The 230,686-nt window shown below is 30.6% G+C and carries 234 protein-coding genes and 1 tRNA gene (2 of these 235 cut by a window edge); 113 read left to right on the top strand and 122 right to left on the bottom strand.

Annotation, left to right across the window (positions count from 1 at the left end):
• Positions 1-599 carry the beginning of a tetratricopeptide repeat protein gene (locus B4A23_RS03865; protein WP_291117063.1) on the bottom strand. Its footprint begins 1,096 nt before the window's first position, so the window shows 599 of its 1,695 coding nt (coding positions 1-599); it begins with the start codon at positions 597-599; its stop codon lies beyond the left edge, outside the window.
• Positions 600-898: 299 nt separating this feature from the next.
• On the opposite strand from B4A23_RS03865, the gene B4A23_RS03860 reads away from it, so the two are divergent.
• The 4 genes from B4A23_RS03860 (at position 899) to B4A23_RS03845 (ending at position 3,548) form a co-directional block, all read left to right on the top strand.
• Entirely contained in the window at positions 899-2,266 is a 1,368-nt protein-coding gene (locus B4A23_RS03860; RefSeq protein WP_291117060.1) for a hypothetical protein, read from the top strand.
• A 5-nt stretch (positions 2,267-2,271) separates the two neighbouring features.
• A complete protein-coding gene (locus tag B4A23_RS03855) occupies positions 2,272-2,691 on the top strand; it encodes a helix-turn-helix domain-containing protein (protein WP_286512891.1) in 420 nt (139 codons plus the stop codon).
• Positions 2,667-3,002 carry a helix-turn-helix domain-containing protein gene (locus B4A23_RS03850; RefSeq protein ID WP_286512890.1) on the top strand — a complete coding sequence of 112 codons (336 nt, stop codon included), beginning with the start codon at positions 2,667-2,669 and terminating at the stop codon, positions 3,000-3,002. The genes B4A23_RS03855 and B4A23_RS03850 overlap by 25 nt, the downstream gene beginning before the upstream one ends.
• A gap of 90 nt (positions 3,003-3,092) precedes the next feature.
• The gene (locus B4A23_RS03845; RefSeq protein WP_280051248.1) at positions 3,093-3,548 is read left to right on the top strand and encodes a DUF4442 domain-containing protein; all 456 of its coding nucleotides are present in this window, start codon (positions 3,093-3,095) and stop codon (positions 3,546-3,548) included.
• A 17-nt stretch (positions 3,549-3,565) separates the two neighbouring features.
• Here B4A23_RS03845 and B4A23_RS03840 read toward each other — a convergent pair whose 3' ends face one another.
• Positions 3,566-5,047: a PLP-dependent aminotransferase family protein gene (locus tag B4A23_RS03840; RefSeq protein WP_291117051.1), complete on the bottom strand. Its 1,482-nt coding sequence runs from the start codon at positions 5,045-5,047 to the stop codon at positions 3,566-3,568.
• Positions 5,048-5,134: 87 nt separating this feature from the next.
• On the opposite strand from B4A23_RS03840, the gene B4A23_RS03835 reads away from it, so the two are divergent.
• Together B4A23_RS03835 and B4A23_RS03830 are read left to right on the top strand one after the other, a co-directional pair.
• Positions 5,135-6,994, top strand: coding sequence for a TonB-dependent receptor plug domain-containing protein (locus tag B4A23_RS03835; protein ID WP_291117048.1), 1,860 nt, complete (start codon positions 5,135-5,137; stop codon positions 6,992-6,994).
• Positions 6,995-7,120: 126 nt separating this feature from the next.
• On the top strand, positions 7,121-8,107 hold the full coding sequence (locus B4A23_RS03830) for a lipoate--protein ligase (RefSeq protein ID WP_291117045.1): 987 nt from the start codon (positions 7,121-7,123) through the stop codon (positions 8,105-8,107).
• Positions 8,108-8,145: 38 nt separating this feature from the next.
• Here B4A23_RS03830 and B4A23_RS03825 read toward each other — a convergent pair whose 3' ends face one another.
• The 4 genes from B4A23_RS03825 to B4A23_RS03810 all read right to left on the bottom strand — a co-directional run bounded on the left by B4A23_RS03825 (position 8,146) and on the right by B4A23_RS03810 (position 10,056).
• Complete coding sequence (locus B4A23_RS03825; RefSeq protein ID WP_291117042.1) at positions 8,146-9,063, bottom strand: hypothetical protein; 918 nt, start codon at positions 9,061-9,063, stop codon at positions 8,146-8,148.
• 96 nt (positions 9,064-9,159) lie between these two features.
• The gene (locus B4A23_RS03820; protein ID WP_291117039.1) at positions 9,160-9,315 is read right to left on the bottom strand and encodes a hypothetical protein; all 156 of its coding nucleotides are present in this window, start codon (positions 9,313-9,315) and stop codon (positions 9,160-9,162) included.
• A gap of 13 nt (positions 9,316-9,328) precedes the next feature.
• The gene (locus B4A23_RS03815) at positions 9,329-9,556 is read right to left on the bottom strand and encodes a hypothetical protein (RefSeq protein WP_291117036.1); all 228 of its coding nucleotides are present in this window, start codon (positions 9,554-9,556) and stop codon (positions 9,329-9,331) included.
• 221 nt (positions 9,557-9,777) lie between these two features.
• Positions 9,778-10,056, bottom strand: a complete 279-nt coding sequence (locus B4A23_RS03810; protein ID WP_291117033.1) for a hypothetical protein — start codon at positions 10,054-10,056, stop codon at positions 9,778-9,780.
• Positions 10,057-10,301: 245 nt separating this feature from the next.
• On the opposite strand from B4A23_RS03810, the gene B4A23_RS03805 reads away from it, so the two are divergent.
• Positions 10,302-11,333 carry a pirin family protein gene (locus tag B4A23_RS03805; RefSeq protein WP_291117030.1) on the top strand — a complete coding sequence of 344 codons (1,032 nt, stop codon included), beginning with the start codon at positions 10,302-10,304 and terminating at the stop codon, positions 11,331-11,333.
• A 119-nt stretch (positions 11,334-11,452) separates the two neighbouring features.
• On the top strand, positions 11,453-11,980 hold the full coding sequence (locus B4A23_RS03800) for an SRPBCC family protein (RefSeq protein WP_291117027.1): 528 nt from the start codon (positions 11,453-11,455) through the stop codon (positions 11,978-11,980).
• A 45-nt stretch (positions 11,981-12,025) separates the two neighbouring features.
• Here B4A23_RS03800 and B4A23_RS03795 read toward each other — a convergent pair whose 3' ends face one another.
• The 7 genes from B4A23_RS03795 to B4A23_RS03765 form a co-directional block, all read right to left on the bottom strand.
• A complete protein-coding gene (locus B4A23_RS03795) occupies positions 12,026-12,628 on the bottom strand; it encodes a DUF417 family protein (protein WP_291117024.1) in 603 nt (200 codons plus the stop codon).
• A 64-nt stretch (positions 12,629-12,692) separates the two neighbouring features.
• Entirely contained in the window at positions 12,693-13,517 is an 825-nt protein-coding gene (locus B4A23_RS03790; protein WP_291117021.1) for an AraC family transcriptional regulator, read from the bottom strand.
• A 427-nt stretch (positions 13,518-13,944) separates the two neighbouring features.
• On the bottom strand, positions 13,945-14,493 hold the full coding sequence (locus B4A23_RS03785) for a hypothetical protein (protein WP_291117018.1): 549 nt from the start codon (positions 14,491-14,493) through the stop codon (positions 13,945-13,947).
• A 10-nt stretch (positions 14,494-14,503) separates the two neighbouring features.
• Positions 14,504-15,046 carry a hypothetical protein gene (locus tag B4A23_RS03780; RefSeq protein ID WP_291117015.1) on the bottom strand — a complete coding sequence of 181 codons (543 nt, stop codon included), beginning with the start codon at positions 15,044-15,046 and terminating at the stop codon, positions 14,504-14,506.
• A gap of 302 nt (positions 15,047-15,348) precedes the next feature.
• On the bottom strand, positions 15,349-15,981 hold the full coding sequence (locus B4A23_RS03775) for a response regulator transcription factor (RefSeq protein WP_286485119.1): 633 nt from the start codon (positions 15,979-15,981) through the stop codon (positions 15,349-15,351).
• Positions 15,982-15,984: 3 nt separating this feature from the next.
• Positions 15,985-18,255 (bottom strand): sensor histidine kinase, encoded by a 2,271-nt coding sequence (locus B4A23_RS03770; RefSeq protein ID WP_291117009.1) that lies wholly within the window; start codon positions 18,253-18,255, stop codon positions 15,985-15,987.
• A gap of 122 nt (positions 18,256-18,377) precedes the next feature.
• Positions 18,378-18,971: a hypothetical protein gene (locus B4A23_RS03765; protein WP_291117006.1), complete on the bottom strand. Its 594-nt coding sequence runs from the start codon at positions 18,969-18,971 to the stop codon at positions 18,378-18,380.
• Between the two features lie 287 nt (positions 18,972-19,258).
• Between B4A23_RS03765 and B4A23_RS03760 the strand changes: the two genes are divergently transcribed.
• Genes B4A23_RS03760 through B4A23_RS03750 form a run of 3 tightly spaced genes read left to right on the top strand, consistent with a single transcriptional unit; the run spans position 19,259 to position 22,534 of the window.
• Entirely contained in the window at positions 19,259-20,296 is a 1,038-nt protein-coding gene (locus B4A23_RS03760; RefSeq protein ID WP_291117003.1) for a UDP-glucose--hexose-1-phosphate uridylyltransferase, read from the top strand.
• Positions 20,297-20,299: 3 nt separating this feature from the next.
• Complete coding sequence (locus B4A23_RS03755; protein WP_291117000.1) at positions 20,300-21,457, top strand: galactokinase; 1,158 nt, start codon at positions 20,300-20,302, stop codon at positions 21,455-21,457.
• A gap of 12 nt (positions 21,458-21,469) precedes the next feature.
• The gene (locus tag B4A23_RS03750) at positions 21,470-22,534 is read left to right on the top strand and encodes an aldose epimerase family protein (protein ID WP_291116997.1); all 1,065 of its coding nucleotides are present in this window, start codon (positions 21,470-21,472) and stop codon (positions 22,532-22,534) included.
• A 35-nt stretch (positions 22,535-22,569) separates the two neighbouring features.
• On the opposite strand, the gene B4A23_RS03745 is transcribed toward B4A23_RS03750, so the two are convergent.
• The 5 genes from B4A23_RS03745 to B4A23_RS03725 are packed head-to-tail and all read right to left on the bottom strand — an operon-like array spanning position 22,570 to position 26,287.
• The gene (locus B4A23_RS03745) at positions 22,570-22,752 is read right to left on the bottom strand and encodes a YqaE/Pmp3 family membrane protein (RefSeq protein ID WP_171622766.1); all 183 of its coding nucleotides are present in this window, start codon (positions 22,750-22,752) and stop codon (positions 22,570-22,572) included.
• Positions 22,749-23,420, bottom strand: a complete 672-nt coding sequence (locus B4A23_RS03740) for an NAD-dependent epimerase/dehydratase family protein (protein ID WP_291116994.1) — start codon at positions 23,418-23,420, stop codon at positions 22,749-22,751. The genes B4A23_RS03745 and B4A23_RS03740 overlap by 4 nt, the downstream gene beginning before the upstream one ends.
• Positions 23,421-23,423: 3 nt before the next feature.
• On the bottom strand, positions 23,424-24,302 hold the full coding sequence (locus B4A23_RS03735) for a flavin reductase family protein (protein WP_291116991.1): 879 nt from the start codon (positions 24,300-24,302) through the stop codon (positions 23,424-23,426).
• Between the two features lie 9 nt (positions 24,303-24,311).
• Complete coding sequence (locus tag B4A23_RS03730; RefSeq protein WP_291116988.1) at positions 24,312-25,280, bottom strand: fumarylacetoacetate hydrolase family protein; 969 nt, start codon at positions 25,278-25,280, stop codon at positions 24,312-24,314.
• Complete coding sequence (locus tag B4A23_RS03725) at positions 25,280-26,287, bottom strand: hypothetical protein (protein WP_291116985.1); 1,008 nt, start codon at positions 26,285-26,287, stop codon at positions 25,280-25,282. Before B4A23_RS03725 ends, B4A23_RS03730 begins: the two co-directional genes overlap by 1 nt.
• Before the next feature lie 129 nt (positions 26,288-26,416).
• Here B4A23_RS03725 and pepE point away from each other — a divergent pair, with 129 nt between their 5' ends.
• The 3 genes from pepE (at position 26,417) to lpdA (ending at position 29,672) form a co-directional block, all read left to right on the top strand.
• On the top strand, positions 26,417-27,139 hold the full coding sequence (gene pepE / locus B4A23_RS03720; protein ID WP_291116982.1) for a dipeptidase PepE: 723 nt from the start codon (positions 26,417-26,419) through the stop codon (positions 27,137-27,139).
• Positions 27,140-27,182: 43 nt separating this feature from the next.
• Positions 27,183-28,154: a S41 family peptidase gene (locus B4A23_RS03715; protein WP_291116979.1), complete on the top strand. Its 972-nt coding sequence runs from the start codon at positions 27,183-27,185 to the stop codon at positions 28,152-28,154.
• 117 nt (positions 28,155-28,271) lie between these two features.
• A complete protein-coding gene (lpdA, locus tag B4A23_RS03710) occupies positions 28,272-29,672 on the top strand; it encodes a dihydrolipoyl dehydrogenase (protein WP_038331480.1) in 1,401 nt (466 codons plus the stop codon).
• A 193-nt stretch (positions 29,673-29,865) separates the two neighbouring features.
• Here the strand turns inward: lpdA and B4A23_RS03705 are convergent, their stop codons facing one another.
• The gene (locus tag B4A23_RS03705; RefSeq protein ID WP_291116976.1) at positions 29,866-30,609 is read right to left on the bottom strand and encodes an epimerase; all 744 of its coding nucleotides are present in this window, start codon (positions 30,607-30,609) and stop codon (positions 29,866-29,868) included.
• 71 nt (positions 30,610-30,680) lie between these two features.
• Between B4A23_RS03705 and B4A23_RS03700 the strand changes: the two genes are divergently transcribed.
• Together B4A23_RS03700 and B4A23_RS03695 are read left to right on the top strand one after the other, a co-directional pair.
• A complete protein-coding gene (locus B4A23_RS03700; protein WP_291116973.1) occupies positions 30,681-31,379 on the top strand; it encodes a pseudouridine synthase in 699 nt (232 codons plus the stop codon).
• Positions 31,380-31,493: 114 nt separating this feature from the next.
• Positions 31,494-32,087, top strand: coding sequence for a hypothetical protein (locus B4A23_RS03695; protein ID WP_291116970.1), 594 nt, complete (start codon positions 31,494-31,496; stop codon positions 32,085-32,087).
• A gap of 44 nt (positions 32,088-32,131) precedes the next feature.
• Here the strand turns inward: B4A23_RS03695 and B4A23_RS03690 are convergent, their stop codons facing one another.
• From B4A23_RS03690 to B4A23_RS03670, 5 genes are all read right to left on the bottom strand, one after another.
• Positions 32,132-32,839 (bottom strand): ZIP family metal transporter, encoded by a 708-nt coding sequence (locus tag B4A23_RS03690; protein ID WP_286485102.1) that lies wholly within the window; start codon positions 32,837-32,839, stop codon positions 32,132-32,134.
• Positions 32,836-33,564 (bottom strand): class I SAM-dependent methyltransferase, encoded by a 729-nt coding sequence (locus B4A23_RS03685; RefSeq protein WP_291116967.1) that lies wholly within the window; start codon positions 33,562-33,564, stop codon positions 32,836-32,838. Before B4A23_RS03685 ends, B4A23_RS03690 begins: the two co-directional genes overlap by 4 nt.
• Before the next feature lie 5 nt (positions 33,565-33,569).
• Positions 33,570-33,950: a Fur family transcriptional regulator gene (locus tag B4A23_RS03680; protein ID WP_291116964.1), complete on the bottom strand. Its 381-nt coding sequence runs from the start codon at positions 33,948-33,950 to the stop codon at positions 33,570-33,572.
• A gap of 168 nt (positions 33,951-34,118) precedes the next feature.
• Positions 34,119-35,900, bottom strand: a complete 1,782-nt coding sequence (locus B4A23_RS03675; RefSeq protein WP_291116961.1) for an aminopeptidase P family protein — start codon at positions 35,898-35,900, stop codon at positions 34,119-34,121.
• Positions 35,901-35,998: 98 nt separating this feature from the next.
• Entirely contained in the window at positions 35,999-36,472 is a 474-nt protein-coding gene (locus B4A23_RS03670) for a DUF4265 domain-containing protein (protein WP_286485098.1), read from the bottom strand.
• A 98-nt stretch (positions 36,473-36,570) separates the two neighbouring features.
• On the opposite strand from B4A23_RS03670, the gene B4A23_RS03665 reads away from it, so the two are divergent.
• From B4A23_RS03665 to rimO, 4 genes are all read left to right on the top strand, one after another.
• The gene (locus B4A23_RS03665; RefSeq protein WP_291117473.1) at positions 36,571-37,728 is read left to right on the top strand and encodes a THUMP domain-containing class I SAM-dependent RNA methyltransferase; all 1,158 of its coding nucleotides are present in this window, start codon (positions 36,571-36,573) and stop codon (positions 37,726-37,728) included.
• Positions 37,729-37,733: 5 nt separating this feature from the next.
• Positions 37,734-38,168, top strand: a complete 435-nt coding sequence (locus tag B4A23_RS03660; protein WP_291116958.1) for a DUF2750 domain-containing protein — start codon at positions 37,734-37,736, stop codon at positions 38,166-38,168.
• Between the two features lie 6 nt (positions 38,169-38,174).
• Entirely contained in the window at positions 38,175-39,212 is a 1,038-nt protein-coding gene (locus B4A23_RS03655) for a glycosyltransferase (protein WP_291116955.1), read from the top strand.
• Between the two features lie 357 nt (positions 39,213-39,569).
• Complete coding sequence (gene rimO, locus B4A23_RS03650; protein WP_280037970.1) at positions 39,570-40,874, top strand: 30S ribosomal protein S12 methylthiotransferase RimO; 1,305 nt, start codon at positions 39,570-39,572, stop codon at positions 40,872-40,874.
• A gap of 63 nt (positions 40,875-40,937) precedes the next feature.
• On the opposite strand, the gene B4A23_RS03645 is transcribed toward rimO, so the two are convergent.
• From B4A23_RS03645 to B4A23_RS03625, 5 genes are all read right to left on the bottom strand, one after another.
• Positions 40,938-41,288 carry a hypothetical protein gene (locus B4A23_RS03645; RefSeq protein ID WP_286485093.1) on the bottom strand — a complete coding sequence of 117 codons (351 nt, stop codon included), beginning with the start codon at positions 41,286-41,288 and terminating at the stop codon, positions 40,938-40,940.
• Positions 41,289-41,309: 21 nt separating this feature from the next.
• The gene (locus B4A23_RS03640) at positions 41,310-42,992 is read right to left on the bottom strand and encodes an RluA family pseudouridine synthase (RefSeq protein ID WP_291116951.1); all 1,683 of its coding nucleotides are present in this window, start codon (positions 42,990-42,992) and stop codon (positions 41,310-41,312) included.
• A 124-nt stretch (positions 42,993-43,116) separates the two neighbouring features.
• On the bottom strand, positions 43,117-43,872 hold the full coding sequence (locus B4A23_RS03635) for a DUF4241 domain-containing protein (RefSeq protein WP_291116948.1): 756 nt from the start codon (positions 43,870-43,872) through the stop codon (positions 43,117-43,119).
• Positions 43,873-43,952: 80 nt separating this feature from the next.
• Positions 43,953-44,552 carry a hypothetical protein gene (locus B4A23_RS03630; RefSeq protein WP_286512845.1) on the bottom strand — a complete coding sequence of 200 codons (600 nt, stop codon included), beginning with the start codon at positions 44,550-44,552 and terminating at the stop codon, positions 43,953-43,955.
• Positions 44,545-45,120 (bottom strand): Crp/Fnr family transcriptional regulator, encoded by a 576-nt coding sequence (locus tag B4A23_RS03625; protein WP_038335750.1) that lies wholly within the window; start codon positions 45,118-45,120, stop codon positions 44,545-44,547. The genes B4A23_RS03630 and B4A23_RS03625 overlap by 8 nt, the downstream gene beginning before the upstream one ends.
• 108 nt (positions 45,121-45,228) lie before the next feature.
• Between B4A23_RS03625 and B4A23_RS03620 the strand changes: the two genes are divergently transcribed.
• The 3 genes from B4A23_RS03620 to B4A23_RS03610 all read left to right on the top strand — a co-directional run bounded on the left by B4A23_RS03620 (position 45,229) and on the right by B4A23_RS03610 (position 46,872).
• Positions 45,229-45,636 (top strand): RrF2 family transcriptional regulator, encoded by a 408-nt coding sequence (locus B4A23_RS03620; protein ID WP_291116945.1) that lies wholly within the window; start codon positions 45,229-45,231, stop codon positions 45,634-45,636.
• 53 nt (positions 45,637-45,689) lie between these two features.
• Positions 45,690-46,346: an NAD(P)-dependent oxidoreductase gene (locus B4A23_RS03615; protein WP_286485086.1), complete on the top strand. Its 657-nt coding sequence runs from the start codon at positions 45,690-45,692 to the stop codon at positions 46,344-46,346.
• Between the two features lie 94 nt (positions 46,347-46,440).
• On the top strand, positions 46,441-46,872 hold the full coding sequence (locus tag B4A23_RS03610; RefSeq protein ID WP_291116940.1) for a hypothetical protein: 432 nt from the start codon (positions 46,441-46,443) through the stop codon (positions 46,870-46,872).
• A gap of 53 nt (positions 46,873-46,925) precedes the next feature.
• Here B4A23_RS03610 and B4A23_RS03605 read toward each other — a convergent pair whose 3' ends face one another.
• Both B4A23_RS03605 and B4A23_RS03600 read right to left on the bottom strand, forming a co-directional pair.
• On the bottom strand, positions 46,926-47,321 hold the full coding sequence (locus tag B4A23_RS03605) for a hypothetical protein (protein WP_291116937.1): 396 nt from the start codon (positions 47,319-47,321) through the stop codon (positions 46,926-46,928).
• A 110-nt stretch (positions 47,322-47,431) separates the two neighbouring features.
• Complete coding sequence (locus B4A23_RS03600; protein ID WP_019973715.1) at positions 47,432-47,797, bottom strand: methylglyoxal synthase; 366 nt, start codon at positions 47,795-47,797, stop codon at positions 47,432-47,434.
• Between the two features lie 99 nt (positions 47,798-47,896).
• Here B4A23_RS03600 and B4A23_RS03595 point away from each other — a divergent pair, with 99 nt between their 5' ends.
• Positions 47,897-48,946: a 2Fe-2S iron-sulfur cluster-binding protein gene (locus B4A23_RS03595; RefSeq protein WP_280037963.1), complete on the top strand. Its 1,050-nt coding sequence runs from the start codon at positions 47,897-47,899 to the stop codon at positions 48,944-48,946.
• A 67-nt stretch (positions 48,947-49,013) separates the two neighbouring features.
• Here the strand turns inward: B4A23_RS03595 and B4A23_RS03590 are convergent, their stop codons facing one another.
• On the bottom strand, positions 49,014-50,336 hold the full coding sequence (locus tag B4A23_RS03590) for a solute carrier family 23 protein (RefSeq protein ID WP_291116934.1): 1,323 nt from the start codon (positions 50,334-50,336) through the stop codon (positions 49,014-49,016).
• Between the two features lie 148 nt (positions 50,337-50,484).
• Here B4A23_RS03590 and B4A23_RS03585 point away from each other — a divergent pair, with 148 nt between their 5' ends.
• Positions 50,485-50,706, top strand: a complete 222-nt coding sequence (locus B4A23_RS03585) for a heavy-metal-associated domain-containing protein (protein WP_038335762.1) — start codon at positions 50,485-50,487, stop codon at positions 50,704-50,706.
• Between the two features lie 60 nt (positions 50,707-50,766).
• On the opposite strand, the gene B4A23_RS03580 is transcribed toward B4A23_RS03585, so the two are convergent.
• Entirely contained in the window at positions 50,767-51,111 is a 345-nt protein-coding gene (locus B4A23_RS03580) for a hypothetical protein (protein ID WP_286473614.1), read from the bottom strand.
• A 3-nt stretch (positions 51,112-51,114) separates the two neighbouring features.
• Positions 51,115-51,666, bottom strand: a complete 552-nt coding sequence (locus B4A23_RS03575) for a YfiT family bacillithiol transferase (RefSeq protein ID WP_180906753.1) — start codon at positions 51,664-51,666, stop codon at positions 51,115-51,117.
• Positions 51,667-51,841: 175 nt separating this feature from the next.
• On the opposite strand from B4A23_RS03575, the gene B4A23_RS03570 reads away from it, so the two are divergent.
• A complete protein-coding gene (locus B4A23_RS03570) occupies positions 51,842-52,324 on the top strand; it encodes a hypothetical protein (RefSeq protein WP_052217819.1) in 483 nt (160 codons plus the stop codon).
• Positions 52,325-52,347: 23 nt separating this feature from the next.
• Positions 52,348-52,794: a hypothetical protein gene (locus B4A23_RS03565; protein ID WP_180906754.1), complete on the top strand. Its 447-nt coding sequence runs from the start codon at positions 52,348-52,350 to the stop codon at positions 52,792-52,794.
• Here the strand turns inward: B4A23_RS03565 and B4A23_RS03560 are convergent.
• Positions 52,791-53,240 (bottom strand): hypothetical protein, encoded by a 450-nt coding sequence (locus B4A23_RS03560; RefSeq protein WP_180906755.1) that lies wholly within the window; start codon positions 53,238-53,240, stop codon positions 52,791-52,793. The two genes, B4A23_RS03565 and B4A23_RS03560, sit on opposite strands and share 4 nt — an antisense overlap.
• A gap of 192 nt (positions 53,241-53,432) precedes the next feature.
• Here B4A23_RS03560 and B4A23_RS03555 point away from each other — a divergent pair, with 192 nt between their 5' ends.
• The 3 genes from B4A23_RS03555 (at position 53,433) to B4A23_RS03545 (ending at position 55,681) form a co-directional block, all read left to right on the top strand.
• Positions 53,433-54,182 carry a GLPGLI family protein gene (locus tag B4A23_RS03555; RefSeq protein ID WP_180906756.1) on the top strand — a complete coding sequence of 250 codons (750 nt, stop codon included), beginning with the start codon at positions 53,433-53,435 and terminating at the stop codon, positions 54,180-54,182.
• A 128-nt stretch (positions 54,183-54,310) separates the two neighbouring features.
• Positions 54,311-54,610, top strand: a complete 300-nt coding sequence (locus B4A23_RS03550) for a DUF3861 domain-containing protein (protein ID WP_180906757.1) — start codon at positions 54,311-54,313, stop codon at positions 54,608-54,610.
• Positions 54,611-54,616: 6 nt separating this feature from the next.
• A complete protein-coding gene (locus tag B4A23_RS03545) occupies positions 54,617-55,681 on the top strand; it encodes an NAD(P)H-dependent flavin oxidoreductase (RefSeq protein WP_291116927.1) in 1,065 nt (354 codons plus the stop codon).
• Here the strand turns inward: B4A23_RS03545 and B4A23_RS03540 are convergent, their stop codons facing one another.
• Complete coding sequence (locus B4A23_RS03540; RefSeq protein WP_180906759.1) at positions 55,682-56,254, bottom strand: TMEM175 family protein; 573 nt, start codon at positions 56,252-56,254, stop codon at positions 55,682-55,684.
• Positions 56,255-56,392: 138 nt separating this feature from the next.
• Between B4A23_RS03540 and B4A23_RS03535 the strand changes: the two genes are divergently transcribed.
• Positions 56,393-56,944, top strand: coding sequence for a DUF1697 domain-containing protein (locus B4A23_RS03535; RefSeq protein ID WP_291116924.1), 552 nt, complete (start codon positions 56,393-56,395; stop codon positions 56,942-56,944).
• A 76-nt stretch (positions 56,945-57,020) separates the two neighbouring features.
• Here the strand turns inward: B4A23_RS03535 and B4A23_RS03530 are convergent, their stop codons facing one another.
• Together B4A23_RS03530 and B4A23_RS03525 are read right to left on the bottom strand one after the other, a co-directional pair.
• On the bottom strand, positions 57,021-57,581 hold the full coding sequence (locus B4A23_RS03530) for a TlpA family protein disulfide reductase (protein ID WP_115000255.1): 561 nt from the start codon (positions 57,579-57,581) through the stop codon (positions 57,021-57,023).
• A 69-nt stretch (positions 57,582-57,650) separates the two neighbouring features.
• On the bottom strand, positions 57,651-58,244 hold the full coding sequence (locus B4A23_RS03525; RefSeq protein ID WP_291116921.1) for a thioredoxin family protein: 594 nt from the start codon (positions 58,242-58,244) through the stop codon (positions 57,651-57,653).
• A 111-nt stretch (positions 58,245-58,355) separates the two neighbouring features.
• Between B4A23_RS03525 and recG the strand changes: the two genes are divergently transcribed.
• From recG to B4A23_RS03505, 4 genes are all read left to right on the top strand, one after another.
• Positions 58,356-60,461, top strand: coding sequence for an ATP-dependent DNA helicase RecG (recG, locus tag B4A23_RS03520; protein ID WP_291116918.1), 2,106 nt, complete (start codon positions 58,356-58,358; stop codon positions 60,459-60,461).
• A 179-nt stretch (positions 60,462-60,640) separates the two neighbouring features.
• Positions 60,641-60,805: a hypothetical protein gene (locus tag B4A23_RS03515; RefSeq protein WP_181816300.1), complete on the top strand. Its 165-nt coding sequence runs from the start codon at positions 60,641-60,643 to the stop codon at positions 60,803-60,805.
• Positions 60,806-61,044: 239 nt separating this feature from the next.
• Positions 61,045-62,568 (top strand): catalase, encoded by a 1,524-nt coding sequence (locus B4A23_RS03510; RefSeq protein ID WP_291116916.1) that lies wholly within the window; start codon positions 61,045-61,047, stop codon positions 62,566-62,568.
• A 61-nt stretch (positions 62,569-62,629) separates the two neighbouring features.
• Positions 62,630-63,148 carry an ankyrin repeat domain-containing protein gene (locus tag B4A23_RS03505; protein WP_286512832.1) on the top strand — a complete coding sequence of 173 codons (519 nt, stop codon included), beginning with the start codon at positions 62,630-62,632 and terminating at the stop codon, positions 63,146-63,148.
• Between the two features lie 58 nt (positions 63,149-63,206).
• Here B4A23_RS03505 and B4A23_RS03500 read toward each other — a convergent pair whose 3' ends face one another.
• Together B4A23_RS03500 and B4A23_RS03495 are read right to left on the bottom strand one after the other, a co-directional pair.
• Positions 63,207-65,078, bottom strand: coding sequence for an Nramp family divalent metal transporter (locus B4A23_RS03500; RefSeq protein WP_291116911.1), 1,872 nt, complete (start codon positions 65,076-65,078; stop codon positions 63,207-63,209).
• 95 nt (positions 65,079-65,173) lie between these two features.
• The gene (locus tag B4A23_RS03495) at positions 65,174-67,081 is read right to left on the bottom strand and encodes an AMP-binding protein (RefSeq protein WP_291116908.1); all 1,908 of its coding nucleotides are present in this window, start codon (positions 67,079-67,081) and stop codon (positions 65,174-65,176) included.
• A gap of 361 nt (positions 67,082-67,442) precedes the next feature.
• On the opposite strand from B4A23_RS03495, the gene B4A23_RS03490 reads away from it, so the two are divergent.
• The 6 genes from B4A23_RS03490 to ctlX all read left to right on the top strand — a co-directional run bounded on the left by B4A23_RS03490 (position 67,443) and on the right by ctlX (position 73,368).
• Positions 67,443-69,677 carry a RelA/SpoT family protein gene (locus tag B4A23_RS03490; RefSeq protein ID WP_115000244.1) on the top strand — a complete coding sequence of 745 codons (2,235 nt, stop codon included), beginning with the start codon at positions 67,443-67,445 and terminating at the stop codon, positions 69,675-69,677.
• A 43-nt stretch (positions 69,678-69,720) separates the two neighbouring features.
• Positions 69,721-69,990 carry a hypothetical protein gene (locus B4A23_RS03485; protein ID WP_291116904.1) on the top strand — a complete coding sequence of 90 codons (270 nt, stop codon included), beginning with the start codon at positions 69,721-69,723 and terminating at the stop codon, positions 69,988-69,990.
• A 39-nt stretch (positions 69,991-70,029) separates the two neighbouring features.
• On the top strand, positions 70,030-70,461 hold the full coding sequence (locus B4A23_RS03480; protein ID WP_291116901.1) for a hypothetical protein: 432 nt from the start codon (positions 70,030-70,032) through the stop codon (positions 70,459-70,461).
• Positions 70,458-71,435, top strand: coding sequence for an amidohydrolase family protein (locus tag B4A23_RS03475; RefSeq protein ID WP_180904365.1), 978 nt, complete (start codon positions 70,458-70,460; stop codon positions 71,433-71,435). Before B4A23_RS03480 ends, B4A23_RS03475 begins: the two co-directional genes overlap by 4 nt.
• 78 nt (positions 71,436-71,513) lie before the next feature.
• Positions 71,514-72,428 carry a dimethylarginine dimethylaminohydrolase family protein gene (locus tag B4A23_RS03470; RefSeq protein ID WP_291116897.1) on the top strand — a complete coding sequence of 305 codons (915 nt, stop codon included), beginning with the start codon at positions 71,514-71,516 and terminating at the stop codon, positions 72,426-72,428.
• 1 nt (position 72,429) lies between these two features.
• Complete coding sequence (ctlX, locus tag B4A23_RS03465; protein ID WP_291116894.1) at positions 72,430-73,368, top strand: citrulline utilization hydrolase CtlX; 939 nt, start codon at positions 72,430-72,432, stop codon at positions 73,366-73,368.
• A 36-nt stretch (positions 73,369-73,404) separates the two neighbouring features.
• On the opposite strand, the gene B4A23_RS03460 is transcribed toward ctlX, so the two are convergent.
• The 4 genes from B4A23_RS03460 to B4A23_RS03445 all read right to left on the bottom strand — a co-directional run bounded on the left by B4A23_RS03460 (position 73,405) and on the right by B4A23_RS03445 (position 76,844).
• Positions 73,405-74,166, bottom strand: coding sequence for a TIGR03915 family putative DNA repair protein (locus tag B4A23_RS03460; RefSeq protein ID WP_291116891.1), 762 nt, complete (start codon positions 74,164-74,166; stop codon positions 73,405-73,407).
• Positions 74,166-75,431: a putative DNA modification/repair radical SAM protein gene (locus B4A23_RS03455; protein ID WP_286514034.1), complete on the bottom strand. Its 1,266-nt coding sequence runs from the start codon at positions 75,429-75,431 to the stop codon at positions 74,166-74,168. Before B4A23_RS03455 ends, B4A23_RS03460 begins: the two co-directional genes overlap by 1 nt.
• A 73-nt stretch (positions 75,432-75,504) precedes the next feature.
• Entirely contained in the window at positions 75,505-75,933 is a 429-nt protein-coding gene (locus B4A23_RS03450; RefSeq protein WP_219034605.1) for a hypothetical protein, read from the bottom strand.
• Between the two features lie 95 nt (positions 75,934-76,028).
• Positions 76,029-76,844: a hypothetical protein gene (locus B4A23_RS03445; RefSeq protein WP_291116887.1), complete on the bottom strand. Its 816-nt coding sequence runs from the start codon at positions 76,842-76,844 to the stop codon at positions 76,029-76,031.
• A gap of 124 nt (positions 76,845-76,968) precedes the next feature.
• Here B4A23_RS03445 and B4A23_RS03440 point away from each other — a divergent pair, with 124 nt between their 5' ends.
• The 3 genes from B4A23_RS03440 to B4A23_RS03430 all read left to right on the top strand — a co-directional run bounded on the left by B4A23_RS03440 (position 76,969) and on the right by B4A23_RS03430 (position 78,941).
• Positions 76,969-77,382 carry a DoxX family protein gene (locus B4A23_RS03440; RefSeq protein WP_221854462.1) on the top strand — a complete coding sequence of 138 codons (414 nt, stop codon included), beginning with the start codon at positions 76,969-76,971 and terminating at the stop codon, positions 77,380-77,382.
• On the top strand, positions 77,379-78,080 hold the full coding sequence (gene def / locus B4A23_RS03435; RefSeq protein ID WP_291116883.1) for a peptide deformylase: 702 nt from the start codon (positions 77,379-77,381) through the stop codon (positions 78,078-78,080). Before B4A23_RS03440 ends, def begins: the two co-directional genes overlap by 4 nt.
• A gap of 75 nt (positions 78,081-78,155) precedes the next feature.
• Positions 78,156-78,941, top strand: a complete 786-nt coding sequence (locus B4A23_RS03430; RefSeq protein ID WP_125349375.1) for an alpha/beta fold hydrolase — start codon at positions 78,156-78,158, stop codon at positions 78,939-78,941.
• Between the two features lie 36 nt (positions 78,942-78,977).
• On the opposite strand, the gene B4A23_RS03425 is transcribed toward B4A23_RS03430, so the two are convergent.
• The 3 genes from B4A23_RS03425 to B4A23_RS03415 all read right to left on the bottom strand — a co-directional run bounded on the left by B4A23_RS03425 (position 78,978) and on the right by B4A23_RS03415 (position 81,349).
• The gene (locus B4A23_RS03425; RefSeq protein WP_291116880.1) at positions 78,978-80,087 is read right to left on the bottom strand and encodes a DUF6438 domain-containing protein; all 1,110 of its coding nucleotides are present in this window, start codon (positions 80,085-80,087) and stop codon (positions 78,978-78,980) included.
• A 73-nt stretch (positions 80,088-80,160) separates the two neighbouring features.
• Positions 80,161-80,847: a tRNA (guanosine(37)-N1)-methyltransferase TrmD gene (trmD, locus tag B4A23_RS03420; protein WP_291116877.1), complete on the bottom strand. Its 687-nt coding sequence runs from the start codon at positions 80,845-80,847 to the stop codon at positions 80,161-80,163.
• Positions 80,848-80,890: 43 nt separating this feature from the next.
• Positions 80,891-81,349, bottom strand: a complete 459-nt coding sequence (locus B4A23_RS03415; protein ID WP_291116874.1) for a hypothetical protein — start codon at positions 81,347-81,349, stop codon at positions 80,891-80,893.
• 196 nt (positions 81,350-81,545) lie between these two features.
• Between B4A23_RS03415 and hemB the strand changes: the two genes are divergently transcribed.
• Complete coding sequence (hemB, locus tag B4A23_RS03410) at positions 81,546-82,541, top strand: porphobilinogen synthase (protein WP_038334133.1); 996 nt, start codon at positions 81,546-81,548, stop codon at positions 82,539-82,541.
• Between the two features lie 53 nt (positions 82,542-82,594).
• On the opposite strand, the gene B4A23_RS03405 is transcribed toward hemB, so the two are convergent.
• Positions 82,595-82,957, bottom strand: coding sequence for a hypothetical protein (locus B4A23_RS03405; protein WP_291116870.1), 363 nt, complete (start codon positions 82,955-82,957; stop codon positions 82,595-82,597).
• Between the two features lie 116 nt (positions 82,958-83,073).
• On the opposite strand from B4A23_RS03405, the gene ffh reads away from it, so the two are divergent.
• Positions 83,074-84,435, top strand: a complete 1,362-nt coding sequence (ffh, locus tag B4A23_RS03400; RefSeq protein ID WP_038334138.1) for a signal recognition particle protein — start codon at positions 83,074-83,076, stop codon at positions 84,433-84,435.
• Between the two features lie 386 nt (positions 84,436-84,821).
• Here ffh and B4A23_RS16535 read toward each other — a convergent pair whose 3' ends face one another.
• A complete protein-coding gene (locus tag B4A23_RS16535; RefSeq protein WP_414647056.1) occupies positions 84,822-84,998 on the bottom strand; it encodes an NUDIX domain-containing protein in 177 nt (58 codons plus the stop codon).
• A 214-nt stretch (positions 84,999-85,212) separates the two neighbouring features.
• On the opposite strand from B4A23_RS16535, the gene B4A23_RS03395 reads away from it, so the two are divergent.
• Genes B4A23_RS03395 through B4A23_RS03380 form a run of 4 tightly spaced genes read left to right on the top strand, consistent with a single transcriptional unit; the run spans position 85,213 to position 92,035 of the window.
• Positions 85,213-87,912 (top strand): TonB-dependent receptor, encoded by a 2,700-nt coding sequence (locus B4A23_RS03395; protein ID WP_291116866.1) that lies wholly within the window; start codon positions 85,213-85,215, stop codon positions 87,910-87,912.
• A gap of 27 nt (positions 87,913-87,939) precedes the next feature.
• Positions 87,940-89,268, top strand: a complete 1,329-nt coding sequence (locus B4A23_RS03390; protein WP_291116863.1) for a DUF4876 domain-containing protein — start codon at positions 87,940-87,942, stop codon at positions 89,266-89,268.
• Positions 89,269-89,280: 12 nt separating this feature from the next.
• The gene (locus tag B4A23_RS03385; RefSeq protein ID WP_291116860.1) at positions 89,281-90,879 is read left to right on the top strand and encodes a DUF6850 family outer membrane beta-barrel protein; all 1,599 of its coding nucleotides are present in this window, start codon (positions 89,281-89,283) and stop codon (positions 90,877-90,879) included.
• A gap of 7 nt (positions 90,880-90,886) precedes the next feature.
• The gene (locus tag B4A23_RS03380; RefSeq protein ID WP_291117470.1) at positions 90,887-92,035 is read left to right on the top strand and encodes a cytochrome-c peroxidase; all 1,149 of its coding nucleotides are present in this window, start codon (positions 90,887-90,889) and stop codon (positions 92,033-92,035) included.
• A gap of 59 nt (positions 92,036-92,094) precedes the next feature.
• Here the strand turns inward: B4A23_RS03380 and B4A23_RS03375 are convergent, their stop codons facing one another.
• From B4A23_RS03375 to B4A23_RS03350, 6 genes are read right to left on the bottom strand one after another with little or no spacing between them, the layout of a single operon-like run.
• Entirely contained in the window at positions 92,095-93,384 is a 1,290-nt protein-coding gene (locus B4A23_RS03375) for a TolC family protein (protein WP_291116857.1), read from the bottom strand.
• An 11-nt stretch (positions 93,385-93,395) separates the two neighbouring features.
• Positions 93,396-95,795 carry an ABC transporter permease gene (locus B4A23_RS03370; RefSeq protein WP_291116854.1) on the bottom strand — a complete coding sequence of 800 codons (2,400 nt, stop codon included), beginning with the start codon at positions 95,793-95,795 and terminating at the stop codon, positions 93,396-93,398.
• A 2-nt stretch (positions 95,796-95,797) separates the two neighbouring features.
• A complete protein-coding gene (locus B4A23_RS03365) occupies positions 95,798-98,218 on the bottom strand; it encodes an ABC transporter permease (protein WP_291116851.1) in 2,421 nt (806 codons plus the stop codon).
• Between the two features lie 22 nt (positions 98,219-98,240).
• Positions 98,241-99,059 carry a GIN domain-containing protein gene (locus B4A23_RS03360; RefSeq protein WP_291116848.1) on the bottom strand — a complete coding sequence of 273 codons (819 nt, stop codon included), beginning with the start codon at positions 99,057-99,059 and terminating at the stop codon, positions 98,241-98,243.
• 11 nt (positions 99,060-99,070) lie between these two features.
• Positions 99,071-99,781: an ABC transporter ATP-binding protein gene (locus B4A23_RS03355; protein WP_291116845.1), complete on the bottom strand. Its 711-nt coding sequence runs from the start codon at positions 99,779-99,781 to the stop codon at positions 99,071-99,073.
• A 4-nt stretch (positions 99,782-99,785) separates the two neighbouring features.
• Positions 99,786-101,027, bottom strand: a complete 1,242-nt coding sequence (locus B4A23_RS03350; protein ID WP_291116842.1) for an efflux RND transporter periplasmic adaptor subunit — start codon at positions 101,025-101,027, stop codon at positions 99,786-99,788.
• A 191-nt stretch (positions 101,028-101,218) separates the two neighbouring features.
• Here B4A23_RS03350 and B4A23_RS03345 point away from each other — a divergent pair, with 191 nt between their 5' ends.
• From B4A23_RS03345 to B4A23_RS03335, 3 genes are all read left to right on the top strand, one after another.
• Positions 101,219-102,565 carry a sigma-54-dependent transcriptional regulator gene (locus tag B4A23_RS03345; RefSeq protein ID WP_180906826.1) on the top strand — a complete coding sequence of 449 codons (1,347 nt, stop codon included), beginning with the start codon at positions 101,219-101,221 and terminating at the stop codon, positions 102,563-102,565.
• Positions 102,565-103,887: a sensor histidine kinase gene (locus B4A23_RS03340; protein WP_291116839.1), complete on the top strand. Its 1,323-nt coding sequence runs from the start codon at positions 102,565-102,567 to the stop codon at positions 103,885-103,887. The genes B4A23_RS03345 and B4A23_RS03340 overlap by 1 nt, the downstream gene beginning before the upstream one ends.
• Before the next feature lie 102 nt (positions 103,888-103,989).
• Positions 103,990-106,392, top strand: coding sequence for a heavy metal translocating P-type ATPase (locus B4A23_RS03335; RefSeq protein WP_291116836.1), 2,403 nt, complete (start codon positions 103,990-103,992; stop codon positions 106,390-106,392).
• A 56-nt stretch (positions 106,393-106,448) separates the two neighbouring features.
• Here the strand turns inward: B4A23_RS03335 and B4A23_RS03330 are convergent, their stop codons facing one another.
• The 3 genes from B4A23_RS03330 to fumC all read right to left on the bottom strand — a co-directional run bounded on the left by B4A23_RS03330 (position 106,449) and on the right by fumC (position 108,865).
• Positions 106,449-106,901, bottom strand: coding sequence for an RES family NAD+ phosphorylase (locus tag B4A23_RS03330; protein ID WP_291116833.1), 453 nt, complete (start codon positions 106,899-106,901; stop codon positions 106,449-106,451).
• A gap of 2 nt (positions 106,902-106,903) precedes the next feature.
• On the bottom strand, positions 106,904-107,338 hold the full coding sequence (locus B4A23_RS03325; protein ID WP_038334185.1) for an antitoxin Xre/MbcA/ParS toxin-binding domain-containing protein: 435 nt from the start codon (positions 107,336-107,338) through the stop codon (positions 106,904-106,906).
• A 129-nt stretch (positions 107,339-107,467) separates the two neighbouring features.
• Entirely contained in the window at positions 107,468-108,865 is a 1,398-nt protein-coding gene (fumC, locus tag B4A23_RS03320) for a class II fumarate hydratase (protein ID WP_291116830.1), read from the bottom strand.
• 136 nt (positions 108,866-109,001) lie between these two features.
• Between fumC and B4A23_RS03315 the strand changes: the two genes are divergently transcribed.
• The gene (locus tag B4A23_RS03315; RefSeq protein WP_038334195.1) at positions 109,002-109,208 is read left to right on the top strand and encodes a hypothetical protein; all 207 of its coding nucleotides are present in this window, start codon (positions 109,002-109,004) and stop codon (positions 109,206-109,208) included.
• Between the two features lie 49 nt (positions 109,209-109,257).
• On the opposite strand, the gene B4A23_RS03310 is transcribed toward B4A23_RS03315, so the two are convergent.
• Positions 109,258-109,710: an SRPBCC family protein gene (locus B4A23_RS03310; protein WP_280045602.1), complete on the bottom strand. Its 453-nt coding sequence runs from the start codon at positions 109,708-109,710 to the stop codon at positions 109,258-109,260.
• A 103-nt stretch (positions 109,711-109,813) separates the two neighbouring features.
• On the opposite strand from B4A23_RS03310, the gene pafA reads away from it, so the two are divergent.
• The 7 genes from pafA to B4A23_RS03275 all read left to right on the top strand — a co-directional run bounded on the left by pafA (position 109,814) and on the right by B4A23_RS03275 (position 116,725).
• A complete protein-coding gene (gene pafA, locus B4A23_RS03305) occupies positions 109,814-111,460 on the top strand; it encodes an alkaline phosphatase PafA (RefSeq protein WP_291116827.1) in 1,647 nt (548 codons plus the stop codon).
• 266 nt (positions 111,461-111,726) lie between these two features.
• Positions 111,727-112,149, top strand: coding sequence for a transposase (locus B4A23_RS03300; protein ID WP_286500482.1), 423 nt, complete (start codon positions 111,727-111,729; stop codon positions 112,147-112,149).
• A gap of 83 nt (positions 112,150-112,232) precedes the next feature.
• A complete protein-coding gene (locus B4A23_RS03295) occupies positions 112,233-113,294 on the top strand; it encodes a linear amide C-N hydrolase (RefSeq protein WP_286500481.1) in 1,062 nt (353 codons plus the stop codon).
• Between the two features lie 54 nt (positions 113,295-113,348).
• Positions 113,349-114,518 carry a porin gene (locus B4A23_RS03290; RefSeq protein ID WP_291116821.1) on the top strand — a complete coding sequence of 390 codons (1,170 nt, stop codon included), beginning with the start codon at positions 113,349-113,351 and terminating at the stop codon, positions 114,516-114,518.
• 69 nt (positions 114,519-114,587) lie between these two features.
• A complete protein-coding gene (locus tag B4A23_RS03285) occupies positions 114,588-115,364 on the top strand; it encodes a hypothetical protein (protein ID WP_291116818.1) in 777 nt (258 codons plus the stop codon).
• 21 nt (positions 115,365-115,385) lie between these two features.
• On the top strand, positions 115,386-115,823 hold the full coding sequence (locus B4A23_RS03280; RefSeq protein WP_291116815.1) for a copper resistance protein NlpE: 438 nt from the start codon (positions 115,386-115,388) through the stop codon (positions 115,821-115,823).
• A gap of 68 nt (positions 115,824-115,891) precedes the next feature.
• The gene (locus B4A23_RS03275; protein WP_291116812.1) at positions 115,892-116,725 is read left to right on the top strand and encodes a sulfurtransferase; all 834 of its coding nucleotides are present in this window, start codon (positions 115,892-115,894) and stop codon (positions 116,723-116,725) included.
• On the opposite strand, the gene B4A23_RS03270 is transcribed toward B4A23_RS03275, so the two are convergent.
• Positions 116,668-118,428, bottom strand: a complete 1,761-nt coding sequence (locus B4A23_RS03270) for a VanW family protein (RefSeq protein WP_291116809.1) — start codon at positions 118,426-118,428, stop codon at positions 116,668-116,670. The genes B4A23_RS03275 and B4A23_RS03270 overlap by 58 nt on opposite strands.
• A gap of 70 nt (positions 118,429-118,498) precedes the next feature.
• The gene (locus tag B4A23_RS03265; RefSeq protein ID WP_291116806.1) at positions 118,499-119,599 is read right to left on the bottom strand and encodes a PorV/PorQ family protein; all 1,101 of its coding nucleotides are present in this window, start codon (positions 119,597-119,599) and stop codon (positions 118,499-118,501) included.
• Between the two features lie 105 nt (positions 119,600-119,704).
• On the opposite strand from B4A23_RS03265, the gene B4A23_RS03260 reads away from it, so the two are divergent.
• The 5 genes from B4A23_RS03260 (at position 119,705) to B4A23_RS03240 (ending at position 124,115) form a co-directional block, all read left to right on the top strand.
• Positions 119,705-120,445: a CDP-alcohol phosphatidyltransferase family protein gene (locus tag B4A23_RS03260; RefSeq protein ID WP_291116803.1), complete on the top strand. Its 741-nt coding sequence runs from the start codon at positions 119,705-119,707 to the stop codon at positions 120,443-120,445.
• Positions 120,442-121,200: a 3'-5' exonuclease gene (locus tag B4A23_RS03255; RefSeq protein ID WP_291116801.1), complete on the top strand. Its 759-nt coding sequence runs from the start codon at positions 120,442-120,444 to the stop codon at positions 121,198-121,200. Before B4A23_RS03260 ends, B4A23_RS03255 begins: the two co-directional genes overlap by 4 nt.
• Before the next feature lie 3 nt (positions 121,201-121,203).
• On the top strand, positions 121,204-121,812 hold the full coding sequence (locus B4A23_RS03250) for a fumarylacetoacetate hydrolase family protein (RefSeq protein ID WP_291116798.1): 609 nt from the start codon (positions 121,204-121,206) through the stop codon (positions 121,810-121,812).
• 107 nt (positions 121,813-121,919) lie between these two features.
• Positions 121,920-122,279 (top strand): hypothetical protein, encoded by a 360-nt coding sequence (locus B4A23_RS03245; RefSeq protein WP_286514113.1) that lies wholly within the window; start codon positions 121,920-121,922, stop codon positions 122,277-122,279.
• 66 nt (positions 122,280-122,345) lie between these two features.
• Positions 122,346-124,115: a MutS-related protein gene (locus B4A23_RS03240; protein WP_291116794.1), complete on the top strand. Its 1,770-nt coding sequence runs from the start codon at positions 122,346-122,348 to the stop codon at positions 124,113-124,115.
• Between the two features lie 10 nt (positions 124,116-124,125).
• Here the strand turns inward: B4A23_RS03240 and B4A23_RS03235 are convergent, their stop codons facing one another.
• On the bottom strand, positions 124,126-124,782 hold the full coding sequence (locus tag B4A23_RS03235; RefSeq protein WP_291116791.1) for an HAD family hydrolase: 657 nt from the start codon (positions 124,780-124,782) through the stop codon (positions 124,126-124,128).
• A 219-nt stretch (positions 124,783-125,001) separates the two neighbouring features.
• Here B4A23_RS03235 and B4A23_RS03230 point away from each other — a divergent pair, with 219 nt between their 5' ends.
• From B4A23_RS03230 to recN, 8 genes are all read left to right on the top strand, one after another.
• Positions 125,002-125,469, top strand: coding sequence for a hypothetical protein (locus B4A23_RS03230; RefSeq protein WP_291116788.1), 468 nt, complete (start codon positions 125,002-125,004; stop codon positions 125,467-125,469).
• Positions 125,470-125,694: 225 nt separating this feature from the next.
• Complete coding sequence (gene dapA, locus B4A23_RS03225; protein ID WP_291116785.1) at positions 125,695-126,573, top strand: 4-hydroxy-tetrahydrodipicolinate synthase; 879 nt, start codon at positions 125,695-125,697, stop codon at positions 126,571-126,573.
• 12 nt (positions 126,574-126,585) lie between these two features.
• Entirely contained in the window at positions 126,586-127,092 is a 507-nt protein-coding gene (locus B4A23_RS03220; RefSeq protein WP_280050906.1) for a ferritin, read from the top strand.
• An 81-nt stretch (positions 127,093-127,173) separates the two neighbouring features.
• Positions 127,174-128,055, top strand: coding sequence for an outer membrane protein assembly factor BamD (locus tag B4A23_RS03215; protein ID WP_038334250.1), 882 nt, complete (start codon positions 127,174-127,176; stop codon positions 128,053-128,055).
• Positions 128,056-128,082: 27 nt separating this feature from the next.
• Positions 128,083-128,406, top strand: coding sequence for a DNA-directed RNA polymerase subunit omega (locus B4A23_RS03210; protein ID WP_019973784.1), 324 nt, complete (start codon positions 128,083-128,085; stop codon positions 128,404-128,406).
• Positions 128,406-129,605: a bifunctional phosphopantothenoylcysteine decarboxylase/phosphopantothenate--cysteine ligase CoaBC gene (coaBC, locus tag B4A23_RS03205; protein ID WP_291116782.1), complete on the top strand. Its 1,200-nt coding sequence runs from the start codon at positions 128,406-128,408 to the stop codon at positions 129,603-129,605. Before B4A23_RS03210 ends, coaBC begins: the two co-directional genes overlap by 1 nt.
• Positions 129,606-129,613: 8 nt before the next feature.
• Entirely contained in the window at positions 129,614-130,522 is a 909-nt protein-coding gene (locus B4A23_RS03200; RefSeq protein WP_286485926.1) for a DUF4835 family protein, read from the top strand.
• Complete coding sequence (gene recN / locus B4A23_RS03195) at positions 130,523-132,181, top strand: DNA repair protein RecN (RefSeq protein WP_291116777.1); 1,659 nt, start codon at positions 130,523-130,525, stop codon at positions 132,179-132,181. It abuts the gene before it with no gap.
• Between the two features lie 71 nt (positions 132,182-132,252).
• On the opposite strand, the gene B4A23_RS03190 is transcribed toward recN, so the two are convergent.
• The 3 genes from B4A23_RS03190 to B4A23_RS03180 all read right to left on the bottom strand — a co-directional run bounded on the left by B4A23_RS03190 (position 132,253) and on the right by B4A23_RS03180 (position 134,282).
• A complete protein-coding gene (locus tag B4A23_RS03190) occupies positions 132,253-133,125 on the bottom strand; it encodes a nucleoside phosphorylase (protein WP_291116774.1) in 873 nt (290 codons plus the stop codon).
• 65 nt (positions 133,126-133,190) lie between these two features.
• Entirely contained in the window at positions 133,191-133,520 is a 330-nt protein-coding gene (locus B4A23_RS03185; RefSeq protein WP_038334267.1) for a translation initiation factor, read from the bottom strand.
• Between the two features lie 60 nt (positions 133,521-133,580).
• Complete coding sequence (locus B4A23_RS03180) at positions 133,581-134,282, bottom strand: DUF1826 domain-containing protein (RefSeq protein ID WP_291116772.1); 702 nt, start codon at positions 134,280-134,282, stop codon at positions 133,581-133,583.
• 111 nt (positions 134,283-134,393) lie between these two features.
• Between B4A23_RS03180 and B4A23_RS03175 the strand changes: the two genes are divergently transcribed.
• The 6 genes from B4A23_RS03175 to B4A23_RS03150 all read left to right on the top strand — a co-directional run bounded on the left by B4A23_RS03175 (position 134,394) and on the right by B4A23_RS03150 (position 137,899).
• Positions 134,394-134,609, top strand: coding sequence for a hypothetical protein (locus B4A23_RS03175; protein WP_291116770.1), 216 nt, complete (start codon positions 134,394-134,396; stop codon positions 134,607-134,609).
• Between the two features lie 60 nt (positions 134,610-134,669).
• On the top strand, positions 134,670-135,314 hold the full coding sequence (locus B4A23_RS03170; RefSeq protein ID WP_291116768.1) for a peptidylprolyl isomerase: 645 nt from the start codon (positions 134,670-134,672) through the stop codon (positions 135,312-135,314).
• Between the two features lie 101 nt (positions 135,315-135,415).
• Positions 135,416-135,769, top strand: coding sequence for a YkvA family protein (locus B4A23_RS03165; RefSeq protein ID WP_291116766.1), 354 nt, complete (start codon positions 135,416-135,418; stop codon positions 135,767-135,769).
• Positions 135,770-135,932: 163 nt separating this feature from the next.
• Positions 135,933-136,394, top strand: coding sequence for a MaoC family dehydratase (locus B4A23_RS03160; RefSeq protein WP_280035653.1), 462 nt, complete (start codon positions 135,933-135,935; stop codon positions 136,392-136,394).
• Between the two features lie 95 nt (positions 136,395-136,489).
• A complete protein-coding gene (miaA, locus tag B4A23_RS03155) occupies positions 136,490-137,404 on the top strand; it encodes a tRNA (adenosine(37)-N6)-dimethylallyltransferase MiaA (RefSeq protein WP_291116763.1) in 915 nt (304 codons plus the stop codon).
• Positions 137,405-137,407: 3 nt separating this feature from the next.
• On the top strand, positions 137,408-137,899 hold the full coding sequence (locus B4A23_RS03150; RefSeq protein WP_291116761.1) for a 3'-5' exonuclease: 492 nt from the start codon (positions 137,408-137,410) through the stop codon (positions 137,897-137,899).
• A gap of 494 nt (positions 137,900-138,393) precedes the next feature.
• Here the strand turns inward: B4A23_RS03150 and B4A23_RS03145 are convergent, their stop codons facing one another.
• The 7 genes from B4A23_RS03145 to B4A23_RS03115 all read right to left on the bottom strand — a co-directional run bounded on the left by B4A23_RS03145 (position 138,394) and on the right by B4A23_RS03115 (position 142,136).
• Positions 138,394-138,720, bottom strand: a complete 327-nt coding sequence (locus B4A23_RS03145) for a DUF493 family protein (RefSeq protein WP_286485911.1) — start codon at positions 138,718-138,720, stop codon at positions 138,394-138,396.
• Positions 138,721-138,815: 95 nt separating this feature from the next.
• Positions 138,816-139,337, bottom strand: coding sequence for a GNAT family N-acetyltransferase (locus tag B4A23_RS03140; protein WP_291116758.1), 522 nt, complete (start codon positions 139,335-139,337; stop codon positions 138,816-138,818).
• A complete protein-coding gene (locus B4A23_RS03135; protein ID WP_280061418.1) occupies positions 139,337-139,663 on the bottom strand; it encodes a DMT family transporter in 327 nt (108 codons plus the stop codon). The genes B4A23_RS03140 and B4A23_RS03135 overlap by 1 nt, the downstream gene beginning before the upstream one ends.
• 74 nt (positions 139,664-139,737) lie before the next feature.
• Complete coding sequence (locus B4A23_RS03130; protein ID WP_125349393.1) at positions 139,738-140,298, bottom strand: Crp/Fnr family transcriptional regulator; 561 nt, start codon at positions 140,296-140,298, stop codon at positions 139,738-139,740.
• Positions 140,299-140,381: 83 nt separating this feature from the next.
• Complete coding sequence (locus B4A23_RS03125) at positions 140,382-141,086, bottom strand: phosphoadenylyl-sulfate reductase (RefSeq protein ID WP_291116756.1); 705 nt, start codon at positions 141,084-141,086, stop codon at positions 140,382-140,384.
• Positions 141,087-141,457: 371 nt separating this feature from the next.
• On the bottom strand, positions 141,458-141,904 hold the full coding sequence (locus tag B4A23_RS03120; RefSeq protein WP_291116753.1) for a hypothetical protein: 447 nt from the start codon (positions 141,902-141,904) through the stop codon (positions 141,458-141,460).
• Positions 141,882-142,136, bottom strand: coding sequence for a hypothetical protein (locus B4A23_RS03115; RefSeq protein ID WP_286476998.1), 255 nt, complete (start codon positions 142,134-142,136; stop codon positions 141,882-141,884). The genes B4A23_RS03120 and B4A23_RS03115 overlap by 23 nt, the downstream gene beginning before the upstream one ends.
• Positions 142,137-142,255: 119 nt before the next feature.
• Here B4A23_RS03115 and ligA point away from each other — a divergent pair, with 119 nt between their 5' ends.
• Positions 142,256-144,250, top strand: coding sequence for an NAD-dependent DNA ligase LigA (gene ligA / locus B4A23_RS03110; RefSeq protein ID WP_291116751.1), 1,995 nt, complete (start codon positions 142,256-142,258; stop codon positions 144,248-144,250).
• Positions 144,250-144,807 (top strand): hypothetical protein, encoded by a 558-nt coding sequence (locus B4A23_RS03105; RefSeq protein WP_291116749.1) that lies wholly within the window; start codon positions 144,250-144,252, stop codon positions 144,805-144,807. Before ligA ends, B4A23_RS03105 begins: the two co-directional genes overlap by 1 nt.
• Before the next feature lie 59 nt (positions 144,808-144,866).
• On the opposite strand, the gene B4A23_RS03100 is transcribed toward B4A23_RS03105, so the two are convergent.
• The gene (locus tag B4A23_RS03100) at positions 144,867-145,370 is read right to left on the bottom strand and encodes a hypothetical protein (protein ID WP_291116747.1); all 504 of its coding nucleotides are present in this window, start codon (positions 145,368-145,370) and stop codon (positions 144,867-144,869) included.
• A gap of 327 nt (positions 145,371-145,697) precedes the next feature.
• Between B4A23_RS03100 and B4A23_RS03095 the strand changes: the two genes are divergently transcribed.
• The 4 genes from B4A23_RS03095 to hemL all read left to right on the top strand — a co-directional run bounded on the left by B4A23_RS03095 (position 145,698) and on the right by hemL (position 151,736).
• Entirely contained in the window at positions 145,698-146,075 is a 378-nt protein-coding gene (locus B4A23_RS03095; protein ID WP_291116745.1) for a VOC family protein, read from the top strand.
• Between the two features lie 25 nt (positions 146,076-146,100).
• On the top strand, positions 146,101-146,892 hold the full coding sequence (locus B4A23_RS03090; RefSeq protein WP_291116743.1) for a DUF4846 domain-containing protein: 792 nt from the start codon (positions 146,101-146,103) through the stop codon (positions 146,890-146,892).
• A gap of 51 nt (positions 146,893-146,943) precedes the next feature.
• Positions 146,944-150,390 carry an ATP-dependent helicase gene (locus tag B4A23_RS03085; protein WP_291116741.1) on the top strand — a complete coding sequence of 1,149 codons (3,447 nt, stop codon included), beginning with the start codon at positions 146,944-146,946 and terminating at the stop codon, positions 150,388-150,390.
• A 62-nt stretch (positions 150,391-150,452) separates the two neighbouring features.
• Entirely contained in the window at positions 150,453-151,736 is a 1,284-nt protein-coding gene (hemL, locus tag B4A23_RS03080; protein ID WP_291116738.1) for a glutamate-1-semialdehyde 2,1-aminomutase, read from the top strand.
• Positions 151,737-151,791: 55 nt separating this feature from the next.
• On the opposite strand, the gene B4A23_RS03075 is transcribed toward hemL, so the two are convergent.
• Positions 151,792-153,285 (bottom strand): alpha-L-fucosidase, encoded by a 1,494-nt coding sequence (locus B4A23_RS03075; protein WP_291116735.1) that lies wholly within the window; start codon positions 153,283-153,285, stop codon positions 151,792-151,794.
• A gap of 138 nt (positions 153,286-153,423) precedes the next feature.
• On the opposite strand from B4A23_RS03075, the gene B4A23_RS03070 reads away from it, so the two are divergent.
• Positions 153,424-153,981: a hypothetical protein gene (locus tag B4A23_RS03070; RefSeq protein WP_291116732.1), complete on the top strand. Its 558-nt coding sequence runs from the start codon at positions 153,424-153,426 to the stop codon at positions 153,979-153,981.
• Positions 153,982-154,019: 38 nt separating this feature from the next.
• Here B4A23_RS03070 and B4A23_RS03065 read toward each other — a convergent pair whose 3' ends face one another.
• Complete coding sequence (locus B4A23_RS03065) at positions 154,020-154,334, bottom strand: DUF4286 family protein (protein WP_180904424.1); 315 nt, start codon at positions 154,332-154,334, stop codon at positions 154,020-154,022.
• A gap of 111 nt (positions 154,335-154,445) precedes the next feature.
• Between B4A23_RS03065 and B4A23_RS03060 the strand changes: the two genes are divergently transcribed.
• Both B4A23_RS03060 and B4A23_RS03055 read left to right on the top strand, forming a co-directional pair.
• A complete protein-coding gene (locus tag B4A23_RS03060) occupies positions 154,446-155,828 on the top strand; it encodes a dipeptidase (protein WP_291116730.1) in 1,383 nt (460 codons plus the stop codon).
• Between the two features lie 96 nt (positions 155,829-155,924).
• The gene (locus tag B4A23_RS03055) at positions 155,925-157,076 is read left to right on the top strand and encodes an FAD-dependent monooxygenase (protein ID WP_291116727.1); all 1,152 of its coding nucleotides are present in this window, start codon (positions 155,925-155,927) and stop codon (positions 157,074-157,076) included.
• Between the two features lie 2 nt (positions 157,077-157,078).
• Here the strand turns inward: B4A23_RS03055 and B4A23_RS03050 are convergent, their stop codons facing one another.
• From B4A23_RS03050 to B4A23_RS03035, 4 genes are all read right to left on the bottom strand, one after another.
• Complete coding sequence (locus B4A23_RS03050; protein ID WP_291116724.1) at positions 157,079-158,731, bottom strand: alpha/beta hydrolase-fold protein; 1,653 nt, start codon at positions 158,729-158,731, stop codon at positions 157,079-157,081.
• 62 nt (positions 158,732-158,793) lie between these two features.
• Positions 158,794-159,597 (bottom strand): helix-turn-helix domain-containing protein, encoded by an 804-nt coding sequence (locus B4A23_RS03045; RefSeq protein WP_291116721.1) that lies wholly within the window; start codon positions 159,595-159,597, stop codon positions 158,794-158,796.
• Between the two features lie 24 nt (positions 159,598-159,621).
• Entirely contained in the window at positions 159,622-160,104 is a 483-nt protein-coding gene (locus B4A23_RS03040) for a hypothetical protein (RefSeq protein ID WP_291116719.1), read from the bottom strand.
• A 5-nt stretch (positions 160,105-160,109) separates the two neighbouring features.
• Positions 160,110-160,412 (bottom strand): hypothetical protein, encoded by a 303-nt coding sequence (locus B4A23_RS03035; protein ID WP_038334436.1) that lies wholly within the window; start codon positions 160,410-160,412, stop codon positions 160,110-160,112.
• 169 nt (positions 160,413-160,581) lie between these two features.
• On the opposite strand from B4A23_RS03035, the gene B4A23_RS03030 reads away from it, so the two are divergent.
• From B4A23_RS03030 to B4A23_RS03020, 3 genes are all read left to right on the top strand, one after another.
• Positions 160,582-161,421, top strand: coding sequence for an aldo/keto reductase (locus B4A23_RS03030; RefSeq protein WP_291116717.1), 840 nt, complete (start codon positions 160,582-160,584; stop codon positions 161,419-161,421).
• Positions 161,422-161,544: 123 nt separating this feature from the next.
• Positions 161,545-162,639 carry a hypothetical protein gene (locus B4A23_RS03025; protein WP_291116714.1) on the top strand — a complete coding sequence of 365 codons (1,095 nt, stop codon included), beginning with the start codon at positions 161,545-161,547 and terminating at the stop codon, positions 162,637-162,639.
• Complete coding sequence (locus B4A23_RS03020; RefSeq protein ID WP_180904431.1) at positions 162,627-162,890, top strand: hypothetical protein; 264 nt, start codon at positions 162,627-162,629, stop codon at positions 162,888-162,890. Before B4A23_RS03025 ends, B4A23_RS03020 begins: the two co-directional genes overlap by 13 nt.
• 121 nt (positions 162,891-163,011) lie before the next feature.
• Here B4A23_RS03020 and B4A23_RS03015 read toward each other — a convergent pair whose 3' ends face one another.
• The 7 genes from B4A23_RS03015 to B4A23_RS02985 all read right to left on the bottom strand — a co-directional run bounded on the left by B4A23_RS03015 (position 163,012) and on the right by B4A23_RS02985 (position 173,876).
• Positions 163,012-163,773, bottom strand: a complete 762-nt coding sequence (locus B4A23_RS03015) for a LytR/AlgR family response regulator transcription factor (protein WP_291116711.1) — start codon at positions 163,771-163,773, stop codon at positions 163,012-163,014.
• Between the two features lie 56 nt (positions 163,774-163,829).
• On the bottom strand, positions 163,830-165,149 hold the full coding sequence (locus B4A23_RS03010) for a RagB/SusD family nutrient uptake outer membrane protein (protein WP_291116709.1): 1,320 nt from the start codon (positions 165,147-165,149) through the stop codon (positions 163,830-163,832).
• 12 nt (positions 165,150-165,161) lie between these two features.
• Positions 165,162-168,503 carry a SusC/RagA family TonB-linked outer membrane protein gene (locus B4A23_RS03005; protein ID WP_291116706.1) on the bottom strand — a complete coding sequence of 1,114 codons (3,342 nt, stop codon included), beginning with the start codon at positions 168,501-168,503 and terminating at the stop codon, positions 165,162-165,164.
• Between the two features lie 9 nt (positions 168,504-168,512).
• Positions 168,513-171,035 carry a zinc-dependent metalloprotease gene (locus tag B4A23_RS03000; protein ID WP_291117467.1) on the bottom strand — a complete coding sequence of 841 codons (2,523 nt, stop codon included), beginning with the start codon at positions 171,033-171,035 and terminating at the stop codon, positions 168,513-168,515.
• A 136-nt stretch (positions 171,036-171,171) separates the two neighbouring features.
• Complete coding sequence (locus B4A23_RS02995) at positions 171,172-172,641, bottom strand: histidine kinase (RefSeq protein ID WP_291116703.1); 1,470 nt, start codon at positions 172,639-172,641, stop codon at positions 171,172-171,174.
• A 304-nt stretch (positions 172,642-172,945) separates the two neighbouring features.
• Entirely contained in the window at positions 172,946-173,437 is a 492-nt protein-coding gene (locus B4A23_RS02990) for a nuclear transport factor 2 family protein (RefSeq protein WP_291116700.1), read from the bottom strand.
• 46 nt (positions 173,438-173,483) lie between these two features.
• The gene (locus B4A23_RS02985) at positions 173,484-173,876 is read right to left on the bottom strand and encodes a hypothetical protein (protein ID WP_286485880.1); all 393 of its coding nucleotides are present in this window, start codon (positions 173,874-173,876) and stop codon (positions 173,484-173,486) included.
• Positions 173,877-173,965: 89 nt separating this feature from the next.
• Here B4A23_RS02985 and B4A23_RS02980 point away from each other — a divergent pair, with 89 nt between their 5' ends.
• The 4 genes from B4A23_RS02980 (at position 173,966) to B4A23_RS02965 (ending at position 177,051) form a co-directional block, all read left to right on the top strand.
• Entirely contained in the window at positions 173,966-174,499 is a 534-nt protein-coding gene (locus B4A23_RS02980; RefSeq protein ID WP_286485879.1) for a methyltransferase, read from the top strand.
• Entirely contained in the window at positions 174,459-175,346 is an 888-nt protein-coding gene (locus B4A23_RS02975; RefSeq protein ID WP_291116694.1) for a glycosyltransferase family 2 protein, read from the top strand. Before B4A23_RS02980 ends, B4A23_RS02975 begins: the two co-directional genes overlap by 41 nt.
• Positions 175,347-175,353: 7 nt before the next feature.
• Positions 175,354-176,118, top strand: coding sequence for a hypothetical protein (locus tag B4A23_RS02970; protein ID WP_147279985.1), 765 nt, complete (start codon positions 175,354-175,356; stop codon positions 176,116-176,118).
• A 138-nt stretch (positions 176,119-176,256) separates the two neighbouring features.
• Complete coding sequence (locus tag B4A23_RS02965) at positions 176,257-177,051, top strand: hypothetical protein (RefSeq protein WP_291116692.1); 795 nt, start codon at positions 176,257-176,259, stop codon at positions 177,049-177,051.
• Between the two features lie 53 nt (positions 177,052-177,104).
• Here B4A23_RS02965 and B4A23_RS02960 read toward each other — a convergent pair whose 3' ends face one another.
• The 3 genes from B4A23_RS02960 to B4A23_RS02950 are packed head-to-tail and all read right to left on the bottom strand — an operon-like array spanning position 177,105 to position 179,760.
• Positions 177,105-178,424, bottom strand: a complete 1,320-nt coding sequence (locus tag B4A23_RS02960) for an ABC transporter permease (protein WP_291116690.1) — start codon at positions 178,422-178,424, stop codon at positions 177,105-177,107.
• Between the two features lie 12 nt (positions 178,425-178,436).
• Positions 178,437-179,369, bottom strand: coding sequence for an ABC transporter ATP-binding protein (locus tag B4A23_RS02955; protein ID WP_038330560.1), 933 nt, complete (start codon positions 179,367-179,369; stop codon positions 178,437-178,439).
• Between the two features lie 58 nt (positions 179,370-179,427).
• On the bottom strand, positions 179,428-179,760 hold the full coding sequence (locus tag B4A23_RS02950; RefSeq protein WP_115000393.1) for an MGMT family protein: 333 nt from the start codon (positions 179,758-179,760) through the stop codon (positions 179,428-179,430).
• Positions 179,761-179,801: 41 nt separating this feature from the next.
• On the opposite strand from B4A23_RS02950, the gene B4A23_RS02945 reads away from it, so the two are divergent.
• Positions 179,802-180,347 (top strand): hypothetical protein, encoded by a 546-nt coding sequence (locus tag B4A23_RS02945; RefSeq protein WP_291116687.1) that lies wholly within the window; start codon positions 179,802-179,804, stop codon positions 180,345-180,347.
• Between the two features lie 54 nt (positions 180,348-180,401).
• Here B4A23_RS02945 and B4A23_RS02940 read toward each other — a convergent pair whose 3' ends face one another.
• Entirely contained in the window at positions 180,402-180,593 is a 192-nt protein-coding gene (locus tag B4A23_RS02940) for a cold-shock protein (protein ID WP_038330556.1), read from the bottom strand.
• A gap of 127 nt (positions 180,594-180,720) precedes the next feature.
• Between B4A23_RS02940 and hemW the strand changes: the two genes are divergently transcribed.
• The 4 genes from hemW to B4A23_RS02920 all read left to right on the top strand — a co-directional run bounded on the left by hemW (position 180,721) and on the right by B4A23_RS02920 (position 186,112).
• Entirely contained in the window at positions 180,721-181,848 is a 1,128-nt protein-coding gene (gene hemW, locus B4A23_RS02935; protein ID WP_291116684.1) for a radical SAM family heme chaperone HemW, read from the top strand.
• Positions 181,849-181,865: 17 nt separating this feature from the next.
• Positions 181,866-182,675 carry a glutamate racemase gene (murI, locus tag B4A23_RS02930; RefSeq protein ID WP_291116681.1) on the top strand — a complete coding sequence of 270 codons (810 nt, stop codon included), beginning with the start codon at positions 181,866-181,868 and terminating at the stop codon, positions 182,673-182,675.
• 63 nt (positions 182,676-182,738) lie between these two features.
• Positions 182,739-183,971, top strand: a complete 1,233-nt coding sequence (gene rocD, locus B4A23_RS02925) for an ornithine--oxo-acid transaminase (RefSeq protein ID WP_291116678.1) — start codon at positions 182,739-182,741, stop codon at positions 183,969-183,971.
• A 77-nt stretch (positions 183,972-184,048) separates the two neighbouring features.
• On the top strand, positions 184,049-186,112 hold the full coding sequence (locus B4A23_RS02920) for a M48 family metalloprotease (RefSeq protein ID WP_291116675.1): 2,064 nt from the start codon (positions 184,049-184,051) through the stop codon (positions 186,110-186,112).
• 22 nt (positions 186,113-186,134) lie between these two features.
• On the opposite strand, the gene pdxH is transcribed toward B4A23_RS02920, so the two are convergent.
• Positions 186,135-186,782, bottom strand: coding sequence for a pyridoxamine 5'-phosphate oxidase (gene pdxH / locus B4A23_RS02915; protein ID WP_286511850.1), 648 nt, complete (start codon positions 186,780-186,782; stop codon positions 186,135-186,137).
• A gap of 75 nt (positions 186,783-186,857) precedes the next feature.
• Between pdxH and B4A23_RS02910 the strand changes: the two genes are divergently transcribed.
• A complete protein-coding gene (locus B4A23_RS02910) occupies positions 186,858-187,409 on the top strand; it encodes a YqgE/AlgH family protein (RefSeq protein WP_291116672.1) in 552 nt (183 codons plus the stop codon).
• A 4-nt stretch (positions 187,410-187,413) separates the two neighbouring features.
• Here the strand turns inward: B4A23_RS02910 and B4A23_RS02905 are convergent, their stop codons facing one another.
• Positions 187,414-188,223, bottom strand: a complete 810-nt coding sequence (locus B4A23_RS02905; protein WP_291116669.1) for an aminotransferase class IV — start codon at positions 188,221-188,223, stop codon at positions 187,414-187,416.
• An 11-nt stretch (positions 188,224-188,234) separates the two neighbouring features.
• Positions 188,235-188,618, bottom strand: a complete 384-nt coding sequence (locus B4A23_RS02900; RefSeq protein WP_038330532.1) for an START-like domain-containing protein — start codon at positions 188,616-188,618, stop codon at positions 188,235-188,237.
• A gap of 115 nt (positions 188,619-188,733) precedes the next feature.
• Here B4A23_RS02900 and B4A23_RS02895 point away from each other — a divergent pair.
• A tRNA-Met gene (locus B4A23_RS02895) sits at positions 188,734-188,807 on the top strand.
• Positions 188,808-188,867: 60 nt separating this feature from the next.
• On the opposite strand, the gene B4A23_RS02890 is transcribed toward B4A23_RS02895, so the two are convergent.
• Positions 188,868-189,737 (bottom strand): DUF6515 family protein, encoded by an 870-nt coding sequence (locus B4A23_RS02890; RefSeq protein ID WP_291116667.1) that lies wholly within the window; start codon positions 189,735-189,737, stop codon positions 188,868-188,870.
• 231 nt (positions 189,738-189,968) lie between these two features.
• Here B4A23_RS02890 and B4A23_RS02885 point away from each other — a divergent pair, with 231 nt between their 5' ends.
• Positions 189,969-191,018, top strand: coding sequence for a nucleoid-associated protein (locus B4A23_RS02885; protein WP_280045571.1), 1,050 nt, complete (start codon positions 189,969-189,971; stop codon positions 191,016-191,018).
• 42 nt (positions 191,019-191,060) lie between these two features.
• Here B4A23_RS02885 and B4A23_RS02880 read toward each other — a convergent pair whose 3' ends face one another.
• Positions 191,061-191,756 carry a LytR/AlgR family response regulator transcription factor gene (locus tag B4A23_RS02880; RefSeq protein WP_291116664.1) on the bottom strand — a complete coding sequence of 232 codons (696 nt, stop codon included), beginning with the start codon at positions 191,754-191,756 and terminating at the stop codon, positions 191,061-191,063.
• Positions 191,753-192,805, bottom strand: a complete 1,053-nt coding sequence (locus B4A23_RS02875) for a sensor histidine kinase (protein WP_291116661.1) — start codon at positions 192,803-192,805, stop codon at positions 191,753-191,755. The genes B4A23_RS02880 and B4A23_RS02875 overlap by 4 nt, the downstream gene beginning before the upstream one ends.
• Positions 192,806-192,937: 132 nt before the next feature.
• Between B4A23_RS02875 and B4A23_RS02870 the strand changes: the two genes are divergently transcribed.
• The gene (locus B4A23_RS02870; RefSeq protein WP_286511859.1) at positions 192,938-193,393 is read left to right on the top strand and encodes a DUF420 domain-containing protein; all 456 of its coding nucleotides are present in this window, start codon (positions 192,938-192,940) and stop codon (positions 193,391-193,393) included.
• On the opposite strand, the gene B4A23_RS02865 is transcribed toward B4A23_RS02870, so the two are convergent.
• The 5 genes from B4A23_RS02865 to B4A23_RS02845 all read right to left on the bottom strand — a co-directional run bounded on the left by B4A23_RS02865 (position 193,394) and on the right by B4A23_RS02845 (position 197,764).
• Positions 193,394-193,852, bottom strand: coding sequence for a GNAT family N-acetyltransferase (locus B4A23_RS02865; protein ID WP_291116656.1), 459 nt, complete (start codon positions 193,850-193,852; stop codon positions 193,394-193,396).
• Positions 193,853-193,902: 50 nt separating this feature from the next.
• A complete protein-coding gene (locus B4A23_RS02860) occupies positions 193,903-194,421 on the bottom strand; it encodes a hypothetical protein (protein ID WP_038330521.1) in 519 nt (172 codons plus the stop codon).
• The gene (locus B4A23_RS02855) at positions 194,418-194,846 is read right to left on the bottom strand and encodes a hypothetical protein (protein ID WP_180904481.1); all 429 of its coding nucleotides are present in this window, start codon (positions 194,844-194,846) and stop codon (positions 194,418-194,420) included. Before B4A23_RS02855 ends, B4A23_RS02860 begins: the two co-directional genes overlap by 4 nt.
• A 10-nt stretch (positions 194,847-194,856) precedes the next feature.
• On the bottom strand, positions 194,857-196,026 hold the full coding sequence (locus B4A23_RS02850; protein ID WP_291116653.1) for a sigma-54-dependent transcriptional regulator: 1,170 nt from the start codon (positions 196,024-196,026) through the stop codon (positions 194,857-194,859).
• Between the two features lie 97 nt (positions 196,027-196,123).
• Positions 196,124-197,764, bottom strand: coding sequence for an AMP-binding protein (locus B4A23_RS02845; protein ID WP_291116650.1), 1,641 nt, complete (start codon positions 197,762-197,764; stop codon positions 196,124-196,126).
• Between the two features lie 218 nt (positions 197,765-197,982).
• Between B4A23_RS02845 and B4A23_RS02840 the strand changes: the two genes are divergently transcribed.
• Entirely contained in the window at positions 197,983-198,474 is a 492-nt protein-coding gene (locus tag B4A23_RS02840) for a DinB family protein (protein ID WP_291101198.1), read from the top strand.
• Between the two features lie 27 nt (positions 198,475-198,501).
• Here B4A23_RS02840 and B4A23_RS02835 read toward each other — a convergent pair whose 3' ends face one another.
• Together B4A23_RS02835 and B4A23_RS02830 are read right to left on the bottom strand one after the other, a co-directional pair.
• Positions 198,502-199,194: a DUF4328 domain-containing protein gene (locus B4A23_RS02835; protein WP_286485859.1), complete on the bottom strand. Its 693-nt coding sequence runs from the start codon at positions 199,192-199,194 to the stop codon at positions 198,502-198,504.
• A 12-nt stretch (positions 199,195-199,206) separates the two neighbouring features.
• Positions 199,207-200,736, bottom strand: coding sequence for a SulP family inorganic anion transporter (locus B4A23_RS02830; protein ID WP_291116644.1), 1,530 nt, complete (start codon positions 200,734-200,736; stop codon positions 199,207-199,209).
• A gap of 217 nt (positions 200,737-200,953) precedes the next feature.
• Here B4A23_RS02830 and B4A23_RS02825 point away from each other — a divergent pair, with 217 nt between their 5' ends.
• Entirely contained in the window at positions 200,954-203,752 is a 2,799-nt protein-coding gene (locus tag B4A23_RS02825) for a TonB-dependent receptor (RefSeq protein ID WP_291116641.1), read from the top strand.
• A 6-nt stretch (positions 203,753-203,758) separates the two neighbouring features.
• Positions 203,759-204,808: a phytase gene (locus B4A23_RS02820; protein ID WP_291116638.1), complete on the top strand. Its 1,050-nt coding sequence runs from the start codon at positions 203,759-203,761 to the stop codon at positions 204,806-204,808.
• 86 nt (positions 204,809-204,894) lie between these two features.
• On the opposite strand, the gene B4A23_RS02815 is transcribed toward B4A23_RS02820, so the two are convergent.
• From B4A23_RS02815 to B4A23_RS02795, 5 genes are all read right to left on the bottom strand, one after another.
• Entirely contained in the window at positions 204,895-205,521 is a 627-nt protein-coding gene (locus B4A23_RS02815; protein WP_291116635.1) for a Type 1 glutamine amidotransferase-like domain-containing protein, read from the bottom strand.
• Between the two features lie 312 nt (positions 205,522-205,833).
• Entirely contained in the window at positions 205,834-206,694 is an 861-nt protein-coding gene (locus B4A23_RS02810) for a glycerophosphodiester phosphodiesterase family protein (protein ID WP_291116632.1), read from the bottom strand.
• 11 nt (positions 206,695-206,705) lie between these two features.
• Complete coding sequence (locus B4A23_RS02805; RefSeq protein ID WP_291116629.1) at positions 206,706-209,798, bottom strand: TonB-dependent receptor; 3,093 nt, start codon at positions 209,796-209,798, stop codon at positions 206,706-206,708.
• Between the two features lie 276 nt (positions 209,799-210,074).
• On the bottom strand, positions 210,075-211,289 hold the full coding sequence (locus tag B4A23_RS02800; RefSeq protein ID WP_291116626.1) for an MFS transporter: 1,215 nt from the start codon (positions 211,287-211,289) through the stop codon (positions 210,075-210,077).
• An 87-nt stretch (positions 211,290-211,376) separates the two neighbouring features.
• Positions 211,377-212,291, bottom strand: coding sequence for a helix-turn-helix domain-containing protein (locus tag B4A23_RS02795; RefSeq protein ID WP_291116623.1), 915 nt, complete (start codon positions 212,289-212,291; stop codon positions 211,377-211,379).
• 119 nt (positions 212,292-212,410) lie between these two features.
• Here B4A23_RS02795 and B4A23_RS02790 point away from each other — a divergent pair, with 119 nt between their 5' ends.
• Complete coding sequence (locus B4A23_RS02790) at positions 212,411-213,178, top strand: methyltransferase domain-containing protein (RefSeq protein ID WP_291116620.1); 768 nt, start codon at positions 212,411-212,413, stop codon at positions 213,176-213,178.
• A gap of 46 nt (positions 213,179-213,224) precedes the next feature.
• Here B4A23_RS02790 and B4A23_RS02785 read toward each other — a convergent pair whose 3' ends face one another.
• The 3 genes from B4A23_RS02785 to B4A23_RS02775 are packed head-to-tail and all read right to left on the bottom strand — an operon-like array spanning position 213,225 to position 216,684.
• Positions 213,225-214,412, bottom strand: coding sequence for an aspartate aminotransferase family protein (locus tag B4A23_RS02785; protein WP_291116617.1), 1,188 nt, complete (start codon positions 214,410-214,412; stop codon positions 213,225-213,227).
• A 1-nt stretch (position 214,413) separates the two neighbouring features.
• Entirely contained in the window at positions 214,414-214,971 is a 558-nt protein-coding gene (locus tag B4A23_RS02780; protein WP_115000645.1) for a hypothetical protein, read from the bottom strand.
• 39 nt (positions 214,972-215,010) lie between these two features.
• Positions 215,011-216,684, bottom strand: a complete 1,674-nt coding sequence (locus B4A23_RS02775) for an OstA-like protein (RefSeq protein WP_291116613.1) — start codon at positions 216,682-216,684, stop codon at positions 215,011-215,013.
• A 245-nt stretch (positions 216,685-216,929) separates the two neighbouring features.
• Here B4A23_RS02775 and B4A23_RS02770 point away from each other — a divergent pair, with 245 nt between their 5' ends.
• Positions 216,930-217,850 carry a Dyp-type peroxidase gene (locus tag B4A23_RS02770; protein WP_291116610.1) on the top strand — a complete coding sequence of 307 codons (921 nt, stop codon included), beginning with the start codon at positions 216,930-216,932 and terminating at the stop codon, positions 217,848-217,850.
• Between the two features lie 61 nt (positions 217,851-217,911).
• On the opposite strand, the gene B4A23_RS02765 is transcribed toward B4A23_RS02770, so the two are convergent.
• The gene (locus tag B4A23_RS02765; RefSeq protein ID WP_038331681.1) at positions 217,912-218,364 is read right to left on the bottom strand and encodes a Fur family transcriptional regulator; all 453 of its coding nucleotides are present in this window, start codon (positions 218,362-218,364) and stop codon (positions 217,912-217,914) included.
• A 195-nt stretch (positions 218,365-218,559) separates the two neighbouring features.
• Between B4A23_RS02765 and B4A23_RS02760 the strand changes: the two genes are divergently transcribed.
• Both B4A23_RS02760 and B4A23_RS02755 read left to right on the top strand, forming a co-directional pair.
• Complete coding sequence (locus B4A23_RS02760; RefSeq protein WP_291116607.1) at positions 218,560-220,902, top strand: ATP-dependent helicase; 2,343 nt, start codon at positions 218,560-218,562, stop codon at positions 220,900-220,902.
• 232 nt (positions 220,903-221,134) lie between these two features.
• The gene (locus B4A23_RS02755; RefSeq protein WP_291116603.1) at positions 221,135-222,598 is read left to right on the top strand and encodes an alanine/glycine:cation symporter family protein; all 1,464 of its coding nucleotides are present in this window, start codon (positions 221,135-221,137) and stop codon (positions 222,596-222,598) included.
• 52 nt (positions 222,599-222,650) lie between these two features.
• On the opposite strand, the gene B4A23_RS02750 is transcribed toward B4A23_RS02755, so the two are convergent.
• The 9 genes from B4A23_RS02750 to B4A23_RS02710 form a co-directional block, all read right to left on the bottom strand.
• On the bottom strand, positions 222,651-223,169 hold the full coding sequence (locus tag B4A23_RS02750; RefSeq protein WP_291116600.1) for a YceI family protein: 519 nt from the start codon (positions 223,167-223,169) through the stop codon (positions 222,651-222,653).
• A 37-nt stretch (positions 223,170-223,206) separates the two neighbouring features.
• On the bottom strand, positions 223,207-224,025 hold the full coding sequence (ygiD, locus tag B4A23_RS02745; RefSeq protein WP_291116597.1) for a 4,5-DOPA dioxygenase extradiol: 819 nt from the start codon (positions 224,023-224,025) through the stop codon (positions 223,207-223,209).
• A gap of 27 nt (positions 224,026-224,052) precedes the next feature.
• A complete protein-coding gene (locus tag B4A23_RS02740) occupies positions 224,053-224,625 on the bottom strand; it encodes a YceI family protein (protein WP_291116594.1) in 573 nt (190 codons plus the stop codon).
• Positions 224,626-224,837: 212 nt separating this feature from the next.
• Positions 224,838-225,137, bottom strand: a complete 300-nt coding sequence (locus B4A23_RS02735) for a hypothetical protein (protein ID WP_038331664.1) — start codon at positions 225,135-225,137, stop codon at positions 224,838-224,840.
• A 6-nt stretch (positions 225,138-225,143) separates the two neighbouring features.
• On the bottom strand, positions 225,144-225,905 hold the full coding sequence (gene map, locus B4A23_RS02730) for a type I methionyl aminopeptidase (RefSeq protein ID WP_291116591.1): 762 nt from the start codon (positions 225,903-225,905) through the stop codon (positions 225,144-225,146).
• A gap of 180 nt (positions 225,906-226,085) precedes the next feature.
• Positions 226,086-226,382 (bottom strand): Dabb family protein, encoded by a 297-nt coding sequence (locus B4A23_RS02725; RefSeq protein ID WP_291116588.1) that lies wholly within the window; start codon positions 226,380-226,382, stop codon positions 226,086-226,088.
• A gap of 13 nt (positions 226,383-226,395) precedes the next feature.
• Positions 226,396-227,703 carry a DEAD/DEAH box helicase gene (locus B4A23_RS02720; protein WP_291116586.1) on the bottom strand — a complete coding sequence of 436 codons (1,308 nt, stop codon included), beginning with the start codon at positions 227,701-227,703 and terminating at the stop codon, positions 226,396-226,398.
• A gap of 27 nt (positions 227,704-227,730) precedes the next feature.
• Entirely contained in the window at positions 227,731-228,264 is a 534-nt protein-coding gene (locus B4A23_RS02715; RefSeq protein WP_291116582.1) for an STM3941 family protein, read from the bottom strand.
• An 86-nt stretch (positions 228,265-228,350) separates the two neighbouring features.
• Entirely contained in the window at positions 228,351-230,114 is a 1,764-nt protein-coding gene (locus B4A23_RS02710) for an AMP-dependent synthetase/ligase (protein ID WP_291116579.1), read from the bottom strand.
• Between the two features lie 121 nt (positions 230,115-230,235).
• Between B4A23_RS02710 and B4A23_RS02705 the strand changes: the two genes are divergently transcribed.
• Positions 230,236-230,622, top strand: coding sequence for a hypothetical protein (locus tag B4A23_RS02705; RefSeq protein WP_291116576.1), 387 nt, complete (start codon positions 230,236-230,238; stop codon positions 230,620-230,622).
• 36 nt (positions 230,623-230,658) lie between these two features.
• On the opposite strand, the gene B4A23_RS02700 is transcribed toward B4A23_RS02705, so the two are convergent.
• Positions 230,659-230,686: the final stretch of an AMP-dependent synthetase/ligase gene (locus B4A23_RS02700; protein ID WP_291116573.1), read on the bottom strand. 1,748 nt of this gene lie beyond the right edge of the window; only the last 28 of its 1,776 coding nucleotides appear in the window; its start codon lies off the right edge, out of view; it ends in the stop codon at positions 230,659-230,661.

Raw genomic sequence — 230,686 nt, 5'->3', positions numbered from 1 at the left:
ATACTGTTTTTCTTAATGTTATAAAAATTTCCTATATCATTGTAAATAGAACTAATAGATATTATATCTTTTGATTTTTTTGCATAATTAAGTGCAATTGTATAATCATCAATTTTTGCTTTTTCTAAAGGGTTTTGTTCTAAAGATTTATATTTTGAAACATATAGTTTGCTAAGTATAAAATTCTCATCAGGATATTTTTTAAAAGAATTAATACTCTTCCATAAATATTTTACATAATAATTCCATCTGTTCATCGATTTGTAATACATCGTGTATCCAAAATCAACATAAGCTTTGTCTAATTCATTGTTTGTTTGTTCAGCAATTTTTTTTGCTTTTTCTAATGTTTCTAAATGCTTTTTGTTGCTATTCGTTTCTGTATATTCATAGTATTGAGCTAAGTAAATATAACCTATAACTTGTCTGGACTTGTCATTAGATTTTAAAAAATTATTTTCAATATAATTCTTCGCTTCTTTTAATTGATTTCCATAAAAAAGAGTACATACTTCATGTAGTTGTTTGTCTCGATCACTCTGACCAAATAAGAATATTGATTGTATTAAAACAAAAATAGATAATAGGTATTTATGCATGTTGATTGGTTTTAACAGGTAGGTATTAGTACTAGAGTATTACAAATATAGTAATAAGTAAAAACTTCATTCATTTTATTTCTTTTTAAAAATATTATACAAATAATTGGTATATAATTAAATACAATTATTTGTATAGATAATTTATAGGTGGTTTTTTGCATTGTATAGGTTTTATAGTTGTAAAAATGCAGTGCGAAATTTTTTGAAACTTGAATTTTGTCAAAAGAAAATGATCAACCAAAAATCAATCTATTCTACTCCTTTAGAAATTTCAAAAACAATCAAAATTAAAACCTATGATTAAAAAATTATTTACAATTTCATTAGTACTTATTTTTATTTCGTCTTATTCACAAGTAGGAATTAATACATCAAATCCTCAAGGATTATTGAATGTTGATGGTAAATCATCAGCCGCAACTACAAATCCTTTGACAGGAACTCCGACTCCTAAACAAATGGAAGATGATTTTGTTGTGACACAATCAGGCGCAACAGGCATAGGAACTACACCTAATCCATATGCGATGCTTGATATTTCATCTAAAGATAAAGGAATGCTGGTTCCAAGAGTTGATTTAACTTCAAATACAATGGATCTTAATTCGGATGGAGATAATGATATTTCTAATCAACCTCAAGGATTATTTATTTATAATACAGGAACGACTATTCCGAAAGGTTATTACTTTTGGAATGGGAATGAATGGAGAAGCATTGAAGATAATACTTCTGTAAAAGGATCTGCAACAGTAAATTGTGTTGCTTCTACAATTGATCCTTCTCAATCTATTGATGGAAATACTCCAAAGCCCATTATTTCAGGAAGTATAATTAAAGTGCCTTATTCTGGAGGTTCTGGAGGTAAGTTTGTAGGGGCTTCATTTACTTCGGTTGGTAATCCAAGCATTACTGCAACTATAGCTGATAGTAAATTGGAACATGGTTCTGGGTATCTTGTTTTTGCCATTCAAGGGATGCCCAATGCATCACAATCTTCACCAATTGGAATTTCATTTGATTTAACTCCGTTTTTTGCAGCTAATACAGATATAAAAGGTTGTAAAGATGTAACTGTTGGTACACAAGTAAATGCAGATTACAAAATTGTAGCTGTGATGGATTATATGAAGTTTGTAACAGATCCAGATACTGGCACTAAAGGATTTACTGTGGATGCGACTACTCCAGATGGACTTTATACAATAAAAGTCTTTATGAGACACTCACTTCAGACTGCAGCTGCAACATCCACTAATAATACAACTTCTACTGCTAGTGGTGTTGAGAATAATGTCTTATTAAGAAACAACAGTAATGAAGGTAAAGTACTTATGTGGAATTATTCAACTTTTTATGGAGGGCAAATAACTGATGCAGGAGGTAATTTAAAAGTTCCGTCTAAAACTCCAGGAGGAGGGACAGGAAATACATGGAGAACCTTGACACCTACAGGTTCTACAGGAGCATGGGGAGACCAAGGAATCTACAATGCTAATAGTGGAGGTCCAGAATATAGATATTATTCGTGGATAGACACATCTTCTACAACAAAGGTTGCATACATTGTAACTGTTATGGCGGGTATGGATCCTACAGCTAACATTACTGATGTAACAAAACAAAAAGTTTTTATTCGTATAGAACAAATTACAGGACAATAATAAAAATGAACTACAAAGACTTTCATATAGGAAATCTAATTGAACTTTTGGTTGCAGAGCGAGGTATTGACTTACCTCGTATCTGTAACTTTCTAAAATGTAAAGAAACTGAAGTTTTGGAAATGTATCAATCAAAAAGTATCAACACAGATAATTTATTAAGATGGAGTAAACTCTTACAATATGATTTCTTTAGGCTTTATACTCAACATCTTATTTTATTTTCTCCAAAAAATTATGATTCAACGAAATCTGATGAATTATCAACAGTACCTCAATTCCGAAAAAATATTTATACAAAAGAGATCATAGATTTTATTTTAGAACGAATAGAAAAAGGTAAAATGACAAAAACTCAAGTTATCGAAGAATACAAAATACCCAAAACTACCTTATACAAATGGATCAACAAATACCAAAAATAACACCTAACTACAAACAAATATACTTTGATCTAGTGGTGGAGAAGTTTCCAACTAAATTAAAATTTGTGAAAAAATTTTTAGAAAAAGAAAGTTTTTCATCACTAGATATTATACGTGTAAACAAGATTATTTTTGATACTTCGTACAATATTGATCATGAAAATCAAAAACATAGAGCCTATGAAAAATCAGATATTATATATATGTTGAATTATCAAAAAGAGCATAAGTTATCCAATTCAACTGTTGCCAAACATTTTAAAGTAAGTAGAAATTCAATTAGTAAATGGAAAAAGATGTTGAATTTATAGGAATACTTAAAATCTGTTTTAATTATAGTTCTCTATTTCAAGATTTATTTTTATATTGGATTTTCAATAAAATCACAAGTATCTATAAATATGAACAAAGAACTTTTTAAAAATATATTGACAACTCAAATTCCGATTGCATGGATTGCGGGTGTTCGTTTGGAATCGTGGGAAGAAAATAAAGTTTCGACACGAGTAAAATATGGATTCCTTAATCAAAATCCATTCAAAAGTATGTTTTGGGCAGTGCAAGGAATGGCAGCAGAATTTTCTTCTGGTTTGATGGCAAATGCTAAGATTTCGAAATCAGGAGAAGATATTTCGATGTTGGTTTTGGGAATGCAATCGAAGTATTTGAAAAAAGCTATTGGTAAAATTGTGTTTACTTGCGAAGATGGAGAAAAAATAGATGCGGCTATAAAAGAAGCGATTGAAACCAAGAAAGGTGTATCACTAAATGTGACAAGTAGAGGCGTAGATGAAGAAGGAGATGTTGTTTCAGAATTTCAATTTACGTGGACATTCAAGTTGAGAGATAAAAAATAAAATATAAAAGCTGAAGTTTATTCAGCTTTTTTTATGATTTCTTGTTTCAAAATTGAAATTACTTCATCTATTTCTTCAAAATTTAGATGTGCAAATCCAAGACGAATTCCAGTTTGATGTTGGGTTTGATATAAAATTGTTTGCGGAATAAACAATTCATTTTTTGCACAATTTCGTTTTAATTCCATTAAATTTATAGGTTGATTAAAATTAATCCAAACCGCTAAACCTCCATTTGGACTCGTAAAACTGATTAGATCGTTTAATTCCGTTTTCAATTTCTGACAAAAATAATCGCGGCGTTCTCGATAAGTTTTACGATGTTTTTTTAGAATTCGATTAATTTCACCTTCGCTAATCATTTCACCTAAAACTTGCTCGATAAATGGATCAACTTGTTGATCAAGAATGGACAAATGTTTCTTCGCTTCAAGAATTAGATTTTTTGGCGCTACAATAAATCCAATTCGGTAACCTGGTGCAAGATAGTGACCAAATTTTCCCGTGTAAACAACCATTCCATTTTGATCCGAACTTGCCAAAGGTAAAATAGGATGATTGCTGTAATGGAAATCAAAATCGTAATCATCTTCTACAATTGCAAACCCAAATTCCTGCGAAAGTTGCAGTAATTCAACTCTTCTTTGCGAACTTAGCGTAACCGTTGTCGGATAATGATGATGTGGCGTAACGTACACAATTCGTATCAGGAATTGCTCGCACAATCTTCTTAAATCTTCGGTATCAATTCCAAATTCATCCGTTTTTATTTGTTTGATTTTAGCAAACTGTGTCTGAAAAATCATGTTACTTTTATAATAACTTAAATTTGCGACAGCAACAACATCATTTTGTTTGAGTAGAATTTCAGCAATCAGAAAAAGTGAAATTTCTGAACTTCTCGTTACCAAAATATTCTCTTTCGAAATATGTAAACCTCGTGTCAAATTGAGATAATTTGCTAAATTCTTTAAAAAGTACTCATTTTTGGACTGATTTACCTTCGAAATTGACGTTTTTCGTTTTAAAATAGCTGAATATAATTTAGCAGGAAGTTTTAACTCTGCTAACCGATGATCAATTGTTCCATCCGTTAAATACAAACGTTGATTAAAACTTTCGTAAGGATTATCCAAAAGTATCGATTGTTCAAATTGAAAACCTGTTTTATCAGGATACAAATTGATTGAAAATTGTTTTGGAACAATGGTTTTCTGAAACTTTTGAGAAGTTTGACTTAACACATAACTTCCTTTATTTGGAACGATTTCTATCCAACCTTGAGCTTCAAGTTCCTGAAAACTATTGACAATTGTATTGCGATGAAGCGTTAAAATCTCACTTAATTGCCTCGTTCCAAGTAATTTTGTTCCACTTGGAATATAACCTAATTGTATTGCTTTAGCCAGCTGATTAGCTAATTGAAGATAAATCGGTGTATCCGAATTGCGTTCGATTTCTATAAAACTTTTGTATGGTATTTCAGCCGGACTATTCATTATCTGTAAACTGGTATATTCTGATAGGTCGGAAAGGTACTACTTTCGCATCAGATTTAACTCAATTAAATAAATAATTAGTCAAAAATGAAGAAGATTACTATGGTATTGTGTTTAGCTGCACAAAGTATTTTTGCACAAAATGCGAATGATACCATTGCAATAGGTGAAGTTTCTATATTAGATAACCGTCTGAATACGCCACTTTCTAAAGAAAATAGAAACATTTATGTGTTAAGTAAATCAGAAATAAACAAATTACCTGCACGTTCTTTACAGGATGTGTTGCAGTATGCATCTGGAATAGACTTGCGTCAACGAGGACCGTTTGGAACGCAAGCTGATATTTCGATGGATGGCGGAAGTTTTGAGCAAACATTGATTTTGTTGAATGGAGTAAAAATTATGGATCATCAAACGGCTCATAATGCGTTAAATCTTCCCATTCCTCTAGAAGCGATTGACAGAATTGAAGTGGTACGTGGTCCGGCTGCTCGTGTTTACGGAAATAATAGTTTGACAGGTGTTATTAATATTGTCACGCGTCAACCAAAGAAAACGGGCGTTTATGCGAATACCTATTTTGGAACAAATTTTAAGAAAGATACCGAAGATACAGGTGACACCTACACAAGTAGAGGTGTGCAACTTGGTGCGAATTTGGCAAAAGAAACGCATCAACATCAGTTGTATGTGAGCCATGATTGGGGAAATGGATACCGATACAATACGGCTTACGAGAACAATAAATTGTATTATCAAGGGAATTTTCAGTTTGATGATGCCAATAGTTTAGTTGCTTCGTATGGTTATGTGAAAAATGGATTTGGAGCAAATGGTTTTTATGCTTCACCGGGTGATAAAAATTCGAAAGAATTGGTTGAAACAACATTAGTTAACATTCAATCAAAACATAAATTATCGGATCGAATTACCTTAGCGCCACGAGTGAGTTATCGATACAATTTTGATGATTATCGTTATTATAAAAATGATTTGAACAAAGCGCGTTCTCTGCATTATTCAAATTCTATTTCGGGAGAAGTGAATTCTACGTATCAATTGAATAAAGGGCAAATTGGAGTAGGAGTTGAATACCGAAATGAGCAAATTTCATCCACAAGTATCAAAAATCATACACGCGATAATGTTGGATTTTATGCGGAATATAAAACGGATATTACACCAAAATTGAATGTAAATGTCGGAACATATGTTAACTATAATTCGCAATATGGTTGGCAAGCATTTCCGGGAATTGATGCGAGTTATGCGGTAAATTCGAACTTGAAATTGATGGTAAATGCAGGGACAAGTCAGCGAATTCCTTCGTTTACAGATTTATATTTGGATCAACGACCAGGAAATATTGGGAATGCAAATGTAGAATCTGAGAAGGCTTTTCAAACTGAAATTGGACTTAAATACAATAAGAGAAATTGGACGTTTAATGCTTATTATTTTTATCGTTCGATCACAGATTTTATCGATTGGGTACGTTTAACGGCTAATGAACCATGGCAAGCACAAAATTTTGGAGATTTGAGAACGAATGGATTTAATACGAAGGTTTCGTACTTAGCAAATCTTTCTGCGAACCAAAGTTTGAAGTTTTCTTTGAGCTATTCTTATCTTGATCCTGAGTTTAAAAATGTAGATAATCAATACAATTCTAAGTACAAAATTGAAAGTTTAAAACATCAGTTAATCAATACAATAGATTATACAGTCGGAAGAACTACTTTAAGTATTGCAAATCGTTACAATACACGTCAATCGTATAAATCTTATTGGATTACCGATGCAAGAATTAATCATTCATTCAAAAATAATTTGAGTATTTATTTTGATGCACAAAACATTTTTAACACAACATATAACGAAGCTGGAGCAATTCAGTTGCCAACAACTTGGATGAGTTTAGGAGTCAAATTTACAGGGATTTAGATGATGACAAACATTTAACATTCTCTTTAATAGTTTATATTATAAATGCGGCGAGACAACTTTCTTAGGAAAGTTGTCTCTTTTTGATTCCATAAATTTCTTCCTAACTTTACAAAAATAATTTATATGATTATCATCGATTCGCCATCTCATGATGCGTATTTCAATATAGCTTTAGAAGAATATTTATTGTACCATTATCCAACGGAAGATATTTTTTTGTTGTACATCAATGCGCCGTCAATAATTGTTGGGAAATTTCAGAATACATTGGCCGAAATTAATTTAGATTATGTAACCGAAAATAACATCAAAGTTGTTCGTCGTATGTCGGGTGGTGGAGCTGTTTATCATGATTTAGGGAACCTAAATTTTTCTTTCCATACCTTATTGGGACAGAATGATTTTATGGATTTTTCGACTTTTACAGAACCTGTTATCAAATTATTAAACGGTTTGAATGTTCCTGCAAAATTGGAAGGAAGAAACGATTTGTTGGTTGATGGTAAAAAGTTTAGTGGAAATGCGAAACTGGCTCGTAATGGGAAAATGATTCAGCACGGAACGATCCTTTTTAATTCGGATATGTCTGTTTTAGGTGATGCGTTAAAAATTAATCCCTTAAAATATGTGGATAAAGCCATAAAATCTAATCGCGCGCGTGTGATTAATTTGATTGAATATTTTCCAAATGAAATGACGACGGATGAATTGAAAGCTTTGTTGATTAATGAAATGTTAGCAACAAATGAGGGAGCAAAAATTTATCATTTAACAACCGAAGATTTGAATGGTGTTGCGAAATTGATTGAAGAAAAATACCAAACATGGGATTGGAATTTTGGTTTTTCTCCGAAATATAATTTTAAAAATGCGAAGAAAATTCCTGCAGGTTTTATTGAAGTTCACTTGGATGTAGAGCGAGGTGGAACAATTGAAAAAGCTAAAATATTTGGTGATTTCTTTGCGTCAGAACCGATAGAAGCATTAGAAAATAAACTAATTGGTATAAAACACAATGAAGAAGAAATTACAAAAGTTCTGAATTCCGTTGATGTAACAGACTATTTTGGAAAGGTTACGGTAGAAGAAATTTTAGAATTATTTCGATAAAATAATAAGCCAAATTTCTAAGGAAGTTTGGCTTATTTTTATAAAACTTCTATCAATAATCGAGTTCTGTCGTATGAGGATTCCCAAAATCTTTTAATTTTCGTTTCTAGATTATTTTTCTTTGTTAAAGCTTCATCAAAAGTGTCTTCTGTAAAGAAATTCACATCTTCAGATTGAATAGAAATGGAGAAATTTTCAATTTGTTGCTCAAAATAACCTTCATTTTTCAAGTCTTTTAGAATATCTAAAAGGAGTAAATCCATAGCTTTGGAAGGAGTTTGATTCAAATCAATTAGTTGTTGATATTTAGCTGAATTAATGCTCCATAAATGATCGTAATCGATGTTTTCGGCATCAATAATGTTTTTGAAATCGTTAAAACTTCCACCAAAAACCAAATAATTACCATTTGGAACAGCTGAAATTATAATCGAAAATAAGCTATCGTCATTTTGTTCAGCTTCATTAATTAGTGTATTCAAACTATCTATTAATGCAGTTGTAATTTCAGTTTTACGTTCTAACAAGACTTTAAATACAGACTCAGTGTTTTGTAGCGTATCAAAATCTGGTAAATCAAACGTTGAAATGGCTTCATGTAACATCTGTTCAAAAGTGGTTTTAAGATCAATCAAAAGGTCATCTTCTAACAAATAAAGTTGTTGCGTTCCGGTATGTGCAACAATTAAATTCTCGGCATATTCATCACCAATCACAATGAAATCAGTATGTCCAAGTTCTTGAATGAGTTCATTTTGCTCTACAAAATCATCTTCTTCATTAAAAATGGTCCAAAATGCATTTTCATTAAATCCAAAGTATTTAAGATATTCTTTGAAAAAATCGGGAATTTTAGAATTCAATTGATCTTCTAATTCATTGATTTTGGATTTTTCGAGTCCTAAATCATCTTCAAAATAGCCTTGTTTTTTTAATTTTTTGATTAATTCTTTCATCGTTTATAGTGTTTATTTAGTTATATTAGAGATCGTAGAAGAAAGTGAAATTTGTCTTGAGAGTTACTCAACCAAACATCTTCATAACCCTTGCGATCAATGATAATCATCTATTGTTACACTCAAATAATCAAAATCATTGAATATTTCGATGTTTCGTGTTCCGTTTTTATCTGTAAATGTTCCTTGACAAATTGGCATTTTATGTAATAGTATTGCTATTTTTTTTGAAATAGAGATGATTTTCTTCATTCGATTTAATATTTTAAGGACTTTTAGATAATGTTATTGTTACCAAATAATATGGAACTTCATCACGATTTACATGAAATGTAATATTCCCTGTTTTAGAATTATAGACTTGTTTCATTTCTCCGAACATCGAAACTTGAAGATCTAGTAATTCTCCATTTTTATCTTTAAAACTTTTTATAAATCCTAATTTATTCATTTCAATTTCATAGGCCCACTTAAATTGAACTAATTTTCCCATTTTAAATCTTTTACGTAGATATTTTTCAACTTTTGTATTGTTTTTTGTGTTTACAATATAATACGCTTCGACTATTTTCTGCTCATTTTGATAATACTCACAATTTTTAAATTTTAGATTAGGAATAGAAATATTGAAAGCTATATTTAAATCACATGGATATTTTTGTTGAGCAAAGCAAACAAGTGAGTAGAGAAATAGGAGTAAGAAAAATATAGTTTTCATGATTGATTCAATTCTTTTGCTTCATCCCAACAAGTGGCACAAACTAATTTATGATCACAATCTATAAACCACTGCTCACGATCATCATCTGTTTTTGTTAAATCCCAACGTCCTTCACAAGCATCACACCAAGCATCAGGTCTGCCAGAATCTCCAGAGTCATATTCATGAAAACCAATTTTTTCTCGATGTTTCAAACTAAGGGCAAGATGGATGCATAATAATCCAAAATCTTGAATACCATGTACAGCACAATTTATTTTATCCGTTTTCATTTATCGTTTTTAATTGAAAATTGATTGAATAAATATCCGAAATAATCCAATAATATTTATCCCTGATAATAGCGAATTTTTAGATGTATGAAATAATTATTAATGCCAAATTGACATCTTATTACATTGATTTGTAGAGGATTTGTCTTTAACTTGTTTTATTTTGTAAGAACTGTCATATCAATAGGTTAATAGGTGATTTGGTTCGTGTTTTGAATATGTATTTGTACATTAAATCAATACATATGAAAGTTAAAAATATAAATAAAGTTGTAGGGCCAATGCCAATTCGTGATCCATTTATTTTAGGTGCTTATCATTACGATTTATATCCAAAAGGAAATGGAAAAATGGGGGTTGATGCCGAATTATTAAAAGGTAAAAACATTGGTCAAGATTTTGACAGAAATGCAGATTGGCGAATGTATCATGGCGAAACAATTCCAGGTTTTCCACATCATCCACATAGAGGTTTTGAAATTGCAACGATTGTAGAAGAAGGTTTTGCTGATCATTTTGATTCGAAAGGTTCAAAAGGTCGTTATGGAAATGGCGATGTGCAATTGATGAGTGCTGGTTCTGGCGTTTTGCATGGTGAAATGTTTCCGTTGTTGAATGATGAAACTGAAAATCCATTCCGATTATTTCAGATTTGGTTGAATATGCATTCGTCAAATAAATTAACAGAACCAACGTATAAAATGCTTTGGAGTGAAACGATTCCACAAAAAGATGTGAAAGACGAGGAGGGAAGAAACGTGAATGTTCGAGTGGTTTTGGGTGAATATGCAGGTGTAAAATCGCAAGATCCTTTAGCGCATTCGTGGGCGAGAAATCCAAAACATCATGTCGGAATTGCTTTATTGAATATGGATCCTAATGCTTCGTTTAAGTTGCCAGCAGTTTCTGAAACGATGAACAGATTTGTGTTTTTTTATGATGGAGTAGATGTAATTTCGATTGATAATTACAAAATTCAGCAAAGACATTTAGCAGACTTGAATGGAAATGAGGAAATTATCATTCAAAATGGAAATTCGCAAGCTAAAGTTTTGATTTTAGAAGGTGAACCAATCAATGAGCCTGTAGCGGCTTATGGACCTTTTGTAATGAATACGGAGCAAGAAATTCGTGATGCTTTTGCAGAATATCAAAAAACACAATTTGGAGGTTGGCCTTGGGGTGACAAAGAAACCGATATCGTAAATCCGAAAGAAGTGGGACGTTTTGCAAGTTATAATTTTGGAAAAGAGTTGGATGAACCAGCTTTGAAATAAGTTTTAAAAAAAATGATGAGGTCAGAAGAAATTCTGGCCTTTTTTATTGATTAGTATAAAGAATTTTATAGTTTCTAATCAAAATAAAATATAAATTAGTAGTAAATAAATTACACTTTATGAAAATACTAAAACGACTACTTTGGATTGTTGCAGGACTATTTGTTGTATTAACTATTACGATGTTTGCGATTGGGAAAAAATATCATTTTGAAACATCAAGAGTATTGAATGTGCCTATCGAAAAGGTGTATGAACAAGCTAGTTCTTCAAAGAAATTTAACGAATGGAATCCTTGGATGGATTTAGACCCTAATTTGAAATTAACTTATTCTGGTACGCAAGGACAGCCTGGAGATGAGTATTGCTGGGAAGGAAATGACGATGTTGGACAAGGTTGTCATGTGATTACGGCTTTGGTTCCGAATCAAAAAATTGCAACCAAAATGATGTTCAAAAAACCTTTTGAAAGCAATGCTACTTCTGATATCGTGTTAACAAAAGAAGGAAACGGAACGAAAATTACGTGGAGTATGGATTGTGAATTGGATTACCCAATGAATTTGATGAAACTGATGATGGATTCGCAAATGGAAAAATCTTATGGAAAAGGTCTTGATAAATTAAAAACTTTAGTAGAAAAATAATCAACAAAAATGGGAAAGCAATTAATCTTTCCCATTTTTTATAGACTATCTTTTTAAGATTCTTTTTGCAGCTTCGGAAGTACAAATTAGTCCACCTGCCATCATGATAATATCTTTTATTACTAATCTTCCAGCACCTGATAAATAAGGAAATCCGAATTGTGGAGTAGGAAAGTCGCCTCCCAAATTAGGTACGTATACTTCCGGAGTCGTAATTAAAAATGAAAGCGTAACAATGGACATTCCGAAGGTTAATAATCCTCCCCATAAACCTATTTTCGGAAACCATATTCCCAATAGAACTAATATTCCGATTCCTACAATCACAGCTCCTAAACCATAGGAAAAAACATAAGTTCCGTTTTTTGTATGCCAATCAATATTTTTTTGAACTGTTTTTCCTTCTGGATTTTTATATAAAGTATAAGCAGCAACCGTTTTTCCATTTTCATCTACCGAAGTTTCGTGAACATTTTGATAAAAGAAACTCATAAACGGACTGTTGATTACGAACGGAACAATGCCATCGGCTTCGTATTGAAAAGCTTTCAAGCCACCAATCCAAATCATTACAATAGCGATTGCAATTCGAAGAAAATGAATAAATTTTTGAGAAGAATTCGCGAAAAATAAAAGAAAGTGATTCATAATATTATATATTTAAATCACAAATTTACAGCCAATTAATATTCAAATGAATGGACAAAAAAGGTTATTCAATGGATTTTTTAGCTACAATTGATACTCCAACTTGTTCTCGAAAAGTTTTTGGTGAAACACCTACTTCTTTTTTAAAATAACGGCTAAAATAAAATTCATCTTCAAAACCTAAATCACGAGCAATTTCTTTGATGCTCTTATAGGTGAGATGAATTTCTTTTTTTGCTTCTAAAATCAATCTTTCTTGAATTAATTTTGAAGGAGTTTTTCCATAATTTTTCTTGATTTTTTTACTAAATGCATCTACAGATAAATGATAATAATCGGCATAGTACGAAACAGATTTTTCGTTAATAAAACTATTTTCTAGAAGATTATAAAAGTTTAACGAATCGGTTATCTTGGTAGAATTTGTTTCGTTCTGAATTTGTTTTTCTCGACTACTCAAAGCCAAAATCAGTTGCAAATAGGTTTTAGAAACTGCGAGATTGTATGAAAGTTCGAGGTTTTGTAAAGATTTAAACTTATCAATAATCCATTGAATTTCTTCATAGATAGGATCAGAAACCCTAACAAAAGGTGTTTCGTAAATAGAATTGAACAAAATTCCATTACAAGCAACTTCCTTTTTGTGGTATTCGATGCAATAAAAATCCCCATGAAATTTAAGAATTTTTACATCCGTAAAAGCTATTTTTTTCCATTGTAACAATTGGTATGGCGAAAGAAAAATCAAGGTTTTTCCTGTAGTAGAATATTCATTAAAATCAATTGAAAAATTAGCCATTCCATCCATGATCACAATAAAATAATAAGGAGAAGAAATATCTTTTTTGTTAAAATTTTCTGGATCAAACAATTGCAAATCGATATTCAAAATAGAGTTTTTTACGTTTTGATCAAATTTAGTAAGTTTAAAATTAAATCTTCTATAAATAGATTCTTCAAATCAAATCAATTTTTGATTATCGTTTATTTATAATCTGTTAAATAATTGAAGGTAATGTGTTTAATAGTGATTTTGTTATGTCGTTAACGAAATAAATACTAATATAATTAATTCTTGTTAATAATCTGCACTTGTCCAGACAATTATTAAAATCACTGCACTAACAAATAGTCCAATAATTCCACTTATTAGAAACGTAACAAAATAATAAGTAACTTTTTTCGGTTTATTTTGTATAGTATTGACAATAAGTGCAAGGATGGTATATAAGATTCCTGATCCAAAAAATAGCATTAATACGAGAGAGATTAAAGCGCCTTCTATATTTAAGTTTGCAGATGATAGCATATTGTTGTTAGTTTGGATTTGTGATATTCTTCTTAGTAGACAAATCAAATGATTTTTCAGCTACAAGTTTCAATTTCGGAAGTTTTGAACCTGTGCGTTGTGTGATGCGATCTTCATACAATTCAATTTTAATCACTTTCGCATTTTTCGGAATTGTATGTGATTGCATTTTTGAATAATTATATCCTTGTACCGTTGCACCTTCTTTTCCAGCAATATTGACAATCTCTAAAAAATATTTCAATGTGATGGAATCTCCAATTGGTTCAGCTTTTTCGAAACGTATTTTTTTTACTTTATTAATAGAAAGTCCACCAGAACTAATATTTCCTTGTAATTGAAAAATTAGTTTATTATCCGATTGATTTTGCATCAAAATAGCATGTTCCAAACGAGCTGTTTGGGTTACGTATCTTGACTGTGAATAGATTATGCCCGTTTCAGTATTTTGCGCAGTTACTCTGGCAGGAGCCGCTAATATGGTTTCTATTTTCAGTTTATTTTGTGCTGAACAGCTCAAAAAAGGGAATAACATCAATATATATAATAATTTCATTTTTGATAAATTATTTATGGTAAACTTTTAAAGCTTTGATTTCATACGTTTCTTTATCAAGTGTATTAACTTTTAGAGAAACGTATTTTTGATTGAACTTACCTAAGTAACTATTAGTGTTTTTGTCATATTTGAATGCTTTATTTAATTCAGATTTTGAGATTATACGTGAAAAATCATTTTGAAAATTGACTTGATCTAGTTTTGAAACTTCATATTTTTTAAATGAAGTTGAATCATAAAAATTATTCTTTTCGAAATATAAATCCAATCCTAATGATTTGTTAGAGAATTTGTAGGTAATAGTATATAGATTGTAATCGTTTCCGCAATATTCTAAAGTATCATTTGTTTGATAATTGTTTTGAATCGAATCTTTCTCGAATGTGATATGTTTTGTTTTACTAAAATTTTCAAAATCTTTTATTGTTGATTGATTTAATTTTAACCCTTCTATTTCCCAGTTTTTATCAATTGAAATTTTATCCGATTCTGTTTGTAGTTTATTACATGATATAATAACTAAAGAAAAAAACAATAGTACTATTTTCATAATTTAAATAATTAGGAGAATCACTTACTAGCTTAGTTAATAATGATTTATTTTTAATAACTATTTATCAAAATTGCAAAAAATAAATCAGGAAGAGCTCACTACTTTTAGCTAATTTGTAATATAAAAAAATCGCTTAAGTAGAGAACTAAGCGATTTTTCAATAGAATGTAGTTAAGGTAATAAGAATTGGTTAGTAATCTTATTTTGGGTTGTTTAGTTGGTTGAAATATAGGTTGTTATTTCTTTTTCAAAATTGATAAAAATTTTAGAATTAAAATATCCCTATTTATAGGTATTTTTTAAGGTTTTGAAATCAATCCATATTCTATGGCTGACGTGATTGCCGAACTTAAATTTGATGTTTTAAATTTTTCGATCAAATTCTTACGATGGCTGTCAACTGTATGTGTACTGATAAATAATTTATCTGCAATTTGTTGTGTTGTTAATCCTTGCGCAGCTTCAATTAAAACCTCTTTTTCGCGACGTGTCAATTTCGGAATCGTATTCAAACCATCTTTTTCTTTTTTATTCATCACATTTTTGGTTTGCGAACAAAGAAATTTCTTTCCATCAAAAATGGAATTAATTCCTTCCAGAATTTCATCAACAGAAGCATTTTTCTGAATATAGCCAGAAGCACCTTCTTCCAAACAACTATTAATCACAGCGTATTCATTGTGCACGCTCAACATAATAATGTGCATTTCAGGATATTTTTTCTTGAAAGGTTTAATCAATTCAATACTATTGGTGTCCGATAAATTGATATCTAATAAAAGAATATCAATTTCTGTGGTTTTTAAGGCTTCTTGTAATTGTTGAGCCGAAGCATAACAATCGACCACCTGTAAGTTTGATTGATTACTCAAAATATTTCGCAAACCTTCTAATAATAATGGATGGTCGTCTGTGATTGCTATTTTTATCATAAGTTATATTTTAGGAAATTGGAACTCTATACTTGTTCCTAAATCGATTTCTGAATGTATATTTAATTGTCCTTTCAAAAATTGGACACGCGATTGAATATTATGTAAACCTGCTGATTGCGTTAGTTTTGTATTATTCATATCAAAACCTTTCCCGTCATCTTCTACAGTGACAGAATAATTGTTTTCATCTTCAACAAATTGAATGATAATTTGTGTCGAATGTGCATGTTTAATGGCATTATTTACTAATTCTTGAATGATACGATAGACCAATAATTGATGCTCTTTGTCAAGTGAATTCGTATAGCTCAAAAATTGAACATCAATATCCAATTGTTCATTCGACATTCGGATTGCATATTCTTTTAAGGCTTCTTCCAAACCATATTTCAACAACAAATCTGGCATTAAATTATGAGCTACACGACGTAATTCATCAACAGCTCCATCTAATTGTTGAATAGATTTTGCCATGTCCTTTTTAGAATGATCGTCAATTTTATCGTTTAAATGAGTGAGCTGAATTTTTGTTCCAGAAAGTAAACCGCCCAAACCATCGTGTAAATCACGTGCAAGACGAGCACGTTCTTGTTCTTCACCATTAAGAAGAGCCGTTAAAGTGGATATTTTAGAGTTTTGACGTTCTTGTTCGATTTCCAACTTATATAATTCTTCGCGTTGCTTTAGATGTTTGTTACGTTGTTTTAAAGCGTAAAGCAATAATCCAAGTAAAGCAATAAAGAAGATGATAGAGAAAATGTAATATTTGTTTAATTTATTCTTGAAATTAAGTTCGGTGATATAATTAACCAATTCATCTTTTCTATTTTTATTTTCGAGTTTAGAAAGCCTTAAATTTTGTTCAGAAATCGTTAATTCTTGAGAACGTTTGTCAGATTCTAATCTGGTTAATTTTAGTTGTTTACGTTGAAATTCTTCACTTAATCTAGAATTTTCTAATTCTTGTTCTTGTTGAATTCCTAATGAATGCATCAGTTGAATTTGTTGTTCTTTTTTCTCGGCTTCTAATTGCAAACGAATCATTTGTTGTTGTTGACGTTCTTTATCAAACTGAGCTTCCAAACGTTTACTGATTTGCGCTTGCTCGTTATCATAAATTTCTTTGTAAGTGGAAGTGTACAATTTATAATAACGCAAGGCTTCCTTGTAATTTCCTTCACGATCTTCAATATCAGATAAACTCAAATACAGCGAAAGTAGAATATTCTTGTCTGGAATTGTATTTTCATGAACTTTTATAAGCGAATTAAGTAAATAGTTTTTTGCAGTAGAAACTTCATTATTTTGTAAAGATAATTCTGCTAAAATACCATTGGCGGCGGCAACGTGATCGGATTGATTATTTTGTTCTCCAATCTCTTTTGCCAAATAAGCATATTTGATAACTTTTCCTTGATAGTTTTTGGGATAAAATTGAAGATATAAATTGGCTAGATTAATAGCTACAAACGACAAGTCTGTTGCGGTAGCCATTTCATTTTTATTTTTATAATACGTATTTATGGCGTTAGTATAATATTTTTCGGCTAAATCTCGTACAAAAATATTTTTCTCGTTTTGCATAAATTTTTGCTCATACATGTATCCAATCGACATATAAGAAGCAAAAATTAAATTAGGATTATTTTGTTTAAGTGCTACTTCTAGAGCAAGTTTGCTGTACTTTTCTTGTAATTCGTAATCATCCCATCTCGAATAAATTCCAGTCAATTCGTTATAAATAGAACTCATTCGTGTAAGAACAGTTGGAGTAACAGTAGCTTTATCTAGAAATTTAAGACCATCAATAAAGTTTTTTACAGCCTTAGAGTCTTCATTGTTTCTTAAATTCAACCATCCTTCGCAATATTTGACATATCCTTTTGTTGAATAATCAGTTGTGCGTCCGCTGTAATAAATTGCTTTTTGCAAATTATAGTTTGTTGCATTCAAATTATCATCAATACGATTATTCATTGCAGAAACAGCATGTAAATATGCAGCATATTTTCCGTCACTCAGTTTTTCGGCGCTAGAAATATTTTGTTTCAAAACAGCGAAAGCTTTTTCTTTTTGATTATTAAACAATAAAGCTTGCGCATATTTTCCTGTTATTTCGTATCGTTCAATAGAATTAGGAGCTGTTTTATTATATTGATTCTCAAAATTAATCAGTACTTCTTGTGCATTAGCAATTCCACTAATAGCGCATAAAATGATGACTATAAGTTGAAAAAAAAGGATTTTTAAAGCACTGTTACTTTTTAACATATTGTGATGTTGAGTTTATTTGAGCTAATATAATGTCTTTTGTAGAATCAAAGAAACTAAAACAATCCGCAGACTGTTTTAGTTTACACATAAGTTGAGGTAGGTTGAGGTATAGGTTATTGTTATTTCTTAAAATTAATATGAATGTTAAAGAATTCACCCTTTTGAAGAATTCCGTCTAAATTTCGATCAATAATTAAAGCTATATGTACTTGATCGTTGTCGTAAATATTCCAATCCATTTCAGCGTCGTATTGATAGACACCTTTTAATGTCCATTTGTAGATATCCCAATTTCCTGATGTTCCAATTTTATCCACACGTTTTTCATTATTTGAAACATAATATAAATATTGATGCCCATCATATGATAAAAAAGGATAATATATGACTTGGTTTTTCTCTGCAGCAAAACCACTACCAGGTTCAAAATATGGTATGCTTTCTATTTTTATTTCTTCTTGAAAATTAAGATCAGCCGAACTATCAGTTACTAATGCTTGTGCAGCATAAAACAGATTTTTCTTCTCTTGATAAGGTTTATTTAGATATTCAATACTAAATTCTTCAGGACGAAGCGTAATTGTTTGATCAGCTTCATTAATATTAAATGTTTTATTTCCTTGTTTTATAATAAGATTGTTAGTTGTATATTCTTGTGCATTTCCAAAAGAAGCCAAAAGACTACAAACCATTAGAACCATTATTTTTTTCATCTACTTTTCTATTTTGATAGTGCTAAATTATCTCGAAAATTCTTCAAAAAACTCACTATAATTATTGAATTTATGATCTTCTCAGAAAAATATATAAAAAGTTAATTCTAAAAATTCCAATAATAATAGAAACGATATCCTATTATTGATTTATAAGTAAAATTTTATTTCAATATTCTTTCTAACAACCATTTTCACTATATGTATTTAGAATAAGAACTCTTGTTTTACTTTATATTTTTAATTTAAATTGATAACTTTCAGTTTTATTAAAAGTAATTCTTCATATGCTAAATTTTGAGCAACCACATTTAAGAACAAACATCCTTACAGGAGAAAAAATATTAGTTTCTCCTCATCGAAGCAAAAGACCTTGGCAAGGTCAGGTAGAAGATATTCAGGAAGAACAAAGACAAGAATATGATGAAACATGTTATTTGTGTCCTGGAAATAAACGTGCCGAAGGACAAATAAATCCTAATTATTCGGATAGTTTTGTTTTCACGAATGATTTTTCGGCCTTATTAGATTCTACTGAAGAAGAAACTTACAATGAAAAGAATCTCTTAAAAGCAGAAACTGAGAAAGGGATTTGTAAGGTAATTGCGTTTTCACCTCGTCATGATTTAACGCTTCCTGAATTGGGAGTTGATGAAATCAAAAAAGTTGTTGATGTATGGCAAAATGAATTTTCAGAATTAGCCAAAAATGAATGGATAAAATATATTCAGATTTTCGAAAATAAAGGTGCTATTATGGGATGTAGTAATCCGCATCCGCATGGTCAAATTTGGTCGCAACAATCATTGCCTTCTGAAATCGTAAAAGAAACAAAACAACAAAAAGAGTATTTCGAAACTAATGGAAAATCCCTGTTAACAGCTTATTGGGAACAAGAAGAAAAGGAAGAAATACGTGTTGTTATTAATAATGAACATTTTATAGTTGTAGTTCCATTTTGGGCAGCTTGGCCGTACGAAACGCTTGTGATTAGTAAAAGACATATGCAAGATATTTCTCAATTTACAGAAGAAGAAAAAATTGATTTAGCCAAAACGTTGAAAGAATTGACAACTCGTTACGATAATATTTTCAAAATATCTTTCCCATATTCTGCAGGAATGCATCAAGCGCCTGTGAATAGTGATGAGGTCGATTATTGGCATTGGCATATGCATTTTTATCCACCTTTATTGCGTTCTGCAACTGTCAAAAAATTTATGGTTGGATATGAAATGTTAGGAAATCCTCAACGCGATATTACACCAGAATTTGCAGCAGAAGTTATTAGAAATCAATCTACAAAACATTATAAAACCATTTAAAAAATGATTGCAAAAGAAACTATTATTGAAGCTTTTAAAGAACAATTTAACCAACAACCAACTATTGTTGTGAAATCTCCAGGTCGTATTAATATTATTGGAGAACATACCGATTATAACCAAGGTTTTGTGATGCCTGCCGCGATTGATCAATATATTTATGTGGCAGTTAGTGCACGAAATGATAATGAATTGCATTTATATTCGGCTGATTATAAAGAAAACTATCAAACCGCTTTAAATCAAGATTTGAGTAATGCGCCAGATTGGTCAAAATATATTATTGGTGTAAGTGAAATTATTCAAGCTAAAACATCTAAAATAAATGGTTTTAATGCTTATGTAGTTGGTGATGTTCCTTTGGGAGCTGGACTTTCTTCGTCTGCCGCTTTTTCTAGTGCAATTGGTTTTGCTTTGAACGAATTATTTCAAATTGGGCTCTCTCGAGTTGATTTAGCAAAAATTGGTCAACAAACAGAACATGATTATGTTGGTGTAAAATGTGGAATTATGGATCAATTTGCATCAATTATGGGTAAAGATAATCATGCCATTCAGTTGGATTGTCGCGATTTATCATTTGATTATGTTCCATTGGATTGGGAAAATTATGAAATTCTTTTGCTTAATACAAATGTCAAGCATAATCTTGCATCTTCTGCATATAACGATAGGAGAGCGTCTTGTGAGCAGGCTGTAAATTGGATTAAAGAACAATATTCTTCTGTTGAATCTTTGCGAGATGTTACAGTTGAGCAGTTAGAAGAATTTGTTTTGCCAAAATCTGAAGATGTGTATACGAAATCTCGTTTTGTTGTTGAGGAAAATGATCGTGTAACAAAATCGAATATTGCGCTTAAAAATCACGAATTTGATGCATTAGGAAAATTGCTTTTCGAGACACATTGGGCGTTGAGTAAACAATATGAAGTAAGTTGTGATGAATTAGATTTTTTAATTGAAAATGTTCAAGAAATTCCAGAAGTTATTGGTGCACGTATGATGGGCGGCGGTTTTGGTGGTTGTACAATTAATATTATCAAGAAAGGAAATCGCGATCAAGTGATTGAAAAAATTACACATTTATACAAAGCTAAATTTGGTTTTGAGCCAACTGCTCTGAAAGTTAGTATAGGAAATGGAACTTCTTTTGTTGATTAAATTTGAAATTTTATGACAAATTCACAAACAAACTTAGTGGACGCTGAAGCGTTTCGTTTTACACACGAAAATCAATCTATCGAGCTTTATACGATAAGTAATTCGAATGGAATGACTGCTCAATTCACTAATTTAGGTGCACGTATTGTTAGTTTGATTGTTCCTGATTCTAAAAATAATCCAATTGATGTGGTAGTCGGAATGAAAACTGCGGAAGAATATTTTTCGAAAGATGAACCTTATTACGGAACTATTATTGGACCTTTTACGGGAAGAATTTCAAATGCACAGTTTAAGATTAATGATAAAACCTATCAATTAGACAAAAATAATGGAGAAAATACATTGCATGGAGGTCATAAAGGACTTCATTTTGCTATTTGGTCAACTTTTTTAGAAGAAAATAAAATCATTTTTCATTATCAATATCCTCATCTGGAAGAAGGTTTTCCTGGCGCGATTCATTTTGAAGTTCATTATACCTTAACAGAAAATAATGAATTAATTCTTGAGTATTTTGGGAATTCAGAGAATGATACCATTATCAATTTGACAAATCATTCATATTTCAATCTAAATGGAGCAGGGAATGGAACTATTTTAGAACATGATTTACAGATTAATTCGAGTCAAATTACAACGCTTAATGCTGATTATTTGCCAAGTGGAAATTTCTTAGCAGTTGAAAATTCACCTTTTGATTTTAGAAGTTCTAAAAAGGTTGGAGAATCTATAAATGATAATCATGAACAATTGATTTTTGGAAATGGTTATGATCATTTTTATGTTTTAAAGCAAACATTTGATGAAACGTTGAATCATGTAACAACTTTAAAGGGAAATCTTTCTGGAATTAAGTTAAATGTTTATACAACTGCGCAAGGAGTTTTGTTATATACAGGAAATTTTATGTCTGATAAAATTACGCTGAAAAATGGAATTGCTGATGGTTTTAGAACTGCTTTGTGTTTAGAAACGCAAAATTTTTCTGATTCAATAAATCAACCTAATTTTCCTCAAAAGCTTTACAATTCAGAAGAAAAATATTATTCAAAAACTGTTTTTGAATTTCGATAAAAAATAATAGCCAACTTTTGTTAGTTGGCTATTATTTATCTATTCAATTCTTTTATTCTTGCTTTGTTTCTTCCGTCCAAAAGTGACGCAACAGCCCAAATTGCTGCGGGCAACCATCCAATTAAGGTGATTTGTAAGATTAAGCAAATAACGCCTTGTATTATTTTTCCTCTTAAAATGAATGATAACCAAGGTAAGAGTACGGCTAATATGATCATTGTGTTGTATTTATCGAATTAATTATTTCGTTGTAATGTAAAATTGAAACTTTATTTGATGTTGAATGCAAATCATTTTCAATAAGTGATTGAGCAACTTTTTCAGCTTCAATTGATTTATATTTAGATATGTTTCCTCGTAAAAATATATTAATCAAAGGAAAAACTTTTGCACTGATATTCTCAGCTAAACGATATTCCGCTCGATTGCCAATTAACAAAGACGGACGATACAAGAACAATTGTTTGATAGTATTCTTTTGCAAAGTTTCTTCGGCTTCGCCTTTCATTTTTAAATAAAAATTAGACGAGTTCGCATTTGCACCAACTGCCGAAATATAATGAAACCTAGTTAGTCCTTTTTGATTCCCAAGCTTTGCAAATTGATTCGGAATATCGACTTCAATTTTATGATAAGCATCTAAATCAGGCGTCTTTTTTCGAGTTGTTCCCAAGCACGAAAAAATAGAATCAATCTGCTGGATTTCTTCTAAATTAATCTCTAAATTAAAATCAGTTACGATTTCAATTAACTTTGGATGATTGATTTCTTGAGGTTTTCGAACAATTGTGACAATAGTAGAATAATCAGGATGATTGAATAACTTTTCTAAGAGAAGAGAACCAATTAAACCTGAGCTTCCTAAAACCAATGCAGTTTTACTCATTGTCTAAATTTTTATTAACAACCAATACCACGCACCATTTACATCACCTTGTTCCAAAAGTTTTGCTGCAACTTGATGACGTACTTCTGCAGATTTAAATTTCTGAATATCTAATCGTTCTGTCAATTGCTCTTTGAAATTACGAATCATTTCATTAGTTGGTAATTTTTCTACATTTCCTAATTGACCTAAATTATTTCCAGTTAAATAATTAGAATGCTTTACTTCATCTGGAAGTTGATCTATTCCCAAACCAATTGTACGCGTAGGTTTTTCGACTTCGAAGATAGATTCTGGAATAACTCGGCAATAATAATCGCCTCCCATGCGAGCAACTAAATCCAAATCATAAGGCGAAACTTTATCATTTTCATCCAATAAATCCTCTTGCACATGCATGCGCACAATTTCAGCAATCACCAAATTAGCTGCACCTGGTTGATCTGTAACAGAAATTACTTCACGCACTTTACATTCAAACTGAATCGGAGATTCTGCTACACGAGGCGGTTTTACCAACTCTGAAGGTAATTCTGTAAAGCCAGCTTTTACAAATTCATTTACACCTTTTGGATATTCCACACTTGCTAACGATTGTTGCTGAACCATGTTATAATTGACAATATTAATCACACATTCTGGGTGTTCCCAAATGTTTTCTAATGTATGTTTTGTCGATCCATCTCTCATTTTTCGAAGTGGTGAAAACACGCAAATAGGTGGATTTTGTCCCATCATATTGAAGAATGAAAATGGACTCAAATTCACATTCCCATCTTTATCTACCGTACTTGCAAAGCAAATAGGGCGTGGAGAAATGGCGTGTTTGAAAATGTCATCAAATTGACTTGTATTTGGCTCAAAAGATTTTGTATGTTGCATAAGTTGAGTTTATTGGGTATAAAGATGAACAGAATTTACTAATTTTCCTAATCCTGTAACAGACATTTCGATGGTATCATTTGGTTGTAACCATTGTTCTTGATAAGCTGGATTCTGACGTTTCCCAGTGCCATTCAATTCAAGAAAACAACCTGTACCAACAGTTCCAGATCCTATAATATCGCCAGGATAAAGTTTTACACCGTACGAAATACGTTCAATAATTTCCGCGAAAGTCCAATGCATATCTTTGAAATTTCCACGAGAAACTTCGATATTATTAACAGAACAAGACATTTCTAAATCATAGCAATTTCCGATATGTCCTTCTTTAGGCTCAACTTTATATTTTTCGATTTCGGTTGGAGTGACTAGATATGGACCAAACATAGAAGCAAAGTCTTTTCCTTTTGCTGGACCAAGATTCAGTTTCATTTCTTCCATTTGTAATGCACGTGCACTCAAATCATTTAAAACCATAAAACCACCAATATATTCGTCCGCATTTTCTGCTTTGATATTGATGCCTTCTTTTTTGATGACAATAGCCACCTCAAGTTCAAAATCCATTCGATCGAAATGTTTTTCCATTGCATAAACTTTTCCTAGACCTTGAATAGCTTGATGATTAGAAAAATAAAATACAGGAAATTGATCAAATTCGGGAATCATATCCAAACCTCTGTTTAAGCGAGAAGTTTCTACATGTTGGCGAAATGCATACGCATCTCTAAAACTTGCTGGATGGGGTATTGGCGCCAAAATTTGTGGTTCTTTTACCACCGCATTTTTATACTCACCACGTGAAATTTCGTGTGTAATCTGTTGACAGATTAATAGTGAAAACTCGTCATCTGCTAAGATTTCGATTAGAGTAGAAGGTAAGTTGTGATTAATTTTTGTCAAATCATAGATAGCATCTTGCCAAACAAGACCTACTTTTTCTTGCTGATTTTCTAAGAAAGTAACGAATTTCATTATTTGTTGTTTGAGAGGTGAAGATACGAAGATGATTTTAATGTTGAAATAAGCGAAGGAAAAAAGCGAAAATTTATAGCAACTATTTTATTCATAATAGAATCCACCTTAAAGGTTAACTTATCTGCACCTTTTGCATTTAAATGATCTGAATTTTTGAAATCTTTTTTACTGAAATTTTCATTATTAATAAAATAATCGATGAAAATGACATTATTATATTTCGATAAGCGATTAATATTATTTTTTAAGTTGAAATACTGAGGTGTTTTTATGACATAATTTTTATACAAATTAGTTGTAGGAGTAGCTAATAGAACAACTTTTATATCATTTGATTTTGCTTGATTTATAATTTGTTCTAAATCATGATAATGTGTTTCTATAATATGTTGTACTTGAGTTGAATTCAAATTTGCACGATGTCTTTCAAACGTTTTTTTAGCATAAATACTATCATTCCAACTTGGTTCGTATCGCTTATTTATATATCCATTAATATCTATTGTTAAATTATTTTTATCCTCAATCCAATAATCTTTTATTCGATTATAATTAACTTCAATTGGCTCTGAAAAAATTTCGTAATTAAGATTTAAGTCATTATTATTTATATTAACATTCCAATAAATTGAATAATATTTTAACTTTTTTTGATTAAAATCATTCAATTGTTTTGTAAATGAAAAGTACGAAATGGGAATAATAATGGTTTTTAAATTGGGTAAATATTTTCGATTTTGTTCAAAAATTTTATAATCTAAATCCAATGATTGGGCAGAATGCGCAGCATTAAAAGTTTTATGTTTAAATAATTTTGGATTCAATCCCGTAAAAGTATGAGAACTCCCAAGAATCAAAGTTTCTATTTGTTTTCCATTTTCTTTTAAATAATCTGCTTTGTATTTGTAATCATTTGGAATTTTGCGAAGTGTTTGTTCTATTCCAATTATTAGCATAATAACAACTATGAATAAAGGTATAATGAAGCGTACTATTTTTTTCATGAAGATTTAAAAATCGTGAAATTCCAATTTTTAGAATTGTACAAAAGTAAAGTAATTCGGTATAATTTTTTGTCAATTTATCACCTACTTTCTTATTTTAAACTTACTTTTGAGTTAAAATTCGATAACATGATAAATCCAAATGATAGACTATTAGTGATAAGTACGAGTACTATTCACGGTTTTAGTTTTTTAGAATATATAAAAGATGAAATCAAAGAATTTATTCAATCTGATGAAATCATTTTTGTTCCCTATGCGCGTCCTTCGGGAATTTCGTACGATGATTATACGCAAAATGTAAAAGATGCTTTGCAAACGGTTGGAATTTCTGTAAAAGGTTTGCATACTTTCGAGAATAAAAAAGAAGCAATTTTACAAGCTAAAGCGATTTTTATTGGAGGAGGAAATACATTTTTATTGCTAAAAACGTTATATGAACTTGGTTTGGTAGAAGAGTTGAGAAGTGCTGTACATAACGGAACGCCATATATTGGAACTAGCGCAGGAAGTAATTTGACAGGTTTTACAATTGGAACAACAAACGATATGCCGATCGTTTATCCACCAAGTTTTGATGCATTGCAATTTCTACCTTTTAATATTAATCCGCATTATTTGGATCCTGATCCAAATTCTACACACAAAGGAGAAACAAGAGAAACGCGTATTAATGAATTTCACAAGTTTAATCATCAAGTTGTCGTTGGATTGAGAGAAGGAAGTTGGCTTCGTGTAGAAAATGGAGTGGTGGAATTGAAAGGAAAATTATCTGCCCGAATTTTTAGACAGAACGAACAACCAATTGAATTTGAGTCTGGTATTTTAGAGGAAAAAGTTTATAATATTTAAAAATCATTTATCTTTAAATTTCACAATATGAATTTAGAGAACAATGAGAATAAATAGATTTTCTTTTATTTTTTTAATCCTTTTTACATTTGGTTGTAAAGAAAAGGTCGTTAATGAATCATCAGTTTCAGAAATTACATCTGATTATGAAGAATTATTTTCTGTCATGAAAAAAGGTTTTATCGATAGAGATAAAGTTGATTGGGAGAATTTGGAGAAAAAAGTAATCGAGAAATCTAAAATATCGAAAGATTCGGCGATTGTAGAGGCAATTACTTTATTAGGAAATAATCATACACATTATCTTACGAAAGATAATGTGTTATTAAGAGGTCGTTTTCCGAAAGCAAAAGTTGATAGTGCTTGTTTGTTAAAGGTAGACGATAATAGTAAGCTGATTAAAATTCCTAACGTAGCGTATATTAGGATTAAGCGTCATGGTTTTGATAAAACGATAAGTGATAAAGACTATATTTTCAATAACCTGAAAATTATTTCTGAACAAGCAAATTCTAACTATTGGATTATTGATTTGCGTGATAATTTAGGTGGTTCTAATTGGGCGATGATAACATCTTTATTACCATTTTATGAAGATAATATATTAGGATATTCTAAAATCAATAATGATGATATTACATGGTCAAAAAAAGATGGATATTTTTTTAATGGAGTTAATAATTTATCAAAAGGATATCTTAATACTCCAATAGTAAATACAATTCATCCAAAGAAAATTTATGTTTTGATTAATCAAAAAACATCTAGCGCCGGAGAAGCAACGTTAATTTCATTAAAATCACTTTCAAATGTCAAAGTTTTAGGTAATAAAACAATGGGAGCAGCAACAATAAATGCTGAAACTAAATTGTTTAATGGAGATATGTTAGTTTTAACAGCTGGTTATATGATGGATGCTAAAAAGAATATTTATCCAAAAGGAATTTCTCCTGATTATGAATTGTGTACTGAAGACGATATTTTGAATTTTATCAAATCAGATATTAAAAAATAGCTTAGTTTCCCAATTTCCTAACAAAATTCATTACAATTTTATAACGAAAATCTATTCGATATTGGTTATATTTGTAGAGTTTAAATTAATTATAATAATAAATCAAAATAAAACTATATGAGTTCTTATGATGTAGCCGTAATTGGTGCTGGACCTGGAGGATATGTTGCAGCTATTCGCGCAGCGCAATTAGGATTTAAAACAGCAATTATCGAGAAAGAAAGTTTAGGTGGTACATGTCTTAATGTAGGATGTATTCCGTCAAAAGCTTTATTAGATTCTTCTCACCACTATTACGATGCTGTAAATCACTTTAAAGAGCACGGAATCGAAATCGATGCTCCAAAAGTAAACTTCACTCAAATGATTGCTCGCAAGGTAGGTGTTGTAGATACTAACGTAGCTGGTATCAAATACTTGATGAGTAAAAATAATATTGATGTTTTAGAAGGAACAGGTGCTTTTAAAGACGCAACTCATATTGTTGTAACTGCTAAAGACGGTTCTACTCAAGAAATTGAAGCTAAAAATACAATTATCGCAACTGGATCAGTTTCATCTGAATTACCATTTGCACCAACAGATAAAACTCGTATCATCACTTCTACAGAAGCATTAGCTTTAACAGAAGTTCCAAAACACTTAATCGTTATCGGTGGTGGTGTTATCGGATTAGAGTTAGGATCAGTTTACTTACGTTTAGGTTCTCAAGTAACAGTTGTAGAATATGCAGACCGTGTTATTCCAGGAATGGACGGTGCTTTGTCTAAAGAATTGACAAAAGTATTGAAAAAACAAGGAATGAAATTCCACACTTCTACAGGTGTAACTTCTGTTGTAAATAACGGAAACGATGTTACTTTAAAAGCGACTTCTAAAAAAGGAGAAGAAATTGAAATTAACGGAGATTACGCTTTAGTAGCAGTTGGTCGTCGTGCTTTCACAGGATCTTTAGGTTTAGAAAACGTAGGAGTAGAGGTTGACGAAAGAGGTCGTATCAAAACAAACGATCACTTACAAACTAATGTTTCTAACATTTATGCTATCGGTGACGTTGTTGCTGGTGCAATGTTAGCACACAAAGCAGAAGAAGAAGGTGTTTTAGTTGCTGAGCAATTAGCAGGTCAAAAACCTCATATCAACTATAACTTAATTCCTGGTGTTGTGTATACTTGGCCAGAAGTTGCAGGAGTTGGTAAAACAGAAGAGCAATTAAAAGAAGAAGGAGTAGAATACAAAGTTGGTTCTTTCCCATTCAAAGCTTTAGGACGTGCTCGTGCATCTATGGATACAGATGGTTTTGCTAAAATTTTAGCTGATAAAAACACAGACGAAATCTTAGGAATGCATATTATTGGTGCTCGTGCTGCAGATTTAATTGCAGAAGGAGTTGTAGCAATGGAATTCCGTGCATCTGCAGAGGATTTGACAAGAATGTCTCATGCTCACCCAACATTCTCAGAGGCGATTAAAGAAGCTGCTTTAGCTGCTACAGACAATCGTCCAATTCACGCTTAATCAATAGTTTAAGATAAATTCTAAAAAGCTGTTCGTAAGAGCAGCTTTTTTTATAATTTTAAACTATATAAACATCAAAAATGGAAAATATCACGACTCTATTCAAAGAACATTGGGACACAATATTAATTACTGTCATATCAGTAGTAACATTTTATTTTGTGTTTAAATCGAAAGAAAAGAAGAATAAATACTAATCTTCTTTAAAGTAAACTGGATTTGGATAAATGAATTCATAATTAAATTCATATTGTATTTTTTGACTTGAAATTATTTTTCCTTCTCGATTTGTAGAGGAAATAATTTTCTTGTTTAACTGATATTCTAACACTTCTTCTTTGGTAGGATATTTTGGTGCAACGACATTATAAGTTGATGAATTTTTATTTGTATTAATCATTTTTTCGATCACTTGACAAACATCTTGATAATGTATATGATTCACCATTTGAGATAGATTTTGATTATTTAAATCTGTATATTTAGAAAGGAATCTATCGTCTCCCATTAATCCGCCTAAGCGTAAAATAATCAATTGACTGAACTTTTCTTTTAATTGATTTTCAATTGAATAATAAGGGTTATTTAAATAAATAGTTTCAATTGAATTTTCAGAAATAATTTCATTATTTTCAGGATAAATAGCTGTTGAACTAAGTAAAATAAGTTGATTGTTATAATCTCCTAAAAAGTCAATCAAGTGTTGAAATCGTTGTTGTAAATTTTCTAAATTATTTCTTCTTCCAAATGGAATTGTCACAACAACAAAGTCATAATCCGTTGAGATTTTCTCAGATTTATAATTATCAAAATCGATTGAAAAACAATTTTGTGCATCCGAAATACGTTTCGTAGTTTCGATCAAAAATTGCTTTTCTAAATACTTTTCTAATCTTGATCCCAACCAACCTTTTCCAATAATCAATCCTTTTTTCATTCAATTTTATTAAACAATAAATATAAGACTGTTCTATTTTCTAACCGAAAATAACTTTCTATTTTTGTCAAATGTTAGAAATTCTTTATCAAGACGAATATATTATTGCCATTAACAAACCGAGCGGATTGTTGGTTCACAAATCTTTTTATGCGCGTGATGCGTCTGTTTTTGCAGTTCAGGAATTACGCAATCAAATCGGTGGGCAACATGTTTATCCTATTCATCGTTTGGATCGTAAAACGTCAGGAGTTTTGCTCTTTGCTTTAGATAAAGAAAGTTTAAAAATTATGAATGATCGTTTTGCAACACGCGAAGTTGAGAAAAAATACTTGGCTATTTTGCGTGGTTGGGCTCCCGAAGAAATGACGATAGATTATGATTTGACGAATGACGCTGGTGTAAAGCAAAATGCAATTACCTATTTTCATCGTTTGCAAACTGCCGAAATTGATTTAGAGTATAACAATCATCTGACTTCGCGTTATTGTTTGGTAGAAGCAATTCCCGAAACTGGTCGTATGCATCAGTTACGCAAGCATTTTCGTCATATTTTTCATCCAATTTTGGGAAGTCGTCCGCACGGTTGTAATAAGCAAAATAAATTGTGGTTGGAGAATTTTGGATTGAAAGGAATGATGCTTCACGCTCATCAATTGGTATTTAATCATCCAATAACTAATGAACAACTCATTTTGAATGCTAAGGTAAATGAAGAATTTTCTAAAGTTGGAGATATTCTTGGTTTAGATTTAGAAAAATATAAATAATCTTAATTAATATTTCTCAATTTCTCATTTATATTAAATTTATAATTCAGAACGTTAAATAATTGAAATTGAGAATAATGTTTCATAAATTAGTAAAACCAAATATCCTTGCTTATGAAACATTATTTTTACTCATTTTTTACATTATTTCTTTTATTAAATTGTTCAGAAAATAAATCTGAAATTAAAAAGCTTACTCAACAAGAATTAACAGAAACAACAGAATTTAAAGAAGCTTCACCCGAAAAAAAACAATTATTTTCTGAACTTAAAGCTTTTCAGAAAGATTTACAAAGTAAACAAGTGCAAAAAATTCCAGATTATTTGGATTGTCCAAAACGTATCGAAGAATTAGATTTGAATACCAAAAATACTGCGATTAGGACAGATGTTGAAGCAAATTCGTTTCGATTATCGACAAATTTAGTCACAGATAATTTTGATTTGATTTATAATGAATTAGATTTGAATATTATAAATGAAGCAATAAAATCTATTCCAGAAACGGATTTATTGGCAAATGATAATGTTTCAACCAATGTAAAAATTGGTGAATGCGATTATCATACTTCAATTTTGATGAAAACCAAAGAAGTTGAATTTGATATTAAATCAGCAACACCAAATTCTGAATGCAAGAAAGATCAAAAATGGAAATTTGTTTCGAATGGAGAAATTTTAGTTTTAGATCATCGAAAAATGTTATAATAAACAAAAAAGAAGTTCAAAATTGAACTTCTTTTTTGTTATTTTTAATGTGAATGCACATGCATAGAAACCGTTAGATAAGCGAGAACAAATCCGACTAAAATAGAACCGAATTTTTTCAAATTAAATTTGTGTCCTTCATTACTTTCGAATAAAATTACGGTTGAAATATGTAAAAATATTCCCGAAACAATTGCGCTCATTTCCAAAGAATAATTAGAAATAATCGTATGTTTTCCTAAGAAATATCCCATTGGAGCAGCTAGAGCAAACAAAGTCATAAACAGAAAACGTTTTGCATTAGATTCTGTATGTTGACACAATGCGCTAAACAAAATCATCGAAACTGGAATATTATGTACAAAAATTGCCCACATAAAATTGTGAGATTCTGCATTTGCAACAGGAATTCCTTCGATAATCGAATGCAAAAATAATCCGCCAAAAATTCCGAAAGGAAATTGCTCTTTTTTGTGCAAATGAATATGTCCGTGCTCAACGCCTTTACTGATCGTTTCTAAAATATATTGCACAACAACACCTAATAAAACAAACAATCCGATTGAATGATGATTATGATTTTCAGATGGATGTCCATAAACTTGAGGCAAAATTTCTAAAACGGTCATCGCCAAGAAATACGCACCACTAAAGGTAAGTAGCAGTTTTGAGTTGTGTTTATTTTTGAGTAATATTCGAGAAAATAAAACTCCAATTAACACACTTGAAATTAAGATTAGACTTTCTTTCATTTGTTTAAAACTAAAATTAATCGGTCAGAAGTTTGTTCATCAAAAGCTTCAAGATTATAATTTCCAAATACTTTATCTAAAATAAAACCTTCTGTTTCGTATATTTTTTTGAAATCGTTGAAATAAATTAAACGAACAAACTCTTCAAAATGAAATGTTTCACCTTTATCTGTGAAATCAATTTCTTTTTTGATAAAACCATTTTCGACAGATTTTGTGATTTTGAATAAAATTCCATCTATCAGTTTTTCTTCATAAGGAATCATTGTCGAAACTACTTTTTCTGCATTCAAATAATCTAAAACAAAGATTCCATGCGATTTGATTTGTTGTTTTACAGCTTCAAAAACTTTAAAATTATCATCATAATTCTCAAAATAACCAAAACTTGTAAAAAGATTGAAAACTGCATCAAATTCGTTTGGATGATAGACTTCGCGCATATCATGTTTTTCAAATTTTAAATATTCATTTTCAAATTGTTTGGCGTATTTGATACTTTCTTCAGATAAATCGATTCCTAAAACATCAAAACCTAATTTATTTAATGTAATAGCGTGTCGTCCCTTTCCACAAGCCAAGTCTAACACTTTTGCGTGCTGCAGAAGTTGTAAATAATTCGTGATTTTTTGAATAAAATCTTCCGCTTCTGTAAGACTTCTGTTCTTGTATAAAATATGATAATATGGCGAGTTAAACCATTTTACAAACCATTGTAAATCCATTGTTGTTATTTTTGGCAATTTGGACAAGTTCCTGTAATGACGCAATTGCAATCTTGCATCGAAAACCCTTCGGGTAAATTAATTTTTATTTCTTCTTTCAAGCAAATAAGTTGATTGCAAGTCGTGCAACGAAAATGAAAATGATCGTGGTGATGCTGTGTATACTCACAACACGTCTTGCACATCGCAAAATAATTTACGCCATCATCTCCCACAACTTTATGCATCATTCCGTCTTCGCAAAAATTATTCAGAATACGATAAATCGTTGCTCTGTCCATTTTTCCTTGCAATTGCGTTTCAATTTGTTCCTGATTTAATGCAGTCGTACACGAATTGAACAAATCAATAACCGCTTGCTTGGTTGGTGTATTTCGTCTTTTCATTTCTTAATGCAAATATGTTGCAATAATACAAATTTTATGGGAAATAAAAAATCCTATTCGAAAGTGAATAGGATTTTTTTTGTAAGCAGAATTTATTTCAGCTTCTTATATTTTTATGTCTAATTCTGAAACAAGTTCAGAATGAATTTTTGTTGAAATTAAATTGATTTATTTAGAAATAGCCTCACATTTTTCTTTCAACCAAGTTGTTTCTTTTTCATCTAAGAATGGAGAAATTTTCTCGAAAACAAATTGATGATAATTATTCAACCACGTAATTTCTTCGTTTGTCATTAAATTAACATCAATCAAATTCTTCTCAATTGGGAAAACTGTAATAATCTCAAATTTCAAGAAATCACCAAATTGAGTAGACATAGCTGGTTGAACAATCATTAGATTCTCGATTCTGATTCCGTATTCACCATCGCGATACAAACCAGGTTCGTTAGAAAGCACCATTCCAGCTTTTAGTGGAGTTAAATTCTCTTCTAAACGAATACTTTGTGGCCCTTCGTGTACACATAAGAAATGACCAACTCCGTGTCCAGTTCCGTGCCCATAATTGAAACCGTTTTCCCAAAGCGTTTTACGCGACAAAACATCTAACAAAGAACCACGAGAATTAACAGGAAAAATAGCTTCCGATAAACCAATATTTCCTTTAAGAACTAAGGTATAATCTGTTTTTTGTTGCGCCGTTGGTTCTCCTAACATCAATGTGCGCGTAATATCTGTTGTTCCTTCCAAAAACTGAGCTCCAGAATCGATTAACAACATTTCTTTACGTCCTAATGTATAAGCAGATTCAGGCGAAGCAGAGTAGTGGTTCATTGCGCCGTGATCTGCGTATCCACAAATAGTCCCGAAACTTGCACCTTTACAATTTTCCTGTTGAGAACGGAAAAATTTCAATTGCTCATCAACTGTAACTTCATTAATATTATTGTCAATATTTTCTTCTAACCACATAAAAAATTTCGTCAAAGCAACGCCATCTTTTACCATTGCATTTCTGAAACCTTCTTGCTCGATTTCATTTTTAACAGATTTTAGATTTGTAACAGGAGAAGAAACTAAATTAATTGTTGAAGAAGTAGAAATTGCTTCGTATAACGATTGATTAATTCGATTTCCATCTATCAAAACATGCGATTTTTCGTTCTGATTTTTTAAATAATCATAAATCGCTAAATAAGGTTGAATTGTAATTCCTTCATTTGCTAAAGCAGTTTTTGTTTCTGGAGTTACTTTTGCTTCATCTATAAATAAATACGCATTTTCTGTATCTACAGCAGCATACGAAATGGTCAATGGATTATAGTTAACATCATTTCCACGAATGTTAAACAACCACGCGATTTCATCCAACGAATTCATAATGTAGACATTCGTATTCGCTTTTTTCATTTCATTACGTACTTCCGAAATTTTTTCTGAAGCAGATTTTCCAGCAAATTTTACATCATAAATATAGAATGGATTCTCTGGTAAAGCAGGACGATCTTGCCAAGCTAAATCAATTAAATCAATATTTTTAACTGAAAGTTGATTGAATGAAAACTCATTTAAATTTTCTGCAAAAGCATTGTGCGCAAACATCTGGGGATTAAGTCCTACAACTTCTCCTTCTTTTAATTGAGAAATAATCCATTCGTTGATAGAAGGTGTTTCTGGCATTCTCATTTTCATCAACTCAAAAGTCGTGTCTTTTAATTGATCTTCTGCCTGAATAAAATATCTCGAATCCGTCCAAACAGCCGCTTTTTCTAATGTAACAACTGCAGTTCCAGCCGAACCATTAAAACCAGAAATCCAAGTACGCTCTTTCCAACGATTTGGTAAATATTCGCTTCCATGAGGATCTGTTCCAGGAATAATTGTTGCGCTAACTCCATTTTGTTTCATGACCTCTCTCAAAGTTGAAAGGCGATCTGTGATTTTTTCCATTTTATATCGAATTCTAAAAAATTAAACTTTAATAGCCGAAAGGTACGAAGAATGTAGATGAAGGAAAATATAGAAATTAAAAAATATTATTAAGATTATTATCTGGTTTCATCACGGTGTTTTTCTGATAAAACAGGTTCTGCAAAAGCAATAAATTCATTTTCTTGTAATTCGGTTAATTTATCAAAAACAGATTTATAATCTATTTTTAAAGGAATTTCTAGAACAAAATATTTTTCATTTAGCGCTTCACTTTCGCAACCAAAATTTCTAAAAATATTTCTGATATTATCTCTATTAATTTCATCATTCATTATTATAACTTGAACTGTCGAATTTCCAGAAAATTCAATTACTTTTCTAAAGGTTAAACATTCTTCATCGTTATCATATTCAGCAAATACTATATCGTCACTTGAAAAACATGGACCATAGAACGGAATATTTTCAATTTTATATAATCCTTTTTCTTTGTCTATGGTTTCTGTCCAAAGTGTTTCAACTATTTCTTCTTCTAAAACCTTACTATAATATCGAACCAATATTTTTTCATATTTAGTTTCTTGATCCATGAAATATTTTTTGTTAAGATATAAATTAGTTTAGAATATCGAAAAACAATTATTCCTTTCTCAATTTCCTTTATTTCCCGTACTTTTGTAAAAATTTTATTTCCTTGGAAAATTTCAGAATGATTGCGAAAACCTTTTTTGGTTTCGAAGAAATATTAGCGCAAGAATTAAAAGCGTTGGGTGCGGCAGATGTTAAAATTCAAAACCGAATGGTTGAATTTAATGGTGATTTAGGTTTTATGTACAAAGCAAATTATAGCTTGCGTACGGCACTTCGTATACAGAAGCCAATTCTTTCGTTTTCTGCGAAAAATGATCATCAATTGTACGAGAAATTTAAGAAATTCCATTGGGAAAATTATCTGAATGTCGATCAAACTTTTATGATTGATCCAACTGTTCATTCAGATTATTTTACGCATTCACATTACGCAGCGCTTAAAGTGAAAGATGCTATTGTAGATCGATTCAAAGAAAAAAATGGTCGTCGTCCAAGCATTGATAAAGATTTTCCAGATGTACGTTTCAATTTACATATTTCGCACGATAAAATTACGTTATCGTTAGATTCTTCTGGAGAATCTTTACACAAACGTGGTTATCGTGAAGAAACTGGTCCAGCTCCAATTAACGAGGTTTTAGCAGCAGGTTTGTTGTTGCAAGCAGGTTATGATGGAAAAGGAAATTACCTTGATCCGATGTGTGGTTCGGGAACAATGTTGATTGAAGCAGCGATGATTGCGAATAATATTCCGCCGCAAATTCATCGTAAGCATTTTGCTTTTCAGAATTGGCCAGATTATGACGAAACATTGTTCACACAAATTCGTAATACGCGTCTAAATCGAATCAAAGAATCTGAATATAAAATTGTTGGATACGAAATTTCTCCAATGATGGTAAAAATTGCGCAGATGAATATAAAATCTGCTGATTTAGAAGATTTCATCGAAATTCGTCACCAAGATTTCTTTACATCTAAAAAGGAATTATTCCCAGTTTTATTGGTGTTCAATCCTCCTTATGATGAGCGTATTGAAAACAATAACCAAGAATTTTATAAACAAATTGGAGACACGTTAAAATCGAGTTATCCAAATACATTGGCGTGGTTTATCACATCAGATTTACAAGCCAAAAAATATGTCGGTTTACGTCCTTCGAAAAAGATAAAAGTGTTTAACGGTAAGTTAGAATGCGACTTTTTACAATACGAAATGTACGAAGGAAGTAAAAAAACTAAAAATCAAAATTAAGAGAAGTGAGTCAATTTATAAAAGAAATTTGTCAAGATCAAAAAGTATATCTTTTAACTTCTGAAGAAGGTTTTGCTATTTCGTATTCGGAAGAGTTTGAGTACGAAGATGGCTCTAATTTAGAAGTAATTTGCTTTTGGTCGAATACAGATTTAGCTGAAAAAGCGAAACAAAATCAATGGGCAAATCATAAAATTGATTCGATTGATTTGAATACTTTTTTAGAAGAATGGTTGTTCGGAATGATTGAAGAAGTTTCTTTGGTCGGAATTAATTTTGACGAAACTTCGAAAGGAGAGGAGCAAAGTCCATTGGATACTATTTTGGCAATTGTTCACGAATTGAAACAATCAAAATCAACTTTCAAATTGAATCATTTTAAGAATTTAGATGAAATTCAGAAAGTGACATTAGAGTTGAAAGAATCATTCAATCAATAATATATTTTGGGAAAAGAAGATTTGCAACTTTCGATAATTATTGCCGTTTACGAACGTCAAGATGAATTGACAGAATTATTGTCAAGTTTAGTGAAACAAACGGATAAGTTATTCGAAATTATTATTGTAGACGATGGTTCTCAAAATAAATTGGATACAGTTTGTGCTAAATTTGAAACTCAATTAGATCTTCATTATTATTACAAAACAAATTCAGGTCCAGGAAAATCGAGAAATTTTGGAATGGAAAAAGCAAGTGGGAATTATTTCATTTTCTTAGATTCTGATACGATTATTCCTTCGACTTATATTAAATCGGTTAAAAAAGAATTAACAACCAATTTTGTTGATGCCTTTGGTGGTCCAGATGATGCAGATGATTCGTTTACAGATTTGCAAAAAGCAATTACTTTTTCGATGACTTCATTTTTGACAACAGGAGGAATCAGAGGAGGAAAAAAGCAAATTGGTAAATTTCAGCCGCGAAGTTTTAATATGGGAATTTCTCGAAAAGCCTACGAAAAAACAGGTGGTTTTGCAGATTTACGCGTTGGAGAAGATCCAGATTTATCAATGCGTTTGTGGGAAAATGGTTTTGAAACGAGATTATTTCAAGATTCGAAAGTGATTCATAAACGTAGAACTTCGTTAAAGAAATTTGCGAAACAAGTCTATCAATTTGGAGTTGCGCGCCCAATTCTTAATCAACGTCATCCAAATTATATCAAACCAACTTTTTGGTTTCCGAGTTTATTTTTTGTCGGAACTTTAGTTGCATTTTTATTTTTATTGTTGAGTTTTATTCTTCCGAAACATCAATTTATCCTACAAATTCCATTTGTTTTGTGGTTAATTTATATGTTTTTGATTTTTATTTTCTCGACTATTCGTTTCAAATCTGCGGTTGTAGGTTTATTATCAATTCAAACAACTTTAATTCAATTTTTCAATTATGGTTATGGATTTTTAGAAAGTCAATTCAGGTTGAATATTCTCAAACAAAATCCTAAAAAGGCTTTTCCGAGTCATTATCATATCGATTAAATATAAAAAATAAAGGTCAAGATTTCTCTTGACCTTCTTAATTTCAAAGCATTGCTTTGACATCTAACTTAAAATACTAATAAACTCAAATTTAATATTATTTATCAAATTCTAAGGTGTTTTAATTACTTATATTTTGTAAATCAATTCGTTAAAATAGATTTATTGAACGAATTTTCAGTAGAACATCGTAAGAATTGATTAATTTTCTAAAATAGTTAGTTGTATAGAAATCTATTCTATTTAAGATTATTTAGGTTTAAAAATTTTTATTTTAGCTATTTATACTTGTTCCATTCAATCTTTTCGGTTAGTTCTCTCAAATATTTTGTAATTTTGCAAACTTAAATTAGAGTAATGCGTACAAAATCGACTGGAAAAAAGAAAATTAATGTAATTACGTTAGGATGTTCTAAAAATGTATACGATTCTGAGGTGTTAATGGGACAGCTGAAAGCCAATGGGAAAGAGGTTGTACATGAGCAATCTGGGGAAATTGTGGTGATTAATACTTGTGGTTTCATTGATAATGCAAAGGAAGAAAGTGTTGATACAATTTTAGATTACGTTCAACGTAAGGAAGATGGTTTGGTGGAAAAAGTTTTCGTGACAGGATGTTTGTCAGAGCGATACAAACCAGATTTAATTGAGCAAATTCCAAATGTTGACCAATATTTTGGTACGCGTGAGTTACCATTATTGTTAAAAGCTTTAGGAGCAGATTACAAGCATGAATTAGTTGGAGAACGTTTAACAACAACCCCTCGTCATTATGCTTATCTTAAAATTGCAGAAGGTTGTGATCGTCCTTGTTCTTTTTGTGCAATTCCTTTGATGCGTGGAGGAAATGTTTCTCGTCCAATCGAAGATCTAGTTACAGAAGCTACTAAATTAGCAAAAAATGGAACGAAAGAATTGATTTTGATTGCGCAAGATTTAACGTATTATGGATTAGATATTTATAAAAAACGTGAATTAGCGACTTTATTAAAAGAATTAGTTAAAATTGAAGGAATCGAATGGATTCGTTTGCATTACGCATTTCCGGCTGGTTTCCCAGAAGATGTTTTGGATGTAATTCGTGAAGAACCAAAAGTTTGTAATTATATCGATATTCCGTTACAACATATTTCGACGAAATTATTAAAATCTATGCGTCGTGGAACAACACACGAAAAAACGAATGCTTTGTTAGATGCAATGCGTACAAAAGTTCCTGATATGGCGATTCGTACAACGTTGATTTGCGGTTATCCTGGTGAAACGGAAGAAGATTTTCAAGAAATGAAAGCGTGGGTACAAGAGCAAAAATTTGATCGTTTGGGATGTTTTACTTATTCTCATGAAGAAAATACGCATGCCTATAATTTGGAAGATGATGTTCCTGAAGAAGTAAAACAACAACGTGTTGAAGAAATTATGGAAATTCAGTCTCAGATTTCGTACGATTTGAATCAAGAAAAAATTGGAAAACAATTTAGAGTAATGATTGATCGCAAAGAAGGTGAGAATTTTATTGGACGTACAGAATATGATTCGCCAGACGTTGATAACGAAGTTTTGATTTCAGCAATTGATACCTATTTACCAGTTGGTGATTTTGTAAATGTGGAGATTATTGAAGCTTACGAATTCGATTTAATTGGAAAAGTAATTGATTAATCAATTTTAGATAAATAAAAAACCACTTCTAATGAAGTGGTTTTTTTATGATTAATTTTTTCTCTAATTTTTCAATATTTCATCAAAAAAATCTTTCGAATCGTTATCAAACGTAGGTTTTTGTAACAATAATTGAGAAATCTTTACAATTTTATCAAAATCTTGTTGAGTAAAATATTCACCAAAATGCTCGTTGCAAAAATCACCTAAATTTCCTAAAACGATATTCACTTCCTCTTCGCTCAACTCACCTTTTTGTTTCCAACGTTCACGGAACAAACTTGCTGCTAAATAAGAAGAAATATCGATCAAATCATCAATCGAAATGTTAGATCCGTTTTTCAATTTTGCCATAATTAACGTATCCATATCGCGATAAATCACTTCTCGTATTGTCAAATCTTTATTTTCCATTCTTTGTATTCTTTCGCAAAATTAGAGATTAAAATTTGGTTCTACCTGAAATTTCATCAATTCTTTCGTTTTTGGATGTGTAAATTCTAAAGATTCTGCATGTAAATGTAAACGATTTGCTTTTTTTCCATATAAATCATCGCCAATAATCGGTGCATTTAGTCCCAAACGATGCGAAGCATGCATGCGCAATTGATGTGTACGACCAGTAATTGGGTAAAAATGGACAAGCGTTTTATTGTCTTTTCTTGTAATGACTTCATATTTTGTTTGCGCCGTTTTTCCATGTTCATAACAAACCATTTGTCGTGGTCTGTCGTCCAAATCGACACGCAAAGGCAAATCTATAAAACCGTTATCATGTTCGATATTTCCTTCTAAAAGGGCAATATAACGTTTATGAACTTTACGTTTAATGAATTGTTGTTGAAGAATTTTATGACTCTCTTTATTTAAAGCTAAAACAAGAATTCCAGAAGTTGACATATCCAAACGATGAACAATAATCGGACCTGTAGCCAAAGGAAATTGATGTTTAATTCTAAGGTAAACCGAATCTTTAATCTCAATTCCAGGAACCGAAAGAAACTCTTCTGGTTTATTGATAACAACCAAATCTTCATCTTGATATAAAATTTCTAACTCTTCAACGGTAGAATTTTGCTTCAATAATAAGTTTTCATTCAGTACAATTCCTTGCAACATATGTCCTAAAATAGGCTCACATTTTCCTGTACAAGCTGGATAAAATTGTCTATGTTTTCTAACTTCAGACTTAGGCGAATCTCCCCACCAAAACTCAGCCATACAAATTGGTTCTAAATCATTTTGAAACGCATATTGCAATAATTTGGGTGCAGCACATTCTCCTGCAGCAGCTGGAGGTTGTTGAAAAACAGTGTTCGAAAAAATCTCTAATAATCCTTTTTCTTGCTTAAACTTATTTAAGAATTGATATTGATTAAATAATTGATTTTGAAGTGAATTAGATTTTGTTTTTCGTTCTTCTTTTAAAGAATTGATTTTATTCTCAAAAACATTTATTTCGTTTAATAAAAGCTGTTTTTCAGCATCAAGTTTTTCACTCAAAACTCTGAATTCATATTTATCGCGTAAGCTTTGTTTTACTAAATCTTCTTCAAAAAATTTAATTTCTCCTTCAGATAAAGTTGATAAAATTGTTTCGCGTTGAGCTTTTCGATCTTTTTTATTTGATTTTAAAAGTTGTTTTCCTTCTTCAATTTTTAATTTAGAATTGATTTCAAATTGAATAAAACCTTCTTTAAGTTGTAGATAGTTTTGATTATTCTCTAATGATTCTAAAATACGATTGATTTCATTTAAACGTTCTTCTTGTTCTAAGAAAAAACCATTTTTATTCAACATATCAAAAACAGGTGGAACAAAAAGTTTGTGCTGATTAGTATTAGCCAATTTCCCCGAAACAGCTGCTAAATAACCAATTTTGTTCTCCTGATTTCGAACAACTAAAACTCCAAACATTTTACCAATTGGAGTAGAAAATACGTCATTTTCTAAACCAAAATTATGTTCAAAATCGATTTGATTTTCCAAGTATTCTTGTACCTCTTTACATGCTTGTTTTGCAATTTCAGTTGGTTCATAATAAAATGGATAATCAAACTTTTCGGGAAGTTCGTATGTTGTAATTGGTTTTTTAAAATATTGAAAATAACTGGACATTTGTTTCTTTAAAATCGATGCAAAGATACAGTTTAAGGTATAATTTTAGAAATTATAAAAATAGAAACAAAAAAAATCCCTCAATTTCTTGAAGGATCTAAATATTATTTGATCGAAAAATTAATTACAACCATTCGTCATCATCTTCTGAATCTTCTAATTCAGCATCGATGAATTGAATATAAAATGCAACAATTTCTCCTTTTTCATTATAACCAAAGTAAGCAGGGTAGATTCCTTCTCCAAAACCAGCTTGAAAAATTGGCGATTTGAATTCTGTATTTGGAATTGTCCAATTGATCCAATCTCCTTCTTCTGACTGATATTTTGGGTTATTTTTAGCGTTTTCTACGAATAATGCATTGAAATAATCATCGTATAAATTTACATCACCTTTGCTTTCGAATTCATCAATGAATTTTACAAAAGAATCTTTTGCTTCTGCATCAACAATTGTTGCTAAACCACTTTCGATAGAAAAACCAAAATATTCTCCTTCTTGTAATTCGTCAATCAACTCAATTCCTTTCATTGCTTCTTCATAACGAACAGGTTTTTCGTTTGTAAAAGCAACTTTGATACAACCAATCAAATTCTCAACGTCACCATCGTCTTCAAATTTTACGATGCTTGCAGTTACAGGAAAATTACCTTTTGGCGTTTCAAGGAAATAAGGATCTTTATCCATTGATAAATACTCTCCCAAAGGATCATTTACAAATATTTTACCTGATGGTAAAGAAACTTCTCCCATTTCGATTTGGTCGATTTCTACACCTCCAATTTCTTTATCTTTAAAATATTTTTCTAAATCATTAGGAGCTAAAGTGAATTCTCTTTTAGATTCCCAAGTTTTTAACCATTCTGCTGTTGGTTGCATAAATTATTGTTTTTAAGTGGTACAAAATTACATTAAATAATGAGAGTAACTCAACTTTTATATGTTAGTGAAAAATTAAATTATCTTAATTTTTTTCTCAATTCGTTCTTATCAATATCATATTCTAAATGCATGATCGAAATTAAATCATCTTCAGAAAGTAAATTGTTTTTGTAATATTGAATTAAAAATGATTCGATTTTAGAAAATTCATTTAACGATTTTTGTAAAAAATAAGCCTCAATAAATTGATTGTCTTTTGTTTTTAATGTAATCAAATTACTAATTCCGTGCGAACCTTCTGGATTTTCGAATTCTCCAAATTCCTTTACAGCTTTTCCTTTGTAATCTTCATTATCAATGACAATAGAAAACAAATCGTTGATTGAAAAAGTTTGATCCTTTACAGAAATTGTATCTTTTGTAAATGTCAATTTTCCATCAAAATTACCTTTCAATTCTGCCGAAGGTCGCTTAAAATAACCATTCCAATAAGCAACAGCTGTTGCTAAAAGCCCAATAAAAATGTAATAATAAGTTTGATTTTTGAACACTTTCAGTTCCAAAAACACAAAACTAATTACAGTAACCGCTAGAAATGATAAGATTACTTTTGCAATCTGTTTATTATTTTTTTTAGGTTTTTCTGGTACAAAAATTTCAAAACTATAACTATCCATGTGCTATTTCTTTACGAACTCTACTTAAACTTTCGGGTGTGATGCCTAAATATGAGGCAATCATCCATTGTGGTATGCGAGAGAGTTGGTTGGGATAAAGACGCATAAATTCTAAATAACGAGTCTTTGCAGATGCACCAAGTAACAAATTAATACGATCTTGTAAACTACGTACATGATTTTGAATTAATTTATTTTGAGCAGCTAAATAATTTGGATTTAATCGAGTGATTAAATCGTTCAATTTTTCATTCAATAAAATAACGGTAGAATCTTCTATTGCTTGAATATAAAATTTTGATTGTTGCTTACAAAAAGCACTATTTCTATCGCTTACAATCCAATTTTCTGTACCAAATTGTAAAACATGTTCTTTTCCGTTTTCATCTATTGTATAAGAACGAATAACGCCAGATTCTACAAAAAAATAATCTTCAGAATATTCGCCAGGTTCTAAAATAAATTCATTCTTTTTGATGTGTTTTACCACCAAAAATTTTTCAATTTCTGCCCATTGTTCTTCTGTGAGATCAATAATATTTGATAAATGTTTTTTATAATTTTCCATATGTATAGGAGTATGCAACAAATTTAAGAGAAATTAATTAATAAAATTGTATCAATATTTGTTACAATTAAAAATTTTGTACTAAATTTGTCTCATCGATTTAAAGAAATGAATAATTTAAGATTTGCAACGGCGATTCATATTTTAGTTTTGACTGAAAAATTTAAAGGACAATTAATTACTTCTGATTTTATTGCTGGAAGTATTAATGTTAATCCTGTTGTGGTTCGTCGTGAGATTAAATTCTTGAAAGAAGCAGGTTTCATCGATTCGAAAAAAGGTAAAGAAGGAGGAATTTATTTAGTTAAAGATTCTACTGATATTTTGTTAGGCGATGTCTATAAAATTGTCAATCAAGAAAATGTTTTTGGACGAATGAATCATACCAATCCTGAATGTCCAGTTGGTAAACAAATGAATGATAATCTTGAAAAATTATTTGATCATGCTGAATCAGAGTTGATTAAATCGTTAAATCATAAAACTTTAAAACAATTTTCTGATGAATTTCAGTAAATTTTTTTATCTTTAAATGTAACAAAATTAATTACAATATAAAATTAAATAAAATGAGAGTAGCAGTAATTGGAGCAACAGGTTTTGTAGGCTCACATATCGTAGAAGAATTGGTAAATAGAAATCAATCTATCAAAGCATTTGCTAGAAATACAGACAAGGTTTTAGATAGTAAAAATGTAGCAAAAGTGGCGTTAGATGTAAACGATGTGCAAGCTTTGGCGACAGATTTGAAAGGTGCTGATGTGGTTGTAAGTGCTTTTAATGCTGGTTGGACGAATCCAAATATTTATGAAGATTATTTGAAAGGCGCAAAAGCTATTGAAGAAGCAACTAAATTAGCAGGCGTAAAACGTTTGATTGTTATTGGTGGAGCGGGAAGTTTGTATGTGAATGATCAAAAAGAATTACAAATTGTAGACGCGCCAGATTTTCCTGAACAAATAAAGCAAGGCGCTTTGGCAGCGAGAGATTATTATAATATCTTGAAACAAGATAATGAGTTGGATTGGACAATGTTTTCTCCAGCGCCAGAAATGCATCAAGGAACTTCTGGAGAGCGAAAAGGAACATATCGTTTAGGAAATGATGTACCAGTTTTCAATGCAGAAGGACGTAGTATTTTGTCTGTGGAAGATGTTGCAGTGGTGATTGCAGATGAAATAGAAAATGCAAATCATATAAAAAGCAGATTTACAGCAGCTTATTAAGATGTTTGAATAAATTTATAATAAAATTATTTTTATAGGACAATTTTTTGTTTTTGGTACGGTTTGTGAAAAACAGATAGCAAATACAAGAATAATGAAATTGTCAATCGCAATAGGATGTTTAATCCTAAGTTTAGGATTTGTTCTAATATGCTCTTTTCTAAATCTTGGTGTATTTTTTAATCAACTGCTTGGAGTAGTTTTTCTGTTCTGTAGTTTGTTTACGGGATATTTAGGTTTTGTAAATTTATTTGATTACCTAAATCATTCAAGATTATTAAATAAAGGAGTAAAAGTAAAAGCACATATTATTGAAATAAAAAGAGGTTTATTAGGAGAAAATCATTTGCCAGACTATATAGTTGAAGTTTTTTATAAACATCCAAATACTGAAAAAATTTATTATACAGAATTTGAATATTTTGGAGATGTTAACGCAAATGAGATTTTAAAAAAAGGAAAAGATGTAGACATCTTAATCGATCCTCAAAATCCAGAAAATATTTATTATAAAAATGTAATTTAAAAAGGCTGTCCTAACAAATAAGACAGCCTTTATTATTTTTATTAGGATAAAAACTATTGTTTGATATACGTTTTATTTCCGTTGTCGTTGATATAGTATTTTCCACCTTTTGGCCCTACAAAAACTTTGTGTCCATTGTAAGTCCCCGCAGTTGTTGTTTTAGCTACAGTTGTTTTTGTTTCTTTTTTTGGAGTAGTCGTTTTCTCCACTTTTTTCTCTGAAGCTACTTTTTTGTCTGTTGAACCTTTAGGGGTAACTTCAGTTTTCTTAGTTGTAGTCGCTTTTACATCCTTTTTTGCTTCTGTTGTTTTTTTATCAGTTGTAGCCTTTGTTTTTGCTGTTTCTGTTTTATCAGTTTTAGCTGGAGTTTTAGTTTGAGCAAATGCTACAGTAGATCCAGTAAATGCAAATAAGCTAAGCGCGATAGCTGTTTTTTTAATTAAATTCATAGTGATTTTGTTTTGAATTGTTATTTATATTCAGTTAAAATTTCTATTCAATATTAAACAAATTATCATCCAAAACAATCAGAATAAACTTAAGATTAGCTTAAGAAAAATTATTTCAAATGATCTAATAACATTTCTGCTGTAGCTGGGTTTGTAGCTAATGGAATATTGTGTACATCGCACAGTCTCAATAACATATTCACATCTGGTTCGTGCGGATGTTTTCCCATCGGATCTCTAAAAAAGAAAACCATATCTGTTTTTCCTTCTACAACTCGAGCGGCAATTTGCGCGTCACCACCAAGAGGACCAGATAGATAGCGCGTGACTTTTAGTCCAGTTTGCTCCGCATACTTTCCTGTCGTTCCTGTAGCGATAAATGTGATATTATTTTTATTTAAAGCTTCTTTATGTTTCATTAAAAAATTGACCATTTCAGCTTTTTTCCCATCATGAGCAATCAATGCTATTTCCATATATTTTTTCTATTTAATCTAAAATCTTACTTTTGTACAAAGTTAGCAGAACAATCTTAAATAACGAGTTGTTTTAAGAATTATAAATAGTATACGACTATGAAATTTAATTTATTAACAGTAAAAGAAATTGTAAAATTAACGGCTGATGCTGTTCAAATTTCGTTTGATGTTCCTGAGGAATTACACGAAGAATACAATTTTTTACCTGGACAATATATCACTCTTAATATTAATGGAGAACGAAGAGATTACTCTTTGTGTGAATCTCCTAATGATAAAAAATGGAGCATTGGTGTTAAATCTCAACCAAATGGAAAGATTTCTTCTTATTTAGCAAATGAGTTAAAAGTTGGTGATCAATTGGAAGTTTCTACGCCAAGTGGACGTTTTACAATTCCAACAAAACCAAATGAAAAACGTACATTATTAGCTTTTACAGCTGGTAGTGGAATTACTCCAATTATGAGTATGTTAGAGTTTACGTTGCAAACAGAGGAGTGGGTAAACTTTCATATTTTTTATGTGAATAGAGATGAAAACTCAATCATGTTCAAAGAGCGTTTGACAGAATTAAAACAAAAATATCCAAACAATGTTTTTATTCATCATTTTTATACGCGTCAAGATCAGGAGAATTTCATTTACAATGGACGAATTGATGAGAAGAAATTTGATTTAATCTTGAATCAAATTATTGATATCAACGAAGTCGATGAAGCAATGGTTTGTGGACCAGAACAAATGATTTTGACTTTAGCTAAGAAAATCAACGAAGCTGGAATTATCGAGAAACATATTCATTTCGAAATGTTTAATCCTTCAGTGAAAACAGAAGATATTTTTACAAAACATGATGAAGGGCCTCAAACGGTTCAAGTTACTGTAACGCTTGATGGAGAAACTTCTGAAGTGACGTGGGATAGAGGAAAAAATTTGATTGATACGATGTTAGATGCTGGTATTGACGCACCATATTCATGCAAAGGAGGTGTTTGTTCGTCTTGTATGTGTAAGATAACGGAAGGTGAAGTGCATATTGGAGACAACTATGTCTTAACGGATTCTGATTACGAAGAAGGAATGACCTTAGCGTGTATTTCTCGCCCAAAAACAGCTACTTTAGCAATTGATTTTGACGAAGTTTAAGAACAAAAAATATTTAATAAAAAAGACGGAAATTATAAGTTTCCGTCTTTTTTATTTTTATGATAATCTAATTTTCTTCATCAAACATTTCCTTAAACGAGACAAATTCTCTTCCCGGAAGAATTAAATTTAGAGCAACTCCAATTATAGAAGCCAAAGCCATTCCTTCTAAAGAAAATAAATCTCCAATGTGAATTGCAGCACCACCAATTCCTATAATTAGGATAACAGATGAAATGATTAGGTTTCGTTTTATCTTAAAATCAACTTTATTTTCGATTAGCATTCTCAAACCGCTCGAAGCAATAATTCCAAATAATAAAATTGAAACGCCACCCATAACTGGTGTTGGAATTGTACTTAATAAAGCTGAAACTTTACCACAAAATCCAAATAAAATAGCAAAACATGCTGCTCCAATAAATACATAAATACTAAAAGCTCTTGTAATAGCTAAAACACCAATATTCTCGCCATACGTTGTGTTTGGAGGCCCACCTAAACAAGCTGCAATCATTGTTGCAATTCCATCTCCTAACATAGATCGGTCTAAACCTGGATCTTCAATTAAATCTTTGTTCACGACTTTACTCAAAACTAATTGATGTCCGATATGTTCAGCGATTGGCACAATTGCAACTGGAATCATTAAGAAAATAACATACCAAGATAATGTAGGCGTATAATCTACAAAAGGAACCGTAAAATCTGGAATCATCAACCATTTTGCTTCTATAACAGGATTTAAATCAACAACACCCATTGTAATTGCAAAAATATATCCTCCAATAATTCCGACTAAAACTGGAATTACACTCAAAAAACCTTTACTGAAAATCGCTGTAATTATCGTGATAATTAAGGTAAAAAAACCAATTGTAACATAGGTTAAATCATATTCGCCTGAAGGATTATTTGTCACCATTTTGATTGCTGTAGAAGCTAATCCCAGACCAATTACCATAATTACTGGACCAACAACAATAGGAGGTAAAAGTTTCATTAACCATTTTGTTCCTGCTGTTGCGATAAATAGTGCGACCAATGAATAGGTAACACCTACCAAAAAACTACCTACCAAGAAACTTCCTGTCGCAATTCCACTTTCTGGGTTTGCTTCTAAAGCTTTCATTGCGATAATTGGATTGATAAAAGCAAATGAAGAACCAAGGTAAGAAGGGACTTTTCCTCGCGTAATTAAGATGAAAACTAAAGTTCCGATTCCGCTCGAAATTAATGCAATTGCTGGTGACATTCCTGTCAAAGCAGGAACTAAAACTGTTGCGCCAAACATCGCAAAAAGATGTTGTATACTTAATAATATACCTTGTCCTAACTTCGGTTTTTCGTCGATAGCTAAGACAATATTTTGGTCATTTTGTTGACTCATTTGTAAAGAAATTGAAATTGTTTTGTTTGAATGCAAAAGTAGCTCAAAACGATTAATAAGTACAGAAATCATATAACTATTTAGCGAAATTTTGTAAACGATTTTGTGCCAATTCTAGCGAAATTTGTAAAACAAAAAACAATGAATTATGGAAACAAAAGAATTAAAATTCAAAACAAATATAAATTGTAGTGGTTGCGTGAGCAAAGTGAAGCCTTTTTTGGATAAGTTAGATGGTTTAGAAGCTTGGGAAGTTGATACTGATAATCCTGATAAAGTTTTGTCTGTAAAAATTAATCAAGCAACAGACGAAGAAATTATTGATACAATTGAGGAAGTTGGTTTTTCAGCTGAATTAATTGAAGAATAGATATTTTTTTAGGTAGAATGACTTATTTTTTGTGATAATTTAAGTCAATATAATCTCAAGTTAATCTTGAATTGACTTGAGATTTTTTATTTTATTTTTTCGAAATTGTAGAAAGAAAAGCACGCCCATAACAAGTTGAAGAATAAATAATAAAATAATCCACGTATTCATTTTTGCTGCAAAATCTGATAATTGGTTGTACATTATATCATATTTATCTATTGAAGTTTCTGCTATATTTTTCACAAACTGTATATCATTCGATTTTTCAATCAGCATAATTTGTTCACCTTTATAACCTTCATTTTTATTCGGAACAAGTTCAATTTGATTAGCGCTTACAAAAAACAGAAAAACACTAATGATTGTAGATAAAAATAATAGAAAATAATTGATGTATTTCATGGGTTATAAAATATTTTGTAAAGATACATTAACTTTTTTAGCTTGCTGTATGTGCGCCAAATGATGATTGCAATGCCAAGCATAAATCGCAAGATTTGTTTTTAAATCAATCAATTGATTTGTTTCTGGATGACGAAATTTTTTCTCCCAATCGCTTTCAACAAACGAATTTAACAAAACAACCCAACGTTGATGCAGCGCAAATAGCAAATTGACTGAAATGTTGACGTCAAGATTTTTAGAATCTTCTAATTCAGCCCAAATATTTTCCTCGTAAGGTTTTATTGTCGGAACATCTTCGGTTAAAGCCAGTTTAAAACGAATAAAACTATTCATATGGCTATCTGCACAATGATGCACAACTTGTCTAATTGTCCAGCCTTCTGGACGATATTGTTGTTCTAATTCAGCTTCTGAAAGAGAGGTAATTTCATTCTGAATTTTTTGTGGAAATTCACGAATTGTTGAAATCCATTGTTCAATAGATTCTTTATTAAATGATGCTGGAATTTCAAATTTACCGATCGGATATTTTAAATTTTCTAGTGTTTTCATATTGTTCTTAAATTTAATAAATTTTACAACTTTACTGATAAAAATTATTCTATTTTGTTAGAACGAGTCACTAACTTTGCAACTTCAAAAAATAATTGTGCAAACCAAACGCATCATAAAATTTGTAACCATACTGATTATTTTTGTAATTCAGTTTTTGTTTCTATTTGCGATAATGAACGAGCGAATAGAACATTATGTTGTGCCATATATTATTGTTGCGATTTGTGCTTTATTGCTAATTGTTTACCGCAAATTTCCGTTACATCATCACGAATATTCATTTGATCGAAAAACATTAGTTTTATGGATTCCTATAGCGGCAATTATAACGTATTTAATCAATAATCAACTTGGTTTAGGAGGCGTTTTTTCTGCTGGAATTATCGGAACTTTAGGTTCATTTTTAACGAAGTTTAATCCTCGTTCAGAATATCTAAAACAAATTGCAGGACCTATATATTGTGGTGCTTTCATTGGAATGACTTCGCTTGATTTTCAGTATGTTTATTGGATGATTATTACGGCTGGAGTTTTTACAGCCTTGTTATTTTTTGCTACAAAATCTTTATTTGTTGGTGTAGGAGGAAAGCTGGGAACGTTAGCATTTATCGGAGTTTTATTGAGTATGTTGTTGTTTAAATTAATTATTGGCTAATGATTACTGAATTTTTAATATTAATGATGTGTTCAATAATAGCTTCATTAACAACGTACGAATTAAATATTCGTTTCAAACAAGGTCCAGTTCGTGCTTCTGCAATGATTGCGATGATTGTTGGCGGATTTTTTTATTTCTTTCCGACAATTTTACCTGAGTTTTATACCAAAAATATTCCGTTGTATGTAATCGGTGGAACTTTCATTGGAATGGTATCATCAACCATAAGTATCAGTTATTTTTCGTTGGTTTTTTCTCCAATTTTATTTGCAGTTTTATTGCATTATACAAGCAAAGTTTTCAATGGTTATGGAGGTGCGTTAGGTACAACTGCTTGCATCTCATTGATGTGTACAATGGCATTCCCAATTATTACAAAAAATAAAAAGGTGACCTATGGTTATCGTCTAATTCGAATTATTTTCAAGAAAAGAAAACGTAATAGAATTATTAAACGTAAAGTTTAATCAAAGCAATTGAAAACTATCTCTCCCAATGTTTTACTTTTCCAATAATTAATTTGTTTTATTTCTGATTCTCCTAATAATTCTAAATCAGAAACTTCTACTTTTTTGTTTAATTCTTTTGGATTTAGAAGGATCAAACTTGAATTTACTTCGGCTTTTAATTGTGAAATTAATTCAACAGGAAAGTCAATAAATTTCAAATCGAAACATCTATTTTTTTCAACACAAGCAAAAATTAAATAAGTAGAATTTACAATCAAATAAAAATCTTGTTTTGTCTTTTGATAATTAATTTTAATTTGATAAAAGTTAGATGAATCATTCACTTTCAGAACAACTTCTGTCTTGGTAAATGGATATTTGATTCCTTTCAGAATTTTCTCTAAATCTTCTATTGTGTAATTAGGAGTGGTGTCAAAACCTGTAATTCCTTTTTGTAATTTCATAAATTTTGGTCGTCAATATATTTTAAATGTAATATTTATTCCTTCAATTTATATAATTCTCAACTTTAGGAAATTGTTAAATTTTCTAATTATATTTTATGAATATGATATGATTTATTGTGTCATATTTAACAAATTCATCTCATTTGATTCTTTACTTTTGAAACTAACAAAACCATAAATTATTATAACATGAAAAAACTTATATTTTCGGTATGTTTTACTACTATTTCTTGTATTGCTTCGTTTGCACAAGCTAAAAAGGAGAACATAAAAGTGATCTATAACACAGATTTTATTTTAGATTTCGATAAAGTCAAAAGTAGTATTCCTGCTGCGTATCATGCGAGTTTCAAAAGTGAAATAGATCGCGGAATTTCGGTGAAATTTGTATTGGAAAGTAATGGAAAAATGTCTTCTTTCAAACCTGAAATTAAAATTGATAACAATCAATCCAATGATAATTCTATTGCGCAGATGATTATTGCTGCAGAAGCAAATCCACAATATAAAGATTATGAAAAAAATGAATTTTATAATGTGAAAGATTTTGGTGTGAAAACCTTTTTGATTAAGGATAAAATCTTTGATTATCAATGGAAAATAACAAAAGAAAAAACAGAAATAGCAGGTTATAATGCAACAAAAGCAATTGGAATAGACGAGGATGGAAAAGAGGTGATTGCATGGTATACAACGAGTTTGCCTTATAGAGATGGTCCTTATCGTTATGCTAATTTACCAGGTTTGATTGTGAAAGCAGAAATGTCAACAGATGAATTCAAGGCTGTTTTTACGATGAAAGAAATCGAAATTTTAGATAAAGATGTTGTGATTACTTTGCCAACAAAGGGAAAAGTTGTGACAGACAAAGAATTTATGGCGGAAATGAAAGCAATGAATGAACGTCATAAGCAAGTAAATCAAGGAGTTGATAAATAACAATAGAAGAGTTGCAGAAATGTGGCTCTTTTTTTGAATAAATATTATTGATTTAATCAATCAATTAAACGAATAATCATTTTAATTTTTGATAATTCTAATCTGTTACTTTTGGAAAAATTAGATTTATGACGAAGAAAGGAAATCACTACAAATTAACATTAGAACAGACCGAATTATTAGACAAAGATGCGCCATTACAAGCTCCAATTGTTTTAGATTTTATGAATCATGATGAGATTTTTAAGATTATTGAAATGATAAAATCTAAAAATCCGTTCGAAAATGAAAATCAATCAGTGGAATTTGCAATAGGTTTGAAGTTATTTTTGGAAGTGGTAATGAAGAATAAAAACAATCCAATTTTTGAGGATTTAATTCCTGCGATTAAAGCTTTTATGCCTAAATTGAAAGAAAATTTAAAGTAAAAAAAGATGATTTGGCGAAATGAACTAACAGCATTATTTGACGTAAAATATCCGATTATTCAAGCACCAATGTTTGGAGTAACGACATCAGAAATGGTTGCTGCAGCAAGTAATTGTAACTGTTTAGGTTCTTTGCCAATTGCCGATTTGGATGTAGAAAATTCGTTGAAGCGAATCTATCAAACCAAAAAATTAACGAATAAACCTTTTGCTGTTAATATTTTTGCAAACGATATTCCTGAAATCACACCAGAATTAAAGCAAAGGTATAACGCAATAAAAAATAAGTTAATTGAGCTTTCGCATCAACAAAACTTTGAAGTTGTTTTTCCTGAAATTGAAGCTGTAAAACCAAATGGTTATAAGGAGCAAATAGACGTAATTTTACAAGAAAAATGTAAAATTTTGAGCTTTACTTTTGGTAATTTGGATGATGATTCTATTAATCGTCTTAAAGAACATAACGTAACATTAATAGGGACTTGTACAACGCTGGATGAAGCGATACAATTGGAAAAATCAAATATTGATGTGATTTGTGTACAAGGAATTGAAGCTGGTGGACATCGTGGAACTTTCAATCCAGATATTTTGTCTCAAATTGGTGGCTTTTCATTGTTTTCGCAAGTAAAAGATGTTGTGAAAAAGCCGTTGATTTTTGCTGGTGGAATTTATGATGCGAAAACACTTTTGGCGGCTAAACAGCTGGGTGCATACGCTTTTCAGATTGGTAGTTTGTTTTTGTGTTCCAATGAAAGTGCTTTAAAATCGTTCGAAAAAGAGCGATTAAAAAATGTGAAAGAAAATGAAATTATCTTGACAAAAAGTTTTTCTGGAAGATATGCACGAGGAATTGAGAATGAATTTATTCGTTTGTTTGAAAATTCTGAGTTTGTTTTACCTTATCCTTATCAAAATAAATTAACAAATGCGTTGAGAAACGCTTCTAAATCAAAAAAAAATACAGCGTTTACAAATTTATGGTTAGGACAATCTTTTAAAAATTTTGAAGAAGATTCTACATCAAATCTTCTTCAAAAATTAATTGATTCTGTAGAGGATTATCAATAATTATCGCATCGATTTTTCAATTCTTCTATCTGGAATCAGCCATAATAAAGCGATTAAAGCATAAATAATAATACCAATTTCGGGTTTTATAAATGAAATTCCGATTCCAACTAAATAACCAATACTAGAGGTCTTTTCTTTTAAACTTCTACTCAGAGATTTTCCAATAACAGATTCCTTTCCTTCTTGTTTTATAGCAATTTTTTCAATAATCATAAATGCTACACTACTCATAAATAGGACAAATCCATAAAAAGCAACAGGAAAAGTTGAGTCGTAATTTTCGCCCATCCAACCAGTCGAAACAGGTAGCAAAGACAACCAAAAAAGTAGATGTAAATTACTCCATAAAATTCCGCCGTTTACTTTTTCAATTGCCTGAAAAAGATGATGATGATTGTTCCAATAAATTCCAACATAAATAAAACTGAACAAATAATTCAGAAATTTTGGGATATAAGGTTTCAAACTCATGATATCATCTCCAAGCGGAACTTTCAAATCCAAAACCATAATGGTAATAATAATAGCAAGAACGCCGTCGCTAAAAGCTTCTAATCTGTTTGTAGTCATAGGTTTTATTAGTTTTTATTATTCAGAATGATGCTAATTTATCAAAATTATTGTAACAATTAGGGATTTGTTTTAAAATTTCTATTATATTTATTTTCATAATTTTAAACAAAGTTTCTCGTAAATAGAGATAGTTTTATGAATACTTTTATTGCAATCCTGAGAGGTATAAATGTAAGTGGTAAAAAAATCATTAAAATGGATGTTTTGACCAAACTTTTAGAGGAACTTAGACTGGAAAATGTGACGACTTACGTGCAAAGTGGAAATGCTGTTTTTTCGACAAATTTGACTGATATCAAAGAAATTGGTGATTTAATTCACGATAAAATTGTAGAAAGTCTATCTTTTGAAGTTCCAGTTTTGATTCTTACCATCGAAAAATTAAAAAATATCATCGAAAATAATCCTTTCTTAAAAGATTTGAGCATTGATAAAGAGTTTTTACATTATACGTTTTTGGCAAATAAACTAGAGGAAATAAATACTGAAAAAGTTGAAAGTTCGAAAACTGAAGATGAACAATATTTTATTGCTGATGATGTCGTTTATTTATATTGTCCTTCTGGTTATGGAAAAACAAAATTGACCAACAATTTTTTCGAAAAATTATTAAATGTAAGTGCTACAACCCGTAATCAAAATACAACAACTGCTTTATTGCAATTGGCTTTGATGAGAGAAAATTAGAAAGAGAGTTAAATACAGACATAAAAAAACCGTTATTAAATGACTAATAACGGCTTTTTTATGTTTTTGAATGAAATTATTCAGCGATTAATTTATCTAATAAATCATTAATTTCTTTATCGTTCCAATCTCTTGTTTTTGTTTCTTTCAATACAACTTCACCTTTCTTATTTAAAATGTATGTTGTTGGAAAAACCTTTGGCAACATATTATTAGAAATTGGACTATTTGGCTCATAAACAGGCATTGTATAATTATTTTTTTGCAAAAATGGATTGAAAACTGTTGGTTTATCCTGAATTGCAATCAATACAAATTTTACTTTTTGTCCTTTTGCTTCATACAATTTCTGAATTGTTGGCATTTCTGCTACACAAGGAGGACACCAGCTTCCCCAAAAATTTAGAAAAACAACTTCACCACTTTTCTTGAAATCAATCAAGTTTGTATTCGCAGCGCCGTTATGACCGATTAAATCAATATCATAATCACTTTCTGTTAATTCTATATCAGAACCAGCAACGTGGCTATTATCTTCCATTTTACTTTTAAAAAATGTACCGATTGGTGTAAACATAATAGCGACTAAAGCGACAACTACAACGATGGCAAAAATAATTTGCTTATTTCCTTTCATTTTCTTTTTCAATAAAATCTTACACAAAGATGCGAACAAATAACAAGTTGAACAAATTGAAAAAAATGATTAATTACCGATGTTTTCGTCAATCAAATCTAAAATTTCATTTACAATATCTTCACCTTTATTATTGTTGTAATATTTTTGTAAATCTTCGTGAAAATCATCTGCCGAATACGTATCAGGATTACTTTTGAAACGCGCCAACATTTCCATTCCAGCCTGTGGACGAGGACCAAAACGGAAAGCTTCTTCATTTTCTTCATTCACTCCAATAATAATTGGAATAGAAGCTGCACCATTTGTTTTGTATTTTTCCATCAACTCCATGTTTTCATCACGTAAAACATAATGCGTCGAAATTTGAAGTGCATTTGCTAATTTCTCCACAACAGGTAAAATTTGAGATGCATCTCCACACCAACCTTCTGTAATTATTAATAATTTTAAATTATTTGAAGTTGATTTAACGCGTGTTTCTTGCGCAGGATTTAATTTGAATGTCTTAAAAATTCTGTTCATGCGTTGCAATCCCAAAGCATAATATTGTACATATTCTTTCGGATCATCGTTTTCGATTTCGTTTTCCAAATCATCTTCAACTCGTGTGATGTAATCTTCGTATGATAAACCTTTGTTGATGTATTCTGTTAAATTCATTTGATTCTAATTTGTTACAAATATAAAGCAATTCTACGAGCTTATTTTGTAACAATGATGACATTGTTTGTCGTTAAAATTTGGTAAATTGCGACTTTCGAAAGTAGAAAAATGTATCTAAATCCATTAAAAAAAACAATAGAATATTTAAAAGGTGCTGGGCCTGAGCGTGCTAAAACACTGCAAAGTGAATTCAGAATTTTTAGATATGAAGATTTGATACAACATTTTCCTTTTCGTTATGTTGATAAATCGAAATTCTATAAAATTTCTGAAATTTCTTCAACGGCTGCCGAAATTCAATTGAAAGGTAAAATTGTTAGTTTAGAAGAAATTAACCAAGGAAAAGTAAAACGTTTGGTTGGGAAATTTCAAGATGGAACTGGAACTTTAGAATTGGTTTGGTTCAAAGTTTCTTCTTGGCAAAAGGAGAAATTGAGAAATGACCTTTTCAAAGAAGTTGTTATTTACGGAAAGCCGAATGTATTCAATAATAATTTCAGTATCACACATCCTGAAATTGAATTAATTGAAGATGCGAAAAATATTCCGCTTGGATTATTTCCCGTTTATCCGAGTACCGAAAAGTTGACAAAAAAAGGAATTACAAATCGTGTTCTTCAAAAAATGATGATGAATCTTTTTGCTGAAAATATCGATATTCCTGAGAATTTACCATTAAATGTTCTTGATCATTATAAATTAGTTGGAAGAAATGAAGCGTTGAAAGCAATTCATTTTCCAAAAGATGTAACAGAATTAAATGCAGCAATTCGTCGTCTAAAATTTGAAGAGTTTTTCTTCCTAAATCTTGCTAATCTCTCTCAAAAAGCAGTCAATAAACAAAAGAATAGAAGTAATCCTTTTCCAGAAATTGGTCATTATTTCAATACATTTTATAATGAATATTTACCTTTTGAATTGACAAATGCACAAAAAAGAGTGATAAAAGAAATTCGTTTTGATCTTCGTCAACCTGCACAAATGAATCGTTTGTTGCAAGGTGATGTTGGTTCTGGAAAAACGATGGTTGCGTTGTTAACGATGTTGATTGGAGTCGACAATGGTTTTCAGGCGGCTTTAATTGCGCCAACCGAAATTCTTGCGCAACAACATTACGAAAGCATTACAGAATTGCTGAATGGTTTGGATGTTTCAGTTGAATTATTAACTGGTTCCGTGACAAAGAAAAAACGTCAACCTATTTTAGAAAACCTTGAAAATGGGAACCTTAAAATCATTATCGGGACGCATGCATTGTTAGAAGATAATGTGATTTTTCAGAATTTGGGATTAGCTATTATTGATGAACAACATCGCTTTGGAGTCGCTCAACGTGCTAAATTTTGGAGAAAAGCTAAACTTCCGCCACATATTTTAGTGATGACAGCCACACCAATTCCACGTACACTTTCGATGACAATGTATGGCGATTTGGATGTTTCGGTGATCGATGAATTGCCAAAAGGACGAAAACCAATTAAAACGCTTCATAAAACGGATGCACATCGTTTGAGTGTTTTCAAATTTATGAAAGATGAAATTGCGAAAGGTCGTCAAATTTATGTGGTTTATCCATTAATTGAAGAATCAGCAAAGTTAGAATTGAAAGATTTGATGGATGGTTACGAAAGTATTTCTCGTGCTTTTCCGTTGCCAGAATATGGAATAAGTATTGTGCATGGTCGTCAAAAACCTGCGGATAAAGAATTTGAAATGAATCGTTTTAAAAATAATGAAACGCAAATTTTGGTGGCAACAACTGTGATAGAAGTTGGTGTAAATGTGCCAAATGCTTCTGTTATGATTATTGAAAATTCTGAACGTTTTGGACTTTCTCAATTGCATCAACTTCGTGGTCGTGTAGGTCGTGGTGCGGAACAATCGTATTGTATTTTGATGACAGGTGGAAAATTGAACGAAGTTTCGAAACGTCGTATACAAACGATGTGTCAAACAAATGATGGTTTTCAGGTAGCTGAAGTTGATTTAGAATTGCGTGGTCCTGGAGATATGATGGGAACGCAACAAAGTGGTGTTTTAAATCTTAAGATTGCTGATTTAGCGAAAGACAAAGAGGTTTTGTATGCAGCAAGAAAATGTGTTGAAGCTATTCTTTCACAAGATCCGACACTTTCTTCTCCGATTTATGAGCCAACAAAAAAATATTTTATTGAAAATCATAAAGATAAAGTTGGTTGGAGTCAAATTTCTTAAAATTTAACATTAAGGAAACGATTTGTATAATTTTTTGGTATAATTTATGTTTGTTTAAAAACAAATACAAAACACTGAATTTTATTAGAAACTTTTAATTTTATCAGTTGTGTTAAATAAAATTAATATTAAAAATTATTTTTAACACAACATTAGCGTCAACCAAAAAATTATAGATTATGATGTACACAAATTTAGAACTTATCAGAACTCCACAAGGAGTAGAGGTTGAAGGAAATTCACTATGGATGTTCAATCAGCATTTGAATTTAATGGTATTAATCGCTAATGAATCGATAAAAATTAAACCTTCTATGTCTTTTCAACGATTTAGAAAAAATTAAATAATATCTCTCAAAACCGCTTGTTTAGCGGTTTTTTTATTTCTAAACTTCTTCATCATTTTTATTTATTCATTTATTGCGAAATAATATATCGTCTTATTCTTCCTTGTAAATAATTGAATTGTAATTATTATAAAAATTAATTATATCTAATAGATTTTATAGATTTGATTTATAGTTGTATCCGATTTAGTTTTGCTCTGTCTTAAAATGATAAATAAAAGAATAAAACTATAATTATGATCAAAAGAAGTTTAGTATTAAGTTTAGCATTTCTTTCTACGATTGGATTTGCGCAACAATTAACAACAAACACAGGTGCTCCAGTTGGAGATAATCAAAATTCTAAAACAATCGGAAGCAATGGACAAGTTTTGTTGGAAGACATTCATTTAATTGAAAAATTAGCAGCGTTTGATCGCGAACGTATTCCAGAACGTGTTGTTCATGCGCGTGGAGCTGGAGCTTTCGGAGAATTTGTAGCTGATAAAGATTTTTCTGATGTAACGATGGCTGATTTCTTGTCAACAGCTGGTAAAAAAACACCATTATTTGTGCGTTTCTCTACTGTAACACATCAACAAGGTTCGCCAGAAACTTATCGTGATCCACGTGGATTTGCAGTGAAATTTTACACAGAACAAGGAAATTACGATTTAGTTGGAAACAATTTGCCTGTTTTCTTTATTCGCGATGCGATCAAATTTCCTGATATGGTGCATGCTTTTAAGCCATCTCCTGTAACAAATGGCGCATCTGATCCAAATCGTGTATTTGATTTCTTCTCTAATTTGCCAGAATCTACGCATATGTTAACGTGGTTGTTTTCAGATTACGGAATTCCAGCAAATTTTCGTCAAATGGAAGGAAATGGCGTACATGCTTACAAATGGGTTAATGCAAAAGGTGAAGTAACTTATGTGAAATACAAATGGGTTCCTCAACAAGAAACGAAAAACTTAACGCAAGAAGAAGCAGATAAAATTCAATCGACTGCAATAGAACATGCAACATTAGATTTACGTAATGAAATTGAGAAAGGAAATTTTCCGAAATGGGATTTATATGTTCAATTATTGAAACGAGAAGATTTTGATAAATTAGATTTCAATCCTGTTGATGTAACGAAAATTTGGCCAGAATCTGTTGCAAAATTAGTTAAAGTTGGAACAATGACATTGAATGAGAATCCAACGAATTATTTTCAACAAGTTGAGCAAGCAGCATTCGCTCCAGCTACTTTGGTTTCAGGAATTGAAGCTTCTGAAGATAAATTGTTACAAGGTCGTTTGTTCTCTTATTTTGATACACAGCGTCACCGTTTAACGGGTAATTTTCAACAAATTCCTGTAAATGCTCCAAAAAACAATGTAAAAACATACAATCAAGATGGTTATATGTCGATCCGAGAGCAAAAAGGTGATGTAAATTATCAACCTTCAACTAATCTTCCTGAGGTTGTAGATAATGCAAAATTCAAGTATTCAAAATCTGTTTTTCCTGCGGGAGCAACAACAACTCAGCACGTCGTTGATAAAGAAAATAACTTTGTGCAAGCTGGAGATTTGTACAAATCATTCTCTAAAAAAGATCAAGATAATTTAATCAAAAATTTATCCGGAGCTTTGAATGCGGTTAAAAATAAAGTAATTGTTCATAAAATGATTGCACATTTTTACCAAGCAAATACAGAATACGGAACACGTTTGATGAAGGCTACAAATACTTCTATGAACGATGTAAAGCAATATTTACCAAAATAATTTCTATTGGATTGGAGTCGATTGAGTTCGACTCCATGACTTTCATAAAATCAATATTATCATGAAAAAGTATATATTTTTAGCCTTATTTCTATTCAGTTTTTCTTCAATTTATGCACAAGATTTGTTTAGTGCGGCGAGAGAAAATAATGTGAAGCAAATAGAAGAATTAATTTCGAATGGGAAGCATGTAGATGAAGCAAATCAACGCGGATTCACACCTTTAATTTTAGCGATTTATAACAATAGTTCAGACGTTGCGAAAGTATTATTATCAAAAGGGGCAAATCCTAATGCGCAAGATTTATCTGGAAATAATGCGTTGATGGGCGCAGCTTTTAGAGGATTTCTTGAAATGGCAAATTTACTAATTGCGAATAAAGCTGATGTCAATCAAGTGAATTTCAATGGAGCTTCTGCTTTGATTTTTGCAGTAACATTTGGTCAAAATGAAATTGCTAAGAAATTAATTGAAGCTGGTGCAGATTTAAACATTAAAGATAATAATGGTAAAACTGCTTTAGATCATGCTATTTTACAAGAAAATAAAGAAATGATCGAGTTATTATTGATCAAATAATTTTTATATTTTTAATCTAATCAAAAAGCCATTCAGAATTTTTCTGAATGGCTTTTTATTATTTCGCAATAAACACCGGAATATTAACGCGATGTCTTAATTTATTAATCGTTTCTCCAAAAATAAAATCCATAAAACCTCGGTGTCCGTGCGAACCAACAATCAACAAATCTGCTTGATTTCGTTTACAAATTTCAGCAATCGAATTGATTCGATTATTGTAACCTAGTTCGATTTTAGTTTCATTAAAGAGAGGACGAATGATTTCTGCATATTGTTCCAAACGTTTCAAATCTAATAAAGATTCTTCATCATTCGTACGCTCTCCCGTATATTTCGCAGAAGCACTTTCAACAATATGAACCAAAATAATGGCAGATTCAGCAGTAGCTAATTGCGTCGCATAATTGATAACTTTTCGATCCGTTTTCGAAAAATCTAACGCAACCACAATCTTTTTGAAATGTTGATTCGAGATTTCTTCCAATGTAAACTTCTCAAACGGTTCGTGAATTTCTTTTTGATTTTCTTCATTTTTCTTCAACATAATTGGAATAAAAAATGTCAGCAACAATAATACTAAAAGTCCGATTTCTAATGCTACAAGAAAAATGTTTAAAGTATAAGATTCACTATTTGCCATCCATTTATTCACCTCTTCATACACTAATTGCGCATTCAGAAATGAAATAATAAAAGCGATTGTCCATGCAAAAAATTTGGTTGTTGTATTGATTGCAAAATTCCCCATTTTCGCTTTATCACTCACAAAATGAATCAATGGAATTACTGCAAAAGCCAATTGCATACTTAGAATAACTTGACTGAAAATCAATAAAGATCCAACTTCTTTTTCGCCAAAAATAAGAATAACCACAACAGCTGGAACAACGGCTAATAATCGAGTTAAAATTCTTCTCAAAACAGGATTAATACGCAAATGTAAATATCCTTCCATCACAATTTGTCCTGCTAAAGTTCCTGTAACTGTTGAACTTTGTCCAGCTAAAATTAGAGCAACTGCAAATAATTTTGGAGCCAAATCTGTTCCTAAAGTTGTACCTAATAATCTATAAGCATCACTCAGTTCAGCAACATCGTGATAGCCGTTTTTATGGAATACGGATGAAGCTAAAATTAAGATTGCAGCATTGACAAAAAAGGCTAAATTTAGAGCAATTGCACTATCCCAAAAGTTATATTTGAGTGCTTTTTTGATTGAAAAATCATCGCGTTTTATTTGCCGCGTTTGGACGAGCGCAGAATGTAAATAAAGATTATGAGGCATTACAGTTGCACCGATAATCCCAATACTAATGTACAATGCAGCGCTATTTGGAATAGATGGAATAAATCCTTTTGCAACTTCTCCAAAATCTGGTTTTGCTAAAAACATTTCCGTCAAAAAACATAAACCAATCATCGTGATTAAGCCAACAATGAAAAGTTCCATTTTGCGCATACCTAATTTTTGAAGATAAAGTAGAAGGAAAGTGTCTAAGAAACTGATTAAAATACCATAAATTAAATCAATTCCAAAAAGTAAATTTAGACCAATTGCCATACCTAAAATCTCTGCTAAATCACAGGCTGCAATGGCTATTTCGGCTAAAATATACAGAACAAGATTCATTCCTTTCGGATAAGTTTCTCGGTTACATTGCGCCAAATCTTTTCGTCGAACAATTCCTAAACGTGTACACAAACTTTGTAATAACAAAGCCATAATGTTACTCATCAACAAAACCCAAATCAAAGTATAACCAAATTGACTACCGCCAGCTAAATCGGTTGCCCAGTTCCCCGGATCCATGTAACCAACGCTTATTAAGTAGGCTGGTCCAAAAAAACTTAGGATTTTTCTAAACTTTCCTTTTTTGATTTGAACACTTTCGTGCACATCTTCTAATGATTTTGATTGATTTGGCATTGAATGATATTTCTAATTCAAATTTATGTAAAAATGAACAAAAAAAGCAGTAATCCGAAGAATACTGCTTTTGAAATAATGAATGAATAAATGGATTATATTGACGAAACTGTAAAGGCTACGCCAACATTTCTTCTTGAAAATTCGTGAATTAATTCATCTAAAACTGTAGGATCATCGATTGTAGATGGAATTGTGAATGGTGTTCCGTCTGCAATTTGAGATAAAGTTTTTCGTAATATTTTTCCGCTTCGCGTTTTTGGTAATCGGCTAACTATTATAGATGTTTTGAAACAAGCAATTCCGCCAATTTCTTTGCGTAATAAAGCAATCAAATCTTTTTCGATTTCTTCTTCCGATTTCGATGCGTTTTCTTTTGTAACAATCAATCCGATTGGAATTTGGCCTTTCAATTCATCTTTAATTCCCACAACCGCACATTCAGTAATATCAGGATGAGAAGAAACTAATTCTTCCATTGTTGCAGTACTTAATCGATGACCAGCAACATTAATAATATCATCCGTTCGACCTGTAATAAATACAAAACCATTTTCGTCTTTAAAACCTCCATCACCAGTCAAATAATGATTTGGAAATTGTTGAAAATAACCTTTTATAAATCGGTGTTCATTTCGCCATAAACTTGTCATACAACCTGGAGGAAGTGGAAGTTGAATAACAATAGAACCTTCTTCTCGCGTATCATTTTCTTGACCTTCGTCGTCAACAATTTTAATATTATAGCCAAAAACAGGCAATCCAGCTGCACCAGGTTCAGGCATTATATTTTCGACTCCAGCACAAATTCCTAACATTGGCCAACCGCTTTCTGTTTGCCACCAATGATCGATAACTGGTAATTTTGAAATTTCTTTTAACCAATAATAAGTAGATGTATCACAACGTTCTCCTGCTAAGAATAAACGTTTCAGACTTGATGTATCATATTTTTGGAATAATTTTCCTTCTGGATCTTCTTTTCGAATTGCTCTAATTGCTGTTGGAGCTGTAAAAATATTTTTGATTTTATGTTCTTCAACCATTCTCCAAAAAGCGCCTGCATCAGGAGTTTTGATTGGTTTTCCTTCGTAAATAACTGTTGTAACACCATAAATTAACGGCGCATAAACGATATAAGAATGCCCAACAACCCAACCAATATCACTTGCTGTAAGAATTGTATCACCTGGTTCTAAATCGTAAAAATATTTCATCGTCGAATTTAGAGCAGTTGCATAGCCTCCCGTATCGCGTACGACACCTTTTGGCGTAGAAGTTGTTCCAGAAGTATACAAAATATATAATGGATGCGGACTCGGAACTTCAATAGGTTCTACAGGTTGATGTTGATACATTTCATCATAGGTATGAACGATATCTGCTGATAAATCATCGGTGTGATTTGGTCGCTCAAAAATGATAATGTTTTTTGGCTTGTAAAGTGTTAATTCAATTGCTTCATCAATCAATGGTTTATAATTAATTTGACGATTAATTTCTACACCATAAGATGCAGAAATAATTACATCAGGTTGAGCATCATCAATACGAATAGCTAATTCTGGAGCAGCAAAACCTCCAAAAACAACAGAATGTATTACACCAATTCTCGCACAAGCAAGCATAGCAACAATTGCTTCTGGAATCATTGGCATATAAATAATCGCTGTATCACCTTTTGATAATCCTAATGATGCAAGACCTCCAGCAAAACGACTCACTTTTTCTAAAAGCTGATTGTATGTAATTTTTTGAACAACTTGTGTAACAGGAGAATCGTAAATTAAAGCAAATTGTTCTCCACGTCCAGCTTTTATATTTTCCTCCAAAGCCAAACGACTCATGTTTATTTTTCCGTCAACAAACCACGAATAATATCCGTTTTCATTTTGTTTTAAGATTTGTTCAGGGTAAGTTGACCATGCTAATTTCTGCGCTTCTTCTTTCCAAAAAAGTTCAGGTTCTTCAATACTTTTTGAGTATAAAGTTTTGTAATCCATTTATGTGTGTGTTGTGTTTTATTTGTTTTGTTAAGTTAGAAAAATGTTTAGAATTAATAATAAAGTTTAAAATATTTGTTTTAGGACAGTTAATTATTTATGAACTATACAATAAAAAGCAGTATTTAATTGTAAATTGACAAAATCAGATTGTATTAATCAATTTTTATTGTTAAATTAATAGTGTAAAAAGTACGTTACAAATTAGATTGATTAAAAATAAAGACTTAAAATACGCGATAAAATCAGTTGAATATTATAGTCTATAAAAAATAAAATATTGTATATTTAATCCTTCGAAGAAAGCAGGTAAATAAAGGGAATTAAAGCTTTTTTCTAAATCAACAAAAACATAAGAAAGATGGATACGCCTCATGTTATTACAGACGAACAATTAGAGAGAGAGAACATTGAGATAACGAGACGTTATAAAGAGATGCTTCAAAATACATATGTCACTTTATCAGATGAAGATAAAAAGCTGATTCGTAAAGCTTTTGATTTGGCTGTTGATGCGCACAAAGATCAGCGCAGAAAAACAGGTGAACCATATATTTATCATCCGATTGCTGTTGCCAAAATTGTTGCTGACGAAATTGGGCTTGGCGCTACATCAATTTCTGCGGCTTTAATGCATGATGTAGTAGAAGATACAGAATATACGTTAGAAGATATTGAGAAACTTTTTGGAAAAAAGATTGCAAAAATTATAGATGGATTAACAAAAATTGCTGTCTTAAATAAACAAGATGTTTCGATACAATCAGAAAATTATAAAAAATTATTGCTGACTTTATCTGAAGATGTTCGTGTGATTTTGATCAAAATTGCCGATCGTTTACACAATATGCGTACGCTAGAAAGTATGCGCGAGGATAAACAGTTGAAAATAGCATCCGAAACCATTTTTATTTATGCGCCTTTGGCTCACAGAATGGGATTATATAACATCAAATCAGAATTGGAAGATTTGAGTTTGAAATACACTAAACCAGATGCATATTTTAATATTGAACATAAATTAACAGAAACAGAAGCCGAAAGAAAAAAATACATTGATGATTTCTGTAAGACTATTTCAGAAAAACTTGAAGCCGAAGGTTTAGAATTTGAGATAAAAGGTCGTTCAAAATCAATCAATTCAATTTATCGAAAAACGGTTAATCAAGGAATTCCTTTCGAGGAAGTTTTTGATTTGTTTGCGATTCGTGTAATTTATCGTTCGGATAAAAAGAATGAAAAATTCTTAGCTTGGAAAATTTATTCGTTGGTAACGGATTTATTTATTCCAAATCCAAAACGTATGCGCGACTGGATTTCTCAACCCAAAACAACGGGTTATGAATCGCTTCACGTAACGGTTATGGGACCACAAGCACGTTGGGTAGAAGTACAAATTCGTTCTGAAAGAATGGACGAAGTTGCCGAAATGGGTATCGCAGCACACTATAAATACAAAGAAAATGTATCGGACGACGAAACAAAAGTTGATGAATGGATTCATCAAGTTCGTGAAATGTTGGAGCAAGAAGATACTAAGGATGCGATTGAATTTATGGATAATTTCAAATTCAATTTGTATTCCAAAGAGATTTATGTTTTTACACCAAAAGGAGACTTGCATTCGTTGCCAAAAGGAGCGAGTTCGTTGGATTTTGCTTACTCTATTCATACCAATGTTGGTGACCATTGTTTGGGTGCAAAAGTGAACGGAAAATTATATCCGTTGTCGCACCAATTACAAAGTGGAGATCAAGTAGAAATCATTACATCAACACAGCAAAAACCAAAATTAGAGTGGTTAGAATATGTTGTAACGAGTAAAGCAAGAAGTAAAATTAAAGCATCCTTAAACTCAGATAAACGTAAAGTTGCAGAAGATGGAAAAGAAATTATTCAACGTAAATTAAGACATTTAAAGGTTGATTTTAGTGAAAATACGATTAATCAGTTACAGCAATACTTTAAGTTAAGTTCGAGCCAAGATGTATTTTATAATGTTGCAATGGGAATTATTGACAACAATGATTTACGCAAATTTGCAGAACGAAATACAGGCTTTACTGGATTAATTAATCGTTTCAGAAAATCAACATTCAATACAACTAAAAAAGATGATATTCCTGTCGACAAAACGAAATTAGATAGTCTTGTTTTTGGGAATGATGAAGAGCGTTTAGATTACGAATTAGCGAGTTGTTGTAATCCTATTCCGGGTGACAAAGTATATGGTTTTATCACAGTTTCAAAAGGAATAAAAGTACATAAAGTAGATTGTCCAAATTCAGTTTCTTTGCAAGCAAATTATGCTTACAGAATTATAAAAGCAAAATGGATTGATTCTTCTCAACAAGAGTTCAAAGCGTTGATTGAGTTACAAGGATTGGATCGCGCTGGAATGGTAAGTGATATTACCTTAGTTATTTCAAAAAATAACTCGTTGAACATGCATAGTATTAATTTATCTGAGGATGCTGGTATTTTTGATGGAAAGATTACGGTTTCTGTTAAAAATAAAGCCGAATTAGAAAAAATCATGATGGAATTGAAGAATATTGAAGGAATTCAATCTGTAAAACGAACATATAAAAATTAGTTTTTATAAAATATTTGTTTAACTTTATATAAATTAACTATTTATGAAAAAAATATTATTAGCTTTTGTATTTCTTCCAATGTTGAGTTTTGCACAAGATGTAAATGAATCTCCACGTAAAGGAATTTTTGATAGTTCGGTTATTAAAGAATCAAATGATCCCGCAGTTTTTCTAGATGGAGAAAGAGTAGATAAAAGTATTTTTACTAAAATGAATTCAGATGATATTAAATATATTACTGTTATCAAAACAGACAAAAAATATCCAAACGGGAAAATTGATATTGTTTCCAAAAAAGAGAAAGAATCATAACATAAAAGTTTGAGAAATCATGGAACAAATATTAATAATATGAAAAAATTACTATTAGCTTTTGTATTTCTCCCATTGTTGAGTTTTGCACAATCTAAAACTTTGAATGACACAATTCCTGGAATTAAAAATTCTAAATTAATCATTTGTAAACCAAAACAAGATTTAAAAATAGGTTATTCAATTGACGGAAAAGATGTTGATTATGCAAGTTTTATTGCAGTAAATATGGATTTAGTAGATCATGTAAAATTTACAAAGCCTAATTCAAAATATCCAGATGGTAAAATAGAACTTTTTCTTAAAAAAAATAAACAAACAAAAAAGTCCAACATTTTAGTTGGACTTTTTTATTCGCTGAAGTTACTAACAAAGGCACAAAGTTACAGAAATCTTTTTGATAATATCGCTTCATTTCTCTTGAATAATCTTGTTAATTTTACATCCCGAAAACAAACAAACTCACGATGAACAAACAAAACTATAATCCAATTGAAGAAGTACTTGAAAAAATCAACGAAAAAGGAGGTTGGGTTAATACGCATTCACACTTAGACAGAGCTTATTCATTGACTTCGGACACTTTCGCATTATCTAATTCTTACCTAAAAGAAAAATGGCATTTAGTTGATGATATGAAACGCAATTCATCTGTTGATGATATTTATTTCCGAATGGAAAAAGCAATTAATTTCATGTTAGAGCAAGGTTGTCAAGCAATTGGTTCTTTTATTGATGCAGACGAAGTAATTGAAGATCGTAGTATACAAGCGGCTCAACGCTTAAAAGATAATTACGGAAAAGACATCGAAATGCGTTTTGCAAACCAAGTGTTGAAAGGAGTTATTGATCCAAAAGCGCGCGAATGGTTTGATATGTCTTCTGACTTTGTGGATATTATCGGAGGTTTACCTGCAAAAGATTTCGGTAGAGAAGATGAGCATTTAGATATTTTATTATCAACTGCAAAATCAAAAAATAAATTGGTTCACGTTCATGTTGATCAATTTAATACAGACGAAGAAAAAGAAACCGAGCAATTAGCGTTGAAAACGATCGAACACGGAATGCAAGGGAAAGTTTCTGCGGTTCACTCAATTTCTGTAGCGGCTCATCCAAGAAAATACCGTTACGAATTATATGATTTAATCAAAAAAGCAGATATGCACATTGTTTCTTGTCCAACTGCATGGATTGATCATAATCGTACAGAGCGTTTGGCGCCTTCGCACAATTCAGTAACGCCAGTAGATGAAATGATTCCAAGAGGAATTAATGTTGCCTTCGGAACAGATAATATTAATGATATTTACAAACCTTTTTCTGATGGTCATTTATTAACAGAACTGCGAGTAATGCTGGAGTCTTGTCACTTTTATGATGTGGAACAACTTTCAAATATTGCAACAGTAAATGGCTTGAAAGCTTTAGGAATTCAAAAATAAAATGTATATTTATACAAAATTAAATCTCGCAATTGCGGGATTTTTTTTGGAACACAAAATTAAAAACCACAATAAATTATGCGATTAAATGTACAGAATGAAACGGCTCAACTGCAAACTGTAGTCTTGGGTCGAGCAGAATCTAACGGAGCTAATCCTACACTTGATCAGACGTTCGATGCCAAATCTTATGAAACCGTAAAGAATAACGATTATCCAAAAGAAGAAGATTTGATTGCGGAAATGTCAGAATTTGAACAAGTTTTGAAGAAATATAATGTTGAAGTTTTACGTCCAACATTGATCGAAGATTGTAATCAAGTTTTTTCTCGTGATGTCGGTTTTGTAATTGATGATGAATTCTTTATCTCTAATATTATTCCAGATCGTTTAGAAGAATTACAAGCCTATCGCGAAATAAAACGTCAATTCAAAGGAAATAAAATCAATGCGTTACCAGAAGAAGTTTATGTAGAAGGTGGCGATGTAATTTTGTATAACGATTATATTTTTGTTGGAACGTATAAACAAGCTGATTTCAAAAATTATAAAACAGGACGTACAAATGTTGAATTTGTAGAGTATATCAAAGCTAAATTTCCTAATAAAAAAGTCTTGGATTTTGAATTAAAAAAGAATGATGAAGATCCTTACGAAGGGATTTTACATTTAGATTGTACGTTTAATCCTGTTGGGAAAGACAAAGCGATTATTTATAAAGACGGCTTTTTATTTGAGCATGAATATCAGCAAATTATCGATATTTTTGGGAAAGAAAATTTATTCGAAGTGACAAAAGAAGAAATGTATTGGATGAATCCTAATGTGTTTTCAATTTCTCCTGAAGTTGTTGTTTCTGAGAAAAATTTTACACGTTTAAATGATCATTTAGAAAATGTATGGAACATAAAAGTGGAACGAATTAATTACCGCGAAGTCTCTAAAATGGGTGGTTTATTGAGATGTTCTACAATGCCTTTAATCAGAAAATAACATGAAACAAAAACAATATACTTCAACTATTTTAATGGTTGAGCCAATAGCTTTTTATTACAATCCAGAAACGGCTGTTAACAATTATTTCCAAACAGAAACAACAGATTCACAAGAGAATATTCAGAAAGAAGCGTTAGAAGAATTTCAAGGAATGGTTTCTGCTTTGCGTTCAAAAGGTGTAAATGTTATCACGATCAAAGATACTGCTTCGCCACATACGCCAGATTCAATCTTCCCAAACAATTGGATTTCTTTTCACGATAACGGAAATGTAGTATTGTATCCGATGTTTGCAAAAAACAGGAGAGAAGAGCGTCGTGAGGAAGATGTATTGAGTTTGTTGGAAGAAAAAGGTTTTCATATTGATGACGTGATTGATTTTACATCGGCAGAAGAAGACGAAATTTTCTTGGAAGGAACAGGAAGTATTATTCTTGATCGTGAACACGAATTGGCTTATGCATGTATTTCTCAACGAACTGACGAAGATTTATTGATTGAATTTTGTGAGGAATTAGAATATACACCAGTTATTTTTCATGCGAATCAAACTGTAAATGGAGAACGCAAACCTATTTATCATACCAATGTAATGATGTGTATTGCAGATAAATATGCAATTATTTGTTTGGATTCTATAGATGATAAAAAAGAAAAGAAAGCGGTTTGTGAGTATTTGTTAGAAGCTGGAAAAGAAATTATTGCAATTACAGAAGTGCAAATGCATCAATTTGCTGGGAATATGTTGCAAGTTGGAGGTTTAGGACAATCATATTTGGTAATGTCGCAAACGGCTTATAATTCACTTAATCAAGAACAAATTTCTAAAATTGAGGCTTATAATCCAATCTTACCTGTTAAGATAGATTTGATTGAAAAATTAGGAGGAGGAAGTGCTCGTTGTATGATGGCGGAAGTTTTCTTACCAAAAAAGTAAAAAATACACAAAAGGCTACGAATTTCGTAGCCTTTTTTAGTTATATTCTGTTAAGTGTTTCCAAAAACGTTTGGGCATCATTTGGATTTGTAACTTCGAATTTTTTCTTGCTTCGATTGTTGTCGAATTAAAATAAGATTTCCATAATTCTTGGTACAAATTCTCATTTACATCAATGTATTCAGTTGGAGTAGTTGAAGATTTTGGTGTAAAATTTAATTGTATTTGTTGAACATTTCCAGAAGATTTTTCATAATAAATTCCATATTTTCGAATCTTTTCGTAAATAATCCAATTCTGGTCAGCATATCTTTTTCTGAAATGATTAATAATTAAAGGTAAAACATTATATTTTGGATCAGTTTTCGCAAAAAATAAATCTTGATTAATCTTTTCAAAACGGATAAATGCTTCATGATGATGCTTTTCTCTATGAACTGATCGATACATTTTCATAACATAAAAAACATAATCATTTCCATAATTTAATTGAACTGCAGCTGTTTCATTTATAATTAAACAACAATAATAAAACAGCTTTTCGTAGGCCTCAGCTTCTTCTGACAAGAAAACAGCTTGTACAGCTTTGTAACTGGTTTTATTTAGTTTGTCTTTTAGTTTTTTATGTACTCTTTTTGCTTTTGTTTTATCTGTAATCACAGTATAAACTTCATCAAACATCGACGGCAAAAAATCTCTTTCAGAAACTACTTTTATTTGCTTCGGTTTTCTAACATAATAATCAAAAATCAGCGTTAAAAAACCTTCAAAACTATTATCAAAAACATAAATTTCCATTAGTCAAAAAGATTTAATTGATTTGGCTGATTTTTAAGATATTTACTTTTACTAAAACTCAAAATTCGGTTTTTAATTTGAGAATCAAGCAAATCTTTTTGTTGAAATTGATCATCTGCACACGTCATGAAAAATTTTGCTCTATTGTAAGCAATTCCAAGACGTTTTAATTGATAAGAATAGATTTTTCCAAATTTTCGAGCGGTAACAATTTTCTTCGCAGATTGAACACCAATTCCCGGAATTCTTAGAATTAAATGATAATCGGCTGTATTAATATCAATCGGATAAAGATGTAAATTTCGTAAAGCATAGCTCAATTTTGGATCGATATCAGTATCCAAATGAGGATTTTGTTGATTAAGAATCTCCGTTACATCAAATTGATAAAAACGCATTAACCAATCTGTTTGATACAGTCTATTCTCTCGTAACAAAGGCGGTTGAGTTCCGATAGACGGCAACATATTATCATTGTGATTGATTGGAATAAAACCTGAATAATATACACGTTTCAACTGGAAATCATTGTAATATTGATTTGCTGTATACATAATTTGCATATCATTTTCGGGCGTTGCACCAATCACCATTTGTGTAGATTGCCCAGCAGGAACAAAGGTTGGAGTAGATTTGATTAATTTCCGTTCAGCATTAAACTCAACTCGTTGTTGATGAATAAATCCTAAAGGTTTTTTTACATCTTCGTGTGATTTTTCTGGTGCAACTAATTTAAGTCCTTCTTCTGTTGGCATTTCGAGATTTATGGACATTCTATCAGCATATAAACCAGCTTCTTTCAATAATTCATCACTCGCTCCAGGAATTGTTTTGAGATGAATATATCCATTAAAATTCTCTTCAAGACGTAATTTTTTCGCAATCAAAAGCAAGCGTTCCATTGTAAAATCAGCGTTTTTGAAAATTCCAGAACTCAAGAATAAACCTTCAATATAATTTCGACGATAAAAATTAATAGTTAAATCAACTACTTCTTGCACTGTAAAAGCAGCACGTTTTACATCATTACTTTTTCGAGAAACGCAAAAAGCACAATCATAAATACAATGATTCGTTAATAGAATTTTGAGTAAAGAAACGCATCGACCATCTTCTGTAAACGAATGGCAAATCCCCGACATAGATGCATTTCCTAAGCCTTTGTTTTGGTTTTGTCTTTTACTTCCGCTCGATGAACACGAAACATCATACTTCGCTGCATCTGCTAAGATGCTCAACTTTTCATTAATTCGATCAAAATTCATTCTACTTTGCTTTATACAAAATGAATTCTTTTAAAAGTCAAACAATGTCGCTGAAAAAAGTTTAACAAAAAAATTAATCATATTCTAAATTGATTAAAAGTTCAGTCTTTAATCGGCTGATAAAATTACAATCTAATTCAGCAAGAAGAATATCAATTAGTTGTGATAAGAAATCGCGATGAATATAATTAAATACAAAGGTTTTTTCATTGGTCATAAAATAAAAATCAAAATGACTAAAATAACCTGAAATTGATTTAATCTCTAATGCTGGAAGTTCTTCGGGTTGAAAAAAATCGCTTAATTTTGCACGATAATCATGAATTTTTTTGATAGAATTTGAAGTAATATCAACATATTCTAAGTTTAAATCTTCAATCTCATCTGAATAAAATTGAAATAAAAATTCGTTTTTAGGATAATCATTTATGTACAAATTGAAACGATTATCTTTTTGGTATAACTGAAAAAGTCGATTAAATTCTTGCACATTATTGATCATAATAGATGAAGTTAAATAATTGGTTTAAATAAATTTAAAAACATTTAGTTAAATAATCAAATAAAAAAGAGCCAAATTAGCTTGGCTCTTGTATTTTAGTAACGTATTGTTCTTGTTGTATTTGAAATTGGTTGATCGATATCTTTAACAAATTGTGTTCGTTTGATCCAATTTTTGTGATTATCGTATTGATATTTAATCGTTGATATATTTTTTACTTTTCCTGTTTCATCAATCACCGTTTCTTCGATAATATTATTGTTTTCATCAAATTTTCGCACATATTTATTGACTTGTTTATTGTTTTTGTCCATATAAGTTTCTTCTATTGGATTGCCTTTCGCGTCATTTTTATAATTCAACGTATAAGTTCCTTGGTTATATTTTACCAACGTTTTGACTAAAAATCCATTTTGATATTGAAACGTTTTTTCTATATAAACATCCGAATCTTCCAATAAATTAGTTTCTCTTTCGTAAGTTACATTCTGATTTTGATCTAATTTATATTCCGTTTTAGAAACATTAACATTATTTTCGCTTTTTGTGACAATGTAACCGTCTGTTGTATATTCGTAATCAAAATTGAAAACTAAACTTTCGTCATTGTTTTTCATTTCTCTCGAAATCAATTTATTCGATTCATTGTAATTAAATGTTTCAGCAAAAGTTTTATTTCCAGCTTCATCAAAATAATCACGTTTTGTTGGATTTCCATCTTTATTATACGTTGATTTTGTGTAATATTCGGTTTCATAACCTTCTATAAACTTCATGCGAATACGTGCTTTTTGCATCGATTCTTCAATAAAAGTTGGATTTCCTAAAACATCATTTTGCTGTAATTCAGATTTTTGAGCAAATGCAAAACCTGAAAATAATATCGTAATTAAAGCAATGTTTTTTAACATATGTTGTATTTTTTTATTCTTGAATAGAAAGATTAACCAAAATTAATCCAAAAATGTAGATTTCTTGATCTATTTAAAGGTGAACGTAAAAACTAGAACTTATATTTGAAAAAAAATAAAAAAAATGAGCACAAAATTTAAACTTTTAGGAAATCAGCCTGCATTTATCGATTTATCATTGTTATTAGTACGTTTAGCTGCTGGTGGATTTATGTTTACACACGGATTCGGAAAATTACAAAAATTAGTCAATGGTAATTTTGAATTTGGTGATCCAATTGGACTTGGACCAGAAGTATCTTTGGGTTTAACGGTTTTTGCAGAAATTCTTTGTGCTTCTTTAGTTTTAGTTGGATTATTTACTCGTTTGGCAGTGATTCCACTAATCATTACGATGTTAGTTGCTGTATTTATCGTGCATGCAGATCATGATTTTGGTAAAAAAGAATTGGGATTATTCTACTTAATCAATTATTTAGTTATATTTTTATCAGGCGCAGGAAAATATTCTTTAGACAAATTGATTCTTAAAAAATGATAAAAACATTAACCTATAGCTTATTGATTTGTACTTCTGCATTATTTGCTCAATCAAAAAATATGAAAAACATTGTTTATACGCCATTAACAAAGGCAGAAACGACATTAATAAAAGAAAAGAAATTCTATGATCCTTTTCGTGTTTTATTAACGACTTCGGATGCAGATACAAAAACCTTAAAATCAAGTTCTATTGATATTGATCCAAAAGATCCGTTAATCAAATTATTGGCTGATCGTATGTATGCGACTGTACAAGATGAGGCGAGTAAAGGTGTTGGAATTGCTGCTCCGCAGATTGGGATTAATCGCAACGCGGTTTGGGTGCAACGTTTTGATAAAGAAAACGAACCTTTTGAGTTTATTATCAATCCAAAAATTACTTGGTATTCGGACATTGTTCGTCACGGTCGTGAAGGTTGTTTGTCTATTCCTGATATTTTCGGAAAAGTGTATAGAAGCTTGGTTCTTCGATTAGAATATTATGATTTGGATGGGAATTTTCATGATGAAACAGTAGAAGGTTTTACAGCGGTTATTTTTCAACACGAATACGATCATTTAACAGGAACGTTATTTACAGATCGTATGAAAGAACAAGAAAAACTAAATTATGTGAAAGCAGAAGTAATGAACGATGTTTTTTACTTGAAAAAGACTAGTTCTTTTACAGACGACGACGATGATGATGATTAAAAATTTCTTAAAACGTAGAAATTATTATGCTTGGCATAGTTTTTAGTTTAATTTTGCAAAAACTTATTTAGAAAATTGTTAGCATACACTACATATAATCATCCAACGAGCACAGAATGGGTGACTTTTGTTCATGGAGCAGGAGGAAGTTCTACGATTTGGTTCAAGCAATTGCGTGAATTTCGCAAACATTTTAATGTTTTACTAATGGATTTGAGAGGACACGGACGTTCTAAGAAAAACTTGAAAGCGCTTTTCGAAAAACGTTATACTTTCAAATCAGTTTCAAAAGATGTTATTGATGTTTTAGATCATTTAAATATTGATAAAACACATTTTGTTGGGATGTCTTTGGGAACGATTGTGATTCGACAATTGGCAGAAGATTATTCGGAGCGATTTAAATCAATGGTGATGGGAGGTGCAATTATGAAAATTAATTTCCAATGTCAATTTTTGATTAATGTTGGAAATACATTCAAACATATGTTGCCTTATTTGATCTTGTATCGAATTTTTGCTTTCGCTATCATGCCAAAAAATACGCACAAAGAATCAAGGTTATTATTTATCAATGAAGCGAAAAAATTGTATCAAAAAGAATTTTTGAAATGGTTCAAACTTACTGCGGATGTCAATCCGTTACTAAAATGGTTTCGAAAAGTTGAATTGAATATTCCGACTTTATATGTGATGGGAGCAGAAGATCATATGTTTTTGCCTTCAATTCAGGAATTAACAAAAGCACACACCAAACATTCAGAATTAATTGTTATCGAAGATTGTGGACATGTCGTGAATGTCGATCAACCACAAATTTTTAACGATAAAGTAATTGAATATATTCATCGAATTAAATAAAAAATATTAAAAAAGCTTCCAATTAGGAAGCTTTTTTTAGTCTATATATCGTTGTATAAAATTATATCCTAAATCGTAATAATGTTTTTGATTATTTTCAAAAGTTAATTCAAATTGTTGACCATTTCCTTTTATACTAAGTAATTTACAAGGATTAATTTCTCCTAATTCTCCACCAAAATAATAGTAATAAAATTCTGTTTTATAGGTTTGTTGATTTTTTATTGATATTTTATTTGAAGGATGTTTCATTAATTCTGTCCAAAATAAGAAAGTTTGTGCTTTGCTTAATTGTTTTCCATTAACATTGATTAAACTGAGTAGTGGGAAGTATTCAGATTCGTGGTATTTCTTTTTATTATTCATTAAAGAACCTGAATAAGTAAGAGCTAATTCTAAACTCGAATAAGAAAGATTCATTGGATAAGCATAAACACGTATCGATTTTATAATTTTATCCTTCTTTATGACAAGTAACAAATCTTCTGATTGATCTGTAATTTGTTCTTCATAATTATCTTTTAATGAAAGTAATTCTGCGTCATTAATTTTCTGCTCTAAAAATTGATGAAATTTTTCATCTAATTTACCTTCAAAAACACCCTTTTTTCCATTAAAAGCTTCATTAGCGCTAATAATAGTTCCATTTTTTTGAATAGCGATATTTATTATACTACAACTTCCATAACAACCACTTGTCGTATAGATAATTTGATCATAATCTAATGGAGTTTTGGTATTATTATCTCTTCTTCCAAGTGTATCAAGACTCGAATCATTATTATATTTGATAACCATTTCTTCTTTATTTATTGATAAAATTTTAAAAAATGGTTTTGGTTTATTAATAGAATCAAAATAATGAACTGTTGAATCTCTTACATAGAATTTGATTGAATTACCTAAAAATTTAGTAGGTATAAATTTTTTATGCTCTCGAATTCCATAAGTTTCATAGATACCATCATAATATCCTTTATTATTATATATTGAATCCTGATCGAATTTATAAATAACTGGATCTAAAACTGCCATTCTAGTTGACCAGACACCTTGTATTTGTTCTAATAATTTATTGTCAGCTTCGGAATTATTTTTACAAGAAATAAAAGATAATATAAGTATAAAAAAATAGATGTATTTCATAAATAATATATTGAATTAAGATACAATAAATTATTTATGAAAAAAAGCTTCCTAATTGGAAGCTTTTTTGCGTTTATTTTGATCTTTTTTCTAACAAATCTGGGCGACGTTCTTTTGTACGTTCAATTGCTTTTTCATGCAACCATTCCTCTATTTTAGGAAAGTTACCCGAAAGTAAAACATCCGGAACTTTAAGACCCTTATATTCGGCTGGACGAGTATAAATTGGTGGCGCTAACAAATCATCTTGAAACGAATCTGAAAGGGCAGAAGTCTCATCACCAATTACGCCAGGTAACAATCGAATAATAGAATCAGCCAAAATAATTGCGCCAAATTCTCCTCCCGAAAGCACATAATCGCCAATCGAAATTTCTCTTGTAACATACATATCTCGAATACGTTGATCAATACCTTTGTAATGTCCACAAATCATCATAAGATTTCCTTTCAACGACAAATCATTCGCAATTGTTTGATTCAACGTTTCTCCATCTGGCGTCAAATAAATAATTTCATCATAAGTGCGTTCATCTTTCAATTTCGAAATCATTTTGTCCAAAGGCTCGCACATAATCACCATTCCAGAAGTTCCTCCGTACGGATAATCATCTACATGACGATAACGTCCTTTTCCAAAATCTCTCAAATCGTGAACATGAATTTCAGCTAAACCTTTGTCTTGTGCACGTTTCATAATCGAGGCAGAAAATGGACTAACTAATAATTCGGGTAAAACAGTGATAATATCTATTCGCATGCTGCAAAGATATTTGTTTAGCTACGTTTGCGCAAGTTTAAATCTATTTTTTGAATTTGATTGTTTTAACAGAATTTATAAATTCTTCTTGTGATTTTTCATCTAAATTGTAACCAATAAAATTAAATTTTGAAGTTGAGTTTTTAATAGTATCCATATAAACTGCGATTAATTTATGATGATTTGACTGTATAAGTTTTGCTTTTTGATGATCAATAACAATATAAGAAATCTGATATTCTGATTGTACGATAGAATCAATATTAGTTTTGTGAAGTTTATTGATATACAACTCAGAGATTTTCTTCAATTCTAAATCAGGATTATTATTTAAAATAGTTGTAAAAATACTATCTGCAATTTTAGCATTAATATCAAAATCTCCGCCTGCAAGTCTGCCATAATCATAATCTAAGGTATCATTATTTGATGTAATGATTCCTCCAACTTCAGTATCAATTCCGCCTAATTTCACTTTTTTCCAATCTTTCGGAATTTCCATAGAAAAACTTCTAAATTGAATCGTTTTATAATTGCTTTTATTACAAGATATTAATCCAAATAATATAATGAATGATAAATATTTTAATTGATTATTCAAATGATTGATTTTCTTTTAAAATTAATAAATATAATTGATATTATTCATTAGCCTTATTCAAATGAAATCGAGTAAATTTGTCTAAAATTTTAATCAAATGTTTTTATATAACAGACATAGACGACTACGCAAAAATGAATCAATTCGTAGTATGATTCGCGAAAATCATTTGTCACCAAACGATTTTATTTTACCAATTTTTATGGCTGAAGGAGAAGGTGTGAAAGAAGAAATTGCTGCAATGCCAGGTATTTACCGCCAATCTCTTGACAATACTGTAAAAGAAGTAAAAGAAATTTGGGATTTAGGTATAAAATCAGTTAACATATATTGTAAAGTTAGTGATAACTTAAAAGATAACACAGGTAAAGAGGCTTGGAATCCAAACGGATTAATGCAAAATACAATCAAAGCAATTAAAGATGCTGTTCCAGAAATGATTGTAATGCCTGATGTTGCCTTAGATCCATATTCAATTTATGGTCACGACGGAATCATCAAAAATGGAGAAGTTATTAATGACGAAACTGTTGATGCTTTAGTAAAAATGACGTTGTCTCATGCAGAAGCTGGTGCCGATTTTGTTGCGCCTTCTGATATGATGGATGGTCGAATAGGAGCGATGCGAGCTGCTTTAGAGGAAAACGGTTTTCATAATGTAGGAATTATGACATATGCTGCGAAATATGCATCATCTTTTTATGGACCTTTCCGTACTGCTTTAGATTCTGCACCAGTTGATTCTCAAGAAATTCCGAAAGACAAAAAAACCTATCAAATGGATTACCATAATTCGCAAGAAGCGTTGCGCGAAGCAATTGCAGATGTAGAAGAAGGTGCAGATATTTTGATGGTAAAACCAGGAATGGCTTATTTAGATATTGTGAAACTAGTGAAAGATAATTTACAAGTTCCAGTTTCTGTTTATCAGGTTTCAGGTGAATATGCGATGATAAAAGCTGCTGTAGAAAAAGGTTGGTTAGATAATGATAAAGTTATTTTAGAGTCTTTAACTTGTTTCAAAAGAGCTGGAGCAGACCTGATTTCAACTTACTTTGCAAAAGAAGCTGCGCGATTATTAAATGATCAATAAATTAGTTCAAAATAGAAATAAAAAACCACTTCAAATGAAGTGGTTTTTGTGTTTTAAAGCGAATAATTAATCATTTTCGCTGTAAATTGTTGTTTTTCTAATGTAGATAGAAAATATTTTTGTTCAGCTTCAGCTTGTTCTTTTTTCTGATAATTCTTTTCGTAACCCGTTTGAATTTCTTTTAAAGAATTAATCATTCCATTTTTTAATAAATAATTTTGAAACTTTGTATATCTATCTGCCAGTTTGCCATAGATATCTTTGTTATCGATGCTTGCTTCATAAACATCTGTTACATAAACTTCATTATCTTGTCCATAAGCGATGGAAAAAAAATAATAAGTTTGGTTATTCTTTGTTTGACTGAAAACCACCCCAGTAACAAAGAATAAAAATAGTACTAAACCTTTTTTCATTCAACCAAAATTTGAGTCGGCAATTTAAACATTATTAATCAATTAAAACCCTTGTTGTGTGATTTTATATTATTCGGTATAATTTTTTTATATTTGTGTCCTAAAATTGACTCAAAATGTTTCAAAATCTTCAGGATAAATTAGATAAAGCATTACATACCTTAAAAGGAAAAGGACAAATTACAGAAATTAACGTTGCAGAAACCGTAAAAGAAGTGCGTAGAGCCCTTGTTGATGCCGATGTTAGTTATAAAGTTGCAAAAGATTTTACAAATACAGTAAAAGAAAAAGCTTTAGGTGAAAACGTAATTACATCGCTTAATCCTGGACAATTAATGGTAAAAATTGTTCATGATGAATTAGCAAAATTAATGGGAGGTGAGGTTACTGAACTGAAAGTAGATGATAATCCTACAATTATTTTAATTGCTGGTTTACAAGGTTCTGGTAAAACAACTTTTTCTGGTAAATTAGCTAATTTCCTTAAAACTAAGAAAAACAAAAAAGTATTATTAGTTGCTGGTGATGTTTATCGTCCGGCTGCCATCAATCAATTGCAAGTTTTAGGAGAGCAAATTGGTGTGGATGTTTATGCTGATTTAGAAAACAAGAATCCTGTAGAAATTGCTCAATCAGCGATTGCACAAGCAAAACAAAACGGAAATAATGTAATTATCGTCGATACAGCTGGTCGTTTAGCGATTGACGAACAAATGATGGATGAAATTCGTCGCGTTCACCAAACAGTTAATCCTACCGAAACTTTATTTGTTGTAGATTCTATGACAGGGCAAGATGCGGTGAATACAGCAAAAGCCTTCAATGAAGTATTGAATTATAATGGAGTTGTTTTAACAAAATTAGACGGTGATACACGTGGTGGAGCTGCTTTAACGATTAGAACTGTTGTTGACAAGCCAATCAAATTTATTTCTACTGGAGAGAAAATGGAAGCTTTAGATGTTTTCTATCCAGAACGTATGGCAGATCGTATTTTGGGAATGGGTGACGTTGTTTCGTTAGTAGAGCGTGCTCAAGAACAATTTGACGAAGAAGAAGCAAAACGTTTACAAAAGAAAATTGCAAAAAATAGCTTCGATTTTGATGATTTCTTAAAACAAATTCAACAAATCAAACGTATGGGTAATATGAAAGATTTGGTTGGAATGATTCCTGGTGCAGGAAAAGCGTTGAAAGATGTAGATATTGACGACAATGCTTTTAAAGGTGTTGAAGCGATTATTCACTCAATGACAAAAAAAGAGCGTCAAAATCCAAATATTATCGATAATTCTCGTAAGAAAAGAATTGCAGCTGGTTCAGGAACATCTTTACAAGAAGTGAATCAATTATTGAAACAATTCTCTGAAATGGGAAAAATGATGAAATTTATGAATTCTGCAAATGGTAAAAAGATGATGGAAACAATGTCTAAAAATATGCCAGCAGGTGGATTCCCAGGAATGCCAAAAATGTAATAACAATTATATATAACTAAAAACCTCCAATAATTTGGAGGTTTTTTTATTTCAAACTAAATATAGATTCAATATAATATGAAACAATATATGATAAGCTAGATTATTATTCTTTTTTAATGTTTGCAAATTATAAAAACCAGTTTCACCAAAAGCTTATTGATTATCATAAATAGGTAGATTTTATCATTCAATTTAACATAATATATATTATAACAATATTATTTCTTTGAAATAATATTGTTAATAATCTTTATTATGTTAAGTAAGTATTTAAACAATCTCCTATACAGATATTTTTATAGAATTTAGATATCCTTTCGGAATATCCATATGTTCTAATTCTTCTAGATTAAATAATCCAAAATATGAATGTTCTTTACTTATTATAATTTCATTATACTGAATATTATTTGCATCTTTGAAACTTTAGACTTTATATTTAATTCTTCATAAATTTCACGTTCAAGAGTTTCTTCTGTCAATTCATTTGGTTCTAATCTTCCTCCAGGTAATTCCCATTCATTTCGATTATTCTTAACCAATAAATATTTACCATTTATTCTAATTATTCCTTATATGGAAATTGGAATTAAATATTCTTGATACACTTCTTTTCATCTTTGTATAAATTTAATCATTTTCTATTTAACATAATCTTTGACGTAATAATATTACTTCTTTTGATTAATATTTAATGTTTTATTAAAATATGATTTTTATTCTATTGCTATTTAGATTAATTTAAAATAAATTTGCACCACAATTTTCTTATTGATGAAAAAAGGTTTATTAGCGCTCTCACTATTGGGTACATTTGGTTTTGTAAATGCACAACGAATTATTACCGGAACTGTAACCGACGAAAATGGTAAAAAATTATCTAACGTACAGGTTCAAGATCCACAAAGTAAAAGATGGACACAAACTAATTCTGACGGAATTTTTACAATCGAATTAACGAACGAGAATACTAATTTGTCTTTTTCTCAAAAAGGAAAAGAAACACAAGAAATTGTTGTAGATTCTTCAGAGAATAACGTTTCGATTATTCTTTATAATCAAACTTTACGATTAGAACAGGTTAATATTTTCCCGAAAAAGAAAAAAGAATATTCAGAAATTACGCTTGGTAAAGAAGCGATAGAAAATGTGCAAGCGTTTTCGTTAAACGAAGTTTTGCAACAATTACCAGGACAAGTTACAATGGATTTTAACAACAACGAATTCAAAAATGTTGTTTTTAGAACTGCGATTTCTTCAAATAATTTGGGATTATCAGGAAGTTTGTCGAGTAATACAAATAATGATCGTAAAGATTATTTTCAGAATAAAGCATTTGGGACGTCGATTGTAGTCAATGATATTCCAATTTCGAACAACGAAAATATGCAAGCGTTTACCTCTTTAACTGGTGGTGGTTTCAATGATTTTAACAACCCGAGTTATGGTGTAGATTTGCGTCAAATTACAACGGCTAATATCGATGAAGTCAAGATTATTCAAGGAATTGCTCCTGCAAAATATGGAGATTTAACTTCAGGATTAATCATCATCAATTCTAAAGTTGGTGCAACTCCCCTACGCGCTTCTATTTCGATGTTAGATGCGACGACAGAATATAATATATCAAAAGGTTTCAAGCTTAATGATAGAAATTTCTTGAGTTTGTCGGGTAATTATTTGGCATCTAATGAAGATGTTCGTGATAATTTGAAATCTTATAATCGTATTACGACAAATGCAGCGTGGAAATCATCGAACAAAATCAATACGTTGGTTAATACTTTAGAAGGAAGTTTTGCAATCAATAATGATAAAATAAAATATGATCCAGATGATATTTCGGATCCTAAAATAAAGAATGATAAGTTCTCAATTCGATTATCTAATAATCTGAAATGGAACTTGAAAAAAGATTGGATTGACGCTTTAAATGTTGATGCAAACATAAGTTATGAAAAGCAAAATTCGAAAGAAGAACGTTGGAATAATGTAGCAACTGCTGCAGTTACAACTTCTACGGAAAATGGAATTTCTGATGCGATATTTTTACCAAATCAATATAGGTTTGTCAAAAATGTAGAAGGAATTCCCATGTCTACTTTCTTGAATATAGAAGGTGTAAAAAATTACGAATCTAAAAACAATTGGAACCATACCTTTTCTGTTGGTTTATCTTCTCGATCAAGTTCTAATAAAGGTCGTGGAACATATACAGACGAAAATACAACGCCTAACTATTATACATTAAGCGGTGCAAAAGGAGGTTTGGGTTATCGTGATTATAATTTCAAAAACACCAAAACGCAATGGCAATTGTCTGTTTATGCAGAAGATAGAATTGTGAAGTTTGGCGAAAATGATAATGTTTTCAAATTAGATTTAGGTTTTAGATTTGATAATCAATATGGAAATAACACATTTCAACCGCGTATAAATACCTCTTACGCGTTCAATAAAGTGTTTAGAATTCGTGGTGGATACGGAATTGCTTCTAAAGCACCTTCGTTAAATCAGTTATTTACAGGTGATCGAATTTATGATCGTTTGTTGGGAGACGGAATTTATTATGTCAATAATAAACAATATGGCTGGATTGAAACGTTTCTTTTGGAAGGAAATAATTTAAATTTGAAACCAAGTAGATCTTACAATTCAGAAATAGGTTTTGATGTTAATTTACCTTTCGGATCATTAAATATAACAGGATATTATAATCAATTGAAAGATGGTATTTCAAAAGTTGATCATATTTCAACTTTAGAAGGGTCTAAAATTAGTGTGGACACGTCTACTTCTACTCCAACCTATTCTGTAATTGGAAAAGAAGCTTATCAAGTTAAATATTCAACATTAGAAAATAACTTAGAATCGAAGGATAAAGGTATTGAAATGTTTATGAATTTTAACCAAATCAAATCTCTAAATTTAGATATTTCGGTGAATGGTTCGTACACAAAAACAACAAATAATAAGCCTGTTTATGAATATGAAGCTTCTACAAATGTTTTAGCAAAAGAGAAATATGCTGTCTATTATAATCCAAAATCGAATGATGAAGCTTTAATGTTTGGAACAAATTTTAATTATCATCTAAAAAAAGTTGGATTGATTTTATCTCTTCGTACAGAACATATTTTTATTCAAAATCACGATAAATACAACAATAGAAATCCAATCGGATATTTAGATGAAAATTCTGTTTATCATGCAATTCCTGTTGAAGATCAAGGAAATACAGATTTGTACGGACATTTGATTAAAGCGCCGCAAAAAACATTAGCAGAATTACAAAATTCATTGCATAATTTTCATTTACGTATTTCCAAAGATTTCTTAAATGGATTCAAAGTATCTGTTTATACAACAAATGTTTTAGGCTTAAAACCTACTTATATCAACGATTCTGGAGAAAGAAGAGTCTCTAATATCGCAAAATTTTCATTGGGAGGTAAAATTGAATACACTTTCTAATTCTAAACAATTTCAAAAAAGATTATTATGTTAAAAAAGTATATACTTCTCACTCCTATTTTAGCAAGTTTATTATTTAATTCTTGTTCTGATGATGATTTTGGAAATTCTGCGGTTCAACCTGTTACATTTACTACAAAAGTTACTTTTGATAGCGATTTTGATGCTTCAAAATTACCTGTAAATGCGAAAACAATTCTTAAAAATACGCAAACAGGAATGATATATGAAGCTGTTACTAACAGTAATGGTGAAGCGGTTTTTCCTCAATTAATTCCAGGAACATATTCAGCGAATGTTAGTTTTTCATTGACTCCAGCAGAGTTTGAAACTTTATTTGGATATGATGCAGGAACGGAAGATAATATTGAGTTTAATGGATCTGCGCAAAATGTGAGTGTAAATTCTTCAAATATTTCAATTGCTATCGAGCTAAATTCGGCTAAAATAATTGGTGGTTTAATCTTGAAACAAATCTATTACGGAGGTTCTGATATCAAAGAAGGCGCTTTGTTTAGAGATCAATTTATTGAGATTTATAACAATTCGAATGAAGTAATTTATGCAGATGGTTTAATTTTTGGGCAATTATTTGGTGCTAATACAGTCGAATCTCAATCATATTCTCAAGCAAATGGACAATTAGATTGGTCCAAAGGTGAAGGAAATACAAAAGGTGCTGAAGCGAATACGGGTTATGTTTATGTTTCGAATGCGGTTCGTATTCCAGGAAATGGAACAACTTATCCCGTTCAACCAGGGCAAAGTATTACAATTGCACAAACGGCGATAAATCATAAAGGAAATTATACCGATGCAAATGGTAAAGTGATCGAAATTTTGAAACCAGAGTTGACAGTCGACTTATCAAATGCAGACTTTGAGGTAAATATGACGAGTTATTTAGGTTCTCAATATTCGTATGATATTCAAAATCCTGCTGTTCCCGATTTAGATATTGTGTGGTGGGCAAATGGAAATAAAGATTTATTGTTAGACAATTTAGGTCGTCAAGCTTATATTCTTTTTAGAGCTGATGAAAATGATATAAATGGTTTTGGTAAGGTGAAAAATCCGTCAAATAAAACAACGTATCAATATTTACAATTACCAAATGATTTTATTTTAGATGCTGTAGAAACAACACAAGATATGGGAAGTAAGTTGGTTCCGAAAAAATTACAGAACAAACAAGATGCTGGATATGCTTATTTAACAGGAGGTTCTTATACATCAACATCTATTATTCGTAAAACACAGAAAACCGTAAATGGTCGTATTATTTTGAAGGATACAAATAATTCGATAAACGATTTTGTAAACATCAAAGCTGAACCAAAGATTTTTGCGCAATAGAAATTAAAAAACATGAAATCAATTGATTTAACAACATACGATAACAAATTATTGAAAATTGTTTCTTTTACGTGTTTACTTTTCGGAAGTACATCATTTGCACAAGAAAATGATTCGATAAAAGTAACTTCTAACGAAGCTGAACAAGTTATAAAAGATTTGAATTGGCAATTACCTGTTGCGACACATTCTTTACCGATTAAAGATTATACACATACAGGGATTTATTTCAGTCATAAAAACAATCAATTTGCGCGTAAACAAACAGCAGAAGAAACAAATCGTTATGGTTTTTTGAGCGAAGGTTTGTACACAACTGAAAATGGTTTTAGAATTTTCGGAATGATTGACTTGCAGAAATTCAATGAAAAAAATCTTTCATGGAACCTTTCTGACGAGCGTACAGATGAGCAACAAGTGCTTTCTCCTCAATATTTCTACGTTCCGCGTGCAGCAGATTGGGATAATCAGCAATATTTGATTCGTGGTGGAGTTTCGAAAAATTTTGGCAATTTAACTTTGGCTGCAAAAGCTGAATTGAATGTCAACAAAATGGCGCGTAAATTAGATCCTCGTCCAGAGATTAAAAACAATCAATTAGTTGGAGAAATTCAAGTTGGTTATCAAATTTTTGATGGACATCAGATTTTTGTGTTAGGTTCATATGGTCGAAAAGATAAAGATTATAGTCTAAAGTATAAAGGTAGAAATCAAGATGTAGAAGAAAATTCGAATACCTATTTGCGTTACATGGCTGGTTATGGTCGCGAAATTAATAATCCATTGAGAAATAAAATAGATAACGAAAAAACAATTTATGAATATTTTACACGAAATATCATTTCAAAAATCGGTGGTGGATATCAATTTAGTTCAGACAATACAAGGTTGATTTTAGGTTACAATTACCAAGAAAATCAACAACGAATGTATGATAGCAAAACCAAAGAAGATAAGTTCTTTATCTATGTTTGGGATATCAACGAGCATTTTGCTTATGCGAATTTCATGACAAAATTTGATAACAATACAATCAATGCTCGTTTAGATTTTTCAAGAAAAGATGGCGAAAATTACGATGTTTCTATTGGCGGAATGAATTATCAAAATCGTTTACAAAATCTAAATTTTGATGTTAATTTAGCTAATCGTGAAGCTTCGAAAATGAATTATTTTCTTGGATTCAAAACAAGCTATAATCAGAACAAATATTACGATGCTTTAGCGATTTATGACATGAAAATTAAATCGTTTGATGTTGGTATTTATGGAAATAAAGATTTGATGTTGAAGAATAATTCAAAATTAAATGTTGGTTTAGCTTTTAATTATTATGCATTGTTGGATTCTTATTTTGATTATACAAAAATGACTGGAATCAACGAAGACACTTTCTACAATAATGTTGCAGCTTATGATTATGCGTATAATACAACCAACCATTTTGATGCTTCAACTTCTATTCGTTATATTTTACCGGTAAAAAACAATAAAACAATCGAACTATATACGCAGTTAAAAGGTATATTTGCAACAAATAAGAGCAATTTTACCGAAATCAATACAGATAACACGTATTTAATGAATTTCGGAATTCAATTAAATTATTAGAATGAAGATGAAAAAAATGCTTCCAATCGTTGCATTTGGTGCGACTACTCTATTTTATGCGTTTAATAGTAACAAAATAATCGATCAAGGTTATACAGTTACCGAATTACGTGCATTGTATAGTAGCGGAGATCAGTCAAAATGGCCTAAACCAACTGTGGACGAAAGTGTTTTGAAAGATGGTTTTGAAGATATTGGTACATTAGGCGAAGTTCCTTTTCCTAAAGATAATCCGTATTCTAAAGAGAAAGCTGAGTTAGGAAAATCCTTATTTTTTGATCCTCGTTTATCAAATTCGAATCAAATTTCTTGTGCAAATTGCCACGATCCTGAGTTGAATTGGGGCGATGGTCGTCGTGTGCCTTATGGTGAAGATCGTCAATTGGGAGCGCGTAATTCGCCGAGTTTGATGAATGTTGCTTACTCAAAAGTAATGTTTTGGGATGGTCGTGCAAAAACATTGGAAGAACAAGCTGAATTTCCGATACGTGATAAAAAAGAAATGAATCATCACATTGATTTTGCAACAAAAAGAATTGCTGAAATTAATGGTTACAAAGAATTATTTAAAGCCGCTTTTGGTGACGAAAAAGTAACAAATAATCGTATTACAAAAGCGATTGCAACCTTTGAACGTACAATTTTATCACCAAAAAATAGATTTGATAAATTTATTGCAGGAAAATCGGATGAATTAACTGATCAAGAAATTGAAGGTTTACATCTTTTCCGCACAAAAGCGCGTTGCATCAATTGTCACAATACAGCGTATTTTTCGGATAATAAATTTCATAATATTGGTTTGACATATTATGGTCGAGAATACGAAGATTTAGGTTTATACAATACAACTAAATTGGCTAAAAATGTTGGTGAATTCAAAACACCTTCATTGCGAGAAGTTCCTCAAAATGAACCTTATATGCACAACGGACTTTTTCCTACAATTCGTGGCGTAATCAATATGTACAATGCCGGAATGTTTCATTTTCAACCAAATGAGATACAGAAAAATGATTCTTTATTTCCAAAAACAACAGAGTTAGTACAGAAATTGAATTTAACTGCTTCGGAAATGGATGCGTTAGAAGCTTTTTTGATGAGTTTGAAACAGAATCAATACAAAATGCGTCCACCGCAATTACCAAATAAATAACAAATTATAAATAGAAAAACGACTCAATAAATTGAGTCGTTTTTTTTGTTTTTGGGTGATTAATTAGCTACTAAAATTTTCAATTGATTTTGAATAAATACTTGACTCAAATTATTATTGAGTTCATTGTATTTTGATTGCAATACTTGATTTTTAGACGATTTGTAAACCGAAGCATCAACTTTATCAAACTTATATTTTGTTTCTGTAGTTTCAAAAGATTGTTCAGAAGCTTTTACAATTTCAATTAAAGAATTCGTCAAATCTTCCAATAAATTCATTTTTTTTAATTCAAGATTGACCAAATCATTTAATCGTTTTTCTTCTTTATTTTTTTGCGCTTCATTCAATTGCAATTCAATTTTTTTCAATTCACGTTGTTGCGCTGTATTTCCTCTCGAATAAATTGGAATAGAAAGATTCAATCCAATATATTGGCTTTTGTTGTCTTTTAATTGATTTCCAAATTGAAAATTTGTATCTGCTAAACTCTTAATTTTTTGCGCATAAAAAGTTCCGTATGAATAATTTAAAAATAAACTTGGTACATATTTCCCAAATAACTGCTTATATTCTTCATTGATTTTCTTCGTGTTCAACTCATATTTTTCAATAGATGGATAAGTTGAAAAATTGAATTCATTCTGATTTATTTCATCTAATAAAGGATGTTGTAACTCCATATTTTCTGGTGAAACACTAGTAGTATTCAATAATTGAATCAATTCAGTTTTACTTATAATTTCATCATGTTTAGATTTTTCTAAATCATTTTGTTCTTGAAGAACGATAACTTGAATATCATAAAAGTCACTTTTTGGGCGCTTCCCTTCCTCTACTTCTTTTGAAATTCGAACAAATTGTATCTGAGCATTTTCCATTTGAGATTTCAAAACATTTTGCCATTCTTGCAAAGCCAAAGCCGCCATATATTTTTCTAAAACCAATAAATCATATTGATTTTGAATTGTTTTTAATTCAAGTTTTTCTAATTCGATATCATAGTTTTGAATTGTTGTTTGATTTAATTTAGAAAAATCAAACAAATTAATTTGAGCATTAATTGATAAATTATCTGACTGAATATTAGAAGGTTCTCTTGTATTAGTTGAAGGATCAATTGACGAACCAAAATTATATGCATGCGAAACGGAAGCATCAATAGTTGGTAAAAATTGCGAAGCAAAAGAACGTTTAGTTTCCACTTTCTGATCAATTTTTATCGACTGAATTTTAAAATCAGGTTGATTTTCTCTCCCTAAATTCAAACAATCTTCTAACGTTAGGTTTTGCGCTTTTCCCAAAAATGAGAAAAGCACGACCATTAATAAAAAATATTTAGCATTCATAAAACAGAGAATTATTCGTATTTCAAGTAATTTAAACTATTGATTCGAGTAGCAGAATAAGCTTTTATTAAAACAACAATTAAGGTTAAACTCAATAATAAAATGAATGCAAATACATAAATCCAGATTGAGATATCAATGCGATAAGCAAAGTTTTCTAACCATTTTTGCATCAAAAAATAACTTGGTAAAATTGCAAGTGCAAAACCTATAAATGCGAAATAGATATATTGTTTTGATAAAATTCGTAGTAAAGAAGACGTTTCTGCGCCTAAAACTTTTCGAATGGCGATTTCTTTGTATTTACGTTCGATTGTGTATGAAGAAAGCGCAAACAATCCAAATAATGCGATTGTTATCACAATAACATTCAATATCTTGAACATTTTTTCTTGTTTTGTGTAATTTTCATACGAACGCGCAAACTGTTTGTCAATAAATTCATATTCAAATGGATAATCTTGATCAACTTTAGCTTTCCAAAACTTCTCGATTGCAGCAATTGTTTCAGTTACGTTTTCAGCATTAACTTTAATATAAATTTCACTAAGATTATTTTGCAACCAATCGACTGTATTTACGTTGATAAGCATCATCGGAGAAATTTTATTTTCTGGATTTTCTATATTAAAATCCTTTACAACTCCAATAATATTAAACTTATATTCTTTCCAATCAACTTGATCTCCAATTGATAAATTTCCTAATTCATTCATCGCTGTTTCGTTCAAAATGATGTTATTAACCGTATCTGAAGTAATTTTTGAATCGAAATCTCTTCCATTCTTCAATTTTATTTTCATCATTGATAAGAAATTGTAATCAACTGGAACATTTTGAATTTGAATTCTTTTATCCTGAAATTTCATTGGGGAAGAATTCATTGCATTATTTCCAAACTTAAATGCTGTAGCATTTACATCTTTCACTCCTTTTATCTTCAATAAATCTTGTTTAATTGCTTTATAAAAATCTAAACGTTTTTCACCTAAATCATATCTTCTCAATGTAAGATTTATAATTTGATCACCAGAAAAACCAAGATCTTTTTTACTCATATAATTTACTTGTTCTGTCACTAAACTTCCAGCAACAATAAAAAAAGTAGCAATTGTAAACTGAATAATTAACATCAAATTTCTAATCCAAATTCCATTTTTACTTCTTGAAAAATTCCCTTTCAAAACATTCAATTCTTTAAAATTTGAAACATAAATCGCAGGAAAAATACCAGAAAAAAGAATAACGATTAAAAAAATTAAAACTAGATAAGGAACAAATTCAATGAGATTAATTGATAAGCTTTTATTAATCAATATATTATAACTTGATAATCCTATTTCTACCAATGTAAGTGCTAAAAGAACAGAAAAAAAAGTTGTAATCGCAGTTTCGAACAAAAATTGCCAAATGATATTTTGCTTTGAAGCTCCTAAAACTTTTCGGATTCCAACCTCTTTCGCGCGACGAATAGTTTGTGCTGTCGAAAGATTGATGTAATTGATAATTGAAAGCAATAAAATTAGAATTGACAAACCTAGATTAATTTTCAGGAAATTAAGATTTCCTTTGTCTTCTGGAAATCCTGTAACTTCTGCTTTCAAACGACTATCTGTTATTGGTTGTAAATATCCTTTCGTTAACCCCGATGTTTTAATGTATTCATCGACAGAAATTCCTCTTAATTTAGCATATCTCTGTACAATATTTTCATAATAAATCTTATTAATAGATTTTTCTACAACTTCTTTATCATTAGGATTTTTTAACTTAATCAATAAAGCATAGGTAAAGTTATTCCAATCATCAATATTGAGATTTGGTGAAGAAATTACATATTTAGGTAAAAACCCTGAATTATTTTTCAATTGATAAACACCATAAATAGTTAAAATTTCTCCATTAAGATTTTTGATTTGTTTATTGATAGGATTTTCATTTCCAAAAATTCGTTTTGCTTCTTGCTCTTCAATCGCAACTGCATTTCTATTATTCTTGAATTGTTCTTTATTTCCTTGCACAAAATCAAAAGGAAAAAAATCGAAGAAATTATTCCCTGTGATTGCAATTTTATTTAATAATTCTTTCTTTTGATTAATGATATAAAGTTCTGACAAATAACCAGATTGATAGAACAAAGTTTCTTCAATTTTATCTGATTTTTCTTTTACCAACTCCGCCATTGGACCAGTAGTAGAAGCTATTTGTAAATCAGGTTTTAAAAATGTGATTAATTCAAAAATTCTATCTTTATTAGGATTCCATTGATCATAACTCGTTTCATCTTTCCAATACAAAGTCGAAAAAATAACACCAGCAATTCCAATTGCCAAGCCAAGAATCGTAAGAAATGTAAATCCTTTGTTCTTGATTGTATTTCTAAAATATATTTTAAACCAATTATTAAGCATAATTATTCGTATTTCAAGTAATTTAAACTATTGATTCGAGTAGCAGAATAAGCTTTTATTAAAACAACAATTAAGGTTAAACTCAACAATAAAATAAAAGCAAATACATAAATCCAGATTGAAATATCAATGCGATAAGCAAAGTTTTCTAACCATTTTTGCATCAGAAAATAACTTGGTAAAATTGCAAGTGCAAAACCTATGAATGCGAAATAGATATATTGTTTGGATAAAATTCGTAGTAAAGAAGACGTTTCTGCACCTAAAACTTTTCGAATGGCTATTTCTTTATATTTACGTTCAATTGTGTATGACGAAAGCGCAAACAATCCAAATAATGCGATTGTTATCACAATAACATTCAAGATCTTGAACATCTTTTCTTGTTTTGTGTAATTTTCATACGAACGCGCAAACTGTTTGTCTACAAATTCATATTCGAAAGGATAATCTTGATCAACTTTAGCTTTCCAAAACTTCTCGATATTATCTATGGTCTGTTTTGTATTATCAGTATCTACCTTAACCAAAACATCTTGTAAATTGTACGATAACCAATCAACAACTTTGAAATGGAAAAACATCATTGGTCGTATTTTATTTTGTGGTTCTCCTAGATTGAAATCTTTTGTTACACCAATAAGCTTAAATTTTTGTCCATTCCATTCAAATTCATCATTCAGTTTCAACGTTTCTCCAAAATATTTTTTCGCGGTTTCATTTATTAATACATTCGAAATTGTATCGGACGAAATCATTGGATTCAAATCTCTTCCTTCTTTCAATTGAATTTTCATCATATCCAAAAAACCAAAATCAATTCCCATATTATCTGTCACCAATTGTTTTTCTTTTACTCGAAAACTTGTATTAGACATAGCTCCAAGAGAACCAAACTTGAATGCAGTAGCATTTACAGCTTGTACACCTTTTATTTTTAGTAAATCTTGTTTGAAACTGTTATAAAAATCAAACTTTTTATCAGCTAAATCTTGTCTTTTAAATGGAATACTAATTACTTGATTACCTGAGAAACCTAAATCTTTTTTTGAAATGTAATTCATTTGTTGAATAACAAGAGTTCCAGCTACAATAAAGAATGTAGCAATTGAAAATTGTAAAATCAACATTCCATTTCGTAACCAAATTCCATTTTTACTTCTTGAAAAATTACCTTTTAAAACGTTCAGTTCTTTAAAATTTGAAACATAAATAGCAGGGAAAATTCCAGCAATAACAACTACGATTACAAAAATTACAATCAAATATGGAATAAACGAAGTAATATACAATTCTAAATTTTTGTCAATTAATTGATTATATGTAGGCAAAAAAACTTCAACAAAAGCTAATGCAACAATAAATGACAAAACTGTAGTTATTGTAGTTTCTGTGATAAATTGTAAAACAATATTTCTTTTTGTTGCACCTACAACTTTTCTTATTCCTACTTCTTTCGCTCTTCTAATTGCTTGTGCAGTAGAAAGATTTATATAATTGATAATCGATAAGATCAAGATTAAATAAGATAACCCTAAATTGATTTGTAAGAATAGTTTGTTCCCCATTCCTTCTGGTAATCGAGAAAATTTTGCATTTAATCTTGAGTCGTTTAATGATTGGAACTTTACAGTTACTGGTTCATAAATCTTTACAAATTCTTTTACAGGTATTCCTTCGTTTTTTGCATTTTTTAAAGTATTATTTTCATAAAAAAGTTGTGTTCCTAATTTTTCAACTTCTTCTTTATCAGCAGTATTTTTTAATTTGATAAATAATCCCGAACCATAATTTCCCCATTGATCTTTTGTGTCTTCTAAACGTTTATAGATATTTGAAATAACCATTTTAGGTTGAAAACTAGTATACTTGTTTGTTTTAAAAACTCCATAAATAGGCATTTTTCTACCATCAAAAGTTGTCAAAGTCTTTCCAACAGGATTTTCAGTACCAAAAATTTTAGCTGCTTCTTTTTCTTCTAATGCAACACCATATCTATTTTTTCGAAAATCATCTACACTTCCTTTTACAAACTTGAATGGAATAAAATCAAAAAAATTCTGATCTGTACTAGTAATTCCAGTAACATAAACTTTTTTATTATCTACGTAAAAAGTTTCTTGTCCATACCAACCTTCAAACCAACAATAACTTTCTATCTTATCTGATTTTTCTTTTAAGTAACGAGGCAAAGGTTCAACACTTGTAGGCCAAGTTTCTCCACCTTTTTGAAATACAGTTAATGTTTCAAATACGCGATCAATATTTGGATTCCATTTATCGTAACTCGTTTCATCTTTCCAATATAAAGTCGAAAAAATAACACCAGCAATTCCGATAGCTAAACCAAGAATTGTAAGAAATGTAAACCCTTTGTTCTTGATCGTATTTCTTAAATATATTTTAAACCAATTTTTTAGCATCGATTATATTATTTTTTTCGAATTAATAAGAATCACCATTTTCATTCAAAACTTTAGAAAGCTTATCACGCTGAATTGTTATATCAGTTGGTAAACCTTTTATCGTAATCTTACTAGCCGTATTTGCATCTACTAAAAGTTTTTGTGAAACCCAACTTGTAATTGAAGAAGCATTATTTGCTATCAAATTTGCTCTTGCTGCATTCAGTTTTTTCAAGTCTGAAATGGATCCACTTGTCGCCTTTATATCTAATTGTTTAGTTTCTCCTTTCAAAGAAACTATTGCTCCATTTGAAATATTAATCGTTGTATTTTCTGAATTGATTTTTGATTCCCAAATAGATCCAGAACTCATTTTAGAAGTTATAGTTTTAGAGGTGATATTTCCATTCAATTGAGCACCAGACGACAAATCAATCTCTAAATAATCGGTTTTTAGAGATTTAAAAACGATTTGTGCTCCAGAAGTTTCTTTAATTCTCAACACATTTGATTTAAAATTATCTTCAAACGAAATTTTTGAGCCAGAAGTCATCGAAATCTTTTCTAAAGCTATACCATAAACACTTATATCAATCTTTGAAATTGTAACATTTGGTTGGTTTTTAGTATCTACATAAACTTCTAAAACATTATTTTTTGTACTTGTAATAATGTAATTTAAATTTTCTTTTTTATCTGTCTCGACAATTACTTTTGGAGAATCTGAGTTATAATAATTGATATTTACGCCTGATTTACCTATAATTTCGTTAAAATTTTCAATGTTCCTTGATTCTGTAACTTGAGCATTCAATAAGATTGTTGTCAAATTGAACAATAGAAGAATATAATTTTTCATGGTTTATCAATTTAAATTTTAGTTTTCTCAAAAACATTTACATTTTTCTGATTCATTTTTTCAGAAAGAATTTCACCATCTTTCATGATAATAATTTTATCAGAATAAGCCGCGTCATGAGCTGAATGCGTTACCATCAAAATTGTAGAACCTTGCGCATGTAAATCGGTCAAAAGCTCCATCACTTCATTTCCATTGATACTATCCAAATTTCCTGTTGGTTCATCAGCCAAAATTATTTTAGGATTAATCACCAAGGCTCTTGCAACTGCAACACGTTGTTGTTGACCACCAGAAAGTTGCTGTGGATAATGTTGTAAACGATGAACAATATTTAATTTTTCTGCAATTTCTTGTACTCGTTTTTTTCGTTCTGAGCTCGAAACTTTAGAATAAATCAAAGGCAATTCGATGTTATCATAAACTGATAATTCATCAATTAAGTTGAAATTTTGGAAAATAAATCCTATATTTTCTTTTCTAACTTGAGAACGTTTCGATTCGTTTGCATTAGACATTTCAAGATTATTCAACGCATAACTTCCTCCATTGAAAGAATCCAATAATCCAATAATATTCAATAATGTAGATTTTCCACAACCCGAAGGTCCCATGATGGAAATAAATTCTCCAGAATTGATTGTTAAATTAATCCCATTCAAAGCTTTTGTTTGAACATCTTCTGTAATAAATATTTTTGATAAGTTTTCTATTTTAATCATGATGTTATTTTTTTATTGTTAATTCTTGTACTTCTTTATAATCTTCGTAATTCGAAATAATTACTTTTTCATTTGTTTTTAATCCTGAAATCACTTCGTAAACACTCGGATTTTCACTACCTAATTCAATTTTTCTACGTATTGCTTTATCGTTATTGATAACAAAAATCCACTTCCCTTGTGTCGTTGTATAAAAGGATCCTTTCGGAATAACTAATTTCTTTTCTTTTTCGGATAAAATCAACTTTACTCCTACGGATAAACCTTCTTGTAAATTTTCAGGAATTTTATCAATAAATTCTAATTCTGTTTTAAATTTTCCACTTTTTATTTCTGGAGAAATCTTAGTCACTTTTACTTTTATGATTTTTCCTTTAATTTCGATTTGTCCATATTGATTTTCCTGTATTCGATCCAAATAATATTCATCTACCATTGCAACTAATTTATATCCGCTTAGAATATCCACTTTTCCAATACTTTTTCCTGCTTCTATTGATTGTCCTAATGTCGCTTCAAAAGAGCTTAAACGACCAGTTTCAGGCGCTAGAACCAAAAAATTTTGTTTGTTTTTTCGAAGTGTTACCAAACTTTTTTGCATGATAGATAAAGCTTCATTAATTTGTTTTAATTGAATCGAATTTGATTCACGTTCCTTAACCAAACTTTTCTGAATAATTGCTTTTCGTTCTTGCTGGTAGCGCATTTTTTCCTTTGTATTTTCCCATTCATTTTTCGCTAACACTTCCCTATCATACAGTTTTTGGTTCAATTCATAATCTAATTTTGATTGATTAAAATCGTGTTCAATTCCTACAAAATCCTTTGATAGATCCAATTCTTGATTCCGAATAGATAATTTTGCAACATTTAATTGATTCATTTGCTCGATAATTGCCGTTTCTTGTGTCAAAAAATTAAGTTCCGTATTCGGATTGTATAATCGTGCAATTGGCAAACCTTTTGTGACCATTTCTCCATTTTCTACAAATATTTCTTGAACAGAACCACCTTCTATCACATTGATAAAGATTGAATTAATTGGTTCTATTTGTGCCTGAAAAACAACAAAATCTTCAAAATAATCTTCAGAAACGTCTTTTATCATCAATTCATTTGCACTTACAGTTAAAGTTCGCGGTGGATTCATCAAATAAAAACTCGAACCACCTAAAATAATGGTCGTTGTAGCAATTATTCCGAGGCGTTTATATTTTTTATTTTTTTGATTGATTTTCGTATCCATTATTTATTAAATTTACCAAACAGCCGTTTATTTATGGTTATTTTACTAATTATCAATACGTAATAAATGTGCCTAAAATTTATAATTTCTTAAAGCGTTGAAATCAATTCTTTTAAAAAATTATATAAAAAATAGACTGTCCGAAAGCGAACACTTATTTGTTCAGAAACGGACACATGACAAAACTGAATATGAAGAAAACTTTAGCCACTATACTGATTTTAGACGATCAAGAAGAAATATTAATTGCAAGTCGTCTACTTTTGAAACGTCAATTCGAAACTATTATCACTTGTTCTGATCCTAAAAAGATTCCACAAATCTTGGTAGAAAATGAAATTGATGTTGTTTTAATGGACATGAATTTTAGAACAGGTTATGAAGATGGAAAAGAAGGAATTTTTTGGCTGAAAGAGATTCAACATGCGCAACCAAAAACGAAAGTAATTTTGATGACTTCCTATGGAAGTGTAGAAACTGCAGTTGAAGGTTTAAAATTGGGTGCGATTGATTATATTTTAAAACCTTGGGATAATGATAAGTTGGTTGATCTTATAAAAGAAGAGATAAAACAGCGTAGAAAATCGAAGCAAATAAAAGAATCGAAAGAAAATAAGTTTTTTTATGGAAATTCTCCGAGTATCGAAAAAGTGTATAAAATCACCAATAAAATTGCAAAAACTGATGCAACAATCTTAATTTTAGGTGAAAATGGAACAGGTAAATCAATTTTGGCAAAATCAATTCACGAAAATTCTACTCGAAATAATGAAAAATTTATTCATGTTGATTTAGGTTCTTTGAATGAGAATTTATTTGAAAGTGAGTTGTTTGGATATAAAAAAGGTGCGTTTACCGATGCGAAAGAAGATACAATTGGTCGATTTGAAGCTGCAAATAATGGAACGATTTTTTTAGATGAAATTGGAAATTTACCAAATCATTTGCAAGCAAAACTTTTGCAAGTCATTCAGAATAAAGAAATTATTCGTTTGGGAGAAAGTTCACCAAGAAAAGTTGATGTTCGTATAATTGTTGCTACGAATGTGAATCTTGAAAATTCAGTAAAAGAAGGTCATTTTAGAGAAGATTTATATTATCGAATCAATACAATTTCGGTTACAATGCCGAATCTTAGTGAACGAAAAGAAGATATTAAACCTTTGATTGATTATTTTTTAGAACTTTATGCTGATAAATATGAGGTCGAAAAACCAGTTATTAATGAACAAATTTTGTATCAATTAGAAAACTACGATTGGAACGGAAACATTCGAGAATTGCAAAATAGAATTGAACGTGCGGTTATTTTGGCTGAAGAAAATGAAATTACGATTGAAAATTTAGGTTTCACAACATTTATTCCTCAAAAAATTACAGATAATTCAAATAATTTGAACGAAATAGAGCGAAATAAAATTGTAGAACGTTTACATTTTTTTGAAGGAAATATTAGTAAAACAGCCGAAAATTTAGGTGTTTCTCGTGCTGCTTTATATCGAAAATTAGAAAAATATAACATTACGAATTATAAATAATGAAACGCAATTCTCTTATTTTTCAGTTAGTATTCAGAATACTTTTTTTAGCATTTGTTTTGTTTATGTTGGCTTTTATTGGAATCAAAAATTATTGGTTTTCATTTACATTTGTATGTATTATTACAATTGTTTCGATTACGGAAATAATTCATTTTTCTAAAAATTATCTTTCTAAAAATCAGAAAATTATAGATGCTTTATTGTACAATGACTTTAGCTTAAATATTAATCAAAATCAATATAAAAAAGACAATTCTGCATTAAAATTATATCATAAAATTAAAGAAGAACACGTTTTAAATTCGTCTAAAGAAATCATTTATCATCAATTATTGAATGCCGTTCCGTTTGGTTTTTTGATTCTTAAAAAAGAAGAAAATGATCGAAAAATTATATTTATCAATCATCATTTTCAACTAATATTTAGCGTTCCAAAATCAAGTTCGTGGAATTATCTAAAAAAATTGATTCCACAGTTTTGTGAAACTTTAGAAAATAAAGAATTTGATGATTTTAAAAGTACAATTGACATACAAATTAATGATGAAGAGCGACAAACTTATCTGATTCAGAACACAAAAACGTTGATTGCGCATGATGAATATGCGATTATTTTTATCGATTCGATTCAACGTGTGATTGATTCCACTGAAAAAGAGGCTTGGATGAATATTATGAAAGTCATTGCGCATGAAATTATCAATTCTTTGACGCCGATTTATTCATTAGCAAATACCACAAAAACTTATTTTGAAACTGACAATTTAGATAAGAATGATTATGATGATATTCGTTTGAGTTTAGACACAATTATGAATAGAAGTCAGCATTTACAGACGTTTGTAGAGCAATATCGTCAATTAACTATGTTACCAAATCCTGTTAAATCGATACAAAATTTATATGAAATTGTCCAAGGAATTGAACAATCTTTTTCGGCTGAATTTCATCAAAAAAATATTGTTTTTCAGAATTTAATTCCACAAAATATTGAAGTTGAAATTGATCGTATCTTATTTGAACAAGTTTTGATTAACTTAATCAAAAATGCGATTTATTCATTAGAAAATGTAGAAACTAAATCTATTGAAATTTCATCGAAACAAACTGATAATCGATTGCAAATTATTATTCAAGATTCTGGACAATTGATTGATGAAGAAATCATTTCCAAAATATTTTTACCTTTTTATACAACTCGAAAAGATGGTGCAGGAATTGGCTTAACACTTTCCAAAAACATTATAGAAGCGCACAAAGGTTATTTGTATTATCAACAAAATGATGGTGTAAAACGTTTTAATATAATTTTAAAGTAACTGAAGAAGCTGAACAATTGGTAAAAAGTGTAACTTTAACTTCTAATTATATAATACTTTCTCGCCATAATCTTTGGAAATTTGTCCTAGAAAATTACTGTTATGAATGCACAAACACTTACTATACCGATTATCAATTTGAATTCAGAAAAAGATGTTGAACTCATCAATAAATTACTTTCTGAAATAGAAAATCTTGATGAATATACTGTGAATTTAGATGCTAAAACGATTAACGTTTCGGCAAAAAAATTATGGAAAGTTTCCCCTAAAATCTATGAAACTTTAAAGCAAAATAACTTCAAAATAGATTCTGTCGAAAAATCTTATCCCGTTCTCAATATGACGTGTGCTTCGTGTGCGAGTAGTTCTCAAGCGAATCTTAATCGTCAGTTGGGTGTCGTAAATGCAGAAGTGAATTATGGAAATGGAATGGGAAAAATCGAGTATATTCCTACTCTTGTTTCTCCAGAAAATTTGAAAAATGCTTTAGTAGAAGTTGGATATGATTTGGTGATTGATGAGTCTAAAAATCAAGATGAAGAAATAGAACAACTTCACGAAGAAAAATACAAAACGCTGAAAAATAGAGTAATTTGGGCTTTAATTTTTGGAGTTCCTTTATTTATTGTTGGAATGTTTTTTATGGATATGCCTTACGGAAATTACATTATGTGGGCATTTTCTACGCCAATTCTTTTCATTTTTGGACAACAATTTTTCGTAGGTGCTTGGAAACAATTGAAAAATAAATCGGCTAATATGGACACTTTAGTCGCGCTAAGCACTAGTGTTGCTTATATTTTTAGTGTTTTCAATACATTGTTTCCAGAGTATTGGCACAGCAAAGGTTTGCATGCGCATCCTTATTTTGAAGCTGCTGGTTTAATCATCGTTTTTATCTTGATTGGTAAATTGATGGAAGAACGTGCTAAAGGAAATACTTCCGAAGCGATCAAGAAATTAATCGGTTTACAACCTAATACTGTGTTGGTTGTGAAAGATGGAAATCAAGTTGAAGTAAAAATTGAAGATGTACAAATTGGCGATTTGATTGTTGCAAAACCTGGAGATAAAATTGCAGTTGATGGAATTATTGTTTCGGGAGAATCTTTTATCGATGAAAGTTCGTTGACAGGAGAACCAATTCCAGTTGAAAAAGGAATTGATGCGAATGTTTTTTCAGGAACTTTAAACCAAAACTCTCCTATTCAATATAAAGCCTTGAAAGTAGGGAATGATACACTTTTGGCTCAAATTATTCAATCGGTTAAAAATGCACAAGGAAGTAAAGCGCCAGTTCAACAATTAGTAGACAAAATTGCAGGTGTTTTTGTTCCGATTGTAATTATTATTGCAATTCTAACGTTTATTACTTGGTTAGTTTTAGGTCAAGAAAATGCTTTTACAATGGCACTTTTATCAATGATTACTGTGCTTGTTATTGCTTGTCCGTGTGCGCTTGGATTGGCAACTCCTACTGCGATTATGGTTGGAATGGGAAAAGGTGCTGAGCAAGGAATTTTGATCAAAAATGCCGAAAGTTTAGAATTAGCGAAGAAAATTGATACAATTATTTTAGATAAAACAGGAACAATTACAGAAGGAAAACCGAAAGTACAAGAATTGATTTGGTTTGATGATTATGCTAAGAATGTGCTTTATACAATCGAAAATAATTCGCAACATCCTTTGGCAAAAGCGATTACAGAACATATTGGAAAACAAGATATTTTACCTGAACTAAAAATTGAAGATATATCTGGAAAAGGATTGAAAGCTAATATTTTAAATGACACTTATTATGTTGGAAAAACAAGTTGGATTACTGAATTAAATATTCAAATTGATGAAAATGTAAAACAAGCTATTCAAGATTTTGCGACTAAAAATTATACAACTTCTTTCTTTGGAAATGATGAAAAAGTTTTGGGATTAATTGGAATTTCTGATGAAATAAAAACAACATCTGTTGAAGCTATTAAAGCTTTTCATGAAAAAGGAATTGAAGTTTGGATGGTAACTGGTGACAACGAATTCTCGGCAAATGCGATTGCTAAACAAGTCGGAATTGATCAAGTTGTAGCAAATGCTTTACCAAATGATAAAATGAATATTATCAAAGATTTGCAACAAAAAGGAAAAGTTGTCGCAATGGTTGGTGATGGAATTAATGATAGTGCAGCGTTGGCTCAGGCAGATGTTTCGATTGCAATGGGTAATGGTTCTGATATTGCGATTGATGTGGCAGAAGTTACGTTGATTGGAGGAGATTTGACAAAAATCGATCATGCGATCAATCTTTCAACGCAGACTGTCAAAACAATTCATCAAAATTTATTTTGGGCATTTATTTACAATGTAATCGGAATTCCAATTGCTGCTGGAGTCCTTTATCCAATTAATGGATTTTTGTTAGATCCTATGATTGCTGGTGCTGCAATGGCTTTGAGTAGTGTAAGTGTTGTAACAAATAGTTTATTGTTAAAGTATAAAAAGATTTAATAATCTCTAAAATATTCATAAAAAAATCGACTAAATATTTAGTCGATTTTTTTGTTTTATAATAAACGATCATCCCAATTATAATCTTCTAATTCTTTGATTTTAACCTTCGAAGTAAAATCAGGATGTTTTGTATTTATTAAATAATTATACTCTTTTGGAATAATTGACGATGGAACTTTCATGACCAAATATTTAAAATCTTGATACCAAGCAGAACCAATTTCTTGTAACTCGGGATAAGCCTCTACAGATTGCCAATTTTTAGGTAATTTAGGCTTCTTAATTTCATAAATCTCATCTTCTTCGCAGTCAATTTCTATCACTAATAATTTGTACGAATTATCAATGCTAATAGAACTTCGATGCACCACCAATTCTAAGGTTGAGAGCGCACGAGAACTTCCTGTGTAAATAACAAATTCATCATTTTTATTCCATCTGTTGGCAACTCCAGAAGCTTGTAATGATTTTGAATATCTCGCTTTACGAATATTGAAAACTAACATTATTACACGTTTTCTCCGTACTCTATCGCAGTTAAACGATTATCGATAAATTTGAGACCTGAAACTGTATCAAGAAAATCTGCTGGCGATTTTTTATCTAACAAAACATTAGGCGTTGTTAACCATTTCTCGAAATCATCTTTTGTATTGAAAACCTCCAAACCGTGCTTGTATAAAGAAATCAATAAAACAATATGCTCTTTTGTATTGTCTTTTAAAGAAACATCTTTCGTTTTGTAATTTCTGTATGTACGCGTTGTGATATTTAACCAACTTGAGATTATTTCGTCTTTTAATGTTGATAATTCATCAAGATATTGAATGTATTTTTGATCAATATTATAACGATTTACATAAAAATAAACACTCGTAAAATCTCTTACTTCAGGGATTTCATTTATGATTTGTTCGTATTTTTTTAGTTTAACAGTTGCCATAATTTTAAACTTTTACTAAAGTTACAATTTTTCCTCTTAAGAAAGGAACTTTTTCTCAAATTTAAATAAATTTAACAAAAAAAGAGGTTACCTAAGCAACCTCTCTGTGATATAATGATTTAAAATTTCTTATTTCAAAGAACCAACCATATCTTCAGGTTTTACCCATTCGTCAAATTGTTCGGCAGTTACATATCCTAATGCGATTGCAGTTTCTTTTAACGTAGAGTTATTTTTATGAGCTGTTTGAGCAATTTCAGCAGCTTTGTAGTAACCAATTTTTGTATTAAGCGCTGTAACTAACATTAATGAATTATCAACTAATTCTTTGATACGAGCGTAATTTGGTTCAATTCCTTGTGCACAATGCTCATCAAAAGACACACAAGCATCTCCTAATAAACGTGCAGATTGCAAGAAGTTTGCAGCCATAACTGGTTTGAAAACATTCAATTCGTAATGACCTTGAGTTCCTCCAATTGTAATCGCAACATCGTTACCCATAACTTGAGCAGCAACCATTGTTAACGCCTCACATTGAGTAGGATTTACTTTACCTGGCATGATAGAAGATCCTGGTTCGTTTTCTGGAATGATAATTTCTCCAATACCAGAACGAGGCCCAGAAGCTAACATACGAACGTCATTCGCAATTTTGTTTAAAGAAACAGCTAATTGTTTCAAAGCTCCGTGAGTTTCTACGATTGCATCGTGAGCAGCTAATGCTTCGAATTTATTTTCTGCTGTTACAAATGGATGTCCTGTAAATTCAGCAATGTATTTAGCAACTAAAACATCGTATCCTTCAGGCGTGTTAAGACCTGTACCTACAGCAGTTCCTCCTAAAGCAACTTCAGATAAATGCTCTAATGTATTTCTTAAAGCTTTTAAACCGTGGTTTAATTGAGCTACGTATCCAGAAATTTCTTGACCTAATGTTAATGGCGTTGCATCCATTAAGTGTGTACGACCAATTTTTACAACAGATTTAAATTCTTCTGCTTTTTTAGCTAACGTATCACGTAATTGTTCAACACCTGGAATTGTTACTTCAACAACAGCTTTGTAAGCAGCAATGTGCATACCTGTTGGGAAAGTATCATTAGAAGATTGAGATTTGTTAACGTCGTCATTCGCTTTAAGAACTGGTTCACCTTCTCCAATTTTGAATCCAGCTAAAACTTGTGCACGATTAGCAACAACTTCATTAACATTCATATTAGATTGAGTTCCTGAACCTGTTTGCCAGATTACTAAAGGAAATTGATCATCTAATTTTCCTGCTAAGATTTCGTCACATACAGCAGCAATAGCATCACGTTTTTCAACTGGTAAAACACCTAATTCAGCATTTGCATAAGCAGCAGCTTTCTTAAGATAAGCGAAACCTTCTACAATTTCGTGAGGCATAGAAGCCGCAGGACCAATTTTAAAGTTGTTACGAGAACGTTCTGTTTGAGCACCCCAATATTTATCTGCAGGAACTTTTACTTCCCCCATGGTGTCTTTCTCAATTCTGTATTCCATTTTGGTATTTTTTATTATTTATATATTGTTTACTTATCTCACAAATTTAAGAAATCGTTTGATGAAAGAAAAGTGATTAATGTTAGTATTTCTATAAATTTTATTTACTAAGTTTGTATCACATAAAAATAAAATCATGATTCAATTTTTAGGTTTCTTATTATTCTTAACAATCGCTTTATGCGGATTCTGGGGTATCATCTTTTTTGCAACGATGGCTATTTCTTGGATTCCATTTTGGGTTGCGAATTTAAGAAAAGAAAAAGCAGGAATAGTAACAGCAGAAGATCCTCGTCCGATTTTACCAAATCAAGAAGGAATCACAGTATTATTCAAAAAATAATAAGCTGTAAAAAAAATTAAAAGGAACTTGACGAAGTTCCTTTTTTTATTTATTCTACTTTCGAATCTTCTTCATAATTTCCTTCCAAATAATTTTTCAAACTAATTCGGATAATTTCTGTCCAACCAGCTTCAAAACTTTCGCGCGAAAAATTCTTATCATCAGGCGGAAAAGTTTCAATTCCTTCATGAATCAGCGTTAATTTTGTTTGCGGAACAATTTCATCTGTTAATTCATCCAAAATAAATGTAACAATAGAATTTCCTTCGTAAACAGGATATTTCCATGTATAAGCTAATAATTTAGTTGGCTCTACTTCTACTATTTTACAATGATGTAAATACGATCCACCATAAAATTCAAACTCAAATCCAACTTCTGGAACAAACTTCTCAATATCAAAATACCATTTATCAAAAGCAGCTTTTGTTGTTAAGGCATTCCACACTTTGTCAATTGAAACATCAAAAATTTCTACTATTTCTACAGGCTTTGCACTCATACTCTATTTTTTTATGATTTTGTTTAATTTACTAATTTTTTAATTATTATTTAAATTTAGCCCAAAATTTAATTGTTACATTTGCTATTGTAAAATTTTTAAAATGAAATTTAATAAGACTTTTTTAAGTGTTTTAGGATTATTTGCCGGTCTTTCGCTATATGCGCAACAAGAGGTTAGCCGTCCAAAACTAGTAGTTGGTATCGTTGTCGATCAAATGCGATGGGATTATTTATATCGTTACCAAGATAGATATTCTACAGGAGGTTTCAATCGTATGTTAAACGAAGGTTTTAGCAACGAAAATACCTATATCCCTTATATACCTACTTATACAGCTATCGGTCATAGTACTATTTATACGGGTTCTGTACCTGCTATTCATGGAATTGCGGGGAACGATTTTATCATTCAAGCAACAGGACAAGAAATGTATTGTACGCAAGATGACGCTGTAAATGGTGTTGGAACTTCTTCAAAAGCTGGAAAAATGTCTCCAAAAAACTTGTTGACATCTACAGTTACTGATCAATTAAAATTAGCAACAAATTTTCGTTCAAAAGTATATGGAGTTTCGTTAAAAGATCGTGGAGGAATATTACCTGCAGGTCATTTTGCTGATGCTGCTTTTTGGTTTGAGGGGGAATCAGGAAATTGGGTTTCGAGTACATTTTATATGAATGAGTTGCCAAAATGGTTACAAAAATTCAATGATAAAAAAGTTGCTGAAAAATATTTAGACAAATGGAATACACTTTATCCAATTGACACGTATGTACAAAGTGAAAAAGATGGAAATCCATACCGCGAAAATTATAAAGGATTGGATAAAATGAAATTTCCTTATGATTTGAAAGCGTTGAAAAAAGACAATGGTTTAGGTTTGATTCGTTCTACTCCTTTCGGAAATTCGTTGACAAAAGATATCGCAATCGAAATTATTGATAACGAAAAATTGGGTCAAAACGAGAAAGGAATTACAGATTTCTTAGCGGTTAGTTTCTCTTCTACTGATTATGTTGGACATCAATTTTCTCCAAATACAATCGAAGCTGAGGATACTTATTTACGTTTAGATAAAGATTTGGAACAATTATTTAATCATTTAGATCAAAAAGTTGGAAAAGGACAATATTTAGTTTTCCTAACTGCTGATCATGGTGGAGCTCATAATCCAAAGTATTTCCAAGATAAAAAAGGTAATGCAGGATACTTTCCAACAGGAGAAGTAAAAAAAGCATTGAACGCTAAATTACAAGAGAAATTCAAATCTACTGATATTGTACGCTCATTGACAAATTATCAAGTTCATTTGAATTATCAAACAATCGAACAAAATAAATTAGACGAAGAAGATATCAAAGAAGAAATCGTAAAATTTATGCAAAAAGTTGATGGCGTTTCTTTCGTAGCTGATATGGATAAAATTGGAGAAGCTTCTATTCCTGCAATTATCAAAGAACGAATGGTTAATGGTTTCAATCGTAAACGTAGCGGTGCTATTACTTATATTTTAGAACCACAATGGTATGGCGGAAAACAAAATGCTGGAGGGACAACGCACGGAACTTGGGGTTCTTACGATGCTCACATTCCATTTGTTTTGATGGGTTGGGGAATAAAACACGGTAAAAATAATAACCGTGTTTATATGACAGACATCGCTCCTACAGTTGCAGCTTTGCTACATATAGAAGAGCCAAACGGAAATATTGGCGAGCCAGTTTCTGAAGTAACAAATCCAAAATAATCTTACAAAAGATAATTCTAAAAACGCAACTTAATTAGTTGCGTTTTTTTTGTTACTATAATTATTATTTATTCTATTTCAATTATTTACTTTTTAGAATTAAAGAAATTAACGATTAATATCTATTACGTAATATTAGTAAATCAGGAATTTATATCATTGATAATGAAAAAAATATAAATAAGAGGGATTAATGAGGGATTTGTTTTAGAGGATAAATCAACATTTTTCGTTGATTTGTAATAGAACGTAATTATTACAAGATCATGAAAAATTTTAGAGAAATACATATTGGTAGTTTTATTAAGAATGTTGTTCAAGTAAAAGAAATAGATACTGGAAGAATCTTAAATTTCTTTAAATGTCAAGAAAATCAAATTGAGGAAATGTATAACAAATCAAGTTTAGATTCCGATTTAATTCTTCGATGGTCGAAGTTATTAGAATATGATTTGTTTAGATTATATTCTCAACATCTCATGTTGTATAGTCCTGTTATAACGAATAAAACCAATAAAAAAACAAATGATAATTCGTTGCCAAAATTCAGAAAGAATATTTACACCAAAGAGGTTATTGATTTTATTTTAGATCAGATTAAAAATGAAAAAATGAGTAAGAGAGAAATTATAGAACGTTATAATATTCCAAAAACAACATTATATAAATGGATAATTAAATACAATTAATTCTAATATTCTGCACAATATTAGTAAAAGAGTATAATTTTCTCCAATTAAATTAATAATTTTAACAATCTAAATACATCATAATGAAAAAGACTTTTTTAAGTAAATTAACTTTGACATTATTCTCTACCAACCTATTTTTTTTATTATCTCCACAAGTAGATGCATGCACAAGAGTTGTCTATAAAGGTCCAGAAAATACTGTAATCACAGCTCGTTCTATGGATTGGAAAGATGAAATTGATGCAAATATTTGGGTTTTTCCTAGAGGTCTAGATCGATCTGGTAATGTCGGAAATGCTTCGGAAAAATGGACTTCAAAATACGGAAGTGTAATTGCAAGTGCTTGGGATATTGCGACAACAGATGGCATGAACGAAAAAGGACTTGTTGCAAATGTTTTGTGGTTAGTAGAAAGTCAGTATCCGCAATTTAATCCAAAAGGAACAAAACCAGGTGTTACAATTGCAGCTTGGGCTCAATATGTTTTAGATAATTATGCTACAGTAAAAGAAGCTGTGGATGATTTGAGAAAAGAAAAATTTGTAATTGTTTCTGATTACATTCCAGGTACTCAAAAATTTACAACTTTACATCTTTCAATTTCTGATGCAAATGGAGACAATGCAATTTTCGAATATGTAAATGGTAAATTGAAAATACACCACGATCCATCTTATACAGTAATGACAAATTCTCCAGTTTTTGATGAGCAATTAGCAATTAATCAATATTGGAAAGGAATTCCAGGAACAATCATGTTACCAGGAACTAACAGAGCTGCTGACCGTTACGTAAGAGCATCATATTACATAAATGCGATTCCACAAACCGCTGATACTCGTACTTCTATTGCAAGTGTTTTTAGTGTTATTAGAAATGTATCGGTTCCGTTAGGAATTTCTTCAGAAGCAGAACCTAACATATCATCTACAAGATGGAGATCAGTTTCTGATCATAAAAATCTTGTTTATTACTTTGAAACTACAAAAACTCCAAATACATTTTGGGTTGATTTAAAGAAAATTGATTTTAGTAAAAGTGCAAAAACAAAACGATTAAGCGTTAGCAAAAATGAAACATATGCTGGCGAAACTTCACAACTTTTTAGTGATGCAAAACCATTTACATTTGTTGGAATTTAGATCTAAAAATTAATCAATATTTTTTTGCCAAATTATTCTAAATCAACATTCAATATGATTGCCAATAACAAACATTTTATACCTGCCTTTCTATTATTTGGATTTTTTGTTAATGCTCAACAATCGAATGATACAATTGATATTTCGATAAGACCTTACACTAGTTTGAGAGGTCATCTTGCCGTGCATGATAAAGTAATGGAGCTACAAGAGAATGCCTCTCGTGCTGGAATTGAAATTAATCTAAAAAAAGGAAATATTGCATTTGTAGCTGGTGTTGAATTACAAATAAATATGTTCAAAGGAAACTCGTCATTTAATGTTGATGGAAATCTAGATAGTGATCTTTTGACAATTGTTTCAGAACAAAAACAACAAGTTTTTGGTAATCGCTTAGGTTACTTAGGAATTGATTTGTCTAAATATGGTAAAATAACATTTGGTAAACAATGGAGTGTTTACCGAGATGTTACAGCTTATACAGATCGTTTTAATGTATTTGGAGGACGTGCTTCTGCAACTTTTACAGGTGGAACAGATGGAGGTTTGCTAGGAACAGGACGAGCAGATCAATCAATAATTTACAGAAATAAAATTAAAGCTTTTCAATTTGGTGCTCAAATCCAAACAAAAGGTGGAAATGATGATAAAATTATTGATGGTTTTGGTTTTTCTGCTCAATTAGAATTAAATCAAAATATTAGTATTGGAGCTGCATTTAACCGTGCTTTTATAGCTCAAAACTTAATTGATGATAATCATATTTTAGGTTTATCTGGGCATCCAACTTTTTATTCAATTGGTTCAAAATATATGAGTAAACAATTTGATGTTAGTCTACTTGGAATCCTACAACAAAATGGAGATTTTACACCTATTTCATATCAATCTGAAAATACAATTAATCCTTCTTATGTTTTTGATGCAAAAGGTTTTGAAACTGCTATGAAATATAAACTAAATAAATTTTCAATTTTAGGAGGTTATAATTTATATGTTCCTGAAACAAAGAAATGTGTAGAAAATGTTAGTATTGATAAAAAATTCAGACGAAGTGATTTGATTACCGGATTAGAATATTATCCGATCAAATATGTACAATTGTATACAGAACAGCGCATCTCTTTTGGTAAAAATTATGCTGGTAAAAAAGAACAAAGTGTTTTTACATTGGGAATGAAACTAGATTTATCTAGACAATTTAACAAGAAACTTAACCTATAATAAACCATAACTAACTTAACTTTTCTCTCTATTATTTGAAATAATTAATAAAACGAAACTTAAAAAATTATGTTTAACTTTTTTCAAAAAAGCACATTTTTAATTCTTTTAGCATCAAGTATGCAAACTTTTGCTCAAGACTCAATTCAACCAGATAATTCTTGGCATTTCAAAGTAGAGCCAAATATGATGTTGCCACATATGAAAGGAAAAGCGAGTGTTTCTCGACTCCCGAATGTACATGTAAGTCAATCTCCGTCAGACTTTTTTGAGCATTTTAAATTTGCTGGAATGTTAACTTTTGAAGCTGAAAACAAAGATTGGGTAATTACATCCGATATTATTTATGCTTCTTTAGCTGCAAATGTTAAAAAAGATCCTTTAGTTTTGGATGGTAAATTAACAGCAAAACAATTCTCTTTTGAAGCTGGTTTATTAAGAAAAATAACTCCTTGGTTAGAAGCTGGAATTAGTATGAACCTTGTAAATATTAAATCTGGATTTGATGTAAATATGATCAATCCTAAAACAGGTCAAACAATGCATCTAGATCGCAGTATTTCTAAAACGTGGGTAGATCCTATGTTGGTTGCAAGAACAAGAAATTTACCAAACAAAAAGTTTTTGTATAATGTTTCTGGAGAAATTGGAGGATTTGGAATTGGATCAAAATTAGCTTGGCAATTAGAAGGATTGGCTGGGTATCAATTCTCTAATTTATTTTACGCAATGGCGGGCTATCAAATCATAAGTATAGACTACGAAAAAGGAAGTAATAATTCCAATTTTGTTTATGATATGGATATGTTTGGACCAATGATAAAAGTTGGCTTTAACTTAAAATAATAACCTTAAAATAAATATATTATGAAAAAATTATTTGTATTATGTGCTTTTACTGGCATATTATTCACAGCTTGCGAAAAAAAGACTGAAAGTACTCCTGCTACTGAAAATAAGTCATCACAAAAAATCGATGATTCAACTTCTCAATCTGCTTTAGATTGGGACGGAACTTATGAAGGCGTGATTCCTTGTGCTGATTGTGAAGGTATTAAAACAGAATTAACCTTAAATCAAGATAATACATATACCTTAAAAGAAGAATATATCGATAAAAATCTGAAGGTTGAGAATCAAGGTAACATTACTTGGACTGATGATGGTAATTCAATTTCTTTAAAAACGAAAGACGATGAATATAAACGTTATAAAGTTGGAGAGAATATTTTATTCCAATTAGATTTAGAAGGAAATGAAATTACTGGAGCTTTAGCACAAAATTATCAGTTAAAGAAAAAATAAGTAAGATAAATAAGAAAACGTAGCCAAATATGGTTGCGTTTTTTTACTTTTATAAAAATAAATTAGAAATGACTTTCAAATCACCAATCATATCAGCACCAGAATTACATAATAATTTGCATCTTAATAATTTAATTATTTTAGATTGTACGATTGATAAAGTTGGAAAATCGATTAAAGATCAAGAATTAAAATTAATTCCGAATTCTCTTTTCTTTGATTTGGAAGGAAAATTTTCTGATCATTCTTCGCAATTTCCTCATACACTTGTTGATGAAGAAACTTTCACAAAAGAAGCTCAAAATTTAGGTATTAATCAAGATTCTATCATTGTTTGTTATGATCGTTGGGGCGTTTATTCGAGTCCGAGAGTTTGGTGGATGTTTAAATCAATGGGACACAAAGAAGTATATGTTTTAGATGGCGGATTACCTCTTTGGCAAGAAAATAATTTTGATACAATTTCTACTTATTTTCAACCTACTGTAAAAGGTAACTTTATTGCTGATTTTCAATCGAATTGGTTTGCTGATACACAAGTTATGTTAAATGCAATAAATGATGATTCAAAAACGATTATAGATGCACGATCAGCAGGGCGTTTCAAGGGTACTTCTCCGGAGCCAAGACAAGGTTTACGAAGCGGTCATATTCCAACTTCTAAGAATTTATTTTTTGAAAATGTTTTGACTGACACAACATATAAATCAAAAGAAGAACTGAAAGCAATTTTCGAAAAATTTACAGATTCATCTAAAGAAAATATTTTTTCATGCGGTTCTGGAATCACAGCTTCTATCCTAGCCTTAGCTTCGACAATTGCAGGTTTTGATGAGGTAAAAGTTTATGATGGTTCTTGGTCTGAATGGGGCGCTGACGAAAATTTACCGATTGAAAGATAATTTTCGACTTCTTTTTTCAACGAAATATAATCATTTAATTTTACAACTTTTACATTTTCACTATCTTGTAAACCACAAGCGGTTGTTGTAATAATTGGAATTCCATAAGAAACAGCTTTTATAGGTTGACGTGGTTGATTTTCGATAATTGTTGGATAAATGATTAAGCCAATTTCATCATAATTTTCATTAAACTTTTCAACTTCTATATGATCCCAAAAATTCTCCATTTCGAGATTTCGTCCAAGAATTACAAGTTGTAGATTGAGTTCTTTCGCTAATTTTCGCATTTCATATGCTCCTTTTCTACCAACTGCAGAAGCAGGAAAAAGAATTTTATTCCCAGTTTTTTGATTCAAATTTTGTTCAATATTCCAATCAAGTTTCACAATTTTATGTTGAAACATTTTCTGAATATCAGTATGTGGACTTATAATTCTTTGCGCTTTATTTAATACATTATTTTCTAAATCAATTAAATTTTTATTTGCTCTAAAATCTTTCAAAGTCTTACTTTCTGGATAAATGAAATGTGAATAATCCAATCTTTCATGCAAAGTTTCAATAGGTAATCTTGTCATCAAAACATCAAAAGTTCTTCCTCCTAACATTCCTTTTTTATAAATAAATGGCAATAGATTTTGACTAATAACTAAATGAGTACTTTCGATTGGAATTAATTTTGAAGCAGAATTTGCTATTTTTTCATCTAATTGTAATGATAACTCGAATGGATTTTTGTTTTTAGAAAATCGTAATTTCAAAGCTCTATAAATTCCAGAAAATAAAGTCTTCTTGCTATCTTTATGAGATGAAAAACTCCAATTATAGCGATTCGTTTTGACGAAAAAATTCTTTTTCATCGAAAATATAAAACGATCATTCTCATTTATATTTTTCGAAATATATTTATCATATTCTGGCCATTTTTCATCCAAAATATAAGTCGTCGTTTTGATTTGCTGATTTTTATGTGTTTGATCTTCATGTTGATGACAACTATCGTTTCCACACGAATAACAATCATTTAAAAAACTGAAAGCCAATTTACTATCAATATTTTCTGATAATTTTAAATCTTTATTTTGACTTTTATAACGAACAATTAAATGAGTAGAAGTTAATTCAGTTTCGATTCTAAAATCATAAGCCGAACGAAAACGTAAATCAATATAATTCCATTTTACAGTCGCATCGCGATCTTTTTCCGCCAACGAACCTTGTATGATTTTGGTATGTTTATGACGTTCAATAATTTCGAAATTTGCGTTCAAAGCTGCATCATACAACGCATTAGATAATTGGCACAAACCTCCAGCAATCGTAGGGACAATACAACCTTCTTTTATTTCTCTGCCCACCACATAACCTTGTCCATAATTTGGATTACCAATATGTTTCCAGAAACTAAATGTTTCGTTTGCTTTAATTTCTAAACCATTAATTTTTTGAGAAGCAATTCGTAGATTCTGAATTTTACCAGCCGTTAATATCCAATTATCTTTTGTATCATTTGGGTTCCAAAGTTCACTTTCAGAAAATGCAATAATTGGTTGATCAATTAATTTTGAATCAAATTGAAATTTTGTAGTATTATCTTGAATATTTTTCAGCCAACGAAGACCAATTAAAACAGAAGATTTTAATTTAAAAATAAGACTTTTTGTAAAACTATGTTGTTCTATAAGTTCTGGTTGACTCAAAATAGTAGATTTAGGTTATGCATTAAAAATAATAAAAAATATCCAAATCTATTTCACTAATTTTAGTGAATTATCTCCATTTATCCATCTCGAAACGAACAGAAAAAATGTTAGAATATAATCCCAAGCCACTGTCCCCAAAGTTTGTCAAAGCATAATCAATCGAGATTCCTTTGTATTTGAAACCTACCCCAACATTTGGCTGAATTTGAGTTTTATCTTTCCCATCAAATTGCGAAATTTTCTGTAAATTATTCAATCCTCCACGTACAAAAACCATGTCATCATAACCTAATTCAAGACCAACTTGTGGCGAAATCGAAAATCCTTTTCCAGAAATTGCGGCATTAGTTTGTTGAAATTCGATATTCATATCAACTTCTCCCAACAACGAAACTCGTTCATTAAAATCGAAACGTTTTCCAACTCCAAATTGCAATTTAGGCATTGTTAATTCGATATTTTCTCCAGGCAAATCATTTAAAATTGTTGGCTCACCTTCACTATTTGGGTCATCAACTGTAATTTCTTTTACCTTTTCTTTGTTGATACTCCACGCATTGAAAGTTGTCGTAATATCGCGCGCCATCAAACCAAAATACATTTTATTATCGGTACGATATTGCAAACCAAGATCAATCCCGAAACCAAATCCTTGCGCAAATTTCCCTATATGACGATAAACAATTTTCGCGTTTGCACCAAACTGAATATCTTTATTATTAAATACATTTCCTGCATAAGACATCGTCAAAGCGTAATCTGCTGTAGAAAATTTTGAGATTTTATCGTAATTAATATTTCCTTGATTATCAATTAATTCTGTCGTATTTAGAATATCATCAACACCAAAACGCGTAAACGAAAATGCAATCGTAGAATTACTTTCTCTCAACGGAATTGCAACCGCTGCATAATCAAATTTCGCAATTGACTGAAAATATTCAGCATGCATCGCCGCAGCTTCCCAATCATAGGTAATTTCCGTTAATCCAGCAGGATTCCAATAAGCCGCATTTGCATTTCCAATATTCGCCACAACCGCATTACCCATTGCAAACGAGCGCGCATCAGCACCAATATTCAAAAACTCGTTCGAATATTTGCGTGTGGTTTGAGAAAAAGCAAATTGACTTGCAAAAACAGATAATATAAGGAATGTCTTTTTCAAAATTGATGAATTACGAATATAAAAACTCAAAAATAGTGGTTTTATTGTGTTTAAAAAGGATTCAGATTAATTTTTGTTTGTACTTTTGTGATGAAAAATTCATTTATGAAATTATTTACAATTCCAAATTTTCTAACACTACTTAATCTTTCGTGTGGTGTATTATCAGCCATTTTCATGATTTCGAGCAATGCACAAATCACAACTACCACAGTTACAATTGTGATGGTTTTGATGTTGATTTCGTTGGTTGCCGATTTTTTGGACGGAATGGTTGCGCGATTAATGAATATTGGTAGCCCAATTGGAAAAGAATTGGATTCTTTGGCAGATTGTATTTCGTTTGGTGTTGTACCAGGATTGATGTTATTTTCGATGTTTAATCATTTTTCAACTGATTTTATTTATGAAAATGAGAATTTAAAAATTGCCGCAATTTCATTATTTGCCTTTTTAGTTCCGGCTTTTTCTGCGTTACGTTTGGCAAAATTTAATTTAGATGAAGATCAAACAACGTATTTCAAAGGTTTGGCAACGCCGTCGAATACCTTATTTATTTTCTCATTATTTTCTATCTATTACAATAATGGACAAATTATAAATCCTTCTGTTGATCCGTATTTATTAATTGCCGTTTCTATTGTATTTAGTATTTTATTAATTGTCGATTTACCATTATTTGCCTTAAAATTTAAAGGATTGAGTTGGGCAGAAAATTATTATAAATACATTTTCTTAATCATTACATTAGGTTTAGTAGCTTGGTTACAAGTCGCTGCAATTCCGCTAATCATCTTATTGTACATCATCATCTCAATCATTTTCAGAAAAGAAATTACAAAATGAAATTAACTAAAAATATCTGTTTCTTTGATTTAGAAACAACAGGAACTAATGTTTCAAAAGACCGTATTGTCGAAATCTCTATCGTGAAAGCTTTGACAGATGGTTCAAAAGAAGTAAAAACTTGGAAAGTTAATCCTGGAATTCCAATTCCACCAGAAACAACTTTAATTCACGGAATTTCTGACGAAGATGTTGCCGATGCGCCTTCTTTCAAAGAGCTTGCCCCTTCAATTATGGAAATGATTAAAGATTCTGATTTGGCTGGATACAATTCAAATCGCTTTGATATTCCGCTTCTAGCAGAAGAATTATTGCGTAACGGTTTTGATTTTGATTTATCGAAACATCGTCCAATTGATGTGCAAGTGATTTATCATAAAATGGAACCTCGCAATTTAAGCGCTGCTTATAAGTATTATTGTGATAAAGATTTGATTGATGCGCATTCTGCAGAAGCTGATACGTTAGCAACTTACGAAGTTTTGATGGCACAAATCGAGAAATATGACGAGCTTGAAAATGACAATAAATTTTTGAGCGAATTTTCATCTCAACGCAAAACGGCTGATTTAGCAGGATTTATTCAGTACAATGATAAAGACCAAGAAATCATTTCTTTTGGTAAATATAAAGGACAAGTTGTGACGGATATTTTCGCGAAAGATCCAGGTTATTATGCATGGATTCAGAATGCTGATTTTCCTTTATATACAAAGAAAGTTTTTACTCGAATCAAATTACAAAACGGTTTTTAAGCGATGAAAATTATTTGTGTCGGACGAAATTACGTCGAACATGCAAAAGAATTAAATAATCCAATTCCAGAATCTCCAATGTTTTTCATGAAACCAGATTCTGCAATTTTGCGAAAAGGTTTTCCTTTTGTTATTCCAAGTTTTACAAAAGAAGTTCATTTTGAAACGGAGATTGTGATTAAAATTGATCGAGTTGGAAAAATGATTCAGCCTCAGTTTGCAGATCGTTATTTCTCTGAAATCGGTTTAGGAATTGATTTTACAGCGCGAGATGTACAGCAAGAATTAAAAGATAAACGTTTTCCTTGGGAAATTGCGAAAGCTTTTGATGGTTCTGCATTTGCTTCGGATTTCTATCCAAAAGAAAATTTTGATTTAGAGAATTTAGCGTTCAAATTAGATCGAAATGGAGAAAACGTACAAATAGGAAATTCAAAAGATATGATTTTTCACATCAATACGTTGATTGCGGAATGTTCCAAATATTTTACCTTGAAAAAAGGCGATTTAATTTTTACAGGAACGCCAGCAGGAGTTTCTAAAATCAATTCAAAAGACACCTTAGAAGGTTATTTGAATGATGAAAAAGTATTCGAAATAAAAGTGTTATAATCATTAAAATGAAAAATATATTTTCATTTATTATTATATTTTTATTGTTTTCTTGTAAAAAAGAAAACAATATTGTTGCACCTGTAATTCATGAGAATGTAATAACAATGAATTCAATTTCTGACAATTACGATTCGATTACTACAAAAGTGAAGAAACTTGGTGATGAAGATGCTTATTCTGAATTATTTTATCATTTAAAAGATTCAAATTTTGAAGGTAGAACAGATTCTTTAATGATTTATTCAAAAATAATGGCAGAAAAATATCACTTTGAAAAAGCTTATATAGATTATTTGGATGCAGTAACTGAAAAACATGGAATTGAAAATAATATTGGAAATTATTCAACAATTAACCTTTCACAATTAAAATCTAAAGAAAAGCAGGAAATTATTGATTGGCTTTCTAAAATGGTTGAAAAAGGAATAATTACAGAAAAACAATTTCAAGAAGTTAAAAAATAATAAAAGAGCGAAATTTCGCTCTTTTATTATTTATACCACTACCTTTAATCAGAAATAAAATTAAAAATGGAAGACTATCTAAAAATTGAAGAAAAACTACAAAATGATTTTGATTTATTGAAATCTAAAAAGAATAAAATCAGCAATATCAGGCTTATTGCATTTATTATTTCAATTGTATTTTTCTTGCTTTATGTTACGTCGAGCAACAATTTATATTTGATTATTTCTTCTATTTTATTTATTGTTTTCATCGTTTTAGTGGTTAAAACTTCTAAAATTTCTTCGCAACTCAATTATTCAATTCAAGCATTAGAAATTATTAATCAAATAAAATCTGATAATTCTATCGATCAATTTGTTGAGGATAATTATCAGTTCAATAATGTTTACAACAAAGATTTAGATATTCTAGAAGGAAATTCAATCTTCAATCGAATCAATAAAACGCAAACTCGAATTGGAAATTTACAGTTAAAACATTTTTTATCGAATTTGATTTTAGACAAATCAGAAATTATTGATAGACAAAATGCTTTTACAGAATTGGCTGAAAAAAGAAATTGGATTGTGACATTTTTGACGTTTACTAAGCGATTAAACATGAATCAATCTTCCATTTTTGTGTTCGAAAATCGTGTATTCAATATAGATTCAATAAAATTACTTCCAATCATTATTTCTGTTCTGAATATTTTGTGCTTTATCGCTTTAGCAATTATTGGTTTTCCGAAAGAAATTGTTTTTTATTGGATTTTGTGTGCAGTTATTATTTCGAATGCAATTTCCATGTTTTATAAACAACAACTTCGACGAATAGCAGCTTACACAACGATGAAAGCAGATGAATTGGATAATTTATATGAAGTCTTTAGACATATTGAAAATGAAAATTTTGAATCAAAACTAAACGCTGAAATTAAAAATATGTTTGTAAATCCTTTCAAATCATCGGATTTAATCAAAACAATTTCTTCCACAAAAGAAACCTTAGACGCTGCTAACTTCCCTATTGTCGGATTCGTTTTAAATACGTTTTTCTTATGGCGATTACATTATTCGATAAAATTTGAAAATGAAGTTCAAAAAACGGTTCATCAAATCAAACCTTGGTTAGATGAATTGGCGAAATTAGAGGCTTTTGTATCGTTTGCTTTGTTTAATGATAAATACAAATCATTTACTTTTCCAGAAATTGTAGATGAACCTTATGCGTTAAAAATAACAAATGGTTTTCATCCTTTATTAGATGAAAAAACGGTTGTGAAAAATGATTTTGAAACCAATCGACCAAACAATATTGCGATTATTACAGGCGCAAATATGGCCGGAAAAAGTACTTTTTTGAGAACAGTTGGAACTAATTTGGTTTTGGCAATGAATGGTGCAAAAGTAAGTGCGGAAAAAATGTCTTTTTACCCAATGGATTTATTTACAAGTATCAGGACAGTCGATAATCTGTCTTCTGGTGATTCTTATTTCAAAAATGAGATTAACAAATTGAAAATATTAATTGAACGTTTAGAAAATAATCAACCACAAATCATCATTTTAGATGAAATCTTAAAAGGAACAAACTCTGAAGATAAACTGATCGGTTCGCAGAAATTTTTAGAAAAATTGATCAAATCTCCTACAAAATTGATTGGTTTTATCGCAACACACGATTTGGAATTAACGAAAATGGAAAGTGAAAATCCAGCTCATATTATTAATTATTGTTTCGAATTAAAAAACGTGGACAACAATTATTATTCGGATTATAAATTAAGAAAAGGCACGACCAAAATGATGAATGCCATTTTCTTAATGAAACAATTTAGGATTATTGATTAATCTTAAATTGTTATTTCAATTCTCTAATAAAATTTGCATCAATCGTATTAAAATCATCTACAATGCAATTAGCTTTTGAAATATCTTGTTGTTTCGAATTTACACTTTTGTAACCCAAACAATACAAACTTGCTCGTAAAGCCGCTTCTACTCCATTTTTACTATCTTCGATAACAATACATTCGCTATGTTCGGACTTTGCTAAATCAGCGGCGTGTAGAAAAATTGCTGGATCTGGCTTTGATTGTGGAAAGTTTTCGCCAGAAACTTTATGCGTAAAATATTGATTTAGCTCAAAACGATTAAAAACACGGTCAATTGTAGATTTCGAAGCCGAAGAAGCTAAAATCAACTCGATTCCATTATTGTATAAATCTTTAATCAACTTCTCTACGCCATCAATCAAATACAAATCTGGTTTTGTATCGAAAGCTTCATTAAAAATCGTACGTTTTCTCAAAACCAAATCGTCTACTTCTTCTTTCAAATCGAATTTATCTTTTAAGATTTGATAAACATTTTTTGTCGATTGTCCTGTAAATGTGGTAAATAATTCTTCCGTAACTGGAATATTCAGTTCTTTATAATGTTCGAAATAAGCATATTTATGTACTGGTTCTGTATCGACAATTACGCCGTCCATATCGAAAATCGCAGTTTTAATCATTATTATTTTATTTCTACAAAATTAACTTTTTTAAGAGAATGATGTAAAAGTTTGAAATTTAGAATGATTTTAAATTAATCGATTATATTACTGATATAAAGGGTTATATCCGAAACTAAACAACAATACTTATGTTAAAACTTAACATTAAGATAACATTTGCACGCTTTTTGTAAAATTCTTGGCATAACAAAGTTAAAAACTGAAAATTTAATAAAAATGAAAAAAGTATTATTAGTAGCTGTAATGGCATTAGGAATTTCTCAAGTAAATGCTCAAAACTATAAAAATGCTTTAGGTGTTGTTGTAGATTTAGGAGACGGTGAAACATTAGTAGGTCCACAATTCAAACACTCTTTTGATGGAAAAAATGCGGGTAACATACAAGTTATGTTTGGAGATAATATTACTGTTTTAGGTGCAGATTATACGTATAATCAACCGTTTTCTGGTGCAAATGGATTAGGATGGTATGTAGGTGTAGGACCTCAATTATCTTTTGTAGATGGAGGTAAATTTGAAGACAAAACTTATTTTGCAATTCGTCCGCAAGCTGGTTTAGAATACAAAATCCCTTCTGCTCCTTTGGCTTTACATTTTGATTGGAAACCTTGGTGGAATTTAACAAACGATTCTAACTTCGAAGCTGGGCGTTTTTCTTTAGGATTTAAATACACATTTAACTAATCAAACGTTAAAAATATAGCAAGCCACTCACTTGAGTGGCTTTTTTTATAAGTAAAATCATATAATCTATACACAAATTAATTTTATTCCTCTGAATTAATCGTTATTTTTGAATAATTTTGGATTTTATCTAAGACCAATCATAGATTAACACTATTATTTGATTATTCAAGATATAATTCCGAATTTTAACTTTAGTATTAGATTTAATAACATTTATAGAAGATGAAACAATTAATTGGGACAGGAGTTGCTTTGGTTACGCCTTTTCAACAAGATGGTACCTTAGATTATGCTGCATTAGAAAATTTAGTAAATTATAGTATCGATGGCGGTGTTGAATATTTAGTTATTTTAGGAACTACTGCAGAAGCAGCAACACTTACAAAGGATGAAAAGAAACAGGTAATCGAAACAATAAAGAAAGCGAATGCTAATCGTGTTCCGATGGTTTTGGGTATTGGAGGTAACAATACGGCAGAAGTTATTAATGAATATCAAGAAACAGATTTAAGTGATTATATCGCAGTTCTTACGGTTTCTCCTTATTATAATAAACCAAATCAAGAAGGGATTTACCAACATTATAAAGCGATTGCGGAAAGTACAGATGCCAACATTATTTTGTATAATGTTCCTGGTAGAACGGGTTCTAATATCTCAGCAGATACAACAATTCGTTTAGCAAATGAATTCAAAAATATTGTTGCGATTAAAGAAGCTTCACCAGATTTCTTACAATCAACAGATATTATTCGTAAAAATACACGCGAAGATTTCAATATTATTTCTGGTGATGATGAATTCGCTGTTCCAATGACTTTAGCTGGAGGTTCTGGCGTTATTTCTGTTATTGGACAAGGTGTTCCAACTGTTTTTACAGATATGATTCGCAAAGCAATCAACAAAGAAGTTGTTGCTGCTTACGAAGGTCATTACAAAGTTGTAGAAATTACACGTGCTATTTTTGAGGAAGGAAATCCTTGCGGAATAAAAGCTGTTTTAGATAACAAAGGCGTTTGTAAACCATTTACAAGATTACCTTTAGTTCCAGCATCAGCTAACTTGACAACAAAAATTAACCAATTATTATCAAACATCTAAAAAAATAAAGCTATGATAAAAGATACAATATTAGACGCTTTAAACAAACAAATCAAATTAGAAGGAGATTCTTCTCAATTATATTTAGCCATGGCTTCTTGGGCAGAAGTGAAAGGTTTGGAAGGAACTGCAAATTTCTTGTACTCGCATGCAGACGAAGAACGTATGCATATGTTAAAATTAATTAAATTTATTAACGAAAGAGGCGGAAAAGCGTTTGTTCCACAAATTGAAGAACCAAAACAAGATTTCACAACATTGAAAGAAGTTTTTACTGCAATTTTAAACCACGAATGCTTTGTTTCTGAATCAATTAACGATATTGTAGGCTTAACATTGGAAGAAAGAGATTATTCAACTCACAATTTCTTACAATGGTATGTTTCTGAGCAAATTGAGGAAGAAAAATTAGCAAGAAATATCTTAGATAAGTTAGAAATGATCGGATCTGACAAGGGAGGTTTGTATCTATTTGATCGTGACGTAGTTACATTAAGCGCAGACACAACAGCGGAATAAATCAAAACTTTGAGATTTTATTAAGAGGATAAGAAAAAAATATTTTATACTTTAGTCCTCAAATTTTATTAAATTTGCAGAATGTTTAAAAAACTAAGCTTAGTAGTTTTAATTGGCGCTTCTTTAGTGTCTTGTAACAAGACCTATAACAAAGCGATGAAAAGTACGGATAAAGACGAAATCTTTACATTGGCTACACAATTGTATCAAGATGGTAAATATGATTTGGCAAACGAATTGTATGAAAAAATTTCTACATCATTTGTAGGAACAGAAAAATCTGCGGACATTGCCTATAATATGGCACAAGGTAACTTTAACGAAAAAAGTTTCCGTTTAGCAGGACATCAATTCAAAAGCTTTGCAGGAGCTTATCCTATGGATAGCCGTGCAGAAGAAGCTTTGTTCAAATCGGCATTTTCTTATTACAAAGATTCGCCAAAATATGACTTGGATCAAACAAGTACATATACAGCAATCAGTGAGTTACAAGGGTTTATCAATTCGTATCCAGAATCAGCACACGTTGCAGAAGCAAATAATTATATTACAGAACTTAGACAAAAATTAGAATTAAAGTCTTTCGAAATTTCTAAAGTTTATTACAAAACAATGAAATACAAGGCTGCTGGAGTTTCTTTTGACAATATGGTTGATGAATATCCAGATTCTAAATTTCGTGAAGAAGCAATGATGTATTCATTACGTTCTAAAACAGAATTGGCGTTAAATTTCTCTCGTATCGAGAACAAAGATTTACGTTTACAAGATGCTAGAACACAATATTTATTGTTAACAAGATATTATCCTCAAACAAAATTTAAAGCTGAAGCTGATAAATTGATGGAGAAAATCGACAAAGATATGGTGGAGACTAAAAAACAATTAGCTGATATAGAAGTAGCTAAAAAGAAATTTGAAGCTGATCAAGCAGAATTAAGCAAAGAGCAAAATAATAAATAATAGTAAAATATATAAAATTCTTTCATTATGAATTTCAAGGATATCGGTGCAGCACCAACAACACAAACTTATGATCGTAATAAAATCGATGAGAAAACAGGAAACTTATACGAATCGATTGTAATTATGGGTAAAAGAGCAGAACAAATCAACCAAGAAATGAAAACTGAATTAATTCAGAAATTGGATGAGTTTGCTGCACATACAGATTCTTTAGAAGAAGTTTTTGAAAACAGAGAGCAAATCGAAGTTTCAAAATTCTACGAAAGATTACCAAAACCGACTTCTATTGCGGTTAAGGAATGGTTAGACAATGACGTATATTACAGAAATCCAAATGAGGATAAATAATGTCTGTTTTACATAGTAAAAAAATTCTTTTGGCAGTTTCTGCCGGAATAGCGGCCTACAAAGCCGCTTTTCTTGTTAGAGGGCTTATCAAAAAAGGAGCTGATGTCAAAGTTATTATGACGCCGGAAGCTCAAAACTTCGTTACTCCACTTACACTTTCCACGCTTTCCAAACATCCAGTCGAATGGGAATTTTTCGGTGATAAAGGTGATTGGAATAATCATGTAGAATATGCACTTTGGGCAGATTATATGATTATTGCGCCTTGCACAGCAAATACGTTGTCACATATGGCAGATGGAACGTGTGATAATTTGGTTTTAGCAACTTATCTTTCGGCTAAATGTCCTGTATATTTTGCTCCTGCAATGGACTTGGATATGTACAAACATCCATCAACTTTAGAAAATATTGCTAAATTAGAATCTTTCGGAAATATTTGTATTCCTGCCGAAGCTGGTGAATTAGCAAGTGGATTGGTTGGAGAAGGCAGAATGGCTGAACCTGAAAACATTATTGCGTTTTTAGAAAGTACAATCGAAGCTACTCTCCCACTTCACGGAAAAAAAGTAGTGGTTTCTGCTGGTCCTACATACGAAAACTTAGATCCTGTTCGTTTTATAGGTAATTATTCTTCGGGAAAAATGGGATTCGAGATTGCGAAAGCTGCTACCAATTTAGGTGCAAAAGTTACCTTGGTCAGTGGTCCAAGCCACGAATCTGTTACCGGTTTTCCTATCGATCGAATAAATGTTGTTTCTGCTCGTGATATGTACGAAGCGATGCACGCTAATTTTGCTGATGCTGATGTTGTTGTAATGTCGGCGGCTGTTGCAGATTATCGTCCAAAAGAAATGGCTAAGCAAAAAATTAAGAAAGAAAACGATGATAATTTAATTATCGAATTGGTGAAAAATCCTGATATTCTAAAATCATTAGGCGAAATCAAAACACATCAATTATTGGTTGGTTTTGCGTTAGAAACGAATAATGAAGAAGAATATGCAAAGAAAAAATTAGCCAAAAAGAATCTTGATTTTATAGTTCTTAATTCGATGCAAGATAAAGAAGCTGGTTTTCAGAAGAATACAAACAAAATTACAATTATTGACAAAGATTTATCGATGCAACAATTTGATGCTAAATCAAAAACAGATGTTGCAAAAGATATTTTGAATGTCATTTTAAATAAGTTATAAAATTTACTATGAAGAAATTAGCCTCAATTTTCTTTTCGTCGTGTTTAACTATTTCGGCTTTCTCACAAAATATTATTGCAGATGTAAAAGTTGATTATTCTCAAGTTCAAGGATCTAATACACAGGTTTATCAAACTTTAGAAAGATCATTAAAAACGTTTATTAATTCAACAAAATGGACAAATGATCGTTTAAAAACATACGAAAGAATTGAAGCTAGTTTCGTCATTAATATAATTGAACGTGAAGGAAACAGAATGAAAGGTACGATTTTAGTACAATCTCGTCGTCCTGTTTTCAACTCAACCTACTACACGCCTGTTCTTAATTTATCTGACGATAATTTTACGTTTCAATACCAAGAATCTGAAGAATTAATTTTCAATGATCGCAAATTCAGTGGAAAAAATTTGACAGATGTATTAACGTATTATATTTATTTAGTTTTGGGATATGATGCAGATACGTTTGCGAAAGAAGGTGGAACTGAGTATTTCAAAATGGCGAAGAAAATTGCAGATTTTGGTCAAGCGAATAATAATTTCTCTGGTTGGAGCGAATTAGATGGAATAAAATCGCGCACAGCTTTAATTAACAATATTCTAAAATCGGATAATTCAACACTTCGAAATATCATCTATCAATATCATAGAAACGGCTTAGACATTATGTCTGAGAACGAAGTTCGTGGTAAAAATGCGATTGGAAATACGTTATTGCAATTAGAATTTTACCAAAGAGGAAATTATTCTCAATTTTATCCTTTAGAACTTTTCTTAACAGCAAAAAATAGCGAAATTAGTCAAGTATTTTCAGGCGGACAGGTTTCTACGGTGAATATCGAGAAACTGAAAGGAATTTTAAATTCAATCGCGCCAAAATACAACGACAATTATTGGAATAAATTGAAAAAGTAAATGTTAAAAACTCTTCGCGTTAATAATTTTGCCATTATCGATCAATTGGAGATTGATTTTCATCAAGGTATGACCACAATTACCGGTGAAACGGGTGCTGGAAAATCGATTTTGTTAGGTGCTTTAAAATTAGTTTTAGGCGAACGTGCCGATTTAAAAGCCTTGAAAAATATTGATGAAAAATGTATTATCGAAGCTGTTTTTGAGATTAAAAATCTTGAATTAAATGATTTTTTCGAAGAAAATGATTTGGATTACGAAGACGAATCTATTTTGAGAAGAGAGTTATTACCTTCTGGAAAATCGCGTGCTTTTATCAATGATACACCTGTTAAAGTCTCTATTTTACAGGAATTATCAGAGTTATTGATTGATATTCATTCTCAATTTAATACCCCTAAAATCTTTGAAGCTGATTTTCAACTTTCGATGTTGGATATTTACGGAGAAAACAAAGACTTATTAAAAGAATATAAGAAAGATTTTAACCACTATATTTCAACAAAGAAAAAGATAAAAGATGCTCAAAATTCTTTAGAAAATCAATCGCAAGATTTAGAATATAAATTGCATTTGTGGGAAGAATTGAACAATGCTTCGCTAAAAAATGAGGAATTAGAACAATTGGAAATCGAAATAAAATCTTTATCAAATGTAGAAGAAATTATTTCGACTTTGAATGAAACTTACCAATTTTTGGAACATCCAGAAATGGGAATCATTTCTCAATTGAATGAAGCAAGCAATAAATTGAATAAAATTTCGGATTATAATTCACAATACAATTCGATTTATGAGCGATTGATTTCATCAAAAATAGAATTGCAAGATATTTCTGGTGAAATGAGTAATTTGATAGATTCGACTGAAATTAATCCTGAAAGATTACAAGAAATTACTGATCGTTACGATTTGATTCATAAATTATTACGAAAACATAATGAGACTTCTGTTGAAGAATTAATTGCAAAACGTGATGAATTAGAAAGTCAAACATCTGGTTTTGATAATTTGAGTGATTTAATTATTCACTTAAATAAAGAATTGAATTCCATTTCAGAAAAACTTGAAAAACAATCAATTAAAATTAGAAAAAATAGATTTTCTTCTATCGAAATTATCCGAAAAAATATCTTGAATACTTTGTCACAATTGGGAATGGAAAATTCTCAATTAACGATTCAATTAAACGAAACAGCAGATTTTACAGCAATTGGAAAAGATGAAGTTTTGTTTTTATTCTCAGCAAATAAAGGAATGGAACCTCGTATTTTTGAAAAATCTGTTTCTGGAGGAGAGCGTTCTCGATTGATGTTGGCAATTAAAAAATTATTGGCAACACATCAACATTTACCAACGTTAATTTTAGATGAAATTGATACAGGAATTTCCGGAAAAGTTGCGAATGAAACAGGAAAAGTAATGCAAAAAATGGCAGAAAATATGCAACTTTTAGTAATTACGCATTTGCCGCAAGTTGCTTCAAAAGGAAATTATCAGCTAAAAGTTTACAAAGAAGTTGTAGACGAAACAACGCAAACAAATGTGATTGAATTATCTCAACAACAACGTTTAGAAGAAATTGCTCAAATGATTTCTGGTTCAGAATTAACAGACGCAGCAATCAATCAAGCAAAAGAATTAATGAATTTGAATTAAAATTTCAAAACCATATAATATCAAAAAAGCTCGAGAATTTTCTCGAGCTTTTGTTTTATGTAAATCTGAAATTATTTCGTTAATTTTTCCAACGAATATTCAATCATTGCATCAACTGCTTTGTAAGAATCCGCACTAAATTCACCTAAAATTCTATTCGCAACAATTGCATTAATCGATAATGCTTCGTGTCCCATCATTGCTGATAATCCATAAATTGCAGAAGTTTCCATCTCGAAATTAGAGATTCTTAAACCTTCGTAATTAAAAGTTGTTAAACGCTCATTAATATCAGCTGGATTTGGTTGCAATCTCAAATAACGACCTTGAGGTCCGTAAAAACCACAAGCTGTAGCCGTTACTCCTTGAATTGTTTTTTCAGAAGCCAATTTATCTAACAGCAAATCAGATCCTTTTACTAAATATGGACGAGCTTTATTCGACGACCAATCTACATGTTTGATAAAAGCATCTTCTGCTTCTTTATTCATTACTGCTTCGCTCCCAACATAATAGTGTAAAAGCCCATCTAAACCTAAACCGTGAGAACCAATAACGAAACTATCAACAGGAATATCTGCCTGCAAAGCTCCAGAAGTTCCCATACGAACAAATGACAATTTTCTGAAATCTTTTTTGATCTCTCCAGTTTCTAAATCGATGTTAGCCAAAGCGTCTAATTCTGATAAAACGATATCAATATTATCCGTACCCATACCAGTCGAAATAACTGTTAAACGTTTACCATTCAACGTTCCTGTATGCGTTACAATTTCTCTTTTGCTTGCTGTGTGCTCGATTGTATCAAAATGTCTTGAAACTTTTTCGACACGATTCGGATCACCAACAGTTATAATAGTATCTGCTAAATGCTCTGGTCTTATATTACAATGGTAAACACTTCCGTCTGCATTTAAAACTAATTCTGATGCTGCTTTACTCATGATTTTATAATTAAAAATAAGAGAACAATATACAATTTTTATTAGTAATAATTGTAAAGAAATTATTAACCACCTACTCTTTTCACTTTAAATCCTTTATCTTTCAGGAAAGCCATAATCTTGTCGCGATAATCTCCTTGAATGATGATTTGTTCGTCTTTAAAACTACCTCCAACACCCAAAAATTGCTTAATTTCTTTTGCTAAAAGTTTGAAATCTTCTGTTTCTCCTTCGTAACCTTCTATAATTGTATTTACTTTCCCTTTTCGTTTCTCAAACTTACAAATTAAGGGTTCTTTCTGAATCCATAACTCATGTTGTTCTTCATTTGATACTTCTTCTGGCTCAGGTATATGATCGGGAAAAAGATTTTTTAATTGATCTTGTAAATCCATTTTTTAACTTCATTTATTACATTTCAAAATTACAAAATATTAGTTAAATCAATTCAAACACTAACAGATTAACAATAATCGATATTCATCTTTATTTTCTTTCGGTGCGCGATGTACGCAAGGCAAAACTTTTTGTTCTGGATGATCAACTGCCAATCGCCAAAGATTTCCTAATCCTAAATTAATTGGTTCTACATCTGGACGAATTTGATAATGCAAATCAAAGAAATATTCTTTCAGAAAATCTTCAAATCCATCAATATGTCCATCATATAATTTGAATAAATTTTCTCTAATTTCAGGAATCAAAATTTTTTGTTCCACATCTTCATTCACAACAATATCACTGGAAGCGCCATAGTAAGTACACAAAAAAGTATTCGTAGGAATTGGCGAACGATCAACGTGAAATGAATAAACATCTGTTGAAATAAAATCAAATTCAGTATCACGTTCGTAGCATTTTAGTAAATTTAAAGTTGGTGAAGCTCCAAAATCAGTTAATTGTTGTAAATCATTGATCAAAATATTTCTCGCTTTAATTCCTTCTTTAGATAAATTCAAACTATTCAAATCATCAATAGAAATAACAGTAATATCATCTTTTAATATCAATTGATTCACAATTTCCTCAAAATCACCTTCTAAATTTCGTTGCCAATTTATCGCATTATTTTTCCCAGAAAAAGCTGTATGTACAAGTTCATCAAACGAAGAAACGACAAGAACTTGTTGTTGATTAGAATTATTTTGAGCAATCATATAACCGCAAAATTACTATTTATAGAAAAATAATTCAGCCTAAAAATTAAATTATTCCGAATGTAAATTCTCCTTTACAAAAGTTGTATTTTTACCAAAGATTAAAAGACAATGGAAAAAGAAATTATCACCAAAACATTTACATACAAAGGCCACACCAAAACTTTTAGCGCAGAAGTGCAACCTTTATCGCCTTTCAATCCAGAAACGATGGATCGTGTGAAGTATGAGGAAACCAAAGAAGCGCATTATATGCTTGCCGAAGCGGAAGTTTACAATCAGAAAACAGAATGGTTTTTTAAAATTGAACAAGAATTGCAAAAATAATGAAACGACACTTACGCTAAGTGTCGTTTTTTGTTTAAGTTTAATCCACAAAATTAAAACATGAAACAAATTACTCTAGCATTATTTACACTTATTACGCTTTCGGCTTGTACTTCTAGCAAGACGGTTTTTCATAAAAAATGGACAACGAAACAAGCACCAGAAAATTTTGTTGCTCGATTTGAAACAACAAAAGGAAATATTGATATCGAAGTTGAAAGAAAATTATCTCCAAAAGCAGTAGATCGTTTTTATCAATTGGTTAAGTACAATTTTTTCGAAGATGGTACTTTTTATCGCGTTGTTCCGAATTTTGTTGCACAATTTGGAAATACAGACACAATTGTTTCTAATCAATGGAAAAAATTTATTGTAGAAGATGAACCTGTTATTGCTGGAAATAGTAAAGGAGCTTTGAGTTTTGCGCGCGCTGGAAAAAACACAAGAGATTTGGATTTGTTTATTAATCTGAAAGATAATCATCGTTTGGATACAATCAATTCGAATGAAGTAGTAGGTTTTCCAAGTTTTGGAAAAGTAGTGAACGGAATGAATGTTGTAGAAAGTTTGTATGATGGTTACGCTGGACAAACAATGGAAGACGAAGAAATTTTTAACAGCACAAAATTAATGCGCGAAAGATATCCAAAGCTTGACAGAATATTGAATGCAAAAATCATTAAATTGAAGAAGAAAAATAAGTAAAACAATGTGAAATAAAGTTTTAACATGACACAAAAATCAATTTAAATGTTTTGGCATGTACTTTGTAATACATAATACGTTTTTAAAACATATTTTGTGAAATGAAAAAATCAAAATTCTTTAAAGTCGCTGGAGCAGCAGCAATGGCAGCTCAAAAAGACAAATCTTTTTTTGAAAAAGTAAAGGCTTTTTTCAATATGTTAGGTGATTACAAAAAAGGAAGTTATAAACCTGACAACATGAATTTATTTCTTGGATTTGTAGCAACTTTATACATTATTTCTCCTATTGATATTATTCCAGAAGCGCTATTTGGACCTTTTGGTTTGATAGATGATTTTGGGATTTTACTTTTTGGAATGAAATATTTCAACAAAGAAGTTATAAAATATCTTGCATGGAGAGATACGCAAAGAGCGTACGCAAATGTTGAAGATGCAAAAATTATTGATTAACAATAAATTAAATAGCTATAAAAAATCCGATTGAATTTTCAGTTGGATTTTTTTATTTCAGATTATTCAAAAAGTGCTCTCTTTCTCATAAATAAAATTTATTATCTGCCGATTATTCATTAGATTTGAGCAATACAATACTAAAAACTAAAACACCTGAATAATGGTTATTATTAATAATTTCGATGAATACAAAGCTTTCGAAGGTAAAGAAATAGGTAAATCTGACTGGCATATTATAAATCAAGAACAAATCAATCGCTTTGCTGATGCGACTTTAGATCATCAATGGATTCACACAGATCCAGAAAAAGCGGCTAACGAAGGTCCTTTCAAAAAAACGATTGCACATGGTTATTTAACGCTTTCTTTAATTCCTCATTTGTGGGATCAAATTGCGGAAGTTCGTAATATCAAAATGTTAATCAATTACGGAATCGAAAGTTTGAGATTTGGACAAGCTGTTTTGGTTGATAGTGAAGTAAGATTAACTGCCAAATTGAAATCTATTACAAATTTGAGAGGAATTGCAAAAGTTGTCATCGAAGCAAATTTAGAAATTAAAGATAATCCGAAACCTGCTTATACAGCGGATGTGGTTTTCCTTTACCACTTTAATGATTAATCATCAATCAATATAATTTACAAAGCTTCTATTTTTTATAGAAGCTTTTTCTTTTCATAAAATATCGAAGTATCTTGCGCACGATTTTATATAACATGCAAAAAATTCAAAATAATAAAACCTTAATTTCTATTGTTGGACCGACTGCAATTGGAAAAACAAATTTGGCAATAGAAGTTGCAAAACATTTTCAATCCGAAATTATTTCATGTGATAGTCGTCAATTTTTCAAAGAAATGAAAATAGGAACTGCTGTTCCTTCTGAGGAAGAATTGATTGAAGTGAAGCATCATTTTATTCAAAATATTTCTATTCACGAAAAATATTCGGTTGGTGATTTTGAGCGTGATGGTTTAGCTTTTTTGGATAATTATTTCGAAACAAATGACATTTGCGTTATGGTTGGCGGTTCTGGTTTATATGAAAAAGCAATCACAGTTGGCTTTGACGAATTTCCCGATGTTGATCCTAAAATTAGAGAAGATTTAAATAATGAGCTTGCTGAATTTGGAATTGAAAAATTACAAAAAGAATTGCAAGAAGTCGATCCAAAGTATTTTGAAGAAGTTGATATTTTCAATAAACAACGTGTAACACGTGCTTTAGAGATTTTTAGAGCTTCGAGTTTACCTTTCTCTCACTTCAGAAATCAAGATTTGGACAAACGTTCATTTAACATAATTAAGATTGGTTTAGAACTTCCGCGTGAAGAAATGTACGATCGAATCAATCGTCGAGTTGATATGATGATGAACGAAGGTTTATTAAATGAAGCTAAAAATTTATTTCCATTAAAAGATTTAAATGCTTTACAAACTGTTGGTTATCGAGAATTGTTTGATTTTTTTGAAGAGAAAATTACATTAGATTTTGCGATTGAAGAAATCAAAAAGAATACAAGACGTTTTGCAAAACGTCAAATGACGTGGTTCAAAAAAGATGAAACTGTCAATTGGTTTTCTCCTTTCGAACAAGAAAATATCATTAATTTTATATCGAACAAAATCTAAATTATGGAAAATTTTGTTGCTATCGATTTCGAAACTGCAAACAATTATCGCAATTCTGCTTGCGCGGTTGGGATTGTAACTGTGACGGATAATGTGATTACAGACGAATATTACACGTTAATTCAACCGCCACAAAATCAATATAATTATCATAATATTTTGGTTCACGGAATTCGTCCCGAAGATACAATTGATGCACCAAGTTTTGAAGACGTTTATTTTGAAATCAAACATCGTTTACAAAATCAACTTATTGTTGCACATAACGAATCGTTCGATCGTTCTGTTTTGAAGAATACAATGGAGTTTTATAGTCTTAATTATTCTCAACTTAACCTTGCCGAAAAGTGGGAATGTACATACAGAATTTTCAAACAAAAAGGAATTGTTCCTACAAAATTATCTGATTGCGCACGTCGATTCAATCTTCAACTTAACCATCACGAAGCTTTATCTGATGCAAAAGTTTGTGCTCAATTATACTTATTAAAATAGTTTTTACTAAAAATTTATCCGATTAAACGTTTAAAAATAATTTCACACAAATTATAATTAATTTAAATTCAATAAAATATCCGTTTACAAATATTTGTAAATATTTACAAGTATTTAAAATTAATTAATCACACTTTACTGTTCAGTTTTTCTAAGAAAAATTTAATGAAGTAAAGATTCAATTCTTAATATGGATATTTTGATTTTGTGAAATGAATTGAGAATGTAAAAATTTGAAAATTTTCTTTCAGAATTTTTATAAGATGAAGTATAAACTAAAATTTAGTTCTAAGAATTTCTTTCGAAATTGGATAATTTTAAGAAGTTGAAAAATTGATTTCAATTAGGATTTAATCGAAGAAGAAAAATAATGACGTTATGTATTTAACATAATTAAGAAGATCATTTTGGGAAGATTTATTTTAAAATCAAAGATTGATTCCTCCCCTACTCTTTTTAAAAACACAAAAAAAGGTTGCAATTGCAACCTTTTCTTATAACATTATAACGCCTTCTATTTTCGAAACTTCTTTGTAATAATTGATTACTGTATCCGCATCAATCACATAAAGTTTTATCGAAATAGATGTATATTTTCTATTTTTTGAAGCTTTATATTCAAATTCTGCATTTGTTCCTGCAAAAATATCTTTGATTTTTTTCATCGTTTCTTCACTTGAAGGATAAATGAATTTGAACAAATAATCTGCTGGAAATTTTTGTACATCATCTAATCTCTCTCTGAATTTAGCATAAAAATCTTGCTCGTTGTGAGAGCTATCTGGTATTTCTTCGAATGTATAATCTCTATTTGTGTCCATATCTATTATTTTGTAGTTACAATGTCAAAAACAATACCACTTCACATTATTGATAAAATATAGAATTAATAAGACATTTTGGCATATTTTAAATCTTACAATTTCAATCTCATCATATAATCTATTTGTTCATCGTCACCAAGTCTGAAAATATGTTGATCAAATTTTTCGAAACCATTTTTTAAATAGAAACTAATTGCAGAAACATTCTTTTCCCAAACTCCCAGCCAAATTGTATGTAAGTTGAGATTCTTCGTTATTTCTACAGCTTTATTAAAAAGAATTTGTCCAATTTTCTTTCCTTGAAACGATTCTAACACATAAATTCTTTCAATTTCTAAAGAATTCATATCATAAATTTCTGTTTGAGCATCACCAATATTCAATTTCAGATAACCGACAATTTCTTGATTAATCATTGCAAAAAAGAACAACGAATTTTGATTCTTTAATTCTTTTAATAATTGATCTTCTGAAAAACTTTCAGTCAAATATTTTTGCATATCCTCTTCCGAATTAGAAGATGAAAATGTATCTGCAAATGTCTTTTTAGAAATTTCTTGAAGTTTTGAAATATCTTTTTCTTCTACTCTTTTTATTGTAATTTCTTCCTTCATTAATGCGAAACAAATTTTAATCCTACAATTGAACTAATTAATGTAAAAATAAAGAATATTCTCCAAAAATTAGCTGGTTCTTTGAATACAAAAATTCCGATTAAAACTGTTCCAACAGCGCCAATTCCAGTCCAAACAGCATAAGCAGTTCCCAAAGGTAAAGTTTGTGTTGCTTTGATTAACAATGCCATACTTGCGACCAAACACACTGCGAAAGCACCGTACCACATGTACATTTCTGAGCCTGTTGTTTCTTTGGCTTTTCCTAAAGATGATGTAAATCCAATCTCGAATAATCCTCCTAAAATCAATAAAATCCAATTCATTTTGTTAATATTTTGCTGCAAAGATGAATTAGAAAAAAATAGTATTTTTTTACAAATGTTAAAAAATTATTCGCTTAAATTTCGGCGCGAATCCTACTTAATGTCACTTGAGAGATACCTAAATAAGACGCGATATAACCTAATTGTACACGATTAATCAAACTTGGATTTTCTTCTAACAATTTTTTATAACGATCAATCGCCGTACCTAGTTGCCTAGAAATAAAACGCTCTTCAGTTTTTATCAATTCAATTTCAGCAAGTTTTCTTCCCCAATTTGCAATCTCTAAATTAGTTGCGTAAAATAACTGTAAATCTGAAGATTTAATTTCATATAACTCACAATCTTCCATTAATTCAATTGTTTCGTAGCCAATTTTATTTTCGACATAACTTCGCATCGATAAAATCAAATCGCCTTCTTTCCCAAACCAAAACGTAATTTCTTTTCCATCGTCTATCGTATAGGCTCGAACAATTCCTTTTTTGATGAAATATAACTTTTTCTCAACTTTATCGGCATCAATAAGCGTCGTGTTTTTTGATAATCGAATTAGTTGAATTTTATCAGCAATTAATTGAATAGATTGCGAGGAAAGTGGTGAAATTTGATCTAAGATTTGTTCTATTTCCATTATTGAAACTTGTCTAGTAAAATTAAACAAAAAACTCAACCTAAAATAGGCTGAGTCATTCAAATTAAATTAACACCTGAAGTCTACTTTGCATGTAGACCGCATTCTTTTTTGCTATTATCTTCCCACCACCATCTACCAGCACGAAAATCATCGCCTTCGTTTATAGCACGTGTGCAAGGAGCACAACCAATACTTATAAAGCCCTTATCGTGTAGTGGGTTGTAAGGAACTCTATTTTCTTTCAAATACTCAAAACAATCCTCTGTTGTAAAATCAATCAATGGATTGAATTTGAATAATTGTTTTTCTTCATCAAAGTCTATTTCGTGCATATCATATCGATTATTCGATTGCTCTGCGCGCAAACCTGTAATCCAAACTGATGCTTCTTTTAATGCACGATTCAGAGGAATTACTTTTCTGATATAACAACATTGTTTTCTCAAATCAACCGAATCATAAAAAGGATTAATTCCATTTTCTTCAACAAACTTTTCTAACTCCTCTGTTGGGGGATAAAATGGTTTAATCTTCGCTTGATATTTCAATTCCGTTTTGTTCCACGTATTGTACGTTTCCTGAAAAACACGTCCTGTATCTAAAGTGAAAATCTCAATATTATCTAATTTTTGACTCAAAATAGCATGAGAAATAACTTGATCTTCGAAACCAAAACTTGTCGAAAAAACTATCTTTTCTTTAACGTTATTATTCAAAAACAATAATTTTTCTTCTAAACTTGACTGTGTTATTACTTCCTCTAATATTTCTTTTAGTTGATTCATTTTGCATATATAATCTCTATAGTTTTTATAGAGTAATTATTTTTAACAAATGTATCAATTCCAACTTTCTAAACAAAACTAATCTCGATTAATTTTATAGATATAATTCAATATAGAATCAATAAATTATATAAGCAAATTTTATTTATACTTAAATCATTTTCGAGAGTGAATTATCATATTCGTAAAAAAGAAGAAAATCAGTCTAAATTGGCATTAAATAGAGGTTTTTGAAGAGTTCAAATTATTAATTATCTCAAAAATCAATATAATTATTAAGATAAAAATATTTAAAATATCATAAAAATAAATTCTATCTAATAATCTTCGAGAACAAATTATGAATATCATAAAATGAAAAAAGTCAAACTTTACAAAGTTTGACTTTTTTGTTTATATTTTTTGTAATGATAAATTAGAACAAAAATGGATGAAAATAACCAAATCCAATAACCAAAAAGTGGTAAATCATATTCATGTATTTGTAAAATATCTAATCTTGACAAATGATTAATTCCGTATAATGACATTTGAATAACAGCGATAATACTTAATATTAATCCTATTTTTTTCTTATAAAAAATCCAAGAAAATAATAATGTAAAGTTCCCTAACCAACATATAAAATCTATTGGCAACTCTGATATCGTTATATATCCTAATATTAGATATGCAATTCCTAAATATTCTGTTCTAGAATCTCCAGAATAATATTCAATAAAATCAATACTTAATAAGTGAACAGGCAAAATTAAACTTACCAAATAAGTTAAAATACTTACATATAAAAACAGATTATTTTTCCAATTTAGCTTCAAACTCTTCTATTTGTTTTTCCAATTTTTTATTCACTTTTTTCAATTTGTTTTGAGGACTAAACATAGCGTAAACCAGCAAACCTACTCCTACTCCAACAACAGCTCCAATTTTTTCGTTCTTATTAATCGCTTTCGAAATTGCAATTCCAGCTGCTGCTCCAGTTGTTACGATAGAAACTGTATTTTCAAAACCTTTTGATTTTGTGTCCAAAACTTCTAATAAATTATTCATAGTTGATTATTTTTTATAATTGTTGCAATAAATATTCCTAAATATAAATCATTCCAAATTATTTTAAAAATTGTTCGTATTAATTCAAGTGTTTATCTTTGTTCAGTAACATTTTTAAAATGGAAATACAAGACAAAATTTTAGCGCTTCGAGAAGAGCTTACTCAGCATAATTATAATTATTACGTTTTAGATAATCCGACAATTTCTGATTTCGAATTTGATTTGAAACTGAAAGAATTGAAACGATTAGAAGACGAAAATCCTATCTTTTTTGATGTCAATTCCCCTACACAACGCGTTGGTGGAATGGTTACAAAAAATTTCCCGACGATTACACATGAATTCAGAATGTATTCGTTAGACAATTCATATTCAGTTGAAGATTTGCAAGATTGGGAAAAACGAATTGAGAAAACGTTAGGTGAAGAAGTAGAATTTGTTTGTGAATTGAAATATGATGGCGCTTCGATTTCTATTTTGTACGAAAACGGCGAATTGACGCAGGCTGTAACGCGTGGAGATGGAACACAAGGTGACGAAATCACGAATAATATTCGTACAATACAATCTGTACCATTAAAATTAAAAGGAAATTATCCTGAACGATTTTATATGCGTGGCGAAATTACAATTCCGCTCAATAAATTTGCTTCAATTAATGAAGAACGCGCTAATAATGGTTTAGAATTGTATGCAAATCCTCGAAATACCGCTTCTGGATCATTAAAATTACAAGATAATACAGAAGTTGCGAAACGCGGTTTACAATGTTTCCCATATTATTTTATCGGAAATAATTTACCTTATTCTACACAATGGGAAATGCTACAAGCCGCTGATGAATTAGGATTTAAGATTCCGCATACATCAAAATTATGTACTTCTTTGGAAGAAGTTTTAGCTTTTGTAGATCATTGGGATATCGAACGCAAAAATTTACCTTACGAAACAGACGGAATTGTGATCAAAGTGAATTCTTTTTCGCAACAAGACGAATTAGGTTATACTGCAAAATCTCCTCGTTGGGCAATGGCCTATAAATTCAAAGCTGAAGCTGCCGAAACCGAATTATTGAGCATCGATTATCAAGTTGGTAGAACTGGAGCGATTACGCCTGTTGCGAATCTTTCGCCTGTTTCTTTGGCTGGAACAATCGTAAAACGTGCTTCTGTCCACAACGAAGATATTATCAAAAAGTTGGATATCCGCATTGGTGATATGGTTTATGTGGAAAAAGGCGGCGAAATTATTCCGAAAATTGTTGGTGTCAACACGGATGTTCGTCAACCTGGAACGGAAGAAATCGAATTCATTAAAAAATGTCCTTCTTGCGGAACAGAATTAATTCGAAACGAAGGCGAAGCACAGCATTATTGTCCAAATGAGAATGGTTGTGAACCGCAAATTATTGGAAAATTAGAGCATTTTGTTTCTCGAAAAGCAATGGATATTGAGAGTATTGGTGGTGAAACAGCGGTTTTGTTACACAAAGCAAATTTGCTAAATAACATTGCTGATTTTTATACTTTACAAAAAGAAGATATTTTGCCTTTGGAAAGAATGGCTGAAAAATCTGCCCAAAATATTATTAATTCTGTCGAAAAATCTAAAGAGCAACCTTTCGAAAAGGTGTTGTATGCGATTGGAATTCGTCATGTTGGTGAAACGGTTGCAAAAAAATTAGTTAAACATTTTCAAAACATTGATCGTTTGATGAATGCAACAATGGAAGAATTGGTTTCTGTAACAGATGTTGGAGAAAAAATTGCAATTTCGATTAAGGAATATTTTAAAGAAGAACAGCATCAAATTTTGATTCAACGTTTACGCGATTATGGATTGAATTTCGAGATTGGTGAAGAAGCAAAACCTTTGTCAGATTCTTTGGAAGGCAAAACGTTTTTGTTTACAGGAACTTTGACAAAATTCAATCGTACTGATGCGCAAAAAATGGTGGAAGATCATGGCGGGAAAAATATTTCTGCAGTTTCTAAAAACTTAAATTTCTTGGTTGCTGGCGATAAAGCTGGAAGTAAATTGAAAAAAGCAGAAGAAATTGGAACAGTTGTCGTGTTGACGGAAGACGAATTTTTAAATATGATTAACGGCTAATGGAATCAGGATTAATTGCTGTCATTATATTCGGAATTGTATTATTGATTTTGACTCCATTTATTTATTACGGATTACGAATGGCAGGCTACAACAAAGCTGCCATGATTATTTCACTTGCAATATTTTTTATTGTGATAATTCCAATGGTAAAATATAGTTACAGAAGTCAAATGTATTCTAATGATGATTTGAAAACAGATTTACATCAAGCAGGAATTGGGTTTAAAGGAAATTTAAAAATTGTTTCGACAGATATTTCTGGAATTAAAAATTTGAAACAAGAAACAGTTTTGATAATGGATTCTGCCGATGTCAATACAATTATTAATCGAATAGAAACTGATCCTCGATTCAAAATTTCTCCAGCAATGTTGAGTTTAAAAGAAGAATTAGGTTCGAATGCAAAACATAAAACCAATAGAAATTATCGTTTCAAAGATAATTTTATATTAGAAACTTACGGAATGTCTGATGATTACACGATTCGATATTCGGAACTGAAATTTAGAAAAGGAAATGACACGGTTTTCTTCAAAAAAGAAGAAGTGTATTAAAAAGATAAAATCCGTCAATTGACGGATTTTATCTTTTTGAGATTACAATTAAAATACATTTAATTCATTTTTTTTATCTTAATTAATTCATCAAATTCAACTAAAGTATTTTCACTTTCAGTCTTATAATTTTCAGATTTTCCTATAAAAAGAATCAATTTTCTATCTTCAAAATAATAACGAAATTCTTCAATTTTCGATTTTTTATCATTAAATTCTTTCCAATACAAAGGAAAATTATAAGTTGTATCTTGTTCAAAAACGAAAGACAATTTATTATTCAACAAATAATACTCAGCCAAATATTGACCAGATTCTCCAAATTTTCGTACCACAATTTTTTTTAATTTATCGTTCAAAAAATAATAATTAATAAAACCACCTTCGGTAGAATCATCAGTTTCAACTTCTTTTATTTTTGTCCATTTTTTAATTGAATTAATTCGACTAAAATTTGCTTTGATCGTTTTAATTTCTTCACTTTTAACTTTGTCATTTTTCTGAGCAAAAGAAGTCATCACAGAGAATGTTACGAGAACGAAAAAGAATACTATTTTTTTCATCTAAATCAATATATTATATAAACTATATGAGTAAAATTAAAGTATTTATTTTCGATATATTTTTACAAATCCTTTTACTAAGCTAAACACACCGATTATAAATCCTATGATGATAAAAAGAAATCCAACAAGTAAAAAATATACACCATAATCGTTTTTGTTATAATCCAAATTATAGCTATATCCAGTCGAGAATATTCCTATAATAAAAATACAGAGCGAACAGATAAAAAGCTTTGTATATCGATTTTGTTTGAACATCATTAAATATTTCTATAAAATTCAATAAAATATACTAATTTTCAATCAATAATAATAGTGAATTTTATGCAATTTAGAGTCGCTCGACATACCAATCAAATCAAAGAAATAAAGGATTTTTATATTAAAGTTTTGAATTTTGAAATCCTTGGAGAATTTCAAAATCACAATGGATATGATGGTATTTTTATTGGAAAACCAGATTTAAACTGGCATTTAGAATTTACAACAACTCACGAAAATGTCGATCATCATTTTGATGAAGACGATTGTTTCGTATTTTATCCAACAACGCAACAAGAATATGACGAAATCATTGAGCATTTAGAACTTCATCATATCAAACCAATAAAATCTAGAAATCCATATTGGAATGATAACGGAATTTCATTCTTAGATCCTGATGGATTTGTTGTCATTGTTTCACCTTTGAGAATTAAATAATTTGAAAAAATATATCTGCTTCATATTGTCATTTTTCATTTTCAGTTGTAAAGATGTAAATTCTACGAACTCCAAAAATCATCAAGATTCGATTCCAACAATTGTCGAGAAAGAAGATTTTATCAACGAAAAAGAAAATAAAATAATTGATCGATATTCGGTTCCAAAAGGTTTTCAAAGAGAAAATTATAGTCAAAATAAATTCGGATATTTTCTACAACATCTACAATTGAAAGACTTTGGAACACTTGTTAAATATTATAATGGAAAACAAAAACCTGTAAATAATGTGTACAATGCCGTAATTGATTTACCGATTGGAAACAAAGATTTACATCAATGTGCAGATGCTACAATGCGTTTGAGAGCCGATTATCTCTACCAACAGAAACGTTATTATGAAATCTCTTACAACTTTTTATCGGACGGAAAACCACGCAAGTTTACTGATTTTGCAAATGGAGACTATTCACTAGAAAATTATTGGAAGTATTTGGAATATGTTTTCAGTTATGCGAATACAGCTTCTCTAAAAAATCAATTGAAATCGGTAAATTTTGAACAAGTAAAAATTGGAGATATTCTTTTGCAACAAGGAAATCCTTATGGACACGCCGTTATGGTAGTCGATTTAGCAAAGAATAAACAAGGCGAAAAAATTGTTTTACTTGCTCAAAGTTATATGCCTGCACAAGAAATTCAGATTCTTAATAATCCGATGGATAAAAAATTAAATCCTTGGTATAAAGTGCAACAAGGTAAAATTAAAACTCCAGAATGGTTGTTTACAAGTGATGATTGGAAAACGTGGGATTAAACCTCTTTTTAATACAATATTTAGTCTTAATTTTACACCAAATTAATCGCCGTGAATCGAGAAGAAATAGGAAACAAACTATTAAATGAAGTTTTAAACATTCAACTAGCCAATAAACTAATCAATTCTAAATATTTAGATTTAAAACGTTTGGTTGAAAATATTGCATTTGACTTGACAAAAAACGAAGCTTTACAGTTTTCTAACTTTTTCTCGAAACTATCTTTTATCTGTAATCAATATCAAGTTTCAACTAAAATTCATTCGTTTCGTAAAACGGCTCAACGAATTCTGAGCGAAAAATACGAACCGACAGAACACGAATATTTTACACATTATAAATATGTTGCGGATTTTATTTCTTCGATATATGAAGTAATGATTCCAGCAGAAATTATCTATTATTTTCCTGAAAAAGAATTTTATACCAACAAAATTCTTACTCGAAATCGGGTAAAAAAATTGCGTGTTCAAGTGATTGAAATCAAGCGAGATTGTTTGATTTGCGATCATGAAGATAATGAAACAGATGAAAATATTACAGTTCAAATTGATGAGGATGGCGTAAATGAAAATTTTACTTCTGTTGAGGATTTTTGGGTTGGTGCGCAATTAAATTTAGTCAATTCAACAATTGATGAAGAAGGAATTTACCATCCGCGTTTTATCATTCTTGAACCAGATTATTTGGTTGATATTTCGGCAATTGCTGAGTGTTTTCAAGATTATGGAACTTCTGAATTGCATTATATTCAGAAAAAATTTGAAGAAGCTCCAAACAGCAAACACATTCGATTAGGAAATTTTGCCAATTCAGTTGTCGATCATTTTTCAACGGAAAATATTGAAAAAACGGATTTTAATGAGATTTTCAAGAATGATTTCAAAAATTATCCATTAGAATATACGGCTTGCAACGATTTGACGAATCCACAAGATTTGAAAGATTATTATTTGGAAGCAAAAGGTCATTTTGATCGTATTCAAAAAGTGCTGACGGAGGATTTTCTGCAATATGATATTTCGTTGGATCGTGCGTTAATAGAGCCTTCTTTTTTATGTGAACAATACGGAATTCAAGGTCGTTTGGATTTATTGGACATTCATCCCGAAGGAAAAAATAAAATTATCGAACTAAAATCTGGTGGTGCACCTTTTCCTGATGATGGAAAAAATGTCAAACCAAATCATGCGACGCAGCTCTTTTTGTATTACCAAATTATTGGTGTTTTGTATGATTTAGAATTTAAAGATGTCACAAAAAACACCGAAGGTTATATTTTCTATTCGAAAGTATATCAAGGAAATTTACGTTTTGATGTACCAACTTTAGCGCGAGTTCAACGTATTTTTGATTTACGAAATCGAATAATTATCAATGAAAATCGTTTAGCAAATCATACATTAACCGATATTGAATCAACTATTTATTCGATTAAACCTGCGAATTTTATTAAACGAAAAATTAATCCTCGTTTCAAAGAAATTCTAGAAGAACAATTGGATAAATTTATCTATCCAATTAAAAATAGTACGCAATTAGAAAAAGCATATTTTTATTCGTTTACCAATTTCATTGCGAAAGAGCAATATATGGCGAAACTTGGTCTGGGACAATCGACTTCCAACAATGGTTTGGCGAGTTTGTGGCTGAATACTTTCGAAGAAAAAAACAATAATTTCGAGATTATTTATGATTTAGAAATTGTAGAAAATCATATTTCTGATCCAAAACGTGAAATCAAGCTAAAAAGAACCAATCCTACGAATGATTTTATTTCGATTCGCGAAGGTGATATTTGTATTCTTTATCCAAGAAATGAAACAAAAGATTCTGTTTTAACGAATCAGGTTTTTAAATGTACGATCAAAAGTATTTCGAGAGAATTTATTGTGCTACGTTTTCGTTATCAGCAACCCAATACACACTTTTTTGATTCATTTGATTCATCAGGAAAATGGGCGTTAGAACGGGATTTCATGGATTCTTCCTTTGTTTCGATGTACCGAAATTTGTATGGATTAATTCATTCTTCTAAAGCGAAAAAAGACTTGATTTTAACGCAATCTGTTCCAAGAAGTCAAATGGATTATGATTATTTTAATTCTAATCTTTCGGATGAACAAAATCGAATTATAAAAAAAGCACTTTCTGCAAAAGATTATTTCTTGTTGAACGGACCTCCAGGAACAGGAAAAACATCAATCATCATCAAAGAATTGGTGAAAGAAATCTATGAAAAACAGGATTGTAATATTTTACTTTTAGCTTATACAAATCGTGCGGTAGATGAATTATGTGAATCAATCAATTCGGCTATTTCTGATCAAATTGAACAAAAATTCATCAGAATTGGGAATGAATTATCAACTTCTCCCGAATTTCATCAAAATTTATTGAATAAAATTATTGAGCAAAAAGATGCTGATTTAGAACAAAAAGGAGAAAAATTTTCGAGAAAAACGATTCAAGATATTATTCGTAAACAATGCATTTTTGTTTCGACTGTAGCTTCGATTTCGAGTAAAAATGATATTCTAAAATTAAAGAAATTTGATACAATTATTATCGATGAAGCTTCTCAAATTTTAGAGCCACAAATTGTTGGAATTTTACCAAAAGCAGAACGTTTTATCATGATTGGTGACCACAAACAGTTGCCTGCAATCGTTTTACAAAATCCTGAATTGGCAAAAACAAATAACGAATTATTAGAAAATATTGGACTTTATAATCGTAAAAATTCCATTTTTGAGCGTTTATATGAATTTTGTGAACGAAATAATCACGAAAATGCATTTGATCAATTGACGTACCAAGGAAGAATGCACGCCGAAATTGCCGATTTTCCGAATAATTATTTTTATGATGGAAAACTAAATGTGGCTTTTGATATTCCAAATTTGAACGATGAAATAAAACAAAGTTTGAATCGTCAACGTGCAGATTTACATTTTGATAATCACGATCAATCAAATGATTTACAAAATTTTATCACAAATCATCGTTTTGCGTTTATCAATGTGGACGAAAATCCTTATTTGCCTTCAACGAATGTGCAAGAAGCCGATTTGATTGTGAAGTTTGTACAAGAAATTATTCATTTATACGAAATCAATCAAAAATCATTTGATCCAAAGAAAACAATTGGAATTATTGCGCCTTTCAGAAATCAAATTGCGTTGATTAAACAAAAATTAGAATTAGCAAATATTCCAAATCACGACCAAATTACAGTGGATACAGTGGAGCGTTATCAAGGAAGTCAGCGCGATATTATTCTGTATAGTTTTGCTGTGACCTATAATTCGCAATTGAATGCCTTGGTGAATATGAACGATCAAGGAAATGTAGATAGAAAGCTGAATGTTGCCTTAACGCGCGCAAAAGAACAATTATTTTTAATTGGAAATCAAGCCATTTTGAAAGAAAATCAATTAATTAAAACCTTAATTGATTATTTAGAAAATAAATCTGCTCATAAACTGACAATCTAATTAAAATCACTTCTTAATTCGTTTAAGATTCAGTAAATTTGTGCAACTATTTGTAGAAAATTATGTTGTATCAAAGAAGTAGCGCATTATTCAAAGACGCGCAAGAATATATTCCGGGAGGTGTAAACTCTCCTGTTCGTGCATTCAAATCTGTTGGAGGAACGCCGATTTTTATCAAAAAAGCCGAAGGTGCTTATATTTATGATGAAGATGGACGTGCTTATGTGGATTACATCAATTCTTGGGGACCAATGATTATTGGACATACAGATCCGCGAGTTTTGAATGCGACTGTTGAACAAATGAAAAATGGTTTTTCTTTTGGTACACCAACTGAATTGGAAACTGAAATTGCGAAATTAATCACGTCTGTCGTTCCAAATATCGACATGGTTCGTATGGTTAACTCTGGTACAGAAGCGTGTATGTCTGCAATTCGTTTGGCAAGAGGTTATACAAATCGTGATAAAATTGTAAAATTTGAAGGTTGTTACCACGGACATTCAGATTCATTTTTGATTAAAGCTGGTTCTGGTGCTGCAACTTTCGGAAATCCAAATTCTCCAGGTGTAACGCAAGGAACAGCGAAAGATACGTTGTTGGCAGAATACAATAATTTGGAAGATGTAAAAGCTTTATTCGAACAAAATAAAGACGAAATTGCAGCTATTATTGTTGAACCAATCGCAGGAAACATGGGATGTATTGTTCCAGAAAAAGGTTTCTTAGAAGGATTAAGACAAATTTGTGATGCGAACGGCGCTTTATTAATTTTTGATGAGGTAATGACAGGTTTCCGTCAAACGATGGGAGGTTCGCAAGAACGTTTAAATATCAATGCGGATATTGTAACATTTGGTAAAGTAATTGGTGGAGGTTTCCCTGTTGGAGCTTTTGCTGCTCGTCGCGAAATCATGAATCACCTTGCTCCTCTTGGTCCTGTTTATCAAGCTGGAACTTTATCTGGGAATCCAATTGCGATGCGTGCGGGTATCACAACTTTGAATATTATTAATAATGATAGAGAATTATTTAATCGTATTGATAACGCTACAGAAACTTTGGATAATGAAATTTCTAAAATTTTTACAGAAAAAGGAATTCCAAATCATATCAATCGTTTAGGATCGATGATGTCTGTGTTCTTTACTGAACAAACAGAAATCAAAAACTTTACAGATGTAACGAAATGTAACCACGAAAGATTCAATAAATTTTTCCATCATTTGTTAACAAACGAAGTTTACATCGCTCCTTCTGGATACGAAACTTGGTTTATTTCTGATGCGATCAAAGATTCAGAAATCAATAAAACATTAGACGCTGTAAGAAGCTTCGAAGGTTAATCATAAACAAAAAGTGCAGTAGTTTTCTACTGCATTTTTTTATTCAATTCTGGAATTACATTTTTGCGTCCATCAATTTTTCTGTTTTATCAACAGATTTACCCATTTTCATTTTAATGACAAAAGCTTTGTTCGAATTATAATCTTTCGGAAGTAAAATATCATAATACGTATTTTTATCTAAATCGAAACCCATATCAGAATGTTTAACTTCTAATACTTTTTGATGTCCAATAATCGAAGCTGAAACTGGAATTTCAGTCGCCTTTTTATCAATCGCAATTCGAATAATATTATTTACAGGACGATTAAAAACGGTTAAATATAAATTATCCTCTTTTTGCGTAAAATAACCATATTTTGATTCGTCTAAATTTGCATGACGAACGCCATAAACCGCTTCTGAATTTATCTTCATCCACTCACCTATTTCTTTCGCAATTTTATCTTCTCCTGGATGCATTTTTCCTAAACCATCTGGACCAAAATTCAATACAAAATTACCATTCATCGAAACAGATTTCATCAATAATTCAATCAAATCATCACTTGTTTTGGTATAAATTCCGCTCCAATCCTTCATATACCCCCAACCATTTGGTGGAATTGTCATTACAGCGTCCCAATCATTTCCATCAAGCCATTCATACTTTGCAGGTAATTTTCTTTCCCAACCTTGCTCATAATCACCTAACAAATCTCCGTTCGAATCAAAATGTCTTGAACCAAATTCATCATTTCTAAAACGGGAACCAATGACTAAACCAGGATGTTTGTCTCTTAATTCTTTCTCAAGATTATAGGTGAAATCATATGATTGTATCCACGCTTGATCCCAAGTTCCATCAAACCATAAACCCTTTATTTGTGGATAATTATCTAATAATTCTAACAATTGATTTCGAGTATATTGCAAAAATCTATTGTATTTTTTCTTCTCTTCTTCAGTTTGCGGAGCTTTGTACATATAATCTGGATTATTCCATTCTAACACAGAGAAATACAAATAGACATCAATCCCCGCTTCAGTATAAGCATCAACTACTTCTTTAATAATATCCTTTTTATATGGCGTCTTCGTAATATTGTAATCCGAATATTTTGTTGGCCAAAGCGCAAAACCATCGTGATGCTTGGTTGTAAAAATCATATATTTCGCACCCATATCTTTAGCCTGTTTTGCCCAAGCATTCGCATTAAAAGATTTTGGATCAAATTGTTTGTACAAATTATCATAAATCTTCGTCCAATCTTTAGGAACTGTTTTACCACTCCAAGATCTAATCCATTCCGATGCAGCAGCTCCACCTTTTGCACTAACGCCATTCCATTCATTTCCTGGAATCGCATAAACTCCCCAATGAATGAATTGCCCTAAACCATAATTTCGAAAAGCTTCCATCGAAGCATCAGTTCGATGTTTAGGCGTTATAGATCCATATTTGATTTCTTTCGTTTCGGTAGGTTTCTTTTTAGGACCATTCCATTGTGCATTTGCCGGAATTATACTTAGTCCAAAAATTGTGGAAAGTAAGATTTTGTTTAACATATTTTTGCGAGAATTAACTATAAACTTAAAAACTATTTGTGAAATAATTCTACTAAAAATCAAAAAAAACTCATAAATATGAAACTGAAAACTATATAAATCAATGAAATTATTATATTTACTAAAATTGATAATAAGATGATTATAAATTACTTTAAACTACTATTTGCATCTAGTATAATTCTTATTAGTTTTGGATGTAAAGATGATGATGGTTTTTCAGAAGAACATGTAGTTGATACTTATAATATTGTATCCTATAAAGCTAATATCCCAGTTGATTTAAACAATGATAAAAAAACATCAACTAATCTGATTGATGAAATTGACATTCTTGATAAACAAGAGAGTTTTTTAGAAGTTAGACCGAAAGTAAATAATATATACTTCAATTTTCCGCTAACTATAATAAATCAAGATTATCCAAGTGCATCTGAAGGTTATGCGAATTTTGTAAAGTATGGTTTTGCTACATCCACAACATTATCGGATAAAGTAATCGTTATAAAAGATAATAGTTATACAGAAAACAACTATACTGGTAATAAGGAAAATAAAAAAAATGTTTCTATTGAAAATTTAAAAATTTTAGATAACAACCGTCTTTCTACAAATATTACAAAGTCTTATTATGATTTTAGCACCAAACAATGGATTGAATTGAATATTGAAGTTATTTTTCAAAAAAAAATATAATTAAATGAAAAGCTCGAGAAAATTCTCGAGCTTTTCATTTAATTATAATCTCCAATATGTTCCATTTCACTTTCGAAACTTAGCACTTTAGTCGCATATTTTTGCAAACTTTTTTGCTTGATTTCTGATAAAAAATTATTCTTGAATTTATCTAAAGTCAATTCATCATTCACAAATAATTGTAAAGAATAAGAAACCGCTCCTGGTTCTACATGAGAAGTTATTTTTCCTAAACGAGCACCAATAAAACAATTTGATTTCAAATAATCATTAATATGCTCTTTCTGAATCCACTCAAACCAATCGTCATGCACCTCTTGTTCAACAATAAAAGTTGTATTATATAATATCATTATCTAATTTTTTGCAAAGATACAAAGGTTTTCGCATTATATTTTTCTTGAAAAAGAAAGTCTAATCAAGATTTTATTTTTAAATTTACCTATTATTCATAACAAACAAAGATGAACAATACGCAACAATTTATACAAGAAAATAAACAACGTTTTCTTGATGAATTAATCGAATTACTTAAAATTCCTTCAGTTAGTGCTGATCCAGCCTACACACAAGACGTAAATGATGCTGCCGAAATGGTTGCAAAATATTTAAAAGAAGCAGGTGCTGATAATGTTGAAGTATGCGAAACAGAAGGTTTTCCTGTTGTTTACGGAGAAAAAATAGTTGACGCTTCAAAACCAACTGTTTTAGTTTACGGACACTACGATGTACAACCAGCTGATCCTTTAGAATTATGGGAATCTGGACCATACGAGCCAGTAATCAAAAAGACAGAAATTCATCCTGACGGAGCTATTTTTGCTCGTGGTTCTGCTGATGATAAAGGTCAAATGTTTATGCACGTTAAAGCTTTTGAGGCTTTAAACAAATCAAACGAATTACCTTGTAACGTTAAATTTATGATCGAAGGTGAAGAAGAAGTTGGTTCTCCTTCATTAGTAAATTTCGTTAAAAACAATAAAGAGAAATTAAAAAATGATGTGATTTTGATTTCTGATACTTCTATGATTTCAAACGAACAACCTTCTATTTCAGTAGGTTTACGTGGTTTATCTTATGTAGAAGTTGAGGTAAAAGGAGCTAATCGCGATATGCACTCTGGTGTTTATGGTGGAGCTGTTCCAAATCCGATTAATGTTTTAGCAACAATGATTGGAAAATTAATCAATGAAAAAGGTCATATTACAATTCCAGGTTTTTACGAGCCAATTCTTGAATTAACAGAAGATGAAAGAGCTGATTTAGCTAAAATTCCATTTGATGTTGAAGAATACAAAAAATCTATCGGTATTGCTGATATTCAAGGAGAAGAAGGTTTTTCTACAATTGAGAGAGCGTCTATTCGTCCTACTTTAGATGTAAACGGAATTTGGGGAGGATACATTGGCGAAGGTGCTAAAACAGTTATTCCTTCTCATGCGTATGCTAAAATTTCAATGCGTTTAGTTCCAGGACAAGATCCAGAAGTTGTAACAAAACAATTTGCAGATTATTTCCCAACATTAGCGCCATCTTCAGTAGAAGTTAAAGTAAAACCACATCACGGAGGTAAACCTTATATTTTACCAACAAATCATCCAGGTTTTGTTGCAGCGAAAAAAGCGTTAGCAGAAACTTTTGAAAAAGAAGCGTTAGCTGAAAGAGCAGGTGGATCTATTCCAATTGTTGCTTTATTCGAAGAAGAATTAGGAACAAAATCTGTTTTAATGGGATTCGGGTTAAACTCTGACGTTATCCACTCTCCTAACGAACATTATGGTTTATTCAATTTCTACAAAGGAATTGAAACTATTCCATATTTCTACAAATATTTTAACGAACAATAATTTTCGACAAAATAACTTCTGAAAAGCGAATCAATTTGATTCGCTTTTCTTTTTGGTTTATAGTAGAATGATTAATTTTGAACTTTATTTTTATCAATGAGTAAAAAATTCTTAATCGCTGGTGCAGGAATTGCAGGTTTAACTTTAGCAAAAGCTTTGCAAGATTTAAATTATGACTACGAAATTTTCGAGGCTTCGTCAGAAGTTCGTGGAATTGGCGCTGGTTTTGGTTTGGCTTCTAATGCAATGAAAGCGTTTGAAATTCTTGGTTTAGCAGAAGAAGTTGCGCCTTTGGGACATATGTTAAAAGATTTTGAAATTCAAGATTGGAAAGAAAAAACAATTCTGAAAGCGGATACAGAACGATTAAGAAAAAACTACAACAACGAAAATTTTGCTATTCATCGCGCAGATTTACATCATTATTTAGTTTCAAAAATTGATTCGAATAAAATTAAAACTTCAAAAAAAATAAAATTCTTTGAGCAAAGTTTTGAAAAAGTTGTCCTTCATTTTGAAGATGGAACTTCTACCGAAGGCGATTATTTGATTGGTGCTGATGGAATAAATTCTACAATTCGTCAACAATTGTTAAAACAGTCGACGCCTCGTTATGCGGGTTATATTTGTTGGCGTGCCATTGTAGAAGATAAATCTTACAATTCAAAAAAGAGCATCGAAACATGGGGACCAAATGGTCGTTTTGGTTTGACTCCTCTTATCAATCATCAAATTTATTGGTATGCTTGTGTCAATACAAAACTAAATTCTGAAGTCTACAACTATACGTTGAGTGATATTAAAAATCAGTTCAAAGATTATTCGGGACAAATCAGAAATACTTTACAAAAAACGAATCCGGAAAGTATCATAGCTACGCCAATTATGGATATAAAACCGATTAATAATTATGCATTTAATCGTGTATTGTTAATTGGAGATGCAGCACATGCAACCACACCAAACATGGGACAAGGCGCATGCATGGCGGTGGAAGATGTTTGTGTTTTGTATGATGAATTAATCAAAAAAGATACTGATGTTTTGTTAGCTTTTGAACATTATAATTTACGTCGTTTGAAACGAACACATTATATTATTGACACTTCTCGTCTGGCTGGGAAAGTTGCTCAAGTTGACAATAAATTCTTAATGAATATCCGAAATTTTGCTTTCCGAAATTTACCACAATCTTTGATGCAAAGCCCTTTAGAAGACTTGTTGGAAGAAGATTTTATGAAGGTTTAGCGTTATAATTCAAAATCAATGTAATTAATCCAAAGTTGTAGTTTGTCCATATTTTTATTGAAATTATCTTGCATAAAAGATGGATTGTAATCTATTTTTTGATTGTAAATCAATTCATTATTGGCATAGACTTTTAATTTTTTGTTCAGATTAATCATTTCAGGAGAAATATATAATCGAAATGATTTTACAGAAGATGTTTCAATATCGAATCTATTTTTTGAATAATTTGCTTTGATTTGACCTGATTTACGAGGAAAATTAAAAGCCATTTTGTCCACATCTTTTACTTGCAAACTGTCATTATCATCATATTCTAACCATTTTGTTATTTTGAAATTATAGTTTTTTTGCCACTCTTTTATAGGTGAAATAGTATCTAATTTTGTGATTTCTATCCAATCAACTTTTCCGTATTTTACATCATCAGTTTCCCAAATTAATTTATTCGGAAATGGATTTCTTTTTCTATTTAATAAATCATCAAACAAAATTTTATGCGCAGGTTCTGAACCATTAAACTCTGGAAACCAATGCGGATAACCATTGTATCGAAAATCTTTATAATCAATATGTAACGATTGCATCAATGCAGTTAACTCATCATTAGCTTGTGGTGGAAAATAATAATCTAAATCGGTAGAGAAATTTATATACGAACGATTCAATGCATTTTGAATAAATGTGCCTCCTGTTCGTACAATTGGCTGCGTATTAAAGCCATAAAAGCCTGCAAAATAAGTTGGTTGTTTTATTAAATAATTAAACGAACCGGTTGCTCCATTAGAATGTCCCGTCAAAAAGACTTTATTATCATCGACATTAATCGTAGATTTTATTTGACGAACAATTTCTGGAACCATATAAAATCCTTTTTCTGTCATCCAATTATAACGTTTATCAGCTTGAGGAAAAACTAAAATAACATCGTGCTGATCCGCATATTTAGTATAAAATCTATTCCAACCTTTCAAATTTTCATCAGTAGAAAACTTTTCAAGTTCACTAAAAAATACAGCTCCATGAAGAAAAATAAGCATAGGATATTTTTTCTCAGGATTATAATTTTTAGGTAAATGAACAAAATAAGATGACTTTAAAGTATCATTAATTGAAAAGAAAATAGAATAATTTTGTTCTTTTTTCGGTAAATATGATGAAGAATTTCTCAAACTTTTATAAAGTTCTTTCTTATCTTTAATCTCTAAATTTGTTGATTTCTTAGTTCTAAAAAATTCATCATTTGTCAATTGAATACTGTCATAAAATCTTTTAGATATTTTATTTGAAGTTGCTTCTAAATTCTGCCAACGTTTATCGCTTAATAGATTTTTGAATTTAACTTTCGAATCTTTATCCAAAATAAAATACCAACCTGGATATAGTTTTGGATTTCTTTGAATTAACTTTTCTAAAAAATAAAATGATTGATTTGCTTGACCAATTTTGTTAGAAAGTTCAGCCGCATCATATAAATCAAAATTAGTGATACTGTCTTTATGTAGATTGAATGCTTTTGTGTAATTATCTAAAGCTAATTCCTTTTTGTCTTCTTTAACTAGCTTTTCAGCTTTTGAAATTAAACTAGAATATGTTTCTTGACTAAAAACTTGTGTGGATAATAATGCGATAAGTATAAAGATACAATTTTTCATGGGTTGAATTTTGTATAAAAATACCATCAACAACCCTAATAAACTTGTAAAATTGGGACATTTTAATCTTTATAAAATCTCCAAAAAGTATCTTCCTCTCCTATTAATTCACCATTTTTATAAAATTGATTCGGCGATTCAGAAACAAATTTTTTATACAACCGATTAAAATGAGATTGATCCGTAAAATTTAATTTATGCGCAATCGACGTAAATGTTTCATCAGGATTATGTAATAATTTCTCTTCAACTGTTTTTCTAAATAAAACGATTTCATGAAAGTTTTTAATAGAAACTCCAATATTTTCTTTGAAAACCCTATTGATATGTTTTCGACTAAAACCTAAATAGTCAGCAAGTTGATTAACTGTAAAATCATCATAATGTTTGAAAATATAATCTATTGAATTTTCTATAATTACATTTTCAATTCTATTCATTTTGTTCAATAAAATAGACTCAATTATCGAAACAAATTCCTCAGATTTTATATGATTAAACAAATGATTACACTCTTCTTCATCAAAAAAGTTTAAATCATCTATAATACTTGAAAAATCTATACTAGTCAGAAATTGATTAATTCCAAAAGGTTTAAAAACAATTACAAAACGTTCAACAGAACCAATTTGTTGAATCTGTAAAACATCTGATCTTAATGGAGTAAAAATTTGAAGAGGAATTCCATTTTGTTTGTAAACAGAATTCCCCTTTATATATTGATGCGATTTATAAACTGAAATCGTATTGTTATAATGAGGAAAGCAATCGTATATAGTTAATGTATTATCATGTTTAATATCAACATAATAATAATCAATATACTTTTTTAAAACTTCTTTAGTAGGTTTAAATGTTGTGAACATTAAAAATTTTTAATCTAGATACTATCAGTAATGTAAAACGAATTTTACATTACTTCTTAACGTATATTTTTTATTAAGATAAGAAGTTAACAAATCTCCAAAACTCATATCAAGAGTTTCTCTTTGATTAATTGAAAATAATTTCACAATCTTAATCAAATATTTATTTAAGTTAATCAAATCAAAAGTAAATTCTTTGACCAACCAAAACAGAAAATATAACGGAAGTAAAACCATATTGAATAGAACTTGGAATCCATTCGCTGATTCTCCTTCTGACAAAAAATGTTCTGAAAAATTAAATTTAGAAAAATCCAAATTATATTTCTCAACAAACTCTTCAATTAAAAAATAAGTGTCATCACCACAAAACCCTAAATCTTGTTCAATTAGGATATTAGAATTATCAACCTTTTCATAAGATGCTTTTTCTAGAAATTTTTTGACTTCTATATACGATTGTCTCAAAGTCGCGAAATCCATATATAAAATCTGTTTTTCTTCCATAACATCTACTTCAACAGCACATTATCTTCTAATTCTTGCTTCGAAATTTGAAAATGTTTATCAAATTCTTGTTCAAAAGATTCTAAATCCATTGTAATTTCCCAATCACCAAATTCATTTTCGAACAAATCTGTTAGATATTCTTTTAAATCATCTAATTTTTGTTGAATAAATTCATTTTGCTGAATTTCTTTCTCTTCTTTTTTATCTAATACAACTTGTTGATTGATTTTTTTCAGAATCAAAGCATTGATAAATTCTTCATGCGTATTCATAAAATCCTCAATCGTACCTGTAAATTGTGTCATTTTTTTATATTTTTTCCATTCACATTTCGAGAATAAATATAGAACTATTTTATTAACAAACAATTAAATTTAAGATTTCTATAAATGAGTTTTAACATAAGAATTAACGTCTACTAATTATTGAAATTGGTTGTTTTAAGATAAATTTGAATACATAAATATTGAAAAAATGGAAAACTTTAAACTATCAAACGGAATCGAAATTCCTGCAATCGGATTTGGAACATGGTTATTAGAAGGTGAAAAAGTTACAGAACCTCTAAAAATAGCGCTAGCAAAAGGATATACACATATTGACACGGCAGCAATCTACAAAAATGAAAAAGAAATTGGTGCAGTTCTGAAAGCTGAAAATGTAGATCGTAGCAAATTATTCATAACATCTAAATGTTGGAATTCTGAACGTGGTTACGAAAAAGCAATGGCTGCATTTGAGCAAACTTTAGCTGATTTGCAGACAGATTATTTGGATTTATATTTGATTCATTGGCCTGCAAATGAAACGCAATTTCCTGATACTTGGGCAGAATTGAATGCTGGAACTTGGCGAGCATTCGAGGAAATTTACAAATCTGGAAAAGCAAAGTCAATTGGTGTAAGTAATTTCAATATCAATCATTTGGAAGCTTTATTTGAAACAGCTGAAATCAAACCAATGGTTAATCAAATTGAGATTCATCCAGGGCATTCACAACCAGAATTGGTCGATTTTTGTAAACAACACGATTTGTTGGTTGAAGCTTGGAGTCCACTTGGTTCTGGAAGAATTTTGGAGAACGAATTAATTGTTTCTCTGGCTCATAAATACAATGTTTCAGTTGGTCAAATTTGTATAAATTATTGTTTGGCGAAAGAAATTTTACCACTTCCTCGCTCCTCTTCAGAAAAAAATATTGAAGCGAATTTGACTTCAAATAATTTCAAATTGAGCACAGAAGATGTAAAATCGATTGATGAAATGCCTGCTGATGGTTTTTCTGGATTGAATCCTTCAATGGTTGAATTTTAACAAGTTAAACGAATTCACTAAAATAAATTTCAAAAACCTCTGTTTTACAGAGGTTTTTTCGTTTTAAATCTTCAAAAAATCAATACTTTTACTTTTTTAAATGATAAAATAAAATTATTCGATATGAGCCAAAATCCTGAAAATCCATTCAAAACTTATTTTGATCAAACCCTTGAAAGATGTGGTTTTGATGAAGATTTGAAAGCTGGTATTTTATTTTTTTTAGGTGAAAGTATTATTGCTGCGAACACCAATCAATTGATGAATATGTTTGCGGAAGAAGAAAAAATTCAGCAAGAATTTCGTCGTTTGTTTACATTGTATGCTACGCCAAATGCTGACATCAATCCTTTTGAAGCTCTAGACACAACACCAATCAAGCAAATGATTTATACATACAACGAAATTTATGTTAATGTAATTAGAAAGAAATCATTTGATTTTGATAAAGTTATCAATGATAATTTAAAGTCTGAGTTTAAGTTAGATTTTATTAAAGAATTTGAAAATAAACAATATAAATTAATTACAAATCATAACTTAAATACCTCTTTTTTCAAACAAATCGGAGCGTATCTTAATCAGTTTGAATTGAGTTATGAGGATATTTATTTGGCTGGAATTGATTATTATCAAACGAATCAGAAAGTAGATTTTGAAGGAATAAATGTGTTGAATTTAAACATTATTGATAGTTTTTCGCCGTTGTACACAACATTGTTTCATTATCCATTATTGTACACATATTATCCAGCAAATCTGAACGCAAACCATTTGTTTAGTTCGATTTTGCAATTCCTTTATTTACATACCAACACGGATATTGCGAAACATATTCACGCTTTTCACAATCATATTTTTTATGAAAATAATCCGAGAAGAGTTCGTAAAGGTTGGGAATTTGAAGAATTGGAACGTGGCGTTTTGATTTCGCAAACTTTTCATAATGCATTAAATATTCGTAAATCTCCTATTTTCGGAACTCGTGCAGACTTTTTAGCTTCGGATAATTATTTATTAAATGAATTGAAAGATCAAAATATTCCGTTGGAGAATTTTAAAGCCTTGATGAATAAAACAATTGAAGAATATTACGAGGCAGATATTGATGAAGTGGTTGCTGGAAAGCTAAATCATGCTGAATTTTTACAATTATTAGCGATTATTTTCTACGAAACTTCTGCTAATGCAATGATTATTAAATCATGGAAAAACTAACAATTAATCAAGAAAATCGAATCAAATTAGAAGAACATTTTGGTGAACTTTTGCCAAGATTACCTTTTGAAATGGTTTCATTTTACGAATCGAGTAATTCTTGGGAAGGACAAATTGAATATAATTTGAATTTGAAAACGGGAGAATTGACGTACAATACTATCGAAAATGTAAAACATCAAATCGAAATTTCGCCTGAAATGATGCAACGCATCGAAAGTGAAATTATCTTGATGTTGGAAAATTTATAAACTAATATTTTAAAATCTTTTTCTCGATGCAAAATTCTTACAGAATTTCATTCGAAATGATGATTTTAATAAAAAAATAACATTATAAGTTAATTAAAATCTCACAAATGTGAGATTTTTTTTATCTATTCATCCAATCCATCCAACTATTAATCTGTGTTTTACTAATAAAAATAGCTTGTTCAGTCTCTGATTTTGGGTGAAGATGAATTTCAATTTTTTGACTTGAATGTTTTATTATTTCAGTAATTGCATCAATGTGAACAATAAACTTTCGATTGATTTTGAAGAAAATAGTCTCATCCAATTTATTTATAATATCCTTTATTGTATTATCATAAATATAGGTTTGATCATCTTTCGTTTTTATAAAAAGATGTTTTCCCGAAGCAAAAAAATAAGCAATCTCCTGTTCTTCTACCGAACGTAATTTGTTTCCGTTAGTTACCAAAAAACGATGCATAATCTCGGACGGAGAATTTTCTAAAACAGCAATAGATTTTAATGTTGGAGAAATATCAAAACTTGTACGAATTGTTTTAAATTTTTGCAATGCAATATGCAACTCCTCTATTTCAAAGGGTTTCAGAATATAATCAATTGTAAAATGTTTGAAAACTTTCATCGCATATTCATCATAAGCTGTGATAAAAATAATTGGCGTTAGAATCTCAACTTCCTGAAAAATCTCGAAACTTTTCCCATCACCCAAATGAATATCCATGAAGATTAAATCAACCGAATTTTCTCTAAAAAACTCTGTTGCTTGCTTTGTTGAACGCAAAATTGTAATCGAAGAAATAGCAACAATAGATTGCTCCTCTAACAGGTTTTTTAGATAAGTAACCGCCAATAATTCGTCCTCTACAATTGCAATTTTCATGAATGCAAAAGTATAAAAAAACCGTCTAAATGATGAATAAAGACGGTCTAAAAATGTTATAAATGAGGATTATTGAGCTTAGCTGCTTGTGGAATTTCTATTGTATAACGAACATCATTTTCTTGTAAAATATACTCTTTACCTGAAATTTGATGTATAATTTGTTTTTGATTTGCTCGACGTAAATCATACCAACGCTGTCCTTCCAACGCAAATTCTCTGAAACGTTCATCTAAAATAAACTTCATCAATTCAGTAGAATTCATCGCAGAAATTTCAGTTTGTAATTTTGCAAAACCAGTTGCTGTATAACGATTTTGTAAAACCGAAAACAAAGTTGCTTTTGCTTGATCTATCTTGTTTAATTTCAAATATGATTCCGCTTTGATAAAATATAATTCAGCCACACGGAAAGAAGTTTTGAATTCAGAATTTCCACCTTTAATTACTTTATATTTTGATCCACTTTTCTCAAAATAAAGAGAAAAACGTAAATCATTTTGAGTATCATAACTGCTTAATAATTCTGGCGAGACATACGCCATATATTGTATAGCGGGATTCAATGTATTGTCTAAAGCTAAAATAGACTCGGCAGATGTGTAGTGATTTGGAACTTGTTTCGTTGTGTTCAAATTCACTAAATCACCTTTGATTTTTAGTGTTGAATCAGAAAAATCAATTGCTTTTTGCCATTCATTTTTGTACAACGCGATTCTTGCTTCTAAAGCATTTAAAGCTGCATTTGAGAATCTATAATTTAATCCAGCTAATTGCTGATCCATTTTCATCAACTCTGTTGCTTGTGCTAAATCAGACTCAATATGATTATAAACTTCTTGAACAGATGATGGTTTAAGCGTTGCTTCTAAATCTACTTTTAAATTTAAAGGAACACCTTTGTCTGTACTTGCTGTTGCCGAATTATATGGTTTTCCGTATAAATTCACCAAATCAAAATACGCATAAGCACGTAACGCATAAGCTTCTGCTAATAATTGATCTTTTTCAGCAGAGTTTTCCATTGTTTTTGGTCCTTCGTTGATGATTTGATTGGCATAAAAAATCACTGTATAAAAACTAACCCAAGGAAATTGAATTGAGATTTGATCCGGATTTGTATCCTTCCATTGTGCAATTTCACGGTACGAAATAAAGTCATTCGAATATTCATTCAATGTAACCTCATCCGTGCGTAAAGCTGTCAACGACTTGTGTGTTGGATATTTTGAATAAGCATTTGTTAATACCATTCGATAATCCTCTACCGTTTTTGGAATCACTTTTCCATCGGGTTCAATATCCAAATAATTGTCACAACTAACTGCTGTAAAGCTAACTGCAACTATGCTTAATAATAAAAATATTTTTTTCATTTGATTTAAAATTTAGAAAGAAACATTAAGTCCTACTGTTACAGATTTAGCAATTGGTTGTGCATAAATATTTCCATAAGTTTCTGGATCAAAATAACCTTTGTATCCATTACTAAATACAAATAAATTACGACCTTCTAAACTAAAACGAGCACTTTTGAAACCGACAACCTCAGCATATTTGTTTGGTAAAGTATAACCAAGACGAATGCTACTGATTCGCATATAACTAATTTCTTTCGCCCAAATGTCTAATAAATTGTACGCATTTGCATTGTTTCCAGCAAACCATTTGTTCGCCATCCAGCTATCGTTATCGCCTTTAATTGGACTTGTAATTCCTGGAAGTGTAGAACCTGCCTCGAAAATATCTTGTGTATAATTACGACCCGGATCCAATTCCATTCCACGATAAGAAGGCGTTTTCATCACCGTTTGTTTTAAATTGAACGCTGCAGAAATCGTTAAATCAAAATTGTGAATCTTGAAATTATTGATAATACCACCTGTAAATTTAGGATCACGATCTCCGATGTATGTAAATAATTTACGTTTCTCTTCACTTGTTAATTTAGAATCAACAATTTCTCCTGGTAAAAAGTCTTCGTATAAATCATATAAAGCAAAGAATTCTTTTGCTGATACTTTTTCATCTCCTTTCCAGAACATTGGATTTCCGTATTCGTCAAATCCAGCTGTTTTTAAAGCAAAAATTGCATTTACAGGCAAACCTTCACGAGATGGAACTAAACTATTTTCACGTTGTTGCTCTTTAAGAACTTTACTTTTATTGTGCGCAAAATTAATTGTTGTCGACCATTTAAAGTTTTTCTTATCAATGTTGCGTGTTGTTAAAGCAATCTCAAAACCTTTGTTTGTCAATTCTCCCCAATTCACCATCGTATATTCAAAACCTGTTTCTAATGGCGTTTCGCGCATACTAATCATATCAGTTCCTTTACGATTGTAAACATCAACAGCAAGGTTGATACGATTTTTGAAAAGACCTAAATCTAACCCAACATTTGTATTTATAGTTTTTTCCCAACGCAACAAATCATTCGGTAAATTAATCGCATTGATAATATCTTCTTTATTACCTGGCAAAATTGTTGCATCATTATATTCACCAATAAAGAAAGGTGAAGTATTACGATCAATATTTCCTTGTAAACCATAAGAAGCACGTAAACGAAGATTCGAAATAAAATCGATATTCTCCATAAACGATTCTTTCGAAACTAACCAAGAAGCAGAAACTGCCCAAATTGGTAAGTATTTATATTTTTTATTAACTCCGAATAAATTTGTACCATCATAACGAACACTACCAAAAACTGTATATTTTCTGTCTAATGTATACGAAGCGGTTGCAAATGTAGATACATAAGCATTCTCATCCGTAGGCATTTCTCTGTACGTTTCGTAACGTTTGTCTGATGCAGAACTTGAATTTGGAAAAACGATTGGCGTTCCTGTTTTAGTTATTTTATTGTAACCAAAAGCACGCGTTAAAGTCGTTTCGTTTTGAGTATGACGAATTTCTGTTCCAGCCATCAAGTCAATTTCGTGACGATTGTTAATCGTTGTACTATATGTACCTTGAAGCTTCCAATTATATTGAAAAAATTCGTTATCCCAATTTTGTTTAACTCCTCCGTCAGGTAAGAAATACAAATATTGTCCAGATTTATAATAACGCGTTCCTTCTCTCATTTTACGCGTAAAATAAGTTTCTTGTTCTGCGTATTTTTCTGTTTTGTTACTATCGTACTGAATTCCGAATTGAGATGTTAATTTTAAACCTTTTGCTAATTGATAATTAAGATCAATAATACCTTTTAACGAACGGTTTTTTAATGTATAATTCGTATTTTCTCTTTCTTCAATAAAATTGAATGGAACAGAACGATCTTCAAATCCATCAATATCGTTGTCATAACGATAAGAACCATCTGCATTAAATGGAGATAAATATGGATTCGCATTTCGTGAATAATTAATTGGATTGATAGACGCATCTGCATCTGTTACAAAAGATTTTTTATCACTTGAAGTTGCAAAAATAGAAATCCCTACATCTAATTTATCGTTAAGTTTATAATTGTTTTTTAAAGTAAGATTATAACGTTCAAAACCAGTTCCGATCGTTGTTCCTTGCTCATCATAATATCCTAATGAGAAGTAATAATCAGAACGATCATTTCCTCCTGAAATACTCAAACCATATTGTGTATTAATTGCATTACGGTACAATAATTTTCCCCAATCGGTTGTGTTATTTCGTAAAGAATTAATTTGATTTTGCGTGATAAGATCTAAAGAATTAAATCCTCCATTACGTAAAGCATTTAATTGACCATTCTTTTGCAAAATTCGCATTACCTCACCTTTATCTGTACGATACGTTAAATCATCGCGACTAGCAAGCATTAATTCAAGATCAACTTTCTGTGAAGCATTTAATAAATTTAAACGACCAAAATCAGGACGAGCTGTTACAAATGTATTCGCAGAAAAATTAACCGTCATAGCGCCTTTTTTCCCACGTTTTGTTGTAATAGAAATTACACCATTTGCAGCTCTTGCTCCATAAATAGCCGTTGCAGCAGCATCTTTAAGGATTGTAATATCTTCGATATCGTTTGGATTTAAACCAGCGATAGAAAAATTTTGTAATTGATCGATGTTATCTTTATCACTAAAGTTTGGTACATCATTTCCTTCTAACGGCAAACCATCAATAACCCATAACGGATCTTGTGGACCTGAAAGAGAAGCCGTACCACGAATTCTAATTTTACTTGGTGAACCAGGCGAACCAGTTTCTGTAGAAACAGCAACACCTGCGATTTGTCCGCTTAACAATTGATCAACACTAGCAACACCAGCTTGTTGAATATCATCCATTTTTACAGTTGATACTGCCGATGTTAGTTTACGTTTTTCAATTTTTTGATAACCTGTAACCACAACTTCTTTCAGATCATTATTTTCTGGAAGAACTTCACCTGAAGTTGATTTTAAGCTTACATGATATGTTGCTAAATCTGTAGAAAGTTCAACTAATTTAGAATCGTAGCCTAAATAACTAATCAATACAGATTTTGTACCTGCAGGAACTTCTAACGAAAAGAAACCATCTTCATCTGTAACAGTACCAACCGTTACACTTTCTATAATTCCTTTTTGATCTGTTTTTGTCGAAATTGATTGAGCTTCAATTTTAACAGACGCACCAGCAATTCCAACCAACGATTTTTCGTCTTGAACCGAACCTGTAATCACTCTCTTTTCTTGAGAAAACGCGATACTTGCCGCAAAAAGTGGCAAAAGAATGAGTGTCTTTTTCATTTCTATATCTTACTTTAAAGCCTCTTTAATACGAATAATTAAATCAGCATAATGCGCTTTTGTAGACGCATCTCCATTATTCTTTTTCTTGTTTAACAAAGTCAACACGCGTTGCAATTCTGCTCTTTTATAGGTTGTCACTTCCGACACTCTTTTCATAGAAGAATAGTTAATGTTACGCGCCATTTTTTCTTCGTCTAAATAATTACAGATAGTTGGTACTTGTAGGTTTTGTTCAATTGTAAGTCCCGCTACAGTTGTTTTCTCAAATAATTTGTTTGTTGAAACAATCAATGCATCAACATAATTTTTTTGAGTCATTTTTTCAAGAATTGTTAAGTTTGATTTTTTATCAAAAGCTGCATTTCTTACTTGATCAAATAAATTCTCAACTGTATATATTTTTTCTTTTGAATTTAATTCTTGGTGTCTCAATTCATTTTCTAACATACGCAATAAACGATCGTCGGTAAATAAATTATAAATCAATCCATATTGCATTTCTCTCGCTAATGTGTACGGTGTTTGCTCGTATGGTCCCATTGGCGAATTTTTGATTGCGTACGTTTTATCTAAAATATCATTAAAGAATAACCATTTTGGTAATTGAATTACGTTTTCGTTTAAATAATTAACCGCTTTACGTTGCATATCCGCAGGAACCGCTTCGTATGCTTTTTTATCAATTCCGAAATAGGTATTATTCAAATAAATTCCACCAACATTTGCTAAAACATGATTAGAATATAAATCCCATTGTCCGATTGTTTGGTAATATAATTTCCCTGTATTGATATAGCTTTTTCCATCTTCATACGTCCATTTCAAAATATTTTCTGAAACACGTTTTAGATTTTTCATACCATATTCACTCGCCAAAACAGCATCATCACCTAAATCTTCTGATTGAGAACGAGGATCAATTGTGCTTAAATAGCTTTGTTGTTCACCATAGAAATACATTGGATCATCTTCGTGTTTTTCAATCATTTTACGAAGAGAAGCTTTCTCTGTTTCTTGATTTGGAAACCAACGATATCCCCATTCGATTGCATATTTATCATACAAACCGATTTTTGGTGTAATCGCTGTAACACCATCTTCTGGCTGTGCCACATAATTGTAACGCGCATAATCCATAATAGATGGCGCAGTTCCACCCATTTTATCCGTAAATTCTTTCGAACGTAAAGATTCTACTGGATAAGAAAAGGATGCACCCATATTATGTTTTAGACCAAACGTATGACCAACTTCGTGAGACGATACAAATCGAATTGCTTCTCCCATGTGCTCATCACTGAATTTATTTCCTCTTGCTTTTGGATCAATTGGACCAGTTTGAATACGCATCCAATCATGCAAAGAAGTCATTACATTGTGCCACCAAATAATATCAGCCTCTAAGATTTCTCCACTACGCGGATCAACCACAGAAGGTCCCATCGCATTCGATTTTGGAGAAGCTGCATATGTAATTACCGAATAACGTACATCGTCAATATCAAAATCTTTGTCATCAGCAGTTGGTTCTTTTGCAATAATTGCATTTTTGAAACCAGCTTGCTCAAAAGCAACTTGCCAATCATGTACACCAGCAATAATTTTTTGACGCCATTGTTTTGGTGTCGAAGGATCGATGTAATATATAATTGGTTTCTTAGGTTCTACTAATTCACCTTTTAGATATTTTTCTTTATCCTCATCTTTTGGTTCCAAACGCCATTTTGTAATAAAGCGTTGATCTTCCATTTTGTGTTGAGCATCATTAAAAAACCAATGTTTTTCTGTGAAATATCCTACACGATTATCTGCTAACCTAGGTTGCATAGGAGTTGTCGAAAGTAAAACAATATTACTTGTAACACCCAAGGTAACAGCCAAATCTACCCCTCCTTCATTCACGCTTGTCGTTAACTGAGACTTAACCACAATGTTCTCTGGAAACGTTTTCACATTTTCCACATACGATAGATTTGCTTTTACCGAACCTCCTAAACCTATGTTCGTTAATACATCATTAAAACTTTTTTGATTTCCATCAAAAATTTTGTTCACTTTAATCGCAACAGCTGTCGAATCGTTATTTTGAGCTTCGATATCAAAAACCTCAATAATCGATTCTGAGAAATTATCTTTTACAGAAGCTGTAATTGCGTCATTTTTAGGCGAAGAAACTTGTGGAACAATTGTTTTAACCCACACTTTTTTAGCCACTTTATCGTGATAAAAAGAAATTACTTTGTTCTCGTAATTCATTCCTTTATTCAAACCCGCTTCATTTACTTCCATCGGAACTTGAGACAATTTATTAACCACCAAAAATTGGCGTCCAAATAAACTATCTGGAATCTCGAAATAGATATCAGTTTTTACTTGAATGGTATTAAACAAACCTTTCTTGTAGCTTCCTTTCTTGATTAATTCATCTATTTTTTTAACTTTCGTTACAGTAGAATCCTTTTTCTCTGTTTTATCCTTTTCAGCTTTTTTATCCTCTTTTTTTTGTCCGTAAACAACAGCCGAAGACATTGCCAAACCAAGATATAGTGCTAATTTATAATTCTTTCTTTCCTTATTATGACTCATTCGAACATTAAATTATCATTAATTATGGCATAAACTTAAGCGCAGTTTTCTTATAATAATAGTTTTTTGGAGTGAGTGGTTAGTTTTTTGGAGTGAATGGATATTTTGGTTCGATATAAGGTAAAAAACAAATAAAATCTTCATTTTCTACTTTTGTTGAGAAATTATCAACTTGATAAAAATGATAGATTTTTTGTAAATAGTTTAAACCAAATTTCTCATTTTCTGTTGCTTTATTTTTTTTCTGAAAAGTATTTTTGACGATAATCAAATCAGATTTTACAACAATATTTATAGTCAAAGGTTGATCAATTGTAGCAATATTATGTTTTATTGCGTTTTCTACAACAATCTGTAATGCTAAATATGGAATATTTTTTTCTAAGCTTTTAGAATCTTCAATTTGTAAATCAAAAATCAATTCTTCCGAAAATCTACTTTTATGCAAATCCATGTATTGTGCAATAAAATCTAATTCTTTTTTTACAAGCACAACATTTTCCTTTGGCGGAACAATAAGATATCGGTAAATTTTAGAAAGATTCATCGTGAATTTCTGTGCATTCTCTTTGTTCAAACCAATTAACATATAAAGAGAATTCAAGGAATTGAATAAAAAATGTGGATTAATTTGATTCTTTAATTGTTGTAATTGCGTTAGAGTATTCGCGTTTTTAATCTTTTCGTTTTCAATTAACAACCTATTTTTTTCTTCGATTACAAACGCTTTTTCCTTGTATGCTTTAGATGTTATTTTGTTGAATAACAAAAAGATAATTATAATTAAAAAAACAGTTCCTAAGAAAATAAAACCTATATAAAATTTAGTTCGTTCTACATTTTCATCAATGATATAACTCAAATGATTCACGACAATATATCCATCAAAATTTTTGGTGTGTAAAGGTTTTATAAAACGCTTAATATCCGTATCTTTTATAAATTCAGACGAAGCATCATTCAACGTGTACAAATCTTGTGAAAAATTAGAATTAATTGTACTCGTTATCGTATCGTTTGGCTGGATATCTGTAAAATCGAAAACATTTTTCCCAATAAATTTTTCATCAGGATGCGTAATACAAATTCCATCTTTATTGAAAACATACATATAATTGGACGAAGTTGCATCAACTGTCGTAAAAAAATTATATAAATCAAACAGATTAATCGTCGAACCGTAATACATATTTTGTCCATCAGACAACTTGATAGAATCGTAATTTACCCAATACAACGTGTCTTTATAATCCAATAAAAAATTATCAATCTGTTGATTTTTTGTAGCATATATCGATTGAAATTCTTTAATATTTGGTTGATTGATAGCTTTTGAAAGGATTGATTCATCAGGAAAATAATTTGTTTCTGGGGAATGAATAGAAAACCAATCATGGCGAATTAACTTTCGATTTGAATTTAATTCATTCAAAACCAAAAAATGATCTGCTACATTTTTTTCATTTGTCTTTTTAACAACTTTTTTTAAAACTTCTTGATATTCTTCGATGTTTTTAAACTCAAATTCAACTGCTTCATATTTCCTCAAAAAACTTTTTTTGACAAACTCATCATTATTTTTTTGACTTTCTTTATTAATCAAAAAACTCAATATAACAAGAGCAAACACAGCTATAACACTTACAATAAGTGCTATAACATAAATGGATTTATTGGATAAATGGACTCGAAATCGAAAAGACAAACTATTTTTTTTGCAAAACTAAGGGAAGCTTTTTAATCTAAAAAATAAGAGAACATTTATCATAAAATGATAATTTTCAAATAATTGACAATATTATATAAACTAAAAATCTCCCTTTTGGGAGATTTATTTATCTTTTAAGAGTTATTTAGAACATTGGATGTGGATTGGCAGATTCTTTCGGAACATCTTGATGCACGTCCCAATGTTCAACAATTTTACCATCCTTTAGTCTAAAAATATCAATTGTTGATTTTAGCGAACCATCTGGATTTGTATTTTTGATATGCAAGAAAACCAAATCTCCTTCTGCTGCAATATGTTGCACATCAATTTTGGTTTTTGGAGCTCCTTTGAACCACCCTTCTGCAGCTTTTTTGAACGCTTCAGAACCATCTGCTACAGTAGGATTGTGTTGAATATATTCTGGAGCAATATATTTATCAACCGCCGTTAAATCCTTATCACCGAACATTTGTTGGTAAAAATCAAGAACGATTTTTTTGTTTGATTCAATTTCAGAATTTGAATTTGTTTCTTGAGACTCAGTTTTAGGTTCAGTATTCTTCGTGCAACTCATCATTTGAATAGAAAGTAAAACTGCTGAACCTAATAATAAAGGCATAATTATTCTTTTCATTGTAATAGATTTTCAAAATCTATTATCAAAAATCTATCCGAATAAGTTATTTAGACTTTTCTTTCTTCGTAAATAAATGAGAAATCACTTCGAGTTTATCATGATCGAACAAACACAAACCTTCAACATAGAAAGGAGTAAAATGAAAACTTTGTTGATCTATGATTCCAAATTCTTTCAGTTTTGGTTCGTAAACGACAAAACCTGTACGTAAAAATGGCTTTTTTGATACTTTATATAACACAATATCATTTGTAAATAATCGTCGATTTCGTTTATCCAATATATCTATTCCAATATCTATGGTATCAAATTGCAAAGCATTTTCGTGCCAAGAAAATTCATTATAACCTTTAAAATAGGTTACTCCATCAATCTCCTTCGCAAAACCTTCTACTTTATTTTTATTTCGTAATCGATAATATCCGATCGTTTTCATCTGGCAAATTTGCAATAAAAAAAATTAAAATAGAAACGAACAATATTAAAATAGATGATTAAATTTATCATCCGAAAACAACTAACACAATGTACAAAGTATATCCACAAAAAAGATACAATGAAACCTTAGCTTTGCTGAAAAAATTTGCTCAACCCACTGATAAAATCCTTGATTTGGGAATCAAAAATCCTTTTACAGATGTGATGTTAGAAAATGGTTTTGATGTAAAAAATACTAATGGCGACGATTTGGACTATTATTATAAGGATTTGCAAAATTATGATGCTAACTTTGTAACGGCTTTAGAAATTTTAGAACATTTAGTCAATCCAATGGAAGTGTTGAGAAATTTGCCTGGAGATAAATTATTAGCTTCAATTCCGATGCGTTTGTGGTTTTCACCTGCTTATCGTAATCAAAATGATGCGCGAGATGTGCATTATCACGAATTTGAAGATTGGCAATTTGACATGTTAATGGAAAAAGCTGGATGGAATGTGATACATCGTCACAAATGGACGCATCCATCAAACAAACTGGGAATAAGACCCTTATTAAGAAGAATTACACCAAGATATTATGCTGTCTACGCAGAACGAAAAAAAGACTTTACTTACTAAATACTCTATTGTTATACCTGCACATAACGAAGAAGATTTTATTGCGATTACGTTAAATTCTCTCGTTAATCAAACTGTTTTGCCCTATGAAGTGATTGTTGTAAACGATCATTCAACTGATAAAACACAACAAATTGTAGAAGAATTTACAGCTAAATATCCGTTTATCAAATTAAGAAATATCTTATCAAAAGGTGAACATCAACCAGGTAGCAAAGTGATACAAGCTTTCTTAAAAGGATATGAAATCATTGATCCAAATTATGATATTATTGTTAAATTGGATGCAGATTTAGATATTCCGTTTAATTATTTTGAGACTATTTTAACTCATTTTAATCAAGATGAAGACATTGCAATGGTTGGTGGTTTTGCGTATATTGACAAAGACGGGAATTGGATTCTAGAAAATCTGACAGATAAAGACCATATTCGTGGCGCATTTAAAGCTTATCGAAAAAATTGTTACGAAAAAATCGGTGGATTACGCGCGCATATGGGTTGGGATACAGTCGACGAATTGTTGTGCAAATATTATAGTTGGAAAGTTGTGACGGACGAATCTTTACACATCAAACATCTAAAGCCGACTGGTGCGAGTTACAATAAATCGGCACTTTACAAACAAGGTGCAGCTTATTATGCATTAGGTTATGGATTTTGGATTACATTAATTGCTGGCACAAAATTGGCTTTACGTAAAAAGAAACCCACATATATTTTGTATTATTTGAAAGGTTTTTTTGAAGCTAAAACCAATGGTACAAAAAAAATGGTAAATCGAGATCAAGAGAAATTCATCCGAAATTATCGTTGGTCGAAAATGAAACAAAAAATAAAAGGTTAAATCTAACATGCGATATTGGTTAACATACACACTATTTATCTTTCCATTCATCAGCTTTGCACAAAATAAGTTGATTACTGGTTCTGTGGTTGTAGACGAAGGAAACGATTATATTTCCTCAGTTTCTGGTGCTCGTATAGAAAATCTGACGTCAGAAAGTAAGACATATACAAGCCCTTCGGGTTATTATTCAATTCAAGCAAATGTTGGCGATACAATTTTGTTTGAAGCAGATTTTTTGATTCCTAGAAAAATTGTAATCAATCAAAATATTTACAACAAAGGTTTTTTACAAGCACATTTGGATATTGAAACAATTGAATTGAGTGGTGCAACAATTGGCAAAGGCCCTTTGCAGCCTAAATATCACAAAGATAATAAAACTGATTTGTATGATAAAATGGGACTTGATCAACGTTTACGAGATTTAGAACCTAAAAGAGATATTGCCAAATTCAAACCAATGGATGTTTTAAATCCTGTTCGATTAATTGGTCATATGAATGGTTTTTATCGTGAGCAACGCCGTGTACGTAATTATGAAACAAAACTTTCTCTTGTTCAAGAAGTTAAACATTACTATCCAACAGATTTTTATACGAATCAATTACAAATTCCTGAATATAAAATAGAAGAATTTTTATATTATGTTAATGCGCGTTATCCGCTCCAAGAAAAAGTTTTGAGTAGACAATTTGGTACGATAATGATTGATTTAGAGTCTTATGCAAAAGATTATTTGAATGAATTAAATCAAAACAAAAATCAATAATTCTTAATAGATTTTTAAAATTTAGCCAATAAACGTTAACAAAATTGACGCTAATTTATTAAGACTTATCTTCGTACAAATAATTAAACGTATAATAACGAACAATTGAAATCACTATTTACCATTCTAATATTGCTGTTGTCGAATTTTATTTTCGCACAAGAAAAATGGATTCAGGGAAACATTATTATTGATGATTCTGACGATACAGCAGAAGGAGTTTACGTTACAAATCTGAGAACAAATCATACAACAATTTCTAATTTTACAGGAACTTTTCTTATTCAAGCAAAAGTAAATGACACGCTAAAAATACAATCTGATTGGTATGAAAATCGACTAATTATCTTAAGACCAAATTTGTTCAATAAACAAACAATTGTAGTCCATTTAGCTGTGCAGACAATTCAATTGAATACCGCATATATTGGTCCAAAGTTGACAGGAATTCTTGAAAAAGATGTAAAAAATGGAAAAAAAGCTGATGTTGTAACAAAACTTTATAAAAGTCTTGGCGTTAATCCTGATATCAAACCTATAAAAGATACATCTTCGTTGAAAGCTGGATTTTTGAGTGGAGATATTACGTTAACGAGATTGGATATTGGACGTATTTATGATGTTTTTTCTGGTAAAGCAAAACAACGAAAAGCATTGCTTGATTATGAAGATAAATACGACAAAATAACAAAAATCAAGAATTATTTTGGTGATGATTATTTCACTAACGATTTAAAAATTCCGAAATTCAAAATCAGAGATTTCATTGATAATGCATTAACCAATACTGAATCTAAAATAGAATTGAATGATGTAAATTATTTCAAATTACTCCAATTATTTAATTCTTATAGTAAAATATACCTCGACTTTTTATACGGAAAAGTGCCAAATAACACCAAAGTTATCAAAAAAGATACGATAGACGATTAAAAAAAGAGCTTGATAAATCAAGCTCTTTTTCGTGTTTTATAAGTTGTGTGAAATTAGTTTTTGTAGCTAATCCATTTCATCATTTCTTTCACTGTTGGTTTTTTACCATAAATTAAAATTCCAATTCTATAGATTTTTCCAGCAATATAAACCATAAATATTGTACTAATTAAAAGTAGAAATAAGGATAAAGCTAATTGCCAAATCGGAACATCAAAAGGAATTCGAGTAATCATTGAGATGGGCGAAGTCAATGGAATCATTGATAACCAAAAAGCAACTGGACCATCAGGATTTTCGAAAGTTGTCATACTTCCATAAAGTCCAATCATCATCGGAACTAAAGGAAAATAAGTGAATTGTTGTGTATCAGTATCATTGTCAACAGCAGAACCAATTGCCGCAAAAACAGAGCTGTAGAACAAATATCCTAAGATAAAATAAGCAATAAAAGCAAAAATGATTAACGGATAATTAAACGTCAACAACACTTCGCTAATTTCTGTTACTTTCTGCATCATATCTGGATTAGTCTCCGCTAATTGTGCTTGATTCATCATTTGTTGTGACATATCCATTCTCGATGCTGCAATTGCAGGAAATAAAATCAATAAACCCATTGTCATTCCAATCCATATTGCAAATTGCGTCACTGCAACCATTGTTGTTCCTAAAATTTTACCCATCATCAATTCGAAAGGTTTAACAGAAGAAATGATAATTTCGACAACGCGATTATTCTTTTCTTCAACAACCGAACGCATAACTTTTACACCATAAATCATCACAAACATGAAAATAATGTAAGTTAAAAACATAGATAATCCGATTTTCAACTCCATTCCTTTATCTTCTTTTCCGTCTGTAACATTGAAAACATTCAGGTTAACGCGAGCCTTAGAAGCTTCTAAAGCAGTTTTATCAATACCAGATTTTGCCTGCTTTTCTTTTTCAATCTTATAACTAATTGTTCTCGAAAGTTTTTCTCGATCAGTAATTCCAAGATTTCCATTTGTAATTAATTCTGTATTTTTCTCAATATTTTCATAATTTTCATCTGTATTTTTTGGAATATGAAGAATCGCATTCAAATATTCGCTTCCTTTCAACGTGTCCTTAATTGATTGCAATTCTTGAGGCGTATAAATACTGAACATCATTTGTTTAGTCGATTTAAACGAGGTTACAAACTCTGTACTTTCATCAACAATTGCAATGTTTTTCACTTCGGAATTATTCGCAGAACTCAAAAAGAAGATCACCGCTCCTGCTCCAACAATTAACAAAGGCGAAAGAAAAGTCATAACAATAAACGCTTTGTTTTTTACTTGAGAAAAGAACTCGCGTTGTGCAACTAAAAATATATTTTTCATTTGAAAATTAGCTTAAAGATTAGGAATTGAACTTTGTTTAACGGCTTCCAAAAACACATCATTCATCGAAGGAATAATCTCTTTGAATTGATGAACTTGTCCAACTTGCATCAATTTATCTAAAATCACATTGGTTGGTGTTTCTTTATTGTACAACAGATTAAATTCAGTTCGTTGATTAATGTTTCGTACATCCGAAATCTCAAATTCATTGGCTAAATTTTGAAGAGAATCAGCAGGAATTTCATTCAATTGAATTGAAAATTTCCCTGTCTTAAATTGATTTCTAACTTCTTCGATTGTTCCATCTAACACTTTATTCGATTGATTAATCAATGCCACATGATCACACATTTCCTCCACAGATTCCATACGATGTGTTGAGAAAATAATTGTTGTTCCTTTGTCTCTTAATTCAAGAATTTCATTCGCAATAATTTGTGCATTTACAGGATCAAAACCGCTAAAAGGCTCATCAAAAATCAGCAAAGAAGGATTGTGAATAACTGTAATCACAAACTGAACTTTTTGTCCCATTCCTTTCGACAACTCGCTCAATTTCTTGTTCCACCAAGACATCATATCAAGTTTCTCAAACCAATATTCGGTACGTTTTTTAGCTTCCGCAGAAGAAAGACCTTTCAGTTTTGCAAAATACAGTGCCTGTTCTCCAACCTTCATATTCTTATACAAACCACGTTCTTCTGGCATATAACCAACTTGCCCAATTGATTTTTTTGTCAAGGGTTCTCCATTTAGCAAAATAGTTCCACTATCTGGCGCCGTAATTTGATTGACAATACGAATAAAAGTTGTTTTTCCAGCACCATTTGGTCCCAAAAGTCCATAAATAGAACCTTGCGGAATATTGATACTAAAATTATTAAGCGCAACTTTATCTTTATATTTTCTTGTTAAGCCTTGAGCTTGCAATAAAAACTCCATTTTCTATATCATTTGATTTGTAAAATTAGTAAGAAGAAAGTAAATTTTGTTACAGATTTTAATGAGATTCATTCGGATCCCATACAATTTCTTTAAAATTAATCACTTTATCATTTATAATCTCCACACCTTCATTCTCTAACAATTGTTGCATCAAACTCGAAGGATTAAAATGATGTTTTCCAGTTAACAAACCATTTCTGTTTACAACGCGATGCGCAGGAACATCTTCTCTATTATGTGCATGATTCATTGCATAACCAACCACGCGAGCCGAAAATTTTTCACCTATATATTTTGCAATCAATCCATAAGTAGAAACACGTCCTTCGGGAATTTGACGAACTATTTCATAAATTTTCTCATAAGTATCAGAAATGATTTTTGTCATAATCTAAAGATTTATTGTAAATTTAAAGAAAGTAATAGAATATGAGCCAAAAAGTTCCAATTAAATCTCTTTTAAGCCGACCACGATTTAAGGTTTTTACACATTTATCAAAACAAGAATTTATTGATTTAATCAAAAAACATCTTGAAACTAATTCTACCGAATACGGAGGTTATGCCAATCAAGAAGTTGCGATGATTCGTGTCAGAAAAGACAAGGATAAATATTGGCATCCGCAATTGCAAATCAGAATTGAAGATGATGATGATCATCCTGATTATTTGGTTGTAAGAGGAATTATTGGTCCGCCTTCTAATGTTTGGACATTTTTCGCATTTTTGTATGGTTTGAGTGGAGCTATTTTTATCACATTAGGCTCTTATGCGGTTTCCGAATATATTGTACAAGGAAATAGTATATGGATTTGGAGTATTCCTGTTGCCTTATTGATGGCTTTAGGTACTTATTTAGCGAGTTTATATGGTCATTATTTGGCAAAATATCAATTGGGAAGATTATATCATTTCGTAAATGAATTGCTTCGTGATGCAGAATTTTATCAAAATAGTGACGAAATCAAAGAATAAAAAAAGCGACCTAAACAGGTCGCTTACAAGAAATATGTTGAGATAATATATTAATTAGATTACTTTCACATTAACGGCGTTGATGCCTTTTTTTCCTTGTTCTAAGTCAAAAGATACTTTATCGTTTTGAGCTACTTTGTCTGTTAAACCAGAAACGTGTACGAAGTACTCTTTTCCTGATTCGTCATCTTTAATAAATCCGTATCCTTTTTCTTCATTAAAGAATTTTACAGTTCCTTTATTCATAGTATTTTATTTTCGTTGATAAAGATATAAGATTTATTTACAAAACCAATATTAATTTTTAGTTTTTTTTTATAACAATTTTTTTAGCCTATAATTTCATTATAATTTTGTCTCAAATCATAATATTTTGGCAGGAATTTATATTCATATCCCGTTTTGTAAACAAAAATGCAGCTATTGCGACTTTCATTTTTCAACTAATCTTCAACATAAATCAAATTTAATTCAAGCAATTAATAAAGAACTTGAGATCAGAAAAAATGAAATTTCAACACCTTTAGAAACGATTTATTTTGGAGGAGGAACACCTTCTATCCTATCCGAAACTGAATTAGAAAGTATTTTCGAAACGATTTATAAAAATTATTCGACCAAAAATTTAAAAGAAATTACACTAGAAGCAAATCCCGATGATTTGAACAATGAAAAACTTAATTTCTTAAAATCAACTCCGATTAATCGTTTTTCGATTGGTGTTCAATCATTTTTTGAAGAAGATTTGAAATTGATGAATCGTGCACATAATGCACAAGAAGCTGAAACTTCTATAAAATTGGCGCAAGATTTTGGTTTCGAAAATATAACTATTGATTTGATTTATGGTTCTACAACCACAACCAACGAAATGTGGAAACAAAATTTGCAAAAAGCAATTGAGCTAAATGTTCCACATATTTCTTCTTATGCCTTGACAGTCGAAGAAAAAACAATTTTAGATCATCAGATCAAAAAAGGAATCACAAAACCAGTTGATGAAGATCGTCAAAACGAACAATTTCAACTTTTAGTAGACACTTTAACTTCGAATGATTTTATTCAATATGAAATCTCCAATTTCGGAAAAGAAGACTATTTTTCTTTGCACAATTCTAATTATTGGAAAGGAATTCATTATTTAGGAATTGGACCTTCTGCACATTCTTACAACGGAAAAACTCGTGCTTGGAACATTGCAAATAATTCAAAATATATACAAACTATCAACGAAAATAAGCTACCTCAAGAAATTGAAGTTTTGAATGAAGTAGAACAATTTAATGAAATGATAATGATTGGATTGAGAACAATTTATGGAATAGATTTAAATCGAATTAATTCAGAATTTCCTCAACCATTAGTGAATTCTTTTTATCAAGAACTCAATCAATTAATCAACGAAAATTTAGTCGAAAAGAAAGAAAATAAAATTATTTTGAAACCCGAAGCAAAATTTTTCGCAGACGGAATTGCTTCTAGATTATTTTACATCGATTAATTTGTTAAATTTGCGATATGAATGATAACAGACCAATTGGTGTTTTCGACTCTGGAGTTGGCGGTTTGACGTTTGCAAAAGAAATAAAACGTCTGCTACCAAACGAAAGTTTGATCTATTTTGGCGATACTCAAAATTTGCCTTACGGAGAAAAATCGAAAGAAGCGATTACACAATTTTCGGTAGACATTACTAATTTTTTAATAGACAATAATTGTAAAGCGATTTTAGTTGCATGTAATTCTGCAACGGCTAATTCGTTGAAAGAAATTAGAGAAGCTGCAGGAAAAGATGTTCCTGTTATCGATGTTATTTCGCCAGTTGCAGAGAAAGTTTCGTTTGAATTAAGAGAAAAAATTGGTGTTATTGCAACAAAAGCAACTGTAAATTCGGGCGCTTACAAAAAAGCAATTCGTCGTAGAAATAAACATATTACGGTTATTGAAATGGCAACTCCGCTCCTAGTTCCTGTTATCGAAGAAGGTTTTACAAATTCTACGATTTCTAAAGCAGTTTTAGAAACCTATTTGTTGAACAAAAAATTAGAAGGAATTGATTCGATTATTTTGGGATGTACACATTATACACATCTAGAAAAAGAAATCAATCAAGTGTTTGAAGGAAAAGTTGACATTGTAAATTCGCCTTTAATTGTCGTGAATCAAGTGATTTATCAATTAGCAAAAGAAGGTAAATTGGCTGCTAAAGATGCTATTGCAAACTATACTTTTTATATTTCTGATAATACAGATAATATTATAAAAGTGGCAAAAAAATTCTTTGGAAAAGATATTCAATTAATTGAGAAAAATTTAGAAACGAAATAGAACCGACCATTATTTGTCGGTTTTTTTATAAAATATTACGAACAAACAAAAACAAATCATTACATGGAAAAATCAGCAGAATTAATTGCATTAGAAGAAAAATACGGAGCGCATAACTATCATCCGCTTCCAGTTGTATTGGAAAAAGGTGAAGGTGTTTACGTTTGGGATGTTGATGGGAAAAAATATTTCGACTTTTTATCAGCTTATTCAGCTGTTAATCAAGGTCACTGTCATCCTCGAATCATCAAAGCGTTGAAAGATCAAGCCGAAAAATTGACGTTAACTTCTCGTGCTTTTTATAATGCGGAATTAGGAAAATACGAAAAGTTTATCACAGAATTATTCGGTTTCGATAAAGTATTACCAATGAATACGGGTGCAGAAGCTGTAGAAACAGCGCTAAAAATTGCTCGTAAATGGGGTTACGAAAAGAAAGGAATTCCAGCTGGTGAAGCGATTATTGTAGTTTGTAAAGACAATTTCCATGGTCGTACAACTACTATTATTTCTTTCTCGAATGATGAAGATGCACGCAAAAACTTTAATCCTTACACAAGTGGTTTTGAAGCTGTAGAATACAATGATATTGAAGCTCTAAAACAAATTTTAGAAGAAAAAGCAGATAAAATTTGTGGATTCTTAGTAGAACCAATTCAAGGAGAAGCTGGTGTTAATGTGCCTTCTGAAGGATATTTGAAAGCTTGTGAAGAATTATGTAAACAACATAATGTTTTGTTTATCGCAGACGAAATTCAAACAGGAATTGCACGTACAGGAAAAATGTTAGCAATCGATCACGAAAATATTGATGCCGATGTTTTAATCTTAGGTAAAGCCGTTTCGGGTGGAGCTTATCCAGTTTCTGCAGTTTTAGCAAATGATGAAATCATGAATGTGATCAAACCAGGACAACACGGTTCTACTTATGGAGGAAATCCATTAGCTGCGGCTGTTGCAACAGAAGCTTTGCAAGTTGTTTTGGACGAAAAATTAGCTGAAAATTCTGAAAAATTAGGGCAAATTTTTAGAGCAGAAATCACAAAAATGGCAGAAGAATTTTCGTTATTCAAATCAGTTCGTGGAAAAGGTTTATTAAATGCAATTTTAATCAACGATACACCAGAATCTGAAACAGCATGGAATTTCTGTGTTGCAATGAAAGACAACGGATTATTAGCCAAACCTACGCACGGAAACATCATTCGTTTCGCTCCTCCTTTAGTGATGAACGAAGAACAGTTACACGAATGTTTAACGATTATTCGTAAAACTGCGCAAGAGTTTAATAAATAATCAACAATAAAATGATATAGAAAAAACCTGATGAAATTTCATCAGGTTTTTTTATATTCGAAACTTTAAATAACACTATGAATTCTTTTAAAATAAACGTTTCTGAAACGTACAAAAAGGCGCAAAAAAAATCGGCAGTTTGGATTGCTCTTTTCTTGATTACTCTTTTCTTTTCTACAATTTTGAGCATCATTATTTTTATAATTTGTGTTTGTGGAGGAATCGCTATCGTCATTGCCAAACCAATGTGGATTACCATCTTTTTAGGTTTGGGACTGTTGGCTTTAGGAGGTTTAATCGTTTACTATAACATTAAATTTATTCTAAATATTTTCAAAAAAACAGCTACAAATGGAATTGAAATTTTTGAAACAGATCAACCAGAATTATTCAAATTAATAAAAGAAACCGCAGATAAAGTTGGCACAAAACATCCAAAAAAAGTATTTATTATTGATGATGTAAATGCATATGTTTCCTACTCGAACAATTTGCAAAGTTTAGTTTTTCCAACGAGAAAAAATTTGTCGATTGGTATTGGTTTGCTTCATGGTATTTCTCAAAATGAATTAAAAGGGATTATTGCACACGAATTTGGGCATTTTTCTCAAAAATCAATGACAATTGGTAGTCATGTTGGGAATGCGACCAAAATTATGGAAGATATTTTATACAGTAATCAAACCTTGAGATTTGATGTCGATAATTTAGGTCAAATTAATGGAATTGTTGGTTTTATCTCGATGGGCGCTGTTGCTTACAATAAAATGATTGAATCTATTTTGAAAATAATTCACAAAAAATTAGAATTTAATTATCTAAAATTAAGTCGAGAAATGGAATTTCATGCTGATCAAATTGCAACAAATGTTGTAGGAATTGAAACGATGAGTAAACCATTATTGAGAATAGAATTATATCAATTTGTTTACCAAGAATTAGCCAATTTTTATACAAGTTTACAAGATGATAAAAAGTTTTCGACTAATATTTATCAAAATATGAATCAATTAGTTGATTTTTATATCGATGATTATGAACTTTCTTTAGAAAATAATTTAGCAATTGTTGGAATTAATGAATTTAATCAAAATCATTCTTTACTACAATTTGAAGATTTATGGTCGACGCATCCAGAAATGGACAAACGTTTGGCAAATATAGCGTCTACAGATCATCATTCTGAGATAGATAAATCTCCAAAAGCCATTACTTTACTTCAAAAAAATAATGAATTTGAAGAAGAATTTACATTCAATTTTTTCTTTCAATTAAATTTATATCGTGTCAATGAAATAGACAATTCAGAATTTATTGAAACGTTTAAAACCATTCATAATAAATACAATTACCCTAAAGTTTACAATCATTTTTTTTCAAATTATGATTTACCTTTTGATCGAATTAAAAAAGCTGATTTAACGGATAAACAACAAAATATTCCTACGAATGAATTGTTTTCGGATGAAAATATTATAGTTGCTAAACAATATTTAGCTTTACAAATTGATTTATTGCAATTAGATTTTTTTTCCAGTCAAAAAAAGCCGCAACCATTCAAATACAACAATGTTGTTTACAATAAAAAACAAGATGTACTGAAAGTTAAAGAAGAATTGGAGCAAATAAATAAGGAAAAAGAAGTTGAGTTTTCTGAATATTTAGATAATATTAAAATATTCTTCAGATCTAATTTAGATGAACAAAAATCTATTTTATTAGAAGATTGTATCAAAGTTGAAGCAGATTTATCAGCGAATATTCAATTGGTAAATGAAATTAGAACTCATATTAATTTTGCTACAAAACCTATTCACGAAAAACTAAGAATTGAGGCATTAACAGTTCTGAATGATCAAGTAGAACAACTAAAAAATGTAACAAAAGATATTCTACAAAGTGAAATCGCAAAGGAAAAAATAACAATTCGAGAAATTGAAAATGCGCAATATTTTATAGATGAAGATTGGATTTTCTTTTTTGACTCTACAGGTTATAACAACAATGCTTTCGAGAATTTGATTGAAAATTTATACTTTGTAGATCAAGTTTCAAATAATTTATTGTTTCAAAAAAAATCTGCTTTTCTAAAAGAATACGAACCATTGTTAGACTATACATCAAAAACAAAAGCCTCTTAATTAGAGGCTTTTGTTTTATATTTTAAGGAGCTAAACGCTCTTTTTTCCAATCAAAATCGTCTTGTAAAACATAACGAACTCTATCGTGTAAACGACTTGGACGTCCTTGCCAAAACTCTATTTCCGTGGGGCGAATCAAGAAACCTCCCCAATGTTCTGGGCGCGGAATTTCTTTTCCCTCATATTTTTTCTCTAATTCTAATTCTTCTGCTGCTAAATCTTCGTGCTCATCAATCACAGAACTTTGTGCCGAAATCCAAGCGCCTAACTGGCTACTTCTTGGACGCGTTTCGAAATATCCATCCGAATTATTATCCGATGTTTTTTCTGCTACACCTTTTATAATAATCTGTCTTTCGAGAAATGGCCAAAAAAACGACAAACAAACATTCGGATTTTCTAACAAAGCTTTTCCTTTCTGGCTGTTATAATTCGTATAAAAAATAAAACCTTCGTCCGTATATCTTTTCAATAAAACAACGCGAGTTCTCGGAAAACCATCTTCACCAATCGTCGCAACAGACATCGCATTTGCTTCATCTACTCCATCCGATTCTTCCGCTTGCAGAAACCAATCACGAAATTGTTCGATCGGATTTTCTCTTAACGAATCAAAATTCATCGACTGTTTTTCGTAAACTTTTCTTTTATAACTTAAATCTTGTTTCATTAATGATTATTTTATATTTTTAAACAGCTAATTGTATATTTCGTTAAGATTTTACTCAATAAAACCGAAACAAAAATGTCTATCAAAAGTATAAAAAAAGGAGCTATTTTGGTTGCAAAACCTACATTAAGTAACGATATTTTTCAGCGAAGTGTTATTTTGATTACAGAACACTTAGAATCTGGAAGTATTGGTTTTATTCTTAATCATTCTTCTCATATTCCGATTAGTATTTTTGTATCTGAAATAGAATCTGCTTCTATTGTTTTTGAAGGTGGACCTGTCGATAAAGAAAATATCTATTATATTCACAAACGACCTGATTTAATCAGAAATAGCGAAAAAATTGCTGACAATTTATATTGGTCTGGCGTGTATGAAGATGTTCGCGATGCAGTAAATCAGAATTTGATCACGCAAGAAGAAATCAAGTTTTTTATTGGATATTGTGGTTGGGCGCCAAAACAAATCATAGATGAATTAAACGATAATTCTTGGGCTGTAACAGATTTGGATTTTGATATTTTTGAGCGTTGGGATGCTGATTTGTGGAAAAAATTAATGAAACAGCTTGGAGGTGAAAACTTAATTTGGCTAAACACCCCCGCTGATCCTTCTATGAATTAATCGATTATAAATACTTAAAAATCGATTTTGTTTTGTCTAAAGTGTATTCTTTTTTACGATTTTTGGTAATTGGTAAAATTCCAACTCCATCAATCAAAATGAAAACTTCTTCGGCTTTCTGAATTTCGAATGGAAAAATTTCGACTTCTTCTACTTTAAATTCTTCAGCTTTATTAATTTTTGTAATGAAATTATTTCTCAAAACACTTGTAATAACACCTTCTTCTTTTTTCGGCGTACGAATCGTTTCTCCATTCACCACAAAAATATTTCCTCGTAAAGAACGTGCCATTTTTTTGTTTGCATTTAGCAAAATAATATCAGCATAATCATTCTCTAAACGATAGATTTCTGCAATATTTTCTTCTGGACGATACGTATTCACAAGTGAGTAAAATGCCGTATTGATCGCATAATCTTTATAAACATCAATCTCGTTTTCAGCTTGTAAAAACTCCCAACCATTTTCACTATTTTCGATAGAAATCAAATAATTGATGGATGCTTTTAGATAATCTTCCTCATCATTTCTGAAAGCAAAAAAATCTACTTTTCCTGACTTGGTCTGATTTACTTCTGCTAATAAATTGATTTGTTCTTGAAAAAATTCTGGTGTAAAATCCAACGGAATATTCATGCGGTAAATACGCATAGCAGCCATTAGATTGAAATAATGATCTTCCCAATCAATAATTTCACCATTTACAAATCGTAAAATTTCTTTTACAGCATCACCATTACGAAAAGCTCTGTTCTGAATTCCTATTTCTGCATTTGCTTTTTCGACAATAACGCCACCTAAGTTAATTTTCAAAATAATAGATTTTAAACAGATCCTAAGATTTTTTTAAGATCTTCAATTTGACTTTCCCACAATTGTTTTGATTCTTCTACTTCGTCTTCATCAGCAAAATCTGTAATAACTAATGATACATCGTTCGTTAAATCGTCTTCTACAATTGTTAATTCGAAGAAATATTTTGTGTCTTCATCATATTCCCATTGAAAGCGCACGTATCCATCTTGCTTAGATTTCATCAAAAATGCAGATTCTTCGTGTCCATCCCAAATAAAAGTATATTTTTCTCCACGAGAATTTACGTTATCTGCAAACCATTCTGATAAACCTGAAGGGTTTGAAATATAGTTATATAGCAAAGACGGTGAAGACTTGATTGAAAATTCTACTTGATATTTCTTTTTTGGCATAATTCTATTTTATTGAAGTCGCAAGATATAAAATGAATTGTATCTACCAAAGAAAATCAAAATAAGTTTTGTTATAAAATCAAAAAAAAATTACCTTTGCAAAAATTAAAATTTAGGCGAGGTAGCTCAGATGGTTAGAGCGCAGGATTCATAACCCTGAGGTCGGCAGTTCGATTCTGCTCTTCGCTACAAATGAAAAGCCCAAACAGATAATCTGTTTGGGCTTTTACTTAACTACTAAAACCTATACTAATCTAAATAACCTACTACTTGATAAGCTCTTGTTCCTCTGTTGTAAATTTTTTGGTATAAAACACCTCCAAATTCGTACAGATATTCTCCTCCATAATCTACTCTTTCATATCCTGCTGGTAACGCATATACAATAGCACCTAGAGGAGCTTGAACTACTTCATAATAATTTCTATTAGGGCTGTAATAAACTCCTTCGTAGAAATAATATGCATTTCTATTACCAATATTAATTGTTACATAACCTACTGGTAAAATATTAATTCTAAATCCTACATATGGCATATATCTCACATATCCATTGTTATAAGGACGATAGTAAATACCGTTGTTTCCGTAGAAGTTATAACTGTTATACGAATACTTGTTATAATTTTTTACATTCACATTAGAAACTGGTCGGTTTCCTCTGTTGTATGAGCTAGAATTTATACGAACTGGATTGTTGTAGAAATCTCTGTTTTTTAAACTCTCAGATCTATTACCTTGATTACCTTGGTTATTTTCTCTGTTATTTCTACTATTATTCCAATCTTTATTAGAACTTGGTCTACTACTTACAATCGCTGTATTGTTTCTATCTATACGTGTACTCGTTTCACGTTCTGTTCTATTTGTAGAATTTTTCCAAGATTCATTCGTAGAATTACCTCGATCTATTCTTTCTGTTCTATTTCCTTCAATACGACTAGTTCTATTTTCTGTTCTAGCCATTTCAGAGCGTCCATTCCCTTGACTTCTTGAAGTTGCTTCTCTTGAAGAAGAACTTCTCTCGCCACCTCTTTGACCTCTATCTTGAGCATTTACACCAACAGCTAACATGGCTGTAAAAGCTACTCCTAAAAGTGTAAATCTAATTTTTTTCATCATCCAACTTTTTAATAAATTAAGACATTTCTCCTAATACTATTTCCGTGCCATAATTATAAGTTTAAACCATAGAAAATGTTATAATAATCAAAATAATTTATAAGATATTCAAATTCAATGAATTGAATTAACAATTTTGTTTGACAATTTTGTTAAATATTTTTATTCCTGACATCGTTTGTATTGATTTGTGAATTGATTACTTTTGTTTTTAAGAAATTATATAAAATGATTGACGTTAAAAATGCTTACATCGCCTTTATTAGTTTACAAAAAGTTGGACATAAAGTTCGAGAAGAAGCTAACATTTTTGCCGATAAAACACTAGAATACGACGAATCTAAGGAAGAACAATTGGTTCCTTTCTTATTAAGTCCTTTCAAAAAAACGCTCGAAATTAATCGTTTCACGCATTATACAGAAAAGTTAGAATTTAATGTTTTGTATAATCAATGCAAGCAAATGTTTGATGAAGAAACAGATTTTATCGATTTTTCGCAAGAAGTTTTAAGTCATTTATACGAAAAATCATTGCATCCGCAGATCAAAAGTGGTGAAGTTTTTATTGCGCTTTTCGAGAATATGATGTTCGACGGAATTCCTTGTCGTGGAATTGGAATTTATAAATTAGAGAATAAGAAAAAATTCTTACGTTTCGACGAATCACGTGGTTTAGATTACAACATTTGGAAAGGTTATAAGTTAGAAGGAATCGACAAAGCCTGTCTTATTCTTGATGCTTATCGCGACGAAGGTTTCCGTGTCTACTCTATCGATGATAAAAATGTGGAGTCAGAATATTGGAAGAAAAATTTCTTGGAAATTGATTTGATTAAGGATAACAATTACCATACGAAGAAATATATGGAGTTGATTACAGATTTCTCGAATGATTTTCTTTTGGATAAAACGGACAAAAAACAACAAGCAGAATTTATCTCAAATTCGATAAATGTATTGAATTCAAATGAAGTTGTAACAAATGAAATTTTTGAAGATCAAGTCTTGAAACCTTTCGAAATTATTGACGAATTTAAAGAATATAAGAAAGATTATAGCGAAAATAATCGTGTTGAATTTGTGGAAGCGTTTGAAGTTTCAGTTCCAACTTTGATGAAAGAATCAAAGAAAATTAAAAGTGAAATTAAATTAGATACAAAAATTAATATCAAATTAGATTTGACAAATCCAGATGCAGCCGAAGAATATTTGGAACGCGGTTTTGATGAAGAAAAGAAAATGTATTATTATAAAGTCTACTTTAACTCAGAACAATAATAGTTAAATAATAATTATAAGCTCCAAAATTTTGGAGCTTTTTTATTTGATATACTTCTCAAATTCAGGTTTATATTTCTCTGATAAGCTAAACTCTTTCTTTCCTATGATTAAGTGATTTTTACCAAAAGAATTCACTTTGTTGAAATTGATAATATGCGAACGATTAATCTGAATGAAATTTTCAGGTAAATTTTCTTTGATTTTTTTCAGTGTCATCAACGGAATATATGGTAATTCCTTATCTTCGGAATATATTTTCAAATAATCTTTCATACTTTCGATATACAAAATAGACGAAAGCTTTATTTTTACTTGCTTTGCATCAATTTTAATAAAAATATCATCGTTTTGTTTCAATAAATTTTCTAGATTTTTTTGATGTTTTATTTTAGAAACTGTTCTTTCGAAATCTTCAAAACTATAAGGTTTAAGCAAAAAATCTGTTGCCGAAACTTTAAAACCTTCTATTGCATAATTGCTATAAGCAGACACAAAAACAATTGACGTTTTTACATTATTTTCTGACAACGATTTAACAAAATCAATTCCATTTAACTCGGGCATTTCAATATCCAAAAAAATACAATCAACTTGATTTTCAAGAAGAAATAATTGGGCAGATTGAGAAGAATTAAAACTCGAAAGCAACTCTAAATCATTAGAATGACGAATGAAATTCGCTAATAATTTCAACGCTAAAGGCTCATCATCAATCGCTATACAGGTTAATTTCATTTCAACTTAATTTTTAGTAAACAGTTGTAAACATTTGATTCTATCTTCACTACATATTCATAATTTGATGAATATATAATTTCTAAACGTTTTATCGTATTTTGAATTCCTATATTTTTAGAACGATTAACGCGTTTATTTTCAAAGATTTCATTTGTTGTTTCTAAAATTAATAATCCTTTTTCAACATTAATCTTCAAACAAATTTCACAATCTTTCGTCGTTGAAATTCCATATTGAAAAGCATTTTCTATAAATGTCAACAATATCATTGGCGCAATTTCTAATTCATTTTCAGAAGTAGAAATCTCAACTTTTAACGTTACATTTTCTGGAATCCGAAAACGCATCAAATCAATATAATTCTCGATAAAACTAATTTCATCTTTCAGCAAAACTTTATCATTTTGCTCTTCATTCAACACAAAACGCATCATTTTAGCCATTTTCTGAATTGCAATTCTCGACTTCTCAACTTCAAAATAAGTTAACGAATGAATCGTATTTAATGTATTGAAAAAGAAATGTGGATTAATTTGTGCTTTCAAAACACTTAACTCTGCTTTGGTTTTTTCTTCTTTCAACAGAAGTTTTTTCTTTTCTTCTTTGTTCCAATTTTTAATCAAATGAGATGAAATTCCAATCGCGAAAATAATTAAAGCAAAAATTGAAATATAAATCGAAATGAAAAATGAATTTTGCTTCGCATTTGTTGGCTGATTTGGATGTAATATTTGATGAAGTTTTTGATTTAGTTGTAACATTTCTTCTACTTGATTCATCACAAGAATCAGAAAAATAGTCAAAATTATTAACGTTAAAATATACAAAACGCCGTTTTTTCTCCAACTAATTTTTGGCAATAAAAAACCTACATTCAAATAATACAATATCATTAAAAAGACAAGTAAAATAGCGTGATAAACGTAGTGTTCTAGTGGTAAATTGATGCGATAGGTAAGCGGAAAAATGATGAAAAAGATAAATGCAATTCCGATCCATCCCAATAAGTGGAAAACAAGTGGATATTTTTTCACGAAATCTTGCATCTTCAAAACTTTTAGCGAAGTAACGAAAAAGCTTTTGGAAAGTGAACTAATTTGGTCGTGAAAAATTTGCAGTTCGTCTAAAAAAATTGTTCAATTCCGCTGTGACAAATACTTTTGAATAAAAATTATTTCATGATGTCAATTAGTCAAATCGTCGTTTACGGCATGTTAATTTTATCAATATTTGCTCCTTTCATTGCTTTGTATGCGGTAAAATTAGTAAAACAAGGAAAATATGAGCAACATATAAAAGTTCAAAAAAACTTATTTTATGCTTGTGTTACAGGCGTTATTTTATTGGAATTGACAATTCGTTTTTCTGGAGGTTCTGGTAGTTTGGTAAAAGTGAGTCCATATTTAGCGACAACGTTTTTTCATACTACACTTTGGGCACATATTATTGGTGCTGTTTTAACGTATATTTTTTGGGCTTTTACAATTTTCAAATCGAAAAATCAAAATAAAAAGAGACAATTGCCAGGAAAATTTTCAACGATTCATCGCAAGTTGGGTTATATTGTAATTATGGGACTTTTTTATACAGGAATTACAGCTTTGATGGTTTGTACAATGGCTTTTTTCTTGTAATTAATTCAATTTCAAAATACATTGATGATTCAAAATTTGAAAACCATTTTTCAACCAAAAGCCTTTTGCAGATTGATTTTCAGCTGTAAATTCTAATTCAATATAAGTTTGATCGTTCAAGAAATTTATCGCTTCTTCAACCAATTTAGAAGCGATATTTTGATTGCGATAATTTGCATCGACATATAAAGAATCTATTCTTCCTTTTGATTTTATCGCAAAGTATTTCGGACGAAGATGTTTCGAACAAATAATATATCCCGCCAACTTATTTTCTATTTCAGTTACAAATACTTTTATGTTTTGTTGTTCTAAAATTCCCTTGAAAAAATCATCTATATCATGTTTGTAAGTCAAATCTATTTGATATAATGCATTAAACTCTTGATGATGTTGTAACAATTTTATCATCATTCTTTTCAATTCAGCAATATCATTTTCTCTAGCAATTCTTATCATATCTAAAAATAAAAAAATCCAGTTAAAAACTCTAACTGGATTTACTAAAACTATTGTTTATCTAATTTTATTTTGTCTTGACCTTGTTGCAATTGATACAACTCGATAATATCCTCAATCGGATAATTGAACCAATCGACTTGTTTTTTGATTTTCGAATTTTGATCTAAATACAAATATGTCGTGAATTTCATCGCTGGAAATTTCATTCCATTGTATGTATAAGGCGAAAATTCTCCGTTTGCAATAATCATCGAATCGTTAGAAAATAATTCATTAACTTTCAATAATTTATTGTTTTCATATTGCATCGTTTGATCACTCCAACGAATAATATCATTCAATAAATAACGCGGATCTACCGTAGAACCTCCCGAATATTGCGCAACATTTTCATATACCAAACTATCATTGTAAAAAGATAACATTTTTTTATAATCTTTTCGAGATGAATAATTTTCGAAAAAACGTTTTCCTAATTCATCATTTTTACTGGCTGAAGAAGAATTACAACTTACTAAAAAAGTAATTGCAATAAGACTTAAAATCCACGTAAATTTTATTTTCATTTGTCTGAAATTCTTGTTAAATAATTTTCACCATTATCATCAGCCATTCCATCTTCATTGAGAATCATAATCTCCGAATTGTCTGACCAACGTAAAAATTGAAAAGGTAATTTTTTCTTTTTTGAATCGATTTCCATCAACGATCCATCATCCTTTTTGAACAATTCTCCATCATAAGATTGACCTTTATATTCAGCAGTAAATTTGTCATCTGCTAATTTCAAAACGATTTTATCTCCAAAATATTTTCCTTCAAAAACTCCTTTGTAAATAAGCGTTTCGCTCGTAAAAACAGAATTTTTCTCTAAAGATAATACATCTTCATGCGACAAACCATCCGAACTTTTATCCACTTCTACATTATCCTTTTTACATGAAAATAAAAAGAGTTGACTGATAAATAGCAAAAAGAAAATCTTTTTCATCTGAGATGAATTATTTTTTCACGAATTGTTCAACATCTTTTCTCGAAATTGGATTGTCGCCCAAAATCAATAAACGTTCAACAACATTTCTTAACTCACGAATATTTCCTGACCAATCTAATTCTTTCAAAGCTTCATAAGCTGAATTATCAAAAGATTTTTGACTTGATGTATCTGTAATAAAATGTTCAACCAAAGCAGGAATATCATCCTTACGATCATTAAGTGCCGGAACATTAATAATAATTACCGCTAAACGATGGTATAAATCCTCGCGAAAACGACTTTCTTCAATCTCTTTTCGTAAGTCTTTATTTGTTGCCGCAATCACACGAACATTCACATTAATTTCTTTCTCAGAACCAACTGGAGAAACTTTTCCTTCTTGTAGCGCGCGCAAAACTTTTGCTTGAGCAGAAAGACTCATATCCCCTATTTCATCTAAGAAAATTGTTCCTTCGTTTGCCAATTCAAACTTACCTTGTTTGTCTTTAACGGCTCCAGTAAACGATCCTTTCACGTGACCAAATAATTCACTTTCGATTAATTCAGCTGGAATTGCCGCACAGTTTACTTCAACCAAAGGTTTTACATTACGATCACTTTTCTCGTGTAAATGATGTGCAACCAACTCTTTCCCTGTTCCATTTGGGCCAAGAATCAATACACGAGCGTCTGTAGCAGCCACTTTATCTATAATTTGTTTCACTTCTGCAATAGCAGGAGCGTCGCCAATCATTTCATATTTCTTCGCAACTTTTTTCTTTAAAGCTTTATTTTCTTTCTTCAATTCTTTATTTGAAGACATTAACGATTTACGGTCTAAAGCATTGCGAACAGTCGTCAATAATTTATTAAGATCTGGCGGTTTTGAAATAAAATCGTACGCACCTTTTTTGATCGCATCTACAGCCAAATCAACATCTCCGTGCCCCGTTATCATCACCATTGTTAAATCAGGATTGTATTCCATCGCTTCCGATAAAACTTCCATTCCATCTTTCAATGGCATTTTTATATCACTTATAATTAAGTCGTATTCTTTTTCTTTTATTTTTTCAAGCCCAACAGCTCCGTTTTCAGCTTCATCCACATTCCATTTAGGATTTTCGTCCATTAAAATGCTTTTCAAAACGTTGCGGATTGCCTGTTCATCTTCGATTAATAAGATATTTGACATCGTTTAGATCGTTTATTTTTATAAATTAAAATAGACTCAAAGATAATTGAAATTATTATTTTTGAGTCTACTTTTGATATAGATTTTAATACTTTTTTTAAGATGTTTTCACTTTTCGTGCATTTTCTAAACCTAATTCTTTTATAGAAACTTCTCTCATTTCTATTTTTCGAATTTTTCCTGAAATGGTCATTGGAAATTCTTGTACAAATTTCCAATATTTAGGACGTTTGAAATGAGCGATGGATAAACAATAAGCCTTCAATTCGTCTTCGGTTACAGTAATTCCATCTTTCACTTTCACCCAAGCCATTACCTCTTCTCCGTATTTGATACTTGGAACACCAATAATTTGAACATCAGAAATTGATTCATGTTCGTACAAAAAATCTTCAATCTCTTTTGGTGAAATATTTTCTCCTCCTCTAATGATAATATCTTTAATGCGTCCCGTAATGTTGATGTATCCATCTACATCCATTGTCGCTAAATCACCAGTATGCAACCAATTATTTTCGTCAATAACTTGCGCAGTTGCTTCTGGATTGTTCCAATATTTTTGCATGACCGAATAACCTCTTGTACAAAATTCACCAGCAATTCCGCGAGGTAAAATATCTCCTGTTTGCGGATCAATAATCTTAATTTCTAAATGGTCTTGAACCGTTCCAACCGTCGAAACTTGCTTTTCTAAAGGCGTTCCGATAATGGTTTGTGTAGAAACTGGCGAAGTTTCTGTCATTCCATAACAAATTGAAACTTCTTTCATATTCATTTTAGCTTGCACTTTCTTCATGATTTCAATCGGACAAGGCGATCCAGCCATTACACCTGTTCTCAAAGATGTTAAATCAAAACGATCAAAATTTGGTAATTCTAATTCCGCAATAAACATAGTCGGAACTCCATATAGCGATGTACATTTTTCCATTTCGACTGCATTTAAAGTCTTTGCAGGATCAAAACTATCCGAAGGAATCACCATACAAGCGCCATGAGAAGTACACGCCATATTGCCGATCACCATTCCAAAACAATGATAAAACGGAACAGGAATACAAACACGATCACGATGTGTATAATTTAATCGAACACCGATAAAAAATCCATTGTTCAATAAATTATGATGCGTTAACGTTACTCCTTTTGGAAAGCCAGTTGTTCCCGAAGTATACTGAATATTTACAGCGTCATCAAACTGAACAGCTTGCTCTATTTGATGAACTTCTGAAGTCGAAATTTCTTCTCCTTCGATCAAGAAATTATCCCAATTTTCTTCAAAAATGATAATATGTTTTAGTGATTTCGCATTGTCTTTTACATTGTTCAACATCACTTTATATTCACTTGTTTTGAAACTTAAAGCAGCAAAAACAGCAGAAATTTCAGCTTGATTTAATACAAATTCGAGTTCATTTTCGCGATAAGCAGGATTCAAATTAACCAAAATCATTCCCACACGAGCCGTTGCATATTGTAACAACGTCCATTCTGCACGATTTGGTGCCCAAATACCTACGCGATCACCTTTTTGCAGACCAATAGCAATCAATGATTTTGCAATTTGTTCAGTTTGTGAATAAAACTCTGTGTACGTCGCTCTATAATTTTGATCAACGCAAACCAAAGCCTCTTGCTGCGGATATTTTGCAACTGTATTTCGTAAGTTTTCGCCAATCGTTTCTCCTAAAAGAGGATATTGTGATGCCCCACTTGAGTAAGATAAGTTAGAAATCATGTGCTTATATTCTATGTTTTTAAAATTACTTTCCAACTCAAACTTAGCAACGATTTTCAGGAAAATAAATTTATCAGATACAAGATTCTAAATTTCTAAAAGAATCGTATTTTTTTATTAAAATCGGAAATAAATTCAAAAAAATGAAGGTTTATTTTTAACAAATACTTAAAATAACTCCATCAAATTATCCTTAAATTGTAAAAAATTACTGAAAAATGAATACAATAAACCACGACAATTATACTTCTATTTACGATGGAATAGAAGTTGTAGATGCTTTACAGACACGTATTGCTGATATCAAGAAAACATTAATAATTGTAACAGAATTAGATAAATGGGATTATGCGTACGCAGATGGAAAATGGACTATCAAAGAAATGATACAACATTGTATAGATTGTGAACGTATTTTTTCTTATCGTGCGCAACATATTGCGAGAGAAGATTCTCAAACGTTGAATTTCTTTGATGAAAATGCCTATGTATTGACTTCGAATGCAAATGAAAGAAAGCCTGAAGAGTTGATAAAAGAATGGACAAATTTGATGAAAGCAACTTACTTTCAGTTTGAATCTTTTAATGATGAAACATTAAACAAAATAGGAAAAGTTGGTGATCGAGAGTTTTCTGTTGAGAAAATTGGTTATGTTATGGCTGGCCATTCCATTCATCATATGAATGTGATTAATGAACGATATTTATAAAAAGTCAGCTTCTAAGAAGCTGATTTTTTATAAATTATTTGAGTTGAGTTCTTCTAATTTTAAATATTGTTCTAATTCGTTTTCTGATTTAGATAAAGTTTTTATCATTAAAATAGTCAACAAAATAGAGATCAAACTAACAACATCGCTAAACAACATTATTTTTTGATTATCTAATATTTGTTCTAAAGAGGACAAATTATATTTAGTTGCTATTCGAGTAACAATATTATCAACCCAATATACTATCCACCAAGCAGTCAAAATTGAATAATTATTTGGATTAGAATGATAATTTTCATTGAATTTATGAAGTAAATAATCATATTTCAAATCGATTTCTTTTGCTATTTTTAGAGGTTTTACAAAATTAATAATTGGTATTACAAATCCCCAAAAAGCCATACTATCATTATTTTCAATAGAAAGACCAATCCTTTTTAAATTTGCGTACGCTCTACGAAACCATAATACAAAGAAAATCATCGTAGCTATAATTGATATCCCTTGCATAATTCCTGTAATTCCATAAATCCCTTCTATGACAGAAATGTCCTCTACCTCAGAATTTACGAACTTATCCAATTCTATGTAATAATAAATACCTACAAAAAAAGATAGTAAAGACGTTCCTAAAGCAATATAGAAACTTAAGATAACATTATTTTTACGTTTTAGATTTGATTGATAATTCTCAAAGTTTAATTCATTTTCATTCATATGTTAATTGTTTTATTTTGGCATCACATTGTAAGTCGGATCTTCTTCGATATTAACTTCAATTACGCTTTTTGCATTTTCTAATAATCGAATAGAATCTTTACTCAAATGTCGCAAAATTACAATTTTATCTTGTTGTGCATATTTAGATGTAATAATATTTAAAGCTTCAATTGCACTCATATCAACTATTCTACTCTCTTTCAAATCTATAACAATTTCTTTAGGATCAGAATTAATCTCAAATTTTTCTAAAAAAGTAGAAGTTGAACCAAAGAAAAGAGGTCCATAAATCTCGTATATTTTTCGTCCATTTTCATCCACAGTTTTTCGTGCTCGAATACGTTTTGCATTATCCCAAGCAAAAACCAATGCTGAAACAATAACACCAACAAAAACAGCCAAAGCAAGATTATGTAACACAATCGTGATAATCGCCACCAAAATACTCACAAATACATCCGATTTTGGCATTTTTGTTATTAATTTAAAAAAACCCCATTTAAAAGTCGAAATCGCCACCATCATCATTACACCAACAAGTGCTGCCATTGGAATTTTCTCAATCACTGGAGCGCCAATTAGAATAATAATCAAGATTGTTATTGCGCCAATTGCTGGTCCTAATCTCGAGCGAGATCCTGCATCTAAATTAACAAACGTCTGAGCAATCATTGCGCAACCTCCCATTCCACCGAAAAAACCGTTTGTAATATTTGCCGCACCTTGCGCCAAACATTCTTTATTCGACGAACCTTTCGTTTCAGTCACCTCATCCACCAACGTAAGCGTTAGCAAAGTTTCGATTAATCCAACCGACCCCATAATAATCGAATAAGGCAAAATAATTTTCAATGTTTCTAAATTAAAAGGAACACTCGGAATATGAAAACTTGGTAATTCTCCTTTGATACTCGCAATGTCACCAACAGTCTTTGTATCAACATTAAATCCAATTACCAATAGAAAAGTTACAAGAATTGCAACCAAAGAAGCTGGAATGATTTTCGTTAATTTCGGAAAGAAATAAACTACCAGAACTGTAATTAGCGTCAATCCTACCATCGTGTAAAAAGGTGTACCGCTCAACCAACTCGTTATTCCGTTTGTAGTTGATTTGAATTGCTCAATTTGTGACAAAAAAATAACGACAGCCAAACCATTCAGAAAACCATACATCACAGGTTGAGGAATTAAACGAACAAATCTTCCTAATTTGAAAACTCCAACCACTATCTGAAAAACTCCTGCTAAAGCAACCGCAGCAAAAATATATTGCTCACCATACGTAGCATTCAAAGCAATTAAAGTAATAACGGTAGCGCCTGCTCCACCCGAAACCATTGCTGGTCTTCCTCCGAAAATAGCTGTTACGATTCCCATGATAAATGCACCATACAAACCTATTAAAGGTGATAAACCAGCTAAAATTGCAAACGAAAGCGATTCAGGAATCATTGTCATGGCAACAGTTAAGCCAGCTAATATTTCGTTTTTATAATTTATTTTTTGGTTGAATTTTAAATATTCAGCAATCGACATGAGAAGTTTTTATTTGATGCAAAAGTAACAATTACTGCGCATCTAAAATTAGTAAAAAGCTAGATAAAATATCCAATTACATACTAGATGGTTGAAGTGATTAATAAATCAAAACATAATGATAATTAAATCAACTTTACAAATGTTAAATATTTCATAATAAATATTTAACAATTAGGATATATAGCAAATGTATTTTTGAGGAAATTAATTTCTCATGAAACATCTTTTAAAACTCTCCTTATTCATTTTAGGTCCATTTGTTTTGGCTCAAAGTGGTGTTATTTCAGGAAAAGTTGTAGATTCTAACGATCAATTTTCGTTACCTGGAGCTACAATTCGCATCGAAAATTCGAATAAATATACCGTATCTGATCAAAATGGTAATTATCAATTTCTAAATCTTACACCTGGTGTTTATACCATTTATATTGATTATTTAGGATACGAAACCATTTCCAAGCAAATAGAAGTTACCGAAAATAAAACGGCTGTTATTGATTTTTCTTTAAATGCAGGTTACAACGAACTGTATGAAGTTGTTGTAGTTGGAGATTATTTAAAAGGGCAAGCTAAAGCATTGAATCAACAAAAAAATAACGGAAATATTACCAATATTATTTCTTCCGATCAAGTTGGTCGTTTTCCTGATTCTAACATCGGTGATGCGTTGAAACGTGTGACTGGAGTAACAATGCAAAACGATCAAGGTGAAGCCAGAAACATTATCATTAGAGGTTTATCACCTGAGTTAAATTCGGTTATGTTGAATGGAGATCGTATTCCGTCTGCCGAAGGTGATAACCGAAATGTACAAATGGATTTGATTCCTGCAGAGATGATTTCATCTATCGAGGTGAACAAAACTTTGACGCCAGATATGGATGCAGACGCAATTGGTGGAGCTGTAAATTTAATTACGCGAGCTGTTCCAAACAAAGAGCGCATTTCGGTAACGGCTTCTGGTGGTTATGCGCCAATTCGCGAAAAAGGCTTGTATAATTCGGCTTTTTTATATGGAAATAGATTCTTTGACAAGAAATTAGGTGTTGTTGTTTCTGGAAGTTATCAAGTTCAAAATTTTGGTTCGGATAATATCGAAGCTGTTTGGGATAAAGATGAAAATAAAACCTATTTATCACAATTTCAGATTCGTAAATATGATATTCAACGTGTAAGAAGAAGTGCTTCATTTTCTGCAGATTATCAATTTAATGAAAACAATAGAATTGATCTTTCTGCTATTTACAATTGGCGTGACGACCGAGAAAACCGTTATAGAGTAACTTATCGCGATTTAGAATTTGATGAAAAAACAGGAACTTACAAAGGAAATATACGTCGCGAAACAAAAGGTGGAATTGATAATAACCGCAATAAAAATGCGCGTTTAGAAGATCAACGCGTTTACAATGTTTCGTTGCGAGGAGAGCATTTATTATCACCAAAAATCGATATGGATTGGGCGGTTTCTTACTCAAAAGCAAGCGAAGATAGACCAAATGAGCGCTACATTGATTATCGTGTAAAAGGTGTTACGTTTAATGAAGATTTATCTGATGCAAAATACCCTAATGTGACGACAACTTCTGCAGAAGATTTGACAAAATTCAAAGTCGGTTCGTTATCAGAACAGCACGATTATACAGATGAAACAGAATTTGGTGCAAAGCTTAATTTCAGAGTTCCGTTAAGTGTTATCTCAAATCAAAAAGGACGTTTACGTTTTGGCGGTCGCCTTCGTTTGAAAGACAAAGAGCGCGAAAATATTTTCTATTCGTACGAGAGCATAGATGGAATGGGAAATTTGAGTACTCAAAATCCTGTAAACTGGTCAAGTAATCGTTTCAATGCTGGTAAAAAATATCAAGCAGGATATTTTTATTCAAATCACCAATTGGGAAATTTAGATTTAAACAATACAAATCTATTCGAGTCAAACTTGGAACCTTCTGAATACCTTGCTTCTAACTACAAAGCGAAAGAATATATTTCGGCTGGATATATTCGTTGGGATCAAGATTTATCATCTAAAACATCTTTAATAGTTGGTGTTCGTATCGAAAATACTTCGATAGATTATACTGGGAATTATGTGCAAGACGAGGAAGATTTGATTGGAGAAATCAAACACAAAAACGATTATACAAACGTTTTACCAAGTCTTTCTTTGAAACATAAATTTACAAATGATTTTATTCTGAGAGCGGCTTTCACAACAAGTATTGCACGACCAAATTATTATAGTTTAGCACCTTTTGTAAGTGTTTTGAAAGAAGATACAGAGCTTTTTGCTGGTAATCCAAATCTGAAAGCGACCTACGCCATGAATTATGATTTGATGGCTGAAAATTATTTTGAGAATATTGGAATTGTTTCGGGAGGATTCTTTTACAAAAAGTTAAACGATTTTATCTATACGTACAAAAACAATACATTTACAACAAATGATTTCCAAACGCTTTTTCCTGACATTGCAAATCCTGTTCCTGCTGGAGAAAACTGGAAAATGACACAAGCAAGAAATGGAGATCACGTGAATGTATTTGGGTTTGAAGTAGCTTTTCAACGTCAATTAGATTTTATTCCAGGTGAATTTTTCAAACATTTGGGAATTTATCTTAACTATACATACACCGATTCGAAAGCGAAAGGAATTACCAATGAAGATGGTGATTTAAGAGAAGATCTTGATTTACCAAAAACAGCTCCGCATATGTTTAATGGTTCGTTAGCATTTGAGAACAAAAAGTTTTCTGCACGTGTTTCGGTTAATTATACAGCCGCTTATCTAGACGAAATTGGAGGAAATGCTTTCGAGGATAGTTATTATGACAAACAATTATTTTTGGATGCAAATGCGTCATATAAATTCTCGAATCAATTGCGAATTTTTGCAGAAGCAAACAATTTAACAAATCAACCTTTGCGCTACTACCAAGGAGTTTCGAGTCAAACAATGCAACTCGAATATTATCAACCACGTTTTACTTTAGGTCTAAAATTTGATTTCTAAACAATTATGAAAAAAATATTCTTCACATTATCACTCTTCACTATTTTATTTTCTTGTGAATCCTCTAAACTGGCTCCAGTTCCTACAAATGCGGTAAAACCAACTGTTACAACAGAGCAAACACCAAATGATACTGATGATCCTGCAATTTGGATCAATTATCAGAATCCTGAAAAATCATTAATTATTGGAACAGATAAACAAGAAGAAACGGGCGGTTTATACGCCTATGATTTGAATGGTAAAATCGTAAACCAAATCGTTCCGCTTAATCGTCCAAATAATGTGGATGTTATGTACGGTTTTCCTCTTAATGGAAAAAAGGTTGACATTGCAGTGCTTACCGAACGGGCAAACAATAAAATTAGAATAGTTTCTCTTCCTGATTTTAAATTGATTGATGATGGCGGAATCGAAGTTTTCAAAGACGAAACATTACGCGACCCAATGGGAATTGCTTTATACAAAAGCAAAGACAATAAATTTTACGCAATCGTTGGTCGTAAAGATGGTACAAACGGAGAATATCTACATCAATATGCATTAGAAAACAATAATGGAAAAATAGAAGCGACTTTGGTGCGTAAGTTTGGAAATTATTCGGGTAAAAAAGAGATTGAAGCCATTGCAGTTGACGAAGAGTTAGGCTTTATTTATTATGCTGACGAAACAGCTGGAATTAGAAAATATTATGCTGATCCAAAAAAAGGAAACGAGGAAATTGCATTTTTTGGACAAAAAGATTTTAAACGCGATCATGAAGGAATTGCGATTTACAAAACCAATGCAACAGATGGTTACATCTTGATTTCGGATCAACAAGCAAATTATTTTAATGTGTACAAACGACAAGGCGAACCTTCAAATCCTAATGAACATAAATTAATTGCTAAAATCCCAGTTTCTACTATCGAATGTGACGGAGCTGATGCAATAAACTTCAATTTTGGAACTAAATTTCCTAAAGGTTTCTTTGTTGCCATGAGCAACGGAAAAACATTTCAAATTTATGATTGGCAAATCATTCAAAACGAAATTGATAAACAAGCGAAATAATTAGATATTTAAGCATAAAAAAATCCGAGTAAGTGCTCGGATTTTTTGGTTTTGTATATTTTGTATTTAATTACATCTTAACTTCATTAAGTTTCAAAAATTATTACTTCACCATCTTGCATAGCTTTGAATAACCATTTATTTTTTATACAAAGCTCAACTTCCTTTTCTATTAATTCACTTTCTTCATGATCTGATCTATAATGAGGTAATAATGCATAATCAAAAACACCCAATCCTTCAAAAATCGGAATATTTATCTCTTTGTAAGGAAAATTATTATAATCATCTACTTGTTTGATATACTTTAAAGAATCGCAAAGAATACAAATCCCTGCGCTATAACCACCCCAGAAAAAATCTTTCCTATTTATTATTTCTTTAAAAATGTTATCAAAACCACTCAATCTCATAGCTTGTCTTAGAACAAATGTATTACCACCACAAACCCAAATACCATCAAGTTCCAAGATTTTCAACCTCAACTCATCCTCTTTCCCAAAGTATTCTTTTAAATCCAAGTGCTCACAATAAAGTCCTAAATTTTCTAAAAATTTCATTTCTTCAATAAGAGATTTTTCTTTGTTTTCTATATTAACTCCTATCCAATCTCGTGAATTATTAATATGACCAATTCTTGCCCCTTTATTGAGCATTTTTGGAATTTGTTCATAATCATTTCCAAATTTGAATGAAGATAAATAGAATTTCATTTTATATTGTAAATTTTTAGATTATTCTAAATTAGAGAAAAAAGAAATATTTGTGACAAAAATTTATCTTTCTACCTAACTCTTTATTACATCATTCAGAAAGTCATTCAATTGCTGTGCTAATTACTTTATTACTTTTGGTATTTGACATATCAGAAATTAATTGTAGTAATTAAAATTGTTTGATTTAGAGTTTAATTGATTTAAATATTTCTTAATAACTAATTTAAATAAAAAACGTTATAAAATACAATTCAAAAAATAAATCCGAGCCCTTACTCGGATCTATTTTGCTAAATATTTTAATAAAAATTATTTGCGGTTAATAAATTGTGAAGGATAATCTGTTTCGATAATATCTGGTCGTGAAATTAAATGCTGAATATAACCTCTTGTCCTTTCTAAATCTGTTGGTAATTTATCTGTAGAAGGCGCAATTGCAATCATCACCATTACGCCTTTTTTGCGCAAATAAGCAATCATTTCTTTTTGTTCATCTTTCACTTCCAATCCGATCCAAGCAATCATTCTGTCATACGAAACATTTAGTTTCTCAAAACTTTCAACATCTTTCATTGAATGAAAAGGTTTCATAAACATTACATGATCAAGATGTTTAGCATAATAAGCCACCTCTTCATCTTTTCGTAAACCTAAAACTACATTAGGATAAGGATTTTCTTTCAGAAATTTCACATAAGTTGCATACGGAACACCTTTATTATCCAATTGAAAAATAGTTTTTCCTTGACTCCAATCTAAAGCTTCTTTGAGTGTAGGAATTTTAAAATCTGTCAACTTTCCTTCCCTATCTTTTAATTTTGCATTTTTGATTTGAGTATAGGTATAATCTTTTACCTTTCCTTGTAAATTTGTTGTACGATTGAAGGTATCATCATGCATCAAAATAAGAACAGAATCTTTTGTAAGTTGAGGATCAATTTCGAAAAAAGAAGGCATGATCGATAAGGTTTTCTCGAAAGCCTCAATACTATTTTCCGGATAACCAGGCATTATTCCTCCTCTATGCCCCGAAATTATAATAGGTTTATTTTGATCTTGTTTGAAATATGATTTTAACTCATCAAAATTCTTAATATCAACCGTGTGTAATTGAGCATTAGCCACAGTAACTGTAGCTAAAACACTCAATAAACTAATTATTTTTTTCATGAAAATGATGATTAAAAACTATATCTAAATCCTATCTGAATTTGATATGGACTAAATGCATAATTTGTTTTTCCTGTATTGGTATTTACATTATATACAAAATGTTTCTCTGTTGCATCAAAACTTTTGATTGAATAAATATTTTGCTTTCCGATACGTGGACCAACACCCCAATCTTTACTTAATAAATTTGCAACATTGAAAATATCTAACCCAACTTCAAATTTATGTTTCTCGATAATATTGAACTTCTTTGTTAAACGCAAATCAAACGTTCCTGCAAATCCATTAATACCACCATTTCTTTCAGCAATTTTTCCAAAACTTTTGCGGATATAATCTTTTGTATGATTTTCTACTTCTGGATTATCTAAAATTGCTTGAATTCCTTTCTTTAGATAATCTGGTGTTGAAGCACTATTTGGATCATAGATATAAGCTAAATCATTCGAATTCACAAAATCTCCATTCATATTACCATTCACCGCCAACGAATAACGAGTTCCTCCTATTCCACTAAAACGGATACCAGCAGTCATTCCCCAAAAAGTTGGTGATTGTCCATACACAACCAATTTATGACGGAAATGAGTATCAGAATAATTCATTTTACTTAAGTTTCGAGGATCTTCTGGAACCATCAAACTCAAAGTTGCTGTATTTGTAACATTACCATTGTAAGAAGTGTTATCTTTTGAATCGTTCCACGTATATGAAACTGAAATTTGTCCATCCTTAAAATAACGATACGTACCATCTAAGACAAATGCATATTGATCTTTTTTACCATCACTAATTAATTCTAAAACGCGACCTAAATCTTTCGTTTTTCTACCATTTACCCAGTTTGCTGCTCCATTTTTTGTATTAATAGACGCTGCAGGCACATAAACACCACGATTCGCTTCTTCCGCAATTCTAAAAAAAGGTTCGTCAACCATATTACGATCCACATACATGTAGTTATTACGCGCCCAGTTTGCATAAGCACTAATTCCTACACGCAAACGATCACTAAAGAAATGGTTATAAGAAGCATTTAATTTATACACAGTTGGCACTTTCGCATCTTTACTATTCGCATTTATTGTGATTAATTTCTCAATGTTAGGATTATTGAACAAATCTTTTCCTGGAGCAGTATCAGGATTTTGTCTATAACCGATAAAATCTGGCGTTGGCACTAAAGCTCCTTCAATATCTACAGCAGCAACCTTTGTTCCATCAAATAACATATTATTAATCATAGAATAAGGATTAAGTGAAGAACCAAAAATACCTCCACCAAATTTCACGAAATCTTTTCTATTTTGATTAATATCCCAAGTCAATTGAAAACGGGGTTGAATTTGCCATGTATTAATTTTATTATCTGTTCTAACACCTAATTGTTTATCAGCAATTTCATTGTAATTTGCGCCATTCAAGTATTGCATATTCTCTACACGCAAACCAGCCATTAAGTCTAAACCTGGAGAAATTTCTGTTTCCATTTGTCCATAAACAGCAGAACTTAGTTGATTAATAACTGTAGATGGATCGTCCGTTAATCTAATCTCTCTTGCATAACGATAGGGTGTCATATTCTTGAAATTGTCCATACCAGTAAAATAAAAACGTCCGTTCATTTCACTACCATACACATTTACCATTCTGTAATACGAGAAATCTCCACCAAAAGTATATTTGATATTATTTCGATTGATGTAAATATTATTCACCAATTGCACCACATCCCCTTTAAACCATTCTGGTGAAAAGCGTTGTCCACCTAACTGAATATTTGTAAACTGATTTTTACCATTAATTGTCGAACTAATTCCTTCTACAATTGCTCGCGGAATAGATTCAGTTGGTAATTCCTTTGATGCTAATACAGATTGGTTCTCTAAAAAATACTGAACTTTTAATTCATTTGTAATATCATCATTAATATCAGTTCTCAACGATAACATCAAACTATTGTCGGTTTTCTTACGATCAATATACGATTCGTACATATTGATTGTTGTATTATCACCTTCTGATAATAAATCTTTTTCGTGTACAAAATTATTACGAAGCGTTAATAAATTTCTTGCATTAATCTGCCAATCTAAACGTAAAAATGCAGCATTTGTATCTTTATTCTTGTTAAATGATCCAAATTGAGGATTATTTGAAACGCCATATTTTTCACGCGCAATACTCAAAAATTGATCTAAAGTAGATTGTGTTACATTAAATAAAGCTTCGTCACTTTCATTATTAATATTTGCAATGAATAATGGACGTTTATCAACTTGTCTATCCCAAGCAACAAAAAAGTGTGCTTTATCTTTCTTAATTGGTCCACCCAAAGAAAAACCATATTGATAAGTAGAAAACTCGTTATCTCTTTTATTTCCACGAATATCATACGGACTAGAAAGCCAATCTGTACGACCATACAAAAAAGCACTTCCTTGCATTTTATTTGTTCCAGATTTTGTAACAGTACTAATTGTTCCTCCACCAGCACGACCGTTTGTTACATCATATTCATTTGTTACAACTTTAAACTCACGAATTGCTTCCATCGAAATAGAATAAGAAGACGAAGTAGAACCTCCTGCAATAGTACCTCTATTAGACATTCCATCTATTGTATAATCGACAGATGAAGATAATTGACCACCAATACTTGTACCATTGCTCAACGGAGATAAATCAATTAAAGAAGTGAAATTTCGCCCATTTACAGGCAAAGTTTGTAAATCTTTTGCTGATACAGAAGTAGACGCACCAACTTGTTTGATAGAACTTTTTAAGGTTTGTCCGCTTACCATTACTTCATTTAATTCAGTTGTTCCATTGGTGAATTTGAACGGAACCCAAATTAAATCTCCTTGATTTAAACTATATCCTTCTAAAATTTCCTCACCATGTTCTTCCGAAATAATAGTAACTGTATAAGGAGAACCTAATGGCAACTGCTTTAAGTTATACTCTCCTTTTTCATTCGTTTTCGTAGAAGCTGTAAATCCTGTCGATTCATTTTTCACAACAATGGTTACATTGTGCAAATCCGAACCATTAGCATCAGTAATTTTACCCGATATACCTGCTAAATCTCCCTTGTGCATAAACTGCAGTAGTTGCTCCCATCACAAAAACAACTGCTGATAGTTGAAATAAATTAAGTTTCATGTATATGTTTTATTTGAAACCCAAAATTATTTTTTACCTCACAATATGGTGTTACTTAATAATTAAGAAAGCTTTAACTAAAAGTCATAAAAAAGTTAACAGTTACAAGAAATTTAAACGTTTAATAAACCTTAAGAATTTAGTTTTAAGATTTAAAAGAGTATTTAAAGAAAATAATATGTTAAAAAATCCGAGCAAATGCTCGAATTTAATTATACGATTATAGCTTTTTTTCGAGCTGATTTTTTCATTCGATACATAAAGTAAATAATTAGAGACAATAGAAATGAAAAGATAAAATATCGAATTGCTAATCCATTTTGAGTATTAACTTTACCCGTGCTTGAGATAATAAAACTTGTAAGCGAAGTAATAATATATGTCATTCCTCCCATCAAACCACCAGCAACACCAGCATTTTTGGGAAAAGCCATCATATTTGAAGTAAAGAAGGATGTGAATAAAATTCCTGAACAAATATGAATGAAAAACACAAAAAATAATAAAACAAATAGATTTTGAACAAAGAAACCTGTGATAATCAAAATTGAAATCAAAATTAATTGAACAATAATAGGTAAAGCTATACTTTCTTTAAAATCAAGATGCATTCTTTTCTTTCCGACAAATCCGCCAATCATCCACGAAAAACCTAAAATTAAAGTTGAATAACCAATCACAACAGAATTAAAATGGTAAGTATTTTCAATTAAAAATGGACCAATAATATTGAAAATCATCACAATAGAATAAGCAACAGCTTGTATCATTATACCAACTATAAAGAATTGATTTTTAAGCATCATTCTATAAGTATCGATGACGTTTTTTAAATTTAATTTAGTTTTTTCAGTAATACTTTCCCCACTAAAAACCAATTCAAAAATTAAAATTAAAGCAGCATAAATAGCTAAAAAATAGAAATTTGCATGCCAATTGAATAATTTCTCTAAATATCCACCTAAAAATGGCGCCAAAATAGGTCCGCATGACCAAACAATTGTAAAATAACCTAAATAATGTTTCGCCTTTTCTGATGTATGAATATCGATAAAAAGTGCTCGAGTTGCAATGACAATAATCGCAACTGAAATTCCTTGAATAATTCGGAGAAAACAAATCAACAAAATACTATCTGTACTCGCGATAACCAAGCTTGTGATTAGTACAACAAATAATGCTACAATTTTTGGATAATATCGTCCAATTGCATCCAAAATACTTCCAATAAACAATTGGGATAAACCGTAACTCAATAAAAAACAAGTCAAAGTTAATTGAATACTACTTTCTGGAACCATCAGCGATTTTGCCATCGACGGAAATGACGGCAAATAGATATCTGTTACAAATCCCGAAATTGGAATCGAAAAGAAACCAAGTATACTTACAATTTTTTTACTTTTTTCTGATGCTTCTCTCAACATAAATCATTTTTTACGATGCAAAAGTAAAATGAATGTGAAATTGATGAATTAAAAAAGACAAATAAAAAATTACAAAAATCAAATAAATTAATTTTCTTGTTTAAATTTTAATGGAGAAGTTAAAGTATGTTTTTTAAAAAAATTATTAAAATGTGCTGGTTCTTCAAAACCTAATGTGTAACCAACTTGCGCAATATCCCAATCAGTATACAACAGCAAATTTTTGGCTTCTTCAACAATTTTCTGTTTAATAATCTGTGTTGTTGTTTGTTTAGTCACAGATTTCACCGATGAATTGAGATGATTTACATGAATATTTAATTTCGTTGCAAAATCAGCTGGTGTTTTCAAAATAAGTGGATGAGCAGGCGAATCGAGCGGAAATTGTTTGTTTAATAATTCATCAAACTTCTTATACAATCTCACATTTGAAGGCAATTCAACCGCATGTATTTCATCAACTTTTTGTTCTAAAACATAATGAAAAATAGCAGATAAATGATTACGAATACTAAAATATCTCAATTGATAATTGGATTGATTAAGACGATACATTTCCTGAAAATAAGACAAAATCAAAGGTAATTGTTCTTCCGAAATCTCAATGAATGGAGAACTCCAATCTTTAAACAAAGATGTTTTTTTGAAGACATCAAACTCTTTATTTTCAGAAAAAAATTGTTGATTGAACAAACAGAAATAACCCTCTTGTAAACTTGATTTACATTCCCAAGTGTAAGAAATATGAGGAGATGGAAGAAATAAAACCGGCTTAGAAATATACCGTTCATTATTTCCATATTTAAAAACTCCTTCGCCAATCAACAGACTAATTTTGTAATAATCTCGTCGACTATATGGACTTTTAAAACTACAATATTTGCGCAAAGAAATATTAAAATGCGCTTTATCGTGTTCAAAATTAGCAGAATTCATCAACTCAGCTTGTTTTAAACTAATTTTATTATAATAATCTGCAATAGTTTCTAATTCTTGGCTCATCTCTATTCTTACAAAATTCAAATAAACAACATTTTAAAATAATTACATGTTAAAATCTATATTAATCATAAATATTATAAAATTTCATTAACTTTAATCACATTCAAAATTCAATAAAAATGCCTTGGAATCCCGAAATTTATAATCAATTCAAAAATATTCGTTATCAACCTTTTTATGATTTAGCGGATTTGATTTCTGCTGATAATTTGAAAAATTGCGTCGATGTTGGTTGTGGAACTGGTGAACAAACAGCTATTCTTGCCAATAAATTTGAACACGCTAATTTTTTAGGAATTGATTCTTCTAAAGAAATGCTCGAAAAGTCAAAAGAATTTGATTTAGCCAATCTTACATTTCAGCAACAAACGATTGAAGAATTTGCAAATTCTGATACAAATTGGGATTTAATTTTTAGTAATGCAGCGTTACAATGGTCAGATAATCATGAAAAATTGTTTCCCACATTAATCTCAAAACTGAATGATAATGGACAATTTGCGGTGCAAATGCCTTGTCAAAAAGATAATGTATTAAATGTTATTTTGAGTGATTTGGCACAAGAAAAACCTTTTGCAAATTATTTGAATAATTTTCATCGAGATTCGCCTTTGTTAACGATAGATGATTATGCGAAAATCATGTTTGATAATGGATTGAAAGATTTGAACATTAACATGAAAGTTTATCCAATTTACGGAAATGACGAAACAGAATTTTATAATTTCATTTCTGGTTCTGCATTGATTCCTTATATGGAGCGCTTAACTACAGAACAACAAGAATTATTTACTACAGAATTCAAAACAAGAATTAAGAAATATTATAAGAATTTTCCTGCAATTTATTCCTTTAAGAGAATATTGTTGTATGGGAGAAAGAGCTAAATAAAAAAGAGAATCATAATTGATTCTCTTTTTTATTTATTAAAATTTAATCTAAATCGTCTAATACTGATTTTAAAATATTACAACCTTTGATAATATCTTCATCCGAAATATTAATTGGTGGTGTAATTCGTAAATTCTCGATACTATACATCAAAAAGAAAAGAATCAAACCTCTGTTCATACATTCTTGCTGAACGCGCAACGTATATTCTGGCGATGATAATTCTGGCGCAAGCATTAAACCTTTACCATGAATTTTCTTAATTTTTGGATGTTGAAGATTTTCTCTGAATAATTGCTCTTTACGATCAATATCATCCATCAATTTTTCATCTTCTATAACATTTAGTAGCTCCAAAGCCGCTGCTGCAATCACAGGATTTCCACCGAAAGTTGTGATATGTCCCAATTGAGGATTCTGCTTAAGAGAACTCATAATTTTATCAGAAGTCATAAACGCACCAACAGGCAAACCACTCGCCATGCCTTTTCCCATCGCTACAATATCTGGTACAACTCCAAAATGTTCGAAACCAAACAATTTTCCAGTACGTCCAAAACCTGGTTGAATTTCGTCCATAATCAATAATGCACCAACTTCATCGCAACGTTTTTTCAGCTTGATAAAGAAATCATTTTCTGGCAATCTAAAACCAGAAGCACCACGAATACTTTCTACAATAACACCAGCTGTTTCTTTGGTAATTTTTTGTAAATCTTCTTCGTTATTAAAGTCAATAAAATAAACTTCTGGTAACAATGGTCGGAAAGCAGCTTTCTTACGTTCATCACCCGAGACACTCAACGAACCATGTGTATTCCCATGATAGGCATTTCGAAAAGAAATTAATTGACGACGACCTGTAAAACGTTTCGCTAATTTAAGCGAAGCTTCGATCGCTTCTGTTCCAGAATTTACCAAATAAACTTGATCCAATCCTTCTGGTGTTAAATCAACCAATCGCTTACATAATTCAACTGGTTTTTCTTGCGCATATTCACCATAAACAGCAACATGCATATATTTGTTTACCTGATCTATAATCGCTTGATTGATGCGCGGATGGCTATGTCCAAGTGTATTCACCGAAACGCCAGCCACAAAATCAAGATAGGCTCTTCCATCCTTTCCATAGATATAAGAGCCTTTTGCGTAATCGACTTCAAAACCAGATGCAAAATTTGTTGTTTGCGCCTGATATTTGAAAAATCCTTCCTTTAATGTTCCCATTTTATTTTAATAAAAAAAGTACAGCTGCACCGCCCATTGCATACGCTGCAACAGTAAGAGCATCTGATTTACCTTTCGAAAATTTTCTTATTTTGAACGATGAAATATCATTTTTATGAAACTTCAATTCTTTTTCTGTTCCTTTTACAACAGCATACAAAGTATCAGCTTTCCATTGCTTCGCCTCTATTGTATATTCTTTTCCTTGCGCATCTACTTTATAAAATTGATCGGGTTTGATAACATCCGAAATTTTAATCGTAGAAGGATCTATCGCTACTTTCTCTTCTTTATTCTCTTGTTTCTTTGCTTTTAATGCAGCTAATTCTTCTTTACTTTCTGAAAGAGATGAACTAATTGCATTTTCATTCGGACTTTTACGTTCTCTTCTCAATTCAGCAATATCAGCTCTGGAACGACTTCTTTCATTAGAATTAGTCGTTTGATTTTGATTATTACCTTTAGACATTTCCAATGCATACTCCTCAGGATCAAAAGCTTTGTATGTATAACAACTAGACAATAGCAGAATAGATAATATGATAGATGTAGTTTTCATTTATAGTTTTAGAAATTAAACGATTAATTTATGAAAAGATTATTTCGAATCGATAAAAATATCTCGCCAAGTGTTTAATCGTTCAGAAATTCGCCATTTAAAATCGGGCAAATAACGCATTTCTTCTGGAAATTTTGACAATGGATACATTTTTCCGTCCGATTTTATACGACATGCAACCAATTCAACATCTTTTCCTACAACATCAACTTCTATAATTCCACAATACGAAATATTAACTCCATAACGTTCTTTCACTTTCGTTTTTTGATCCGTATCATCCATGTACGTCAACGCGACAGCATTTTCTTCTACATTTATAAAATCAATTTTATCGTCCTGAAAAAGAACAGTTAAATATTTTCCTTTAATTTGATGATATTCATTTTCCACAAGCGAATCCACTTTAGCAATCACAAAAGCATTATTGAACACTTTCATCGAGTCTAATTTTTCTGTTTTCGCATTTGTATATGCTTCGATATAATCTCCAGTCACTTGATTATCGCCAGAAAATAAAATTGGATCTTTATAAAATTGCATCAATCCTTTAGTTTGATTGTACACCAAAGAATCTGCTTTTCCGTTCGCATTCGATTTGTAAAAACGCGCTTTATGAAATGCTTTCACTAATGAAGTTGAATCTACATCGTGACGTTTTACCGCCAACAATGTATCTGCACTAATGTAAAGCGAATCTTTATCAAACGCTTTCACAGCATACGCATTCTTCGTTACAAAAGCCGAATCTAAGTATTTAAAAGCTTCCCCGTAATCTCCCTTCAAAAATCTTTTTTCTAAAGGATCATCCAAAAAAACATCACCTTCACCTTTACCAAAACCTGTTTTATCGTTGAAATAAAGTTTTTTAGCCGTTAAAGTTTTGTTTTGATAATAAACTTTTGAATTTCCTCTTAACCAAGCTTCACCTGTTTTTTTATTAAAATCACCATCCGAAGTAATGATATATTGTGATGGATCATTTCGACGTGTAATTTTAGAATAATCGCGGAAAGTTGTAATTCCCGTAATATCATTGGTCGTCATTTTTCTTGAATAAATCGTATAATCTTTATTCGTAATAAAAACTTCTGAACCAAAATTTGCCGATTTAGACTTTACATTATACACAACATTTCGTCCTTCAACTAAAGTTCCATCAGAACCAATTGTTTTGTAAGTATCATTTACAATGATATTTCCTGTCAATCGCTCGTAAATCATTTTCTCAGAACTGATTTGTTGCGTAGGCGTCTTCACTTCTACTTTTCCAATACCAGTCGCAATCTCGGTTGTACGATTATAATCCATATAATCTGCCGTAATACGAGAACTTGGATCAGTCAACACCACATCTTTGAAAGCTTTTGCAATTGTTGTGTTTCCGTCGTACTCCATTTTATGCGCCGTAATTGTTTTGTCTTTGCTCACCAAACGTGCATTCGACCAAACAACAGCCAAGTTTTTATCTCGATATAAAACCGCACTATCAGCCGAAATTACATCACCTTTATATTCAATAACAACATTACCTGACAAAAATTCATTTCCTTCAAAAAGCTTTGGATTTTTTTCAGTTAAATCAGCATGCCTTAGAATAACTTTTTCTTTTTTAGGTTTCTGTTGCGCAAAAGCACTTATCGTTATAAAACATGAAAGTAAAAAAGCAACTTTCAAACCTGTTTTATTTTTATTTATATAATTAATTAACAATTACTTATTATTTTTTATTTAATCTCTATTTCACTTCAAAAAAGTGTTAGCCAAAATTAGTATTATTTTTTTAGTCCTAAAAATTAATTATTACGTTAAAACGTGCTTGAATACTTAAAATTTTCATAATGTTTTAATCAATATGATAGATTTTTAAGTCTTAATTTGATTAAAAAAATAACTATTATTCATCAAATTAAGTTTTAAAATTCTTAACTTCATATTCAATTTTATAAATCTATTAAATGCCTCAATATCAAAATGTATTAGACAGTCCAAATACCAATACTATTTTTATGGTTTGGAATTTCAAGGAAAATACGACTTACAAAGATGCTTTCAAAAAGCTTTGTACTTTGGTTATCAATCTTAATCATTCAGCAAATACACGTTTTCCGAAAACGCAATCGAGCGTTATTTTAGGAATTAGCTACGATGCTTGGATAAAATTAGATTTACCAAAACCTTTACCGAAAGAATTAAAACCTTTTGTTGCCATTAAAGGAGAAAAGCATGAAGCCGTTTCTACAAAGGGCGATATTCATTTTCATATCCGCTCTACGCAACAAAGTTATTGCGTTGATATCGTTTCTAATTTGACTGATTTATTAAATGATGTTGCGACCTGTCAAGAAGAAATTCATGGTTTTAGATATTGGGATGGGCGTAGTATTTTAGGTTTTGTTGATGGAACTGAAAATCCGCAAGGTAACGAGAGAATAAATTTTGGTTTGATTGGCAATGAAGATTTTGCTTATACAAATGGGAGTTATTTATTTGTGCAAAAATACATTCATGATATGCAAGCTTGGAAAAATTTACCAATCTCTGAACAAGAAAAAGTAATTGGTAGATCTAAAGTTGATGATATCGAAATGAATGATGATGAAAAGCCTTCGAATTCGCATTCTGCATTAGCAAATGTTGGAGATGACAAAAAAATTGTTCGTGATAATATGCCTTTTGGAAATATGTCTACAAATGAAATGGGAACCTATTTTATCGCTTATGCCAGAAAATTTAGTATTGTAGAAGAAATGTTAAAACGCATGTTTGTTGGCGAACCTGTCGGAAACTATGATCGAATATTAGATTTTAGTAAAGCCAAAACTGGAACTTTATTTTTTGTTCCTTCTTTTGATTTATTAGATCAATTTTCTAATTAAAAATAACAAAAAAGACCTTTTACGAAATCGTAAAAGGTCTTTTGATTTTATAAAATCAAGGTTATTTATTTTTACGAGTTCCGTAAAAATACAATGAATGATTATCAATTTTGATATCAAAAATATCTTCTATCGTTTGTTTAATAGATTGAATTCTTGGATCACAAAACTCCAATACTTCTCCTGTATCAGACAAAATAATATGGTCATGATTTTTGTCGAAATATGATTTTTCGTAATGCGCTTGTTGATCTCCAAACTGATGTTTACGCACCAATTTAGCTTCCATCAAAAGCTCGATAGTATTGTATAAAGTAGCACGACTAACGCGGTATTTCTTATTTTTCATTTTGATATACAACATATCAATATCAAAATGATCATCTGTAAAATAAATTTCCTCTAAAATAGCATAACGTTCAGGTGTCTTACGATGTCCATTGTCTTCCAAGAAATTCGTAAACACTTGCTTTACTATTTCGTAATTACTTGATTTTACTGATTCGTCTGTCATATAAAAAATTTGTGTAAATATACAGAATATTTCCTTATCAATGTAACGAAACAGCTTTCAATTCGTACGTTTTTTCTATCTCTTGATAATAAATCTTTATAATAGTCTATAATTAACAATATATCTATATAAGAAAATATATAATCTTTCAAAATTATTTTATCCTTTACACCACAAAGGTTAACTTTGCACACGATGGAAGAAAATTATTTAGAAAAACTGAACGAACCACAGCGTTTGGCTGTAGAAGCTACCGAAGGTCCAGTAATGGTGATTGCAGGTGCGGGTTCTGGAAAGACGAGAGTGTTAACTTATCGCATTGCTCATTTACTAAATAAAGGAGTTGATGCTTTCAACATATTGTCTTTAACATTTACCAATAAAGCTGCCCGAGAAATGAAAGAACGTATCGGACATGTGGTTGGCGAAGCGAATGCAAAAGCTCTTTGGATGGGTACCTTCCACTCTGTTTTTGCGCGCATTCTACGTGTTGAAGCTCCGCTTTTAGGTTATCCATCAGATTTTACAATTTACGATCAACAAGATGCAGTTTCGGTAATGACAAAGATTATTAACGAAATGCATTTGGATAAAGATATTTACAAAGCAAAACAAGTTTTGGGAAGAATTTCTCAATACAAAAATAACTTGATTACAGTTAGAGCTTATCATAACAATCAAGCTTTAATTGAAGCCGATAACGAAGCAATGCGACCTCGAATGGGCGATATTTATAGAGCTTATGTAGATCGTTGTTTCAAATCTGGTGCAATGGATTTTGATGATTTATTGTTACGTACCAACGAAATTTTGACGCGTTTTCCTGAGGTTTTAGCAAAATATCAAGAACGTTTCAAATACATTATGGTTGATGAGTACCAAGATACCAATCATTCGCAATATTTGATTGTAAAAGCATTGGCTTCTCGTTACGAAAACCTTTGTGTGGTTGGTGATGATGCGCAATCTATCTATGCTTTCCGTGGTGCAAATATTCGAAATATTTTATCATTCAAATCTGATTATCCTGACGCGAAATTGTATCCATTAGAACAAAATTATCGTTCGACACAAATGATTGTGGAAGCTGCGAATCAGATTATCAAACAAAATCAAGATCAATTAGAAAAAAATGTTTGGACAGCAAATGAAACTGGTGAAAAAATAGCTGTTTATCGTGGACTTTCTGATGCTGATGAAGCGCGTTATATTGCAACTCAGATTTGGGAAAGACAGATCAATGAACATCTTCAACCAAAAGATTTTGCTATTCTTTATCGTACAAATGCTCAATCTCGTGCATTAGAAGAAGCCTTGAGAAAAAGAGGAATTCAATACCGTGTTTATGGCGGAACTTCTTTCTATCAACGCAAAGAGATTAAAGATATGGTAGGCTATATGCGATTATTGATTAATCAAAATGATGAAGAAGCTTTATTGCGAACAATCAATTATCCAGCACGTGGAATTGGTCAAACAACAATTTCTAAACTTTTGGTAGCGGCAGATCAACATCAAATTAGTTTATTTTCTTTGATTGAAAATATTGCAATGTATGCTCCAACAATTGGTATAAATGCAGGAACAGCAAACAAACTGAATGATTTTGTGTTGATGATTAAGCGTTTCCAAGTCATGTTAAAATCTCATGATGTGTACGAAGTAACGATGGAAATGGCTAAAACGACACAATTATTGAATGCGTTGAAAGAAGATTCTACACCAGAAGGTGTTTCTCGTTTAGAAAACGTTCAAGAGTTGTTAAACTCGATTCAAGGTTATGTCGAAGAACAACAACAATTAGACGAAGGAGATGCTTCTTTAGGAGGTTTTTTAGAAAATATTGCTTTAGCAACTGATGCGGATAACGAGGAAGATGACGATAACAAGGTAAATTTGATGACTGTTCACTTAGCGAAAGGTTTAGAATTCCCTGTTGTATTTATTGCAGGTTTAGAAGAAAATCTTTTCCCTTCTATGATGAGCGTTAACACACGCGCTGAGTTAGAAGAAGAGCGTCGTTTATTTTATGTTGCCTTGACACGTGCCGAGAAAGTGGCTTATATGACCTACTCTGTTTCACGTTTCCGTTGGGGAAAAATTATCGATTGTGAACCTTCTCGTTTCTTAGAAGAAATTGATGATAGTTTCTTAGAATGGAAAAATCTGAATATTTCTGCAAGAGCTTCAAACAATAGTGGATTATCAGCTGATTTATTTGGAGACGAACCAACGCCGCAACAGTATCAACAACGAGAAAAATCGGTTGCAAGACCTAATCCGAGAGCTCGTGTAGAACCAGCTCAACCAAGGTCAAATTTCAAACCAGTAAATCAAACGAAAAGCAGTGCTTCATCAACAGCGAATACTCAAGGTTTACAAGTTGGTCAAGTTGTCGTTCACGATCGTTTTGGACGAGGAATTGTGAAAGATTTGCAAGGAGAACCATCAGATATGAAAGCCATTATTCATTTTGATAATGCTGGAGAGAAAAAATTACTCTTAAATTTTGCTAAACTAAAAATCATTCGATCATAATAATAAAAAGAAAAAGGTTACAGTAATTTGTAACCTTTTTCTTTTTATATTTTAATTAATTACATACCTGATATTAAACAAAAGGTTTAAATAAGATATCATCAAAATTTAGAATAAAATTCTTGTTATGATTTATTTTTTCGAATAAATAAACAGATTAAATCTTATAATTAAGATTTTTTTAGCATTTTAGCACCACAAATAAACACAAGAACAAAAATTTTATACTCAAATGGATGATATCATCAATCTAATAAGCAGCTACGTCTGGTCATATGCTTTAATTGGACTTTGCGCTTTAACAGGAATTTACTTCTCTATTCGCACCGGATTTTTACAAGTAGTTTATATAAAAGACATGGTTCGTTTGCTTTTTAGCGGCGAAAAATCGGACAAGGGAATCACACCTTTTCAAGCCTTTTCTTTAGCAATTTCTGGTCGTGTTGGAACAGGAAATATTGTAGGTGTAGCTACTGCAATTGCTATGGGAGGACCTGGAGCCGTTTTTTGGATGTGGTTTATCGCATTTTTAGGAAGTGCATCTGCATTCATAGAATCTGCATTAGGACAGGTCTACAAACAAGAAATTAATGGAGAATATCGCGGAGGTCCGTCGTATTACATCGAAAAAGGTTTAGGAATCAAATGGTACGCAGTTTTATTCGCAATCATTACAATTATGAGCTGTGGATTATTATTACCAGGCGTTCAGTCAAATAGTATTTCATCTGCTTTGAATAATGCTTTCGATATTCCTATGTATGATTTTGCCGGAATTCCAATTAACGTAGTAGGTTTTATAATTATTGGATTATTAGCTTTAATCATTTTTGGAGGCGTAAAACGTTTAGGACAAGCCTCAGAATTCATTGTTCCTTTTATGGCAGGTGCTTACATCTTAATGGCTATCATTATTATTGGGATGAATTTCGAACAAATTCCTTCTGTTTTAAGATTAATCTTTTCTTCAGCATTCAATCAAGAATCACTTTATAGTGGCGTTTTTGGTGCTGCAATTGCTTGGGGAATAAAACGTGGAATTTATTCTAACGAAGCTGGGCAAGGAACTGCTCCGCACGCAGCAGCAGCAGCGGAAGTTAATCACCCAGCTCAACAAGGTTTAGTACAAGCTTTTTCCGTTTACATTGATACTTTATTTGTGTGTACAGCAACCGCTTTTATGATTTTATTTACAGGAAAATACAATGTAAATCACCCAGAAAAAGTTGGAAATTTTATTACAGAAAATCTTCCTGGAATAGATTATACAGGATTTACTCAAGCCGCTGTTTCAAGTGAATTTCCTTCTTTTGGAGATAGTTTTGTTGCAATTGCTTTGTTTTTCTTTGCTTTTACTACTATTATGGCTTATTACTATTATGCGGAAACTAATATTACATATATTTTCAAAGGTGAAAATACTAAAATATATGTTTGGATTTTACGCATTTGTTTCTTGGGTGCAACATATTATGGAACAATTAAAACTGCAGAAACAGCATGGGCTATTGGTGATATTGGTGTTGGATTAATGGCTTGGGTTAACATAATTGCTATTTTATTATTAAGTAATGTTGGTCTTAAAGTTTGGAAAGATTACAAAGACAAACGCAAAAAAGGAATCAAAAATCCTGATTTCAATCCGTTAGAAATCGGAATTAAAAATGCTACTTTTTGGGAGAACAAAAATAAATAACACAAAAAAAGCCACTTCGTTTGAAGTGGCTTTTTTGCTATTAAAATTATGATTATTGTGCTTGAGTAAACTCTAAGTTCACCAATAATTTTACTTTATCCGAAACAACTAATCCTCCTGCTTCTGTTACTTGGCTCCATCCTAATCCGTAATCTTTACGATTGATTTCTCCTGAAAATTCAAATCCAGCTCTTTGTAAACCCCATGGATCAGTGATAACTCCACCAAAATCAGCATTCAATGTAATTGGTTGTTTCTCACCACGAATTTCTAAAGTTCCATTAATTTTTCCATTTTGAATACCTGAAGTACTTTCAAATTTCATTTCTGGAAACTGTTCAGCAGCAAAGAAATCAGCTGATTTTAAATGTCCATCTCGATCTGAATTTTTTGTATTAATAGATTCAATCTTCGCATCAAATTCAAATTTTGCATCAGAAAAATCATCTGAATTAGCTTCTACACCAGCATTGAAATGATCAAAATTTCCTGTTACTGTAGAGATTACCATGTGTTTTACTTTGAATTGAACTTCTGAATGAGAAGGGTCTAAATTCCATTTTGTTGCCATAATGTTTTGTTTTTATTTGTTATTTAAATTGATTTGTTTATCCTATTTTGAATGATAACATTCCTAATGATCCATAAATTAATTTGTCATTAAAAAGTGTTACTTCCTCTTCTTTTCCTTGTAATGCTAATGCGTAAATAGATGGCAAATAATGTTCCATAGATGGTACAGCAAGATTAAATGCGCTACCTTTTTGTACAAAATTGAACAATTCGTCGTGATTACCTGTTTGAACAATATTCTTGAATGTATCATTCACTTCGTAAGCCCAATCGTAACCAGCATTTGGCTCATTCCAATTTAACGCTCTCAAATTGTGTACAACATTCCCACTTCCTACTATTAATACACCTTTACTACGCAAAGCGTCTAATTCCTTTGCTAATTCGTAATGCTCTTTTGGCGTTTTATAAACATCCAAACTCAGTTCTATCATCGGAACATCTGCTTCTGGATACAAAAATTTAATCACACTCCAAGAACCGTGGTCAAATCCCCACATTTTGTCTAAATCGACATCTGTTGTTTTAATTAAATTTTTGACCTCTGTTGCTAATTCAGGACTTCCTGGTGCTGGATATTCAACATTAAATAAAGCTTGCGGAAAACCATAAAAATCGTGAATCGTTTTGGGTTGTTCTAAAGCCGTAACTTTAGTTCCTTTCGTTTCCCAATGTGCCGAAATACAAATAATTGCATTTGGTTTTGGGATTGTTTTTCCAATATTCTTCCAACCTTCTACAAAAATATTTTCTTCGATTGCATTCATCGGAGAGCCATGTCCTAAAAATAAAACTGGCATTTTATCAGTTGTAGAAAAACTTGAAGTAATTGATTTTAACGTATTGAAATCCACGATTTTTATAGTATATTTTATTTATTATTATTTAGCTTTTGGAGCTGAAAATTCTAAGTTAGATGTTAAGGTAACAACATCACCTACAACAGCTTCTGGGAAATTACCACCGATATTAAAATCACTTCTCTTTACATTTCCTTTTACTGTAAATCCGTAAGTTTTAACTCCGTTATTGTTAATACTTCCGTTGTAAACTAATTTTAACGCAACTGGTTTAGTTACTCCGTTTAATGTTAAATCACCAACCATTTTAAATTGATTTCCTTTAACACGTGTAATTCCTTTTGAAGAGAATTCTAATTTTGAATTTTTTGCTGCATTGAAAAAATCTGCTGATTTCAAATGATTATCACGTGCTTCAACTCCTGTATTGATTGAATTGATATCTGCAACTACATAAAATTTTGCATCGCTTAAATCTTCTTTTGTAAAGTTTAAATGAACATCAAAATTTTGGAATTGTCCTTCAACATCAGAAATTGTCATGTGAGAAACAGAAAAACCTAACTTTGAATGCGCTTTATCATTTGTATAATTTTGAGCGAATGCAGACATTGAAGCTGCTGATAACATTAACGTGAATAATAATTTTTTCATAACGAATGATTATTTTATTGTTTTTAATTAATTATTTTGATAGTACAAATTTAGCTCAGACCTCAATGAGATTTCATTGACATAAGATAAGAAATTAAAAAACTTGATTTTTTCAACTAAAAAACAATCAAATTGTATCAATTAATATTCCAAAAAGTAAAGATTTTGAATTCGTTAACAATAAAAAAACACTTCAATAGAAGTGTTTAATATTATTTTACTGGACTAAAATACCAGTATGTAGATGTTTTTTTATTCTCGACTTCCAAATATTCTGGAAATGCTTGTGGTAATAAATGTAATTCTTCCGATTTTTTCAAATCTGTTAGAATCTGACGCAAAGGATATCCTTTTTTACGATCGTGAGGAAAATATCCTTTTTCAATTAAGAAAGGCATCATATCCTTCGTTTTTACACGTTCCAACTTATTTTCTGTTAAATAAGCCTGAATATCTTCGCTCATTTTTTTGACCACTTCGCGGTCTACTTTAATATATTCGTTTCTCTTCATATAATTTTACCAATTACCATTCATGTGCGTCAAAATCATAGGACCTTCAGAAGTAACCAAAACAGTATGTTCGTGTTGCGCAAAAACGCCAGGCGCATTTCCTATCATCGTCCAACCATCCGCTTGTTCAATTGCTTCGTAAGAATTTTCAGAAATAAAAGTTTCTAACGCAATAACTGAATTTTTACGGAATCGACGTTTATCTTCTGGATCTCTAAAATTCATCAAATCTAACGGTTCTTCGTGCAATGAACGCCCTACTCCATGACCAGTTAAATTCTCGATCACATGATAATGATGTTTTTTTGCTTCTTTCTCAATAATTCCACCAATATCAGCAATTTTAACTCCAGATTTTACAGCCGCAATTGCTTTTTGAAGTGCAGAAATAGATGCGTCAACAATTTTTTGATAACCATTTACATCTTCTCCAACAACAATAGAACCTCCATTATCAGCCCAAAAACCACCTAATTCTCCAGAAACATCAATATTAATAACATCTCCGTCTTTCAAGATTTTATCGGCTCTTGGAATTCCGTGACAAATTTCTTCATTCACGCTTAAGCAAGTATAACCAGGAAATTGATATGTCTCAAAAGGAGCTGATTTACAACCAAATTTGTGCATAATCTTCGCACCGAAATCGTCCAATTCTTTTGTTGACATTCCAGGCTTTACATAATCTTTCATCTCTTTAAGAGTAACGGCTACAGCTTCGCTGACTTTTTTCATTCCGATTAACTCTTCTTCTGTCTCTATAATCATTGCTTAAATTCTATTGATTTCCTTTTCAGAAATCATTTGCAAATTTACGTGTATTTGTAACGATTATTCGCTTATTTTGATAGAAATTCGTGATTATTGTATAATAGATTATATTGTTGAGTTATTATCCATAAAAAAATCCGTCAAATGACGGATTTAAACCTATATTTTTTATAATGATTAATCTGCATCATAGATTAATACTCGTTTTGCTAGTTTATTTGGACCATTCAAAAACTCGATATGTTGTGGATGTTTTTGATATGTTTCAAATTGAACCATTGTTTCGAAAGCCGCAAACAATGAGAACGAATACGAAGCGTCGATAACATCTCTTTCTATATTCGCTGGCGTTCCAACATGAAAAAATACTGAAGGAGCAATTGATTCTAAATCTTTCAAAGCTTGATGAAATGTATTCACTTCAACTTCTGTAGCGTCGTCTTTTAACCAAAATAATACGTGGTGTGCTAACATAAAATTCTATTTTTTAGTATGCAATTTGCATTTTTACTTTCTTATTTTTTACTTTTTGACCATTCAATTTTTTCAATAAATCTGGAACTTTTTTACGATTAATCGCAACATACGAAGTCGTATCCTTTACCTCAATAATTCCGACATCGTTTTTCTCCAAACCTCCTTTTTTAAACAAAAATCCGACAATATCAACTTTGTTTACTTTGTCTTTTTTTCCTGCAGAAATATAAATCGTTTGGTAAGGTGTACGTTCTGGAATTTTATATGTTCCACCTAAATTTTCGATCGGTAAATTTTCATTTACAAATGGAAAATGTTCTTCATTACTGATAATTAAATACACAAAACCCTTCGCGTTCATACGTGCTGTACGACCATTACGGTGAATAAAAGCAGCTTCTTTTGCAGGTAATTGATAATGAATAATCGAATCTACTTCTGGAATATCCAAACCACGCGCAGCCAAATCTGTTGTAATTAAAACTCGAACCGAATCATTTCTAAATTTCAGTAACGCACGTTCACGTTCGTCTTGTTCCATTCCTCCATGAAAACTTTCGCGCGCAATTCCTTTTTCATGCAACAAATTGCTAATACGATCAACTGCATCGCGGTGATTACAGAAAATCAACATACGTTTGCTTCCAATTTTACAAATCAAATTGAATAATGTATCCAACTTTTCTTCTGAAATGGTATTAACCACTTTCATATGTAAATCAGGTTTTACCTCGATTTGTTTTAGATAACTCACGATTTTTTCATCATTCAAACCAACAAACTCTGGAATGTTTTCCATTTCTGTAGCAGAAGTCAAAATACGTTGTTTTAAGCCAGAAAGTTGCTCAACAATATAGCTCATGTCTTCTTGAAAACCTAATTCTAACGCTTTATCAAACTCGTCTAAAATTAAAGTTTGAACAGTTGAAGGATCAAAATTTTCGTTACGCAAATGATAGGCAATACGTCCTGGAGTTCCGATTAATACAGCTGGAGCTTCTAACAAAGTATTTTGCTCAACTTTTGTATTATGTCCACCGTAACAACATGTTACTTTATAATCAGATTTCATCGATTTGAAAACTGTTTCGATTTGTAAAGCTAATTCACGCGCAGGAACTAAAATTAAGGTTTGAACACCTTTTATATCCGGATTTAAATCTCTTAAAGTCGGAAATAAAAACGCCAATGTTTTACCAGAACCTGTTGGTGATAATAGAATTAAATCTCGTTGATTTTCGGACATTTTGAATGCTGAACGTTGCATTGCATTCATATCTTTGATGCCCAAATTTTTATAAAGTAAATCGATTTGCATGCTGCAAAAATAGTCTATTCTTTCGAATTAATCATTTTTTGACGCTGTAGAAATCTTATAATCTTCCATAAATTCATCAAAAAGATTCATGATTTCGAAGTGATTTTTATCTAATGTATTGGCGTCAAACGAAACAACAGCACCATACATTTTATTCCAAAATCTCATGCGCGCTTGTAAGAATTTTTGAGATTCATTATTGATAAAATCATCAGCATCAATAACTTTTATATTAATTACACGCTGACGAGGTAATTTCAGCTCTTCAATTTCCAAAATTTTTCTCCATTCAATATAATTCAATTGATCCGTAGGTTTGTAAACAATTCCTTTTTTATCGATCAATAAAATCAATTGTTTTTTCATCAATTTTTTGATTGAAATTATGATGAATAAAAGACTTGGAACAAATAAAATTCCGCTTAAAACTTTTGCAGTTTGCGGAGAATTAACTTGATTGGCGTTTAAAAATAAATAAATTGAACAAGCAAAAAATAAAAGGCTACCAAATAATAATCCCCAATTGCTTGTCTGTTTTGCGTAAACTTTAACTGAATTCAACTGATTTTGTTTTTACAAAAATATAGATTTTAATCTTAATTAAAGGTTATAAAAAAAGAGCCTCAAAAACTGAGACTCTTTCTAAATTATCCAAAAATTTCTTGGTATTGTTTCTTGTATTTTTCTAAAATAATTTTTCGTTTAAACTTTAGTGTTGGCGTCAATTCACCGTTTTCTACAGTCATTTCATTTGGAATAACTGCAATCTTTTTGATTTGTTCCCAATGTCCAAAATGATTATTCAGTTGATTGATTTCTTCTTCTAATTTCTTTTTGACAATATCACTTTTCTGAAATTCATCATGAGGAAGATTTACAATTTCTGGAGCATTTGACTGCGCCCATTTTTTGAGATTTGTATAACTCGGAACCACAAAAGCACCAGGAAACTTCTCGCCTTCTCCAACAACCATCAATTGCTCGATGAATGGCGATTCTACCATTTTCATCTCAATTTGTTGCGGAACAATATATTTCCCTCCCGAAGTTTTGTACATTTCTTTTTTACGGTCAACAATTTTCAAGAATTTATTGTCAACCCATTCTCCAATATCGCCCGTATAAAGCCAACCATCTTTTATTGTTTCGGCAGTTTTTTCTGGCAAATTATGATAACCCATCATCACAATATCACCTTTTACTAAAATTTCGCCATCATCGGCCAATTTTACTTCAACACCTTTCAGCGGAGGTCCAACCGTTCCAATCTTTTTCCCTCGACGAAAACAATTTACCGCAATTACTGGCGAAGCTTCTGTCAATCCATAACCTTCATAAATTGGAATTTCGGCAGCTAAAAATACGCGAACAATTCGTTGTTGGATCGCTGCACTTCCCGTTACAATGGCTTTTAATTCGCCTCCAAGTCCTTCGTACCATTTGTGTAAAACTAATTTTCGTGCAATTGCTAATTTCAAATTATAGATTACTGAACGCTGATTATCTTCTAACACAAACTCGTCGCCAACTTTTATAGCCCAATCAAAAATAGATTTCTTAAAACCTGATAATTGCGCTCCCGTTTGCATGATTTTTTCGTACACTTTTTCAATCACACGAGGAACTGCCGTAATCATATGCGGTTTGATTTCTTTTAAATTATCGCCAATCTTCTCCATCGATTCTGCAAAATATATCGAAATTCCCATGTATACATACAAATACTGAATCGTTCGTTCATATGCATGACAAGCTGGAAGAAAGGTCAAAGCACGATCGTAAGGATCAAGTGGTGTTGAATATTCGCACGCAATAACATCTGCAATAATGTTTTTATGCGACAACATCACACCTTTCGGATTTCCTGTTGTTCCTGACGTATAGATTAAAAAAGCTAAATCTTCGTGCTTTACATTTGCGGCACGTTTGTCTATTTCTTCTTGTTGAATTGTTTTTCCTTTTTCGATCAAAACATTCCAACTTTCTGTATTTTCAAACTCATCAATCGAGTACAATTGCTCTAATGAAGGCAATTTTGTTTTGAGTTGATTGATTCGCGTGTACAAATCGAGATTACTTGTAAAACACAATTTTATAGCCGAATCGCTAAAAATATATTCGTAATCGTTGTCAGAAATATTCGGATAAATCGCTACCACAACAGCTCCGATTTGTTGTATAGCATAATCTATCATATTCCATTCGACACGATTTTCTGAGATTAATCCCACTTTTTCACCTGGTTGAACTCCACAAGCGATCAATCCTTTTGAGATTGCATCAACATGTTCTAAAAAAGTTGTGGTTTTCATCGGTTTCCATTCTCCATTTTGTTTGGATACAAACATGGATAAATCAGGAAACTTTTCCAGCTGACGTTTTGGTAAATCAAAAATTCTGGTTGCTTCCATAGCGCACTTATAGTTTTGTAATTTTGAAAAGAATTCGTCGAAAATAGCGTAAAATGATGAGTTTTTCAAAAATTTTATCTTCAACTTAAAAAGAATTATATTCGTTATAACTATTACAATTATGAAATATCTAATTTTATTTCTACTATTATTTTACTCTTGCAGCTCTGATTTTAAAAAGTCTTATAAAATTGGAGATATTAAATTATATGAATTACAATGTTCTGGACACTATTATTTGAGCACTGATAATTGTGATTGTAAACATTTACCAACTAATTATTTTATTCCAAAAGGAGAAAATGATTCATTTTTTGAATTATTCTTAAAAGAAAATAAAGGAAAACTTCAAGTTAATTCGCTTTATAATGAATTTGAAACTCATGGAAATATCAAAGAGAAAATAGATTTTATTATATATACCGATAACCCTTCTTTTATGGATAGTATTGAAAAAATAAATTATACTGTGATTCGAGGATATTCTAACGGAAGAATGAATCCATAAAAAATCCCTCAATTCATGATGAGTTGAGGGATTTTTTTATTTATAAATTTCTTCAAATTCTTTC

The organism is Empedobacter sp. UBA7248 (assembly GCF_002472945.1).
Classification (GTDB): Bacteria; Bacteroidota; Bacteroidia; order Flavobacteriales; family Weeksellaceae; genus Empedobacter; species Empedobacter falsenii_C.
This window is presented reverse-complemented; position numbering and strand designations above follow the sequence as displayed.

Coding starts and splice junctions, on each gene's coding strand:
- B4A23_RS03860 (WP_291117060.1), top strand. CDS start 899: ATGATTAAAAAATTATTTACAATTTCATTAGTACTTATTTTTATTTCG.
- B4A23_RS03855 (WP_286512891.1), top strand. CDS start 2,272: ATGAACTACAAAGACTTTCATATAGGAAATCTAATTGAACTTTTGGTT.
- B4A23_RS03850 (WP_286512890.1), top strand. CDS start 2,667: ATGGATCAACAAATACCAAAAATAACACCTAACTACAAACAAATATAC.
- B4A23_RS03845 (WP_280051248.1), top strand. CDS start 3,093: ATGAACAAAGAACTTTTTAAAAATATATTGACAACTCAAATTCCGATT.
- B4A23_RS03840 (WP_291117051.1), bottom strand. CDS start 5,047: ATGAATAGTCCGGCTGAAATACCATACAAAAGTTTTATAGAAATCGAA.
- B4A23_RS03835 (WP_291117048.1), top strand. CDS start 5,135: ATGAAGAAGATTACTATGGTATTGTGTTTAGCTGCACAAAGTATTTTT.
- B4A23_RS03830 (WP_291117045.1), top strand. CDS start 7,121: ATGATTATCATCGATTCGCCATCTCATGATGCGTATTTCAATATAGCT.
- B4A23_RS03825 (WP_291117042.1), bottom strand. CDS start 9,063: ATGAAAGAATTAATCAAAAAATTAAAAAAACAAGGCTATTTTGAAGAT.
- B4A23_RS03820 (WP_291117039.1), bottom strand. CDS start 9,315: ATGAAGAAAATCATCTCTATTTCAAAAAAAATAGCAATACTATTACAT.
- B4A23_RS03815 (WP_291117036.1), bottom strand. CDS start 9,556: ATGGGAAAATTAGTTCAATTTAAGTGGGCCTATGAAATTGAAATGAAT.
- B4A23_RS03810 (WP_291117033.1), bottom strand. CDS start 10,056: ATGAAAACGGATAAAATAAATTGTGCTGTACATGGTATTCAAGATTTT.
- B4A23_RS03805 (WP_291117030.1), top strand. CDS start 10,302: ATGAAAGTTAAAAATATAAATAAAGTTGTAGGGCCAATGCCAATTCGT.
- B4A23_RS03800 (WP_291117027.1), top strand. CDS start 11,453: ATGAAAATACTAAAACGACTACTTTGGATTGTTGCAGGACTATTTGTT.
- B4A23_RS03795 (WP_291117024.1), bottom strand. CDS start 12,628: ATGAATCACTTTCTTTTATTTTTCGCGAATTCTTCTCAAAAATTTATT.
- B4A23_RS03785 (WP_291117018.1), bottom strand. CDS start 14,493: ATGAAATTATTATATATATTGATGTTATTCCCTTTTTTGAGCTGTTCA.
- B4A23_RS03780 (WP_291117015.1), bottom strand. CDS start 15,046: ATGAAAATAGTACTATTGTTTTTTTCTTTAGTTATTATATCATGTAAT.
- B4A23_RS03775 (WP_286485119.1), bottom strand. CDS start 15,981: ATGATAAAAATAGCAATCACAGACGACCATCCATTATTATTAGAAGGT.
- B4A23_RS03770 (WP_291117009.1), bottom strand. CDS start 18,255: ATGTTAAAAAGTAACAGTGCTTTAAAAATCCTTTTTTTTCAACTTATA.
- B4A23_RS03765 (WP_291117006.1), bottom strand. CDS start 18,971: ATGAAAAAAATAATGGTTCTAATGGTTTGTAGTCTTTTGGCTTCTTTT.
- B4A23_RS03760 (WP_291117003.1), top strand. CDS start 19,259: ATGCTAAATTTTGAGCAACCACATTTAAGAACAAACATCCTTACAGGA.
- B4A23_RS03755 (WP_291117000.1), top strand. CDS start 20,300: ATGATTGCAAAAGAAACTATTATTGAAGCTTTTAAAGAACAATTTAAC.
- B4A23_RS03750 (WP_291116997.1), top strand. CDS start 21,470: ATGACAAATTCACAAACAAACTTAGTGGACGCTGAAGCGTTTCGTTTT.
- B4A23_RS03745 (WP_171622766.1), bottom strand. CDS start 22,752: ATGATCATATTAGCCGTACTCTTACCTTGGTTATCATTCATTTTAAGA.
- B4A23_RS03740 (WP_291116994.1), bottom strand. CDS start 23,420: ATGAGTAAAACTGCATTGGTTTTAGGAAGCTCAGGTTTAATTGGTTCT.
- B4A23_RS03735 (WP_291116991.1), bottom strand. CDS start 24,302: ATGCAACATACAAAATCTTTTGAGCCAAATACAAGTCAATTTGATGAC.
- B4A23_RS03730 (WP_291116988.1), bottom strand. CDS start 25,280: ATGAAATTCGTTACTTTCTTAGAAAATCAGCAAGAAAAAGTAGGTCTT.
- B4A23_RS03725 (WP_291116985.1), bottom strand. CDS start 26,287: ATGAAAAAAATAGTACGCTTCATTATACCTTTATTCATAGTTGTTATT.
- pepE (WP_291116982.1), top strand. CDS start 26,417: ATGATAAATCCAAATGATAGACTATTAGTGATAAGTACGAGTACTATT.
- B4A23_RS03715 (WP_291116979.1), top strand. CDS start 27,183: ATGAGAATAAATAGATTTTCTTTTATTTTTTTAATCCTTTTTACATTT.
- lpdA (WP_038331480.1), top strand. CDS start 28,272: ATGAGTTCTTATGATGTAGCCGTAATTGGTGCTGGACCTGGAGGATAT.
- B4A23_RS03705 (WP_291116976.1), bottom strand. CDS start 30,609: ATGAAAAAAGGATTGATTATTGGAAAAGGTTGGTTGGGATCAAGATTA.
- B4A23_RS03700 (WP_291116973.1), top strand. CDS start 30,681: ATGTTAGAAATTCTTTATCAAGACGAATATATTATTGCCATTAACAAA.
- B4A23_RS03695 (WP_291116970.1), top strand. CDS start 31,494: ATGAAACATTATTTTTACTCATTTTTTACATTATTTCTTTTATTAAAT.
- B4A23_RS03690 (WP_286485102.1), bottom strand. CDS start 32,839: ATGAAAGAAAGTCTAATCTTAATTTCAAGTGTGTTAATTGGAGTTTTA.
- B4A23_RS03685 (WP_291116967.1), bottom strand. CDS start 33,564: ATGGATTTACAATGGTTTGTAAAATGGTTTAACTCGCCATATTATCAT.
- B4A23_RS03680 (WP_291116964.1), bottom strand. CDS start 33,950: ATGAAAAGACGAAATACACCAACCAAGCAAGCGGTTATTGATTTGTTC.
- B4A23_RS03675 (WP_291116961.1), bottom strand. CDS start 35,900: ATGGAAAAAATCACAGATCGCCTTTCAACTTTGAGAGAGGTCATGAAA.
- B4A23_RS03670 (WP_286485098.1), bottom strand. CDS start 36,472: ATGGATCAAGAAACTAAATATGAAAAAATATTGGTTCGATATTATAGT.
- rimO (WP_280037970.1), top strand. CDS start 39,570: ATGCGTACAAAATCGACTGGAAAAAAGAAAATTAATGTAATTACGTTA.
- B4A23_RS03645 (WP_286485093.1), bottom strand. CDS start 41,288: ATGGAAAATAAAGATTTGACAATACGAGAAGTGATTTATCGCGATATG.
- B4A23_RS03640 (WP_291116951.1), bottom strand. CDS start 42,992: ATGTCCAGTTATTTTCAATATTTTAAAAAACCAATTACAACATACGAA.
- B4A23_RS03635 (WP_291116948.1), bottom strand. CDS start 43,872: ATGCAACCAACAGCAGAATGGTTAAAAACTTGGGAATCTAAAAGAGAA.
- B4A23_RS03630 (WP_286512845.1), bottom strand. CDS start 44,552: ATGGATAGTTATAGTTTTGAAATTTTTGTACCAGAAAAACCTAAAAAA.
- B4A23_RS03625 (WP_038335750.1), bottom strand. CDS start 45,120: ATGGAAAATTATAAAAAACATTTATCAAATATTATTGATCTCACAGAA.
- B4A23_RS03620 (WP_291116945.1), top strand. CDS start 45,229: ATGAATAATTTAAGATTTGCAACGGCGATTCATATTTTAGTTTTGACT.
- B4A23_RS03615 (WP_286485086.1), top strand. CDS start 45,690: ATGAGAGTAGCAGTAATTGGAGCAACAGGTTTTGTAGGCTCACATATC.
- B4A23_RS03610 (WP_291116940.1), top strand. CDS start 46,441: ATGAAATTGTCAATCGCAATAGGATGTTTAATCCTAAGTTTAGGATTT.
- B4A23_RS03605 (WP_291116937.1), bottom strand. CDS start 47,321: ATGAATTTAATTAAAAAAACAGCTATCGCGCTTAGCTTATTTGCATTT.
- B4A23_RS03600 (WP_019973715.1), bottom strand. CDS start 47,797: ATGGAAATAGCATTGATTGCTCATGATGGGAAAAAAGCTGAAATGGTC.
- B4A23_RS03595 (WP_280037963.1), top strand. CDS start 47,897: ATGAAATTTAATTTATTAACAGTAAAAGAAATTGTAAAATTAACGGCT.
- B4A23_RS03590 (WP_291116934.1), bottom strand. CDS start 50,336: ATGAGTCAACAAAATGACCAAAATATTGTCTTAGCTATCGACGAAAAA.
- B4A23_RS03585 (WP_038335762.1), top strand. CDS start 50,485: ATGGAAACAAAAGAATTAAAATTCAAAACAAATATAAATTGTAGTGGT.
- B4A23_RS03580 (WP_286473614.1), bottom strand. CDS start 51,111: ATGAAATACATCAATTATTTTCTATTATTTTTATCTACAATCATTAGT.
- B4A23_RS03575 (WP_180906753.1), bottom strand. CDS start 51,666: ATGAAAACACTAGAAAATTTAAAATATCCGATCGGTAAATTTGAAATT.
- B4A23_RS03570 (WP_052217819.1), top strand. CDS start 51,842: ATGAACGAGCGAATAGAACATTATGTTGTGCCATATATTATTGTTGCG.
- B4A23_RS03565 (WP_180906754.1), top strand. CDS start 52,348: ATGATGTGTTCAATAATAGCTTCATTAACAACGTACGAATTAAATATT.
- B4A23_RS03560 (WP_180906755.1), bottom strand. CDS start 53,240: ATGAAATTACAAAAAGGAATTACAGGTTTTGACACCACTCCTAATTAC.
- B4A23_RS03555 (WP_180906756.1), top strand. CDS start 53,433: ATGAAAAAACTTATATTTTCGGTATGTTTTACTACTATTTCTTGTATT.
- B4A23_RS03550 (WP_180906757.1), top strand. CDS start 54,311: ATGACGAAGAAAGGAAATCACTACAAATTAACATTAGAACAGACCGAA.
- B4A23_RS03545 (WP_291116927.1), top strand. CDS start 54,617: ATGATTTGGCGAAATGAACTAACAGCATTATTTGACGTAAAATATCCG.
- B4A23_RS03540 (WP_180906759.1), bottom strand. CDS start 56,254: ATGACTACAAACAGATTAGAAGCTTTTAGCGACGGCGTTCTTGCTATT.
- B4A23_RS03535 (WP_291116924.1), top strand. CDS start 56,393: ATGAATACTTTTATTGCAATCCTGAGAGGTATAAATGTAAGTGGTAAA.
- B4A23_RS03530 (WP_115000255.1), bottom strand. CDS start 57,581: ATGAAAGGAAATAAGCAAATTATTTTTGCCATCGTTGTAGTTGTCGCT.
- B4A23_RS03525 (WP_291116921.1), bottom strand. CDS start 58,244: ATGAATTTAACAGAATACATCAACAAAGGTTTATCATACGAAGATTAC.
- recG (WP_291116918.1), top strand. CDS start 58,356: ATGTATCTAAATCCATTAAAAAAAACAATAGAATATTTAAAAGGTGCT.
- B4A23_RS03515 (WP_181816300.1), top strand. CDS start 60,641: ATGATGTACACAAATTTAGAACTTATCAGAACTCCACAAGGAGTAGAG.
- B4A23_RS03510 (WP_291116916.1), top strand. CDS start 61,045: ATGATCAAAAGAAGTTTAGTATTAAGTTTAGCATTTCTTTCTACGATT.
- B4A23_RS03505 (WP_286512832.1), top strand. CDS start 62,630: ATGAAAAAGTATATATTTTTAGCCTTATTTCTATTCAGTTTTTCTTCA.
- B4A23_RS03500 (WP_291116911.1), bottom strand. CDS start 65,078: ATGCCAAATCAATCAAAATCATTAGAAGATGTGCACGAAAGTGTTCAA.
- B4A23_RS03495 (WP_291116908.1), bottom strand. CDS start 67,081: ATGGATTACAAAACTTTATACTCAAAAAGTATTGAAGAACCTGAACTT.
- B4A23_RS03490 (WP_115000244.1), top strand. CDS start 67,443: ATGGATACGCCTCATGTTATTACAGACGAACAATTAGAGAGAGAGAAC.
- B4A23_RS03485 (WP_291116904.1), top strand. CDS start 69,721: ATGAAAAAAATATTATTAGCTTTTGTATTTCTTCCAATGTTGAGTTTT.
- B4A23_RS03480 (WP_291116901.1), top strand. CDS start 70,030: ATGAAAAAATTACTATTAGCTTTTGTATTTCTCCCATTGTTGAGTTTT.
- B4A23_RS03475 (WP_180904365.1), top strand. CDS start 70,458: ATGAACAAACAAAACTATAATCCAATTGAAGAAGTACTTGAAAAAATC.
- B4A23_RS03470 (WP_291116897.1), top strand. CDS start 71,514: ATGCGATTAAATGTACAGAATGAAACGGCTCAACTGCAAACTGTAGTC.
- ctlX (WP_291116894.1), top strand. CDS start 72,430: ATGAAACAAAAACAATATACTTCAACTATTTTAATGGTTGAGCCAATA.
- B4A23_RS03460 (WP_291116891.1), bottom strand. CDS start 74,166: ATGGAAATTTATGTTTTTGATAATAGTTTTGAAGGTTTTTTAACGCTG.
- B4A23_RS03455 (WP_286514034.1), bottom strand. CDS start 75,431: ATGAATTTTGATCGAATTAATGAAAAGTTGAGCATCTTAGCAGATGCA.
- B4A23_RS03450 (WP_219034605.1), bottom strand. CDS start 75,933: ATGATCAATAATGTGCAAGAATTTAATCGACTTTTTCAGTTATACCAA.
- B4A23_RS03445 (WP_291116887.1), bottom strand. CDS start 76,844: ATGTTAAAAAACATTGCTTTAATTACGATATTATTTTCAGGTTTTGCA.
- B4A23_RS03440 (WP_221854462.1), top strand. CDS start 76,969: ATGAGCACAAAATTTAAACTTTTAGGAAATCAGCCTGCATTTATCGAT.
- def (WP_291116883.1), top strand. CDS start 77,379: ATGATAAAAACATTAACCTATAGCTTATTGATTTGTACTTCTGCATTA.
- B4A23_RS03425 (WP_291116880.1), bottom strand. CDS start 80,087: ATGAAATACATCTATTTTTTTATACTTATATTATCTTTTATTTCTTGT.
- trmD (WP_291116877.1), bottom strand. CDS start 80,847: ATGCGAATAGATATTATCACTGTTTTACCCGAATTATTAGTTAGTCCA.
- B4A23_RS03415 (WP_291116874.1), bottom strand. CDS start 81,349: ATGGAAATTCCGAAAGATTGGAAAAAAGTGAAATTAGGCGGAATTGAT.
- hemB (WP_038334133.1), top strand. CDS start 81,546: ATGTTTTTATATAACAGACATAGACGACTACGCAAAAATGAATCAATT.
- B4A23_RS03405 (WP_291116870.1), bottom strand. CDS start 82,957: ATGAAAAAAGGTTTAGTACTATTTTTATTCTTTGTTACTGGGGTGGTT.
- ffh (WP_038334138.1), top strand. CDS start 83,074: ATGTTTCAAAATCTTCAGGATAAATTAGATAAAGCATTACATACCTTA.
- B4A23_RS03395 (WP_291116866.1), top strand. CDS start 85,213: ATGAAAAAAGGTTTATTAGCGCTCTCACTATTGGGTACATTTGGTTTT.
- B4A23_RS03390 (WP_291116863.1), top strand. CDS start 87,940: ATGTTAAAAAAGTATATACTTCTCACTCCTATTTTAGCAAGTTTATTA.
- B4A23_RS03385 (WP_291116860.1), top strand. CDS start 89,281: ATGAAATCAATTGATTTAACAACATACGATAACAAATTATTGAAAATT.
- B4A23_RS03380 (WP_291117470.1), top strand. CDS start 90,887: ATGAAAAAAATGCTTCCAATCGTTGCATTTGGTGCGACTACTCTATTT.
- B4A23_RS03375 (WP_291116857.1), bottom strand. CDS start 93,384: ATGAATGCTAAATATTTTTTATTAATGGTCGTGCTTTTCTCATTTTTG.
- B4A23_RS03370 (WP_291116854.1), bottom strand. CDS start 95,795: ATGCTTAATAATTGGTTTAAAATATATTTTAGAAATACAATCAAGAAC.
- B4A23_RS03365 (WP_291116851.1), bottom strand. CDS start 98,218: ATGCTAAAAAATTGGTTTAAAATATATTTAAGAAATACGATCAAGAAC.
- B4A23_RS03360 (WP_291116848.1), bottom strand. CDS start 99,059: ATGAAAAATTATATTCTTCTATTGTTCAATTTGACAACAATCTTATTG.
- B4A23_RS03355 (WP_291116845.1), bottom strand. CDS start 99,781: ATGATTAAAATAGAAAACTTATCAAAAATATTTATTACAGAAGATGTT.
- B4A23_RS03350 (WP_291116842.1), bottom strand. CDS start 101,027: ATGGATACGAAAATCAATCAAAAAAATAAAAAATATAAACGCCTCGGA.
- B4A23_RS03345 (WP_180906826.1), top strand. CDS start 101,219: ATGAAGAAAACTTTAGCCACTATACTGATTTTAGACGATCAAGAAGAA.
- B4A23_RS03340 (WP_291116839.1), top strand. CDS start 102,565: ATGAAACGCAATTCTCTTATTTTTCAGTTAGTATTCAGAATACTTTTT.
- B4A23_RS03335 (WP_291116836.1), top strand. CDS start 103,990: ATGAATGCACAAACACTTACTATACCGATTATCAATTTGAATTCAGAA.
- B4A23_RS03330 (WP_291116833.1), bottom strand. CDS start 106,901: ATGTTAGTTTTCAATATTCGTAAAGCGAGATATTCAAAATCATTACAA.
- B4A23_RS03325 (WP_038334185.1), bottom strand. CDS start 107,338: ATGGCAACTGTTAAACTAAAAAAATACGAACAAATCATAAATGAAATC.
- fumC (WP_291116830.1), bottom strand. CDS start 108,865: ATGGAATACAGAATTGAGAAAGACACCATGGGGGAAGTAAAAGTTCCT.
- B4A23_RS03315 (WP_038334195.1), top strand. CDS start 109,002: ATGATTCAATTTTTAGGTTTCTTATTATTCTTAACAATCGCTTTATGC.
- B4A23_RS03310 (WP_280045602.1), bottom strand. CDS start 109,710: ATGAGTGCAAAGCCTGTAGAAATAGTAGAAATTTTTGATGTTTCAATT.
- pafA (WP_291116827.1), top strand. CDS start 109,814: ATGAAATTTAATAAGACTTTTTTAAGTGTTTTAGGATTATTTGCCGGT.
- B4A23_RS03300 (WP_286500482.1), top strand. CDS start 111,727: ATGAAAAATTTTAGAGAAATACATATTGGTAGTTTTATTAAGAATGTT.
- B4A23_RS03295 (WP_286500481.1), top strand. CDS start 112,233: ATGAAAAAGACTTTTTTAAGTAAATTAACTTTGACATTATTCTCTACC.
- B4A23_RS03290 (WP_291116821.1), top strand. CDS start 113,349: ATGATTGCCAATAACAAACATTTTATACCTGCCTTTCTATTATTTGGA.
- B4A23_RS03285 (WP_291116818.1), top strand. CDS start 114,588: ATGTTTAACTTTTTTCAAAAAAGCACATTTTTAATTCTTTTAGCATCA.
- B4A23_RS03280 (WP_291116815.1), top strand. CDS start 115,386: ATGAAAAAATTATTTGTATTATGTGCTTTTACTGGCATATTATTCACA.
- B4A23_RS03275 (WP_291116812.1), top strand. CDS start 115,892: ATGACTTTCAAATCACCAATCATATCAGCACCAGAATTACATAATAAT.
- B4A23_RS03260 (WP_291116803.1), top strand. CDS start 119,705: ATGAAATTATTTACAATTCCAAATTTTCTAACACTACTTAATCTTTCG.
- B4A23_RS03255 (WP_291116801.1), top strand. CDS start 120,442: ATGAAATTAACTAAAAATATCTGTTTCTTTGATTTAGAAACAACAGGA.
- B4A23_RS03250 (WP_291116798.1), top strand. CDS start 121,204: ATGAAAATTATTTGTGTCGGACGAAATTACGTCGAACATGCAAAAGAA.
- B4A23_RS03245 (WP_286514113.1), top strand. CDS start 121,920: ATGAATTCAATTTCTGACAATTACGATTCGATTACTACAAAAGTGAAG.
- B4A23_RS03240 (WP_291116794.1), top strand. CDS start 122,346: ATGGAAGACTATCTAAAAATTGAAGAAAAACTACAAAATGATTTTGAT.
- B4A23_RS03235 (WP_291116791.1), bottom strand. CDS start 124,782: ATGATTAAAACTGCGATTTTCGATATGGACGGCGTAATTGTCGATACA.
- B4A23_RS03230 (WP_291116788.1), top strand. CDS start 125,002: ATGAAAAAAGTATTATTAGTAGCTGTAATGGCATTAGGAATTTCTCAA.
- dapA (WP_291116785.1), top strand. CDS start 125,695: ATGAAACAATTAATTGGGACAGGAGTTGCTTTGGTTACGCCTTTTCAA.
- B4A23_RS03220 (WP_280050906.1), top strand. CDS start 126,586: ATGATAAAAGATACAATATTAGACGCTTTAAACAAACAAATCAAATTA.
- B4A23_RS03215 (WP_038334250.1), top strand. CDS start 127,174: ATGTTTAAAAAACTAAGCTTAGTAGTTTTAATTGGCGCTTCTTTAGTG.
- B4A23_RS03210 (WP_019973784.1), top strand. CDS start 128,083: ATGAATTTCAAGGATATCGGTGCAGCACCAACAACACAAACTTATGAT.
- coaBC (WP_291116782.1), top strand. CDS start 128,406: ATGTCTGTTTTACATAGTAAAAAAATTCTTTTGGCAGTTTCTGCCGGA.
- B4A23_RS03200 (WP_286485926.1), top strand. CDS start 129,614: ATGAAGAAATTAGCCTCAATTTTCTTTTCGTCGTGTTTAACTATTTCG.
- recN (WP_291116777.1), top strand. CDS start 130,523: ATGTTAAAAACTCTTCGCGTTAATAATTTTGCCATTATCGATCAATTG.
- B4A23_RS03190 (WP_291116774.1), bottom strand. CDS start 133,125: ATGAGTAAAGCAGCATCAGAATTAGTTTTAAATGCAGACGGAAGTGTT.
- B4A23_RS03185 (WP_038334267.1), bottom strand. CDS start 133,520: ATGGATTTACAAGATCAATTAAAAAATCTTTTTCCCGATCATATACCT.
- B4A23_RS03180 (WP_291116772.1), bottom strand. CDS start 134,282: ATGATTGCTCAAAATAATTCTAATCAACAACAAGTTCTTGTCGTTTCT.
- B4A23_RS03175 (WP_291116770.1), top strand. CDS start 134,394: ATGGAAAAAGAAATTATCACCAAAACATTTACATACAAAGGCCACACC.
- B4A23_RS03170 (WP_291116768.1), top strand. CDS start 134,670: ATGAAACAAATTACTCTAGCATTATTTACACTTATTACGCTTTCGGCT.
- B4A23_RS03165 (WP_291116766.1), top strand. CDS start 135,416: ATGAAAAAATCAAAATTCTTTAAAGTCGCTGGAGCAGCAGCAATGGCA.
- B4A23_RS03160 (WP_280035653.1), top strand. CDS start 135,933: ATGGTTATTATTAATAATTTCGATGAATACAAAGCTTTCGAAGGTAAA.
- miaA (WP_291116763.1), top strand. CDS start 136,490: ATGCAAAAAATTCAAAATAATAAAACCTTAATTTCTATTGTTGGACCG.
- B4A23_RS03150 (WP_291116761.1), top strand. CDS start 137,408: ATGGAAAATTTTGTTGCTATCGATTTCGAAACTGCAAACAATTATCGC.
- B4A23_RS03145 (WP_286485911.1), bottom strand. CDS start 138,720: ATGGACACAAATAGAGATTATACATTCGAAGAAATACCAGATAGCTCT.
- B4A23_RS03140 (WP_291116758.1), bottom strand. CDS start 139,337: ATGAAGGAAGAAATTACAATAAAAAGAGTAGAAGAAAAAGATATTTCA.
- B4A23_RS03135 (WP_280061418.1), bottom strand. CDS start 139,663: ATGAATTGGATTTTATTGATTTTAGGAGGATTATTCGAGATTGGATTT.
- B4A23_RS03130 (WP_125349393.1), bottom strand. CDS start 140,298: ATGGAAATAGAACAAATCTTAGATCAAATTTCACCACTTTCCTCGCAA.
- B4A23_RS03125 (WP_291116756.1), bottom strand. CDS start 141,086: ATGAATCAACTAAAAGAAATATTAGAGGAAGTAATAACACAGTCAAGT.
- B4A23_RS03115 (WP_286476998.1), bottom strand. CDS start 142,136: ATGAATAATTTATTAGAAGTTTTGGACACAAAATCAAAAGGTTTTGAA.
- ligA (WP_291116751.1), top strand. CDS start 142,256: ATGGAAATACAAGACAAAATTTTAGCGCTTCGAGAAGAGCTTACTCAG.
- B4A23_RS03105 (WP_291116749.1), top strand. CDS start 144,250: ATGGAATCAGGATTAATTGCTGTCATTATATTCGGAATTGTATTATTG.
- B4A23_RS03100 (WP_291116747.1), bottom strand. CDS start 145,370: ATGAAAAAAATAGTATTCTTTTTCGTTCTCGTAACATTCTCTGTGATG.
- B4A23_RS03095 (WP_291116745.1), top strand. CDS start 145,698: ATGCAATTTAGAGTCGCTCGACATACCAATCAAATCAAAGAAATAAAG.
- hemL (WP_291116738.1), top strand. CDS start 150,453: ATGTTGTATCAAAGAAGTAGCGCATTATTCAAAGACGCGCAAGAATAT.
- B4A23_RS03075 (WP_291116735.1), bottom strand. CDS start 153,285: ATGTTAAACAAAATCTTACTTTCCACAATTTTTGGACTAAGTATAATT.
- B4A23_RS03070 (WP_291116732.1), top strand. CDS start 153,424: ATGATTATAAATTACTTTAAACTACTATTTGCATCTAGTATAATTCTT.
- B4A23_RS03065 (WP_180904424.1), bottom strand. CDS start 154,334: ATGATATTATATAATACAACTTTTATTGTTGAACAAGAGGTGCATGAC.
- B4A23_RS03060 (WP_291116730.1), top strand. CDS start 154,446: ATGAACAATACGCAACAATTTATACAAGAAAATAAACAACGTTTTCTT.
- B4A23_RS03055 (WP_291116727.1), top strand. CDS start 155,925: ATGAGTAAAAAATTCTTAATCGCTGGTGCAGGAATTGCAGGTTTAACT.
- B4A23_RS03050 (WP_291116724.1), bottom strand. CDS start 158,731: ATGAAAAATTGTATCTTTATACTTATCGCATTATTATCCACACAAGTT.
- B4A23_RS03045 (WP_291116721.1), bottom strand. CDS start 159,597: ATGTTCACAACATTTAAACCTACTAAAGAAGTTTTAAAAAAGTATATT.
- B4A23_RS03040 (WP_291116719.1), bottom strand. CDS start 160,104: ATGGAAGAAAAACAGATTTTATATATGGATTTCGCGACTTTGAGACAA.
- B4A23_RS03035 (WP_038334436.1), bottom strand. CDS start 160,412: ATGACACAATTTACAGGTACGATTGAGGATTTTATGAATACGCATGAA.
- B4A23_RS03030 (WP_291116717.1), top strand. CDS start 160,582: ATGGAAAACTTTAAACTATCAAACGGAATCGAAATTCCTGCAATCGGA.
- B4A23_RS03025 (WP_291116714.1), top strand. CDS start 161,545: ATGAGCCAAAATCCTGAAAATCCATTCAAAACTTATTTTGATCAAACC.
- B4A23_RS03020 (WP_180904431.1), top strand. CDS start 162,627: ATGGAAAAACTAACAATTAATCAAGAAAATCGAATCAAATTAGAAGAA.
- B4A23_RS03015 (WP_291116711.1), bottom strand. CDS start 163,773: ATGAAAATTGCAATTGTAGAGGACGAATTATTGGCGGTTACTTATCTA.
- B4A23_RS03010 (WP_291116709.1), bottom strand. CDS start 165,149: ATGAAAAAAATATTTTTATTATTAAGCATAGTTGCAGTTAGCTTTACA.
- B4A23_RS03005 (WP_291116706.1), bottom strand. CDS start 168,503: ATGAAAAAGACACTCATTCTTTTGCCACTTTTTGCGGCAAGTATCGCG.
- B4A23_RS03000 (WP_291117467.1), bottom strand. CDS start 171,035: ATGTCTTCGGCTGTTGTTTACGGACAAAAAAAAGAGGATAAAAAAGCT.
- B4A23_RS02990 (WP_291116700.1), bottom strand. CDS start 173,437: ATGAAAAGAATAATTATGCCTTTATTATTAGGTTCAGCAGTTTTACTT.
- B4A23_RS02985 (WP_286485880.1), bottom strand. CDS start 173,876: ATGAAAACGATCGGATATTATCGATTACGAAATAAAAATAAAGTAGAA.
- B4A23_RS02980 (WP_286485879.1), top strand. CDS start 173,966: ATGTACAAAGTATATCCACAAAAAAGATACAATGAAACCTTAGCTTTG.
- B4A23_RS02975 (WP_291116694.1), top strand. CDS start 174,459: ATGCTGTCTACGCAGAACGAAAAAAAGACTTTACTTACTAAATACTCT.
- B4A23_RS02970 (WP_147279985.1), top strand. CDS start 175,354: ATGCGATATTGGTTAACATACACACTATTTATCTTTCCATTCATCAGC.
- B4A23_RS02960 (WP_291116690.1), bottom strand. CDS start 178,424: ATGAAAAATATATTTTTAGTTGCACAACGCGAGTTCTTTTCTCAAGTA.
- B4A23_RS02955 (WP_038330560.1), bottom strand. CDS start 179,369: ATGGAGTTTTTATTGCAAGCTCAAGGCTTAACAAGAAAATATAAAGAT.
- B4A23_RS02950 (WP_115000393.1), bottom strand. CDS start 179,760: ATGACAAAAATCATTTCTGATACTTATGAGAAAATTTATGAAATAGTT.
- B4A23_RS02945 (WP_291116687.1), top strand. CDS start 179,802: ATGAGCCAAAAAGTTCCAATTAAATCTCTTTTAAGCCGACCACGATTT.
- B4A23_RS02940 (WP_038330556.1), bottom strand. CDS start 180,593: ATGAATAAAGGAACTGTAAAATTCTTTAATGAAGAAAAAGGATACGGA.
- murI (WP_291116681.1), top strand. CDS start 181,866: ATGAATGATAACAGACCAATTGGTGTTTTCGACTCTGGAGTTGGCGGT.
- rocD (WP_291116678.1), top strand. CDS start 182,739: ATGGAAAAATCAGCAGAATTAATTGCATTAGAAGAAAAATACGGAGCG.
- B4A23_RS02920 (WP_291116675.1), top strand. CDS start 184,049: ATGAATTCTTTTAAAATAAACGTTTCTGAAACGTACAAAAAGGCGCAA.
- pdxH (WP_286511850.1), bottom strand. CDS start 186,782: ATGAAACAAGATTTAAGTTATAAAAGAAAAGTTTACGAAAAACAGTCG.
- B4A23_RS02910 (WP_291116672.1), top strand. CDS start 186,858: ATGTCTATCAAAAGTATAAAAAAAGGAGCTATTTTGGTTGCAAAACCT.
- B4A23_RS02900 (WP_038330532.1), bottom strand. CDS start 188,618: ATGCCAAAAAAGAAATATCAAGTAGAATTTTCAATCAAGTCTTCACCG.
- B4A23_RS02890 (WP_291116667.1), bottom strand. CDS start 189,737: ATGAAAAAAATTAGATTTACACTTTTAGGAGTAGCTTTTACAGCCATG.
- B4A23_RS02885 (WP_280045571.1), top strand. CDS start 189,969: ATGATTGACGTTAAAAATGCTTACATCGCCTTTATTAGTTTACAAAAA.
- B4A23_RS02880 (WP_291116664.1), bottom strand. CDS start 191,756: ATGAAATTAACCTGTATAGCGATTGATGATGAGCCTTTAGCGTTGAAA.
- B4A23_RS02875 (WP_291116661.1), bottom strand. CDS start 192,805: ATGCAAGATTTCGTGAAAAAATATCCACTTGTTTTCCACTTATTGGGA.
- B4A23_RS02870 (WP_286511859.1), top strand. CDS start 192,938: ATGATGTCAATTAGTCAAATCGTCGTTTACGGCATGTTAATTTTATCA.
- B4A23_RS02865 (WP_291116656.1), bottom strand. CDS start 193,852: ATGATAAGAATTGCTAGAGAAAATGATATTGCTGAATTGAAAAGAATG.
- B4A23_RS02860 (WP_038330521.1), bottom strand. CDS start 194,421: ATGAAAATAAAATTTACGTGGATTTTAAGTCTTATTGCAATTACTTTT.
- B4A23_RS02855 (WP_180904481.1), bottom strand. CDS start 194,846: ATGAAAAAGATTTTCTTTTTGCTATTTATCAGTCAACTCTTTTTATTT.
- B4A23_RS02850 (WP_291116653.1), bottom strand. CDS start 196,026: ATGTCAAATATCTTATTAATCGAAGATGAACAGGCAATCCGCAACGTT.
- B4A23_RS02845 (WP_291116650.1), bottom strand. CDS start 197,764: ATGATTTCTAACTTATCTTACTCAAGTGGGGCATCACAATATCCTCTT.
- B4A23_RS02840 (WP_291101198.1), top strand. CDS start 197,983: ATGAATACAATAAACCACGACAATTATACTTCTATTTACGATGGAATA.
- B4A23_RS02835 (WP_286485859.1), bottom strand. CDS start 199,194: ATGAATGAAAATGAATTAAACTTTGAGAATTATCAATCAAATCTAAAA.
- B4A23_RS02830 (WP_291116644.1), bottom strand. CDS start 200,736: ATGTCGATTGCTGAATATTTAAAATTCAACCAAAAAATAAATTATAAA.
- B4A23_RS02825 (WP_291116641.1), top strand. CDS start 200,954: ATGAAACATCTTTTAAAACTCTCCTTATTCATTTTAGGTCCATTTGTT.
- B4A23_RS02820 (WP_291116638.1), top strand. CDS start 203,759: ATGAAAAAAATATTCTTCACATTATCACTCTTCACTATTTTATTTTCT.
- B4A23_RS02815 (WP_291116635.1), bottom strand. CDS start 205,521: ATGAAATTCTATTTATCTTCATTCAAATTTGGAAATGATTATGAACAA.
- B4A23_RS02810 (WP_291116632.1), bottom strand. CDS start 206,694: ATGAAAAAAATAATTAGTTTATTGAGTGTTTTAGCTACAGTTACTGTG.
- B4A23_RS02805 (WP_291116629.1), bottom strand. CDS start 209,798: ATGCACAAGGGAGATTTAGCAGGTATATCGGGTAAAATTACTGATGCT.
- B4A23_RS02800 (WP_291116626.1), bottom strand. CDS start 211,289: ATGTTGAGAGAAGCATCAGAAAAAAGTAAAAAAATTGTAAGTATACTT.
- B4A23_RS02795 (WP_291116623.1), bottom strand. CDS start 212,291: ATGAGCCAAGAATTAGAAACTATTGCAGATTATTATAATAAAATTAGT.
- B4A23_RS02790 (WP_291116620.1), top strand. CDS start 212,411: ATGCCTTGGAATCCCGAAATTTATAATCAATTCAAAAATATTCGTTAT.
- B4A23_RS02785 (WP_291116617.1), bottom strand. CDS start 214,412: ATGGGAACATTAAAGGAAGGATTTTTCAAATATCAGGCGCAAACAACA.
- B4A23_RS02780 (WP_115000645.1), bottom strand. CDS start 214,971: ATGAAAACTACATCTATCATATTATCTATTCTGCTATTGTCTAGTTGT.
- B4A23_RS02770 (WP_291116610.1), top strand. CDS start 216,930: ATGCCTCAATATCAAAATGTATTAGACAGTCCAAATACCAATACTATT.
- B4A23_RS02765 (WP_038331681.1), bottom strand. CDS start 218,364: ATGACAGACGAATCAGTAAAATCAAGTAATTACGAAATAGTAAAGCAA.
- B4A23_RS02760 (WP_291116607.1), top strand. CDS start 218,560: ATGGAAGAAAATTATTTAGAAAAACTGAACGAACCACAGCGTTTGGCT.
- B4A23_RS02755 (WP_291116603.1), top strand. CDS start 221,135: ATGGATGATATCATCAATCTAATAAGCAGCTACGTCTGGTCATATGCT.
- B4A23_RS02750 (WP_291116600.1), bottom strand. CDS start 223,169: ATGGCAACAAAATGGAATTTAGACCCTTCTCATTCAGAAGTTCAATTC.
- B4A23_RS02740 (WP_291116594.1), bottom strand. CDS start 224,625: ATGAAAAAATTATTATTCACGTTAATGTTATCAGCAGCTTCAATGTCT.
- B4A23_RS02735 (WP_038331664.1), bottom strand. CDS start 225,137: ATGAAGAGAAACGAATATATTAAAGTAGACCGCGAAGTGGTCAAAAAA.
- map (WP_291116591.1), bottom strand. CDS start 225,905: ATGATTATAGAGACAGAAGAAGAGTTAATCGGAATGAAAAAAGTCAGC.
- B4A23_RS02725 (WP_291116588.1), bottom strand. CDS start 226,382: ATGTTAGCACACCACGTATTATTTTGGTTAAAAGACGACGCTACAGAA.
- B4A23_RS02720 (WP_291116586.1), bottom strand. CDS start 227,703: ATGCAAATCGATTTACTTTATAAAAATTTGGGCATCAAAGATATGAAT.
- B4A23_RS02710 (WP_291116579.1), bottom strand. CDS start 230,114: ATGGAAGCAACCAGAATTTTTGATTTACCAAAACGTCAGCTGGAAAAG.
- B4A23_RS02705 (WP_291116576.1), top strand. CDS start 230,236: ATGAAATATCTAATTTTATTTCTACTATTATTTTACTCTTGCAGCTCT.